Source organism: Streptomyces sp. NPDC049879 (assembly GCF_044461265.1).
Lineage (GTDB): Bacteria > Actinomycetota > Actinomycetes > Streptomycetales > Streptomycetaceae > Streptomyces.
The window spans coordinates 339,649-566,946 of sequence record NZ_JBITKT010000001.1; the positions used below are offsets into that span (position 1 = coordinate 339,649).

Below are 227,298 nucleotides of genomic sequence, written 5' to 3' on the forward strand. Positions count from 1 at the left end.
AGCCGGTCTTCGAACGCAGCCAGTCGGGTCGAACCGGTCGGCGCTTCGCCGACCGCAGTCGGGTCAGCCGACTGGGCTCGGGGGCGTCGGGTCGGTCGGCGAGGGGCGGCCGGTCGTCGGTGGCCCGATGGTCGCCGAACGACGGCCGGTCGTCCGGAGTGGGCGGGGGCACGATCCGCAACGGCGGGGGGACGTGCCTCTTCTGGTCGTGGTCCACTGGCGTTCCCTTGTCCGTGGATCTTTCGATGCGTCCGGTGGGTGAGGGAGGCCGGGGCCCGATCGTGGCTCGGTCGGCTGAGTCGGGCCCCGGTTCGCGCTGTTCCTAGACGGGAGGAGAGAGGCGGGCGAGGCGTTCGGCGCGGAGCGTGTCGCGCAGCAGTCGGCCGTTGTCCTGCGAGGTGTGCACCGCCTTGCGGATGGCTTGGGCGGTGAGCTGGCCGGTGGGCCAGTCCCGGGTGATCTCCCGTGCCTGAGCCAGAAGCTCTATGGGGGAACGGGAGGGCTTGTCCCTGGGGGGATCGGGCTGGGGCGGTTCACCGGGTTCGGCGGTCAGTCCGGCGGGGGACAACTCGCCGAGGCGCAGCAGGGCCCGGGTGCGGCGTGGGGCGCGACGGCGCCAGGTACGGCCGTACCGTTCGCGCAACTCGGCTCGAACCAAAACCCGTTGCCGCTCGCGGGCCAGTGCCTCGCGGTAGTCGGTCGTCTCCCAGAGCACCATCCGGCGCCAGAGGGCGAGGGTGGTGAACGGGGCCAGCAACCAGCGGGAGCGGCGCACCCGTTCCATCCGTGTGCCGTTCGCGGCGCCGATGCGGACGGCGTACGCGTGGGCGGCGATCTCGGAGAGCACGACCCATAGCAGGGGCATCACCCCATGGGCGATACGGGCGGGGAGCGTGTCCCCGGCCGTGACGTTCAACCAGCACGTCACCCCGGTCAGGGCCCACGGGACAGCGCGCACCCAAGCCAGTGCCATGTGCATCCGTACCAACAGCAGATGAGCCATGGTGAACACGGGAATGGCGAGATCGATGCCGGTCGGCAGCATCCACGGGTAGTCGAACCCCCAGCGTCCGGCAGCGGCCGACACCGCGTCGAACGAGGACGCGAACCCGAGTCCGCCCACTCCGGCGGCTGCGGTGGAAGTGACGGCGAGCAGAGACCGTTCCCGCTTGCTGAGCGTCGTCGTGACGGTCATCGGGCACCGCCATGGCGCTGGACGGGGACGGCGGCGAGGAGGGTGACGTGAGGCGACGCGTCGTCGTGGACGCCGCAGACGTCCTCGGTCCAGGTCCACTCGTCATCGGGCGCGATCCCGAAACCGAACTCAGCCAGTCTCGTCGCGCGCTCGGCCACGGTCGGCGTGTGCCTCCCGCCGGGCCAAGCCGTCGAGGGCCAGGTGGAGACCCGGCCGGGGCAGATCGCCACGGTGAGGGTCCAACGGGCGTCGGCGGGGAGCGTTCCGGGGGTGGCACAGCGCGAGGACAGGACAGCCGTGAACTTGGGTGTGTTGTTCATGCGACCGCACCTCGCCACGTTCGGGCCCTCGGGCGCTGCTGGAAGGGGAGGGTACGGGTCAGCGCCTCGGCGTAGCGCGCGTCCAGGGCGGCGATCTCGTCGTCGCGCCCGGCGTGGTGCAGCTCGTCGAGGATGTCGCGGGCGGCGGCCAGGCGTACCGCGCGTTCGTCGTCGCTCTCGGGATGCAGCGGACCTCGGAACAGGTCCAGGTCGATGCCGATCGGCAGGCCCGGGTGAAGCAGGTCGGCCTCCGTATCGCGGTCGGTCACGGGATGCTCCTGTGGCTGGGGAGGCGGGGAAGGAGACACGTCCGGCGGGCGACCTTGGCGGGGAGTCCCACCGGCCGGTGAGGGAGCTTGGCGCTCGGGGTCAGATCCGCACCGCGCGGAGCCGGCCGTTGAGGAGACGGCGGAGGGCGGAGGACGCGACCAGCGCGAGAGCCGCGCAGATCGCCGACTCGGCGCCGATTCCGGGGAGGCGGCTGCCGCCGACGAGAACGATGACCAGGACGATGATCAGGAGCACGGTCACCACGGCACGCCCGGGGTGCAGGGGCTCGTGAGCCTGCGTGACGCGTTCGACCGCGCGAGGGCTGACCACGCGCGACCCCTGCCCGTCCGTGTGCAGGTGGAGGACCGTTCCGTTGCCGGTGATGCTGACCACCGTGCCGAGCACCTGGTCACCGCGGACACGGACCACGTCTCCGATGTTGATACGCATGCGAACCCCCTGATGGGTGCGGGAAGGAAAGAGCAAGGGTCATTAAGACCTCATGTCATCAACTCCTCTTGAGGAGTTGATGACATGACTATGGCGAGGGAACGCGGAGAGGTCAAGTCCTCAAGAGGACTTGTTATCCTGCTCGGGGAGCCTGGGTGGACTTTCACCACTCGCGCACCAGTTCTTCCTGTCCCGCGACGATGGCGAGCACGACATGCCCAAGGCGTACGAGGTCATCGCCGATGACCTGCGGCGAAAGATCGAGGACGGTCAGTGGCGGCCGGGCGATCGCCTGCCCTCGGAAGAGGAACTGCGGCGCACTTACGACAAGGGGGCGCCCACCATCCGGCAGGCCCTGGCCGAACTGCAGACCGAAGGGCTGATCGACAAGCGGCACGGCAAGGGCACCTTCGTCCGCGTCCCGCGTCGTCCCGTTCTGCGGACCAACGAGCGGCATCAGTGGGAGAAGAGCCGCGCGCACGAGAGCGAGGAGGTGCGGGCCGGGACCGGTGTCACCGAGCATGACACCGGCCTGACCGTCCACGATCTCGTCTTCAGCGCCCGGTACCACGAGAGCGAAGCCGGCGAGGAACTCGCCGAGCAGTTCGCTGTGCCGGTCGGCACGATCATGGTGGAGCGGGTTTACCGCACCCGGTACGCGGTCGAGTCGGCCCCGTTCAACCTCACCTGTTCCTACCTGGTGCGGGACATGGTGGCGGCCAATCCGAAGCTGCTCGACTCGGCCAATGAGCCGTGGCCCGGTGGCACCCACAACCAACTGCACACCGTGGGCATCGAGTTGGACCAGATCATCGAGGAGATCATCGCGGCCCGTCCGCCCACGCATCAGGAGGCGCAGGAACTCGGCATGTCTCCGGGCATGGCGGTCATCCACCTGCGCAAGACGTGCATCGACACCACGGGGCGGGTGGTCGAACTCTCGGACATCATCCTGCCCGGTGACCGTACCCGGCTGAAGTTCGTTACCCCGCTGGAGCGTTGGTCATGACCTACAAGCCGCAGGTCGTGACCGTCATGACGGCCGTCCACGCTCCCAGTGCTCCCTTTCTCGTCGAGGCGTACGAGTCGTTGCGCGCGCAGGAGCTTCCCGCCGGGTGGGAATGGCAGTGGGTGATCCAGGAAGACGGCGCGACGGATCTCGTCACCCAGGCCGTGCCCGACGATCCCCGCGTCAGCTTCGGCCAGGGCCGTCCGGGCGGACCCGGGGTCGCCCGGACGATGGGCCTGGCACGGGCCGAGGGCGCGTATCTCAAGGTCCTCGATTCCGACGACATACTCGCCCCCGGCGCGCTCGCCCGCGACCTGGCTGTCCTCACCGCGCGCCCGGACATCGGCTGGACCACTTCCCGCGCGTTGGACCTGCTGCCGGACGGCACCACTCTGGGCTTCGACCAGGACCCGGACGAGGGCCCGATAGAGCGCGGCGCCGTGTTCCAGCACTGGCGGGCCAACGACTACCGCCCGCAGGTGATCCCCGGCTCGATGTGCGCGCGGACCGAACTGGTGCTTGCCCTGGGCGGGTGGATGGCGCTGCCGGCCTCCGAGGACACCGGTCTCCTCCTGGCTCTGAACACCGTGTGCGCCGGGTGGTTCATCAGGGAAGCGGGGCTGTACTACCGCAAATGGCCCGGCCAGGTGACCAGCCAGGCCGCGCACCGGGACACGGCGGAACGCGCCGCCCGCGCCGCCATCGCCGAGGCGCGCGTCAACGCCCTGGAGGGACTGACCGCCTGGCGGTTCCCCGCTACGGGCGGCTGATCGGAATCTCGTAGACGATCTCGCAGTGGGCGGCCGGCACGACGATGTCGGCCGTCTCCACGGGGCGGCCGTCGTCCGCGTAATAGGTCCGCTGGATGGTGGTCACCAGAGCCCCGCGCTGCACGCCCAGAAGGTGAGCCTCCTCCGCGTCGGCCGTGCGCGGCTCGGGCTGCTCGACCGCGTGGCTGACCGTGATCCCGATGACCGCCATGCGCTCCACCACGCCCTTGCCGCCGTACGGCCCACCCTCCGGCAGCACGATCAGCGTGCCGCCCGTGATCGCGTACGGCTCCCAACTGGTGGAGAGCTGAACGGGCTTGCCGTTGCCGAGGAATTCGTACACCGTGCGCACGCATGCCTCGCCAGGCGCGATCCCGAGCCTGGCGGCGATGTCATCGGGCGCGGGCACCTTGGCTTCGGTCCGGTGTTCCCACGTGGCCGTGCGCCCGAGCGTCGTCATGTCCGCACGGAACGGCGAGCCGCCGTGCTTCTCGCGCACCATGCTGCGCACCATCCGTACTCGCTCGCGCGGCTGGGCGACGTAGGTGCCGGAACCGGCGCGGCCTTCGAGCAGCCCTTGCGAGATCAGATACTCCTGTGCCCTTCGGACGACGTTCTCCCCTACGCCGTACTCCTCGGCGAAACGGGCGCGGGAGGGCAGTCGGTCTTCCTGCGACCACTCCCCGCCGGCAATGCGCTGCCGGAGCGCGTCGGCGATGCGCAGATAGGGCGGCTGCTCAGGCATGTAGCCAAATCTAGTCCACTAGCCTAATCTAGTTAACCAGCTTCACCGTCAGTGATTCCGCAGCGACGGAGGATTCGTCGTGTCCGCACCTGTGTCCCGTGCGCAGGACATCGCCGCGCGCCTCAGCGCCTCGGGATTCGTCCCCCGTCTCTCCCGGCATGCCGCTCACATCCGTGTCGAGGTGGATGTACCGGAGCCGATCAGCCCCGAGCGCTGGCGTCTGCTGCTCGCGGCGCTCGTGCTCGGGGACCGGTTCGGGTTGGCGAGTGACGCGGAACAACGGACGGCTTGGAGCCACATCCATCACTGAACCGCCATACCCCCGCAGCGGCCTGACACCGCCCGGGGGCGCGGTCACCAGCTACTGGGAGCTGATGACGTGTTCGATCTTATCCACCGCGCCGCCATCCGAACGGTGCGACTGCTCCTCCCCGCCGCGGGGCGTCACCGGGCGGGAGAGTCCTCATGAGAACGCTGCTCGGACGCCGCGCGCTGCCGTTGTCGGCAGACGGAGCATTGGAGGACACCAGTGCGAGATGACGTGGTGACGTCCGTGTCCCTCACCGCCGAGACGATTCGACGTCTGGACGTGATCAACGTCGGGGGCCGACAGCTTCGCGTCGTGGATCTCGTCGCGATCCGGGTGGGGCACAAACTTGTGGTCTTCGAGAGCGGCGAGACGCTGACCATGACGCCGCTCACGGCTGTCAACGGCATCCGTCTCATGCCGTACCGATCGCCGTGGCGGCGCGGCAACCAACTGCGGGGGAGGCGATGACCGTGCGCACTGTGCGGTATCAGCGCATCGCCGACGACCTGCGTCAGCAGATCGCCGGTGGACTCCTCTCCCCGGGGGACCGGCTTCCCTCGGAACAGCGGATTGCCACGCAGCACGGCGTTGGTCTTCCCACCGTCCGGCAGGCCATCGCCCTTCTTGAGGGGGAGGGGCTGGTGGACAAGCGGCACGGCAGAGGCACGTTCGTACGCGTCCCCCGCTGTCGCGTTCAGTACCGCGACGACCGTCACGCGTGGGGTGCGTGGGAGCCCACTCCTGAGCACGTCACCCTGTGCACGGTCCGCACACTGGAAGCGGACCGTCGCACGGCCGCGTTCATGGCTGCTCCGATCGCCGCTCCGCTCGTCGAACACCGCTACGCCACGAGCCTCCCGGGCAACGCGCCGCACATCGTCGTGCACGCCTACGTTCTCCCGGAACTCCTCGACGGATGGCGACCCGACAGCACTCCTGATCCCTGGGCCGACGGCATCCGCCGACAGCTGATCGCTCAGGGAGTCGAACTGGATCGGATCACCGAACGCGTCACCGCTCGCCCGCCGAGCGCGGCGGAAGCCCAGACGATGGACATCGGGGGAGGCGTGGCTCTGCTGGAGATCGTCCGCACGACCACGGACATCACCGGCCGGGTTGTCACGGCCGCTCTGCTCCTTCTGACGGGTGACCGGACAGAAGCCCTCTACACCCGGAGCGCCTGCCGAGCGCAGAGCTGAAACACGCATCGGCTGTCCCACCTGTCCCGCTGTCCGGCCCCCGGCGCACCACCCAAACCGGGGGTCGGCGGCGTTCATACCCCTGTCGCCCAACACGCGGCCCAATCAGGAAGTTGCAGTATGCGGTTCGCCGATGATTCCGAGACCGTCATGAACTGGGGCTCTCGGCGCATCCCCGTCCCCTACGCCACGCGCTGGACCGGGGAACGAGTCATCGATCAGGAGGTGACGATTCGTCCGGATGGCACGGGCGTCCGTGTTCTCGGCGAGACGGCTGCCGCACGCGACCAGTACGGCGTGCTCTGGGGGCAGGTGCGGGAAGTTCGCGGCAAGGGGCGCCCCGACTTCAGCTCGCTCCATCCCACTCGTCAACGTCGGGCACTCGCCGAACGCCTCTGCCAGGTCTGCGACGGACCGGCCAGCCACACCCGCGACGGCTGGCTCTTCCTGCTGAACGCCGACGAGATCCAAGACACTCGCGACGTCGAAGGCGCCAAAAACACCAGCCCTCCGGTCTGCCTTCGATGCGCCGATCTGGCCACCCGCTTCTGTCCCCACCTCGGCAACCCGATGGGCATCCGCGTCCGGCGCCCGAGGATCTGGGGAGTCTTCGGCACTGTCTACACGGTGACTCCGGCCGGCCGCCTTGAGCCTCACCACGACGAGTACATGCCCTACGGCCATCCGGCGACCGGTTGGTTCATCGCCTCTCAGCTCGTGGTCGAACTGAGGCGCTGCACGGTTGTTGACCTCGTGGCCGAGTCCGTCATCCCGGGATGAGCGGTGGCCCCGTCCGGCGGCGGAGACGGCCTGGCGGCGGGGCCGTCTCCGTCTCACTTTCCGTCTCGTTCGCCGCCGTACGCCCGGGTTCGCCGACGGGACCCCGCGTACGCCACCTGGGGTCGCGGACGCCCCCGGACGCCGCTGGACGCGCCCTCGCTCCGCCTGACAGACCTGCAAAGCGAGTTACACGAGTTCGATTCTCGTCACGGCCTCTCTTGGGGGCGGCCCGCCAAGCGGTCCGCCCCACAGCTGTGCGCCGTCTCAGTTTCCGTCTCGGTCCGCGGGCGCCCGCGCTCCGGAGTCAACTGTCAGCAGAGCGCGGTGTGTTTGCGGAGTGATTCGGCCAGTGGGCCTTCGCCTGTGACGGTCAGAGTGCCTGTGGTCAGGGCTTCGGTGGGAGAGAGTGTGCCGTCCGTCAGGGACAGGCATGTCGTCGTGTCCAGGGTCAGGGACGCGTCGGCTGTGGTGGGGGAGTGGCCTCGGCCGTAGAGCGGGGTGCCGGGTGGGAGGGTGCCAAGGCGCAGGTGGAAGGTGCCGTCGGGGAGTGTGATGTCCAGCACGCCCGACTCGTCGCCCGTCAGTGGTGCGAGGCGGGCCAGCAGGGGCAGGGCGAACCAGTGTGCGCGCACCGCGTCGGTCGGGGCCTGCGGCCCGAGCGCGGGGCCGCCCCACACCGCGAGCGCGGTGAGGACGGGGAGCAACGCGCCGCCGCGTTCCGTCAGTTCGTACGCCGAGCCGGTCGCGGGCGGGGGGAGCTTCCGGCGGCTCACCACGCCGTCCCGCTCCAGGTCGCGCAGCCGCGACGCCAGCATGTCCGTGCTGATGCCCGGCAGGTCCGTCCACAGGTCCGTGTACCGCAGCGGCCCGGCCAGCAGCTCCCGTGCGATCAGCAGCGACCAGCGGTCACCGACCGTGTCGAGAGAACGGGCGAGCGCGCAGTACTGGTCATAGCTTCGGCGTGGCATGGGGCGAGTGTAGAGAGATGTGGTTGGACTTTCCAAGTCATCACTTGGTAGAACCAAGTAACGCACGCACTGGGAGGTCGCCGCATGGAGTTCCGGCAGTCGAGCAAACTCGCCGACGTCTGCTACGAGATCCGCGGACCGGTCATCGAACACGCCAACGCGCTGGAGGAGGCCGGGCACAGCGTGCTGCGCCTCAACACCGGCAATCCCGCGCTCTTCGGCTTCGAGGCGCCGGAGGAGATCCTCCAGGACATGATCCGGATGCTGCCCCAGGCGCACGGCTACACCGACTCGCGCGGCATCCTCCCCGCGCGCCGCGCCGTCGCGCAGCACTACCAGGAACGCGGCCTCGCCGACGTCGGCGTGGACGACGTGTTCCTCGGCAACGGCGTCTCCGAGCTGGTCTCCATGGCCGTGCAGGCGCTGGTCGAGGACGGCGACGAGATCCTCATCCCCGCCCCCGACTTCCCCCTGTGGACCGCCGTCACGACCCTCGCGGGCGGCAAGGCGGTGCACTACGTGTGCGACGAGTCCGCCGACTGGTACCCCGACCTGGACGACATGGCGGCGAAGATCACCGACCGCACCCGCGCCGTCGTCATCATCAGCCCCAACAACCCCACGGGCGCCGTCTATCCGCGCGAGATCCTGGAGGGCATCCTCGACCTCGCCCGCCGCCACCACCTGATGGTGTTCTCCGACGAGATCTACGACAAGATCCTCTACGACGACGCCGAGCACCTCAGCCCCGCCGTCCTCGCCCCCGACGTGGTGTGCCTGACGTTCAGCGGCCTGTCGAAGGCGTACCGCGTCGCCGGGTTCCGCTCCGGCTGGGTCGTCGTCTCCGGGCCGCGCCAGCACGCCAGGAACTACCTGGAGGGGCTGACGATGCTGGCATCCATGCGGCTGTGCGCCAACGCGCCCGCCCAGTACGCCATCCAGGCCGCGCTCGGCGGGCGGCAGAGCATAAAGGACCTCGTCCTGCCGGGCGGCAGGCTGCACGAGCAGCGCGACGTCGCCTGGCGCACGCTGAACGACATCCCCGGCATCTCGTGCGTCAAGCCGCGCGGCGCGCTGTACGCGTTCCCCCGCATCGACCTGTCGGTGCACGGCATCCACGACGACGAGCGCTTCGTCCTCGACCTCCTGCTGCGCGAGAAGATCCAGGTCGTCCAGGGCACCGGCTTCAACTGGCCGCGCCCCGACCACTTCCGCATCCTCACGCTGCCGCGCGCCGACGACCTCGTGTCCGCCATCAGCCGCATCGGACGGTTCCTGAGCGGCTACCGGCAGTCGTGACGCCCCACTGATCCCGCCGCACACTTTTACGAACCCCCGTACCCCGGGTAACACATCAGCGTCTCAACTGCTTCGTCTCGACGAGGAGATGGCTGATGGGAAAGCTCACCTGGCGCGTCCGCGCGCTGGCCGGGACGGTGGTCCTCGGCTCGGCGCTCACCGCCTGCGGCGGCGGTTCCGGCGGGGACGGCGGTGGGGGCGCGCAGCTCACCATCTCCGCGAACGCGGTCGCCGGCGGCAAGAACACCGAGGAAGCCGAGTGGATCGAGGAGTGGGTGATCCCCGCCTTCGAGGAGGCGCAGGCCGCCGAGGGCGTCGAGGTGGACGTCTCCTTCGAGTCCAGCGGCGTGGACGACGAGCAGTACAAGACCCGGCTCGCGCTCGACCTGCAGGCGGGCTCGGGCCCCGACGTCATGACGCTGGACGGCATCTGGGTCGGCGAGTTCGCGCAGGCCGGGTACATCGAGCCGCTGCCCGCCGCGACCCAGGAGTGGGACGGCTGGGCGCAGATACCCGAGGCCGTCCAGCAGTTGGCGACGTACGACGGCGAGCGGTACGGCATCCCCTGGGGCACGGACGGCCGCGTGCTCTTCTACAACAAGACGCTGTTCGAGGAGGCCGGGCTGCCCTCCGACTGGCAGCCCACGAGCTGGGACGACGTGCTCGCCGCCGCCGAGGCGCTGGGCGGACTCGGCCCGCTGGACGACATCGTGCCCCTCCAGCTCAACGCGGGCACGGCCATGGGCGAGGCCACCACCATGCAGGGCCTCCTGCCGCTGCTCGCCGGCACCGGCGAGGAGATCCACGACGGCGAGGCGTGGACCGGTGCAAGTGACGGTCTTGTCCAGGCACTTGAGCTGTACGAGGACGTGTACGGCGGCGGGCTCGGCGACCCGGTGCTCCAGCAGGAGACGCAGGGCCGCGACCGGTCGTTCGCCCAGTTCGCCGAGGGCCGCGTCGGCATCCTCGTGGAGGGCGACTACTTCTGGCGCAGCGTCCTCAACCCCGAGGGCGGCACCGCGCCGATGGCCGACCGCGACGAGGCCGTGGGCTGGGCGCGCATCCCCGCCGTGCGGCCGGGCGCCGGGGTCGGCGGGCAGGACTTCGTGAGCATGTCGGGAGGCAGCGTCCGCGTCGTGGACCCGGCCTCCGACAACGCCGAACTGGCGTACGAGCTGCTGGAGTTCATGAACTCCGCCGAGGCCATCACCGCCGCCGTCGGCGACAGCGCCCGCATCACGGCGCGCGACGACGTCAACGCCGAGGTCCTCGCGGGCGACCCGCTGCTCACCTACATCGCCGACGAGGTCCTGCCGATCACCACCTTCCGGCCGCCGCTCGCCGAGTACCCGCAGGTCTCGGTGCTGCTCCAGGAGGCCACCGCCGCCGTCGCCGCCGGGGACAGCTCCCCGCGCGAGGCCGCCGACGCGTACGCCGAGGGGCTCGCGGAGGTCACCGGCCGTGGCGACTGACGCCGCCGGGCTCGGCCGCCGCAGGGCGGCGGTGTTCGTCGCCCCCGCCCTGCTGCTCGTCGCGGGATTCCTGGTCTTCCCCGCGCTGTGGACGGTCTACCTCGGTGCCACCGACTACCAGCTCACCGGACTCGCCGCCGCCGACCCGCAGTTCACCGGCCTCGACAACATCCGCCGCGCCCTGGACGAGGACCAGTTCACCCACTCCCTGGGCCTCACGCTCCAGTTCGTCGTCGGCTCGGCCGTCATCGGCCAGGCGCTGCTCGGCTTCACCATCGCCTGGCTGCTGCGCGACCGCACGGGCCCGCTGCGCCGCATCGTGGAGGCCCTGGTCCTGCTGGCGTGGATCCTGCCCAGCTCCGTCGTCGCGTTCCTGTGGATCGCGCTGCTCGACCGCGACGGCGGCACGCTCAACACTCTCCTCGGCTCGGGCAACACGGCCTGGCTCGTGGAGCACCCCATGGCGTCGATCATCGTCTTCAACATCTGGCGCGGCACCGCGTTCTCGATGATGCTGTACGCCGCCGCGCTCGGCACCGTCCCGCCGTCCCAGCTGGAGACCGCGCGCCTCGCGGGCGCCTCCGCCTGGCAGCAGCTGCGCGACGTCGTCCTGCCCCGCATCCGGGGGCACGTCCTGACGAACCTGCTGCTCATCAGCCTGTGGACGTTCAACGACTTTACGCCGTTCCTGCTCACCGGCGGCGGTCCCGGCGACGAGACCGAGGTCATGCCCGTCTTCATCTACAAGACGGCGCTCTTCGGCGGCGAACTCGGCTACGGCGCCGCCCTGTCCGTCCTCATGCTGCTGATCAACCTCGTGATCGCCCTCGTCTACACCCGGCTGCTGCGCGCACGCGAGGAGGCCGCGTCATGAGCCCTCGCCAGGCCGTACGGACCATCCTGCGCTACACGTTCATCTGCCTGCTGATGGCCTTCTTCGCCCTCCCCCTGCTGTGGCTGGCCTTCGCACCCTTCGACCGCGCGCCGCAGATCGCCGTCTCCCTGCCGCAGTTCACCCTCGACAACTTCCGCGAGCTGCTCGACAACGAGAACGCGCTCCGCTCCCTGCGCAACTCCCTGCTGCTCGCGGCCGGTACGGGCGCCGTCGTCGTCACGCTCAGCGCCCTCGCCGCGTACGCCCTCAGCCGCGTCCGCCTCCCGGGCCGCGACGCGCTGCTCTACCTGCTGCTGCTCCTGTCGTCCATCGTCACCGGCACCGCCGCGATGGTCCCGCTGTTCAACCTCGCGTACGAGCTGGACCTCATCGACTCCCAGCTCGGCGTCATCCTCGTCCTGTCGGGCGGGCTGCTGCCCAGCGCGATCTTCATCCTCAAGGACTTCACCGACGCGACCCCCCGCTCGTACGAGGAGTCGGCGCGCGTCTTCGGCGCGTCACCGCTCCAGATCGTCCGGCACATCGTCGTCCCCGTGATCCGCCCAGGACTGGCCACGATCGGCGTGTGGTCCGTCGCCCAGGTCTGGGGCAACTTCCTCATCCCCTTCCTCCTGCTGCGCTCGCCGGAGAAGTCCCCGGCCGCCGTGGTGATGTACACGTTCTACACCGAGGGCGGCCAGCCCGACCTGGCGCTGATCTCCACGTTCTCGCTGCTGTACTCGCTGCCGGTGGTGCTGATGTTCCTGCTCGTCTCGTCCCGGTACGGATTCCGGTTCCACGGAGGGATCAAACGCTGATGGCCGCCATCGACCTGTCGGGACTGACCAAGGACTACCCCGGCGGCGTACGCGCCCTCGACGGCATCGACCTGACCGTCGGGGACGGCGAGTTCTTCGCGCTGCTCGGCCCCTCCGGCTGCGGCAAGACGACGCTGCTGCGCACCATCGCGGGCCTTGAGGAGGCCACCGGCGGCACCGTCCGCATCGGCGGCGCCGACGTGACGCGCACCCCGCCGGGCCGCCGCGACGTCGCCATGGTCTTCCAGGACTACGCCCTCTTCCCCCACATGACGGTGACCGACAACATCGCCTACCCCCTGCGCATCCGCAAGGTTCCCGCCGCGCAGCGCGCCGAGAAGGCGAACGAGACCGCGCGCGAGCTGGGCCTCGGCGACCATCTGGCGCGCCGCCCCGGGCAGTTGTCCGGCGGCCAGCAGCAACGCGTCGCGCTCGCCCGCGCGATGGCCTGCCACCCCAGCGCGTTCCTCTTCGACGAGCCGCTGTCCAACCTCGACGCGCGCATGCGCCTGGAGGCCCGCACGTTCCTCAAGCGCCTCCAGCGCGACCTGAACGTCACCACCGTCTTCGTCACCCACGACCAGGCCGAGGCCCTCGCGCTCGCCGACCGCATCGCCGTCCTCGAAGCGGGCCGCATCCGCCAGACCGGCACCCCCGCCGAGATCTTCCGGCGGCCCGCCAACACGTTCGTCGCCTCCTTCATCGGCTCCACGCCGATGAACCTCCTGCCCGGCACCGTCGAACGCGGTGGCGGCCATGTGACGGTCGGCGGCGTGCCGCTCCCCGCCGGGCCCGCGCGCGCCACGCTCACCGGCGGCGAGGAGGTGACGTACGGCATCCGCCCCGAGTACCTGGCGTTCAGCGGCACGCCGGGCCCCGGCGGCGGGGCGCTGCCGGGGATCGTCACCGTCGTCGAGAACATGGGCAGCACCCAGCTCGTCACCCTCGATGGCCCCGCCGGGACGGTCCAGGTCGTCGTCCCCGAGGACACGCCCGCCGAGCCGGGCGGCGAGGGGTACGCCGTGCCGCGCTCGGACCGCGTGCTGCTCTACCGGGACGGCCGGCTGGTCGCCTGACCGTCGTCGAGCCGCCGGTACCGGCGGCCGCGCGCCGTCAGGATCAGCGCCGCGCCCAGCGCGGAGACGACCGAGCCGAGGAGCACGCCCATCTTCACCTCGGCCTGGAGCGCCGCGTCGTCCGCGAACGCCAGCTCCGTGACCAGCAGCGACACGGTGAAGCCGACGCCCGCCAGCATCGCGCCGCCCAGGACGTCGGCCCAGCCGATGTCCGGGCTGAGGCGGGCGCCGGTGAACCGTTCCGTCAGCCAGGCCGCGCCGAACACGCCGACCGTCTTGCCCAGGAACAGTCCGCACAGCACGCCCAGCGACTCCGGCTGCCGCACCAGAGCGGACAGCGTCCCGCCCGACACGTGCACCCCGGCCGCGAACAGCGCGAACACCGGCACCGCCAGCCCCGCCGACAGCGGGTGCAGCAGGTGGCCCACGCGCTCGGCGGGAGCGTCGTCCTCGCCCGGGCCCGGCTTCGCGCGCAGCAGCAGCCCCATCGCGACACCGGCGATCGTCGCGTGCACACCGCTGTGGTACATCAGCGTCCAGATCGCCACCGCCAGCGGCACGTACACGTACCAGCCGCGCACCCGGAGGCGCGCGTGCAGCAGCCAGAACAGCGCCAGCCCCGCCACCGCCCCGCCCAGCGCCGCCACGTCGAGCGCCGACGAGAAGAAGACCGCGATCACCGTGATCGCGATCAGGTCGTCCACGATCGCCAGCGTCAGCAGGAACGTGCGCAGCGCCGCCGGGAGATGCCGCCCGACGACCGCCAGCACCCCCAGGGCGAACGCGATGTCCGTCGCCATCGGCACCGCCCAGCCGTCCGCCCGCCCGCCCCCCACGGCCGCGAACACCGTGTACACCACGGCCGGCACCACCATCCCGCCCACCGCCGCGACGATCGGCAGCACCGCCGCCGCCGGGCGCCGCAGCTCGCCGACGGTCAGCTCACGCTTCAGCTCGGTGCCCGCGACGAAGAAGAACACCGCCAGCAGCCCGTCCGACGCCCAGTGCCCCACCGACAGGTCGAGCCCCAGGAACGGGACGGCCAGGTGGTGGTCGCGGACGTCCTCGTACGCGTCGCCGAGCGGCGAGTTCACGAGGACGAGCGCCAGCGCCGCCGCGCCCAGCAGCAGCATGCCGCCGGTCGTCTCCAGGCGCAGGTACTCGGCGACGCTGCGCCGGTCGCGTTCACGGGCGGCGTCCGACTCCGGGTCGGAACGCAGGCGCAGGAAGACGGGCAGCGGACGGCGGCGCGGCATACGGCGGGGCCTCTCACAGGTCGGCACGGAACGCCACGCCGTCGCGCGTGACGCTGCCGACCAGACTTCCCGGCGCACCTTCGCCGCCCGACCCGAACAGATCTTGACGGCGCCTTCACACCCTAACCCGCGGCGGCCGTCAGTTCAGCTCGGTGAACGCCTCGACCGCCTGCGTGCGGCCCGTCACGATGATCACGTCCCCCGGCTCCACGACGGTCTCGGCCGTCGCGTGCGTGAAGTCCTGCCCGGGACGCTTGATGCCGACGACCGTCACCCCGTGCTTCGTCCGCACCGCGCTCACCCCCAGCGGCACCCCCGTCGCCACGTCCGGCGCGACCGTTTTGACCAGCGCGAAATCGTCGTCGAACTCGATGAAGTCCAGCATCCGCCCCGTCACGAGATGCGCCACGCGCTCGCCCATCTCGTGCTCCGGCAGCACGACGTGGTGCGCCCCGAGGCGCTCCAGGATCTTCCCGTGCTGGCGGCTGATCGCCTTGGCCCAGATGTTCGGGACGCCCTCGTCCAGCAGGTTCGACGTGACGAGGATGCTCGCCTCGATGTGCGTGCCGATCGCCACCACCGCGCTGGGGAACTCGTGCACCCCCAGCTGCCGCAGGACCTCCGCGTCCGTGCAGTCGGCGACCGCCACGTGCGTCAGCGCGTCGCTGTGCTGCTGCACCAGCCGCTCGTCCTGGTCCACGCCCAGGACCTCCCACCCGCGCCGCATCAGCTCCTCGGCGAGCGAGCTGCCGAAACGGCCGAGGCCTATGACGGCGATCCGCTGGTCGTCGCCGTCCGACGCCGTGCGGGTCTGCTGCGCGAGGCGCTTGCCGCGTCGGCGGCGCACCGAGTGGAGATAGTTGCTCATGGCGTGTGCCTACCCAATGATGGGCCGTTCCTCCGGCAGCTGGTAGCGGCGGGTGCGGTCGCGCAGCGCGAGGGCGGAGACGAGCGTGATCGGCCCCACTCGGCCCACGAACATCAGCGCCACCATGACGAGCTGCGCCACCGGCGGCAGATCGTAGCTCACCCCGGTGGACAGGCCCGTCGTGCCGAACGCCGAGACCACCTCGAACAGGACGAACTCCATCCGCGCGTCCACCATCGTCAGCAGCGCGATCGTCGAGGCGATCACCAGGCCCACGCCCGCAAGCGCCACCGTCAGCGCCTGCCGCAGCACATGCGGCGCCAGCGTCCGCCGGAACACCCCGGACGTCGGCTCGCCCCGCACCTCCGCCAGCATCGCCACCGCCAGCACCGCGAACGTCGTCACCTTGATCCCGCCCGCCGTGCTCGCCGCGCCGCCGCCGATGAACATCAGCACGCACGTCATCAGCAGCGTCGCCGGCTCCATCGCGGCGATGTCGGTCGCGTTGAACCCGGCGGTGCGCGCCATCGCGGAGTGGAAGAACGCGTTCAGCAGCTTGTCCGCCACACCCAGCGGGCCGAACGTCCCCGGGTTCGCCCACTCCAGGGCCAGCGTCAGGACCGTCCCGGCCGCCAGCAGCGCCCCGGAGACGACGAGCGTCAGCTTCAGGTGCAGGGACCAGCCGCGCCGCCCGGTGGCGCGGTGGCGCGAGCGGTGCCGCAGCAGCTCGACGATCACGGGGAAGCCGATGCCGCCGACCACCACGGCCCCGGCGACGGGCAGCAGCACCCACGGGTCACCGGCGTACGCGGTGAGGCTGTCGGCGCGCAGCCCGAACCCGGCGTTGTTGTACGCCATGACGGAGTGGAACGCGCCGTGGTAGACGGCCGTGTCCCACGCCTCGCCGTACCCGAGGCGGAAGCGGGCCGCCAGCAGCACGGCCGTCACCAGCTCCACGACCACCGTGATCAGCGCCACCCGCAGCAGCACCACCCGCAGGTCGCCGATGCCGATCCGCGACTCGGCCTGCGCCTGGAGCGTCATGCGCAGCCGCAGCTTGCCCGCGATCAGCAGCGCGAGCAGCGACGCGAGCGTCATGATGCCGAGGCCGCCGATCTGCACCAGCGCGACGATCACGCCCTCGCCGAAGCCGCTCCAGTACCCGGCGGTGTCCACGACGACCAGGCCGTTCACGCAGGTCGCGGACGTGGCGGTGAACAGCGCGGTGTCCAGGCCCGCCCGCCGCCCGTCCGCCGCGGCGACCGGCAGCGACAGCAGCACGGTGCCCAGCAGGACCGCCAGGCCGAAGGCCAGCGCGACCATGCGGGCGGGATGCATGTCGAACAGATTCCGCCGCCCCCGCACCACCACTCCCCGCCCGTCCACCCGACCGCACCTCTCTCGCCGAGCACACTAATGCCCCGGACGGACGCACCTCACGGCACGCCCGTACTCCGGACCCGGCGGCGCGGGCCCGCGCCCGGCGGGTGGCGAGGTGAGCAGCCGGGGACGCGGCGACAGAGGCCCCTCGGGCGGGGCAGCACGACATCGACGTGCCGGGCGGTGAGCGCGAACAGCGGGCAGAACGTGGCCAGGATCACGCCGCGGACGTGGACCGGTCCGCAGCCGGGCCACCCCTCCAGCACACCCTCAGGGGGAGGCGACGGCGAGGGGGCGGCCGGACACGACCCCGACCGGGGTGTCCGTGACGACGCCCGCCGCCCGGTGCGCCGGGGACACGCGCCCGCGCGCGGCGCCCCGTTCCGTCGGCCCGCCCTACTGCAGGTCCGCGTCCGCGCCGGGTGGGGCGAAGTCGGCGTTGCGGCGGGCGGCCCATTCGAAGCCCGAGACGCCCTCGTACAGGCTCCAGACCTCGCCGTGCCGGTAGGGCGGCTTCTCCAGTTCGCCGAAGTGCTCGCGGTAGCTGTCGGAGAAGTACGTGCCGGGGACCGTGTGCTGCTTCCCGAGGGCGTCGGCCAGGCTGAGCAGGTCCTTGCTGAACTGCTCGCCCGACGCCACGTTGGTGGTGCTCAGCAGGGTGCCGAAGTGCAGCGCCTCGTCCGACCCCTCGACGCCCGGGTGCTCCCGTGCCGGGCCGTACACGTGCCGCGCGATGGCCTCGGGCACCGCGTCGCGGCCGGTCGGGGTGGCGGGGTCGATGCCGCCGGCCGCCGGGTTCATCAGGAGCTGGATGCCGTCGGCCAGGGCCTCGGCGCCGTTGTAGTCGCGGTGGTAGTCGGCGTACTGGAGGTGGGGCTTCTGCTGGTCGAGCAGCAGTTCGTGGTCCTCGTAGAGGTAGCGGCCCAGCGTGCTCAGGTGCTCGGGCTCCAGCTGGTCGTAGAACGTGCGCAGGTAGTTGGACTCCCACATCGTCATCACGCGGGTCGGCGCGCCGTCCTCCCCCGGCAGGGGCGGTGCGGACGGCAGGACGTCGGTCACGACCGCCGCCACGATCGCCGTCCAGCGCTCCAGCGCCTCGGCGTCCGGCCGCTCCCGCTCCAGCTCCTTCGCCACCTCGCGGCCCGCGAACTCGGCCATCTGCGGCGTGGTGAAGATGTCGAGCGGGCCCTCGGAGAGGTCCACGTGCTTGTCGTCCAGCGCGTGGCCCAGCTCGGCGAGCGTGCGGCGGTAGGCCGTGATCTCCTCCTCGATGTCCTTGTCGTACGTCCGCGCCTCGTCCGCCGCCTTGTCCAGGTGGCGGTCCCTGATGTCGTCGCCGAGCGCGGCCGGGAGGACGTACGTGGCCTGCATGCCGTCCAGCGTCGGGAAGACCATCCGGACGCGGCCCCCGTGGTGGATGGTCAGGGGCGGCGCGAGCATGCCGGGCGCGGAGTTGTCGCCGAGCGGCACCGGGCGGCTCCCGAAGGGCGCGGCGGCGGCGAGCGCGGCGTTCCAGCCGTTCCACTCGTCCACGGCCTCGGCGGACAGGCGGGAGATCCGGTGGTCGAGGCCGTCGTCCTCGATGAGCGCGACGACCTTGTCCGCCGTGTCGATCGCGAGGTTCATCGACCGCACGAGCATGCCGACCACGCCGCCCATGCCCTCGGGGTCCGCGTCCCTGACCGTCATGGCGATCTCGCCGTCGGCGTCCACGAGGGACGCGCCGTCCGCCGTGCCGGCCTCGGCGGCGATCCCGGAGGCGCGCTGCCCCAGGTCGGTCACCTCGTCCGACTCCTGGGCGGCACGCTGGTAGGCGACGGCGCTGTCGGCGATCGCGGCGGGGTCGACCTCGGTGGTGAACGCCTCCTGACGCCCCCACGGATCCTTCCCCGCCGCCTCCGCGACCTGTTCGCGAGTGAAACGGAAGTCGGGCACGTAGGACATGGCCCAGTTCTACCGTGTCCGGGGCCGGAAGACCATACGGGACGGTACGGAACGCGCGGCGCGCACTCCCGTACCGCCCCGTCACGGGTCGGCGCGCGGTCAGCCGAGCGAGCTCTCCAGCCCGGCGTCCGTGTCCTCCAGGGTGTCGGCGGCGGTCACGAGGAAGCCGCCCATGCCCTCGAGGCCTTCGAGCACCTTCTTGGCGCCCGTCGTGAACTCGCGGTACGACTCGTCGAAGCGGCGCGAGGACTTGGACGTCACATAGCCGTCCGACACGAGGCCCTCGATGTACGACTGCAGCTCGTCGAGCTTGCCGTCCAGCGTCTGCCACTCGGACTTGAGCCGCTGACCCGCGTCCCGCATCTCCTGATAAGTGACTTGCATGTCGCCAGCCATGGCGCATCCCCTCCTCTGCCGAAGCGGCGGACCTGAGCCCTCCGCTGAGTTGCCCGTTGCGACGCGGCCCCGGCGTCCCGGCAGGGGCCGGTCACGTTCAGCCTACGTCCGGGACGACGGGCGGCGGTACCCCGCTGGGGCGGCCGCCGGGACGTCCCGTTCCTCCGGGGGGACGCGGGGAACGGTCGCGGCGGTTCCCTGAGTTCGTAACCGTTCCGTACGCCGTCCTCGCGCGGTGTCACCGGTACGCCGTATGGGCTTATGGTCGTTGCCCAGGAGACAACGAATGCTGGGGCGGGGAACGGGAGGAACGGCGTGCGTCTGACCCTGACAGTGGTGGACCCGGTCGGAGGCCGCAGCGCGGACACGGTGATCGACGCGGCGGACGAGACGCAACTCGGCGCACTCGCCCCCGAACTGATGCTCGCGGTGGGAGCCCCGGCGTACGGCGGACAGCCGGGCGCCCCGGGCGGCGTCCCGCTGTACGTCGCGGGCGAGTACCTCGACCCCTCGCTCACGCTGGCCCAGGCGCCGCTGCGCGAGGGCACCGTCGTCAGCCTGCACAACCCGACCGGCTGCTGGCCCGCGGAACCGGCCGGCACGGTCGAACTCCGCGTCGTCGGCGGCCCGGCGGCGGGCGCCGTGCACCGCGTCGGCACCGGCCGCGTGGACATCGGCAACAGCGCCGACGTCCACATCCAGGTCGCCGACGCCTCCCTGCCGGAACGCGCCATGTCCCTGCGCGTCGCCGCCGACGGCACCTGCAAGGTCACCGTCTACACGCAGGACCAGCCCACGATGGACGGCGAACCGTTCGTCCACACCGAGGGCGACCGCGCCGACTGGAAGCTCGGCAAGCAACTCGCGGTCGGCGACTCGCTGTTCGAGCTGACCCCGTACTTCCCGCCGGACGCCGCCCTCAAGGTGTCCGAGGACGGCGCCGGGCTCGACTACAACCGGCCGCCGCGCATCCTGCCGCCCGAGCGGCAGACGAAGTTCAACCTGCCCCGGCCCCCCGGCGACCGCGAACGGCGGCCCGTGCCCTGGCTGATGGCCATCCTGCCGCTCGTCGGCGCCGTCGCGCTGGCGTCCTTCACCGGCCGCTGGCAGTTCCTGCTGATGGCCTTCATGAGCCCGATCCTCCTGCTGTCCAACAACGCGATGGAGAAGAAGCGCGGGCGCGTCTCGCACGCGCAGAAGGTCGCCGAGTACAACGAGCGCAAGGCCAGGATCGAGAAGGACGCCCGCGACGCGCTCATCGCCGAACGCTTCGCCCGCCGCCACGCCGCCCCCGACCCCGCCACCGTCCTCGCCCAGGCCACCGGCCCCCGCACCCGCCTGTGGGAACGCCGCCGCACCGACCAGGACCACCTGCTGCTGCGCGTCGGCACCGTCGAGGCCGACTCCGAGGTGGTCCTCAACGACCCCGAGCAGGACGAGCACAAGCGCCAGGTCGCCTGGAAGATCGCCGACGCCCCCGTCACCCTGCCGCTGCGCACCCTCGGCGTCGTCGGCTACGCGGGCCAGGGCGACAGCGCCCGCGCCCTCGCCCGCTGGTCCCTCGGCCAGATCGCCGCGCTGCACAGCCCCACCGACGTCCAGCTGTACGTCCTCACCGACGGCTCGGGCCAGTACTCCTGGCAGTGGCTGCGCTGGCTCCCGCACGCCAGGCCGGGCGCCGAGCAGGACACCAACACCCTCGTCGGCACCGACGCCGAGACCGTCGGCGCCCGCATCGCCGAGCTGACGCAGCTGCTCGACGCCCGCCAGAAGGCCGCCAAGCAGGCCAGGTCGAGCGGCCAGACCACGTTCAAGGACGCCGACATCGTCGTGGTCCTCGACGGCTCGCGCCGCATGCGCTCGCTGCCCGGCGTCATCCGGCTGCTGCGCGAGGGCCCGGCGTCCTCCATGTTCGCCATCTGCGTGGACGACGAGGAGCGGTTCCTGCCCGGCGAGTGCCAGGCCGTCGTCGTCGCCGAGCCCAACCCCGACCGGCCCCTGCCCGACGGCGGCACGCCCCGCAACCCCGGATACGCCACCGGCTTCCACACCTTCCTCGCCGTCCCCGGCAGCGCCCCGGGCGCCGCCGCGCAGGACGCCCTGCCCGCCACGAGCGCCGACCGGCTGCGCGTCGAGCAGGCGGGCGCGTTCCGGGTACGCGGCGTACGGCCCGACTGGGTGCTGCCCGAGTGGTGCGAGCTGCTCGCCCGCTCCCTCGCGCCGCTGCGCGACATCAGCGGCGAGTCGGAGGACGCGGCGCTGCCGTCCGCGAGCCGCCTGCTCGACGTCATCGAGATGGAGCCGCCCACCGCCGGGGCGATCGCCGCGCGCTGGCGCCTCGGCGGCCAGTCCACCGAGGCCGTCATCGGCGAGAGCTACGACGGCGCGTTCTCCATCGACCTGCGGCGCGACGGGCCGCACGGCCTCATCGCGGGCACCACGGGGTCCGGCAAGTCCGAGCTGCTCCAGACGATCGTCGCCTCGCTGGCCGTGGCCAACACGCCGGAGAACATGACGTTCGTCCTCGTCGACTACAAGGGCGGCTCCGCGTTCAAGGACTGCGTGCAGCTGCCGCACACCGTCGGCATGGTCACCGACCTCGACAACTACCTGGTGGAACGGGCCCTCGCCTCCCTCGGCGCCGAACTCACCCGCCGCGAGCACATCCTGGCGGGCGTCGGCGCCAAGGACATCGAGGACTACCAGGACCTCGTGCGCCGCAACCCCGGGCAGCTCGCGCCGATGCCGCGCCTGCTCATCGTGATCGACGAGTTCGCCTCGATGGTCCGCGAACTCCCCGACTTCGTGAAGGGCCTCGTCAACATCGCCCAGCGCGGCAGGTCCCTCGGCATCCACCTGCTGCTCGCCACCCAGCGGCCGAGCGGCGTCGTCTCGCCCGAGATCCGCGCCAACACCAACCTGCGCATCGCCCTGCGCGTCACCGACGGCAGCGAGTCCACCGACGTCATCGACGCGCCGGACGCCGGGTTCATCGCCAAGTCCACGCCGGGACGCGCGTACGTGCGCCTCGGGCACGCCTCGCTCGTCCCGTTCCAGTCGGGGCGCGTCGGCGGGCGGCGGCCCGGCGCCGTCGACCCGGCCGTCTCTCGGCCCTGGTCGGCCGTCCTCGACTGGAACGGCCTCGGCCGCGCGCGGCTGCGCAAGCCGCCGGGCGCGAAGTCCGAGGAGGAGGAGATCACCGACCTGAAGGTCCTGGTGGACGCGGTGATCGAGGCGGACGGGCAGCTCGGCTTCACCAAGCAGCACAGCCCCTGGCTGCCCGCGCTCGACGAGCAGGTCCTGCTGCGCGACCTCGAACACCCGGCACCGGCCGGTGCGTTGCCGGCCGCCCCGTACGGCGTGGAGGACCTGCCGGAGCAGCAGGCGCGGCGCCCGGTCGCGATCGACTTCAAGACGTTCGGGCACATGATCATCGGCGGCGCGCCGCGCAGCGGCAGGTCGCAGACGCTGCGCACCATCGCCGGGTCGCTCGCCTGGGTCAACTCGGCCGAGGACGTGCACCTCTACGGCATCGACTGCGGCAACGGCGCGCTGAACGCCCTGACGAAGCTGCCCAACTGCGGCGCCGTCGTCACCCGCAACCAGGTCGAGCGCGTACGCCGCCTCATCCGCCGCCTGCGGCAGGAGATGGACCGCCGCCAGGACCTGCTCGCCGCCGACGCGCTCGCCGACGTCAGCGAGCAGCGCGCCAACGCCGAGCCGGGCAAGCGGCTGCCGCACATCGTCGTCCTGCTCGACCGCTGGGAGGGCTGGACGAGCACGCTGGGCGAGGTGGACCACGGGTCGCTGTCCGACGAGCTGTTCACCATCTTCCGCGAGGGCGCGAGCGTCGGCATCCACATGATCGTCGCGGGCGACCGCACCGTCCTGTCCGGCCGGATCGCGACGCTGACCGAGGACAAGTACGCGCTGCGGCTCGCCGACAAGGGCGACTACTCGGGCGTGGGGCTCACCTCGCGCAAGGTCCCGGACGACGTGCCGGACGGCCGGATGTTCCGCAACCAGGCCGCCACCCAGATCCAGATCGCCGTGCTGGCCGACGAGTTGTCGGGGCAGGCGCAGGCCGCCGCGCTGACGGCGATCGGCGAGTGGGCCGCGGAGCGCGACCGGGGTGTGGCGCGGGCGCGCCGCCCGTTCCGCGTGGACGTGCTGCCGAGCCGCCTCACCTTCGCGGACGCGTGGGAGAAGCGGGACCCGGAAGGCTCCGAGTCGCGCCTGTGGGGCCTGATCGGCGTCGGCGGCGACGAACTGATGGGCTACGGGCCCGACCTCGCGCAGGGCACGCCCGCGTTCATCGTGGCGGGCCCGGCCAAGTCGGGCCGCTCCACGGTCCTGTCGATGCTCGCCGACTCGTACCTGGCGCGGGGGGTGCGCGTCGTCGTGGCGGCGCCGCGCCCGTCGCCGCTGCGCGAACTGGCGGGCAGGGACGGCGTGGTGCAGGTGTTCACGGGCGACGACCTGTCCGAGAAGGACGTGCGCGAGGCGCTGAGCACGTCGTCGCGCGAGCACCCGATCGTCGTGTTCGTGGACGACGCGGAGGACCTGCGCCGCTGCGACGCCGACCCCGAGCTGCGGGCGATCATCACCCAGGGCTCCGAGCTGGGCCGCTACCTGGTGCTCGGCGGCGACGAGGGCGACATCGGCGGCGGCTTCTCCGGCTGGCAGGTCGAGGCGAAGAAGGCCAGGCGCGGCGTGCTGCTGTCCCCGGCGACGCACCGCTCGGGCGAGCTGATCGGCGCGAAGCTGCCGCGCAGCGCCGCGGCGGAGCAGGTGACGCCGGGCAAGGGCATCCTGCACCTGGGCGACGGGACGCCGTTCACGGTCACGACGCCCGCACCCTGACGCCCCCGCCCCGCATGCCGGGGCGCACGCCCGCGTACGGGCCCGGCCGCGCGCCGTCCACCGGAGGACCCGGGGGGCGGCGCGCGGCGCTCTCCCGGCCTGGCGGCTGGGCGGTGCCCCCCGGGGACGCGCGCACGCTCGCCCGCGTCTCCGCACAGCCCCACTGCCCCCGGCACGCCGAAGCGGCCGGGCCCCCTCAGGGGAGCCCGGCCGCCTCGGTGCGGAAGTCCGCGTGTCAGCCCGTGTGTCAGGCGGCGGGGGTGTTGTTGCCGCCGCGGCGCTTCGCGAAGAACGCGGCGCCGCCACCCAGGACCAGCAGACCGGCGCCGACGGAGGCGAACAGCGTCAGCTGCGAGCCGTTGCCGCCGGTCTCGGCCAGGTCAGGGGTCTCGGAGGCCGGCAGGACGATGGGCTCGCCCACCGGGACCTCGCCCTCAAGCTCGGTGTCGGGGACCGGCACCGGCGTGGCCGGGACCTCGGGCTCCTCCTCGGCCGGGGGCTCGCTGGGCTCCTCGGTCGGCACCTCCTCGCCCGGGGTGGTGGGCTCGTCGGTGGGGGGAGCCGGCTCCTCGGTCGTGGGCTCGTCGGTGGGCTCGTCGGTCGGGGGCTCGGTGGGCTCCTCCGGCGTCTCAGGCTCGCACGGCGCCTCGCCGTTCCAGGCGGCGATCAGGTTCGTCGGCGTGGGGGAGTCCGGGAAGTGCGGCAGGGCGCCGTTCCCCTCCGTGCCGTCGTACTTGGTGCCGTTGCCGTACAGGTCGATCTGCCCGAAGCAGCTCGGCGCCGAGGCGCTGACGTCGAGGGTGTCCTCGGGGGTCTCGCTGGTGAGGACGGTGGTGTCCCAGCCGAGGAAGCCCTGCGTGCCCGAGCTCTCCCAGGAGGGGCCCTCGGCGCTGTAGGACGCGAGGGAGACGGGGTACTCGCAGCCCTCGGTGATGTCGCCCGACAGGCGGACGGAGATGGTGGTCGGGGCGCCGCCGGTGTAACGGCCGTGGGTGCCCCAGTTGGCGCCGCCGTCGGTCGAGTGCTCGATGCGGACCTGGCCGCAGGAGTCGGCCATGGCCTGGCCCGCGCCGAGGCCGACGAGGGACAGCCCCGCCAGCCCGCTGACGCTGACCACGCTGACGGCGGATCTGAGGACGGAACGCTTGATGGTTGAACGCTGCACCTGAGTGCTCCCTGCATGCGGGGCGGAGAACCGTGGTCGGGGTGGCACGAGCGGATGCGTCACGCTTCGCGAGGGCCGGCCCGGGGACCTGCGGGAATTCTTGCCGCCGAAGCGAGAGGGCCGCAGCCTGCTGGCTGGACGGCCGGATACCCCGCGATTCCATCACCTCGTACGGTAATCGGGTAATCGGCTCTGCGGCGGACCGTCCCGCTTCGCCCGATTTTGCTCGCGAACAATTACGAATCCGTTATGCGAACGCGCGTCCACTCTCCGGCGTGTCGCCTCGCGGACCGTCAGGGCGCCAGGTCCCGCAGCGCGTTGCGCGTCCGCGTCAGGTCCTCAAGACGCGCCTCGACCTGCCGCAGATGCCCCGCGATCAGCGCCGCCGTCCGGCCGCTCGGCGCCTGCCCGCTGTCCCGGACACTCAGCACGTCCCGGATCTCCGACAGGCTCAGCCCCGCGACCTGCGCGCCCCGGATGAACGCCAGCCGGTCCGCGCTCTCCGGCGGGTAGTCCCGGTAGCCGGACGGCGTGCGCGGCGGCTCGGGCAGCAGCCCCGCGCGTTCGTAGAAGCGGACGGTCTTGGCGGTCACCCCTGCCGCGTGTGCCAACGTCCCGATACGCATGGTTTCAGCATATGGAGGGGACAAGGCCGGGAATCAGCCAAGTTCGGCCGACGCCAGGAACTGCGTCGCGGCCAGCTCCGCGTACAGCGGGTTCCCCGCGACGAGTTCGCGGTGCGTGCCCACCGCGCGCACCCGGCCCGCCTCCATCACCACGATGCGGTCGGCCGCCGCGACCGTGGACAGCCGGTGCGCGACCACCAGGACCGTCGTCGTCCTCGCCACGTCCGCCACCGTGTCGCGCAGCGCCGCCTCGTTCACCGCGTCGAGCTGCGACGTCGCCTCGTCCAGCAGCAGCAGCCGGGGACGCCGCAGCAGGGCGCGCGCGATCGCCACCCGCTGCCGCTCACCGCCCGACAGCTTCGTGCCCCGGTGCCCCACGACCGTCTCCAGACCGTCCGGCAGCCGCGCCACCAGCCCGTCGAGCCGGCCCACGCGCACCGCCTCGCGCAACGCGTCCTCACTCGCGTCCGGCGCGGCGAACAGCAGGTTCTCGCGCAGCGTGCCCGACAGCACCGGCGCGTCCTGCTCGACATAGCCGATCGCGCCGCGCAGCGCGCCCGTGTCCCACGCGGTCACGTCCCGCCCGTCCACCAGCACCCGGCCGGACGTCGCGTCGTAGAACCGCTCCACCAGCGAGAAGACCGTCGTCTTCCCCGCCCCCGAAGGACCGACGAACGCGGTCATCCCGCGCGGCGGCACGTCGAACGTCACGCCGTGGTGCACGTACGGCTGCTCCGGGCCGTACCTGAACCGCACGTCCTCGAAGCGCACCGACGCAGGGCCCGCGCCCCCGTCCGGCGCGCCCTCGCCCTCCCGCTCCACCGGCAGCCGCCGCACCTCCTCCATCCGCGCGATCGCCGCCGCACCCACCTGGTACTGCGTCACCGCGCGCACCACCTGGCCGATCGGCGCCATCAGGTACATCACGTACAGCAGGAACGCCACGAGCGTCCCCACGTCGATCGACTCCGTCGCCACCCGCGCGCCCCCCACCCCGAGCACCGTGATGAACGCGACCTGCATCGACAGCCCCGCCAGGTTCCCCGCCAGCGCCGACCACTTGGCCGCCCGCACGCTCTCCCGCCACGACTCCTCCGCCGCCGCGTGCACAGCCGCCGTCTCCCGCTCCTCCGCACCGGAGGCCTTCACGGTGCGCAGCGCGCCCAGCACCCGTTCCAGTGCCGCCCCCATGCGCCCCACGGACTGCTGCGCCCGTTTGCTGGCGCGATGGATGCGCGGCACGATCACGCCGATCACCACGGCCGTCACCGCCATCACCCCCGCCGTGACGGCGAGCAGCACCGGATCGACGAAGCCCATCATCACCAGCGTCGCGACCAGCGTCAGCCCGCCCGTCGCCAGCCCGATGAGGGAATCGGTCGTCATGGCGCGCAGCAGGGTGGTGTCCGACGTGGCGCGCGCCAGCAGGTCGCCCGGCTCCGTCGTGTCCACCGCCGGGATCCGCAGCCGCAGCAGATGGGCCGTCAGCGAACGGCGCGCCGTCAGCACCACGGACTCCGCCGCGCGCTGGAGGAGGTAGTGGCCGAAGCCGCCCAGGCCCGCGTTCGCCACCACCAGCAGGCTCATCAGCGCCAGCGTGCCCGCGATGGAGCGGTCCTCGCCGAGGTCGCCGATCAGCCGCTGCGCGACCAGCGGCAGCGCCAGGCCGCTCGCGCTGGTCAGCAGCGACAGGAACGTGCCGCCGAGCAGCGCGGGGCGGTGCGGCCTCACGTACCCCGCCAGCACGCGCCACGCGGGCGTGTCCCCGGCGCGCGGCCCCGGCTCGCGCGCGGGCGCGTCCCCCGCCACGCCGCCGCCCGGGTCGTCCTCCCGGGTGCCGTCCTCCGTGGTCACCTCGTGCGTCGTCACCGCGAACACCTTTCCGGTAAGCCCCTGCGGGTCGTCGGAGGAGGACGCGCTCCCGGGCCGTGCGGTTGCCCACGTGCGGGGGACCGGGCGCGTTCCGCCTTGCATCGGGACGGTGATGCCTGTTTGACTCTGCGCCACCGCCCGGCCTCTGGCCGGGACTTGCGCAACCGTACGGAGTCTCACACGATGCAGATACCGGCAGTGCTGGTCGCGTGTCTGGCGCTGGGCAGCGTGACCGCCGTCCTGCTCCTCACCCTCCTGGTCCGCGAACGCCGCCGTGCGGCCGCCGCCCGGCACCGCGCCGAGACGGTCACCACGAGAGCCGACGCCTCCGACGCCCAGCTCGCCGCGCTCCAGAGCAGACTCGCGGACGTCCAGCGGCGCGAACGCATGCTGGTCGAGGAACTGGGCCACCTCCCCACACGGCTGCCGCGCCTCGCGCAGGCCGCACGCCACCCCCACGTACGCATCCCCGGACCGCTCCACGCCGAACTCGCGGGCGGCGAGGCCGCCAAGGCGCTCGACGCCGTCCTGTCCGGCATGACGGACGCCCTGGTCGCCGAGCGCCTGCGCACCGACGGCGCCGCCCAGTCGGCCGTCCGCGGCGCGACGATCACGCTCCAGACCATGTGCTACCAGATGCAGTCCTCCGTGGACGCGCTGCTGCACAAGTACGACGACCCCGACCTCGCGGGCGCCCTCGCCGCGCTCGACTACCTCAACGAGCAGATCCTGCGGCGCATCCAGGTCACCCGCGTCGTCTGCGGCGCGGGCGCGGGCCTGGTCCGCAGCAAGTCCGAACTGCAGGCACTCGCCGTCGGCGCCAGCTCCCGCATCCCGGACTACGAGCGCGTCAGGATCGTCAGCCACCTCCAGAAGCCGGTGGCCGTCGTGGACCGCGCCGCCGAGCCGGTCGCCGTCATCCTGGCCGAGCTGATGGCCAACGCGGTGCACCACTCGCACGGTTCGCTGGCCGTCGAGGTGTCCCTGCACCGCGCGCACAACGGCGCCGTCGTCGTCGTCTCGGACGCGGGCATCGGCATGAACGCCGACGAGTACCGCCGCGCCCGCCGCCTGCTCAGCGCGGAGGACCCCATCGAACTGGCCGAACTGGGCGACCCGCCCCGCTGCGGCTTCGCCTCGATGGGCCAGCTGTGCGCCGCGTACGGCCTGTCCGTCTCGGTCGAGCCCTCGCACTACGCGGGCGTCAAGGCCGTCCTCTTCATCCCCGAACACCTGCTCACCGCCCCCGCGGAAGAGTCCATCCCCCTGCCCATCCACTACGCCAAGCCGACCACGGGATCGGTCGCGCCGCTGTGGAGCCCGGAGCCCCCGCGCAGTCCCGCGCTGGACCGCCCGGCACCCGCCGCGCCCTTCGACCCCGCCGACCTCACCGGGACCGGCACCGCCCGCACCGGCGGCGCGTCCCCCTACTCCAGGGAAGACACCGGCGTGTCCCCCGCATCCCCCGTATCCCCCGCACCCGGCGCGTCCCCCGCGCCCCCCGCCCCGGCGGGACCCACGAGCGGCACCGGCACCCCCCGGCCCGCGGCGGAACCGGCCGCGTCCCAGGCCCCCGCGTCCCCCACCCCCACGGACGGCTCCCTCCCGCCCCTGCCGCAGCGGCGCAACGAGCGCAGCGACTCCTGGAACTACCGCAAGCCGATCGGCGACGCGGGCGCCGCCCCCGGAGTCCCCGCGCAGCCGGACACCGCGGACCCGACCGCGTACCTCCGCGACCCCGAGGACGCCGCCTCGCGCATGGGTGCCTTCCAGCGCGGCACCGCGCGCGGTCGCGCCGTCGTGGACGAGCCAGAAAGCGAGAGCTGATGAACACCCCTGTCCCCGCACCGCGGGTCAAGGCGGACCTGTCCTTCGTGCTGACGCCGATCCTCAAGGTGCCGGACGTCCAGCACGCCATGATCCTCACCGCCGACGGCTTCTTCGAGGCGCACTCCGGCATCGAGCCCGAGGCCGCCGAGAAGCTGTCCGCCGTCCTCGCCTCCTTCCTCGCCGCCGGACGCGGCACCAGCGAGACGTACTTCGGCAGCCGCGGCCTGCTGCGCACCGTCATGGTCGAGACGCAGCACGGCTACGTCTTCGTGATCCCGGCCGCCGAGGGCGCCTACCTCGCCGTCTTCACCGGCCCCAACGTCGCGATGGACAACGTGACCTACGAGATGCAGAAGCAGGTCCAGACGCTCGGCAAGGCCATGGTCAGCCCGCCGAGACGCGACATCGCGGCACAGGGCGTCCCGCCCGGGACGGACGGCCCGTACACATGAGCCGGCGGCTGATCCCGGCGTACCTGTGGACGGGCGGCCGTACCCATCCCAGCCGCAACGTCCTGGACCGGCTGACCGTGCTGCGGGCGGCCACCGACCACATCCCCTCCGACCTGACCGGCTCCGGCCGCAGCGTGCTGGAGATACTGCAGCACGGCTCGCTGCCCCTCGCCGAGGTCGCCGCGCACCTCAAGATGCCGGTCATCTTCCTCAAAGTCCTGGTCAGCGACCTGTTCGACCAGGGACTCCTGATCGTGCGAGCCCCCGCGCCCGTCGAGTCCGACGCGAAACCAGATCAGCAGCTTCTCGAAAGGGTGATCCGTGGACTCCGCGCACTCCAATAGGGACATCTACCTGCGCAACCCCGACCAGCGGCTGGTCAAGGTGATCGTCAGCGGCCCGTTCGGCGTCGGCAAGACGACGATCATCCGCACGCTCTCCGACATCCCGCCGCTGCGCACGGAGGAGGTCATGACCGAGACCGGCGCGGTCGTGGACCACCTCGACGGGCTCAAGGACAAGACGACCACCACCGTCGGGCTCGACTACGGCCGCATGTCCCTCGGCGACGACCTGGCGCTGTGCCTCTTCGGCACGCCGGGACAGAAACGTTTCCAGGCGCTCTGGGACGACCTGACCCACGGCGCGCTCGGCGCCCTCATCCTCGCCGACACGCGGCGGATAGCGGACTCGTACGAGGTCATGGGCCTGATCGAACGCCAGGACCTCCGGTACGCCGTGGCGCTCAACCTCTTCCCCGACTCGCCCCGGTACCCCGAGGAGGAGCTGCGCGCGGCCCTCGACCTCGCGCCGGAGACCCCCATGATCACCTGCGACGCCCGCGACCGCCGCACCTCGCTCGACGCCCTGCTCGCCCTCGCCGAACACCTCCTGGCCGTCCCGGCGCTCGAACAGCAGCCGTGACCCGCCGCTCAGGCACCGGCCACGGCCACACCGCCGCGGCAGAGCCCGGCAGGGCACGCGAAAGGACTGACTGAACCGTGAACCACCCCACACCTGGCGGCGCCGCGCCGCTGGAGCGGGTCCCGCTGTACGGGGAGGACTTCGCCGCCGACCCCCACGCCGTCTACGACCGGCTGCGGACGTACGGCGCCTGCGCCCCGGTCGAACTGGCGCCCGGCGTCGGCGCGACGCTCGTCACGAGCTACCGCGTCGCCCTGCGCGTCCTGCACGACACGGAGACGTTCTCCAAGGACCCGCGCGTGTGGCAGCACACCGTCCCGCAGGACAGCGAGATCCTGCCCATGCTGTCGTGGCGGCCCAACGCCCTGTTCAACGACGGCGAGGTCCACGCCAGGCTGCGCCGCGCGCTCACCGACTGCGTCGCGCTGATCGAGCCGTACGACCTGCGGCAGCTCGTCCACCAGGCGGCGGACGAACTGATCCAGAACTTCGGCGAACGCGGCCAGACCGACCTGATCAGCGAGTACGCCCGCGTGCTGCCGCTGATCATCTTCAACGGCCTGTTCGGCCTGCCCCCGTCGTCCAGCACGCGCCTGGTGACCGCGATGGCCCGCATGTTCGAGTCGGAGTCCGACGAGGCCGCCAAGGGCATCCAGGAACTCCAGGACTACATACTCGAAGCCGTCACGACCAAGCAGAACCGGCCGGGCAACGACTTCACGACCTGGCTGCTCGACCACCCCGAGGGCCTCACGGCCGAGGAGGTCGTCTGGCAGCTGCTGCTGTCCCTGAGCGCGGGCCACGAGCCGGTCACCAACCTGATCGGCAACGCCCTCGCCCGCATGCTGTCCGACTCGCGCTACTACCGCACCATCTCGTCCGGCGCGCTGACGTCTCACCACGCCATCACCGAAGTGCTGTGGGAGGACCCGCCCATGGCGAACTACTCCGCGCACTACCCCCGGCGCGACGTGGACCTTGAAGGCACCTGGGTCCGCGCGGGCACGCCCGTGCTGATCTCCTACGCGGGGGCCAACACCGACCCCACCGGCCGCCGCGACGGCCCGCGCTCCGACGCGGGCGCCCACCTCTCGTTCGGCGCGGGGCCGCACGCGTGCCCGATGCAGCAGCCGGGGCTGCTGATCGCCGTCACCGCGATCGACCGGCTCACGAACTGGCTGTGCGACATCCGCCTGTCCGTTCCCTACGAGCAGCTCATCTGGCGGCCCGGCCCGTTCCACCGCGCGCTGGCCGCCCTGCCCGCCTCCTTCACACCGATCTCACCCGATCAGAAGGGAAGCACGCCATGGAACGCGAGCCCCTCGTCCTCGATCCCAGCGGCCTAGACATCGCAGGCGAGGCGGCCCGCCTCAGGGAGGCGGGCCCGGCCGTCCGGGTCGTCCTCCCGGGAGACATCGAGGCATGGGCCGTCACCCGGCACGACCTGATCAAGAAGTTCACCACCGACCCCCGTGTCTCCAAGGACCCGCGGCAGCACTGGCCCGACTTCATATCCGGGCGCATACCCGAGACCTGGTCGCTGTACAGCTGGGTCGTGGTGCGCAACATGTTCACGGCGTACGGCCTCGAACACTCGCGGCTGCGCAAGCTGGTCGCCCCGGCGTTCACCGCGCGGCGCACGAACGCGCTGCACGGCCGGATCGAGGCGTTCACGGCCGAACTCATCGAGGCCATCGCCGCCGTGCCGGAGGGGCAGCCGGTCGATCTGCGGGAGATGTACACCAACCCGCTGCCGATAAGGGTCATCTGCGAGCTGTACGGCATACCCGAGACCTCCAAGGCGGGACTCGAGGCGGCGGTGGACAGCATCTTCCACACGTCGGCCGACCCCGAGGAGGTCACCGCCACGTTCCAGCAGGTCTACGCCATACTGACCGCGCTGGTCGCGGCCAAGCGCGCGGAGCCCGCCGACGACCTGACGACGCGGCTCATAGAGTCCCGCGACGGTGGTGACAAGCTGACCGAGCAGGAGCTGCTGGACACGCTCCTGCTCGTCCTGTCCGCCGGGCACGAGACGACCGTCCACCTGCTGGGCAACGCCATACACGCCCTCCTCACCCACCCCGACCAGCTCGAACTGGTCAGGAAGGGCGAGGTCTCCTGGGACGCGGTGATCGAGGAGACGCTGCGCTGGTCCACGCCGGTGGCCAACCTGCCGCTGCGGTACGCGACCGAGGACATCGCCCTCGACGGCGGGGTGACGATCGGGCGGGGCGACCCGATCATCCTGTCGTTCTTCGCCGCCGGGACCGATCCGGCGCAGCACGGTCCTGACGCGGGCGCGTTCGACATCACGCGGCCCCCCGGGGAGCACCTCGCGTTCGGGCACGGCACGCACTACTGCCTGGGCGCGCCGCTGGCGCGGATGGAGGCGCGGGTGGCGCTCCCGGCGCTGTTCGAGCGCTTCCCCGGGCTGCGGCTCGCGGAGACGGACCTGACGCAGGTCGAGTCGCTCGTGTCGAACGGCTTCTCCACGCTGCCCGTCTGGCGCTGACCGCTCAGGGCGCGTCCTCCGGTTCCCCCAGGCCCTCGGGCCTGGGGGAACCTCCACGAGCCGCGACGCTCCGCCTTCCGGCGCACCGCGTCCGACACCGCGGCCCGACCCGGCAGGATCCGGAGGACGCGCCCCCACCGCCCGTACGGCGCGTGCGGGGCGGTCAGCCGCGGCCGCGGGCGGCCGCCGCCGGTTCCGGCGCGGGGGAGTCGTCTCGTTCCGGGGCGGCCGACTCGCGCAGCCCGAGGCGGTCGTGCACCGGCCGCAGCCACCGCGGCAGCCACCACGTGGCACGCCCCGCCAGCCGCATCGCGGCGGGCAGCAGCGCGCCGCGCACGAGCGTCGCGTCCATCAGCACGGCAAGCGGCAGGCACACGCCGAGCGCCTTCAGGAACGTGATCTCGGAGACGACGAACGCCAGGAAGACGATCGACAGCGTCGCCGCCGCCGCGGTGACGATGCGGCCGATGCGCTCCAGGCCCATGGCGACGGCCGCCACCGGGTCGCCGCCCGCCTCGTACTCCTCGCGGATGCGGGAGAGCATGAACACCTGGTAGTCCATGCCGAGTCCGAACGCGATGGCGAACAGCAGCACCGGCACGGTCCCGACGACCGTGCCCGTGCTGGTGAAGTCGAGCAGCCCGGCGAGCCCGCCGTCCTGGAAGCCGGCGACGAGCGCGCCGAACGTCGCGGTGAGCCCGAGCGCGCTCAGCAGCATCGCCAGGAGCGGCAGCAGCACGCTGCCCGTGAGCAGGAACAGCAGGACGTACATCGCGACGGCCAGGGTCAGGCCCGCGACCGGCAGCTGGTCCGTGATGGCGTCGATGCCGTCCATGTTCACGGCGGTCTGGCCGCCCACCAGGGCCTCGCCCGGCGCGGGGAGGGCGCGTACGTCGTGGACCAGGTCCTCCGCCTCGGCGTTGGACAGCGGGCCCGGCACGACGGACAGCCACACGGCGTCGCCGCCGCCGGGAGCGGCGTACTGCTCGTGCTGCGGGCCGGGCTCCGCCACCCGTTCCCCGGCGGCGTACGAGCCGACGGGGGCGTCCACGCGGGCGACGCCGCCGAGCGCCGACAGGTCCGCCGCGTAGGTGTCCAGGTCGGCCGCGCCGCCGGACGGGTCCGGCAGGACGACGGTGAGGGCCTGGCTCTCGCCGGACGCGAAGCCGGCGCGCATCTCCTCGGCGACCTGCCGGGCGGGGGACGACTCGGGGAGCGTGCGCTCGTCGGCCGTGCCCATCGTCAGGCCGAGGAAGGGGGCGCCGAGGAGCAGCAGGAGGGCGGTCGCCAGCGTCGCGACGGGCAGGGGCCTGCGCATCACGAACGAGGCCACGCGGTGCCAGAAGCCGTCGCCCTGCTGCGACTTCGCCGGGCGGCGGCGCCGCAGCCGTCCCTTCTCGATGCGCGGACCCAGCACGGCCAGCAGCGCGGGCAGGACCACCAGCGTCGTCAGCGCCGTCAGCAGCGCGACGGCGACCCCCGCGTACGCCATCGACCGCAGCGCGAGCAGCGGGAACCACGCCAGCCCCGCCAGGGTGACGGCGACGGTGACGGCCGAGAACACCACCGTCCGCCCGGCAGAGCGCATCGTCCGGCGGATCGCCGCCTCCGCGCCGTGCCCCGCCGCGACCTCCTCGCGGTACCGGCTGACCATCAACAGGCTGTAGTCCACGGCCAGTCCGAGCCCGAGGAGCGTCACCACGTTCACCGCGAACACGTTGACGTCCGTCACCCCGGCCAGCGCCCACAGCAGGCCGAACGACAGCAGGATCGTGATCAGCCCGGTGATCAGCGGCAGCGCCGCGGCGACGAGGCTGCCGAAGATCAGCACGAGCACCACCAGCATCAGCGGGAACGCGATCATCTCGCCGCGCACCGCGTCCCGTTCGCTCGCCTCGCCCAGCTCCTTGCCGACGACCGCGGGACCGCCGAACGCGACGGTCAGCCCGTCCCGTTCCCCCGCGTAGCGCGGCTCCAGGGCGTCCAGCGTCTCCGCCGCCTCGGTGTCGTCGCCGCTGAGCGCGGCCAGGACGAGCGCCATGTTCCCTTCGTCGCCCCGCAGTTGGTCCGGCTGCCCGGCCGTCCAGTACGACACGGCCGCGCTGACGCCCGGCTCACCGGCGAGCCGCTCGCTCAGCGCCGCGCCCGCGCGGACGGCGGCGGGGGAGTCCACCCCGCCCGGCGCCCTGACCAGCAGCACGAGGTTCATGTCGTCCTGCCCGAACTCCCCGGCCAGCGCGGCGGCGGCCCGCCCCGACTCCGCGCCCGGGTCGTCGAAGCCACCCCCCTTCATCCGGTCGAAGACCGTCGCCCCCGCGGCCCCGCCGAGCAGTGCGAGCAGCACCGCGACGACGAGGACAGCGCGGCGGTGCCGCAGCAGACTTTCGGTGGCGTTGCCTGGCATCGTGCGGTGCCTCCCACATCCCCGGGCCCGGCCCGGTGTGTCCGGTCGTTTCTGCGCATCCGGCGGTTCGGCACGGTTGCTGCCGATCACGACGGGATGACGGCGGTGCGGTGTGACATCGGGTGCCGCGAAGAGACGTGGATCACACTCAAGAGCCGGAAACGGGAGGGGCGTGCCGGACAAGAGGTTCCGTACGATGCCGTATGGAATACGGGGGCGTCGGAGGGAGTAGGGGCTTACGCCATGCAGCGTGCCGACAGGATCTCGCAGGGCCATCTGGACAGATTCGGCGCTGCGCTGCGCCGCAGACGGGAACAGGAGGGCATCTCGCTGCGGCGGCTCGCCGCACTCGCCGCGTACAGCCCCGGCTGGCTCAGCAAGGTGGAGAACGGCCTCGCCCGGCCCACACTCCAACTCGCCGAGGCATGCGACCGCGTCCTCGCCGCCGACGGTGAACTCACCGCGCTCGCCCGCGTCACACTCGCCGGGGTCACCTGGTCCTTCCCGCCCGCCCAGCTCCCGCCGGGCGACGGCGCGGCCTTCGTCGGCCGAGCCGGCGAACTCCGCGCCCTCGACCGCATGCTGGACCGCGCCGAGGAGAACGACGCACCCTTCACTGTCGTCGTCGACGGCGCCCCCGGCACCGGCAAGACCTCCCTCGCACTGCGCTGGGCCCACAGCGTCAGGGACCGCTTCCCCGACGGCGTCCTCCACGCCGACCTCCTCGGCTACGGACCGGACACCGCCCCCGCGGAACCCGCCCGGATACTCGCCGGATTCCTCATCGCCTTCGGCGTCCCCACCGCCAGCCTCCCCGCCGAACCGGCCCAGCTCGCCGCCGTGTTCCGCAGCCTCGTCGCCGGACGCCGCGTCCTCGTCGTCCTCGACGACGCCGCCGACACCCGGCAGGTCCGCGCACTCCTGCCCACCGCGCCCGGCAGCGCGGCCGTCGTCACCTCACGACGCCGCCTCACCGGCCTCGGCGGCATCGCCCGCCTCCCGCTCGGCCCCCTCACCCCCGCGGACTCCATCACGCTCCTCCAAGCCGCTGTCGGCGCACCCCGCGTCGCCGCCGAACCCGCCTCGGCACGCTTCCTCGCCTACGCCTGCGGACACCTCCCGCTCGCCCTGCGCATCGCCGCCGAACGCCTCGCCGCCGGACCCCACCGCATGCTCCGCACCCTCGCCGCCGACCTGGCCGACCCCATGGGCCGCCTCGACGCCCTCGCCGACGGCGAGGACCGCCAGTGCGCCGTCCGCTCGGTCTTCGACACCTCCTACCACCGGCTGACCGGCGAAGCCGCCCTCCTCTTCCGGCTGCTCGGCGGCGAGACACGCGCCGAAGTCACCGTCATGGACGCCGCGCTCCTCAGCCGCCGCCCCGTCGCCCAGGTCAGGCGCACCCTGGAGACCCTCGCCAACGAGCACCTGATCGTCGAGACGGGACCCGAGCGCTACCGCGTCGAAGGACTCCTGCGCCTCTACGCCATGGAGCACGCCGCACGGGCCCGCCGCGCGCTCGACCGCGGCCGGCTCGCCCGCGCCTGACACGTCCGGGCGGCGGCCGCGCGAGCCGCCCGCGGTTGACACGCTCCCGGCATGGGCAGTCCTCCAGATGCCGCCGGACCTCGGGGCTGGACGCGGACCACGGGACGGTCCGCGTACCCGGCGGTGGACCTCCGCCTGCCCGGGAGACCTCCATGGCCCTCACGCACGCCCCCGCCGCGCCGCGCCGACTGCTCGGCGCCGCCCTCGCGTTCCTCCTCGCCCTCGCCGCCACCCTCACCGCCACCACACCCGCACGCGCCGACGACCCCGTCCGCATCATGCCCCTCGGCGACTCCATCACCGGCTCCCCCGGCTGCTGGCGCGCGCTGCTGTGGCAGGACCTCCAGAACACCGGCCACACCGACATCGACTTCGTCGGCACCCTCGGCGCACAGGGCTGCGGCTTCCCCTACGACGGGGAGAACGAGGGCCACGGCGGCATCCTCGCCACCAACATGGCCGACCAGAACCAGCTCCCGGCCTGGCTCGCCGCCACCCACCCCGACATCGTCCTCATGCACCTCGGCACCAACGACGTGTGGAGCAACCGGTCCACGTCGGCCATCCTCGCCGCCTACACCACCCTCGTCGGCCAGATGCGGGCCGACAACCCGCAGGTCACCGTACTCGTCGCGCAGATCATCCCCATGGCCCCCGCGGGCTGCGCCGCCTGCGCGCAGCGCGTCGTGGACCTGAACGCGGCGATACCCGGCTGGGCGGCGGGCATCAGCACCGCGCAGTCGCCCGTCACCGTCGTCGACCAGTGGACCGGCTTCAGCACCTCCGCCGACACCGGCGACGGCGTCCACCCCGACGACTCGGGCATCCGCAAGATCGCCGACCGCTGGTACCCGCCCCTGACCGCCGTCCTCTGACACCCCGTCCCACCCGGCCCGCCGCCGCTCCTCCCGGAGCGGCGGCGGGCCTGTCGCCGTTGCCCGCCCACCCCATCGGGCATAAAGTCCGGATCGTCCCCACCCGTGCAGAAAGATCCGTGCCGGAAAGTCCGTCAGATCCCCGGCCCGCCACGGGCCCCCGGCCCCCCACCAGGCCCGGCACCCCGTGGACCGACGCGAAAGGCGCGCCCCCTCATGCCCCAGGTCTGGTTCGTCACCGGCAGCTCACGCGGCCTCGGCCGCGCGCTCGCCGAGGAGGTGCTCGCCGGCGGAGACCTGCTGGCCGCCACCGCCCGCACCCCCGACGCACTCGACGACCTGGTGGCACGGCACGGCGACCGCGTAAGGACCATCGGCCTCGACGTCACCGACCAGGACGCCGTCCGCGCCGCCGTCCAGGAGACCGTCGACACCTTCGGCACCCTCGACGTCGTCGTCAACAACGCCGGATACGCCGACCTCGCCCCCGTCGAGCACGCCACCGAGGACAGCTTCCGCGCACAGATCGAGACCAACTTCTTCGGCGTCTACCACGTCACCCGCGCCGCCCTCCCGTTCCTGCGCGCACGGCGCGGCGGACACATCGTGCAGGTCGCGTCCGTCGGCGGCCGCGTCTCCACACCCGGCCTCGCCGCCTACCAGAGCGCCAAATGGGCCGTCGAGGGATTCTCCGGCGTACTCGCCCTGGAGACCGCCCCGTTCGGTGTGAAGGTCACCGTCATCGAACCGGGCGGCCTGCGCACCGACTGGAGCGGCCCTTCCATGACCGTCGCCGACATCCCCGAGCCCTACCGGCCCACCGTCGGCACCGTCGCCGCACGCATGCGCACCGGGACCGGCCGCGAACCGGGCGACCCGGCCAAGGCCGCCCGCGTCATCCGCGAGGTGACGCGGATGGACGACCCGCCGCTGCGCCTCCTGCTCGGCGCCGACGCCTACGAGGTCGCCGGCCAGGCCGAACGCGCCCGCGCCGACAGCGACGCACGCCACCGCGACCTCGGCGTGTCGATCGCCTTCGACGCATGACCGGCTGGAGCGCGCGCACCCTGTCCGCCCTGCCCGACCTGTCCGGCCGCGTCGCCGTCGTCACCGGCGCGAGCGGCGGCATCGGCTTCGCCACCGCCCGGCAGCTCGTCGGCGCGGGCGCCGAGGTCGTCTTCGCCGGACGGGACGCCGAACGGACGCGCGCCGCCGCCGAACAGGCCAGCCGCGAAGTACCGGGCGCCCGCGTCCGCGCCGCCGCACTCGACCTCGCCGACCTCGCGTCGGTCGCCGCGTTCGCCGGGCACCTCACCGCCGAGGCCCGCGCCCTCGACCTGCTCGTCAACAACGCGGGCGTCATGAACCTCCCCGAGCGCCGCACCACACGCGACGGCTTCGAAGTCACCTTCGGCACCAACCACCTCGGCCACTTCGCCCTCACCGGACGGCTCCTGCCCCTGCTGCTCGCCGCCCGCGCGCCCCGGGTCGTCACGGTCAGCGCCCTCGTCGCCCGCAGCAGGCTGGCCCACCTCGACGACCCGCTCAGCGAGCACCGCTACCGCGGCATGACCGCCTACATCACCTCGAAACTCGCCAACGTGCTCTTCGCCCAGGAGCTTCAGCGCCGCGCCGACGCGGCGGGCGCCCCGCTGACCAGCGTCGCCGTCCACCCCGGCGCCAGCCTGACGGGACTCCAGCGGCACAGCTCACGCCTGGCCCAGGCGGTCGGCCGCGCCGGACTCGGCCGGGTCATCGGCCAGTCCGCCACCGCCGCCGCACTGCCCGCGCTCTACGCGGCCACCCTGCCCGGCATCAGGCCGGGCGGCTTCTACGGGCCCACCGGGCGCCTGGAGTGCCGGGGGACGCCGGGACCGGTCAAACCCCCGAAGGCCGCCGCCGATCCGGCGCGCGCCGGGGAACTCTGGCGGATGTCGGAACGGCTCACCGGCGTCACCTACCCCTGGCCCGCCTCGGATCCCGCCTGAGGGGAAGCACGGTGGGGGAGCGCGGCCCGGGGGCGCGTCGGATAGGGTGAGCGCCACTTCGCACACCGCGCGACCGAGGAGGTGAGACCCGTTTCCGGCAGGACCAGCAGTTCCGTACGGGTGTCTCCCTCCGGAGGACGACCGCGACCTGTGTGACCGGGCCGCGGGCGACCGGGGGACCACACCCCACGCCACCCCGGAAGGCCCCTTCCCATGCACGACCCCGCTTCCTCCGCTGCTTTCCCCCCGCCCCCCACCCCCTCCCCGACCCCCGCGCCCCCGCCCTCCCGTGACCCCTCCGCGCCGGGCGCCCCCGACCCGACCGTGGTCGCCACCCTCCGCGCCGCCGGCTGCGTCTTCGCCGAGGAGGAGGCCCTGCTCCTCGCCGAGGCCGCCGCGACCCCCGCCGAGCTGACCGCCCTCGCCGCCCGCAGGGCCGCCGGACTGCCCCTCGAACAGGTCGTGGGCTGGGCCGAGTTCCACGGCCTGCGGATATCGGTCGCGCCCGGCGTCTTCGTCCCGCGCCGCCGCACCGAACTGCTCGTCGCCGAAGCGGTACGGGCCGCCCCGCCCCGGCCCGTCGTCGTGGACCTGTGCTGCGGCTCCGGCGCCATCGCCGCCGCACTCGCCACCGCGCTCCGGCCGGCCGCACTGCACGCCGCCGACATCGACCCCGCCGCCGTCGCCTGCGCCCGCCGCAACCTCGCCCCCCTCGGCGGCCTCGTCCACGAGGGCGACCTCTTCACCGCCCTGCCCCCCGCACTGCGCGGCCGGGTCGACGTCCTCGCCGCCAACGTCCCCTACGTCCCCACCCGTTCCCTCCCGCTGCTGCCCACCGAGGCCCGGGACCACGAGCCGCCCGCCGCACTCGACGGGGGCACGGACGGCCTCGACGTCCTGCGCCGCGTGAGCGCCGCGGCCCCCGGCTGGCTGGCCCCGGGCGGGCGGCTGCTGGTCGAGACGAGCGAACACCAGGCGGACCGCGCCGCCGCGATCCTCGCCGCGGACGGACTCGCCCCGCGTGTGGTCCACGCGGAGGAGACCGCCGCGACGGTCGTGACGGGCACCAGGCCCGCCGCCGGGATCAGGCGCCCGGTGGCGAGAACTTCACACTGACGGCGGCGTCCGCCGTGAAGCCCTCGTTGGGCTGGACCGTCTGACCGCCGTACCGGCAGTTGCTGTCCACATAGAGCGTGGCCGGGAAGACGGTCTGGTTGAAGCCGCCGATCGCGGGCTCCTCGGGGTCCGACAGTTCGTAGCACAGGTGCGGCTCCGGATTGTCGACCACGCCGGTGTTGCCTCCGCCCGAGTACCACTCCAGGGTGCCGGTCCCCGCCTGCGCGGCGGAGACCGGTCCCCCGAGCGCGAGGACGAGGGCACCGGCCACCGTGCCGAGCGTGTGACGCATGCGCATTGCTGTTCTCTTCCGTTGCGTAGTCCAGACGGACAACGCCTGGCTACCCAGCGGACCCGTGCGTATGCGGCGGGTAACTCAACGGAGTGGCGGCGGGGGCGGTGCGGGTGACGGCTCGGGCCCGGGGTCGGGCGGCGGCTGCGGGTGGTCCGGCCCCGGCGTGGGCGGCACGGGCTCCGGCGGCGCCGGATCGGGGCCCGGCGGAGGCGTCGGCTTGGGCGGTACGGGTTCCGTCATACGCGTGACCATCCCCGGCGGGTGCCCTCGCGCCTCCGGCCCCAAACGGCACCCCAGTCGAAGCACGCCCACGGTCCCGCACGGACCGGCCAGGCCCTTGGCGGTGGCGCGAGCCCGGCGGCGCCGACGCCGGTTCCCCGCGGTGCCGGGCGGCATCCGCCGGCCAGTGGGCGGGGAACGGGGGAGGGGACGTCCCTTGCCTCGGCGGGAAGGCGGGGCGCGGGCGTCCCGGCTCGCCGGTGCACGGCGCGTCGTGCCGCCCGGACGGTGGTGACACGCCCGGGACCGCCCCCGGCGGGAACCACTCCCACCCGGCGAACCGGGGCGTCGCCCCGGCCCTTCCGCGCGCCTCCACCGGTGCCTCCAGCGGTGCTTCCATCGATACCTCCGGTGATGCCTTCCCCCACACATGCCGTGACTCAAGGTGACTGATCATGGGTTCACCGTAAGCGCTCCGTAGTTGCCGCGCCATCGCTCGTACGGGTGAAAGGAGCCCGGTGCCGGGTCAGGGCGCCTCCGGCGGGGTCCGCAGGCCGTCGCGCAGCACGGCGAGCAGGCGCGCGGCCCGGTCGGCGTCCGCTCTCGCCGTCGCCCAGCCGACCGCCTTTGCCGCCGTCAGCAGGTCGAGCGTGTCCACGTCGCGCCGCACCTCCCCGGCCTCCTGCGCACGGCGCAGCAGCGCGTCCACCGCCTCCGTCATCGCCCGGTAGGTGCCCGACACGTCCGAGCCATCGGGGCCGTCCTGGCCGTCCCGGTGCGCGGCGGTCAGCGTCTCGTCCGCCACCTGGCACCACACGCTCGCGCCCGCCGCGAACCGGTCGAACCAGTCGAGCAGCGCCTCGCCCGGCGTGTCACTCGCCGCCCCCCGCGCGGCGGCCTCCCGCAGCCCGTCGAGCCCCTCGCCGAGCGCCGCCTCCAACAAGGCTTCCCGCGTGGGGAAATGCCGGTACAGCGTGCCGATGCCGACCCCCGCGCGCCGTGCGATGTCCCGCAGGGAGGTGTCCATGCCCTCCTCCGCGAGGACCTGTCTCGCGACCGTCAGCAACGTCTCGCGATTGCGCCGCGCGTCGGCGCGCAGCGGCCCCGTCCCGGCCATGCGCATCTCCTTCCGCCCGCCCCGCTCCGCCTCGCCTTGCCAAGCGGAGCAGCGCTCCGTATATTTTCGGAGCATCGCTCCGCTTGCCTTGCCACCTCATCGTACGAAATGAGGCGAAGCCCTCCCATGCCCTTCTCCCCGGCCCTGCGCCGCATCCTCGTCGTGACGACCCTCGGGTCGTTCATGGCGTTCCTCGACTCCACCATCGTCAACGTCGCGCTCGGCCCGCTCGCCGGCACCATGGACGTCTCCCTCGGCACGATCCAGTGGACCGTGACCGCCTACCTGCTCGCACTCGCCGCAGCCCTCCCGCTGTCCTCCTGGGCGGCGGCGCGCTTCGGCGCCCGGCGCGTCTTCCTCGTCTCCCTGTCGGCCTTCACCCTCGCCTCCCTCGCCTGCGGACTCGCCGACACCGCCGGTCAGTTGATCGCCTTCCGGGTGGCGCAGGGCGCCGCCGCGGCGGTCGCCACGCCCGTCGCGCAGATGATCGTGGTCCGCGCGGCGGGTCCCGCCATGATGGCGCGCGTGATGAGCGTCACCGGCGTGCCCACCGTCCTGGCGCCGATCGTCGGCCCGACGATCGGCGGGCTGCTGCTCGAACACGTCGGCTGGCGCTGGATCTTCCTGGTCAACGTGCCGCTGGGCGCCCTCACCGTCCTGCTCGCCCTGCGGCTGCTGCCCGCCGACACACCCGGCCGGGCCGAACGCCTCGACCTCACCGGCTTCGCGACCCTCGCCCTCGGCAGCGTCGCCCTGACCTACGGCCTCGCCCGCCTGGGCGAGCACGGCACCGGCGGCGGCGCCGCGTACCCGGCGCTCTGGGCGGCGGGCGGCGCACTGCTGCTCGCGCTCTTCGTCGCGCACGCCCTGCGCGCACCGCGCCCGCTGCTCGACCTGCGCCTGCACGCCCGCCCCGGCTTCGCCGCCGCCGCGCTGGCCAACTTCTTCCTCGGCGCGGTCATCTTCGGCGCGATCGTCCTGCTGCCGCTCTACTTCCAGACCACCCGGGGCGAGGACGCGGTGGCCACCGGCCTGCTCCTCATCCCGCAGGGCATAGGCGTGGCGCTCGCGATGGGCGCCGCCTCCCGCCTGATGGAACGTCTCGGCGGCGCGGGCCGCACCGCCGTCGCCGGAGGGCTGCTCAGCGTCGCGGCCACCATCCCGTTCGTCCTCATCGGCGCCGACACCCCCTACTGGCAGCTGCTGCTCACCACCGTCGTGCGCGGCTTCGGCATCGGCTCGATGGTCGTGCCGATCATGACGGCCGCCTACCAGCACGTGCCGCCGGCCGCGATCGGCGACGCGACGGTGCAGCTCAACGTCCTCCAGCGCGTCGCCGGTTCGCTCGCCACCGCCCTGCTCACCCTCCTGCTCCACGACGGCACGGGCGGCCCGGTCACCCCTGCGGACAGCGCGGCGGCGTTCGGGACGGCGTTCCGCTGGGTCCTCGTACTGGGCGCCTGCGCGACCGCCGCCGCCCTGCTGATGGCACGGATCGAACGGCGGACCCCCGCCGTCACCCCCGCACCTCCCGCCCCCGCACCCCCCGCCCCCGAGCCGACCCGCCCGGCGGCCTGACGCCCCCCACCGGGCGCCGCCCCCGCGAGGGACGGCGCCCGGCGCTCACTCCTCCCAGACCGACACGAGAGGCAGCCCCCGCGCCGCACGCTCCCGGTCCACCAGGCGCTGGATCAGCGCCGTCTTCCCCCGCGTGTACGCCATCCCGTCCGACTCCCCGGCCGCCAGACCGCGCTTCAGCGCCGCGTACTCCCCGGCCGCCTCCGGATGCGCCCGCAGATGGTCGCGCAGCAGCCGCTGGTTCCGCGTCGGCCAGCCGTCGAGCAGCACGACGTGCAGGTGATGGGTACGCACCCCGGCCGCGTCGTCGCGCGGGAAGAAGATCCGGTCCGGCATGCCCGCGTCCTCCCGCCGGTACCCGAGGGACGCGATCGCCGCCTCCCGCTCCGGCGTCACGTCGTCCAGCCGCTCCACGCACGCCATCAGGTCGATGACCGGCTTGGCCGCGAGCCCCGGCACCGACGTGCTGCCCACATGCTCGATCTCCGCGAACAGCCCGGGGGCCACCGCCCGCAGTTCCTCCACCGCCAGCGCGGCCCGTGCGGGCCAGCGCGGATCGTACTCACTTATCTCGATGCTCACCGGCCGAACCCTAACCCGCGGGGGTCCGCGCCGCGGCAGCCGTATGGGAAACGCCAACATCCGCGCCCTCTCCCGTGCGGAAAGCGTCAGGACCGCCGAAAGGCCCCCCGGGCCGTGCCTACGATGACGCCGCTCGCGAAAGGAAAAGCTGCGGAGAAAGGCCCGCGTGTCCGAGACGTATTTCACCCGGGACGATGTCCAGGAATCGGCGGGCGTCCGCCCCTGGGACGAAAGCCGGGAATTCTCCGCCGAGATCGATCCCGGCAGCATGGCCGAGACCGCCGCCCTCTACGCGCGTGCCGCCGCCGACGCGGGCAGCGCCGCCGGGCTCGCCGACCGCGCCACCGCCCTCGCCGCCGAGGCGGGCACGCTCGACGGCGCCGCCCTCGTCGACGCCGACGGCCGCGTGGACGCCACCGCCCTCGCGCTCGACGGCGCGGGCGAGGGCGTGGAGACCGTCGTCCGCCTCCTGGTCAGGGCCATGAACACGGCCGTCGACGCCGAGCACGACGTCGCCGCCCTCATCGAGGGCCCCGGCGGACTCGACGAGGCCTACGCCGCCCAGCTCGCGTCCGCCGACACCGCCGCGCGGATCTGCACCCCCGGGGGAGACGACGGCCCCCGCACGCCCGAGCAGATCAGGCGGCAGGCACTCGACACCGTCGCCGCCACCGCCCGCACCACACACGAGGCCATCGCCGACACCATCGCCGCCTACCGCGCCCGGCTCTCCGACTACGGCTGGGAATTACTGCGCGAAGGCCACGACCTCACCGGCCCCCTCGCCCTGTGGACCACCCCGGAAATGGCCGAATACGCCGCCGGGAAACTCGCCGAGGAATTGCGGCGCGACGACCCCGACCCCGACGCGCTCGCCCGGTGGACGGAAACACTCGAAGGCATCACGGACAGCGTCTACGGCAATTCCCTCGACCCCGGAGAACCCGCCCGCCGCCTCACCGGCACCGAACTCGCCTACCTCCGCCGCTACTGGGACGCCCTCGACCCCGGCACCCTCGCCGCCCTCGGCTCGCTCGACGGCTGGGCCGAGGCCAAGGTGCACGTCGCCAACAGCCTGGCCATGCTGCTCGACCCCGGCATCGGCGGCGGCACCGCCGTCCCCGCCGCCGTCCGCCCGTTCGTCCTCGACCACCGCGACAGCGACCTGTTCACGCAGCACGTGGCCAGCGGCCTGTTCCGCCACGCCCTGGAACGCTTCAACGCGGTCGCCGACGTCATCGGCTCGGCTACCGTCCCCACCGGCGACCGCTTCGCCGAGACCCTCGCCCACGCCGCCCTCGACATCCACGAACGCAGCACCCAGCAGTACGCCGTGAACTACCCCGGTCACGCCCTCCCCGACACCGGCAGCAGCGACCTCCTCACCGCCGCCGCGCTCAACGACCGCACCGCCGCCGCCCTCCTCACCGACGACGACTTCCGCGTCCGCCTCCTCTCCCAGAGCTGGGAGGACAGCACGGGCGCCGGAGCACTGATCAGGAGCGGCACCACCCTCCCGCCCGGCATGGACCGCACCTCACCCGCCGCCGACCCGTACGCCGACGCCGCCCGCGACGTGCTGTCCTTCGCCGCCACCCACCAGGACACCGTGCTCGGCCACGGCCCCTCCGCGCTCGCCGCCCTGGGCGACGCCGACCACACCCCCCTCCAGGCCGCACTCGCCGACACCGCCCTGGCCCACATGCCCGACGTCGCGGGCTACGGCGACCACCCCCTGCCGGAGAAGGAGCGCTACGGCGTCTTCTCCCTCATGGCCCAGGCCGACCCCGCCGTCAACGAGGGCTTCAAGGCAGGCGTCAACAGCCTCCAGTACGCCATGGCCTACGGCTACTACGCCGACATCCCCGGCGCGATGGGCGGCACCAACACGTTCGAGACCATCGGCAATCTCACCCGCCTCGTCAACTGGGGCGAACACGAGGCGATCGACAACGCCACGGGCGACACCCGCGCACGCCTCACCTCCGACCTCACCAAGTCCTCCATCGGCGGCGCGCTCTGGGCCGCCAGCGTGCCGCCCGGTCCCCAGCAGCTGCCCCTCGGCCTCATCGCCGCGGGCTACTCGGCCGCCGTCCCCGTCCTCCCCGGCTACACCGCCCAGGCCCCCGCCGCCCACACCGACTACGACCTGTCCGAAGGCTTCGTCAACGAGCAGGTCACCGCCCACACCATCGCCTCCGCCGCCGCCCAGGCCCACGCGGAGGGCACCCTCCGCGCCACCTACCCCCACGGCGGCGCCCCCGCCGAGGTCGCCCCGCTGGACACCGACCTCTACGCGACGGCCGGGGCCGTCCCCGACCGACGGCTCAACGACACCGGCGACCGCCTCGGCGTCGCCGACGACTGGCGCACGGCGGGCGTCTCCCCGTACCGCTACGTCCCCGCCCACACCCCCGACGACCCCCGCGCACACCCCTGATCCGGCAGCCCGGCCCCGCGCGCCGAAAAATCCGGTCATGCCGGACGCACGCCGGGGTAAGCGCCGCTGTACGAGGTCCGCGTCCGCCACGCGCGGGCCCGCGAAGACGGAGGTCAGCGCCCATGACACGCCTCAGCCGCCTGGACCGCCGGGTGTTCGAACGGGTCGCCGCCGCCCACCCGCCACTGGTGCAGGCCGTCCTTCCCCGGCTCAGCCACGCCGCCGACCACGGCCGCCTGTGGCTCGCCACCGCGGCCGCCATGGCCGCCACCGGCGACCGCTCCGCCCGCCGCGCCGCGGGCCGCGGCGTCGTCGCGCTCGGCCTCGCGTCCCTGACGACCAACACCGTGATCAAGTACGTCGCCCGCCGCCGCCGCCCGCTGATCGACAGCGTGCCGCTCGCCCGGCGCCTGGCACGCCAGCCGCACACCAGCTCGTTCCCCTCAGGCCACTCCGCGTCCGCCGCCGCGTTCGCCACCGGCGTGGCCCTGGAGTCACGGCGGCACGGCGCGCTCGTCGCCCCCATCGCCGCCGCCGTCGCGTTCTCCCGCATCTACGTCGGCGTGCACTACCCCGGCGACGTCGTCGCGGGCCTCGTCCTCGGTGTCGGCGCCGCCATGGCCACCGGCCGCGTGTGGCCGCGCCGCTCCGTCATCCGCCTCGTCCACCACAGCGCCCCCGCGCCGTCCCTTCCCGAGGGCGAGGGCCTGGTCGTCGTCGTGAACGGCGGCGCGGGCACCGAGAGCGCCACCGTCACCGCCGACCGCCTCCGCACCCTCCTCCCCAAGGCCGAGATCGTCGAACGCGACCCCGCCGCCGCAGACGGCGACGGTGAAGGCGAAGGCAACGACCTCGTCGCCCTCCTCACCGAGGCCGCGGGCCGCGCCACCGCCCTCGGCATCTGCGGCGGCGACGGCAGCGTCAACGCCGCGGCGGCCGTCAGCGCCGACCACGGCCTGCCCCTCGCCGTCTTCCCCGGCGGCACCCTCAACCACTTCGCGCTCGACAACGGCCTGCGCCGCTTCGAGGACACCGTCGCCGCCGTCCACCAGGGCGAGGCCGTCTCCGTGGACCTCGCCCGCATCCGCCCCACCGCGGGCGCCCAGGGCGAGACACGGCACTTCCTCAACACCTTCAGCATCGGCCTCTACCCCGACCTCGTCCGCGCCCGCGAGTCCCTCCAGCGGCACTCCCCGCTCGGCCGCCTCGGCAAGTGGCCCTCGGCCGCCCTCTCCCTCGCCCGCGTCCTGCGCACCGCCCAGCCCGTCGAGATGGAGGTCAACGGCCGCCCCCACCGGCTGTGGCTGATCTTCGCGGGCAACGGCCTCTACTCACCCGAGGGCTTCGCCCCCTCCCACCGCACCCAGCTCGACGACGGCCTCCTCGACGTCCGCACCGTCGCCGCCGACAAACCGTTCGCCCGCACCCGCGTCACCCTGTCCGTCCTCACGGGCACACTCGGCACCTCCCGCGTGTACGCCGCCGCCCGCCTGCCCCGCCTGCGCCTCGCCGGACTGCACGACGGCTGCACCCTCGCGTACGACGGCGAAGCCGGGCCCGCCCCCGCCTCGCTGCTGCTCGACAAACGCCCCGGCGCCCTCACCGTCTACCGGCCCGCGGGCGTGGACGCCGACCTGATCCCCGGCGCCCGCGCCACCCTCTGACGACTGACTCAGCGCGCCGCGCCGCTCGCCGTCTCCTCCGCCGCGTACCGCTCGTGCGGCACCACCATCGGCGTCCCCGTCCGCGGATCGGGCACGATGTCGCACGCCAGCCCGAAGACCTCCCCGACCAGCTCCGCCGTCAGCACCTCGTCCGGCGCCCCCTGCGCCACGATCCGCCCCGCGTCCATCACCACCAGGTGCGACGCGAACCGCGCCGCCTGGTTCAGGTCGTGCAGCACCGCGACGACCGTACGCCCCTCCCGGTGCAGTTCCGCGCACAGCTCCAGCAGGTCGTACTGGTGCGCGATGTCCAGGAACGTCGTCGGCTCGTCCAGCAGCAGCAGCTCCGTCTGCTGCGCCAGCACCATCGCGATCCACGCACGCTGCCGCTGCCCGCCCGACAGCTCGGTCACCGTCGCGTCCGCCAGCCCCGCGAGACCCGTCCGTTCAAGGGCCTCACCGATCGCCGCGTCGTCGTCCGGCGACCACTGCCGCAGCAGCGAGTGGTGCGGATACCGGCCGCGCCGCACGAGCCCCCGCACGCTGATGCCGTCCGGCGCGATCGGGCTCTGCGGCAGCAACGCCACATGCCGCGCCGCCTCCTTGCCCCGGTAGGAGTGGATGTCCCTGCCGTGCAGCAGCACCTCGCCCGCGACCGGCTTCACCGCACGCGCGAGGGCCTTCACCAGCGTCGACTTGCCACACCCGTTCGGCCCGATGACCATCGTCAGCCCGCCGTGCGGGACATCCAGGTCCAGGTCACGCACGACGGGCTCCCCGCCGCCGTACCCGATGGTCACCCCACGGGCGCTCAGCCCCTTGGCGGTCACAGGCTCCCCCTTCTCCATTCACGGGTCAGCAGCCACCCGAGGTACACCCCGCCGATGGCCATGGTCCAGATCCCCACCGGCAGACTGTCGTCGACCGGCGACTGCTGCGCCGCCAGGTCGGCCAGGACGAGCAGCAGCGCGCCCGTCAGCGTCGCCAGCGCCAGGTGCGCGCCCGTGCCCCGGGTGAGGCGGCGCGCGATCTGCGGCGCGGTCAGCGAGATGAACGCGATCGGCCCGGCGACGGTGACCGCCCCGGCCGACAGCACGATCGACAGGACCACGGCGAACACCCGCGTACGCTGCGGCTCCGCGCCCAGCGCGTCCGCGAGTTCGTCGCCCATCTCGCCGATCTCCACGCGCCGCCCGATCAGCAGCGCCAGCGGCACCGCGACGAGCAGCACCACCCCGATCGTCCCCGCGTCGCTCCACGACCGCGCCGCCAGGCTGCCGTTGACGTACGCCGTCAGCACCGTCGCCTTGTCACGCTCGACGGCGTACACCACGTACTGCGTGAACGCCGTCGCCATCGCCGCGACGCCGATCCCCGCCACCACGAGCCGCCCCGGATTGCGGAAACCACTGCCCGTCGACACGTACACCAGCACCATCGCCGCCGTCGCCCCCGCAAGGGCCCCCAGCGGCACCGGCACCCCGCCCGGCATCATCAGCGCCACCACGGCCGCCCCCGCGCCCGCGCCCGACGCCAGCCCGATCACATCCGGACTCCCCAGCGGATTGCGCGTCACCGACTGGAACAGCGCACCCGACAGCCCGAGCGCCGCACCCGTCCCGATCGCCACCACGAGCCGCGGCCCCCGCAACCGCTCGATGACGAACGCGTCCTTCCCGTCCGCCCCGCCCATGACCGCCGACGGCAGATCCGCCAGCGGAATGCCCAGCCTCCCCATCGACAGCGTCGCCGCCGACGCCACCACCAGAAGCAGCAACACCCCCGCGCCCACCACCAACTGCGCACGCCGCACCGGCAGCGCCACACCCGGCCCGAGCCGCACCACACCACGCGGCCTGGCCGTCTCCCGCTGGAGCGTCATGCCGTCCCCTTCATCCTGCGCACCGCGTACAGCAACGCCGGCGCCCCCACGAACGCGGTGACGACACCGACCATCAACTCCTGCGGACGCAACACCACCCGCCCCACCACATCCGCCAACAGCAGCAGCGACGGCCCGAGCACCGCCGAGAACACGATCTGCGCCCTGAAGTCCACGCCCGCCAGCGTCCGCGCCACATGCGGCACGGCAAGCCCCACGAACGCGATCGGCCCCACCGCCGCCGTCGCCGCCGCGCACAGCAGCGTCGCCGCCACAAGACCGCCCGCCCGCATCAGCGCCGGGTTCGCCCCCAGCGACGACGCCGACTCGTCGCCGAGCGCCAGCGCGTTCAGCCCCGGCGCCAGCACCAGCGCCAGCACGAACCCCACGGCGGCGAACGGCAGGACGGACCACAGCACGTCCCAGTCACGCCCGCCCAACGCCCCCACCACCCAGTACCGGTAGCTGTCGAAAACGGTCGGCTTGCTCAACGTCACGGCCTGCACGTACGCCGCCATCACCGCCGACACCACCGCCCCCGCCAGCACCAGCCGCACGAGACTCCCGCCACCCCCCGCGGAACCCACCACATGCAGCACCACCCCCGCCAGCAGCGCCCCCGGCAGCGCCCACCACACCGTGGCCGCCTGCCCCGAGACCCCCAGGTACGCCGTCGCCGTCACCACACCGGCCGACGCCCCCGCGTTGATCCCCAACAGCCCCGGGTCCGCCAGCGGGTTACGCGTCACGCCCTGCATCAGCGTCCCCGCCACGGCCAGCGTCACCCCGGCCAGCACCCCCAGCGCCGTGCGCGGGTACCGGCTCTCCACCACCGTCGTCACATACGTGTCGGCGTCCCCGCGCCACACGTCCAGCACGTCACCCAGCGGCGTCGGCTTGCTGCCGAACATCACACTCGCCAGTACGGCCAGCGCCAGCAGCACCAGCCCGCACAACAGGTAGGACACACGCCGAGCGGTGCCCGTACGCGCGGTACGGGCACCGCTCGGCGCGGCGTCGATCGAAGTGGTCATCAGCCGATGGTGGTGACGGCCTCGTCGATGATGGGCAGGTAGCGGTCGATCACCCACGGCACGGTCAGCGGGTTGATGATCGACGACGCCGTGACGAACGACGTGTCGTCACTGGACACGATCCCGCCGCGCTCGACCGCCGGGATGGACGCGTACAGCGGCTGCGCCTCGATCTCCTGCCGGGTCTGCTCGTCGGTGTAGAAGGTGAACAGCAGGTCGCTGTCCGCGAGCTGGTCCGCGTTCTCCAGGCCGATCAGCGCCGAGTCGGTGCCCTCGGTCTCCTCGAACGTCTCCACCACCGGGTCCACGGTCAGGCCGAGCGACGACAGCATCCGCACACGCTGCTCGTCCGGCAGGAAGACGCCCAGCGTCCCCGGGCCCGACGTGTAGATGTACGAGAACGTCACGTCCGCGTACTCGGGCCGGGTCTCCGCCGCCTCGGCGAACTGCGTCTCGATGCCGTCGATCAGCGCCTGCCCCTCCTCGGGCTGCCCGAGCGCCTGCGCGATGATCTCGATCTGCTGGTCCCAGTCCGTGCTCCACGGCAGGTCCGGGTACGCGACCGTCGGGGCGATGTCGGAGAGGATCTCGTACTGCTCCTCCGTCACACCCGACCAGGGCGCGAGAATCACATCGGGCTCCAGCTCGATGATCGCCTCGAAGTCGATGTCCTCCGCGCCCGCGAACTGCGTCGGCAGCTCGTCGCCCGCCTCCGTCACCGCCTCGTGGATCCAGGGGAGGTAGCCGGTGTCGTCGCTGCCCCACTCGTAGCTCTCGATGCCGACCGGCGTGTGGCCCAGCGCGATCGCGGTCTCGGCCGAGCCCTGGCCGAGCGTCACGACGCGCTCCGGCTGCTCGGTGATCTCCGCCGTGCCGAGCGCGCTCTCGATGCTGACGGGGAACGCGCCCTCCTCCGCCGCCTGTCCGCCGTCCGCGCTCTCCTGCGCGCCGTCGTCCGCCGGGGACCCGTCGTCGTCCGACGAGCAGCCGGCGAGCACGAGGGTGAACGCGGCGGCGGTGGCCGTCAGGCCGATGGCCCGTCCACGGGCGCGGCGGAGACTGGAGGACATGCGGGTTCCTTGTCGGTCGGTGGCGGCGGGAACATCAGCTTAGGTAAGCCTCACCTTATCGTACGGTCCTCCCGCCGCCCCGCCCCCTCAGCCCCTGCGGCCCGGAACCGCCGTCTGCACCACGGCGTGGCGGCCGTTCGTCCGCCAGTCCGCCTCACCCGCGTCCAGCCGCCGCACCGTCTCCGCGCCGACGCCCGTCACCACGTCCGACTTCAGCGTCCGCAGCGCCGCCACCGGTGACGGGAACCACCCCGCCGCCGCCCCGAAGGGCGTCGACGGCGGCCACAGCAGATCCCCCACCAGGCGGCGGTAGTTGAGGTCGCCCTTCACGATCGTCAGCGCCATCCCCGCGAAGTCGTCGCGCAGCCCGGACGGCATGTCGTGGAAGGGCAGCGGCGCGCAGAAGAAAGGGTGCGCCCGCACCGTCAGCGTGCCGCCCGCCAGCGCGTCCCACAGCCGCCGCCCGACCGCCGCCGCCTCCGGCTTGTCCGCCGACCGCAACCGCCCCACCGCCGCCAGGACATCGGCGGTCGTCGCGTCGGACACGTAGTAGGGGCGCGGCTTCACGTGCAGGACCACGCGGTGGCGGGCGAGCAGTTCGTCGATCAGCACCAGGTCGGGCAGCAGCTCGCGGCCCGCGTTGTCCGCGACGAGCGCGACCGTGCAGCCCTCGGGGGCGCGGTCCACGACCTCCCACAGCGCCGCGCTGTCGTCGGCCAGCACGTCACCGGCCTCGCCGCCGCCCGAGCCCAGGTTGAAGCTGAGGTCCGCCTGGTTGCCCCACAGCGCCGACGAGACCAGTGCCGCACGCCGGTCGTCCCGCGACGCCTCCTTGAGCCGGCCGAGCGCCGACAGCTCCTCGTCCACCGCCGCACCGGCCAGCTCGGCCGCCTTCACCGGGCCGAACGGATCCACGCCGCGCCACGCCCCCGGCCCGAACCACCCCACCGCGCCCAGCAGCCGCCGGTAGAACCAGCTCTCCGCCCACAGGAACGGCGCCTCCCCCCACGGCCCGCCCCACAGCCCCTCGCCCCACGCCAGCCACTCGGCACGGTCGGGCGCGTCCTCGGCCGGGGGCGTCAGCACCCCGCCCACGCTCTCGTCCAGCAACCGCGCCAGCGCGTCCCGCACCCCGGGCCCGTACGGCAGCCCGTCCCGCACCTGCGCGATCAACCGGGGGTGCCGCTCGTGGAACACACTCCACGGAAAACTCCCCGGCCGATCCGCCCTGACCACCGGAACACCGACACCGACCACAGCGCCACACACCTCTCTCCCGACCCCCCACCACCTCCCCACCATCCTCCACCGCACACCACCCCTCACAGGGCGGACGCGCGGGCCGACTCTGAGGCATAGTCAGTGCGGCGCGTCGAAGGGGTGGGGATCCGCTGGCAGCGGCGGCGACACATGTCTGGGTGTGGCGGCGAGTCGGCGGCGTCCTGAGGGGAGGCGGAGCGATGGTCGGAATGGTGCTGTTCACCTTGCTCGTAGCCGGGTCGGTCTGGCCCAATGTGCTGCTGTGGCGGGACCGATCGATACGGGGCGTGCCGTTGGCCGATGTCATGGAGATGGGCTCGCTTGCGCTGCCCATCGGGACGCGGACCCGGCGTGGATTGGTCCGCGCGGGGCCGGTGATGTGCGCGGGGATGGGTCTTCTCACGGTGGCACTTTGGGTGTTCGAGTTCGTGTCAGGTGTGGATAATTTCCTGGTCCTGATATCGCTGTCCTTGCCGGTGCTCGCGCTGTGCGCCATCAGCATCGTGGTGTTCAACCGGCCGCGGATGTTGGTTCCGCCGCATCTGCGGGAGGACTTGGGAGCGTGGGCGGTGAAGCGGCAAGAACGGTGATCTCCGGGCCGGAACCGGGTGAGTGGAGAGGTGCTCGACGTGCCGGTCGGTGCGTTTCTGGCGACGCTGATGGTCCTCGGCCTGGTGTGGACAGACGTCCTGCTGTGGCGGGGAGCTGCCATCAAGGGGACCCCGATGGTGGAGATCCTTCATGTTTCCTACGGAATCTTCCCCCTGGCCGCCGGTCTGCGACGGGGGATGCGGCGGGCGAGCACCCTTACGCATGCCGGTATGGCGTGCGTACTGCCTGCCCTGTGGGTGCCCGACATGACCGGCGCCATGCTCGGCGTCACGGCGGGAGGGTTCGCGCTGTCGATGGCCTGCGCCGTGCCGATCGTGCTGTTCAACCGGCCGCGGTTTCTCGTCGCGCCGGTGTTCCGGGGGGAGCCGGGTGTGGTGCAGGCGTGGTTGCGGCGGCGGCGGAAGGCGCGGGTGGGGGAGAGGGTGGCGGATCAAGTTCCGTGACCGGGTGGGTGGTTCCGGGAATGTGCCGGGGGTGTTGACACAAAATTTACCCGTCCCTAAGTTCTGAACCGCATGTGAGAGCGCTCTCAGCACCGTCCCCCACCGGTAGCGAGGTATCAGAGCATGAGGCCCCCCACTTCCCGTTTCAGACGCGTCACACTCACGCTGACCGCCACGGCCACCGCGTTGGGCGGTGTCGCGCTGGTGCCGGGTTCGGCGTCGGCGGCCGAGATCCCGGTCGGCAGCGGCAGTTACTCGGACACCCGGCCCGCCGGGACCGTCGGCCCGCTGAACAACCAGGGCCAGCCCGTCACCCCGCAGGTCACCGACCGGATGGCCGGCGTGCCCGTGCCGACCAACGACTGGTGGTCGTCGCTCGTCTTCAAGCGGTACGCCGACAACCCGTACTCCCAGCCGATGTACGGCCACCCCCTCAGCTACCGCGCCGTCGCGGGCGGCCTCGAGGTCGGCTACCCGTCGCAGGCGGTCGTCAACGGCGGGTCGTTCGAGTACCCGCACCGCGCCGACCTCGTCCTCGGCGTCGACGGCCTCAACTCGCCCGACACCAAGGCGGACGGCTGGTCCGACTGGACCGTCAGCCCGTACTGGGAGGACGCCGGGCACACCTTCCGCGCCACCATCGGCCACGGCAGCCCGTACGTCTACGCCGAGGCCACCGGCGGCGCCGCGCGGATCACCACGTCGGGGACGCCCGAGGTGTTCGCCCAGGAGGGCAGCACCCTCGGCATCTCGGTCGGCGGCCACGACTACGCCCTGTTCGCGCCGGGCGGCAGCGCCTGGCAGGTCTCCGGCACGACGATCAGCGCCGACATCGGCGGCGACGGCTACTACTCCGTCGCCGTCCTGCCCGAGCGCGACGCCCTCGCCACGTACGAGCGGTACGCGTACAGCTTCGTCACCGGCTCGACCGTGGACTGGAACTACGAGCAGGGCGACGGCGCCGTCAGCGCCACGTACACCCTGCAGACCGAGGCCCGCGAGGGCACCGAGACAGGCACCCTCCAGGCCCTCTACCCCCACCAGTGGGGCTACGCGGCCGTCCCCCTGACCGACTGGGAGTACTCCTCGGCGCGCGGGGTGATGCGGGTGCGCGAGGGCGCGTCGTTCACCACCCGGCAGGACGTGACCGGCGTGCTGCCCGGACTGCCCGCGAGCGACGGGCCCGACCGGGCGACGCTGGCGCGCTTCGTGGACGAGGTGGCGGCGAGCGCCAACGTCGGTGTCGGGGACACGTACTGGAGCGGGAAGGCGTTCGGCCGGCTCGCGCAGGTCGTGCCGATCGCCGACCAGATCGGCGACACGCAGGCACGCGACCAGATCCTCGCCGCCATCAAGGCGCGCCTTGAGGAGTGGTTCACGGCGGGCGGCGAGACCGGCTTCGTGTACGACTCCGAGTGGCAGACGCTGACGGGCTACCCCGCCTCGTACGGCAGCGACCAGGAGCTCAACGACCACCACTTCCACTACTCCTACTACGTGCTGGCCGCCGCGATCGTCGCCCAGTACGACCCGGCGTGGGCGGCGGAGTCGGCGTGGGGCGGCATGGTCGAGGAACTGGTCGCCGACGCCGCCAACCCGGCGCGCGACGACGACCGCTACCCGTTCCTGCGCGGCTTCGACGTGTACGCGGGCCACAGCTGGGCGTCCGGCCACCAGGGCTTCGCGGCCGGCAACAACCAGGAGTCGTCCTCCGAGTCGATCAACCTCTCGGCGGGCCTGGTCCTGTGGGGCTCGGCGACGGGTGACACGGAGCTGCGCGACCTGGGGATCTACCTGCTGACGACCGAGTCGGAGGCGATCCGCCAGTACTGGTTCGACGGGGACGAGGAGAACTTCCCGGCCGACTACCAGCACAACACGGTCGGCATGGTGTGGAGCAACGGCGGCGCCCACGCGACCTGGTGGACCGGCAACCCGGAGGAGATCCACGGCATCAACGTCCTCCCGGTGACCGGCGGTTCGCTGCACCTGGCCCGCGACCAGGACGCCATCGACCGCAACCTGGAGGAGCTGGTCCAGGAGAACGGCGGCCCGCCCGTGGAGTGGAAGGAGATCCTCTGGGAGTTCCAGGCGCTCTCCGACCCGGCGGCGGCCCGCGCGGCGTACGACGGCGACGGCGGCGGCACGTACAACCCGGAGGCCGGCGAGTCCTGGGCGCACGTCTACCACTGGATCTACACCCTCGACGCCATCGGCCCGCCCGACGCCCTGATCACGGCCGACAGCCCGACGGCGGCGGCGTTCTCGGACGGCGGGACCGTCACCTACGCGGCGACCAACTACGCGGACACGGCGCAGAACGTGACCTTCGAGGACGGGACGGTGCTCACGGTGCCGCCGAACTCGTCGGTCAGCCAGACGGGTTGACCGGTCCGCCGACCGGCACCCGTACCCCCCACACGCGCCGCCCCCGGCCGGAGAGATCCGGCCGGGGGCGGCGTGGGCGTCTCAGCGCGCGGCGGTCACCACGTGTAGAGCGGGTTGATGGGCATGCAGTCGTCGTTGTCCTCGGTGGAGTGGACGGCGTCCGGGTCGATGGCGGAGCCGCCTTCCCCGGCGCCTTCCTCCTCCTCGGCCGCCTCCTGCGGGAACTCGGTGCCCTCCCGCCAGTCGGCGCCGACCACGAGCGTGACCGTGTCGTGGGTCGTGGAGTTGCGCACCGCGCTGCCCGGCAGGCCGAGCGCCTCGGCGATCGCCTCGGCCGCCGGGCGGTCGTCGACGTCCCCGTAGTAGACGCTGGTCTGCGACTCGGCGACGACGGCCGACGAGTCGGTCTCCGCCCGCGCGAATCCGGCGGCGCGCAGCGCGTCGGTGATGTCGCCCGCCCTGCCGTCCACCGGGGCGAGGCCGTCGGCGCCGGTGCCGTTCTGCACCGCGACGGGGACGAGCGCCGGGTCGATCGGCTCCTCCTCCGCGGGCGGTTCCCCGCCCTCCTCCCCGTCGCCCCCGGCGGGCGCCTCCTCCTCGCCGTCGAGCGGACGGTCGTCCCGGACGAGCGCGAACAGCTCCTCGGCGGGCTCCTGGTCGGGGACGAGCGTGACGTCCGGGTTGGCCGGGTCCGGCAGGTTGGGCAGCGTGATCATGTTGATGCGGTCGGCGGGTATCCGCTGCAGGTCCTGGCCCAGGTCGTAGAGCGAGGTGACGGAGCCGAGCGCGTCGTCCACGGTCAGGGCGTCGACCGCCGCCTCGGCGAGGTCCATCAGCTGCCCCGCGTCGCCGAGCGACATGTTGCCCTGCAGTTCCTCGGCCATGCTGCTCATGTACATCTGCTGCGCCCTGGCCCGGCCGACATCGCCGCCGTCTCCGAACGCGTACCTGGTGCGCAGCCACTGGAGCGCGTCCTCGCCCTCCAGGGTGTTGGGCCCCTCCTCCAGGCGCAGACCGGTCTTGGGGTCCTCCATGTTGGCGTCCACGCACACCGGGACGCCGCCGATCGCGTCGGCCATCTGCACCACGCCGTAGAACTCGACCATCATGAAGTGGTCGATGTAGACGCCGGTCAGGTCCTGCCAGGTCGCGACGACGCAGCCGGGGCCGCCGTAGTACATCGCGGTGTTGATCGACGCGGACTCGTGCGCCGGGTACACCTCGTCGGTCTCCGGGTCGGTGCACTGGGGGATCGGCACCTGGGTGTCGCGGGGGATGCTGATGAGCGTCGCGTTGCTGCGGTCGGCCGACGCGTGCAGGAGGATCTGCACGTCGGCGCGGACCGGGTCGCCCGCCAGGTCGGCGCGACCGCCGAGGCGCTGGTTCTCCTCGCCGTCGCGCGAGTCGGAGCCGATCAGCAGGATGTTGAGCGGCGTGTTGCCGTTCTCGTCGGGCTCGGGCGCGGCGATGTCGCTGTCGCCGAGGTCGCGCGGGGCCCGGTCGATCTTGCTGTTCAGGTACTCGATGTAGAGGAACGCGCCGCCGCCGACCGCCAGGACGAGCAGGGCGACCGAGCCCGACGTCCAGATGAGGACGCGTTTCCAGCGGGGCTTGGGCTTCTTCCTGCCGCGCCCGCCCTTGGCCCTGGCCTTGCGCGCGGCCGCCCGGCCGGGGGGTCTGCCCTCGGCGCCCGCTCCGGCGCGGTCGGCGCGCCTGCCGCCGCCCTCGGTGCCCGAAGTCTCTTCCCCGTCGTCAGGTATGCCGCTCTCCGGCACGGGTTACCCCCACTCGTTCGGCCTTGCCGTTCCCTCGGACGGGGTGCGGGCCCCCGGGGTCGCGGCGCTTCCGGCCCTTCGGACGCGCCGGATCGGGACAGTATCGCAGCGCCGTTCGAGCATCGGATGCGTGGTCCCCTCTCGCGGGGATGACGTACGCCACACCGCGCCCGGCCGTTTCCGCGCCTTGGCCGGACTTCGCCCGCCTTGTGACCCGTGGTGCGGGAGGGGGCCCAGGGGGCTCAGGACGGGTGGGCGGCACGCAGCGCGCGCACCAGGGCGCGTACGGTTCCGGTCGCGGCCAGCTCCGGCGTCGTCACCCAGCCGATGCCGCGCGTCGGCCGGTCGGCGCCCAGGTCGGTGACGGTCACGGACGGGGGCGCGCCGGTCAGGGACAGCAGGGGCATGACGGCCATGCCGTGGCCCTGCGCCACCAGCGACAGGACCGCCCCGTCGTCCTGCGCCTCCACCGTCGCGCGCGGGAGCCAGTCCTGTGCCGCCCACCAGTCGCGGGTGTAGGAGGTGCAGTTCTCCGTCCAGTCGATCAGGGGCAGTGTGCGCGGTGCGGGGTGGCCCGCCGGGTGCACCAGCGCGTAGCCCTCGTGCAGCAGTACGCCGCCGACGAGCCCGTGCGGCGGCCTGCCGTCGCGCGTCAGGGTGGCGATGCCGATGTCGGCGCGGCCCGCCATGACCTCGCCCGCCGTGCCCTCGTCCACCTCGCGGATCATCCGCACCTCGGGCCTGATGCCGGGGTGCCGTTCGGCGAGCCGGGCCAGGACGGGCGGCAGCAGGTGCAGCGCCGCGCTGCGGAAGGCGGCGATGCGCAACGGGCCCGCCTCCGCCGCCGCGTTCCCCGCGCCCGCCGCCCGTGCCTCGGCGCCCAGGGTGTCGAGCAGCCGCAGGACGCGCCGCGCGTGCCCGACGGCCTTCTCGCCCGCCGCGGTGGCGCGCGCGCCGTGCCTGCCGCGCGCGAACAGTACGGCCCCCACCTTCTCCTCGGTGCCCCGCACCGCGTGCGACACGGCGGACTGCGTCTGCCCGAGCGCGGTCGCCGCCGCCGAGAAGCTCGCCGCCTCCGCGACGGCCACCAGCACCCGCAGTTCCCGTACGGTCAGTTCGGACGCCATCGCACGGCTCCCCCTCGTCCCACCGGCGCGTACGCGCCGCGTTCCATGAACGGCGCTCATGGAACGCCTGTCCCCATGATCCGTCACGTCTGGGCCGGCCCGGCGGGCGGCCCGTAGCTTTCGGCGCATGACGACGACATCGGTCACCGTGCACCAGATCGCCCGCCCCGACGGCTTCCCCACCCCCGACCTCTTCCGCTACGTCGAGGCGCCCGTGCCGGAACCCGCGCCGGGGACCGCGCTGGTCGAGAACCTCCTCCTCTCCGTGGACCCCTACCACCGCGAGCTGATGGACGAGGACGGCGGCTGGGACCTGCACGCGCCGCTCGAAGGCCGCAGCATCGGCCGCGTCATCGCCTCCCGCGACCCCGGCCTCGCCGAGGGCGACGTGGTCTTCCACCGGCACGGCTGGCGCAGCCACGCGCTGGTGACCCTGGGCGAGTCCGGCACGCGCCGCGTCACCGCGTACGACGGCGTGCCGCTCGACGCCCACCTCGGCATCCTCGGCGGCACCGGCCTGACGGCGTACGTGGCGCTGACCCGCTTCCTCGGACTGGCCGACACCGACGACCTGTTCGTCTCGGCCGCCGCCGGGGGCGTCGGCACGGCCGCGGGGCGCATCGCACGGCTGCTCGGCGTGCGCCGCCTCGTCGGCAGCGCGGGCTCGCCCGCCAAGGTGCGGCACCTCACGGAACACCTCGGCTTCGACGCCGCCTTCGACTACCACGACGGCCCGCTGCCCGGCCTGCTCGCCGAGGCCGCGCCCGACGGCATCAGCGCCTGCCTGGACAACGTCGGCGGCGACCACCTGGAGGCCGCGATCGGCGCGCTGCGCGACCACGGCCGCATCGCGTGGGTCGGCGCTGTCGCCCAGTACCACTCGGCCGCCACGCCGCCGCCCGCGCCGCGCAACCTCTTCGACATCGTCGGCAAGTCGCTGCGCCTCGAAGGCGTGCTGGTGCGGCACTTCGGGTCGGTGCAGCAGGAACTGGAGGACTTCCTCGTGCCGCACCTGCGCTCGGGCGCCGTGACGTCGGACGCGACGGTCGTGCGCGGCATGGACCGGACGGTGGACGCGTTCCTCGGCATGCTGCGCGGCGAGAACACCGGCAAGATGCTCGTCGCCTTGGAGCCGCGGGGCTGACGCCGCCCGCCCGGACGGTGCGGCCCCAGAAGTAGCCATTGACAAGATTTCCGGGGCGGTGCGATCGTGACGACCACGGCCCGGTCCCACAGACCGCCGGGCACCGGGAGAGGACGCGACATGACGCACGGCCTGGGCACCGTCCGGAGGATGTGGCAGCTGCTCGAACCGGTCCACGCCATCGCCTACTACGCGCCCGAGAGCGTGGAGCGGGCCGCCGCCCTCGGCTACCCCGCCGAGCGCCGCTGGGCCGGCTACTTCGCCTGGCGCGCCGCACCCCTCGGCCCCGTCGGCCCCGCGCTGGTCAACGCCGTCTTCTACAGCTTCAGCCCGCGCAAGGTGGCCCGCCACATCACCCACGCCTGGGACACCACGAGCCCCGGCGCGGTCGTCGCGGCGCGCCTCGCCTCCGTGGACGAGGCGCTGCGGCGGCTGCTCGGCGAACGGGCCGCCTCGCCCGAGGTGCGCGAGGCCGCCGCCCTCGCCCGCCGCGCGGCGGAGGCGGCCGACACCGCGGGCCGCCCCCTGGCCGCCGCCAACGCCGCGCTGCCCTGGCCCGACGAGCCGCACGCCGTCCTGTGGCACGCCGCGACCGTCCTGCGCGAGCACCGGGGCGACGGGCACATCACGGCCCTCCAGACGCACGGCCTCGGGCCCCTCGACTCGCTGGTCTCGCACGCCGCGGCGGGCGCCGCGCCCGCCGAGGTCTTCGCCAGCCGCGGCTGGAGCGCCGAGGAGTGGGACGCCGCCCGCGCGCGGCTGGCCGGACGCGGCCTGGTGGACGCGGACGGCGCCGCCACCGCCGAGGGCCTGCGCGTACGGGGCGAGGTCGAGCGGCTCACGGACGAACTGGCCGCCGCGCCCTGGGCGGCGCTGACCCCGGCCGAGACCGCCCGCCTCGCCGAACTGGTGATGCCCGCCGTCCGCGACATCGTCCGCACCGGCCTGCTCCCCTCGCAGTCCACCCTCGGCATCCGCATGGCATACGGCCACCTCTGACCTCCGCCGCCGGGCCGCACGTGTCCTTCCGCGCCGTCCGCCACCGCCCACGGGTACGGTCGGTCGCAGCCCGCCGAGAGGAGACGCGATGTCGCTGAACGACGAGGAGAGGGCCAGGACCGGCGCCGAACTGCGCGCCAACCTGGAGCTGTCCGGGGCGAGCCCTCTGGAGGTATGGACGGAACTCGGCCTCGGCGAGGACGCGTTCCGGGCGGCGCTCGACTGCGGCGAGGCGTCGCGGCCCCAGGACGTCTGGCTGCTGCGGGACCACCTTGAGGAACGGGTCAGGGCGCGCGGCGGGACGCCCGTCCCGTACACCGTCCTGACCGAGCGGATGCGCGCGGCCGCCGGCGTGTGGTTCGGGGTGGGGCGGCCCCCGCGCCGGGGCTGACGCGGGCGTACGGCGGGGGGCGGCGGGGAGCAGGCCGCTCCCCGCCGCCCCGCCGCGAGGTCAGGAGCCCTGCGCCCTGAAGCCCCGCAGCCGCAGGCTGTTGCTGACGACGAAGACCGACGAGAACGCCATCGCCGCCCCCGCCAGCATCGGGTTCAGCAGCCCGGCCGCCGCCAGCGGCAGCGCCGCGACGTTGTACGCGAACGCCCAGAACAGGTTGCCCTTGATCGTCCCCAGCGTCCGGCGCGCGAGCCGCACGGCGTCGGCGGCGGCCCGCAGGTCGCCCCGTACGAGGGTCAGGTCCGCCGCCTCGATGGCGACGTCCGTGCCGGTGCCCATGGCCAGGCCCAGGTCGGCCGTGGCGAGGGCCGCCGCGTCGTTCACGCCGTCGCCGACCATGGCGACGCTCCGCCCCTCCGCCTGGAGCCGCGCGACGACCGCCGCCTTGTCCTGCGGCAGTACCTCGGCGATCACCCGGTCCGCGTCGATGCCGACCTCGCGGGCCACCGCGGCGGCGGCCCGCGCGTTGTCGCCGGTCAGCAGCACCGGCGTGAGGCCCAGCTCGCGCAGCCGCGCGACGGCCTCGGCGGACGTCGGCCGCACCGCGTCCGCGACGACGAGCACCCCGCGCGCCGCGCCGTCCCACGCGACGGCGACCGCCGTACGGCCCTCCGCCTCCGCGTCCGCCAGGGCCCGTTCGAGCGCGGCGGGCAGCGTCAGCGACCAGTCGGCCAGCAGGCGGGGCCGCCCGACGAGGACGGCATGCCCCTCGGCGACGCCCTGGACGCCGAGGCCGGGGACGTTCGCGAACTCCTCGGGAGCCGGGAGGGTGCCCGTGCGCTCGGCCGCCGCCGCCGCGACGGCGCGGGCCACCGGGTGCTCGGAGGCGTTCTCCAGGATGCCCGCCAGCCGCAGCACCTCCGCCTCGTCCTCGCCCTCGGCGGCGCGGACGGCGGTGAGCGTCATCCGGCCCTCGGTGACGGTGCCGGTCTTGTCGAGGACGACGGTGTCCACGCGGCGCGTCGACTCCAGCACCTCGGGCCCCTTGATGAGGATGCCCAGCTGCGCGCCCCTGCCCGTGCCGACCAGCAGCGCGGTCGGCGTGGCCAGGCCCAGGGCGCACGGGCAGGCGATGATCAGGACGGCGACGGCGGCGGTGAACGCGGCGGAGACCCCCTCGCCCGTGCCCCACCAGAAGCCGAGCGTGGCCACGGCCAGCGCGATCACGATCGGCACGAACACGCCGGAGATCCGGTCGGCGAGGCGCTGCGCGGCGGCCTTGCCGTTCTGCGCGTCCTCCACGAGCCGCGCCATGCGGGCGAGCTGCGTGTCGGCGCCGACGCGGGTGACGCGTACGACGAGGCGCCCGCCCGCGTTGACCGTCGCGCCCGTCACGGCGTCGCCGGGGCCGACCTCCACGGGCACGGACTCGCCGGTCAGCATCGACGCGTCCACGGCGGACGAGCCCTCGGTGACCGTGCCGTCCGTCGCGATCTTCTCGCCGGGGCGGACGACGAACGTGTCGCCGACCGCGAGCCGTTCGACCGGTACGCGCTCCTCGCGCCCGTCGGGCAGGAGCAGCGCGACGTCGCGGGCGCCCATCTCCAGCAGCGCCCGCAGCGCGGCGCCCGAGCGGCGCTTGGCGCGCGCCTCGAAGTACCGCCCGGCGAGGAGGAACGTGGTGACGCCCGCCGCCGCTTCGAGGTAGATGTTGCCGCCGCCGTCGCTGCGTTCGACCGTGAAGCTGAACGGGTGGGTCATCCCGATCATGCCCGCGCTGCCGAACAGCAGGGCGTACAGCGACCAGCCGAGCGCCGCGAGGGTGCCGAGCGACACGAGCGTGTCCATCGTGGAGGCGCCGTGCCGCAGGTTGGTGAACGCGGCCTTGTGGAAGGGCCACGCGCCCCACACGACCACGGGCCAGGCCAGCGCCAGCGAGATCCACTGCCAGCCGTCGAACTGCCAGGCGGGGACCATCGCGAGCGCGACCACCGGGACCGTCAGCACGGCCGAGACGGTCAGCCGCTCGCGCAGGGCGCGCAGCCGTCCGTCCTCCGGCTCGCCGCCGGTATCGGGTGGCGCCCCGGCGGGCGCGGGGGGAGCGGGGGGCGGGGGCGGCTCGGCCGTGTAGCCGGCGGCCTCGACCTGGCCGACCAGGTCGTCGAGTGAGACGTCGCCCGACCAGCTGACCTTGGCCTTCTCGGTCGCGTAGTTGACCGTCGCGGTGACGCCTTCGAGCTTGTTGAGCTTGCGCTCGATGCGGTTGGCGCAGGAGGCGCAGGTCATGCCGCCGATGGTCAGTTCGACCGATCCGGTGTCCTGCTGGGTGGACGCGCCGGTGGTGGGAGTCATCTCGGCTTCTCCTGACGGTGGTTCGGGTACGCGTAGGGGGTAGGGGTATGCGGCGGGCAGAACGGAACGCGGGCGGGTGTCAGTGCGTGTGCCCGCTCTCGCCGTGCCCCTGTCCCTGCGCTTGGCCCGCGACGACGGTGAACTCGGCCGTCCGCACCGTCCCCTCGTGCTGGAAGTCGAGGTAGAGGCGGTAGGTGCCGTCGCTCGGCGCGCTGGTGTGGAAGGTGATGCCGGGCCCGGCCGGGGTCGTGCCGTCGCCGGGCTCGCCCTGCGGGTGGACGTGGAGGTAGGCGAGGTCGCCCTCGCGCAGGGCGACGAGGTGGCCGTACGCGCCGAGGTACGGCTCCAGGTCGGTGACGGGCTCGCCGTCGCGGGCGACGCTGAGGGTGAGCGTGCTGTCCGCGCCCGCGGCGAGGGTGCCGTCGAGCGTCACCGTGTAGCCGTCCACCTCGGCGGTGGCGGCCGGGGCGGGCAGCGGCACCGGCGCGTAGTCGCCGCCGACCGGCACGTCGGCGCCGAGCGTCAGCGGGCCGCCGTCGTCACCGGCGGGGGCGAAGTCGGCGAACATCCGGTAGTCGCCCGCGCGGGGGAACGTGAGGGGTACGCGCCAGGTGCCGTCCTCGCCCAGGGTGGGGTGGACGTGCTGGAAGCCGCTGAGGTCGCGCCGGGCGACGATCAGGTGGAGGTCCTTCTCGTGGGTCGGCGTGTAGGCGGTGAGGGGTTCGCCGCCGGGGCCGAGGACGCGGAACGCCAGCTCCGTCCGCTCGCCCGCCGTGAGCGGCCCGGCGGGCGGTACGAGGGTGTAGCCGCGCTCCGCTATCTGGAGTCCGCCGGGGGTGGTGCTGCCGTGGCCTGTGGGGGCGCCGTGGTCCATGTCGCCGTCCTCCTGGGTGGTGCCGTCCGTACTGCTGTCTGTGGTGCCGTCGGTGCTGCCGTCTGTGGTGCTGCCGTGTTCCGCGCCGTTCCCATGGTCCCTCGTGCCGTCGTGGGCGGGGGCCGGGTCGCCGCCGACCGGGCCGACCGCGCTGCCGATGCCGAAGGCGGCGCCGAACGCGAGGCCGAGCCCGGCGGTGAAGGAACCGACCTTGGCTGCCGTGTTCATGTCCTGCGGTCCTCTCGTGGGGTGCTGCCTGCCGGGGGCGGTGGCCGGGTGCCGGTGGGCGCCGCGCAGGCGCCCACCGGCGGCCCGGTCAGTGGCAGCCGCCGGAGCCGCAGCAGCCGGACGCCTGCGGCAGACTCCGCTCCGGGGCCAGCTCGTACCCGGCCTCGGTGACGGCGGCGGCGACGTCAGCCCCGGCCAGCGGCGCCGCGCTGGTCACGGTGACGGCGCCGGTCGGCAGGTCGACCTCGACGCCGGTGACGCCCTCGATGGCGCCGATCTCCGCGCTGACCGAGCCGACGCAGTGGCCGCAGGTCATGCCGGTGACGGTGTAGGTGGCGACCACGGGTGCGGTGGACGTGCTCATGGCGGTTTCCCTTCAGCAGCTCTCGCCGTGCTTCACGAGAAACATAACATACCCCTGGGGGGTATCAATGAGGCCATCGTTCACCCGTACGAGCGATACCGGGATGGCTACGGAGCGTCTACGGTGACTCCATGAATGATTACCTTGAGTCACGGTCGGGCTGGTTCCGGCGCCGGGCCGCCTCAGGCCGCGGGGGCGCCGAACCACCTCCGGAGCGCGTCGAGCAGGTCGCGCTGCCCGTCCCCCGCCCAGGCCACATGGCCGTCGGGCCGCAGCAGCAGCGCGGGCGCGTCCAGTTCCGCCAGCTCTCCGCCGGTGCCCCCGTCCGCCGGCACATGGTCGATCCGGTCCGCCCACCCGTCCACCGAGAGCGCGCCGGTCCTGTCCAGCAGCAGGCCGCGGCCGCCGTGCATCAGCCCGTACAGGCGCCCCCGCCCCTGCCCCAGCTCCCTGTCCGGCAGCCGCCGCCCGAGCAGGCGGTGGCCCTCGCCGAGGTCGTACCGGACCCCGGTCGCGGTGATCATGCCGGTGACGTACCGGTTCACCTCCTCGATGTCCATCAGCTCCGAGAGCAGCCCGCGCAGCGCGGTGGCCGCGCGGTCGGTGCCGAGCAGCATCATCTGGGCGCGGGTGTTGTCGAGCACGCGGGCGCCCACCGGGTGCCGCTCCGCGTGGTAGGTGTCCAACAGGCCTTCGGGAGCCCAGCCGTTGACCTCGGCGGCCAGCTTCCAGCCGAGGTTGAACGCGTCGTGGACGCCGAGGTTGAGCCCCTGGCCGCCGGTCGGCGGGTGGATGTGCGCCGCGTCGCCCGCCAGCAGGACCCGCCCCACCCGGTAGCGCTCGGCCTGCCGGGTGGCGTCGCCGAAACGGGACAGCCAGCGCGGCGAGTGGGCGCCGAAGTCGGTCCCCGCGACGGCCCGCAGCTGCCGCCTGAAATCCTCCAGCGTCGGCGGGGCCGCGCGGTCCTCGGCCACCCCGTCGGCCGGCACGATGACGCGGAACACCCCCGTCTGCCCGTCCACGTCGGGCGCGATGCCGAAGCGCAGCTGGGTCTTCCTGATCTCGGCGACGATCCGGGCGATCGTCTCCCTGTCCTCCGTCATCGCCATGTCGCCGAGCAGCGTCTCGACCCTGGCGGGCTCACCGGGGAACCCGACGCCGAGCAGCTTGCGCACCGTGCTGCGGCCCCCGTCACAGCCGACGAGCCAGCGCGACCGCAGCCGCGTGCCGTCCGTCAGGGAGACGGTCACCCCGGTGTCGTCCTGGTCGAACCCGGCCACTTCCCGGCCGCGCCCGATCTCGGCCCCGAGTTCCCGCGCGCGCTCGTCCAGCAGCCGCTCGGTGAGGACCTGCGGCGTCGCCAGGCCGTACGGGTGGGCCGTGTCGAGACTCTCCGGCCACGGCTTCATGATCCCGCCGAAGAGCCCGCCCACGCTGAACTTCTCGCTGACCGCGAGGAACCGGTCCAGCAGGCCCCGCTGGTCCATGATCTCGACACTCCGCGCGTGCAGGCCGCGTCCACGGGACTGCTCGACCGGCTCCGTCAGTCTCTCCAGCACCACCGTCCGTACCCCGGCGAGGCGCAGTTCACAGGCCAGCATCAGCCCGGTCGGCCCGCCGCCGACCACGATCACGTCGATCATCGCTTCCCCCATATCCGCCCGCGTTCGCGCAGGTCATGGCTTCGGCGGACGATTCTGCGGGACGACGGGGGCCTTGCCGCAAGCCCCCTGGCGCGCTATACCTTGAGAGTGGCGGGGAGTTCCGTGCCCTCGCGCCCGGCGGGCCGCCTCCGCCGTCCGTCAGACCGGCGCCCCGCCGCAGCTGCCGACCGCCGCCGAACAGTCCGCGTCAGGCCCGCAGTTGTCGCGGTAGCCGCTGGGGCTCACGCCGTGGAACCGCTTGAAGGCCGCGCTGAAGCCGAACGCGTCCGCGTACCCGGCCCGCCGCGCCACGGCGGCGACCGTCTCGGCCGTGCCGGTCAGCAGATCGGCGGCCAGCGTCATCCGCCAGTCCGTCAGGTAGGTCAGCGGCGGCTCGCCGACCAGCCTCGTGAACCGCTGGGCCAGCGTCGTGCGCGACACGTTCGCCTCGGCCGCCAGCGACGCGAGCGTCCACGGCCGGTCGGGCGCGGCGTGCATGGCCCGCAGCACCGGGCCGACCGTCTCGTCCCCGAGCGCGTGGAACCAGCCGGACGGCGCCGTCCCCGGCCGGTCGAACCAGCCGCGCAGCACGCACACCAGCAGCCAGTCGAGCAGCCGGTCCCGCACCACCTGCTGCCCCGGCGGGCACACCCCGGCCTGCGCGTCCAGGACGTCGAGCAGCGACGCGCACCCCTCGTCGCCCGGCTCCAGCACGAACGGCGGCAGCAGCCCGTGCAGCCGCCGCGCGACGGTGCCGCGCACGGGATAGGTCGCCGTCAGCAGCACCGCCCCCTCGGCGCCTCCGGTCCCGGCGCCGGGCGAGGGCCGGTCCGCGAGGACGAACGGACCCGGGCCGCGCACGATCACCACGTCACCGGCCCCCACGCGCAGCGGCTCCCCGCCGCCGTCCTCCCGGGTCAGCCATGCCTCGCCGCGCAGCGGCGCGTACAGCGTCAGCGACGTCTCGCCGGCCCCGCCGTCCTCGCCGGTGGGGCGGAGCGTCCAGGGCGGCGACAGCTCGGTCCGCCGCAGGCCGGCGCCGTCCGCCCGCACCCCGCGCAGCAGTTCGTCGAACGGGTCCATACCCGCCACGATAACCGGACCGGCCGTCCGGTCGCGGAGGCGCCGGACGATCGCACATGCCTCCCGTACGGCGGCCCATGTGCCCGTGCGCCGCCCGCCGGTTGACTGGCGGCATGACGACATCTCCTGACCGCCCCGTCCTCGTCCTCGGCGCCACCGGCAAGACCGGCCGCCGCCTGGTCACCGCCCTCCGCGCGGCGGGCGCGCCCGTACGGCCCGCCTCCCGTTCCTCCGCCACCCGCTTCGACTGGGACGACGAGGCCACCTGGCCAGCCGCCCTCGCCGGTGCCTCCGCCGTCTACCTGGTGGTGCCCGAAGTGGCGGAGCCCGTCCACCGCTTCGTGCGGCAGGCCGTGGACGCGGGTGTGCGGCGCTTCGTGGCGCTGTCGGGCCGTGGCATCGAGCGGCTCGACGGGCCGGGGTTCCCCGGCATGGCGGCGGGGGAGGAGGCGGTGCGCGAGCACGCCCCCGAGTGGACCGTCATCCGCCCGAACAACTTCGCGCAGAACTTCTCCGAGGACGTCTGGCACGCCCCGGTGCTGGCCGGGCGGCTCGCCCTCCCGATCGGCGCCGCGCCCGAACCGTTCGTCGACGTCCGGGACATCGCCGATGTCGCCGCCGCCCTGCTCACCGCTGACGACGCCGGGCACCACGGGCGGACGTACGAGCTGTCGGGACCCCGGGGGCTCACGTTCGGCGAGGCGGTGGAGGTGATCGCGCGGGTGTCGGGCCGCAGCGTTGCCTACGAGGAGCTGACGCCCGGGGCGTACCGCGACGAACTCCGCGCCGTGGGTGCGTCGGAGGGGGAGGTGGCGGCGCTCGACGCGATGTTCGCCGGGATGCGCGCGGGCAACGTGGCCGAACCCACCGACGGCGTACGGCGCGTCCTGGGCCGCGAACCGGTCGCCTTCGAGACCTGGGCCGCCGAGGCCGCCGCCTCCGGCGCCTGGGCCGCCTGACCGCCCCGCGCAACAAGGGGCGTCGCCGTACGGGTGTGCGAACATCGTCGCCATGTGGGGTGAAGTGTCGCTGTTCGCCGGGGGCTGGGTCCTCGGGATGGTCACGGCCGTGCCGCTGCTGCGCCGCCGCGCACCCGTCACGGTCGCCGCCCCGGCGCTTCCGCCGGTCCCCGTCCTGCCCTTCGCCGTGCAGGAGGCCGTCACCGCTTTCGGTGAGGAACTGGCGCGCCTGCCCTTCGATCCGACGGAACCCGGCACCGCCCCCGCCGTGCTCAAGGAGTACCGCGCGGCCCTCGACGCGTACGAGCGCGGCACGTCGGCCGGCACCCCGGCCGACGTGATGGCGGCCCTCCACGCGGGCCGCGCGGCCCTGATCCGGATGGAGGCCAGGCAGGCGGGCCGCCCGGTGCCCATCGACGCCCTGCCCCGCCTGCCCGACGCCCCACAGTCGGATGAGGGGGCGCCGGACGGCGAGCCCCCGCCGCCCGTCCCCGAGCGCTTCGTCATCAGGGGCACCGGAAACGGTGAACACCTCATCGACCGCCCTGAACCCGGCCGGTTCGCGCTCCTGGAGTTCCGGAACCAGGACGCCGAGTATGTGCGCGTCGAAGGCGTGATCCGCACAGAGGATCTGGTGGACCGGGACGGCGCTCTGTTGACGGGCACCGGCCACCTGCGCGCCACCAGCCTCCTCAAGCCCGGGCTGACACACCTCGCCGTCGGCGCCCTCCGGGACGGCGCGGGCTGGTCGGCCCGCGTCAGGCCGCTGACCGACGCGTCACCCCTGGAGACGGAGTGGCGGGGCACCGGCTACCACGTGCTGTCGTACGGCGGCGGCCCGGCGCTGCTCACGGTGCAGGCCCGGGGGGACACGCACTGGCGGGCGATGTTCGTGTGCGGGTGTCTCAGGGGATGGGACTGCGACTGCCCTCCTCCCCGCTGGCCGGCCGGGACCCCGGACAGCACCGACGCGGTGCACGGCACGGCCGACGGACGCAAGACGCTGCGGCTGCCCCGCGCCGGGTACCTCGACCTCAGCGCCTCGGACGGCGGCGGCGAGTGGTACCTGACGCTCCAGCCCGTCCGGCCCAGCCCGCCCCCTCAGCGCACGAGGCGGAAGAACGCGCGCAGGTCCGCCGCGTAGGGACCGGGGTCCGACAGGGCGACGAAGTGGTGGCCGCTCGTGTTGCCCTCCGGCCAGTGGACGACCGTGTTGTGCCGCTCCGCGAGCCGCCTGATGCCGGGCGCGCCGCTGTAGACACCGGTCGGCACCGCCTTCTGCCCCTCGGGCCACCCGAGCCCTGTGGTCGTGTACATCGGCCAGGACGACGTGCCGAAGGTGTCCGTGAACCAGTACAGGCTGAGGTTCGCCAGGAAGCGGTCACGCCCCACCATCCGGTCGGCGGGCCGCGCGCCCATCGAGAACTCGTGGAACTTCTGCGCCATCCACGCCAGCGCCGCCACCGGCGAGTCGTGCCAGCCGTGCGCGAACGTGCGCGGCGCCGCCCGCAGCAGCGCGTGGTGATCGACGCCGTTCACCCAGTCCGCCGACCGCAGTTCCTCGTACGCCTTCCGCTCCTCGTCCGACATCCCCGGCACGTCGGCCTCGGTCGGGAAGCCGAGTCCGCCGGTGATGTACACCCCGGCCACACGGTCCGGATCGGCCTTCGCCACCTCGGGCGCGATGTACGCGCCGAGGTCCCCGCCCTGCACGCCGTACCGCTCGTACCCGAGCCGCCGCATCAGCGCCGACCACATCCGCCCGACACCCGCCAGGGTCAGTCCCTCGCGCGGCGGCGACGAGAAGCCGAAGCCGGGCACCGAGGGGATGACGACGTGGAACGCCGCCGCCGGGTCGGCCCCGTGCGCGCGGGGATCGGCGAGGCGGCCGACGAGATCGGCGAACTCCACGAAGCTGTGGGGCCAGCCGTGCGCGAGGACCAGCGGCAGCGCGTCCGGCTCGGGCGACCTGACGTGGACGAAGTGCACCTCGTACCCGTCCAGTTCGGTCATGAACTGCGGAAGGCCGTTCAACTCGCCCTCCACCGCCCGCCAGTCGAAGCCGTCCCGCCAGTGGGCGGCCAACTCCCGCAGGTACGCGGTCGGTACGCCGAGTCCCCAGTCGGCCCCGCCGAGCCGCCGCGTCCAGCGGGCGCGGGCGAGCCGGTCGCGCAGGTCGTCCACGTCCCGCTGCGGGACGTCGATGCGGAACGGGCGGATCGCGGTGCTGCCGGTCATGTCGTCGCTCCTCGTACGTCGTGCTGACACCTCCGAACGCTAGAGGCCATGTAGGTCAGTTCCTGGCCTACTCAATCCGGCATGCTGGACCCCATGAGCGACACCGCCGCACGCCTCGTCCGCCTGCTGTCCCTCCTCCAGACGCCCCGCGAGTGGCCCGGCAGCGAACTGGCCGGACGCCTCGGCGTCAGCCCGCGCACGGTCCGCCGCGACATCGAGCGGCTGCGCGACCTCGGCTACCCCGTCCACGCGACGATGGGCGCCGTCGGCGGCTACCGCCTCGTCGCGGGCAAGGCCATGCCGCCGCTCCTGCTGGACGACGACGAGGCGGTGGCCGTCGCGGTCGGCCTGCGGGCGGCGGCGGGCGGGGCGGTGGAGGGGATCGACGAGGCGTCGGTGCGGGCGCTGGCCAAGCTGGAACAGGTGCTGCCGTCACGGCTGCGGCGCCGCGTCGGCGCGCTGGCCGCCGCGACGGTGTCCCTGACCGGCCCCGGCGCCACCGCCGTGGACCCCGGGCACCTGACGACGCTGGCGGCGGCGGCCGTGGCGCACGAGCGCGTACGGTTCGCCTACCGCGCCGCCGACGGGCGGACGACCGACCGGCTCGTGGAGCCCCACCGCCTCGTCGCGGCGGGCCGCCGCTGGTACCTCCTGGCGTACGACGCCGAGCGCCACGACTGGCGCGTCTTCCGCGTGGACCGCCTCACCGGCCCCCGCACGACCGGCGTCCGCGTCCCGCCCCGGCAGCCCCCTGGCGGCGACGCGGCGGCCTACGTGCGCGACAAGATGTACGCCCTCGCCCCGGCACACCCCCTGCGCGCCACGCTCGCCCTCCCCGCCCCCGAAGCCGCCCGCCGCACCGGCCTCGACCCCGCCACGTTCACACCACTCGACGCCCACAGCTGCCTGATGCGCGCGGACGCCGAAGCCGTGGAGTGGATGGCCTCACGACTCCTCATGCTGGGCTGCGACTTCACCATCCACGAACCCGCCGAACTCCGCACATACCTCTCCACCCTGGCCACCCGCGCCCACCACGCATCCCAACCCCCCGGCGGCAGTAGCGTTCCCGCATGGACGGATTCCTGATCGTGATCACGACAGTTGACTCGGAGGAGGCCGCCGCGCGGTTGTCGCGGGGGGCTGTCGAGGCGGGGCTTGCGGCGTCCGGGCAGGTGACCGGGCCTGTCGCGACGACTTATCGACACCTTGGCGAAGTCCTCGACGGCACCGAGTGGCAGGTCGTCTTCCGGACGGCGGCCGATCGTGTGGAAGCCCTGCGGGCCCACCTGTTGGCCGCCCACCCGTACGACTCGCCTGAGGTCATCGCGCTGCCGATCGTCTCCGCCCCACCCGCCTACCTCGCCTGGATCACCCGCGCCACCAGGCCCTGATGCCGGTCAGCCAGCCGCTTCGACACGCCCCACCACCTCTCCGACCGATGCGATCGAGCGATAGGGGCGGAGCCGCTCGGCCAGTCGGCGCGAGCGCGACAGCGGGCGTGTCGAAGCCAGGCCGTCGGCGAGGTCGAGGACCTGTCCGGTGATCAGCGAGGCATGTTCGGCCTCCCCCGCGTCCAGGTACGCCTCGGCCAGCCACGACAGGTAGAGCGCCTTGTCCCGGGCATGGGTGTCGGCGTACCGCTCCAAGGCGGACTCAAGCGGGGTGATCGCGCGTAAGGGACGCCGGAGTTCGGCCCAACACCCGCCGCTCATGATGGCGATCTCATCGGAGTCCACCCAGTACACCCAATCGGGCTCCCGCTGCCCGGCGTGCTCCGCGATCGCTTCTTCCGCCCTGCCGAGGGCCTGCTCCGTCTCCTGTACGCGACCGGTGGTGGCGTACTGCCATGCCAGCCGGTCCCACAGCAGGGCCCGTACCCCCGGAGTGGCGTGCCGTCCCGCACGATCGCAGGCCGCCTCGGCCAGCGTTATCCCCGATCTGCCGGAAGCCCATTCGAGGTAGGCCAGAAACGCGAGGGAGTTGCCGGCCAGAGCGTCGTCACCGGCGGCCTCCGCGGCAGCCAGCGCCGTCATGCAGTGCCGCTGCGCGAGTGCGTGTTCCCCCGAGTCGAACGCGGCCCAGCCGACGATTATCCAGAGTTGTAAGGGATCTTGGCAGGTCAAGGCGCCATATCGGCAGTAGGCACGTAAGTCACGTTGCGCTGTGGTCCCGGAGTGCGGTGAGCACGAGGCTGGCGGCGGGGTCAGGCAGGGGCACGGGGCTGGGCACGTTTCCGTGTACGCCGACGTGGCGGGGTACGAGATCGCGTGGACGACGGCCGATGGGAAGGAGAGACGTCGGCTCCTGGCCGAGGCCAGGGATGTCGTGCCGCACTGTGGACTGGGGTGCCGGCGTCGACTTCTGCCCGGTGGGCTAGGCTCTGAGGCCATGGATACCGGGACGGCATTGCGCCACACACGGATTGGTGACCCGGTGCTCTTCTGAGCGCCGTGCGGGCCGGTGCGGGCCCGCTGTTCGATCGAGAATCTTGCGCTGCTGCGCGTGCTCCGCCTCCGTCGTGTTGATCACAGGCTCGATACATCAACCACGACAGGAGCATTCATGCCCATCAAGACGTTGCAGATTCCCACCGCGGACGGCCGGGCCGACGCCTTCGCCGCCTTCCCCGACCGTGGCGAGCGGCACCCGGGGGTGCTGATGTACGCGGACGGCTTCGGCATCCGGCCCGTGCTGCGAGAAATGGCCCGCGAACTGGCCGGGCACGGGTACTACGTGCTCGTTCCCAACCTCTTCTACCGGCACGGCCCGGCACCGGTGATCGAACTTCCTGAGCACATCGGAGAAGAGGTCCGGCCCGCGCTCATGACCCAGTTGATGCCCTTGATCGAGGCGCACACCGCCGAACGTGTCCTGAGCGACGCCGACGCCTACCTCAGGTTCCTCACCACCCAGCCCGAGGTCGGCGCCGGACCGGTCGCGGTGACCGGCTACTGCATAGGCGGCCTCCTGGCCATGCGCACCGCCGCGGCCCACCCCGGCCAGGTGGCCGCCCTCGCCGCATTCCACGGCCCCGTGGGCGTGGACGGGCCGGGTGCCTTCGCCGAGATCACCGCCCAGGTCCACTTCGGCCATGCCGAAAGCGACCTGACGCCCGAAGCCCTGGGCGAGCTCAACCGGGCTCTGGACGCCGCGAAGGCCGACTACACCTCCGAGATCTACCCCGGCACCGTCCACGGGTTCACCATGTCCGACACCGACGCCTTCGACCTCGCCGGACTACAGCGCCACTGGGACCGCCTGCTACCCCTCCTCGACCGCACACTGGCCAACAGGCACTGACCGAGTAGGGGCTCGACCAGCGTAGAAGGCTGCTGGTCAGGCCCCGTCGCAGTGACGGATAAGTGGGTCAGGCGTTCTCCGCGCGGATCATTTCGCGCAGACTGCTGCTCCCTGCCTGTCCCGCGGAGGCGCTGAGGGGGACCGAAGCCCTTTGCGGACCTTTCGCGCTGGAGGAGATCACGGACCGGCGGGGATCGACTGTGTGGAAGGCGGTGGGGACATCGGCGTCCGTGGCGGTCAAGTACGGATACGGTGAGGGCGCCGAGGTCACGGCCAGGGAGGCCACCGTTCTCGGGCGTCTGCCGGATCGCGAGGTCGTGGCAGGGCGCAGCGGCCAGGGCTCCTGGTACCTCACGCCCTGGCTGCCCGGGCCATCCACCTGGCAGCTCTTCGAGCCCGTGCGCCGGGGCGCCGGAGGGCGTACCGAGGCGGTCGGAGCCGCCGTCGGACTGAGCCGTGCCGTCACTCGTCTGCACGCCGAAGGCTGGGCTCACGGCGATCTCCAGCCCTCGCACGGCATCCACACCCCGGTCGGCGTCGAACTGATCGACTTCGCATGGTCCTGGCACGAGTCGATGGAGCCTCTTGAAAAGTTCAACGGCGGCATCACCCACCTCCTCGCGCCTGAGCTGGCCGCATGGATCGACCGCGGACCGCAACCGGCGGTGCCAGGAGCGGCGAGCGACGTGTATGCCCTGGCCGGTGTCCTCTGGACCTGTGCGACGGGGCGATGGCCGCTGGACTACGCGGCTGCCGGACTCCCGCCTGACATCGGACCGGCCGCTCGGCGCATTGCCATCGCCAGTCGGACGATCCCCCTGTCCTCGGAGGGACCATGGCCCGCGTTGCGCGACATCCTCGAACCGGTGCTCCTCGCGGAACCGGAGGACCGGCCGACGGCTCACGAACTGGGCGATGCTCTGGCGGCACTGGGCACGTGATCAGCTTGCGCGACCTCACGCGTGCCGATGTGCCCGCCGTCCGGCTGATCTACGACGTCGGTTCGGTGGCCTTTCTTCCTCGGGGTCCGATGGGTGAGGACGAGGCTCTGGCTTACGTCCGGACCGTCGGCCGGGACGCGAGCGGGGCACGGAGTGTTCACACTTTCGGGGTGGATGCGGACGGCGACCTCGTGGGTGTCGTCAGGCTGAGGGTGTCAGCTCCGCACGGACATCTGAGCTACATACTCCGCCGTGACGCCTGGGGACATGGCCATGCGACTCGCGCCGTGACGCTCCTCCTCGCCTTCGCGTTCGGGTCGCTGGGTCTCTCGGCGGTCCACGCGAAGCATCATCCCGACAACGAGCGTTCCGGCAGAGTCCTCAGCAGGGTGGGCTTCGTGCGCACGGCTGCCGCAGGCCGCGAGTCGTGCTACGTCCTGTGCCGCGAGGCGTACGACCCGTGCCCCCCGATCGCCGGGCGCGAGTGACGTGCTGGGCGCGGCCCGGCCAGAGCGAGGAAGTGACCCATGCTGTTCCGGCTCGTCCACAGCGACGGCCTGCGCCTGGACCGCCCGGTGTACCGCGCGCACTTCAAGGCCCACAAGGAGCAGGTCCGCGACCGCCCTTGCTGGAAACTCGAACGGCGGAAGCACTTCGAGGAGAGGGGCGACCCCAGCCGCGACGCGCTGCGGCGCGGCGACTGGGCCGACGCGATCCGGCTGCTCGAAGACGACAGGGCCGGTCTGCTGAGAACGGCAGAGGACGACCGGCGGCGCGGCAGCACGTTCCACCGTCTGCGCGTGGTGGAGGAGCCGCCGACGCCCTACCTGCGGTGGGAGTTGCACGCCCTGCGCATGCAGGCGGAGTGCGGCCGCCCGGTCCGCGTCGTCGCCGCCGACGCCCTGAGGGCCGCCGAACGGGACGGGCCCCTGCCGGAGGTCGTCGTCCTCGGCGACCGGGCGCTGTACGAGGTGCTCTACACGGATGAGGGAAGGCCGACCGGCGCGGTGGCCTTCACCGACCCCGAACTCGTCGCCCATTGGACGGACTTCATCGCGTCCGCCTACGCCTCCGCCGAGGACGTGCGGTCGTACTGCGACCGCGCCGTGGCGAGGCTCACCGCCCCGCCGCCGGAGGGCTGAAGCGATCACCGGCCAGGGCGGACGGCGCGAAGGACCGCACAGCTCGCACAACGACCTGTCCGGCACGGCCCGCGACCTCGTGCAGGCGGGCACGTCAGCGGCGGCATCCACTTCAACGGCCGGGACGAGCCCGTCACCCCGTACCACCGACGCGGTGTGCGGCGTGGCGTAGCAGGTCGTGGGGCTGCTGGTCGGTGGCCGGTCTTTCTCGATGGCGGGCATGCCACGGATGTACTGTCGGGGGCCGCTCATCGGCCTGTGCTTCCCGAACGCTAGGCTGCCGCACCGTCTCGCCAACTGGCCGAGGCCGCTGAGGCGGGAGGTCTTCCGGTGAGTCACACGACTCTGGCGCTTGCCGACAACGACGTCCTGCTCGGCGTCCGCTTCCTGCTCGAAATGACCTCGCTGGTCTGCTTCGCCATCTGGGCCTGGCGAACCGTTCCGTCGCCGTGGCGCTGGCTCGCGGTGGTCATGGTGCCGGTGGCCGTCGGCTGGATGTGGGGCACCTTCGCCGTGCCGGACGACCCGTCGCGCTCGGGCGAGAGCGACGTCCACACGCCCGGGCCGCTGCGGCTGCTCCTCGAACTCGCCGTGTTCTTCGGCGCCGTGGCGGCCCTGTACTCCGCGGATCTGCGCCGGGCCGCCCGCTGGCTGCTGGCGATCATGGTCCTCTACCAGATCCTCGCCTACGATCGCATCGGCTGGCTGCTCAGCCACTGAGAACGGGTCGCGGGCCGGGTGGGCGTTGATCGTCGGTCATCCGGGGACTTCGCGGTTCGTCAGGCACCGGCCCCGAACTCGTCGCGCGCTGGTGCTCTGACCGTGGACGTTCGCCGGGTTGGTGGTCCAGGCGGTTGGATGTGCGGTGACGTCTATTCCGTCCGTGTGCGAAGGCTGACCGGCCAGGAGGGGCAGAAGCCGCGGCAGATCGTGCGCCGAGGAAGCACCAGCACGGTGCGGTTCCGGCGCGCGCGATGATGCTGCTGGCCTCGGCCGGCAGGAGCCGGGTGCCGGTGATCGCCAAGCTGGTGCAGGCCGACGAGGACACCGTCCGGGACGTGATCCACCGGTTCGACGAGATCGGATGAGCCTGCCTGGAACCTCAGTGGGCGGGAGGCCGTCCCCGCCTGCTCAGTCCTGAGGACGAGGACTTCGTCGTCCGGACGGCCACCACCCGCCCGACCAAGCTCGGCCAGCCCTTCATGCGCTGGTCCATCCGCGAACTCGCGGCCTACCTGCGACGTGTGCACGGTCGCGTGATCCGCATCGGCCGTGAGGCGTTACGGTGCCTGCTCGCCCGCCGCGGCATCACCTTTCAGCGCACCAAGACCTGGAAGGAGTCGCCCGACCCCGAGCGCGACGCCGAGCTGGACCGCATCGAGGAGGTCCTGGACCGCTCCCCCGACCGGGTGTTCGCGTTCGACGAGTCCGGGCCGCTCGGCATCCGGCCCACCGGCGGAGCCGTCTGGGCTCCCGCCGGTCATCCCGAGCGGCACCCCGCGACCTACCACCGCACTCACGGCGTCCGGTACTTCCACGGCTGCTATTCCGTCGGCGACGACACCCTGTGGGGCGTCAACCGCAGGAGGTAAGGGTGCCGCGAACACCGCCCACAAGGGCAAGCAGATCCGGCACTGGGCGAAGAAGCACCGGGTCGAGCTGTGTTCCACGCCGACCTACGCGTCCTGGGCCAACCCGATCGAGGCCCACTTCGGGCCACTGCGGCAGTTCACCGTGGCCAACTCCAACCACCGCAGCCACACCGTGCAGACCCGCGCCCTGCACGCCTACCTGCGCTGGCGCAACGCGAACGCCCGCCATCCCGACGTGCCGGCCGCCCAACGGAAGGAGCGTGCACGTATCCGCAGCGAGAAAGGCATCCGCTGGGGCAGACGCCCGCTCTCGACCGCAGCCTGATCAGCTGCCTTCGACCGCCGTGCGAAGTGCCTACAGCCCCTGGACGATCAGTCGCTTGCTGTCGGTGTTGCGGATGCGCAGCGGCGCGATCGCCTGATACTCGGGCGAGTCGTTCCACGCCCGCGCAGCAGCCACGTCCGGGAATTCCACGAGCACGATCTGCCCAGGCGTCCAGGCGCCCTCCACAACGTCGACGTCGCCGCCCCGGGCGAGGTACTTGCCACCGTACGGCTCCAACGTCGCGACAACCCGGGAGCGGTACTCAGCCAGTTCCTCCGCGTCACCAGTCAACTGCACATCTGCGATCACATAAGCGGTCATGGAACCGACCCTATCCAGGACACGCGGAGCCATGATCACGAACCCGGCGAACGTTCACGGTCAGAGCACCAGCAGGACTTCATCGCGTCCGCCTACGCCTTGGCCGAGGATGTGCGGTCGTACTCCGACCCCGCCGCTGTCGCCGGTGTCACCCGTCGGTGCCGTGGCTGTGCTCCGCCAGGAGTGCGAACCCGTGACGGTCGACCGGTGCGGCGGTGGCCGACAGGATGGCGACGCCGGTGCCGGCGCCCCGGTCGAGTCCGAGCCAGGACCGGAAGCCGCCGGTGCCGCCGTTGTGCCAGGTGAGGGGCCGGCCTTTCACCTGGATCGTGATCCATGCCGCGCCGATGCGGGCGCCGCTGCCGAACGGGGCTACCGGATCGAGCGCGGCGACCCCCGGGGCACGGCCGTCGAGCACCGCCGCCGCGAAGCGGGCCATGCTGGTGATGGAGGCCCGGATGCCGCCCGCCGGTCCGATTCCCTCCCCGGTCCAGGGCTGCCGGGGCTTCCCATGGCGGCTTGTGCCGTTGAGCGCCCCGGGGCGGAGTTCGTCCGCTGTCCGCGGGGCGTAGAAGCAGTCGAGTTCCAGCGGAGTGGCGATGCGCTGCTGGAGGAGCGCCGGGTAGGTGGTCGCGGCAGCGTGGGCGAGGGCGTGTCCGAGGAGTTCGAATCCGAGGTTGGAGTAGCGGGGCCGTGGCTTGCCCAGCCGGATGTGCCGGGCCTGGCCGAGGAGTTGCCCGAGGTCCTCGCCGTAGGGGTTGGTCCCGTGTCGCCACAGGGCGAGGGTGCGCCGCCACGGTCGGGTGGACCCGGGGAGCCGTGGCAGGCCGGACCGGTGGGTGCTCAGCGAGCGCAGTGTCACCTGTGCCGCGGGGACGTCGCCCATTGGCAGCAGTTCGCCGAGGCGCGTGCCGGGGGCTATCTCGCCCCGGCTGAGGGCGTCGGCGTACAGCAGCCCGGTGACGGCCTTGGCGATCGAGCCGATCTCGAAGTCGGCGCCGGGGCCGGAGCCGTGGCCCGCCACGCTCATGCCCCCGGGCGTGATCACGGCCGCCGCCGCGATCGGGTGGCGGGGGCCGAGCAGTTCGCCGAGCCTGGCGGCGAGCCGCTGGTCGCCGTATGTCCCGGCGGTCATGACCGGCCGCCGAACAGGCCCCGGCCGGCGTGCTTCTTGTGGACCGCCTGCTTCGAGACACCGAGGACGGCGGCGATCTGCGGCCAGGTGGCCCCGTTGTTGCGGGCGCGGCGTACGAGCACCGCTTCGATGCGTTCCGTCTCGGCGCGGAGCTGTGCCACGGCGCCCAAGCCCACCAACGGGTCGTGGTCGGTCGTCGATGCCGCGAGTTCTGCCAGCTGTTCCGCGTCCATGCGTCAACCGTAGTTGACCACCGTGCGGACGGTCAACCAAAGTTGACGCCGTCGGCTGTCGCGGGGGCCGGTCTTCCGGAGGGGGGCTGCGCGTAGGGTCGGGGCGCGGGGGAGGAGTGTCGTGGAGGGGAGCTGTGTGGTGACAGATGGGCGTGAGGCGGAAGTTCGCGCGCGGATAGCCGAAGGGCTCGTGTACAGCGAGTCGGAGGCGGCGTTTCTCGCGTCGCGGCGGCGTGCGGACGAGATCTTCGCGTACAACCACACCCCGCCGGGTGAGACGGCGAAGCTGCGGGCGCTGCTTGAGGCGATCTTCGGCCGTGTCGGCGAACGCGCGGTGCTCCAGGCGCCGTTCCATGCCGCGTACGGCAGCAATGTCCACATCGGCGACGACTTCTTCGGCAACGTGAACCTGACGTTCGTCGACGACGTGGACATCCGCGTAGGCGACGGCGTGATGATCGCCCCGAGCGTCACCCTCACCACGACCGGCCACCCCGTGCACCCCGAGCGGCGCGTCGACTTCGGGCGGTTCTCCGAGCCGATCGTGATCGAGGACAAGGTGTGGATCGGCAGCAACGTGGTGGTCCTGCCCGGCGTCCGCATCGGCTACGGGTCGGTCGTCGGCGCCGGGAGCGTCGTCAGCCGCGACATCCCCCCGATGAGCGTGGCCCTCGGCACCCCCTGCCGGGTGGTCCGCGCCATCACCGACGCGGACCTCACCACGCGCGCTCGTAAGAGCTGAGCGCCCGTCAGGAAGCGGCTTTGTGCAGGACGTCGGCGAGCGCGCCCGGCGTCGAAAGCATCGGCCAGTGCCCCGTGGGCAGGTCGAAGCGGCGCCACGGCGCCGAGTTGAGGTGCGCCAGCATCGGCGTGCCGCTGTCCAGCAGCCCCTGGAACTCGTGGCAGGCGACCAGCACCCGGTCCACGTCCGGGCCGGGTTCGGCCGGCCCCGTGAGGGCCTGGGTGTGCGTGCCGAACGGGTGGGCGGTGGCGCGTTCGCGCATCTCGCCGAGCAGTTCGTCGTCCAGTCCGTCGAGGTCCTCGGGCCGCCCCAGGACTTCGAGCGGCGGCATAGGGATCCGCCAGCCGTCGCCGTCCGCCGCGACCTGCCGTTCCAGCTCTTCCACGGCCTCCGGCGGCATCAGGTCGAGCATGCGCATGCCCTCCGGGAACGGCGCGCTGTCCACGTACACCACCCGCTCCAGCCGCTCGCCCAGGCGCCCCGCCGCCCCCGTGACCGGGGCCGCCCCGTAGCTGTGCGCGACCAGGGTCACGCCGGTCAGGTCGTTCTCCTCCACGAAGCCGGTGATGTCCGCGATGTGCGTGTCCAGGTCGGTGTCCGGCCCGCCCTCGGCGGCGCGTTCGGCCAGTCCGGTCAGCGTCAGCGGCAGCGCCGTGTGCCCGTGCTCCCGGAGGACACGGGCGGTGTCCTGCCACGCCCACGCGCCGAGCCAGGCACCGGGAACGAGTACGAAGGTGGCCATGCGATCTCCCTGAGGTGAGGTCCTGGGAAGAGCGTAGAGTCGATACAGGACAGAATCCGCCCTCATTCGCCCGGTGATCGATGTCGCATCCCCTGACCCGCGTCCTGACGCTCCTCGAACTCCTCCAGTCCCACGCCGGACTCACCGGCGCCGAGCTGGCCGAACGGCTCGCCACCGACGCCCGCACGGTCCGCCGCCACGTCGCCCTCCTCCGCGACCTCGGCATCCCGGTGGAGGCCGAACGCGGCCGTCACGGCGGCTACCGCCTCGCCCGCGGCTACCGCATGCCGCCCCTCGTCCTCACCAACGACGAGGCCCTCGCCGTCGTCCTCGGCCTCCTCGCCGCCGAACGCCTCGGGATGGGCACGACGACCGTCGCCGGCGCGGGCGCCCGCGCCAAGATCGAACGGGTGCTGCCGCGCTCGCTGCGGGAACCGCTCGCCGCCATGCGCGAGACCCTGCTGTTCACCGCGAACGCCGTGGCCGGGCAGGCCCCCGAGAGCGGCGTCCTGCTGGCGCTGGCCCAGGCGTCACGTGCCGGGACGGCCGTGGGCATCACGTACCGGTCCGGGCGCGAGGAGTCGAGCGAGCGGGACATCGACCCGTATGGCGTCGTCTTCCACACCGGCCGCTGGTACCTCGTCGGCCACGACCATCTCCGCGACGACCTGCGGACGTTCCGCATCGACCGGGTCGCGGCCGTGGCGCCCCGCGCGCGGGCCTTCACCGTCCCGGACGGCTTCGACCCGGTGGCCCACCTCACCGCGAACCTCGCCCAGGGCGCCTACCGCTGGCAGGTCGAGGTGACCGTCCACGGCCCCTTGGACGAGATCGCCCGCAGGCTGCGGGGCGCGGCCGTCACCCTCACCGAGCGGCCGACGGGCGTCCTGCTGCGCGTCCAGGCGGAACGCCTCGACGGCACGGCCCACCTGCTCGCGTCCCTCCCGTGGCCCTTCACCATCCACCAACCGGACGAGCTGCGGCCCGAGTTGCGAAAGCTGGCCGCCCGGCTCACGGCATCAGCGGCCGAGTGAGGCGAGGAAGTGCCGCCAGGCCGGGGTGCTGACGGCAAGGGCGCGGCCGTTCGGATTCTTCGAGTCGCGGACGGGGACGTGGCCGAGGGAACGGGCGAGTCCTGGCGCACACTCGACGCACTCTCCGCCGTTGCCCTCGCTGTAGGACGACCGCTTCCACATGGCATTCCCCGTCCGTAGGCAAAGCGAAGGTCCCGCCAGTGTGGCGGGACCTGTCGCTTGTACGGAGCCTGGTTTCAGGCCAGTTCGCCGGACTTGAGGGCGGTGAGGAACGCCACCCAAGCGGCGCCGTGGACACCCACGACCGGCCCGCGCAGGTCCTTGGAGTCACGCAGCGGCATGACCCCGCGGTCACGGAGGTGGGTAGGGGCACACTCGACGCACTCCCCGCCCGTTCCCGTGCTGTAAGACGACTTGACCCAGCGCGCGCCATCGAATTCTTGAAGCAGGGCAGCGTTCACGATCTGTACTCTTTCAGCAGCATTCGGACGAAGTCTAGGGATGCCGCAGGAGGTTCTGCGTTGGCCATGAGCCGATCGTAGGAGGAGACGGCGTAGCTGACCAATCTCGGGTTGTCGTTGACACTTCCCACCAGCGGGTCGTCCGAGTAGACCTTCGTCGGCGATCCATCGAAACCGAGCACGGTGAAGGACTGCATGACGCCGTTCGGGGCGCCAGCTCTGAACGGAAGAACCTGCATGCTGATGTGAGCCGACAACGCGCAGTCCACCAAGTGCTCAAGCTGTCCGGCCATGACAGCCCGACCTCCGACCTGATAGCGAAGGCACGCTTCGCTGAGAATCACCCAAAGCTCCGGTGGATGGCCGCCGTCGAAAATCTCGCGCCTTCGCAGGCGCGCGGCCACCTTTCCCTCAATCACTTCATCGCTCATCCGTGGGTTCGCCGCACGGAAGATGGCGCGTGCGTACTCCTCTGTCTGGAGCAATCCCATGACGAGACTGGACGAGAAGTTCTGTATCCGCACAGCGTCCCGCTCCATTTGAACGAACGGAACGAACCACGACGGATGATCGCTCTCCGTGATCCTCCGGCGGAGGCGTTCGAACATGCCGTGGGTGCCGAACACCAGGTCGCACTTGTAGGCGAACTTCTCGCTGGGGAAGACGCTGCCCGACTCGACCTTGCTGACATAGGTCCGGCTGAAGCCGGTGCCCGTCGCCACGTGCTCCTGCGTCAACTTGCGTCCCAGACGCACTTCCTTGAGATCCTCGCCGAACCCCGGCGGGCGTTTCACGTCGTCCTGACTCTGGTCCTCTTCCATGCCCTCTGAACTCCCCTTTCGCCACCTCGGAGGTCGGTCCTCGGTCTCCCGCCATGTGAATCACAGCCTTCACACGCCACCAACTGCCTTGGTTCCGTGTTGCTCTGGTCACAGTCTGAGTGCGGCCATCGCGCCGGTTTCGTCTGAGGGAGTAGTCCGTGAGCGACCATATGGGTGCACAGCGTCTCGTCGGTTCTGAACATCATGATCCGGATCGTCTGTGTGATGAGCTGCGTGAGGCGTTGGCCAAGGTGGGGGTGAAGCTGCCGTCGCTGGCGGTCGATCCGGTCACGTCGCAGCCGTACTACCGTGCCCCGCTTATCGAGTTGGGGCGCTGCAACGTGGACACGGCCGTCCGGCTGCTGGCCGTGCTGCGGGGTGTTCCCGAACGGGCGGACGAGCGGTGAACGAGGGTACGGCCGTGGACGGGGGCGGCCGGGAGAAGGGGGAGCGGGCGTCCGTGCGGGACCTCGGTGCCGAGGTCGACGCGATGGGGCGGGCGATCGAGGACCACCTCGCGCTGCTGCGCGGCGAACGCTGCTCCTGGCCCGGCTGCCCGCCGGTCGGCGCCGTCCGCTGCCGACGCGGACTGCCGTAGGCCCGTTCTACGTCAGGGGGCGGGCTCGGTCGTGACGAGGGTCAGGAGGCCGGGGAAGCGGGCTTCGAGGTCCGCGCGGCGCAGCGTCGCCATGCGGCTGTTCCCCCGGTCCACCTGCCTGACCAGCCCGGCTTCGCGCAGCACGCGGAAGTGGTGCGTCACGGTGCCCTTGGACACCGGCAGGGCGAAGGAGCTGCACGTCCGGGCCGCGCCCTCCGGCTCGGCCGCCAGTTCGCGTACGACCCGGCGGCGCAGCGGGTCCGCGAGCGCGGCGAGCACCGCGCCGAGTGCCATCTCGTCCACCGCCGGGTGGCCCTCGCTGTCGGGCATCCGCTTCTCCCGTCGTCGTCCTGCCGTCGTCGCGCCGCAAGGTATGACTTGCATTGTACCTAAAGGGGGAGCTACCGTCCCTGAGGTAAGAATATCGTCTTACCTTGATCGAGGAGCAGCGCCATGTCCCAGCCCTTCACCCTCGTCGGTTCCGCCCGTCCCAAGCCGGAGCGCGCCGAGGAGCTGAAGCAGCTCCTGCTGTCGTTCGTCGAGCCGACCCGCAAGGAGGCCGGCTGCCTGGAGTACCACTTCCACGAGGACAGCGAGGAGCCCGGCCTCTTCTGGTTCTACGAGGCCTGGCGCTCGAAGGCCGACCTGGAGGCCCACCTCGCGCTCCCGCACATGCAGGCGTTCTGGGAGACGCGTCTCGACTACCTCCAGGGCGACCTCGACGTCCACTACCTCACGATGCACAGCCCCTACGAGCCGAAGACCCGCGCCTGAGCGGGTGCGGGGGCGCGCCGACGGGCCCGCCCCCGCGCGTGGAACGTCAGGGCATGACGTGGTCGCGGCCCGGCCAGCCGATGGCGATGTCCCGGCCGCCGTCGCCCGTGATGTGGTCGTCCCCGGTGCCGCCCACGAGGATGTCGTCGCCCTCGCCGCCCGTGATGTGGTCGTTCCCCGCGTCGCCGTAGGCGATGTCGTCGCCGTCCCAGCCGTCGATCATGTCGTCACCCGGGCCGCCGTGCAGCACCTCGTCGATGGGCCCGCCCATCAGGTGGTCGTCCCCGGCGCCGCCGAACATGACGCCGTTGCCCATCAGCATGTCGTCGCCGTCGTCGCCCCTGACCAACTCTGCGGTGTGGGCATGCAGTTCGTCGTTCCCGTCGCCGCCGCGCACCTGGGTGACGCCGGGGTCGCTCGTCATCACCTCGTCGTCGCCGCCGCCGAGCAGGATGCGGATGTCGTCCGCCCTGCGGTCGCCCACCGGCAGCTCGCAGGCGACGAACAGCTCGTTGTCCGGGTCGAGATGGAGACAGTGCTCGCCCGGCTCGATCGGCACGACGTCGGAGAAGCCGATGCGCCGCACCTCCGGGCCGGTGTTCATCGCGAAGACGTGCAGGTCGTTCGCCTCGTCGCCGCCCTGGAACACGATGGACAGGGTGCGACCGTCCCAGTCCGCGCCGACGGTCGTGCCGCTTTGCGCCGCCGCGGGCGTCGCGCCGAGGCCGGTGGCGACCAGCGCCGCGACGGCGACCGAGGAGAGGGGGAAGAGCCGTGACCGGATCATGAGTGCGTCCTCACTCCAGATGAAGAAGGGCGGGGGAGATTGTCGTGTACGGGGCAATCTCTCGTCACTCTCCTGCATCTCGTCCGTCCCGTCCACACCTCGGTCACCCGATGCGCGCTCCGCCGATACGAAATAACGGTTCGCCGCACGTGCCGGTGCGGTGACAGGCTGCGCCGCGTGGTGAATCCGTACGAGATCCGTGCCGATCACGACGACCGCACGATCGTCGTCTACCAGGCGTACGCGCCTGCCATCGCGGACGCCGCGCTGCGGGCGGGCCGCTTCGTCCCGCCGTTCTCCTTCGGCCGGATGACGTGGATCAAGCCCTCCTTCCTGTGGCTGATGCACCGGAGCAACTGGTGCCGCAAGACCGGGCAGGAACGTGTGCTCGCGGTCCGGATCACCCGCGCCGGATGGGAGGAGGCGCTGTCCCTCGCCGTGCCGACGACGGCGGGCCCCGACGCCCTGGCGCGGGCCGACGTGCACGTCCAGTGGGACCCGGAACGGTCACCGCGCGGGGCGGCGCTCAACCACTACAGCGTCCAGGTCGGCATCGGCCGCCGGTTGATCCGCACGTTCAACGAGGAGTGGATCACCGGGCTCACCGACCTCACACCCCAGGCGCGCAAGGCGGCGGCGCTGGTCCAGGGCGGGCAGGCCGCCAGGGCGCGGCGCCTTCTCCCCGCCGAACGGGTCTACCCGCTGCCCGCCGCGCTGGCGGCGCGCCTGACCCGCGAGCGGTGACGCGTCAGAGGGTCACCGAGACGGTCAGGCCGCGTAGTTCGTAGCCGCCGATGGCGTCCAGCGGCCGGACCGTGGGCGGCGACGTCATGCGGATGCCCGGGAGCGCCAGCAGGCGCGTCAGGAACACGTCCGTCTCCAGGATCGCTATCGGCGCCCCCGGGCACTTGTGCGCGCCGTCGCCGAAGGAGAGGGCGTACGGTTCGGCGCCGTGCGCCAGGGGGCGCGCCGGGCACAGCCCGGTGGGGGCGTCGCCGACCGCGCGCGGGTCGGTGTTGGCGTGATCGACGTGCACCTCGACCACCGCGTCCGCCGGAACGGTCGCCCCCGGCAGCGCGACGGGCGCGGTCGTGCGGCGGCGCAGCAGGTTCACCACCGGTTCGAGGCGCAGGATCTCGTGCAGGACCGCCAGCCGTTCCGGCTCGTCGGCGGCGCGGTAGCGGGCGCGCAGCGCGTCGTCCGAGAAGAGGTGCCAGGCCGCCGCGTTGACGAACTCGCGCGTCGTGATCATCCCGGCCGCCGCGAACGTCAGGCACTCGCCCAGGATCTCGGCGGTCGTCCTGCCCTGGCCGACGAGGTGCGTGATCAGGTCGTCCGCGCCCGCGCGGCGCCGCGCGCGGACGGCGGGGCGGACGTCGGACACGTAGATCCGCAGCCAGTTGACGCCCTGCCGGACCGTCCAGTAGAGGCCGCGCGGCGTCGTCAGCCCCGGCGTGCCGAACCGTTCGGGGAAGAAGCTCTCCAGCCTGCGGCGGATGCCGGGCCTGCTGTGGGTGAGGCCGATGACGGCGCAGGTGACGCCGATGGACAGGTGGAAGGCCAGCTCGGAGAGGTCGGCGCTGCCGGACGCGCGGAGCTTCGCGAGCTGTGCGTCGGCGACGCGGCCGGCGACGTCGCGGTACTGCCCGTTCACCCGGCGGGGCGTGAAGTAGCGGGCGGTCTGGCGGCGTTGCTCGCGGTGCTCGGGCCCGTCGCGGTAGAGGACGGGGCGGCGTACGCGCTTCGGCAGCATCTCCACCGTCTCGACGCCGAGGCCCGCCTGCACCGTGTCGCCGCTGCGCAGCAGGGCGCGGGCCTCGGGGAGGCCGCGTACGTGCCACACGCCGTCGGGCCCCCGCGTGACCGGGCAGCCGTCCCAGTCCTCCGGCCGCCGTGTCATGCGCCTGTCGTCGTCCACACCAACTCCCTCGGCCCGCACGGTCGGTGGAACGACGGTCACACGCCCGGGGTCACGGCCGCAAGGAGGCGGAGCGGCGCGCGATCGACGCGAGGGTCAGCGCCGTACCCGTCAGCGGGCTGCCCGCGGGGTGGACCACGCGCAGGTCGCGCGTCAGGTCGATCCCGATGACGGGGACGCCGACGAGCGTGCCCGACGCCAGCTCGGCCGCCACCGCGAGCGAACTGAGGACAGCGGGCGCCACGCCCTCGGCGACGGCGGCCTTGATGGCGGTCGTGGAGGACAGTTCGAGCAGCGGCTCCTCCAGCGGCGCCGACGTGCCGCGCCGCAGGGCCCGTTCGAGATAACGCCGGGTGCCCGAGCCGCGCTCGCGGCTGACCAGCGGCGTCCCCGCCAGCTCCGCCGCCGTGATCCCCGACCGGCGGCGCGCCCAGCGGTGCCCCGGCGCGACGATGACGGTCAGCGTGTCCCGGCCGACCGTGGCGGCCGTCAGCCCGGCCGGGACGTCGGGGCCCTCCACGAAGCCCAGGCGGGCCGTCCCGGCGAGGACGGCGGCGGCGACGTCGTCCGAGTTGCCCGTCGTCAGCGCGACCGACGTGCCCTCGGCGGCCGGGCGCAGCGCGGCGAGCCAGTGGGGGAGGAGGTACTCGGCGACGGTCAGGCTCGCCGCCACCGGGACGCGGCTCTCGCGCGAGCGGCGCAGCGACGTGATGCCGACGTCAAGCGCCGCCGCCGCGCCCACCGCCGTACGCGCCCAGTCCGCGACCAGCGCGCCGTCCGGCGTGAGGCGCGAGCCGCGCGCCGACCGGTCGAGCAGCGCGATGCCGAGGCCGCGTTCGAGACCGCTCAGGCGGGCGCTCGCGGTCGGCTGCGTGATCGCGTGCGCGCGGGCGGCGGCCCCGATACTGCCCAGCTCGGCGACGGAGAGCAGCAGGTCGAAGGCGGACAGATCGGACACTCGGTGCGGCAGGGGCATAGGCCCAGTCTATGGACGCATCGGCGATCGGTCCCTGCCGGAGCGGGCCCCGCGGCGCCAGGCTGGGACCATGCACCACCGCACGCCCCCGCACGCCCCCCACCCGCCGCGTGACCTGGCGCCCCACATCGCGCCCAACTGGTACGCCTCCGTCATGGGCACCGGCATCGTCGCCACCGCCGCCGTGACCCTGCCCGTTCACCTCCCGGGGCTGCGGGCCGCCGCCACCGCCGTGTGGGCACTGGCGACCGCGCTGCTCGTCGCGATCACGGCCGTGGCCGCCGTCCACGGGCGGCGCCGTACGCGCCCGCACGCCGACCACCCCGTGATGGCCCACTTCTGGGGCGCGCCCCCCATGGCCCTGATGACCGTCGGGGCCGGGACGCTCACGCTCGGCGCCGACTGGATCGGCGAACGCGCGGCCCTCGCCGCCGCCACCGTCCTGTGGTGCGCGGGAACGGCCCTCGGCCTCCTCGTCGCCGTCTGGATACCGCTGCGCGCCATGACGCGGCAGGCCGCCGAACCGGACGCGCCCGACGCCGTGTTCGGCGGCCGGCTGATGCCCGTCGTGCCGCCCATGGTGTCCGCCGCCACCGGCGCGGCCCTCGTGCCGCACGCGCCGGAGGGCCAGATCAGGCTGACGCTGCTCCTCGGCTGCTACGCGCTGGTCGGCGTCAGCCTGCTCGCGGCGCTGCTCGTCATGGCGCAGATATGGGACCGCCTCACGCGGTACGGCCCCGGGCCCGCCGGGATGGTCCCCACCCTGTGGATCGTCCTCGGGCCGCTCGGCCAGTCCGTGACCGCCGTGAACGCGCTGGGGAACGCCGCCCGCGACGTGCTGCCGCGGCCGTACGCCGCCGGTGCCGAGGCGTTCGGGCTGCTGTACGGGCTGCCGGTGTGGGGCTTCGCGATGCTGTGGCTCGCGCTCGCGGCGGCCGTCACGGCGCGGACGGCGGGCGCGACGCGCGGCGGGCTGCCGTTCTCCCTCACCTGGTGGAGCTTCACCTTCCCGCTCGGCACGTGCGTCACCGGCACCAGCGCGCTCGCCGCGCGCACCGGGGCGACGGCGCTTGAGGCGGTGGCCGTCGTGCTGTACGCCGGGCTGGTGTGCGCGTGGGCGACGGTGGCGACCCGGACCGTACGGGCCGCCGCGCGCGGCACGCTCTTCCCCGCGCCGCCGCCGCCGGTGCGGGCGGGCGGACGCGTCCGGGCGGACGGCCCCCTGGGGCCGGTCGCGCCCGCCACGGCGCGGAACTGAGCGCGCGGGCTGTGGTGTTCCCCGATCGTGAAGCTCTAGGGAACACCTGCGGCCGGTTGTCAGGTCATCGGCTGGTTGTCCAGCTGCGGGATCAGCGGCCGCACCGCGAACTCCAGGGCCAGGTGGTCGAGGTCCATGTCCTCGGGGGTCTCGCCGCGTCCGTCGCGTACCGCGTCGTAGTCGTTCCAGCCGACAAGGCCCACATTCGTCCGCGCCTCGGAGTAGTCCATGCTCCCCCGCTGGTCGGCGCGGACATCCTCCGGGTACGTCGTGCCCGCGGTGACGAAGGCGGCGGCGCCTGAGCTGTCCTCCCACTTCTGGTCGAACAGCCGCTGGGTGAAATTCTCGTCGGCCAGCATCCCGGCCGCGGAGTCCGGGTTCTTCGCGGCCAGTTCCAGCAGCCGGTTGGCGCCCGGGTTCTGCACGCCGCCGCGGTACTCCTCGTGCTGGGTGTACAACTCCTGGGTGTACAGGGCGGACTCGGTCATCCGCTCCGCCATCTGCTCACCGGGCAGAATGTCCGACCTGGCGAGGAACTGCGTCATGGCGTCGTAGTCCTCCAGGTACTCGGGGCCGTCGTCGGCTCCTGGGTCCCGGCGGATGTCGTCCTCGCCGTACGTGCGCGGGTTGAGCAGGCCGACCTCGTTCGGGGCGTCGACGAAGTCGCGTCTCGACTCGTGGCGTGCGGGGTCGTTGAGGACCATGACGGCGTCCGCGAGGACGTCGGCCGAGGTGCGTTCGGTGCCGGAGACGGAGCCCCAGCCCGGCATGCCCGGGTAGAGGGAGGAGGTGTCGACGGCGTGCTCCGAGATGTCCACCAGCTTGCCCTCGTCCAGCCTGTTGAGGAACACGCTGAGGTAATGCGACTCCCCCCAGGTGAGTTTGCGCCCGTCCTCGGTCGCCGCGATGAGCCCCTCGACCACGGCGAGGTGCGGGCGGATCGCGTCCTCGTCACCCGGCTCGGCGGCGTTGATCGCGTCGACCGCGTAGTCGAGCATCGCCTCGCTGGTCCACAGTCCCAGCGGGCTGCCGGCGATGTCGTAGCCCAGCTCGATGAGTTCCTGGCCGAGCCCGGTGAGGTCGTGGCGGTAGGCGGCGAGCAGCTCCACCGCGTCGTGGGCGGCGCCGTCCGCTTCCACGCGGACGTGCTCGATCCCCTCGTTCTTGAGGTGTTTCGCGAAGGAGGCGGCGGGCGCCGAGTCGGAAACCTCCTTCGACCACTCCAGGAAGAAGTGCCCGTACGACAACCGCGAGCCGGTGGGTGTCCTCTCGACGAGCGACCGCCAGTCGGCCCACGTCTCCTCGGCGTAGGCCAGCTCGCTCTCGAACACCGAGTCCAGGGCATCGACCCGGACGGTCAGGCCGTCGGCCGTCTCCAGTGCGCGGTCCCGGGACAGGAAGACGAGCCGGCTGACCTGCTCCATCTGCGCGCCGTCGTCCTGGAGGCCGCCGGAGGTGGAGGCGACGCGCTCGTCCCCGTCCACGAGCGACTCCCCGTCCGCCTGGCCCGCCTCGGTGGCCTTCCCGGTCGCGGCGCGTCCCAGGCCGCCCGCCTCGGCCGCCTCGCCGCTCGCCCGCCGGAAGGAGGTCGCCTGCAGCTCCATGTCGGCGGTGTCGATCTCGGCGAGGAAGTCCTTGCGTGTTTGCCAGGGCGACTCGACGAGGTTGCCGAGTTTCTCCTCGACATCCGCGCGGGTGAAGGACGCCTGGGACATGGGTCAACTCCTCGTACTCGTCCGCACTCCAGCCGCCGCGGAGGCGCGGACGCGCGCCGCGGACCGGCCGTCTCGCGATGTCAGGCAGCAAGGGCCGCCCGGTGAAGGGATGTTGGCAAGCTTGTCGGAAAGGTGGGATGCTCCGCCGTCCGCGCCGGTGTGCGCGTGGCGGGTGTTTCCCGATCGCGAAGGATCGGGAAACACCTGCGGCCCGTTCAGGCGGGCGGCAGCGGCACCTGGTAGGTCGGCAGCAGCGGCTGGACCGCCGCCTCCAGGTCGGTGTGGTCGAGAGGCATGTCCTCGGGCGTCTCGCCGCGTCCGGCGCGCACCGCGTCGTAGTCGGTCCTGCCGACGTCGATCACGTTCGACCGCGCCTTGTCGTAGTCGGACTCGTCGCGCTGGTCGGTGGCGAAGCCTTCGGGGTAGGTGGTGCCCGCCGTGACGAAGGCGGCGGCGCCCGAGCTGTTCTCCCACTTCTGGTCGAACAGCCGATCCGAGAACTCCCCGTCGGCCAGCATCCCGGCGGCGGTGTCCGGGTTCCTCGCGGCCAGCTCCAGCATCCGGTTGGCCCCCGGGTTCGCCACGCCGCCCCGGTACTCCTCGTGCTGGGTGTACAACTCCTGCGTGTACAGGGCCGAGTCGGCCATCCGCTCCGCCATCAGGTCGCCCGGCGGGATGTCCGACCTGGCGAGGAACTGCGTCATGGCGTCATAGGACTTCATGTACTCGGGGCCGTCGTCGGCGCCCGGGTCCATGCGGACGTCGTCCACCCCGTGCGTGCGCGGGTAGATCAGGTGGACACCGCCCGGCGCCTCGATGAAGTCCCGCTTCCACTCGTGGAAGTCGGGATTGTTGAGGACCATGACCGCGTCCGCGAGGACGTCCGCCGAGGTGCGTTCCGTCCCGGAGACGGAGCCCCAGCCCGGCATGCCGGGGTAGATCGAGGAGGTGTCGGTGGCGTGCTCCGAGATGGCCAGCAGCTGGCCGTCGTCGATCCGGTGGAGGAACGTGCCCAGGAATTCGGCCTCGTCCCTGGTGAGTTCCCGCCCGCCCTCGGCCGCCGCGATGAGCGCCTCGACCGCGGTGAGGTGCGGGCGGATCGCGTCCTCGTCGCCCGGCTTGGCGTTGTTGATCGCGTCGACGGCGTAGTCGAGCATCTCGCCGCTGGTCCACAGGCTCAGCTCGCTGCCGGAGAAGTCGTAGCCCATGCCGATCAGTTCATGCCCGTAGCCGGTGAGGGTCTTCCGGTAGTGGGCGAGCGTGTCCTTCATCTCCTTGGCGGCGCTCCGCGCGGCCACGGCGACATGCTCGATCCCGTCCTCCTTGAGCCGCACCGCGAGGGCGAGCGGCGGCCCGAAGTCGGGCGCGTACAGCTCGACGACGAGGTCGCCGTACTGGACGCGCAGGCCGGTGCCCGGTTCGTAGCCGTTGAGCTCGGTGGCGTACTTCTCCCGCCAGTTGGCCCAGTTCTCCTCGGCGTTGGCCAGTGTGCTGTCGAACAGCGGGTCGAGAGCCTCTGTGAACCGTTCGCCGGTCGGCCCCTCGACCAGGGCGTCGAGCTTCTCGGCCGTCTCCTGCGCGAGGGCTATCGACTTCTCGACGACGTCGGAGGCCGTCTCCATGTCCTCGCCGTCGCTCTGGAGGCCGCGGAAGCTGGAGGCGACGCGTTCGTCCGCGTCCACGAGCGCCCCCCCGTCCGCCTGGCCGGCGTCGGTGGACTTCTTGGTCGCGGCGCGGCCCAGGCTGCCCGCCTCGGCCGCCTCGCCGCTCGCCCGCCGGAAGGAGGTCGCCTGCAGCTCCATGTCGGCGGTGTCGATCTCGGCGAGGAAGTTCGTCCGCGTTTGCCATGGTGACTCGGTGAGGATGCCGAGCTTCCCCTCGACATCGGTCTTCCTGAACGTCACCTCGGACATGGGTCAACTCCTCGTGCTCGTCCGCACCCCGGTTGCCGTGAGAGTCCGGGGCGCGCCGCAGACCGGCCGTCTCGCGATGTTAGACAGCGGAAGCCGCCGGGCCAAGGGATCTTCACAAGCTTGCCGATAACTTGAGATTACGCCGCCGCCCGCGCCGGTCCGCGCCCCGGCGGAACGGGCGTTACCGCCGCATGCGCACCGGTATGGGGGCCATTGGCGATTCCCGATCGCGAAGGCTCGGCAAAGCCCTCCCGGCTCGCCGTCAGGGCGCCGCGACGGCGCGCCTGCCGGGGACACGTCCGCGCCCGGGACGTGTCAGGGGCGGCGCCGGGTGCGGCGTACCAGGCGGGGGAGCAGCGCGGCGGGCGATCTGCCGCGTGCCGCCGACAGCCACACGCCCGCGCCGTACGCCAGGTCGTCGAGCCGCCGGGCGATGGCGAAACGCGGCAGGTCGAGCCGCGCGTTGTCCTTGCGGTACTCGAAGGCGATGTCCGTCAGCGCCGCGACGGCCGCCGCCCGCCGTACCCGCGACGAGACGGCGCAGCCCGCCGCCGTCAGCGGCCACCAGTGCCGCGTCAGCAGGTTGCCCGCCTGCGACAGCGCGCTGACGGTGCCGTTCGCGGTGAGCCAGGCGGCGAGGCGCACGGGGTGCTCGGCGCGGTCCAGCTTGCGCGCGATCCGCAGCGTCGTCCCCGCGTAGACGGCGGTCGCCGCCGGGACGGACCAGCGGCGCTGCGCCAGCAGCGCGACGACCAGGGCCGTGCTCCACGGCGCGAGGATCGCCGGGGCGATGTACTCCGGGTGCCGCACCGCCAGCGGATGCGCGCCCGTCCCGTACACCGCCTTGCGCGTGAACCAGTCGCCGAACCGCGTCCGGTGCTCGTGCCACGCCACGACGGACGGCTCGTACCGGATGCGCAGCCCGCGCTCCAGCACCCGCCAGCCGAGGTCCACGTCCTCGCCGACGCGCATCGCGGCGTCGAAGCCGTCGCCCAGCGCGTCCACGCGCGCGACGACGCAGGCCGTCGACGCCCACGCGACGGGCGTGCCCGGCCTGACCGCCGCCGGGTCGCCGCCCAGGTCGAGCGACGAGCGGGTGTCCTCGTACCGGCCGAGCCAGCCCTCGGCGCCCCCGGTGCGCAGCCCGGCGATCCGGGGCACGGCCATCGCCACGCGGGGGTCGGCGAAGTGCCGCAGCAGCGCCGGGACGGTCTCCTCCGGCAGCACGATGTCCGAGTCCGCGAAGACGACGAACGGCGTCTCCACCAGCCGCAGTCCGGCGTTGCGCGCGCCGCCTGGACCGACGTTGACCGCCAGCGGGACGAGGCGCGCGCCGTGCTTCGCGGCGACGTCGGCGATGTCGGAGGGGCGCAGCGACGCGTCGTCCACCACGACCACCGGATGCCCGATGCCGATGCTCGCGAGCAGCCGGTCCAGCTCCTCGGGGCGGTCGCGGACGGGGATCACGTACGTCCAGCGCGCGTCCTCGCCTGGCGGCGGCAGTTCGGCGAGCACGGGGTTGGCCATGCCCGTCTCCAGCAGCCGGTCCGCCAGGACGGCGCTCGCCCGGCCCGTGACGCGGACGGTGCGGCCGGTCAGCAGCGGCCTGGCGCGCGGGGTGAGGCTGAGCAGCCGGGTGGGGAAGCCGCCGAGGAGCGCCTTGCCGCCGTCCACGACGCGGACCCTGCGGTCGAGCGTGACGGCGAAGCCGACGGGGAGCGTCATGCCGGCCCGCCCTCCGGCTCCACCAGGCGCCCGTGCGGGCTGACCGCCCCGCCCGCGACGCGGCGGGCGATCGTCTCCACCAACTGGTCCATGATCCGTGCTCCTTCGTCGGCCGACGCCCCCGCCGGGTCGCCCAGCACCCCCGAGGGGGAGACGGCCAGGACACCACGGGTCGTCAGGTCCGGCATGATCTCGGCGATCGGCCGCGTGTCGCCCGCCACGGCGTCCGCCGCGCGCACCTCGCCGGGCGCCAGGTGCAGCATCAGCGACGTCTCGGTGCGGCCCGCGTGCGCGTCGCCGCCCGGGACGGCGCACAGCGTCCACGCCACGTCGTGCCCCTCGTCGCGCAGCACGGGCACGGTGGCGGCGAGCGTCGCGACGTTGCCGCCGTGCCCGTTGACGAAGACGACGCGGTCCGCCCACAGCGCGAGCGACCTGACCGTCTCCGTCAGCACCGCGCGCAGCGCCTCGTGGCCCACCGACACCGTGCCCGGGAAACCGGCGTGCTCGCCGCTCGCGCCGTACGCGATCGCCGGGGCGACCAGCGGCGGCGCGGGCGCGGCGAGCGCCGGGTGCGCCGCGACCCGGCGGGTCACGGCGCGCGCCACGACGGTGTCGGTGGTCAGCGGCAGGTGCGGCCCGTGCTGCTCGATCGAGCCGACCGGCACGAGGACCAGCGCGGCGCGCGGCACGGCGGGCCACACCGCGCGCGCCAGTTCGGGCACGGTCCCCTCCCCGTGGTCGGTCATCCGCGTCAGGCGACCGGCTTGGCGGAGGCGACGGACGCGCCGCCGAGGGTGCGGGCGAAGCCGTCCGGGATCACCAGGTCGCCGGGCGACAGCTCGTGCGCCGACCGGTGGCCGAGGCCGAGGACCGCCGAGTCCAGGCCGCCGCGCAGGATGTCCAGGACGTTCTCCACGCCCGCCTGCCCGTTCGCGGCGAGGCCCCACAGGTACGCGCGGCCGACCATCACCGCGCGGGCGCCCAGCGCCAGCGCCTTCGCGACGTCGCCGCCGCGCCGGACGCCGCCGTCGAGCAGCACCTCGATCTGGTCGCCCACGGCCTCGGCGATCGACGGGAGGACGCGGATGGTCGCCGGGGTGGTGTCCAGGTTGTTGCCGCCGTGGTTGGACACGGAGATGCCGGTCACGCCCGCGTCCACCGCGCGCTTCGCGTCGTCCACCCGCGTCACGCCCTTCAGCAGGAACGGGCCGCCCCACTGCTCGCGCAGCCACTCGACGTCCTCCCAGGTGGGAGGGGGCGTCTGCATCCACTCGAAGTAGGCGCCGAAGAACGTGGGCGCCGCGCCGCCGGGCGGCTGGAGGTTGGGGGCGGTCAGGTCCGGGATGCGGCCGGTCTTGCCGAACGTCCACAGCCAGCGCGGGTGCGGCAGCACGTTCGGCGCGAACTTGAGCATGGTCTTCAGGTCGATCTTCTCCGGGATGGACGGGCTGCCCCAGTCCCGCCCGTTGGAGAACGACCAGTCCAGCGTCGCGATCAGGGCCTTCGCCCCGGCGGCCCTGGCGCGTTCCATCCGCTGGAGCATCGCGTCGCGCGTGCCCGTCCAGTACATCTGGAAGAACACGTTGTCGTTGACGGCCGCGACCTCCTCGACCGGCTTGCTCGCGAACGAGCTGAGGCCCATGATCACGCCCCGGTTCGCGGCGGCGCGGGACACGGCGACCTCGCCGTCCGGGTGCACGGCCTGCACGCCGGTGGGGGAGATCAGCACCGGCATCGACGTCTCGACGCCGAGGACGGTCGTCGACAGGTCGCGCTCGGCGTGGTGCCCGACGACCCGGGGGGCGAAGCCGAGTTCGCCGAACGCGCGCGTGTTGTCGTCGATCGTCCTGCCGCGCTCGGAGCCGGCGACCAGCGCGCCGTACACACTGCTCGGCAGCCGCTTCTTGGCGCGGCGCTGCGCTTCGAGGACGGTCTCGAACCATGGATTCTGGAACATTTCTCTTTCACCTCTGCGGGGGTATCGGTCAAGTCCGGAAGATGTCGCTCAGCGCCGGAGCGATGTCGTGGTGCGTGCGGACGGTGTGGAACGTGCCGCGCCCGGCGCGGGCCAGCTCGGCGCCCAGCTGCTCGTCCTTCTCGCCGCTCGCGTCCAGCAGCACGTCCAGCCGGGGCAGGCGCGCCGCGAACGGGCGGGGATCGGGGCCCGCGTTGTGCACGCAGTCCGACAACAGCAGGACGCGCGCGCCGCGTTCGGGCACCGCCGCGAGCTGCTGCGCGGCCAGGCGCAGCGGGAACGCCACGTTGGTCAGGCCCTGGGCGGGGATGCGCAGCATCGTGTCCAGCAGCTCGGACGGCCTGATCTCGTCGCCGAGACCGAGCAGCAGCGCCGCGTCCGACCAGAACGCGACGACGGCGAGCGCGTCCCGTTCCAGCTCGGCGGCCAGCGCGCCCACGGTCGCGGCGGCCCCGCGGACCCGTTCGCCCTTCATCGAGCCCGACAGGTCCACGGCCAGGACGACCGAACGGGGCGCGCGGGCCCGTTCGCGCACGAAGATGTCGCGGTCCTCGGGGAACGGGTGCTCCGCCAGGCTCTCCAGGGTGCGGTCCAGGTCGATGTCGTCGCTGCCGCCGCGGTAGGGGAGGGTCAACGGGCGGCCGCCTGGGCGGCGTTCGGACGTGGCGCGCTGCGGGCGCGGCAGCGCGAGGCGGGCGGCGATGGCGCGGGCGCGCGCCCGTACCTCCGGCTCGACCGCCGCCGTCGCCTCGGCGGGCAGCAGCCTGCCCTCCTCGTCCGTGAACCCGGCGGGGGCACCGGCCGGGAGCGTGCGGCGGGACGCGGCGGCGGCGCCGCGCGGCCGGGCGCGCAGCAGCGTGCCTCCCGCGCCCGCCACCGTCTCGAACACCGTGGGCTCCTCGTCAAGTCGTTTGGGGGTACGGCGCAGCGGCCGTCGTGCCTGCTGTGTCGTCGCGGACGTCCGGCGCACCGGCGTGTCGGCGGCGACGGCTCTTCATCCCGGCTGCGCGGCGGCCGGGTTGAGGATGAAGCGGTCCTCCCAGATCTGCCGCAGGACGCGCTCCGGCGTCGTCTCGGCGGCCTCGTCCAGGCGGACGCGGCCGGAGAGCGCCACGGTCATCGCGTCGTAGAACGTCTCCGGGTACCGCTCGTCGTCCGGGCCCGACAGGCCGCGCAGGGCGGCCAGTTGGTGGACGACGAGGGCCAGGTCGATCGCGCCGCGCACGCTGCTGCCCTGCCGTACGTCCGGGTGCGTGCGCGTGGCGCGGGTGACGGCGACGGCGTCCGGCGTGGCGCGGCGTGCCAGGTCGTCGGCGAGGCCCGAGCGCAGGGCGACGATGCCCTCCTCGGCGGCGGCGTCCTGGTAGTCCACGACGACGCGGTTGAGCCGGTCGGAGACGCTGGTGGACAGCCGGGTGGTGCCGACGTTGTCGTACGGGTTCATCGACGCGACGACGCGGAACGACGGGCGCGCCGTGATCAGGCCGACGCGCGGCACCTCCACGGCGCGGTCGGCCATGGCGGTCAGCAGCGCGTTGAGGGTGTCCTCGGGGGCGCGGTTGAACTCCTCCATATAGAGGAAGCCGCCCGCGCGCATCGCCTCCACGAGGGGGCCGGCCACGAAGTTGTCCGCCGAGTAGTCCTCGCGCAGGACGCGCGCCGGGTTGTGGTGGCCGACGAGCTTGGCGGGCGTCAGGTCGGCGTTGCCCTCCACGAACAGCAGGGGGATGCCCCACTCCTCGGTGATGGCCTTCAGCATGGTCGTCTTGCTGGTGCCAGGGGGGCCTTCGAGGACGAGGTCGCGGCCCGCCGCCACGGCCGCGAGCGCGAGTTCCAGCTCGCGCCCGCGGCCGACGAGGCGCGCGGCGATCCGCTGCCGGGCCGCCCCGACGCCCGGCCCGCCGGCCGAGGTGTCCCGCTGCCGCCCGGGTGTGCTCATCGTCGTGGTCCTTGTCGATTCGGTGGATTCGGTGGATTCGGTGGATACGGTGGGTTGAACGCCTACTTGCTGAGCTGTCCCGCGTCCACCGGCAGGGTCACGCCGGTGACGAAACGGGCCTCGTCCGACGCCAGCCACAGCACGGCGTTGGAGATGTCGACCGGCTCGACCCAGGGGATGTCGAGCAGCGTCAGCGCGCCGAAGCGGGCCGCGAGCGCCTCGTTCGTCCGCTCCTCGGCCGGGAGGTCGGGCGCGAACAGCTCGAACGTCGCCTCGTTCACGATCATGTCGGTGCGGACGCTGGTGGGATGCACCGAGTTCACGCGGATGCGGTCCTGGCCGAGTTCGAGCGCCAGCGTCCGCATCAGGCCGACCACGCCGTGCTTCGCGGCGCTGTAGTGCCCCACGTTCTGCGAGGCGCCGAGCCCGGCGGTGGAGCTGGTGAGGACGACCGAGCCGCCCCCGCCGCCCGCCCGCAGATGCGGGACCGCCGCCTTGACCGACCGCCAGACGCCGGTGAGGTTGATGTCGATCATGTCGGTGAACGTCGTGTCGTCCATCGTCTCCAGCGGGCCGTAGCTGACGATGCCCGCGTTGGCCACGACGATGTCGAGGCGGCCGAGCTGCGCGACGCCGTCGTCCACGGCCTGCTTGATCTGCGCGAAGTCCCGCACGTCCGCCTGCGTGGCGACGATCCTGCGGTCCAGCGCCTCGACCTGCCGCACCGTCTCGGCCAGGTCGTCGGGCGTCGCCATCGGGTAGGGCACCGAGCCGACCTGCGCCGCTATGTCCACGGCGATGATGTCGGCGCCCTCCTGCGCGAGCCGTATCGCGTGGCTGCGGCCCTGGCCGCGCGCCGCGCCGGTGATGAACGCTACTTTTCCTTCCACACGCCCCATTGCGTGGTCCTCCTGTTCCTCAGTACTCGCACGTCACTTGAGAAGGTTTCCGGCGTCCACCGGAAGCGGGACGCCGGTGATGTAGCGCGCCTCGTCCGAGGCGAGGAACAGGACGGCGTTCGAGATGTCCACCGACTCCACCCACGGGATCGGCAGCGCCAGCAGCGACTGCGACGCGGCGGCGAAGTCGTCCTTCGTCGGGTTCTCCAGGTCCGGGCGGAACAGCCGGTACGTCGCCTCGTTCTGGATCATGTCGGTGTCCACCTGCGTCGGGTGGACGCTGTTGACGCGGATGTTGTGCCGCCCCAGCTCCAGCGTCAGGTTCCGCATCAGACCGAGGACGCCGTGCTTCGCCGCGACGTAGTGCCCGACGTTCTCGTAGCCGCGCAGGCCCGCCTCGGAGCTGGTGAGGATGATCGAACCGCCCTCGCCGTGCGCCTTGAGGTGCGGGATCGCCGCCGTGACGGTCTTCCAGACGCCGCTGAGGTTGACGTCGATCATCGTCGACCACTCCTCCTCGGACAGCTCCTCGGAGATCGCGGGCCGCGTGGAGATCCCCGCGTTGGCCACGACGATGTCGAGGCGGCCGAGCTGCGCGACGCCGTCGGCGACGACCTCCTTCAGCCGGGCGAGGTCGCGGACGTCCGCCTGCGCGGCGACGATCCTGCGGTCCAGCGCCTCGACCGCGCGGACGGTCTCCGCGAGGTCGTCGGCCGTCGGACCCTCGTACGGGGTGCCGGGGACCGTCTCGCACAGGTCCACGGCGATGATGTCGGCGCCCTCCTGGGCGAGCCGTATCGCGTGGCTGCGGCCCTGGCCGCGGGCCGCGCCGGTGATGAACGCTACTTTTCCTGCCACACGCCCCATTGCATGTGCCTTTCTCGTCAAGTCCGGCTATCAGTCGGTATCGAGGGATATTTCTCCGGGCCGCGGATGCGCCGGGCCCGCGCCCCGCCGCTGTGCACGGCGGCGAGGCGCGGCTCCCGTACGGACCGCGGGGGCCGGGGGTCAGTCCGGCGTGAACCCGGCCAGCGGGCTCTCCGCGCACGCGCTCACCGGCGGCCGGTCCAGGTCCCGGCGGCGCGTGAGGGTCACCGGCACCGGGCCCGTCCGCCGTCCGGCGGCCGGGGCGGTGCGGTGCGAGTGGTCCTGCGACGGCCGGGGCACCCCGGACCTGTCGCCGGTGCGCGCGGCGAGCAGCTGTTCGCCGTACCCCTGGACGCACTCCGGGTCGGGGCCGTCGAGCGGCAGCCCCGTGAAGAACTTCGCCGCCATGCAGCCGCCCTTGCAGGTGTCGTAGAACGAGCACGACGCGCAGGCCCCGCCCGACTGCGGCTCCCGCAGCCGCCGGAACAGGTCCGAGCCGCCCCACACCCCGGCGAACCCGCCGGGCTCCCTGACGTTCCCCGCGAGGAACTCGTCGTGGATGGCGAACGGGCAGGCGTACACGTCGCCCACCGGGTCGATCAGGCACACGACGCGGCCCGCGCCGCACAGGTTCAGCCCCGGCAGCGCCTCGCCGTACGCCGACAGGTGGAAGAACGAGTCACCCGTCAGCACGCTGTCGCCGTGCGCGCGCAGCCACTCGTACAGCTCCCGCTGCTGCTCGGGCAGCGGGTGCAGCTCGTCCCACACGTCCGCGCCGCGTCCCGAGGGGCGCAGGCGGGTGAGGCGCAGCTGCGCGCCGTAGCGGTCGGCGATGGCCTTGAACGCGTCCATCTGCGGGATGTTGTGCCGGGTGCAGACGACCGACAGCTTGAAGTTCCTCATCCCGGCGTCGCGCAGGTTCGCCATCGCGCGGATCGCGGTGTCGTACGAACCGGCGCCGCGCACATGGTCGTTGACGTCGGCGGTGGCGCCGTCCAGGGAGATCTGCACGTCCAGGTAGTCGTTGGACGCGAGCCTGGCGGCGACCTCGGGGGTGATGCGCACCCCGTTGGTCGAGAACTTGACGCCGACGTGGTGGGCGGTGGCGTAGTCCACCAGCTCCCAGAAGTCGGGGCGGACGGTCGGCTCGCCGCCGCCGATGTTGACGTAGAAGACCTGCATCCGCTCCAGCTCGTCGATGACGGCCTTCGCCTCCGCCGTGGACAGCTCGCGGGGGTCGCGCCGCCCCGAGCTGGACAGGCAGTGGGCGCAGGAGAGGTTGCAGGCGTAGGTGAGTTCCCAGGTCAGGCAGATGGGCGCGTCGAGGCCGTACTCGAACAGGTCCACCAGCCGGGTGGTGCCCGGCGCCGTGGTCACGGGGGCGGTCATGCGGGCGTCCTTTCCACAACCATCGACGACGCGGCGAGCGTCGCGAGGGCGCGGCCGTACCGGGGCAGCTCGGCCTCCGGGATACCGGCGGCCGCGCAGGCGGCGCGCGCGGTGGGCGCGCCGGCCAGGCCCTGGACCACGGCCAGGAGGCCGCGGTCCTTGAGGAACGAGAGCTTGCGCGTGCCGAAGTGGTACAGCAGCGCGCCGAAGGGTTCCGGCCGCACCGAGACCTGCGGGTGCAGGTCCCAGGCGCGGTCGATGTCCAGCGGGCTCACGCGGCGGCTCAGTAGACGCCGCACATGCCGTCGATCGAGACCTCTTCGACGAGCTCGTCGGCCTCGATCAGCGCTTCGGCGGCGGGGGCGTCCTGGTCGATGGTCGCGACCGCGCCGGACTGCTCGGACTGCTCGGACTGCTCGGACTGCTGGGCGATGGACTCGTTCATACCATGCTCCTTGAGAGGCGTGAGGACGCCTGCCGCACGGTCCGCGGCGGGCGCCCGGCCTGATAATCGCAACAGTAATGGCACCCGGTGTCAAATGGAAGAAGGAACCCCCCGTGACCTCATCGGCCGACGTCCCGCAGCCCGCGCCACGCGCCGGGAGGCAGCCCGCGACGTCGGTGGCCGAGATCGGCCATGTCGCGCTCCAGCTCTTCGTGCGCAACGGCTTCGCCGCCACCACCGTGGACGACATAGCCACCGCGTGCGGCATAGGGCGGCGCACGTTCTTCCGGTACTTCCCGTCGAAGAACGACGTGCCCTGGGGCGACTTCGACGCCCTCGTGGAGCGGATGCGCGAGCACCTCGCGGCCACGCCGCCGGACGTCCCGCTGCTCGACGCGCTGCGCGCCGCCGTGATCAGGTTCAACGAGTTCCCGCCCGAGGAGGTCGAGTACCACCGGCGGCGCATGGAGCTGCTGCTCAGCGTGCCGACGCTCGTCGCCCACTCCACGCTGCGGTACGCGGCGTGGCGCCAGGTGATCGCGGAGTACGCGGCGCGCCGCCTCGGCGAGCCGGAGGACGCGCTGCGGCCCCAGGTGATCGCCTGGACGTTCCTCGCCGCGTCGCTGTCGGCGTACGAGGAGTGGCTGCGCCGGGAGGACGCCGACCTGCCGGACCTGTTCACCTCGGCCTTCTCCGTGCTGGACGAGACGTTCCGCGGCGCGGGCGGCGGCCGGTGAGCGCCGGGGACGGGCCGCCGCCCGACGTGCTGGTCGTCGGCGCGGGCGGCGCCGGGGCACCGCTGGCCGCGCGGCTGAGCGAGGACCCGGGCCGGCGCGTCCTGCTCGTCGAGGCCGGGGCCGCCCCCCGGCACCCGTCCGACTTCGCGCCCGAGCTGCTCGACGCACGCCTCGTCCCCGGCGCGCGCCCCGGCCACCCCGGCAGCGTCCCCTACCCGGCCCACCTGACGCCCGAACGGCCGTACACCGTCGTCCGGGGACGATTCCTCGGCGGCTCGACCACCGTCAACGGCGGGTACTTCCTCCGCGCCCGGCGCGCCGACTTCGACCGCTGGGCGGCGGCCGCCGGGCCCGCCTGGTCCTGGGACCGCGTCCTGCCGCTGCTGCGCCGCCTGGAGACCGACCTCGACTTCGGCGCGACGGCCGTCCACGGCGGCGCGGGGCCCGTACGCGTCCGGCGCCCCCGGCTCGACCACCCGGCGGCCGAGGCGTTCCGCGCGGCGGCGGCCGAGCTGGGCCACCCGGAGGAGCCGGACAAGAACGACCAGGGCCCGCCCGGCTTCGGGCCCGTGCCCTCCAACGCGGTGGACGGCGTCCGGATCAACACCGCGCTCGCCTACCTGCTCGGCGCCCCGCCCCGGCCGAACCTGACCGTGCTCGGCGGCGCCACCGTGCTGCGCGTCCTGGTCGCCGGCGGGCACGCCACCGGCGTCGAGATCGCGCGCGGCGACCACCGGGAGATCCTGCGCGCGGGCGAAGTCGTCCTGTGCGCGGGGGCGTTCGCCACGCCGCAGCTCCTCCAGCTGTCCGGCATCGGGCCGCGCGCCGAGCTGGAACGGCACGGCATCCCGGTCGTGCTCGACGCCCCGGGGGTGGGCGCGCGCTTCAGCGACCACCCGCAGATCGTCGTCGAGTGGACCCCGGCGCGCCGCATGCCGCCGCCGGGCGACAACTGGCTCGCGGGCGCGCTGCACCTGACGTCGGACGGGGGCGGGGCGGGCGGGGACGTGGAGATCCTCCAGTCGCTCGTCCCGATGGCCGGTCTCGTGGCGGGGGAGTACGACCTGCCGGGCGCGCCGCTGCCGTTCCTGGTCTCCGTGCAGACGCCGGTCGCGCGCGGCTCGCTGCGCCTCGCGTCGGCGGACCCGGCCGTCACACCGCGCGTCGACTACGGCTACCTGGCGACGGACGGCGACCGGCGGCGCCTGCGGGAGGCGGTCAGGGCGGCGGCCGGGCTGATCCGGACGCGCGCGTTCCGCTCCCTCGCCGCCGGGCCGCCGGGGCACGGGCCCGACGCGCTGCGCGGCGTGCTGGACGACGACCGCGCGCTGGACGCGTGGGTGCGGGAGCGGCTCGGGACCTCGGTCCACGCCTGCGGCACCGTCCCGATGGGTCCGGCGGACGACCCGGGCGCGGTGGTGGACCAGTACGGGCGCGTACGCGGCGTGCGGGGGCTGCGCGTCGCGGACACGTCGATCCTGCCCACGGCGCCGCTGCGCGGCCCGGCGGCGACTGCCGTGCTGATCGGCGAGGTCGTCGCGCAGGCGATGCGCGGCGGCCCCGGCGCGTGAATCCGCGCCGGGGCCGCCGTCACACGCCGTCCGGCCGGCTCAGAAGTACTGCGCGCCGCCGTCGATGCTGATGTGCTCCGAGGTGATGTACGCCGACTCGTCCGAGGCGAGGAACGCGACGGTCGCCGCGATCTCCTCGGGCTCGGCCGACCACTTGGGGAGGAACGGCGTGCCCATCTGGTTCAGCGGCGGGTTGGTGCGGCCCGCCGCCTCCAGCTCGGACTGCATCGACCCGGAGCCCATCGGGGTGTTGACCCCGCCCGGGTGCACGCTGTTCACCCGGATCTTGTACTTGCCCAGCTCGGCGGCGAACGCCCTGGTCATGCCGGTCACGGCGTGCTTGCTCGCGGTGTAGTGCACCATGAACGGCTGCACCTTCTTGCCCGCGTAGCTGCTGGTCAGGATGATCGAGCCGCCGCCGCCGTCCACGAGGTGCTGGACGCCCGCCATGACGGTGTTCCACACGCCGACGACGTTGATGTCCATGGTGTCCTGGAAGACCTCGGGCGTCGTCTGGTCCCAGGTGGCCGGGACGCAGATACCCGCGTTCGCCACGATGACGTCGAGCCGTCCCAGCTCGGCCACCGCGCCGTCCACGACGGACCGCATCGACGCCAGGTCGCGGACGTCGGCCCGTTCGGCGACGATCCGGCGGTCCTGGGCCTCGACCAGGCGGACGGTCTCCTCCAGGTCCGCGGGGGTGGGCGAGTCGTAGGGCACGTGCGGCAGCGGCCCCGCGATGTCGATCGCGACGATGTCGGCGCCCTCGCTCGCGAGGCGCACGGCGTGCGCCCGGCCCTGGCCGCGTGCGGCTCCCGTGATGAAGGCGACCTTGCCGGTCAGTCTCCCTGCCATGGTGGTTCCTCTTTCCGTGCTGTGGTGCCGTGGTGCTGTTTTCCTCCGTGCTGTCGCGGGGCGCGCGCGTCCCGCAGCCACCGGCGGAGCGGTCTCCTCCGGAAACACGCGCAGCCTACGCTCACCATCGAACACAGGAGCCACACAGTTCCCACCAGACTCGGACGCGACCCGGACGGCCCCGTGCCGGTCGCCCGGCCGCGCCGCGGGGGGTAGCCCGGTCGGCGTACGGGGTGCGGCGGCGGGTGCGCGGACGCGGGCGTGCGTCAACTGACGTGTGGAGAAGGCCAGTTCAGGAGGTGTGCCGGGCGCCGCGCCGAACCCGCCCGCGCCCGCCGCCCGTTGCCCCCGCGCCGTGCGCGTGCGCGGGCGCCGTGGGCCGGAGGGCGGGCTTCCGGTCCGGGGTGCCAACTCCCGCCCAGGGCGGTGGATATCGGGCGAACGGAGCTACGATACGGACGTTCCCCCAGCGGGCCGGGCCCACCGGGCACCGACGCCCTCCACGAGAGCGGACCGTACCCATGGCGACACCGACCGACCACGCCGAACCGGACACGACACAGGGGCGCCCGCTGCGTGCCGACGCGCGCCGCAACCGCGCGCACATCCTCGACACCGCGCGCGACGCGTTCGCCACCGAGGGGCTGTCCGTTCCCGTGCAGGAGATCGCGCGCCGCGCGGGCGTGGGGACCGGCACGGTCAGCCGCCACTTCCCCACCAAGGAGGCGCTGTTCGTCGCCGTCCTCAGCGACCGCTTCGCGCGCTACGTCGAGCGCGCCCGCGCCCTCGCGGACTCGGCGGAGCCGGGTGAGGCGTTCCTGGCGTACTTCACCTTCCTCGTGCGGGAGGGCGCGGTCGACCGCGGCCTCGCCGACGCGCTGAAGGGCGCGGGCTTCGACTGCGCGTCCATCACCGCCGACCCCGACCGCGACGTGCTGGGATGGCTGTACGAACTCCTGCTGCGGGCACAGGAGTCGGGCGCGGTGCGGCCCGGCATCGACATGGCCGACATCAACGCCATGCTGGTCGGCTGCCTCTCCCGCCCCGACGACGGCGACGGGCGGAGCCGCGTGATCGGGATCGTGACGGCGGGCCTGCGCGCCGCCGGGTGACCCCCGAGGTGAATCGGCCGATTCACCTCGCAGCCCGCCGGGCGCGTCAGAGGGCGAGCAGCGGCAGGACGACGTCGTCCACGACCTGCTCCAGATAGCCGTCCGGCACGTCCGGCCCCTCGGTGACGAAGCGCAGCACGAGCATCGCCGGTCCCACCGCCGCCGTCCGCGCGTTGTCCGCGCCGGGGCGGAACCTGCCCGCCGCCACGCCCGCCCTGACGAGGTCGCGCACGCGCGCCTGGGCGGGGACGACCACGCGGTCATGGACGAGCGTCACGGCATGCGCGCCGGCCCCCCTCCCGGCGGCGCGGAACGCCGCGTCCCGCGACAGCGCGAACCCGTCCGCGACCGCGCGCAGCAGGAGCAGGAGGTCGGCGCGCGTGTCGCCGGTGAGGGGCAGCTCGGCGGGGGCGGGCAGGGCGCTGGCGAGCGCGTCCTCGACGAGGGCGTCCTTGTTGTCCCAGCGCCGGTAGAGCGCGGCCTTGCCCGTCCGCGCGGCGGCGGCGACGCCCTCCATGGTCAGGCCGGTGTAGCCGTGTTCGCGCAGCTGGCCGAGCGCGGCGCCGAGGATGGCCGTCCGCAGATCGTCGCCGCGCCGCCGCGTGCCCGCCCGGGGCGCCGCCGCACCGGCGGGCGCGTTCAGGGAACCCCCGCCTCGCACGTCCTGGCCTCGCATGTCCTGAGACCTCCTTGCACGGGCGGCGCACCGCGTGGAACAGTGAACGGCGCCGTTCCTTACGGCCGCACCCGCCCGGCCATCATGCCGCGCGGTGAGATCCCCCGTCCACGACGGGCGCGTCCCGCGCGCGGACACGGATGCCCAGTGAAGGGACCGGTGACATGCGCTCTGTTCCGCTCGGCGGGTCCGGGATCGAGTCCTCCGCGATCGGACTCGGCTGCCTGGGCATGAGCGACCACTACGGCCCGGTGGACGACGCCGGGTCGCTGCGCACGCTGGAGCGCGCCGCCGACCTCGGCGTCACCCTGTGGGACACCGCCGACGTCTACGGGGTGGGGGCCAACGAGCGGCTGCTCGGGCGGTGGTTCGCGGGCGGACGGCGCGACGAGATCGTGCTGGCCACCAAGTTCGGCGGCCAGCTGGACGAGAACGGGCACATGACCCTGGAGGTCAGGGGCGACGCCGCCTACGTCCCCCGCGCCGCCGAGGCCAGCCTGCGGCGGCTCGGCACCGACCGCATCGACCTCTACTTCCTCCACATCCCCGATCCCGCCGTGGACATCGCCGAGACCGTCGGCGCGATGGCGGAACTGGTCGCCGCGGGCACGGTCCGCGCGCTCGGCCTGTCCAACGTCTCCGCCGCCCAGATACGCGCCGCCGCCGGGATCCACCCGATCGCCGCCGTGCAGATGGAGTGGTCCCTCTTCGACCGGGGCATCGAGGAGTCCGTGGTCCCCGCGTGCGCCGAGGCGGGCGCCGCGGTGGTGCCGTACTCCCCGCTCGGCCGCGGCCTGCTGACCGGCGCGTACACGACGTCGCGCGGCCTCGACGACTCCGACGTACGCCACGCCATACCGCGCTTCGACGAGGAGAACGCGGTGCGCAACGCCCCGCTCGTCGCGGCCGTCGCGGACATCGGCGCCGCCCATGGCGCCACCCCCGCGCAGGTGGCGCTCGCCTGGCTCCTGCGGCAGGGCGAACGGTTCGGCGTGCCCGTCGTCCCGATCCCCGGCTCGCGGCGCGCGGCCCGCCTGGAGGAGAACGCGGGCGCGTCCGGCCTGCGGCTGACCGACGCCGACCTGGCCGCGCTCGAACCGCTCGCCGGGCAGGTCGCCGGGGCCAACCGCCCGCCGCTGCCCCCGGAGATCGCCGAACGGTTCGGCCTCGGCTGAGCCGCGCCGCCCGGCCGCCTTCCCCCGGCACGTGACCCACCGCCGGGACGCCCGTCCCGGCCTTACGCAATCGGGACGTAATTTCCTTGCGCCGCTTGCGGGTTGATGGGTCCCCTTGTCAAGACGGCGTGCAAGCGCCAGTTCACGCGATGGGGCGCGCTTGCGTACCGCCCGCCGCGTCGCGGACACCCGTACCCCGCACCCGTTTTCCCCCGTGCGCGAACGGTGGACAGCCCCGCAGTTGACTGCAACTCTCTGACGGAAATCTGCAAAATCATGTACATGATCACGCACAAAGAGGAAGCACAGGCAGAACCACGGGGACCACCCGTCACCAGGAGCCGCGACCCCCCGCGCGTCCGCGCCGGGGCCGGAGATTGGGAACCGCATGAGAGGCCAACGATCCAGAGCGCGCGCGCTGACCGCCGCCCTGGTCGCGATGTTCATGGTGCTGACCGGCATGTCGGTCGGCGCCATGACCGCCGCCGCAGCGAACATCGGCGTGGGCAAGACCGCCACCGCCAGCAGCTCCAACAACCCCTACAACGCGCCCAACATCTCGGACGGCAACCAGGCCACCTACTGGGAGAGCGCGGGCGCCGCCTACCCGCAGTGGGCCCAGGTCGACCTCGGCGCCACCAACCGCGTCGCCGAGGTCCGGCTCAAGCTCCCCACCCACTGGGAACGCCGCACCCAGACCCTCTCGGTCCTGGGCAGCCTCACCGGCTCCGGCTACACCACCCTCGCCGCCTCGGCCACCCACGTCTTCGACCCCGCCGACGGCAACACGGTGACGATCCCGCTGCACGACGTGCAGACGCGCTACGTCCGCGTCGAGATCACCAACAACACCGGCTGGGGCGCCGCCCAGCTCTCCGAACTGGAGGTCCACTCCTCCGAGGAGTCCGGCGACAACCTGGCCACCGCCGCCACCTTCGCCGCCAGCAGCAGCTCCCAGGGCAACGCCCCCGGCGCCGCCAAGGACGGCGACCGCGCCACCTTCTGGCAGAGCGCCGGCGGCTTCCCGCAGTGGCTGCGCGCCGACCTCGGCTCGTCCCGCTCCGTCAACCGCGTCGTCCTGCGCGTGCCCACCACGTGGAGCGCCCGCACCCAGACGCTGAAGATCCAGGCCAGTGACAACGGCACCACGTTCACCGACCTGACCGCCGAGCAGGGCCAGCGCTTCGACAACGCGAGCGGCGGCAACTCCGTCACCCTCGCGTTCGACAGCACGACCACGCGCTACATCCGCGTCCTCGTCAGCGCCAACACCGGCTACAACGGCGCCCAGATCGGCGAACTGGAGATCTACGGCTCCCAGTCCGGCGACACCCAGGCCCCGACCGCCCCGGGCAACCTCGCGCTGACCGAGCCCTCGCCGGGACAGATCCGCCTGACCTGGTCCGCCTCCACCGACAACACGGGCGTCGCGGGCTACGACGTCTACGTCAACGACACGCTGCGCTCCCGCGTCGCCGGGAACGCCACCTCCTACACCGACACCCAGCCGACCGGCACCACGCTGACGTACTACGTCCGCGCGCGCGACGCCGCGGGCAACCAGTCGCCGAACAGCGCCAGCGTCACCCGCCGCGCGGGCGGCTCGGGCGACGCGCGCGAACTGGCCCAGGGCAAGCCGATCACCGCGTCCTCGTACGTCCACACCTTCATCGCCACGAACGCCAACGACGGCAACGTCAACACCTACTGGGAGGGCGGCTCCGGCGCCTGGCCCGGCACCCTGACCGTCCAGCTCGGCCCCGCCGCCGACCTGACGTCGCTGACCGTCCGCCTCAACCCCGGCAACGAGTGGGGCCCGCGCACGCAGCGCTTCGCCGTCCTCGGCCGCGCCACGGCGAACGGCTCCTTCACCACGCTCGTCCCCGCCGCCGACTACGCCTTCTCCCCGGCGACCGGCAACTCCGTCACCGTCCCCGTCAGCGGACGCGCCACGGACGTGCGCCTGTCGTTCGCCTCCAACACCGGCGCCCCCGCCGGGCAGGTCGCCGAGCTGCTCGTCCACGGCGAGCCCGCCCCGGCGCCCGACCTCGACGTCTCGGCCATCACCGCCGACCCCGCGACCCCGCTGGAGTCGGACGACGTCGAACTGACCGCCACCGTGCGGAACACCGGCCCGGTCGCCTCCCCGGCGACGCAGGTCACGTTCCTCGTGGACGACGAGGAGGCGGCCACCGCCACCGTCCCCGCCGTCGCGGCGGGTGCCACGGTGAACGTCAGCGCGAGCGTCGGCGAACTCACCGAGGGCTCGCACACGTTGGCCGCCGAGGTCGACCCGGAGAACGCCGTCTCGGAGCAGAACGAGGCCAACAACACCTTCGAACGGCCCGCGCCGCTCGTCGTCGAGCCGGTGCCCAGCTCCGACCTCGTCGTCACGGCCCTCACCTCCGACCCCTCGACGCCCAGCGCCGGGGACCAGGTCACGTTCAGCGCGCGCCTGGAGAACCGCGGCACCCTCGCCTCGGCGGGCGGCGCGCACCCGGTCACGCTGACGCTGGTCAACTCGGACGGCCAGACCGTCCGCACGCAGACCGGCACGTTCACCGGGGCCCTCGCGCCCGGGGCGACGTCGGCCGTCATCAGCCTCGGCAACTGGACGGCCGCCAACGGCAGTTACACGCTGTCCGCCGCGGTCGCCGCCGACGCCAACGAGATCCCGGTCAAGCGCCAGAACAACACGACCAGCCGCGCCATCGCGGTCGGCCGCGGCGCGCACATGCCGTACACCACCTACGAGGCCGAGGACGGCAGGACCGGCGGCGGCGCGACCGTCATCGGCCCCAGCCGCGACGTCGGCCACCTCGCGGGCGAGGCCTCGGGCCGCCGCGCCGTCACCCTCGACGCGACCGGCGAGTACGTCGAGTTCACCACCCGCGGCGCGACCAACACGCTGGTGACCCGCTTCTCCATCCCGGACGCGGCGGGCGGCGGCGGCATCAACAGCACGATCAACGTCTACGTGAACGGCCAGTTCCGCCAGGCCCTCCCCCTCACCTCGCGCTACGCCTGGCTGTACGGCAACGAGGCGAGCCCCGGCAACTCCCCCTCGGCGGGCGGCCCGCGCCACATCTACGACGAGGCGAACCTGCTGTTCGACCAGACCATCCCGGCCGGCAGCACCATCCGCCTCCAGAAGGACGCGGCCAACACCTCCCAGTACACGTTCGACTTCATCGACACGGAGCAGGTCTCCGTCCTCCCCAACCCCGACCCGGCCCGCTACGTGACCCCCGCCGGATTCGGCCACCAGGACGTGCAGAACGCCCTGGACCGCGTCCGGATGGACACCACGGGCACCCTGACCGGCGTCTACCTGCCGCCGGGCGACTACCAGACGTCCAGCAAGTTCCAGGTCTACGGCAAGCCGGTCCAGGTCGTGGGCGCCGGTGTCTGGTACACCCGCTTCCACGCGCCCTCCGGGCAGTCCAACACCGACATCGGCTTCCGGGCCGAACAGCAGGCGGCGGGCTCGCGGTTCGCGCACTTCGCCTACTTCGGCAACTACGACTCCCGCATCGACGGTCCCGGCAAGGTCTTCGACTTCTCCAACGTCGCGGACATCGAGATCGACGACATCTGGAACGAGCACATGGTCTGCCTCTATTGGGGCGCCAACACCGACCGCATCACCATCAGCAACTCCCGTATCCGCAACATGTTCGCCGACGGCGTCAACATGACCAACGGCAGCACGCACAACCACGTCACCAACAACGACGCGCGCGCCACCGGTGACGACAGCTTCGCGCTCTTCTCGGCGATCGACGCGGGCGGCGCCGACGAGCACAGCAACGTGTACGAGAACCTCACGTCCACGCTGACCTGGCGCGCGGCCGGCATCGCCGTCTACGGCGGCTACGACAACGTGTTCCGCAACATCCGCGTCGCCGACACCCTGGTCTACTCGGGCATCACCATCAGCTCGCTGGACTTCGGCTACCCGATGAACGGCTTCGGCACCACCCCGACCCGCTTCGAGAACATCACCATCGAACGGGCGGGCGGCCACTTCTGGGGCGACCAGGTCTTCCCCGGCATCTGGCTGTTCTCGGCGTCGAAGGTCTTCCAGGGCATCAGGATCAGCGACGTCGACATCATCGACCCCACGTACGTCGGCATCATGTTCCAGACCAACTATGTGGGCGGCCAGCCGCAGAACCCGGTGACGGACACGGTCCTCACGGACGTCACCATCACCGGCGCCCGGCGCAGCGGCGATCGCTGGGACCACAAGTCGGGCATCGGGGTCTGGGCGAACGAGATGCCGGAGCCCGGCCAGGGCCCGGCGGTCGGCTCGGCCACGTTCAACAACCTGACGCTGAGCGGGAACGCGGAGAACTTCCGCAACACCACCAGCACCTTCCGCTTCATCGTCAACGACTAGCGCCACCGGCACGACCCGAACCACCCGCGCCACCCAGGCGGGGCCGCCCCACGCGGGCGGCCCCGCCGCACGCCGTACCTTCGCCCCGGTGTCGCCGTCCCGCCGCCCGCCGGACGCCGTGCCGCCGACCGATACCCGTGGAATATGACGATGGGGAACACTTCCGCACACCGGCACCCGCCGTCAGGGATGCCCGAGGGGATCGTCCTGCTCCGGACCCCCGACGGCTGGCGGCACAGCATCCTCACCCCCGAGGGCGGCATGGCCTCCGGCCGCCTCGCCCGCGCCCTCGCCGACACCGACCCGGACGCCGCCCGCAGCGCGGCGACCGCCCTCGTCGTGGAACTGGCCAGGGACCTGCACGGCGCCGACGTCGAGGTCCGCTGGGACCCGCCCGGCACGGCCGACGTGTGGACCGGCAGCGTCCACCCCCGCCCGTAAATCCGTTGCGCGGCCCCGGCACGCGGGGACAGCATCGCCGGATGCCCACCCCCTCCGTGCCCTCCGCGCCCCGCGACGGCCGCGCCGGGATCGACGCCGCGCTCGTACGCCGCCTGGTCGCCGCCCAGTTCCCGCGGTGGGCCGGCCTGCCCGTGACACCGGTCGCGGTCGACGGCTGGGACAACCGCACCTACCGCCTCGGCGACCGCATGACCGCGCGCCTGCCCACCGCCGCCGGATACGCCCTCGCCGTCGGCAAGGAGAACCGCTGGCTGCCCTTCCTCGCGCCGCAACTCCCGCTGCCCATCCCGCGAATCCTCGGCCAGGGCCGCCCCGGCGAGGGCTACGCGTACGACTGGTCCGTGCGCGGCTGGCTGGACGGCGAGACCGCCCGGCCGGAACGCCTCGGCGACCTCACCGCGTTCGCCCTGGACGTCGCGGGCTTCATCACCGCGCTCCAGAAGGCCGACACGGCGGACGGCGGCCCCGGCCACGGCGCCCACAGCTTCTGGCGCGGCGGCCCGCCCGGCCACTACGACGACGGGACGCGCCGCGCCCTGACGGCGCTCGAAGGCATGGTGGACACCGACCGTGCACGCGCCGTGTGGGAGGCGGCGCTCGCCACCCCGTTCGACGGCACGCCCGTCTGGTTCCACGGCGACATCGCGTACGGCAACCTGCTGGTGCGCGACGGACGCCTCGCCGCCGTCATCGACTTCGGCACCGCGGGCGTCGGCGACCCGGCGTGCGACCTGGTCATCGCGTGGACACTCTTCCACGGCAGATCACGCGCGGCCTTCCGCGAAGCCGTCGCCCAGGACCCCGGCACATGGGCACGCGCACGCGGCTGGGCACTCTGGAAGGCCCTCATCGTCCTGGCGGCCGACCCCACGGACACCGAACAGGCCCGCGTGATCGAGGAAGTCCTCACCGACACACCCTGACCGCCGTCAGGCGAGGTGGTCGGCCACGGCGGCGAGCCACGCGTCGGGCTGGTCGATGTGCGCCATGTGGCCCGCCTCCTCCAGGACCACGCCGCGCGCCGAGGGGATCAGCCGCACCGTCTCCTCGACCAGCGACGCCGGGAACACCAGGTCCTGCCGCCCGTGCAGCAGGAGCAGGGGGACGCCGAGGGCGGCGAGGCGTGCCGCGGCGTCGGGGACGCGGGGGCTGGGGAGTGTGCCCGCGCGCAGGGGGCGCAGCCACTCGGCGGAGAAGCGCACGCCGTCCAGCAGCCGCAGGTAGTGGGGGAGCGCCTCGGCGCGCCGGACGTTCGCGCGGGCGCCCGCGACGGCCGCCGCGCGCGTCAGGGCAGGGCCGGACAGCGACGGGTCGGCCCACACGGCGGCCTCGGCGGCGCGCTCGGGCAGGTCCCCGTAGGCGTCGGGCGGCACCGGCAGGACGCTGCTCGACGCGACGACCAGCCGCCGTACGCGCTCCGGCGCCGCCAGGATGAGGCGCTGGGCGAGCAGGCCGCCGTAGGAGAAGCCGAGGACGTCGACCGGTTCCGTGCCGAGGGTGCCGAGCAGCGCGACGAGGTCGGCCGTCGCGGCGGCGGGGGAGTACGCGTCGTCGGGCAGGCCGCGTGTGGAGCGCCCGCAGCCGCGCAGGTCGGGGAGGACGAGGCAGTGGCGCCCGGCGAGGCGGGCGAGGGGTTCGCGCAGGTAGGAGTGGTCCCAGTCGGGGCCGCCGTGGATCACCAGCAGCGTGCGCCCGGGGGGCCCGTCGCTGCGGGCGACGAACAGCCGCACGTCCGGATCGGCGGAGACGGTGACATGACTCTCGGCGAACACCGGCCCAGTCTTGCACCGCGGGGACGGTCGACCCGGAGTTGGTCCGCTCACTCCCGCGCGAACGGCGCGGGACGAGGAGCGTGGCGCTTCGGGCGACGGCCTCTCCGTCCCACGAGCGGAGTGCCCCGGGTCCGAAGCGGCCGATCCCCGCGTCACCGCACGTCGGTCCGGCAACGGCGGGTGGTAAGGCCGCCGATGAGATGACCGGCGGGGTGCCCTATCCGGCCAGAGGGCTGGTGCGGACAGCGGTGTGGTGGGACAACTGACGTGGAAAGCGCGCGAGTTGAGCGGCTGTGGCCTGAGCCGCAGGGCGGCTTGTCCGTGCGCTTGCCCCAACTCCCTTGAGGGGTAGCGTCCTGAGTGCCATTCGCTGGAACACCGTGAGGGACCATCATGAATCAGTTCCTGTCCGCCGCCGAAGGCATGGCCGTCTGATGGACGACGCGCAGAGCATCGGCCAGCGCATGCGGGACGCGCGGCTCAGGCTGGGACTGACGCAGGCGGATGTCGCCGCCGCGCTCGGCTACACCCAGGGCTGGGTCTCCAAGGCCGAGAAGGGCCGCATCGAGCTGGACCGCACGAGCATGATCAACGCGGTCGCCAGCGTGCTGCACATCCACCCCAACGAGCTGATCGAACGCCCCTACCGCACCACCGCGTCCGCCAACCAGTGGCGCGTCTCGGCGGCGTCGATCATAAGAGAACTGCGCCGCTACGACCTCGCGCCCGTCTTCGACGGCACGCCGCGCCCCGCGCCGGTGCTGTGGGCCGAGACCCGCGGGCTGCACGGCCTGCGCGACGACGCGAAGAACACGTCGATCCTCGCCCTCCTGCCCGACCTGCTCCGCGAGGCCCGCGCCCTCGTGGAGGTGTCGCGGGGGCGGCAGCGCGAGGAGGCGTTCGGTGTCTACGCGGTCGTCTGCAAGTTCGGCCACACCGCCGCGCACGCGCTCGGGCACCCCGAACTGGTCACGATGACCTGCGAACGCGCCGCCTGGGCCGCCGACCGGTCGGGCGACGAGCTGCTGCCCGCCGTCGCCGACTGGATGCGGGTGTGGGACATGTGGGCCACCGCCGACTGGGACGACGCGATGGCGCTGTCCGACAAGGCGCTGCACCGCGTCGAACCGCTCTACGGGCGCGGCGATCCGGCGGCCGTGCGCGTGTGGGGCTCGCTCCAGCTGCGCGCCGCCGTCTCCGCCGCCCGCGCCTCCCGGGCCGGGGAGGCGCGGCACCGCATCGCGCAGGCGCACGAGGCGGCCGGGCGGCTCGGCGGCGCGCTCCTCCCGTTCGACCGGCACAGCCTGACGTTCAGCCGGGGCAACGTGTCGATACACGCCGTCAACGTCGAGCTGGAGATGAGCCACCAGTCCGAAGCCCTGCGCCTGCACCGCGAGATGGAACCCGGCGCGCTGGAGTCGCTGCCGCGCTCCCGGCGGGGCCACTACCGTCTCGACCTGGCGCGCGCGTACCTGTGGTCGGGCGAACGCGACCGGGCGCTGCACGAGTTGGAGATCGCCGAGGCGACGGCGCCGCAGCTGATCCGCAACCACCCGATCGCGCGCGCCACGCTGCGCCGCATCAGGAGCGCGGGGCGTGCCGGGGTCTCCGAACGTCTCCGGCGGATGTCGTCAAGGTTCCACCTGGACGACTGACCTGCGGATATTCCCGCCGTTCATATTGGGCCGCATACGGGCCATTACTTTCTGTGGTCAGTCGATCACCGATCATGGCGGGGGTGCCAGGTGCGTTCCCAAGTCTCTCTCCCCGACTGGCTGCCGTACGACGGCCGTGTGCGGGCACGGCCGCTCGGCGAGTGGTTCGACGCCGTGCGGGTGCCGGAGTTCCAGGGCCTCTACGCGTTCACGCGGCTCCAGTCCGCCGGCCGGGGCGGGCCGGTGGTGGAGGACCGCGTGCGCCATGTCCTCCACTGGCTCGTCCCGCCCGGCACGGCGGGCCGCCGCGACTGGCCGCCGGGGGTCCGGGCGCTCGGCCGGGGCAACATCCTCGCCGTGCCGCCCGCCGACCGCGTCGGCCAGCCGTGGACCGGGGAGGGCGAGGCGCAGTGGCTGGTGTACCGGCCGTCGGGGCGGTGCCTCACCGATCCGGACGCGCTGTACGCGGCGCTGACGCGGGTGTTCGGGGCGGTGGAGTCGTGTGGCTGACCGGTACCGCCCGCTGGTGCTGACGCCCGCGCCGGTGCGGGACCCCGACCCGGAGATCACGGTGATAACGGGACGCGGGCTGCCGCCCGTGGTGGAGCGCATACGGTGCTGCTACTGCATGCGCTCCACCCCGGTCAGGACCGAGCACGCCTGCGAGCAGCGCCCCCGTCCCTGCGGCCTGGCGGTCGAACAGGCGGTGGACCGTGCGGCGGGATGAGCGCGGGGCGACGACCGGGCGCAGAGGCGTTTGGTATACCGGGCCTGCCTGAGCCGGTCCGAGTCGCCAACGCCCTCTCCCTGCCAGCTGGTGCAATGGCCGCCCCGCTCCCCGACGGATCGGCGTCTGGTATGCCAAGTGCTAGGGTCGCCTCGTCTCCGCCCCCGGACCGACCGGGCACGCGGAGCGGCCCGCACCCCCATCCGCAGGAGGTCCGCATGCGCACCCGCCGACGTGGCGGCACCGCCGCGCCCGTCCGCCCGGACGGCCGGTGAGACGCCGTGCCGGACACACCCGCCGACCAGGCCCCCGAGCCCGGCGCCACCTCCCACGCCGACCACGCGGAACGGACCCTCCGCGCCGCCATCCTCTCCGGCACCTACCCGCCCGGCGCCCGCCTGCGTGAACGCGACCTGTCCGACACCCTGGGCTTCTCCCGCATCCCGGTCCGCGAGGCGCTGACCCGGCTGGCGGGGGAGGGCCTGGTCGAGATCTCGCCCCGGCGCGGCGCCTCGGTGCGGAACCTGTCGCTGCGCGACGTCGCCGAACTCTTCGACCTGCGCCTCAGCCTGGAGGTCTTCGCCGCGCGCCGCGCCGCCGAGGCCCGCGGGCGCGGCACGGGCGGCGAGCGGCTGCGCGAGGCCATGGAGGCGGCGGAGGACGCCACCCGGCGCGGCGACGCGCGGGACATCCCGGCCGCCAACACCGCCCTGCACGCCGAGATCGTCGCCACCACCGGGAACCGGCTGCTGTCCAACGCCCTCCAGCCGTCCCTCGGCCTCATGCAGTGGGTGTTCACGCTCACCGGCGGACGCGACCCCCGCGTCCAGTGCGCCGAGCACCGGGACATCTGCGCCGCCATCCACGCGGGCAAGGCCGACCTGGCCGGCGCGCTGGCGTACGCCCACATCGAACGGGGCCGGGAGCCGTCGCTCGCCACCCTGGCCGGTGTCCTCCCGCCCGGCTGACCCCGCCCCCCATCCCGCCACCTTCCCCGCGCCCATCCGCGCCCCCTTCCGCAAGGAGAGAACGACCCGTGCTCGTCACCGACGTCCGCCCCTGGGGCGGCGACCCCAGCGACATCGAGATCCAGGACGGCCGCATCACCGCCCTCCACCCGCACGACCCGGCGCGCCGGGAAGGCCGGGAGACCGTGGAGGGCCGCGGCCGGATCGCGCTGCCGTCGTTCTCCGACGTGCACTGCCACCTCGACTCCACCCGCATCGGCCTGCCCTTCCGCCCCCACACCGGCGCCCCCGGCGTCTGGGGCATGACGATGAACGACCGCGCGCACTGGCGCGAGGACCCGTGGACCGTCGCCGAACGCGCCACCCACACCCTCGGCCGCATGATCGAACGCGGCACGACCCGCGTCCGCAGCTACGCCCAGATAGACGCCGACTGCGGCCTGGAGCGCTTCGAGGGCGTCCTCGCCGCCAAGGAGGCGCACGCGGGCCGCTGCGAGGTCGAGATCATGGCCTTTCCGCAGGCCGGTCTGCTGCGCGAGAAGGGCGTGCCCGAGCTGATGGACCGGGCGCTCGCCTCGGGCGCTGCCGTCGTCGGCGGCATCGACCCCTGCACGCTGGACCGCGACCCCGTGCGGCACCTGGACATCGTCTTCGGCCTCGCCGAGAAGCACGGGGCGCCGGTGGACATCCACCTGCACGAGCCGGCGCACCTCGGCGTCTTCAGCGTGGACCTGATCCTGGAGCGCGTCCGCGCCCTCGGCATGGCCGGGCGGGTGACGATCTCCCACGCGTACGACCTCGGCGGCGTGGACGAAGCGACGACGCGGCGGCTCACCGAGGAGTTCGCCGATCTCGACATCGCCATGGCCACAGTCGCCCCGGCGCAGACGCGCGCCCTGCCGCTCGCCGGACTGACGGAGGCGGGCGTGCGCGTCGGGCTCGGCGAGGACGGGCAGCGCGACTTCTGGTCGCCCTACGGCAACGGCGACATGCTCGACCGCACCTGGCAGCTCGCCTTCACCAACCGCTACCGCGCGGACGACCTGATCGAGCACTGCGTCGCCGTCGCCACCCGCGGCGGCGCGTCGATCCTGCACGCGGACCTGCCGCGCCTCGCGTCCGTCGCCGACCGCCCCGGCGTGGCCGTGGGCGACGAGGCGGACCTGCTGCTGGTGGACGGGGACACGGTCGCCTCGGCCGTCATGGACCGGGGCACGGACCGCACCGTCCTGCGGGCCGGGCGCGTCGTCGCCGACGGGCTGGCGCTGGTCTGACCGCCGCGCCCCGGGCGGCCCCGCCCGGGGCCCAGGCGACAGCGCCGCCGACGGCCCCGGCGGCCGCCCGGACAGACCAATTCGTGACTCACGGTAACCGTTCATGGCTTCACCGTAAGCGCCGCGTAGCCGGATGGGTATCGCTCGTACGGGTGAACCCATCCGGCCGCCGCCCGCGTCAGTCGCCCTTCGGCTGCGGGCTCCAGCAGCGGGTGGCGACACCGATCGCGTTCCATGTGTTGATCGCGATGACCAGCGCGATCAGCGCCGCCGTCTCCTCCTCCGAGAACTCCGCCAGCGCGCCCGTCACGACGGACGACGGGACGTGCGTCTCGCTCAGCCGCGTCACCGACTCGGTCAGCGCCAGCGCCGCCCGCTCCCGCGCCGTGAAGAACGGCGAGTCCTCCCATATCGCGACCGCGTGCACCCGCTGGTCCGTCGCCCCCGCCTCCCGGGCAGCGGCGGTGTGGACATCGACGCAGTACGCGCACCCGTTGAGCTGCGACGCCCGCAGCCGCACGAACTCGCGCAGCTGCGCGTCGATCCCCGCGCGGTCGAGCTCGGCCGTGGCGCCGTCGTCCAGCGCGCTCACCGCCCGCGAGAAGACGGGTGCCAGGGCGTCGAAGTCGAGACGCCGGGGGATCGGGACGTAGGTACGGGTGGCCGGTTCGGTGGTGGTGGTGCCTGTGTTCATGCCGCCGACGCTACGTCCCGATCGGCCCGGGTCTACAGTGCAATGTCATGCCGGAAAACTGGGCCAATCCCGCAGGGCTCGACCTCCACCTCCAGCTCCACCTGGAAAAGTCCCCCACCCGCCCCGCGCGGGCGCTGGAGCACGCCCTCCGCACCGCCATGGCCGACGGCCGCCTCACCCCCGGCACCCGCCTCCCCGCCTCCCGCACCCTGGCCGCCGACCTCGGCGTGGCCCGCAACACCGTCGCCGACGTGTACGCCCAGCTCGTCGCCGAAGGCTGGTGCGAGGCACGCGTCGGCGCCGGTACCTGGGTCGGCGAACGCGCCGGACACCCCCGCCCCTCCGCACGGCGCCCCGCCCCCGGCACCCCGCCGCTCGACCTGCGCTGCGGCATCCCCGACGTCAGCGGCTTCCCCCGCCGCGCCTGGGCCACGGCGGCCCGCACGGCCGTCACCCGCGCCCCCGACGCCGACCTCGGCTACCCGCCCACGCAGGGCACCGCCACCCTCCGGCGCGTCCTCGCCGACTACCTGGCCCGCACCCGCGGCGTACACGGCGACCCGGAGCACGTCCTCGTCACCCGCGGCTTCGGCGACCTCCTCGCCCACGTCTGCCGCACGCTCCGCACCCGCGGCGTACGCCGGATCGCCGTCGAGGAGTACGGGCACGAGCGGCACCGCCGGATCATTACCGCGGCGGGCCTCACCCCCGTGCCGCTCCCGGTGGACGAGGGCGGCGCCGACATCGCGGCCCTCCCCGGCACCGGCGCGGGCGCTGTCCTGCTCACCGCCGCGCACCAGTTCCCCACCGGCGTGCCCCTGGAGGCGGCGCGCCGCGTCGAGGCCGTGCGCTGGGCCGAACGGACCGGCGGGCTGGTCGTCGAGGACGACTACGACGGCGAGTTCCGCTACGACCGGCGCAGCATCGGCGCCCTCCAGGCCCTCGCGCCCGGACACGTGCTCTACGCCGGAACGGCCAGCAAGGCCCTCGCCCCCGCCGTCGGCCTCGCCTGGGCGATGGTGCCGGACGGCTTCCTGCCCGCCCTCCTCGACTCGACGGCGTCGGCCGGCGGCGGCGCGGACGCGCTGCACCAGCTGACGCTCGCCGTCTTCATGGAGGAGCACCACTACGACCGCAACGTCCGCCGCCTCCGCGCCCGCTACCGCGCCCGCCGCGAACGGCTCGCCGCCCTCGTCGCGGACGCGCTGCCCGGCTGCCGCGTCACCGGCCTCGCCGCCGGGCTGCACTGCCTCCTCGAACTGCCGCCAGGCACGCCCGAGGAGCGCGTCGAACAGGCCGCCCGCGAACGGGGGCTGCTCCTCGAAGGACTCCGCACCTTCGCCGCCGCCCCCCGCCGCGCCGCACGCCGCCCGGCCCTCGCCATCGGCTACGGGGCGCCCCGCGCGCAGCGGTACGAGGCGGCACTCGCCGCGACCGTCGAAGCGGTCACCGCCGCCATCCGTCCCGCCATCCGCCCCGGCGCCTGACCCCGCCACCGCCCGGCACTACGCTGCCCCTGCCATGCGGCGCGGCCCGCCGTTGCGCGCGCGAGGGAACGAGGGAAGAACAGGGGGCGTCCCACGTGCTGCTGCCCACGACACCGGTGCTCGGCGCCGTCATGGCGGCGCTGCTCATCGCCGCCGCCGCGGTGGCCGCGGTCTTCCACCTCGTGGGCGACGACGGCCGGAGCCACGCCCGGCGGATCGTCACCGCGGGACTGCGGGCCTGTGCCCAGCTCGCCGCCGTCTCCGTCGTCATCGGCTGGGTGACCGGCCAGGTCGCGGGCCAGTTCGCCTTCGTCGCGCTGATGGTCACCGTCGCCACGGTCACGGCCGGCCGGCGGATCACCCCGGGCCCGTCGTGGCCGTGGGCCGCCGTGCCGATCCTGGCCGGAACGGCGCCCGTCCTGCTGACGCTGCTGCTCACCCGGCTCGTCCCGCCCGACGCCGTCACCCTCGTCCCCGTCGCGGGCATCCTCACCGGCGGCGCGCTCACCGCCACCACGCTCGCCGGGCGCCGCGCCCTGGAGGAGCTGACCACCCGGCACGGCGAGGTCGAGGCCGCGCTCGCCCTCGGCCTGCCCGACCGCGAGGCGCGGCTGGAGATCGCCAGGCCCGCCGCCTCGGGCGCGCTGCTCCCCGGCCTCGACCAGACGCGTACGGTCGGGCTGGTGACGCTGCCCGGCGCGTTCGTCGGGATGCTGCTCGGCGGGGCGTCCCCCGCGCAGGCGGGCGCGGTGCAGCTGTTCGTGCTGGTCGCGCTGATGGCGGTGCAGGCCGTCGCCGTGGCGGCCGTCCTGGAACTCGTCGCACGGGCCCGTCTCCACCGCTGACCCGGCGGACCCAACAGGAGCCCGAAAAAAACTTCTCAGAAAAATCCCGCGGCGATGTCGAGAACGCGCGACCGGCTCCGTCCCCGCTGCGAAGAACGCGACCACAATGGGCTCGCACCACGTACCGAGGAGAGACACCATGGCGAAGTACCTGCTGCTCAAGCACTACCGCGGCAACCCGGCGGCGGTGAACGACGTCCCCATGGACCGGTGGACGCCCGAGGAGATCTCGGCGCACCTGAAGTACATGAACGACTTCGCCGACCGCCTGGAGAAGACCGGCGAGTACGTCGACGGCCAGGCGCTCTCCCCCGACGGGCTGTGGGTCCGCTACGACGGCGAGGGCCGCCCGCCGGTCACCGACGGCCCGTTCGCCGAGACGAAGGACCTCATCGCCGGCTGGATGGTGATCGACGTGGACACCCGCGAACGCGCCATCGAGCTGGCCGGGGAGCTGTCGGCCGCCCCGGGCGCGGGCGGCAGGCCGATCCACGAGTGGCTGGAAGTCCGCCCGTTCCTGGGCGAGCACCGCACCGTCTCGGAGTGACCCTGCCGATGAACGAGGCCCTGCTGCGCAGCCTCACGCCCGGCGTCATCGCCGTCCTCGTCCGCCGCGGAGCCGACTTCGCGGCGGCCGAGGACGCCGTGCAGGACGCGCTGGTCGAGGCGGTCCGCGTCTGGCCGGACGACCCGCCGCGCGACCCGAAGGGCTGGCTGGTCACCGTCGCCTGGCGCAAGTTCCTCGACCAGGCGCGCGCGGACGCCGCGCGCCGCCGCCGCGAGGACCGCGCCGACGAGGAGCCCGCGCCCGGCCCCGCGCCCGCGACGGACGACACGCTCCAGCTCTACTTCCTGTGCGCCCACCCCTCGCTGACGCCGTCGTCCGCCGTCGCGCTCACGCTGCGCGCCGTCGGCGGGCTGACCACCCGCCAGATCGCCCAGGCGTACCTGGTGCCCGAGGCGACGATGGCGCAGCGCATCAGCCGGGCCAAACGCACCGTGTCCGGCGTGCGCTTCGACCAGCCGGGCGACGTCGCCACCGTGCTGCGCGTCCTCTACCTGGTCTTCAACGAGGGCTACTCGGGCGACGTCGACCTCGCCGCCGAGGCCATCCGCCTCACCCGCCGGCTCGCGCCCCGCGTCGACCACCCCGAGGCGGCGGGGCTGCTCGCCCTCATGCTGCTCCACCACGCCAGGCGCGCCGCCAGGACCGCGCCCGACGGCAGCCTGGTGCCGCTGGCCGAGCAGGACAGGAGCCGGTGGGACACCGCCGCGATCGCCGAGGGCATCGCGATCCTCCAGGGCGCGCTGGCCCGCGACCGGCTCGGCGAGTTCCAGGCCCAGGCCGCCGTCGCGGCCCTGCACGCCGACGCGCCCACGGCCGGGGAGACCGACTGGGTGCAGATCGTCGAGTGGTACGACGAGCTGGCGCGCCTGACCGGCAACCCCGTCGTCCTGCTCAACCGGGCCGTGGCCGTCGGCGAGGCGGACGGGCCGCGCGCCGGGCTGAAGGCGCTGGCGGAGCTGGACGCCTCGCTGCCCCGCCACGCGGCGGTGGCGGCGTACCTCCACGAACGCGACGGCGACCCGGTGACGGCGGCGCGGCTGTACGCGGAGGCGGCCCACAAGGCGCCCGACCTCCGCGAGCGCGAGCACCTGACGCGCCAGGCCGCCCGCCTCAACGCCCGCCCGCGCGGCTGACGGCGCGCGCGCCGGTCACCCGGCCGCGCGTTCCGCCGCCTCGCGGGAGAGGAACGCCAGCCGGGCGCGCTTGTGGGGCAGGTCGATCAGCGGGCCGAGGACGAGGCCGGTGCGCAGGGCGCGTTCGATGGCCTTGTCGTTGCGCAGGTCGGGCTCGGCGACGAGGCGGCGGACGGCCGGGTCGGCGAACACGAACGCGATCAGCACCGGCATCAGCCCGGTCGTGAAGCCGCGCCGCAGCGGGCCGGGGGGCGGGGCGATCAGCAGGTGGACGCCGATGTCGCCCTCGCGCGCGTCGTAGTGGGCCCCCACCTCGTCGGCGGCCGGGTCGTACGTCTGGAAGAGCGCCACGGGCGTGCCGTCGCGGCGGACGACGTACGCGTGGTGCGTGTCCAGCGAGTCGAGGAACTCGTAGATCTCCAGCACCCCTTCGCGCCCCGCGCCGGTCATGCCCCAGAAGCGGGCGCGTTCCTCCGCGACCCACGCGTGGATCAGCTCCAGGTCGCCCGCCGGGTCCACCGGCGTCAGCGTCACGGTGCCGAAGCCGGGGACCGCGCGCGTGAACACGGCCCGGCCGGGCGTGCGCGGCGTCATGGACTCCTCGTGCGCCAGCCGCGCCCAGTCGGTGACGACCGGCGCGAGCCGCCCCTCACGCCACAGCGGCGCCTGGTCGCGGTGGTGGGGGTGTCCCGCGGTGCCGTGCGCGCCGAAGGGCACGATCCAGCTGCCGCCGTCGCGCCCGGCCAGGTCCCACACGTAACGGGCCACGGGGCCGCGCGCGCTCAGGTCCGTCACGCCGGGGACGCTCGCGGTGGCGAGCACGCAGTCGTGGTCGCCCGACAGACCCGCCGTCTCGGCGTCGGACGGCACGCCGGGGAGCGCGCGCCAGGGCGCGAGCCGGTGCCGTTCGCCCCAGGTGCGCTCCTCGCCCCCGGCGGCGGCGACCTCCTCCACGGCCGCCCGCACCAGCGCGGCCGGGTCGAGCCCGGGAACGGCGCCCGGCGCGAGCAGGTTGCGCAGCGCGAAGGCGACGCGGGGCCTGAGGTCCAGCCAGGGCCACAGCGCCTCGGGGTACGCGGCGCCCGGCCTGCCGTCCGCCGGGTCGCCGCCGGTCAGGCCGTCGCGGGCGAGCGTCCTGAGCGCGGCGAACTCCGGCCTGCCCGCCAGCAGCCGGGCGCACGCGGCGCGGACGGCGGCGTACGCGGCGGCGTCGGCCGAGCCGGCGTCCATCCGGCCGTCCCAGGCGAGGAGACGTTTCCGCAGCAGCGCCGCGTCCGCCGCGAGGCCGTCCAGCGCGGCCAGCGGCCCGAGGACGGCGGCGGTGTCACCCGCGAGGGTGTCGGCGTGCACGGCCGCCATGTCCGAGGCCGTCAGGCCGGTGGCGCCGGTCAGCAGCGCGGTGATGCGCCGGTGCTGGTGGCCCGGCGTGAACTCGACGCCGAGCGGCGCGGCGAGCCCCGCCTCGTTCGCCATCACCGCGAGCCCGGTGACCCGGGCGCGGGGGAGCGGCTCGTACGCGCCGGGCCGCCACGCGTACCGCGCCTCCCAGGCGGGCACGGGGCGCAGCCGGTTGGCGTGGTGCCGCACCGGGACGCGGCCGGTGACGCGGTGCAGGGTGCCGCCCTCGGAGTCGGCGGCCATCAGCACGTTCACCGGCTCGACCCACGCGTCGCACGCGCGGTCCACGTCGGCGACGGTCCTGGCACGCAGCAGGCGGGGGAGCGCGGCGAACCCCAGGTCGCGCGTGACGCGCGGGACATGGCGCAGGCTGATCGCCTCGGGGTCGTCGGGGCCGCCGACGACGACCGGCCCGCGTTCCGTCTCGACCACCTCCACGGCCACCGGCGCGCCGCCCGCCACCTCGACGGTCTCGGTGCCGTGCTCCGCAGGGCGCCAGCCGTCCGGGCCGAGCGCCTCGACGCCGCCGTCGGCGGTGCGGCGCAGGCGTTCGCGGTAGAGGTCCTGGTAGTCGGCCATGGCGTGGGTGATGCCCCAGGCGACGCTGCCGGTGTGGCCGAAGTGCGGGATGCCGGGGACGCCGGGGACGGCGAAGCCGACGACGTCGAACTCGGGGCAGGCCAGGCGTATCTGCTGGTAGCCGCCGGGGTCCTCGACGTACCGGTGGGGGTCGCCCGCGAGCAGCGGGGCGCCGGACGCGGTGTGTCCGCCGGTGAGCAGCCAGCCGTTGCTGCCCGCCGTGCCGATGCCGCCGCTGGCGAACAGCCCGGCCGTCGCGTCGCCGACGCGGTGGGCCGCCTCGGCGCGCCACAGCTTCGCGGGCATGCCGGTGAACAGCAGGTGCGCCGACAGCCAGATGCCGAGCGGCACCCAGGGCTGCCAGCGGGCGGGCGCGGCGCCGGTGGCGGCGAACTCCGGTGCCTCGCGGGCGGCTTCGGGCAGCGCGGCGTTGACCCCCTCGGTGTACGCGGCGAGCCAGTCGCGGGTGGCGTCGTCGAGCGCGAGCCAGCACAGCCGCGCGGTGTGCGCGAGGCGGGCGCGGCGGGCGAGGACGTCCCAGGCCGCGGCGTCCGCGCCGAGGAGGGCGGCCGAGGTGCCGCGCAGGCGGCGGTGCTCCACCTCGATCTGCCAGGCGCGGTCGCGGGCGGCGTTCAGGCCCTGGGCGTGGGCGAGTTCGCGCGCGTCGGCGGCGCGCAGGTGCGGTATGCCGAGGTCGTCGCGGTGGATGTCGATGGTCATCGGAGCCCCCAAAGCTCTTCCCGCCCTGCCAGGGTGAAGTTAGGCTAGGCTTGCCTAACTTACCTGTCGCGGAGACGTGAAGAAACCGGGGAGAACCGGGAAGAGAGGGGACCGCCGGATGGCACACGGCTGGGAAGGCGCCGTACTGCGGCTGATGCGCGGCAAGGACTACGCGTTCACCGTCATCGGGACCGAGCAGGTCACCGAGCGGTACCGCAGGGTGCACCTGTCGGACGGCGGGCTGCTCGCCGCCGTGCCGCCGCACCCGACGATGTGGGTACGGCTGTGGTTCGCCCGGGAGGGGAAGCCCCACCAGCGCGCGTTCACACTGGTCGACCCCGACCCGGTGGCCGGGACGTTCGCGCTCGAATTCGCCCTGCACGACGGCGTCGCGAGCGACTGGGCCAGGACCGCCGCGCCCGGCGACACCATCGAGGCCACCCTCCAGGGCACCGGCTTCGACCAGCCGGAACCGGCCCCCGCGCGGCTGCTGCTGATCGGCGACCCCGCCTCGCTGCCCGCCCTCAACTCCCTCCTCGACGCCTTCCCCGCCACCCCGGCCACCATCTGGTTCGAGACCCCGCACCCCACGGACCGCGTCCTGCCCGTGCGGACCGACGCCGACCGGCACGACCTGCGGCTCGTCGAGCGGATCGACGACGGCGGCCACCTCCTCAAGCAGGTACGCGCCGAACTGCCCGCCGTCCTCGGCGACCCGGAGACCGCGTACGTCTGGGCCGCCTGCGACACGGCGACGACACGCGCGCTCGCCGCGTACCTGCGCCGCGAGGCCGGCGTGCCCCGGCGGCGGGTCCACGCGCTGGGCTACTGGCGCGCCACCGCCTGAGCCGCCACGACGCGGGGGGCCGGTGCGCCCCTCCCGCGGGCCGCCGCTTGGAGGAGCGGCGGCCACCGGCGGCCCCCCGGCCGCGCGGGGACGTGATGGGATCGGCGCCATGCGCGACGTGAACGGCCCGGCGGACCCCGGCCTCCCGCTCCTGGCCGAACGCAACCTCGCCGAGCACGCCTGCCACCTGCACCGACGCCTGCCGGGCGCGACCGTCACCGACACCGGCGACCTCCTGATCGCCGACAGCGGCCTCGCCGACGACACGTACAACATCGTCGCCGCCGCCCGCCTCGACCCCGCGACCGCCGCCGCCAGGGCCGCCGACACCGTGCGGACCCTGCGGGCGACAGGCCGCCCGTTCTCCTGGTGGGTCGGCCCCGCCTCGCGCCCCTGGGACCTCGGCGCGCTCCTCGCCGCCGCCGGAGCGCCGGAGACCGGCCGCGAGACGGCGATGTGGGCGCCGCTCGACGGCATCCCGCCCCGGCGCGACCCGGACGGCCTCGTCATCGAACGGGCCCGCACACCGGCCGGACTCGCCGACCACGCCGCCGTCCTGGCCGCCAACTGGACGCCGCCCGCCGCGACCGTACGCCGCTTCCTCGCCGCCGCCGCCCCGTACGCCCTCGCCCCCGGCTCCCCGGCGCGCCACCTCGTGGGCTACGCCGCGGGCCGCCCCGTCTGCACCGCCGAGGTCTTCCTCCACGCGGGCGTGGCCGGGCTCTACAACGTCTCGACCCTCGCCGGGCACCGCCGCCGCGGCCTCGGCGCCGCGATCACCCTCGCCGCCCTTCACACCGCCAGGGACGAGGGCCACCGCACGGCCGTCCTCCAGGCGTCGGCGGACGGCGAACCCGTCTACCGCCGCCTCGGCTTCCGCGCCATGGGGCACTTCACCGAGCACCTGGTCGCGGGCCGGGGAACGGGCTGACGCGCGTGGGGTGGAGCGGGCGGCCGGCCGGGCCCCGCTCCACCCCACGTTCCTTCCGGCGGCCGGACCGTCCGGGGGAAGACGCACCCGGCCGCCGCCCAGGGGCGGGGTCAGGCGCCCCGCGCGCCCACCGGCTGCTGCGCCGGCACGGGCGCCGCCTCCGCGTCCTCCTCCACGGGCCCGCCGTGCCCGTCGTCGGTGAGCGTCGCCTCGTCGAACGGCCGCTCGCCGCCCAGCACCTCGCGCATCCGGTCGCGGTCCACCTCGTGCGTCCAGGTGCCGATGACGACGGTCGCGACCGCGTTGCCCGCGAAGTTCGTCAGCGCGCGCGCCTCGCTCATGAAGCGGTCGATGCCGATGATCAGGCCGACGCCGTCGAGGAGTTCGGGGCGGTGCGACTGGAGGCCGCCCGCCAGCGTGGCGAGCCCGGCGCCGGTCACCCCGGCCGCGCCCTTGGACGCGATGACCATGAACGCCAGCAGCGAGATCTGCTCGCCGAGCGCCAGCGGCTCGCCCATCGCCTCGGCGATGAACAGCGACGCCATCGTCAGGTAGATCGCCGTGCCGTCGAGGTTGAACGAGTAGCCGGTCGGCACGGTGATGCCGACGACGGGGCGGCTGACGCCCGCGTGCTCCATCTTCGCGATCAGGCGCGGCAGCGCCGACTCCGACGAGGACGTGGACAGGATCAGCAGGAACTCGCGGCCCAGGTAGCGCAGCAGCGAGAAGATGTTCACCCCGGCCACCACCCGCAGCAGCACGCCGAGCACCAGCAGGACGAAGATCAGGCAGGTCGTGTAGAAGCCGAGCATGATGACGGCCAGCGAGCGCAGCGCGTCCGTGCCCGTCTCGCCGACCACCGCCGCGATCGCGCCGAACGCGCCCACCGGCGCCAGCCACATGATCATCGCCAGCACCCGGAACACCAGCCGCTGGATGTGCCGCACGCCCCGCAGCACCGGCTCGCCCGCCGTCCCCATCGCCTGGAGCGCGAACCCGGCGAGCAGCGCCACCAGCAGCGTCTGGAGCACCTCGCCGCCGGTGAACGCGGACACCATCGTCGTCGGGATGATCCCGAGCAGGAAGTCCACGGTCGACTCGCTCGCGCCCTCGGCCTGCGCCGCGCCCGCCTCCGCCGTCGCCTCGGTGAGGTGCAGCCCCGAGCCGGGCTCCAGCAGGTTGCCCACCACCAGGCCGATGGCCAGCGCGAACGTGGACATCACCAGGAAGTAGCCGAGCGCGAGCCCGCCGACCGCCCCGACCTTCGCGGCCTTCCTGACCGAACCGATCCCGAGCACGATCGTGCAGAAGATGACCGGCGAGATCATCATCTTGATCAGATTGACAAAGCCGGTGCCCAGCGGCTTCAGCTCCACCCCCGCGTCGGGCGCGGCGAGGCCCACCGCGATGCCCGCGGCCACGGCCACGATCACCGCCAGGTACAGGTAGTGGGAACGGTCACGCCGTCTCGGGGCGTCCTTCTCTTCTGTCACGGCAGTCACGGCGCGTGCCTCCTCGTCGTTGCGGAGTGAGCTTCCGCGACTATCCACCCGCGTGTGACCCCGGTCACCCTTACGTTCATTTCGGTCGCGGTCCGGCACGCGACACGCCGTGCACACTGGGGTCATGCGACTGCCCCGCGCGCCCCGGCCCCGGAGCCTGGCCGGACAGCTCTTCGCCATGCAGGTGCTGCTGGTCGCCGTCGTCGTCGCGGGCTGCGCGCTCTTCGCGTACCTGACGGACCGCGCCCAGGCCGAGGAGGCCGCCCGCGACAAGGTGACGGCCGCGGCCCGCGCCGTCGCCGACTCGCCCTCGGTGGCCGCCGCCCTGCGCGACCCCGACCCGTCCGCGCGCCTCCAGCCGTACGCCGAGGACGTCCGCCGCCACGCGGACGTCACCTTCGTCACGATCATGGACACGGACGGCACCCGCTTCACCCACCCCGACCCGGCGCAGATCGGCGCGACGTTCCTCGGCCACACCGCGCCCGCCCTCGCCGGGCGGACGTTCACCGAGGAGTACACGGGCACGCTCGGCCGGTCCGTCCGCGTCGTCACCCCCGTCCGCGACCCGGCGACCGGGGACATCACCGCCCTGGTCAGCGCCGGCCTCACGGTCGACGCCATCGGCGAACGGCTCGCCGGGCAGGTCGCCGCCCTGGCCGCCGTCGCCGCCGCCGCGCTGCTGATCGGCGGCCTCGGCACGTACGCCGTCAACGCCCGGCTGCGCCGCCACACCCACGGCATGAACGCCGCCGAGCTGAGCCGCCTGCACGAGTACCACCACGCGACGCTGCACGCCGTCCGCGAGGGCCTGCTGCTGATCGACGGCGCCGGGCGCGTCGGCCTGGTGAACGACGCGGGCCGCGCGCTCCTCGGCCTCACCGGCGAGGACCCCACCGGACGCCCCGTGGCGGGACTCGGCCTGACCGCCGCCCTCACCGAGACCCTGCTCGCCCGCGACCCGCGGGTGGACGAGGTGCACGTGACGGAGGACCGCGTCGTGGTCGTCAGCACCTCACCGGTGACCGGCGGCGAACGGCACGGCACCGTCGTCACCCTCAGGGACCACACCGAACTGCGCGCCCTCGCGGGCGAGCTGGACTCCGCCCGCGGCTTCGCCGAGGCCCTGCGCTCCCAGGCCCACGAGACGGCGAACCGGCTGCACGCCGTCGTCTCCCTCATCGAGTTGGGACGCACGGACGAGGCCGTCGAGTTCGCCACCGCCGAGCTGGAGCTGGCCCAGGCGCTGACGGACCGCGTGGTCGGCGCGGTCGGCGAACCGGTGCTCGCGGCGCTGCTGCTCGGCAAGGCGGCGGAGGCGGCCGAGCGCGGCGTCGAACTCGTCCTCACCGACGACAGCCGCATGGACGACGGGCTGCTGCCCCCCAGCCTCCCCGCCCGCGACCTGGTCACCATCCTCGGCAACCTGATCGACAACGCCCTGGACGCCACCGCGGGGTCGCCCGGCCAGGCGAGGGTGACCGTCACCGCGCTCGCCTCGGAGGACGAACTGCTGCTGCGGGTCGGCGACACCGGGCCTGGACTCGCCCCCGAGGCGGTCGGCGCCGCGTTCCGGCGCGGCTGGTCCACCAAGGGCAGCGGACGCGGCCTCGGGCTCGCCCTCGTCGGGCAGGCCGTGCGCCGCCACGGCGGGACCGTCGAGACCGGCGGCGCGGGCACGCCGGGCGGCGCGCGCTTCACGGTCCGGCTGCCGCTGCGGACGGAGGTGCCGGCGTGACCGGCCCCGGGCGCGCGGGAGCGGGAGAGGGGGACGAGATCGGCGTCCTCGTCGTGGAGGACGACCCGCTGGCCGCCGAGGCGCACGGGCGGTACGTCGAACGCGTCCCCGGCTTCGCCGTGCGCGGCATCGCCCACAGCGCGGCCGAGGCGCGGCGCGTGCTCGCCCGCACGCCCGTGGACCTCCTGCTCCTCGACCTGTACCTGCCGGACGGGCACGGTCTTGCGCTGCTGCGGGCGCTCCGCGCGGCCGGGCACGGCGCCGACGTCATCGCCGTCACCTCGGCGCGCGACCTGGCGGTGGTGCGGGAGGGCGTGTCCCTCGGCGTGGTGCAGCACGTGCTGAAGCCCTTCGCCTTCGCCACGCTGCGGGACCGGCTGGTGCGGTACGCCGCGTTCCGCACGGTCGCGGGCGAGGCAGGGGGGCAGGACGAGGTGGACCGCGCGCTGGCCGCGCTGCGCGCCCCGGGACCGGCGGCGCTGCCCAAGGGGATGAGCGGCCCGACGCTGGCGGCCGTCATCCGCGTGCTGCGCGCGGCGGGCGGGGCGGGGCTGACGGCGGCGGAGGCCGGGACGGAGGCGGGCATCTCCCGCATCACGGCCCGCCGTTACCTCGAACACCTGGTGGAGACCGGCCGCGCCGAGCGCAGCCCGCGCTACGGGCACGTCGGCCGCCCCGAGCACGGCTACCGCTGGCTCCCGGAGAACCCGGCGGCGCCCTGACCCGCACCGCGCACCGGCCCGCTGTCAGTGGGGGGTGCCACAGTGACCGCATGAATCCAACGGAGATCGTGCGCGAGTTCTGGGACCGCATGGGCGCCCGCGACTGGGACGGCCTCGGCAGGCTGCTGGCCGACGACGTGGTGATCGACTGGCTCGCCAGCGGCGAGCGGTTCACGGGCCGCGACAACGTCATCGGCGTCAACGCCGCCTACCCGGCGGGCTGGTCGATCGAGGTGCTCTCGGTCGTCGCGGACGGCGAGACCGTCGCCTCGGAGGTCGCCGTCCCGCACGAGACGCTGGGCGACTTCCGCGTCGCGTCGTTCTGGACGGTCAGGGGCGGCCGCATCGTCAGCGGCCGCGAGTACTGGACGACCGTCGGCGGCGACCCCGCGCCGGAATGGCGCACCGCGTACGCCCAGCGGATATGAGCCCCGCATGGCGTCGGTCACACACCCCGTCCGCCACGTCCCGCCCCACCTCCACGGGCCGGGCCGGGCCGCCGCGCATTCCTTCCCCCACGGTCCCTCACATCGCCGCACTGGCGGCGCAGAAAATCTGTAACCGCCGGAGTAGACATGATCGGCCTCCGGGGTTAGGGTCGTACACGTACGTGAGAGTCGGAGCCGGCGCGGCAGATGACGAACTGGCGCGCATGAGTCATGAGTGATGTTCCGGTGGCACGGCAGTCGAGTGGTGGGACCGGCGGATGTGAGGGTTCCACGGCTGGCTGCCGGGCCCGGCGGCCCCAGGGGCCGCGAGCAGGACCGCAGTACCGCAGTACCGGGCCGGCGGCGCAGCCGGTGACCGGAGAGCAGGAAGAGGAAGGGAGGTACACGCCATCAGGATCGCCCAGGCGGGAACGTCCGCCCGGGTGACGCAGACCCCGGATGGGAAGGTGGTCCCCGGTCGAGCAGTCACGATCCCCGCACCCGCCCTCGTCGGTGGACGTGCGGACGAGAGAGACCGGCGAGGCAATAGCCGGTAGATGGTGTTGATCCCCCTCGGGGCCCTGGTGCGACACGGCACCAGGGCCCCTCGACGCGTTTCCCGAAGAGGTGCAAGTGACCGCAGACCATCCGTCCACCCCGTCGAGCAGACTCGACGACGACGACTACCCCGCCTACACCATGGGCCGCGCGGCCGACATGCTCGGTACGACGCCCGCGTTCCTCCGCGCCATCGGCGAGGCCAGGCTGATCGTGCCGCTCCGCTCGGAGGGCGGGCACCGCCGCTACTCGCGCTACCAGCTGCGGCTCGCCGCGCGGGCCCGCGAACTGGTCGACCAGGGCACCCCCATCGAGGCCGCCTGCCGCATCATCATCCTGGAGGACCAGCTCGAGGAGGCCAAGCGCATCAACGAGGAGCTGCGCCTCGGCCGCGCCGCCGGGCAGGGGCGGGAGAGCGCCTGACGGCGGACGCGCCCGTGCTCCCGCCGCGCCCGGATAACTCCTGTCGCCGCTGCAGAAACGCGGGAAACGGGCCGCCGGGCAATTCCCCGGCGGCGGAACCGGAACCGGAGGACCGTCGCCCTCTCCGGCCGGGCCGTGCTACGGTGAAATGAGTTGCAGTTGTGGTTCCCGAAGATTTCAGATGCTTTCCGGGCGGACGCCCGTGAGTATGCTTGTCGTTTCCGGATTTTCCGGAGGGGAAATCATCGCAGCGACTCCGGTTCCGCAAGGTGCGGATTCCGGTCACTGCCCCCGAAGGAGTCTCCTATGGCATCCGGCACCGTGAAGTGGTTCAACTCGGAAAAGGGCTTCGGCTTCATCGAGCAGGACGGCGGCGGCGCCGACGTCTTCGCCCACTACTCGAACATCGCCACCTCCGGCTTCCGTGAGCTGACCGAAGGCCAGAAGGTGACGTTCGACGTCACGCAGGGCCAGAAGGGCCCGCAGGCCGAGAACATCGTTCCCGCCTGACGACGAAGCCCGTCGCACGGCCGGGCCCGCACCCACGGGTGCGGGCCCCCCGCGTTTTCCGCCCCGCGCACCGCGCGGGGCACCCGGCGGCCGTGACCGCCCCCCACCGACCAGGCCGACGGCCGGACCGCGTCCGCCCCGTCCACGGAAAGCGAATTCACCGGAGTTTCACCCGGAATACCGCTTTCCTTCGCGGCCTGGATTCTGCTCTTTTTTCTTTTCGGCTCGATCCTGTGAATCGTGGTGCGGCTCGCGCCGCCGGTGCGCATTCCCTCGATACGTGCCGTATCGAGGAAGGTTCGCCATGAACCGCACCGTTCGCAGGGACGACAGTCCCCACCGCTCACCCCGCCGTTCCGGCAGGGACGGCCGCGGCCGTCCCCAGGGCGCCGCCCGCGGGACCGGCGGCGGCCCCCGTGCCGGCCAGCCCGGACGCCAGGGCGGACGGGGCAGCCGCCCCGCCGCGCCCCACGCCGAGTTCACCATGCCGGCGACGAGCACCCCGTCGCTCCCGCCCGCCGAGGCGTTCGCCGATCTCGACCTGCCCGCGCCCCTGCACGCCGCGCTCGGCGCCGAGGGGGTCACCGTCCCGTTCCCCATCCAGGCGGCCACCCTCCCCGACTCGCTGGCCGGACGCGACGTCCTGGGCCGCGGCCGCACCGGCTCGGGCAAGACGCTCGCCTTCGGCCTCGCCCTGCTGGCCCGCACCGCCGGGCAGCGCGCCGAACCGCGGCAGCCGCTCGCGCTGGTGCTCGTCCCCACCAGGGAACTGGCCCAGCAGGTCACCGAGGCGCTCACCCCCTACGCCCGGCCGCTCCACCTGCGGCTCACCACCGTCGTCGGCGGGCTGTCCATCGCCCGCCAGGCACGCGCCCTGCGCACCGGGGCCGAGGTCGTCGTCGCGACGCCCGGACGGCTGCGGGACCTCGTGGACCGCGGCGACTGCGCGCTCGACCGCGTCGCCATCACGGTCCTGGACGAGGCCGACCAGATGGCCGACATGGGCTTCCTCCCCCAGGTGACCCACCTGCTCGACCAGGTCAGGCCCGACGGGCAGCGCATGCTGTTCTCCGCGACCCTGGACCGGAACATCGACCTCCTCGTCCGCCGCTACCTGCACGACCCGGTCGTCCACTCCGTCAATCCCTCCGCGGGCGCCGTCACCACCATGGAGCACCACCTGCTCCACGTGCGCGGCGCGGAGAAGCAGGCGACGGTCACCGAGATCGCCGCCAGGGACGGGCGGGTGCTGATGTTCCTCGGCACCAAGCACGCGGCCGACCGGCTGGCCAAGAACCTGCTGGCCGTCGGCGTCCGCGCGTCCTCGCTGCACGGCGGGAAGTCCCAGTCGCGGCGCACCAGCATCCTGGAGCAGTTCAAGGCCGGGCAGATCACCGTCCTGGTCGCGACGAACGTCGCCGCGCGGGGCATCCACATCGACGACCTCGACCTGGTCGTCAACATCGATCCGCCCGCCGACCACAAGGACTACCTGCACCGCGGCGGGCGCACCGCGCGCGCCGGGGGGTCCGGCAGCGTCGTCACCCTCGTCCTGCCCGAGCAGCGCCGCGACGTGGAGCGCCTGATGGTCCACGCGGGCGTGAAGGCCCGGACGACCGAGGTCCGCCCCGGCGACGCCGCGCTGCGCCGCATCACCGGCGCCAGGGAGCCCTCCGGCGTCCCCGTCACCATCGCCGCCCCGGCGGCTCAGGCCGCCGCCCCGGCCGGACGGCGGACCCGTACGCCCTCCAAGGCGCGCCGCGCCGCACGCCCCCGCCGACAGGAGAGGTCTTGACACCTGTCCCCGCCCCTCGCCCGTCGACCCGCCCCGGCACGCCGGGACTTGAGGTGGACGACCACATGACGGTCGACGTGGCGATGTCCGTACTGCTCAGCGCCCGCGTCCCGTACCTGGTCCTCCAGGACGCGGACGGGCGCTGCTCCGGCCGCGTCACCCACGCCCAGCTCGCCGCCCACCGGGGCGGCCCCTGGTACAGCGACCGGACACGGCTGCGCGACCTCCCCGCCGCGCAGCCGCCGCCGGGCGCGTCCCCGCGGCACGACACACAGGACGACACACGGGACGACTGCGGTACCGCCGTTCCCGCGCCCACCGCCTGACAGCGCCCGCTGTCGGGTCCCTCTCCGCTCGTTCCCCGCGACCTTGTGAGGCATCATGCGTTGTGTCATCGCCAACTCCCCCTTCTACCTCCACAAGGACGACGTCCTGCAGGCGATGAAGGGCGTCAGGCCTGAGCCCGTCTCGGGCGCGTCCGTGACCATCGGCCGCCGCACGTACCCCGTCAAGCAGGCCGGGGAAGTGATCACGGGGCAGGACCGCCGCGACTTCACGGCGGGCGAGGTGAGCCGGGCGCTGACCAAGCTGGGCTTCGTCTGCCACGCCCCGGCCGCCGCGCCCGCCGCCGGCCTGTCCCCGGTGAGCACAGCATCGGCGCTGCTGGGCGGTGCCCACCCGACCGCCTGACCCACGCCGCACCGGGGCCCGGCACGCACGCTCGCCACGCGGCGGACGTACGTGCCGGGCCCCGCGCGTCTTGCCGGGCGTCACCCGGCCGGCGCCCCGGGCCGAGGGGCGGGGAAGGTCACGGGCGCGTCCCCGCCTCGTCGACGACCGCGCGGTCCAGGACGGCCGTGGAGCCGAGGACATCTCCGGCGGCCACCGGGCCCTCCTCGAAGTCGAGGTCCGTCAGGGCGACCTCGCGCGTCCCCAGCAGTTCGAGTGACTCCTCGTCGAAGATCAGCTCCGCGCTCCTGCCGGGGTTGTACGAGTCGGTGCGCGACACCGCGATCCCGTGGCGGCCCGCGGCGTCCCGCGCGTCGGGCACGACGGACACGCCGGGGATCAGCGCGGCGGCGCCGTAGAGGGCGGCGGCGACGTCCGGCGGGACCAGGGACTCCCGGAGCAGGTCGCCGAGGAGGACGTACGCGTCCTGGTCGGCGTCGTGGTCCTCGTCGCCTTCCTCCCGCTGCCCGTAGAGCCACTCCAGCATCGCCTCGGGGCCGGTCGGCAGCGTCTGGAGGAAGCGGTAGTCGCCGGAGCCCCCGCTGAGCGGCACATCCGCCGCGCCCTCCTGGCGCAGCAGCCCGTCCCGGCTGCCGTCCACCGCCGTCCACACCTCCCGTTCCTGCGGCTGCCCGCCTCCCTGCCCTTCCAGGCTGCGGACGTAGACGTACTGGTCGTCGCGGATCTCCACCGGTGCCGCCGCGGCGGCGGCGAGGGCCACCTGGTCGAGCAGCTGGACGGCGGTCGCCGCGGGCGGCGCGTCCCCGGTCGCGGTCGGCGTTCCGGCGGTTCCCCCCGGGGCGTCCGCCCCGCCGGGGGCGCCGCCCGCGACCAGGGCGAGGGCCAGTGCGCCGGCCGCGGCGGGCAGGCCGATGGCGGGCAGCAGCCACTTCCTCCGGCCGCCCGGGGCGCCGTCCGGCTCGGGCCGCTGGTGGATCTCCTGCATCAGGTGCTCCTTGAGCTGTCGGTGACGGCCCGGCGGGAGGTCCCGCTCGGGGAGCGACGGCGTGTCGTTCATGAGAGGTCCTTCCGTCCGAGCCGGGCCGCGGACGAGCGGCCGACTCTCACCTGTCCTGGGGGACGCGCGGGTTCCGGCTGCCGTGCGGCGACGGCGGCGGCGAGTTTCCGCCGCGCCCGCGACAGCCGGGACCGTACGGTGCCGACGGGGATGCCGAGGGATCCGGCGGCGGTCGCGTAGTCGAGGCCGGACCACACGCACAGCGCCAGCACCTCTCGTTCGGGGCGGCGCAGCGCGTCCAGGGCAAGGCGTACGGTCGCCAGCAGCGCGGCGTCGTCGATGCGTCCGGCGACCTCGTCGGCGAAGTCGCCCACGACCGCCGGAGGGGGCAGCCGGGACAGCGCGGCGGCGTGCCGCCTGGCCGCGCGCCGGGTGTTGCGGACCGTGTTGGTCGCGATCCCCAGCAGCCAGGGCCGCAGCGAGCCGCCTTCCGGATCCATCCGCTCCCGCAGGCGCCAGGCTTCGAGGAACGTCAGGGAGACCGCGTCCTCGGCGAGGGCCCAGTCCCCGGTCAGCCGGAACGCGTGGTTGTACACCGAACGCGCGTACGCGTCGAACAACTCCGCGAACGCGCCGTCGTCCCCGTCGCGTATCCGCGGTCGCAAATCCGTTGTCATACCCCTGGTCCTGTCCGGTCGGCAGGCGGAGTTCCCGGCCCCGGACGGGTAGGCGCGCCGACCGTCCGCCCGGCCGGGTGGACACCCTCTCCGCTGTCAACTCCCGTCCTGGACAGGGGGCTTACCCGTCCGGCCGGGGACCGCGGATCCCGCCCCCCCCCGGGACCGTCGTCGACGCCTGCCTCATCCGGCGCGGGACCCGGGAGGGAGCCTTATCCGCACACAGGTCCAGGGCGCCGACGGGTAAACGAGTCCACGACCCGCGCCACGAGTGGCTCACGGTATGGCCGGAACGCGCCCCCTCCCGGCCCGGCCGCCGAATTCCGCGAGCCGCGGGCAGGCGCCTACAGGATGGCCGGACGACCACCCGAGGCGGACGGAAGACGGCCTGGATTCCGCCTGCGGTCACAAGGCGGCAAACGGCCCGGGGGCACGTGGCGGGCGCCCGGGCCTGTGGGACGTACGGGGGGCGAACACCCGTACTCGGCGGTCATCGGGACCTGGCCTGACCTGCCGCAACGCCGACGCCGCGCCGGTGTGAAGATGGTGCCCCCGGCAGGACTCGAACCTGCGGCCAAGTGCTTAGAAGGCACCTGCTCTATCCGCTGAGCTACGGGGGCTGGGTGGTGGTCATGGCGTGGGACGGTGCCCCCTCGGTGACCTCGCCAGCGCACAGGATAGGGCTTCGAGGGGTTCGTCCCGGTTGCTTCACGGCAGCGCCGCCGTGTGGAGGTTCGGTGAAGCAGCCCCGATAATCGCAGGCGAGTGCGAGGAGCGCAGCGATTTTGCAGGCTCCCGCGAGGGGTGTTGCGCACTCGTTATGCCGTGGAGACGGGCGAATATGCTTGGGAAACGGCTTCAAATTGGGCATTCTGCGCATGTGGCGATCTTGGACGCACGGCCCGAACTGCTGGACGCGCTGACCGTACTGCGGGAGCGCCTCGCTGCCGCGCGTTTCCCGCTGGACCTGCCCGGTGCCGAACGGGCCCGGCGGTCGCGCGCCGAACTGCTCGCGCAGCTCGACGGCTACCTGCTGCCACGCCTGCGCGAACCCACCGCGCCCCTCCTCGCCGTCATCGGCGGCTCCACCGGCGCGGGCAAGTCCACGCTGGTCAACTCCCTCGTCGGCCGCCGCGTCACCGAGGCCGGGGTCCTGCGCCCCACGACCCGCATGCCCGTGCTCGTCTGCCACCCCGACGACCGCGACTGGTTCGCCGGCGGCCACGTCCTCCCGCAGCTCGGCCGCGTCCGGATGCCCCGGCAGGACGCCGAGCAGCCCCCGCCGCCGCCCCGCGACGCGCTGCCCGCGCTGGCCGTACAGACCGTCAGATCGCTGCCCCCCGGCCTCGCCCTCCTGGACGCCCCCGACATCGACTCCCTCGTCGCCGCCAACCGCGACCTCGCCGCCGATCTCCTCTGCGCCGCCGACATCTGGGTCCTCGTCACCACCGCGTCCCGCTACGCCGACGCGCTCCCCTGGCACCTGCTGCGCAGCGCGCGGGAGTACGACGTCACCCTCGCCACCGTCCTCGACCGCGTGCCGCACCAGATCGCGGGCGAGGTGGCACGCCACTACGCCGCGCTGCTCGAACGGGCCGGGCTCGGCGGCATCCCCCGCTTCACCGTGCCGGAACTGCCCGAGTCCGCCGGGGGCGGCTCGGGGCTCCTGCCCGGCACCGCCGTGGCGGCCCTGCGGCAGTGGCTCGCCCGCTGCGCGCAGGACCCGGCGACCCGCGCCGCCACCGTCGCCCGTACGGCGGGCGGCGCCGTCGCCTCGCTGCGCCCGCGCGTCGCGGCGCTCGCCGGGGAGAGCGCCGCCCAGTACGCCACCGCCGTCCGGCTCGGCCAGCGCGTCACCGAGGCGTACGCGGAGGCTGCCAAGACCGTGCGCGCCTGCCTGACGGACGCCGGGCTGTTCGCCGGTGAGGCACGCGCGCACTGGCTCGCCTTCCCCGACGACGCCAGCGCCGAGGAACTCCTCGACGCGCTCACCACTGCCCTCACCGGCCTGCTCGCCGAGGCCGTCGCCACGGCGGACGAACGCGTCGCCGCCGCCTGGCGCGACGAGCGCGGCGCCCCGCCCGGCGGCGTGGACACCCCCGAGGCCGTACGCGAACGCGTCGGCGTCCTCGTCCGCCGCCTGCGCCGCTGCGTCGAGGAACTGACCGACGAGGCCCGCATCTCCGCCGGGCTGCGCGGCGACACCACCGGCCGCCGCAGGCCCGGCGGCGCGGGCGGCGACGACGGCGAGACGGCCGCCCTGCTCGCCGCCGCGCTCCTCGGCGGCAGGACCGGCGGCGCCCTCGCCCACCAGTCGCTCACCGGCGTCCTCGGCACCCGCGCCGCCGCCCGGCTGCGCGACCAGGGCCGCCAGGAGCTGAACCGCTGCGTGGACCGCGCCCTGCGCGCCGAACGCGAACGCCGCGCCGCCCCCCTCCAGGACCTCGCCGTCACGGCCGAGCCGCAGGTGGCCCTCGTCGCGGCGCTCTCCGCCGTCCACGCGCTGCACACCGGCCGCGCGCCCGCCCCCACCGCCCAGACAGCCCCCGGAGGGACCCGGTGACCGACACCACCGCCAGCACGATCCACAACGGCCCCCTCGGCGTCCGGCTCGGCGCGCTGCGCGAACTCGTCGGCCTCTCCCGCACCCGCCTCGACGACGCCGTCCTCACCGAGGCGGGCCGTGTCCTCGACGAGGCGGCGGCCCGCGACCGGCTCCCCACCGCGTACACCGCCGTCGCCATCGCGGGCGCCACCGGCAGCGGCAAGTCCACGCTCTTCAACGCGCTCGCCGGGGCCCAGCTGTCCGAGTCCGGCGTGCGCCGCCCCACCACCGCCACCGCCGTCTCCTGCACCTGGGAGGCGGGCCGCGAACTCCCCGCCGACGGCCTCCTCGAACGCCTCGGCGTCCCCGCCCGCGCCCGCCGCCGCGCCCACGTCCTCGACCCCGGGCTGCGCGGCCTGATCCTCCTCGACCTGCCCGACCACGACTCCGTGGACCCCGCGCACCGCGAGCAGGTGGACCGGCTGCTGACGCTCGTGGACGCGGTGATCTGGGTCGTGGACCCGGAGAAGTACGCCGACGCGCTGCTCCACGAGCGGTACCTCCGCGCGTTCGCCGGGCACGCGGACGTCAGCATCATCGTCCTCAACCAGACCGACCGCCTGCCCGCCGAGGCCGTCGACGCCGTCCTGGACGACCTGCGCCGCCTGCTGGACGACCACGGCGTGGCCCTCGGCGAGCACGGCGAGCCCGGCGCGGGCGTCCTGCCCGTCTCCGCGCTCACCGGCGACGGCATCGCCGAACTGCGCCAGGCGGTCGGCGAACTGGTCGCCCCCCGCACGGCCGCCGCCCGCCGCCTCGCCGCCGACGTGGACGGCGTCGCCCGCCGCCTCGGCCCGCTGTACATCGCCGACGGCGCCGAGGCGCCCGCGGGCCTGACCCCGCAGGCGCGCGAGGACTTCGAGGACCGCCTCGCCGCCGCCGTCGGCGCGCCCGCCGCCGGGCAGAACGCCGAACGGGCCTGGCTGCGCCGCGCCGACCGCGCCTGCGGCACCCCCTGGGCCCAGGCCCTGCGCCACCTCGCGGGCCGCCAGGCCGAACGGCGGGGCGAGCCCGCCGCCCTGGCCGCCAAGCGCGCCCAGGCCGGGCCGCCCGCCGTCGCCGCGCCCGCCGTCGAGGAGGCCGTCCGCCGCCTCGCCGACGACGCCGCCGACGGCCTCCCCGAACCGTGGGCCAGGGCCGTCCGCGACGCCGCCCGCCGCGGCGCCGACGCCCTCCCCGGCGCGCTCGCCGCCGCGCTCGCCGACCAGCCCACCGAACGGCTCCCGCGCCCCCGCTGGTGGTCCGCCGCCGGGGCGGGCCAGGCGTTCCTGCTCGCCGCCCAGATCCTCGGCCTGTGCTGGCTCGTGCTCGCCCTGACCGGGCAGCCCGTGGTCGCGGGCTGGCTGCCGGTGCTGCTGCTCGCCTGCGGCTCGTGCGGCGCGCCGCTGCTGGCGTGGGGCTGCCGGATGGCGGCGCGCGGCCCGGCCCGCGCGTCGGGGTCGCAGGAGGAGTGGCGGCTGCGGCGGATCGCCGCCGAACGCGGCCACACGCACGTCCTCGAACCCGTCGCCGCCGAACTCCTGCGCTACCGCGAGGTGCGGGAGCGGTACGTCGTCGCCGCGTCCCCCACCGGCGAGGCCGAACTGTCCCGGACGATCCGCTGACGCCGCGCCGTCACGCACGGGGCTGCCGTGACGGGACGCGGGACGCGGGCGACTCGGGAGACTTGGGCGACTCGGGCGACTCGGGCGACTGAGAAGGACTTGGGGTGATTTCAGGTGACCCCAGGGGCGTTTACCGACGTCGCCCGACATCACAGGATCCCGGTTCGTAACGATTCGACCTCACCGCACGGGAGTTGGGGCCCCGCCGGGTGCACCGCCGCACGCCCTCTCTACGATCGCCCGTACGTACGGGGACTCCGGAGAAGTCGAAGGGGCAGCAGGACCTCGCGTCCGCGCCCCCTTGGCCCCGTGCGTTATCCGGAGGGGCACACACACCATGAACCTAGTGCGCAAGCGGGGCCTCACCCGCGTTGCGGCAACGGCCATCGCGGCCGGTCTGCTGGGCACCGGCGCGCTCGTCACCGCGACGACGGCCACGGCCGACGAGACACCCCAGCAGCCCCAGGGCGCCACCGCCACGCTGGGCAGCCTCGTCACCTTTGGCTCCATCGACGTCACCACGCGCAACGGTGAGACGGACGACTACAACGGTGGTCTGTTCGAGATGACGTCCGACTCGGGCGGCACGTTCCTCACCTACTGCATCGACCTGTTCACGAAGACCAAGCCCGAGGCCCGCTACCAGGAGGTGGACTGGGACGCCTCCAAGCTGCACGACAACGCGGACGCGGGGAAGATCCAGTGGGTCCTCCAGCACGCGTTCCCCGTCGTGAGCGCGGACGAGCTGGCCGGCGCCGCCGGGGTCGAGTCCCTTGAGGACGCCCAGGCCGCCGCCGCCACGCAGGCCGCCATCTGGGAGCTGTCCGACGGCGTGGACGCCGTCCCGCAGGACGACACGGCGGCCGAGGTCACCGAGTGGCTGCTGGAGAACGCGACGGACGCCGAGGAGCCGGGCGCCTCGCTCTCGTTGACGCCCGCCACCGTCGCCGGCCAGCCCGGCGGCCTCGCGGGTCCTGTCACGGTCGGCACCACCGCCGACACGGTGACCGCCGTCCTCGACGAGGCGGCCACCGCCGCGGGCCTGAGCGTCGTGGACGCGGGCGGCGCGCCCGTCGGGCTGGAGAACCTGCACGACGGCGACCAGCTGTTCTTCTCGGTGCCCGAGGGCGCCGAGGACGGCGCGGGCGCCCTGACCGCCACCGCGTCGTCGGCCGTCTCCATCGGCCGCGTCTTCACCGGCGTCGGCCAGGTCACCCAGACGATGATCCTCGCCGGGACCGAGAGCACCTCGATCCAGGCCGGGGCCGGCGTCACCTGGACCTCCCCGGGCAGCCCGGCGCCCGCCGCGCACTTCGAGGAGAAGTGCGCCGAGGGCGGCGGCGGCATCGAGGTGACGATCACCAACGGCGGTGACGCGCCCGGCACCTACACCGTCGGCGGCCAGACCGTCGAGGTCGCGCCCGGTGAGACGTCCGAGCCCGTCTTCGTGCAGGGCGAGGAGGACACCGAGCTGACCGTGCAGGTCACCGACGCCGAGGGCGGCGTCGTGGGCGAGCACACCGTGACCGTGGACTGCGCGCCCGCGCAGACCGAGACCCCGGCCGCGCCGCCCGCCGACGAGACCGGCAACACCCCGGCGCCCGCCGGTGGCACCGAGGACGACTCCGAGGACCTCGCCGCGACCGGCAGCAGCACCAACCCGGCGCTGTTCGGCGGCATCGCGGTCGGCCTGCTCGTCGTCGGCGGCGCCGTCGTCTTCCTGGTCCGCCGCCGCGGCGCCCGGGGCAACGACTGACGCAGCCGCACCAGTCGCGTGACCGGCCCGCATGACCGGCCGCCACGCGCGAACGCCCACGAGGGGCGGGCCCGTACGGGTCCGCCCCTCCGGCGTTCCGGCGCCACCGGTTTCCGCCGCCCCGGTGCCATGCGGCAGGATGGAAGCCGCAGCCCCGCTGCCGGGCGCCGACGACCACACACCCACTGACTGATCTGCCGGACGGTTTCTCTTGGCTGAGTACATCTACACCATGCGCAAGGCGCGCAAGGCGCACGGCGACAAGGTCATCCTCGATGACGTCACGCAGAGCTTCCTGCCCGGCGCGAAGATCGGCGTCGTGGGTCCCAACGGCGCCGGCAAGTCCACGGTGCTGAAGATCATGGCCGGTCTGGAGCAGCCGTCGAACGGCGACGCGTTCCTCACCCCCGGCTACAGCGTCGGCATCCTCCTCCAGGAGCCGCCGCTCGACGAGACGAAGACCGTCCTGGAGAACGTCCAGGAGGGTGTCGCCGAGATCAAGGGCAAGCTCGACCGCTTCAACGAGATCGCCGAACTCATGGCGACCGACTACAGCGACGAGCTGATGGAGGAGATGGGCACCCTCCAGGAGCAGCTCGACCACGCGAACGCCTGGGACCTCGACGCCCAGCTCGAACAGGCCATGGACGCCCTCGGCTGCCCGCCCGGCGACTGGCCCGTCACCACCCTCTCCGGCGGCGAGAAGCGCCGCGTCGCGCTGTGCAAGCTGCTGCTGGAGCAGCCCGACCTGCTGCTCCTCGACGAGCCCACCAACCACCTCGACGCCGAGTCCGTCCAGTGGCTGGAGCAGCACCTCGCGAAGTACCCCGGCACCGTCGTCGCCATCACCCACGACCGGTACTTCCTCGACAACGTCGCCGAGTGGATCTGCGAGGTCGACCGCGGCCGCCTGCACGGCTACGAGGGCAACTACTCCAAGTACCTGGAGACCAAGGAGGCGCGCCTCAAGGTCGAGGGCCAGAAGGACGCCAAGCGCGCCAAGCGCCTGAAGGACGAGCTGGAGTGGGTCCGCTCCAACGCGAAGGGCCGCCAGGCCAAGTCCCGCGCCCGCCTCGCCCGTTACGAGGAGATGGCCGCCGAGGCCGAGAAGACCAGGAAGCTGGACTTCGAGGAGATCCAGATCCCGCCGGGCCCGCGCCTGGGCAACGTCGTGGTGGAGGTCAGCGACCTGCACAAGGCGTTCGGCGACAAGGTGCTGGTCGACGGCCTGTCGTTCACCCTGCCGCGCAACGGCATCGTCGGCGTCATCGGCCCCAACGGCGCGGGCAAGACGACGCTGTTCAAGATGATCCTCGGCCTGGAGCCCGTGGACAGCGGCGAGGTCCGCGTCGGCGACACGGTGGACATCAGCTACGTCGACCAGTCGCGCGGCAACATCGACCCGAAGAAGTCGCTGTGGGAGGTCGTCTCCGACGGTCTCGACCACATCAGCGTCGGGCAGGTCGAGATGCCGTCGCGCGCGTACGTCAGCGCCTTCGGCTTCAAGGGCCCGGACCAGCAGAAGCTCGCGGGTGTCCTGTCCGGCGGCGAGCGCAACCGCCTCAACCTCGCGCTCACCCTCAAGCAGGGCGGCAACCTGCTGCTCCTCGACGAGCCGACGAACGACCTGGACGTCGAGACGCTCTCCTCGCTGGAGAACGCGCTGCTGGAGTTCCCCGGCTGCGCGGTCGTCGTCTCCCACGACCGGTGGTTCCTCGACCGCGTCGCGACGCACATCCTGGCGTACGAGGGCGACTCCCGCTGGTTCTGGTTCGAGGGCAACTACGAGTCGTACGAGAAGAACAAGATCCAGCGCCTCGGCCCGGACGCCAGCCGCCCGCACCGCACCACCTACAAGAAGCTGACGCGGGGCTGAGCGGCGTGCGGCACATCTACCAGTGCCCCCTGCGCTGGTCGGACATGGACGCCTTCGGGCACATCAACAACGTGGTCTTCCTCCGCTACCTGGAGGAGGCCAGGATCGACTTCATGTTCCGGCTGGCGCGGGAGGCCGCGTCCGGCGCGTTCACCGGCGGCTCGGTCGTGGCGCGGCACGAGATCGACTACCTGAAGCCGCTCACGCACCGGCACACGCCGGTCACGATCGAGACGTGGGTGGCCAAGCTGGGCGGCGCGTCCGCGACGGTGGCGTACGAGGTCAAGGACGACACCGCCGTGTACGCGCGGGCCGCCACCGTCGTGGTGCCCTACGACCTGGAGGCGGCCAGGCCGCGGCGGCTGACGGGGGAGGAACGCTCGTTCCTGCTGGAGTACATGGACGACGCGGCCGGGGCCCCTGCCGCATGAGCGCGCCGGGACCGCTGGAGCTGGCCGTGCCGGGGGAGGCCGCCGACCTGGCCGCCTTCCTCGGCCGCCAGCTCCGCTGGGACCGCACGGCCGCCGCCCGGCTGCGCGCCGACGGGCCCGCCCTCGCCCTCTTCACCCGGCCCGCGCGCTTCGGCGTGCTGGCCGTCCGCGTCGTCGCGCTGCGCGAGCCGGCCGCTCTCGACACCACCGTCTCGGCCGGTGAGCTGCTGGAGGCGCTCGACACCGAACGGGGCGCCGTCCCCGTTCCCGCGCCCGTGACCGGTCCTTCGTGGGCCGGGATGCTGCCGCCGCGCGGCGCCTGGCGCCCGCTGGCCGACCTGCCGGACGGTACGGTGCGGGACGCCGCCGCGTCGGTGATCACCGAGTTCCGCCGCCGCACGGAGGCCCTGCCCGACCAGGGCCGTACGCGCACCGCGCTCGACGCGCTGGCCGAGGAGATATGGTCCCGGCACCTGCCCGGCACGTCCCTGCCGCTGCGCGCCGTCCACGCCGCGCACGCCCTCGGCTTCCTCCGCGCCCCCGGCCCGTCCGCCGTCCTGGCCAGCGGCCCGTGGCTGCGGCTGCGCACGGCCCTCGGCTCGACCGCCGTCCGCCGCGCGGGCGGCCTGCCCGGCCTCGGCGTGACCCCGCTGGCGTCCCCGGCGCCCTAGGGTCTGTCCGGCGGATCTTGCCTGTCTCACGACGCCGGCGTGGGGGTACCTCCCGGGCCTCCGGGCCTGGGGGAACCTCGCTGCGTTGCCGCATCGCGCGAATACGGTCGGGTGTGAGCTGCGATCCGGCGCCTTGCGATGCACCGGCATCTGGGGGCACCCCCAGCCGCCAGGCTGGGGGAGCCGTGAGCCGCGACAAGATCCGCCGGACAGACCCTAGACACCGGGGTGCCGAAGGCGCCGCGGCGGGGCGCCGGAAAGCGGCGGGAACCTGCCAGCGCGGTGGGCTTGCGGCGGCACATACCTGCTCGTATGGTCACCTGGCGTGCGTCGAGCCCCTGCCGGAGCACGGCCGTCCCCGGGGAACCGGTCCGTCCCGCGCGGGCCGGGGAGACAGGCGTGACCTCGCCGTTGTGCCCCCGGACCGGCCGCCGGGCGGGTCCCGGGAGCCGCCGACGCCGAGGGGCGCCGTGTCACCGGCCGCGACGAGGGGGCGAGCCGGTGCCGGTGCCCGCCGGGCTCCCGCCGCCCCGGCCGCGCGGGCGTCTGCGACGATGGAACGGTGACCGAGCAGCAGTCGTTCTACGAACAGGTCGGGGGCGAACCGACGTTCCGCCGCCTCGTCCACCGGTTCTACGAGGGGGTCGCCGGGGACCCGGTCCTGCGGCCGATGTACCCGGAGGAGGACCTCGGTCCGGCCGAGGAGCGGTTCGCGCTCTTCCTCATGCAGTACTGGGGCGGCCCGCGCACCTACAGCGACAACCGCGGGCACCCGCGGCTGCGCATGCGGCACGCGCCGTTCGCCGTGAACCGCGAGGCGCACGACGCCTGGCTGCGGCACATGCGCGCCGCCCTCGACGAACTGGGCCTCCCGCCGGAGCAGGAGACCCAGTTGTGGAACTACCTCGTCTACGCCGCCGCGTCCATGGTCAACACCCCGGGCTGACGCGGCGCGCGGCCCTCACGCGTTGTCCCACCGGAAGAAGCGGGCGGCGACCGCCGTCAGCACGGCCGCGAACAGCAGCAGCCCGCCCATCGTCGGCAGCGCCTCGCCCCACCCGCCGTCGCGGCTGAGGACGTCCATCACCGCCTCGTTGAGGTGCTTGAGCGGCAGCACGTTCGAGACGGCGCGCAGCCAGCCGGGCATCATGTCGGTCGGGAAGAACGAGCCGGCCAGGAACGCCATCGGCAGCACGACGACCTGCAGCGCGCCGTTCGCCGCCTCCTCGGAGCCGACCAGCGCGCCGATCAGCAGCCCGATCGACATGAACGCCAGCGTCCCGCACACGACCAGCGGGAGCGTCAGCCACCAGTTCCCGCTGAGCTGGAGGCCGTACGCGGGCAGCGAGGCGACGCCGATGAAGATCGCCGCCTGCACGAGCGCCACGGCCAGGCTGACGCCGACGCGCGCCCCGACCACGGCCGCCGGGCTGACCGGCGCCAGCCACAGCCGCCGCAGGATGCGCTTCTTCCGCCAGGTGACCAGCGTGAACGCCGACGAGTACGCGGCGCCCGTCGCGACCGCCCAGCCGAGCAGGCCGGGCGTCAGGAACTGGATGGGCTTGGTCGACTCGTCCTCGACCCGGTCGGTGGCCAGCGTGTGGGCGGGCTCCTGGCCGGTCGCGGCGACGTTCGCCGACTGCACGATCGACTGCATGAGGCCCTGCACGGTGCCGGCCGCCGTGGCGTCCGCCGCCGAGTAGCGCAGCTGGATCTGCCCGTCCTCCTCCCAGACGGCGGCGTCCACGTCGCCCTGGCGCACGTCCTCCAGGGCCTGCGCGCGGTCGGCCGAGCGCTCGATCGTCAGCGCGTCCGACAGGGCGGCCAGCTGCTCCTGCGGCATGTCGTCCAGCACCGCCACGTCGCCGACCTCGACGACCGTGACGCTCGCGCCCTCGTCGTTCTGGAACAGCAGGCCGAACAGGGCGAGGAACATCAGGGGGAACAGGACGGTGAAGAACAGCGCCGTGCGGTCGCGCAGCAGGCCCTTCAGCATGGCCCGGGACAGTGCCCGGAAGGCTCCCGGGTTCATCCGCGGTACTCCCGTCCGGTCAGCTGGAGGAAGACGTCCTCCAGGGTGGCGACCCCGGTCTCCGCGATGAGGGCGGCGGGGGTCCCCTCCTTGAGCACGCGGCCCTTGTCCATGATGGCGACGCGGTCGCACAGGACCTCGGCCTCGTCCAGGTAGTGCGTGGTGAGGACGACGGTGCGGCCCGAGGAGTTGATCTCGCGCAGCAGGTCCCAGAGGTTGCGCCTGGCCTGCGGGTCGAGGCCCGTGGTGGGCTCGTCGAGGAAGACCAGCTCCGGGTCGTGCACGAGGGCGCAGGCGATCGACAGGCGCTGGGCCTGGCCGCCGGAGAGCTTGTCGTCGCGGACGTCGCGCTTCTCCGTCAGGCCGACGCTCTCCAGCATCGCGTCGGCGCGCTCGGGCGCGACGCCGTAGAGGGCCGCGAAGGTGTGGATCTGCTCGCGGGCGGTGAGCTTGTCGAAGAACGCGGACGCCTGCAACTGCACACCGATGCGGCGCAGGAGCTTCGGGTCGCGCGGCCAGGACGGCTCGCCCAGCAGCCGCGCGGTGCCCTCGTCGGGCTCACGCAGGCCCTCGACGATCTCCAGCGTGGTGGTCTTGCCCGCCCCGTTCGGGCCGAGGATGCCGAAGAACTCACCCCGTGCCACCTCGAACGTCACGCCGTCGACGGCTTGTACATCCCCGTACCGCTTGCGCAGTCCCTCGACCGCTATCGCGGGTATTTCTCCAGTCACACGAGTGATCGTAGGGGGCGAAGGCGGGAGGAAGGTAAAGAAAGCGTTGCGGTCGGGACGGTCCGGGACCGGCGGCGGCCGGTCCCGGCGGCCGTCAGGACTGGTTTCGGTAGAGCGTCAGCGTGGTCCAGGCGCCGATGTGGACGCGGTCGCCCTCGTTCAGCGGCACCGGCACGAAGGGCTGGATCGGGTCCTCCGCCATGTTGATCGTCGTGCCGTTGGTCGAGTCCTGGTCGATCACGGCCCAGCCGCCGTCGGCCTGCTGGACGAGCACGGCGTGCTGGTGCGAGACGCCCGGGTCCTCCGGGGGGCGCGACAGGTCGATGTCGGGCGACTCGCCGGTGGACTGGCGGCGCCGGCCGATCGTGACCTGCGGGCCGGTCAGCGGCATCTGCTGGTCCGGCGCGTACGAGGGCAGGCTGAGCTGGGCGGCCTCGGGTCCCGAGCGGCGCATCATCGCGGTGAAGTACTGCGGGTCGGCGCCGATGGCGACCAGCCAGGAGCCCGACCTGTCGTCGGGGCGCCGGCCCGCGCCCGGCATGCCGGGGTACGGCGGCGGCTGGTGCGCGGGGGGCTGGTGGGCCGGGGGCTGGTGCGAGGGCGGCGGCAGCATCCAGTCGTCCGCTGGGCGCTGCGGCGCCTGCGGCGGGAACTGCTGCGCGGGCGCCCCGCCCTGCTGCTGCCCGAAGTCGGGCTGCCGCTGGCCCGGGACGGGCGGGAGGTAGGCCGTCGGCGAGTTGGTGAGGAAGTTGAAGCGGCACTCCTCGCAGAACGGCGCCCGGCCCTCGCGCGGCGTGCCGCACTGGGGGCACGTCTCGCCGCCCTGCTGCCCGGCCGGGGGCACGGGCGGCATCGCGGCCGTCGCCTGGTTCACGTCGCCGTACTGCGGGCCGCCGTGCGCACCGTGCCCGCTGTGTCCGCCGTGCCCGCCCTGCCCCGGGTACGGGGGCTGCGGGGGCGGCTGGTGGCCGGGGGACCCGGGCCACGGCGGCGGCGCGACGTGCGCGCCGGTGCCGCCGCCGTACCCGCCGCCGGGCGGCGGCGGGGGCGGGGGCATACCGGCGGCGGGCGCCGGTATACGGTGCCCGCACACCTCGCACCAGTCCTCGGCCACCGACTGGTGGCCGTTCGGGCACGTCGGCATGTGACTGCCTCCCCTTACCTCACGTCGTCACTCGGCTTCGCTGCTCGGCTCGGCTTCTTCTCTCGCGTCGTGCGACTGCTTCACTCGGACGGTCCGTGTCGACCGGGTCGCCAAAGTCATCTCATCGGCTTGACTGACCGCAGTCTTCAGTCGAACAGTACCCGTCGCCGCATCCTGCACGTCCACTACCGTCGCCAGCAGTTTCGCGGTCGCCACATTGCCGGAGGCGTGCGCCAGACGCACCGCGCGGCCGAGCCGCGCCGTCGCGCCCGCGCCGTCACCCGCCCTCCGCAGCCGCAGCCCCTCGTCGATCGCCCCGGCCAGCTCCTCCTGCCCGGTGTAGTGCGCCACCTGCGGACTGATCGCCGTCACGGCCGTCACATCGTCCGTCCACACCGCGCGTACGAGGCCCTGCCCCAGCGTCACCGCGGGCGGGCCGTCGGGCGCCGCCGGATCCGGCACGACGAGCATCACCCGCGCCGCGAGCATCTCCTCGCCGATCCCGGCCGCGGGCACCTCCACGCACAGGTGGTAGTCCCGGCTCTCGTCGCCCCACGCGCCGGTCGGGTAGTCGCCCGCGCGCGGCGGCACCTCGGCACGCCGCTCGGTCAGGTCCACGACGGACGGCGCCACCTGCTTCACGAAGCGCACCACCGCGTCGCGCGGCGTCCACACGCGCAGCCACACGTCACCGACGGCCTTGCCCATGACCGTCGCCATGAGCGCCGTGAAGTCGTCGGCGAGGCCCTCGGGCCCCGCCACGATGTCGGCGGTCCCCAGCAGCGCGCGGGCGATGCCGGTCAGCTCCGCGACCTCCCAGTCCGTGCCGACGCCGCGCGCGTCGCAGGTGAAGCGGCCCGCGCAGGCGTCCAGGGCCGCGCGCAGCGCCTCGGGGGACTCGTGCTCGTTGCGCCCGTCCGTCAGCAGGAGGGCGTGCCGCACGGTGGCGGCGGTGGTGCGCAGGAGGCGTTCCGCCAGGGTGAGCCACGTGCCGATGGCCGTGCCGCCCGAGGCGTGCAGCCGGCGCAGCGCCTCCTTGGCCGCCGCCCTGGCCGCCGGGTCCGCGACGGCGAGCCGCCCGCCGCCGGGGAACAGCTCGGTGGCCTCGTGCGTGCCGGTCACGACGGCGAACTCCACGCCGTCGCGCAGCGTGTCGATCGCCGCGGCCGCCGCCCGCGCCGCCTGCCACAGCTTCCCGGGCGGGTACTGCATGGAGCCCGACGTGTCGAGCAGCAGCACGACGGCGGCGGGCGGCGGCGCGGGGCCCGCCGCCGCCGTGACGGTCACCACGGCGTTCACCTCGCGGCCCGCGGCGGGGAGGTACTCGTTCTGGAACACCTCGACGGCGAAACGTCCCGGTCTGTCCATCACGCGCGGTCCCTCCTTCGGGTGTCGTGGACGGCGACGGAGTGGGGGACTGCTTGAGCTGTCGTGCTGTGGGGGAGTGCCGGCGGGCCGTCAGGCGGTGTCCGCCGTGCGGTCGGTGCGCGCGGGGAACGGGATGACGGCGACCGTCACGTTGTCGTGCCCGCCCGAGTCGAGGGCGTGGCGTACGAGGTGGCGCGCCCCGGCCAGCGGCTCGGCGGCGGCGTCGGCGGGGACGACGGCCGCCATCTGCTCGGCGCTGTCCGCGTAGTTCCACAGACCGTCCGTGCAGACGATGACGACGCCCGGCCTGTCGGGCTCGAACGAGGCGGTGTGCGGCTCGATCTCGACCGCGTCGGCGCCGAGCCAGGCGGTGATCGCGTGCGCCCGGTGGTCCGTCATCGCCTCGGCCTCGCTGAGCAGCCCGGCCGCGACCATCTGCGCGGCCCACGAGTCGTCCTCCGTCAGCCGCGCCGACGGCGCCGAGCGGTCCTCCGGCACCCAGTACGCGCGGCTGTCGCCGATCCAGCCGACCGTCAGCAGGCGGCCGGAGGTGACGGCGCCGACGATCGTGCACGCCGGGGAGTTGCGGCCCGGCTCCGGCGCGGTCGTCTCGGCCAGCGCGGTCACGGCGTGCGCCGCCGACACCAGCGCGTCGTTCATCGCGCGCGGTCCCGGGACGCCCTGCGGCAGCAGGGTCAGCAGCGCGTCGAGCGCGGCGCGCGCGGCGGTCGCCGAGGCGTCGTCGGGGCGGGTGGACGACGAGACGCCGTCGCAGACCACGGCGAGCACGGCGGGGGAGCCGTCGGGCAGCGCGGTGGTGGAGACGGTGAACGCGTCCTCGTTGCGGTGGTGCCGGTGCCCGAGGTCGCTGACGGCGGCGACGCCGCCGAGGGCGCGCTCCACGTGGTCGCGGTCGCCCGGCTGGGACCGGCCGCACTCGGTGCAGAAGCCGTCCTGGTCCACATGCCCGTTGCCGCAGACGGCGCAGACGCGGCGGGGGGCCTCGCGCGGGGGCGCGGCGGCCTGGTGCGCGCGCCGGGGGTCGGCGGGCGGCTGCGGGGCGGCGGGCGGGTAGGCGGAGGTGCCCTGCGCGCCGCTGGTCTGCGCGGCGGGTGCCTCCGCCGGGCGCTCAGGGGCGGGAGCGGCAGCGGGGGCGGCAGCCGGGGGAGCGGGCGGCGCGGCGGGCGCGGGGGGTGCCGGGGAACGGGGGTCGGCGGGCCGCGCGGCCGCGCGCGGGTCGGGTGCCTGGCGCGGCTCGGGCGCCTGGCCCTGGGGCGCCTGGCCCTGGGGCGCCGGGTCCGGTTCGACCTGGGCCTCGATCCGCGCCGCCACCGTGTCCTGCGGCGGCGGCAGCCGGAAGTCCGGCTCAGTGCCGCCGGCTCCCGTCGGACGCGCGCCGCGCGCGACGGTCTGCACGTCCGTGCCGCAGACCCCGCAGAAGCGGTCGTCGTCCTCCAGCGGCTCCCCACAGCCGGGGCAGGCGGAGAGTTGGTCGAGCTGCGGCATCGTCACACCCATGTTTTCGGGCGGAAGCGGTTGGCCGCCTCCACCAGTTCGGTCCGTTCACTGCTGGTCGGCGCCAGCCGGGCGAGCCGCCGGTAGGACCGTTCCAGGCCCAGCCTGACCCCGGTCTCGTCCAGCGGTCCGCCGAGCAGCCGCCCGGAAGGATCAGTCTGCGGCCGGGACGGCTCCCCGGCGGTGGTGAGTACCCAGTCGAGCGCGGACCCCAGCACCTCACAGGACAGCTGTTCGCCCAGCCATGGTTCCAGACCGGCGGCACGCAGCCGCTCGACCTGGGCACCCGCCGCCAGCAGATCCGGCAGCAGGTCCTCCGCCGGGTCGCGCTCGCGCAGCCGCGCCCGTACGGTCGCGACCCGCGCCGCCGTCCAGTGCGCCGAGGTCTCGGGCACCGACTCCAGCGCCCGTACGGCCCCGTGCCTGTTGCCCGTGGCGAGCCGCACCCGGGCCAGGCCGAAGCCCGCGCTCACATGGCTCGGGTCCGTCGCCCAGACGACGGCGTAGTAGTCCGCCGCGTTGTCCAGCTGCCCGAGCACCTCCGCGCACACGGCGAGCGCCAGCTTCGGCGCGATCTCGCCGGGGAACGCGTCGTACACCGCGTCGAACGACAGCGCGGCCGTCTCCCAGTCCTCGGCGGCCAGCGCCACCAGGCCCCGGCACCAGACCACGCGCCAGTCCGAACCGTGCCGCTTCGCCAGCGCGTCGAGCCGCGCCCGCGCCGCCCCGAGCGCCTCGTCGCCCGGCGTCTCCAGGTGGGCGCGCAGCTCGCGCAGCCGCAGCTCGACGGACTCGCCGGGCGCCCCGGCGAGCGCGGCCAGCGTGTCGGCCGGGCCGCTGGTCGCCAGCCCGGCGAGGAAGCCCGCGTTCGGGTCGTCCGGGTCCACCTTGGGCGCGGGCAGGGCGAGGACGGTCTCCCGCAGCCCGAGCGCCACGGTCCTGGGCGCGCCCGGCATCGGCGCCGGTCCCGGCGGCAGCGCGGGCGGCGGCGGGGCGGCGGCGCGGCGCCGCCGGTGCACCTCCCGCCAGCCGAGCCGGGAGACGGGCCCCTCGGCGCGCGGCACCAACTCGTTGTCCACCACGCGCGGTTCGGGGCCGAAGAGCGCCGAGATCGCGGGCTGCGGCTGCGCCGTCCGCGTCGCGACGATCTCCCGCAGCACGCCGGTGAGCTGCTCGGCCATCTCCTGCGCCGACGCGAAGCGCCGGTGCGGATCGGGGTCCGTCGCGCGCACCAGCAGCCGGTAGAACGACTCGTACTCCCGGAAGACGTCGATGTACTCCGGGTCGGGCAGGCTGTCCCGGTAGATCGTCGTGTAGCCCTGGAAGTCGAAGGTGAGGACGGCGAGCGTCCGCGCCACCGTGTACAGGTCGGACGCCACGGAAGGGCCGAGGTCCTCCACCTCGGGCGCCTGGAAGCCCGGCGTGCCGTAGATGTTGCTGACCTCGTCGTCCATCCGGCGCACGGCGCCCATGTCTATGAGCTTCAGCTGGTCGCCCTGCTGGATGGCGTTGTCGACCTTGAAGTCGCAGTAGAGCAGGTTGCGGCTGTGCAGGTACGCGAGCGCGTCCAGCGCCTCGATGCCGTAGGCGCAGGCCTGTTCGACGGGCATGGGGTCGCGGCGGCCGTCGCGGGTCCGCCGGTCGTTGGCGATCTCCTTGAGCGACCTGCCGCCGACGTACTCCATGACGATGTAGCCGTCGACGCTGCCGGTGCGCTGGTCGAGGTGCTCCACGAAGTTGTAGATGCGGACGATGCTGGAGTGCTCGATCTCCGCCAGGAAGCGGCGCTCCGAGATGGCGACCTGCCGCGCGTCCTCGTCGCCCGCGTCCAGCAGGCCCTTGAGGACCACCCAGCGGCGCGAGACGGCCAGGTCGATGGCCAGGTAGATCCAGCCGAGGCCGCCGTGCGCGAGGCAGCCGGCGATCTCGTACTGCCCCTTCACCACGTCGCCCGGCTGGAGCTTCGGGAGGAACGAGTACGGGTGGCCGCACTTGGTGCAGAAGCCCTCCGTACGGCCGGGCCTGCCGCCGCGCGAACGGCCCACCGGCGCGCCGCACTCGGCGTTGCCGCAGAACCGCTTGCGCTCGGGGACCTCCGGGTTCTCCAGCACGGCGGTCAGCGGCTCGGGGCGCGGCTCGGGCGGCATGGCGACCAGCCCGGCGCCCAGGCGGGTGCGGCCGGACGCGCCGGCCGAGGAGCGTGAGCTGCGCACGGAGACCGAACGGCTGGGCTGGCCGCCCGACTTGGCCCGCGCGAGCCGCCCGGAGACCGAGCGCCGCGAGTACTGCGAGCGCGAGGATCCCGACCCGCCGGACCGCAGGGACCAGCCGGAGGGCTGGGACTCCCGCGAGCCCTGTGAATCCTGTGATCCCTGCGAAGCCTGTGAGTCGCGGGACTGCCCGGACTGCTGGGACTGTCCGGACCGCTGGGACGGCACCGACCGGCCGGACGCCTGCCGTCCCGTCGTGGTGGTCGAGGTCGGCCCGATCATCCCCTCGGCCGACACCACGGGCGCGAGACCGCACACGTCGCAGTACAGCGCGCCGCCGCCCACGTCCTCGTACCGCCCCGGGCAGCCCGGCCGCTGGCACCCCGCCGGGCGCTCACCGCTCATGACGCGTCACCACCTCTCACCTCGCCGGACCCCACGGGCCCCGACACCAGCGCCTCGGCCGTCGCCCGCTGGTAGCGCAGCACGGCGTTCTCCGCCGCCCGCAGGTCGCAGGGCGCCGACCACAGCATCCGCCGCGCCACGTCGTAGCGTTCCACGAGGATCGGCTCCTCCGCCTTGCCGAACCGGGCGGCCTTCGCCTTGTACGCGTCCAGCCTGCCGCGCAGTTCCGCCCGCACCGCGAGCGGCGCCGTCACGGCCGAGAGCGACGCGCGCGCCCGTTGCAGCTCCTCCTCGGCCCGCACCTCCAGGTCCTCCAGGAGCGGCGACAGGCGGTGCCACAGCGCGCGACGCCTGAAGTCGGCGGCCTGCGCGAGCCGTTCGTGCAGCACGGTGGACGGCCCCGAGACGGCGGGGACCTCGGACGCGGCGATCTTCGCCAGCACCTCGCCGCGCGCCGTCCGCGCCTCGGCGAGCGTGCGGTCCGCGCGCGAGAGGACGTCCCGCAGCCGCATCAGCCGCGCCTCGGCGTCCTTGCGCACGTCGATGACGGCCTCCACCTCGCGCCTGATGTCGTCCAGCGCCCGCGCCGCCCGGTCGTAGCGCGCCGTGTCGGGGCGGCCGCCGCCCGGCGCGCTGCTGCCGCCCGCCGGGAGCCAGAACGCCAGCGGGTCCGCGATCACCTCGGCGCGCAGGGCCGTCAACTCCTCGGTGACGCGGGCCAGTTCGTCGCCCGCCGGGTGTGTGCCGGGGCGGACGCCCGCCGAGTGCGCCAGGTCGCGCAGCCGGTGCTGCTCGGCGGCCAGGAAGTCTATGCGGGCGGGCAGCGCCGACCAGACGGCGTCGGCGGCGATCACCATGTCGAGGACGCGCGCGTACCCCGCGTTCATCCGCTCCACCAGCTCGGCCCAGCCGACCCGTTCGACCAGCTGCCCGCCGCTGCCCGCCAGGACGATGCCGTCGCCGGTCAGCAGCGACGTCAGCTCCGCCAGCTCGTCGGCCGACGGGTGGCGGCGGCGCGCGCGCAGTCTGCGGGCGTCCGCCAGCGCGGCCGTCGCCGTGTCGAACCAGCTCCACAGGGCGGTGACGGTCTCCTCGGCGTGCGACCAGCGCTCGCGGGTCGTGCCCGTCAGCTCGGCGCCGTCGAGCAGTCTGCGGCCCGCGTGGTCCTGGAGGGCGAGCAGGGACGACTCGATCGCCTCGTGCTCGGCGCCGAGCCGCGCCAGCGCGCGGTCCACCTCTTCACGGCTGAGCGTCCTGCCGCCGCCGTCCGGGGCCATCGCTCTCCCCTCGATTGGTCGTTGCGCTGTCGGTCGTGCCGCATCCCTTCCCCGTTCACCGCCGGTCCGCTCCACGGATCGCTCAGTCGCGGTAACGCGGCTCGGGCGGGGCGGGGGACGCGCCGCCCAGGTAGGCGGCGAGCCACTCCTGGTAGGCCGTGCGCCAGGAGCCGTCCGTCCTGAAGTCCTCCAGCACGGCGTTGACCCAGGAGACGAGGTCGGGGCTCTCCTGGCTCATCGCGACACCGTAGAACTCGCCGCGCAGCGGCCGGCCGACGAGCCGCATCGACGGGTCCTGCGCGATGTGCCCCGCGGCGAGCGCCGCGTCCGTCACCAGCGCGTCGGCCAGGCCGAGCTGGAGCTGCACCAGGCAGTCGAGGTGGTTCGCCTCCGTCTCCAGGTGCGCGCCGTGCGGCTCGTCCCGCAGCAGCGCCTCGGCGGTCGACCCGGCGGCGCTGCACACGCGCCGGCCCGTCAGCGAGTCGTCGAAGCCGGTGATCTCCGAGCCCCGCGGCACGAGGAGCTGCTGGCCGGTCTCGAAGTAGGCGGTGGAGAAGGCCACGTTCTCCAGCCGTCTGCACGTGATGGACATCGTGCGGACCACCATGTCCACCTGGCCGCTCATCACGGCCTCCTCGCGCTGGTCGGTGGGGATGGCCCGGTAGATGATGTCGGGCGTCGGGTCGTCCAGCACGTCCCGCGCGATGGCCTCCACCAGGTCGATGTCGAAGCCGACGATGTCGCCGGTGCCCGGCTCGCGGTAGCCCCACAGGTAGCTGTTCTGGTCGACGCCGACGGTGAGGGAGCCGCGCTCGCGGATCTCCTGCACCGCCCGGCCCGGCACGCGCGCGGCGGGGCGGCTCTGCTCGGGCCGGTAGCCGTCGTCGCAGGGGCCCTCGGCGGCCTGCGGGGCGGTCAGGGTCGTCGCGTCCTGGTCGCCCGTGCCGTCGCCGTAGTCGTCGTCGGGCGAGGGCGCCGGGCTGGCGGTGACGGCCATGGCGAGGATGAGCCCGGCGGACAGGGCGAGGGACAGCGTGCCGCGCAGCGTCGACCGGCCGCGCCCCCCGCCGCGTTCCCCGGTCCCCGTCGCGTCTTCCGCGGCGTTCATCGCAGCGCGCCTCCTCACCGGTACTCCGACAGCCTGCGGCCGATGCCGATCCCGGCGGCCGCCGTGCCCAGCAGCGCGAGCACCGCGGCGCCGGGCGTCAGCCCCTTCAGCGTGCCGTGCGCGCGCCCGGCCGCCGAGTCGAACTGGTCCTGCTCGTGCGCCACGGCGCGCCGCAGCGCGTCGTCCACCCTGTCGAACGTCTCGCCCGTCGAGTCCGTCGCGCCGATGACCTGCCGGACGGCGTCGTCGTAACGGCCGAGCAGCTCGGCCTCGCGCGCCTCGCCGTGCCGGGTGTGCCACTCGTCGGTGGCCTCGGCCGCCTCGGCGACGATCGCGGCGCCCGCGTCGTCACCGGCGAGCCCGGCCGCCTCGTCCAGCAGACCCGGCCGCCCCTCGTCGCCGTCGCCGTCCTCGCCGCGCAGCGCCGTCATGCTCTGCTGGTAGCTGTCCTCGAACTCGTTGCTCCCGCCCCTGGCCACCAGCGTCAGGCTCTCGCTGCCGTGGGCCTTCAGCGTCTCGATCCACGCGCTGTTCAGCGCGGACAGGGACTGCGCGCCGTCGTCGGCGCCGTCGTGCGCCGTCCGCGACATCGCGTGCGCCCCGCCCAGCCACAGCAGCAGGACGAGCGACGCGGCGCTCGCGGCGAGCAGCCCGGGGTTCAGCACGCGGTTGGTGCGCAGGAAGTGCCGCCGCTGCACCCACGCGAGGGCGGCCAGCACCAGGACGCCGAGCACCAGGGCGGCCCACGGCCTGCTCGCCGCGTCCGCCATGTCGTCGCGGAACCGCTCCGTCTCCAGGTGGTACAGCGCCTCGGCCGCGTTCAGCAGGCCGTCCTCGCGCTGCATCTGCTCGTCGGCGTAGCGCAGGTAGGCGCCGCCGAGCGGGAAGCCCTGCCGGTTGTTGGCGCGCGCCGTCTCCACCAGGCCGGTGTAGACCGGCAGTTCACGGCTCAGGAACTCGAGGTACCGGCGGCTCTCCGGCGTGCCGTCCGTGTCGGCGGCGGCGCGGGCCAGCTGGGCACCGGCGTTGGCGATGTCCGTCTCGTACCGCTGCCTGACCGCCGGGTCCTCGGCCGCGCCCGCCAGGAAGCCGGTGGCCGCCGTCGTGTTGGCGTCGGCGAGGGAGCGGTACAGGTCGGCCGCGATGGCGCTCATCGGCTGGCCGTTGTCGCGCACGGACTCGGCGGCGGCGGCCCTGGCGTGCACCTGATACGCCGTCACCGCGCCGAAGAGCAGCAGCAGTCCGGCGAGCAGCGCGCCGATGATCCGCAGCCTGCCCGGCTCAGTCCTGGCCGCGCGGCGTGTCCGCCCCACCCACTCCGCCCAGACGCCGCGCCGTGGCGGCACGGCGGGCCGGGGCGCGGCCGGTGCCGTATGCGGCGGCGGCGACGCGGGTGGTGGTGGCGGCGCCGACGGCGGCACGGGGGCGGCCGTCGCCGCCGTGCCCGGCGATGACGCCGGGGGCGCGGTGGACGGGTGAGTCACAGTGCGGGCCCTCCCCCTCACGAAGTCCGGCACGGGGCCACGGCGAGCAGTATGCCGCCCGACGGGACCGGCCCGTAGGCCCGGGCCTTGATCTTGTCACTATCGCGATCTTCCGGAACTGTCCGTTCCCTGCCGGGGATCACGCATGGCGGGAGCGTACGGTTCCCGGCGCGCGCCGTGACGTGGGGGAGTGCGGCGGCGCGCCGCGCGCTGGTTCAGACGGTCACAGGCGCAGGCCCAGATGGAAGCCGTCCTCCTGGCCGGGCGGCTCGGGCAGCCGCTCGAAGCCCATGCGCTCGTAGAACGCGAGGGCGTTGGTGTTCGCCGGGTCCATCCCGAGGTGCACGCCGGGCACGCCCCGTTCGCGCAGGGCGCCGAGGTAGGCCTCCATCAGCTTCCGGCCCAGGCCGCGCTTCTGGCCCTCGGGCAGCAGGTCGATGTGCAGGTGCGCCGGGTACTCGGCGGCGATCTCCGGTACCAACATGCGTTCGGCGTGGTGCAGGAGGTCGCGCAGGTGCGCGTCGGGTCCCTCGGGAGTGCCCTCCGGCGCCGGGTAGCGGGCGGCGACGACCGGCAGCCAGCGCTCGCGGAAGGCGGCGAAGAAGGCGGTGCTGTCGGCGGTGCCGACGATGTAGCCGATCACGGGCCCGCCGTCGTCGGCGACGAAGACGAGATCGGGCTCCAGCTCCGCGTAGGGCGTCGCGAAGATCGCGGGCAGGATGCCCGGGTCGCGGTAGTGCCCGGTCGCGTCCTGGCCGCCCTTGCCGGTGCGGATGCAGATCTCGTGCAGCGCGTCGCGGTCGCCTGGCCGGTAGCCGCGTATACGGGCGGGTGCCGTGGTCGTCATGCGCGGCATTCTCGCCGAGGAGGGCACGCCACGGCCATGCCCTTTCGGCGACACTCACGGTCACACCGCGTGACGACCACGGCCCGGCCGTCCGGAACGCCCCGGGGCCGTCAGCGGCCGTACGCGTCATGCCCGGACCGTTCCGCCGACCCGGGGGAGTCCTGCTGCGCCGAGGGGGCGCGGCGGGCGGCCGGACGGCCTCCCGAACGCCCGGCGCCGGTGTCGAAGTCTTCCCGGGCGGGTCGGCACGCCCGCCCGCCGCGTCGCGTGGGGACGGCCCGGGTGCGAGCGGTGCCGGTCCGTGGCCCGCCAGGCGATCCGGCGTGTACATGTCCGCCGCGCCGGTCGCGGCGGGCGGGCCTCGCGGACGCACGACCCCGGCGTCCGGAACATCCCAAGGGCGGGGACATCGGATGCCGTGAGCGGTCGTACGGGGGAGTCCCGCCGCGCCGTGTGGTGACGGCCGGGTGTGAGCCGTGCCGGGTCCGGCCGCGTGGTCCGGCGTGTACGCGCTCGCCGCGTCGGTCGCGGCCGGGCCTCCCCGACGCCCGGACGGGGGCGGTTCGGCACGCCCGCCTGCCGTGCCGCGCTCTGCCCGGGGGTGGCCCTGCCGACGCCCGGCGTCGGCCCTGGTGCCGGGATCTCTCCGGGCTGGGGCGGCACGCTCGCGCGCCGTGTCGTGCGGGTGCGTGCCAGGTGGCTACGCGGTCCGGCCGGCGGCCGGACCGGGGTGGTGGGGTGGCGGGCCCCCGTGCCCGCCGTGTGACCGCGTGGCGCGCCTCCCGTAACGGCGCCTCACTGCGCCGCCCCCTCGCCGCCCCCGGCCGCCGCCCCGGGCGGGGCCGCCGCGCCCGGCTGTGCCGGGACGGTGCCCTGCCCCGGCGCGGGCTCGGCGATCTGCGTGATCCCCGCCTCGCCCAGCGTCCGCTTGATCCGCCAGCGCAGCTCACGCTCCACCTCGACGCCCGCGCCCGGCAGCGTCTTGGCCGCCACCCGCACGACCATGGCCTCCCGCGACACCGCGTCGAGCCCCAGCACCCGCACCGGCTCCCACAGCAGCTCGTCGAACGGCGCGGTCTTCGACAGGTCGTGCCCGACCGCGTCGATCAGCTTCCGCACCTGGTCCAGGTCCGCGTCCGCCGGGACCTCCACGTCCACCCCGGCCGTCGACCAGCCCTGGCTGAGGTTCCCGACGCGCTTGATCTCGCCGTTGCGCACGTACCAGACCTCGCCGTCCTCGCCGCGCAGCGTCGTGACGCGCAGGCCGATCTCCAGGACCGTCCCCTTCGCCTCGCCCGCGTCGATCGTGTCGCCGACGCCGTACTGGTCCTCCAGCAGCATGAACATGCCGCTGAGCACGTCCGCGACCAGGCTGCGCGCGCCGAAGCCGATGGCCACACCGGCGATCCCCGCGCTGGCCATCAGCGGACCGAGCTGCACGCCCAGCTCGGACAGCACCATCAGCGCCGCCGTGCCGAGCACCACCACCGACGCCGTGCTGCGCAGGACCGAGCCGATCGTCTCGGAGCGCTGGCGGCGGCGCTCCGAGTTCAGCAGCAGGCCGCCCCGGGTGGCGGACCGGCGGGTGGTCGTCTCGTCCTTGTTGAGCCGCGAGATCAGCCGGCTGATCGCCCGCCGGACGACGAACCGCACGGCGAACGCGACCGCGACGATCAGCGCGATCCGCAGCCCGTGGGTGAGCCAGGACTCCCAGCCCGTGAAGTAGTCGCGCATCGGTGCCTACTCGATCCCTTCAGTCCGCCGCGGCCGTCCGCCCCGGTCGTCCACCGTAAACAGCGCGGGCCCGCCCGCCGACCGCGCCGCCCGCGCGGTGTGAGCGACCGCACACCTTCCGCGGCCCGCGCCGCGGGGGTCCCGAGGGGCGCCGGGGACGGGTGTGCCGAACGACACAAACGGCGCAATTGCCGATCGTGGTGGCGGTAAGGGCCGTCCGCGGGACACACTGAGGGAGATCGTCCCGGCGCGAGCCACGTGCCGCCGACGGAAACGGAGGGCGTCCGTGCCACACGTCTTGGTCCTCAACGCGTCGTACGAGCCGCTGGGCGTCGTACCGGTCCGCCGCGCACTCATCCTCCTGCTGAACGACAAGGCCGTCAGCCTGGAGACATCGGGCGCGCTCCTGCGCAGCGCCACCCAGGCCATCCCCGCCCCGAGCGTGGTCCGCCTCAAGCGGTTCGTCCGCGTCCCGTACCGCACCGCCGTGCCGCTGACCCGCAGGGCGCTGTTCGCGCGCGACGGCGGCAGGTGCGCGTACTGCGGCGGCGTCGCCACCAGCGTCGACCACGTCATCCCGCGCAGCCGCGGCGGCCAGCACGCGTGGGAGAACGTCGTCGCCGCCTGCCGCAGCTGCAACCACATCAAGGCCGACCGGCACGTCGCCGAGCTGGGCTGGCGGCTGCGCCACACGCCGGGCCCCCCGTCCGGGCTCGCCTGGCGGATCATCGGCACCGGCCACCGCGACCCGCGCTGGCTGCCCTACCTCCGCCCGTACGGCGCCGACGACGCCCTCGCCCGCATCGAGGGCCGCTCCGCCTGAACGCCGCGGCCGGACCCGGCGGGAGAAGTTGCCGCCGGGTGCGGGACGCGGCGGCAAATCTTCCGGCGCGCGGCGGGTGAGCTGCGTCGCTTTCCTGTCGCACGGAGGGGTGTCCTGGCGTTCACTGGGGTAGAGCAAGCAGTACCGCGCGCGCCGCAGCGCGTGAACCCCTGCGCACCCCCAGCGAACGGAGTCAGCCCGTGGCCGGAGCCGCCCGGATCGACGCGCCCGACAGGGAAGCCGACCTGCTGAAACACCTGGTGTACGGCCTGGACCCCGGCCCGGTGCCCAGCCAGAACGGCGCACCGCAGGCCCCGCTGACCAGCGAACCGCCGCTCGGCGCCGCCGCCCCCCTGACGTCGGAGTCGCCGCTCGCCGCCGAGCCGCCGCTGACGTCGGAGACCGGCGGCCCCGTGGGCACCGGCGCGGAGGCAGCAGACATCTGATGGAAGAGCGGCTCGCGCGGCTCGCCGCGGCGCACGGCGTCGCCACGTCCTACGAACCCTCGCCCGGCAACCACGTCACCGTTCCGGAGGACACGGTGACCGCCGTCCTCACCGCCCTGGGCGCCGACCCCGGCGCCGACCCCGACGAGGCCGCCCCCGGCGCGGCCCGCCTCCTGCCGCCCACCGTCGTCCTGCGCGGCGGCACCCCGCACGAACCGCCCCCCGGCCTCCCGCCGGGCACCGAGCTGCGGATCGAGACCGCCGAAGGGCCCACCCTCGCCTGGGACGATGGCCCGCCCGCCCCCGGCTACCACACCCTGCGCGCCACCGCGCCCGACGGCCGCACCGGCAGCGCCACCCTGATCGCCGCGCCCGGACGTCTCCCCGGCCCCCCGGGCCGCAGCCACGGCCTCCTCGTGCAGCTCTACTCGCTCCTGTCCACCCGCTCCTGGGGCATGGGCGACCTCGTGGACCTCGCCGACCTCGCCACCTGGGCGGGCCACGTGCTCGGCGCCGGATTCATCCAGCTCAACCCGCTGCACGCCGCCGTCCCCGGCGCGTCGGGCGAGGCCACCGACCCGTCCCCGTACAGGCCCGGCACGCGCCGCTACGCCGACCCCGTCCACCTGCGCATCGAGGACATCCCCGAGTACGCGTACCTCGGCCCCGACGCCCGCCACCACACCGACCGCCTCCTCGGCCGCGCCGCCGCCCTGCGCGCCGCCGTCCTGGAGAAGGGCGCGCCCATCGACCGCGACGCGGTGTGGGCGCTGAAGCGGCAGGCGCTGGAGATCGTCCGCGCCGTCCCGCTGAGCCCCGGCAGGTACGCGTCGTACTGGGCGTTCCTCGCCGACCAGGGCCAGGCGCTGGAGGACCACGCCACCTGGAGCGCCCTCGCCGAGCTGTACGGGCCCGACTGGCGGTCCTGGTCGCCGGGGCTGCGCGACCCCAGGTCGCCCGAGACGGCCCGCGCCCGCGGCGACCACCTCGACCGCATCGACTTCCACAGCTGGCTCGCCTGGCTCACCGACATCCAGCTGCGCCGCGCGCACCGCAGCGCGCAGGCGTCCGGCATGTCCATCGGCCTCGTCCACGACCTGGCGCTCGGCGTCCACCCGCACGGCTCGGACGCCTGGGCCCAGCAGGACGTCCTCGCCTCCGGCATCACCGCCGGGGCGCCGCCGGACGCGTTCAACGCCAAGGGCCAGGACTGGGGCCTGCCGCCCTGGCGGCCCGGCGCGCTCGCCGAGCAGGGGTACGCGCCCTACCGCGACCTGCTGGCCGGGCTGCTGCGGCACGCGGGCGGGCTGCGCGTGGACCATGTGATGGGCCAGTTCCGCCTGTGGTGGATCCCCGAGGGCGCCTCGCCCGCCGACGGGACGTACGTGCGCTACGACGCGGACGCCATGCTCGGCGTGCTCGCGCTGGAGGCGGAGCGTGCGGGCGCCGTCGTCGTCGGCGAGGACCTCGGCACGGTCGAGCCCGGCGTGCGCGAGCAGCTCGCCGAGCGCGGCATCTCCGGCACGTCCGTGATGTGGTTCGAACGGGACTGGGCCGCGCGCGGGCAGCCGCCGCTCCCGGCGGACAGCTGGCGCGCCGACTGCCTGGCCACCGTCACCACGCACGACCTGCCGTCCACCGCCGCCCGCCTCGCCGGGGACCACGTACGGCTGCGCGAGCGCCTCGGCCTGCTCCCGCCCGGCACCGACGAGCTGAACGGCGCGCTGGCCGAGACCGCCGAGTGGCTGGCGCTCTTCTCCCGGCTCGGGCTGCTGACGCCCGGCGCCACCGAGGAGGGGCAGATCGCCGCCGCCTACCGGTTCCTCGCCAGGACGCCCGCGAAGATGATCGGCATCTGGCTGCCCGACGCGGTGGGCGACCGCAGGCCGCAGAACATGCCGGGGACATGGCGCGAGTACCCCAACTGGCGGCTGCCGATGGCGGACGGTTCGGGGCGGCCTGTGACGCTGGAGGAGCTGACCACCTCGGGGCGGGTGGCGGCCCTCGTGCGGGCCGTGCGGGAGGAGATGGCGGGGCCGTGAGGGAGCGGCCGGCGCGCGTTCGTTAGTGTGGTCACGTGGTCAACGTGAACAAGAAGCGCACCGCGAAGCGCGCGGCGGCCGTCACCGCGGGTACGGCGCTGCTGATGCTGCTCTCCTCCCCGTCCGCCTTCGCCCTCTACCGGGACGACGGCGACGACCCGGGCTCCGGGCTGAGCGTGATCCAGACCCTCAGCCTCTTCGTCATCGCGCCCGTCGTGCTGTTCGCGGTGATCGCCGGGCTCGTGATCGTGAGCGAGCGCAAGCGCTGATCCCCGCCGGGCCGCTCCCCTCGCGACGGGGGAGGCGGCCCGTACGGGCGGCGCCGGGGGTCAGTCGCGCGGCTCGGCCGCGCGGTTGTACGCGTTGATGAGGGCCTGCGAGTAGTGGCCGTACGCGTCGCCCTCGATGTTCCTGACGCTCTCGATGACGTCCGTCTGGTTGAAGCCGCCCTTCGACGGGGTGGGGATCTCGTGGTCCTGCGCCCCGCCGTACTCCGCGCGCTGCGCCGCGTACGCGACGGTCGTGCGGGCGCTCACGTCGCCCCAGTTGACGGCCTCCCACTGCGCCTTGTCCACCGCCGCGGCGCCGTCGGGCAGGGTGTAGCGCAGCCCCTCGGTGAGGCCGAACGCGGCGAGCTGGCCGACGAGGTTGCCCTTGCCGAAGTCGCCGATCGTGTTGATGACGCTGGCCGCCGTCGAGATGGCCGCGTAGCCGGTGAACTGGTTCTTCGAGGTGTCCGCGACCGGATCGACCTCCTGCACGTACTGCACCGTGCCCGCGATCCTGCCGATGTGGTCGAAGACGGACGACTCGCCGCGCCGCTGCCCGTCCGGTTGCCCCTGCGCCTCCATGTCCCGGCGGAACGCGTCGTGCGCCGCCATCTCCTGCCACTGGCCGACGCCGCCGAAGAACTCCTCGCGGACGTCGCCGCCCGACTGGTTCATGATCTTGAACAGCGACTCGCGGTCGGCGTCCGACAGGTCGAACGAGTAGCGGTAGTCCCTGCCGTGCAGGTTGAGGTCGGTGAAGCCGTCCGCGCTCGACGCGAACTCGGACTTGGTGCCGCCCTTCGAGATCATGTCCATGTACTGGAGCGCCGTGTCGCCGATCGCGTCCTGGAGCCCGGTGTGGTCGATCGGGCCGTACTCGGAGATGTTGTGGTTCCTGGTCCCGAGGATGTCCTTGTCGTGCCCGGCCGCGTACTCCAGCACGTTGTAGGCCGCGTGGACGTACTTCTCGGCCTCCGGGTCGTTGTGGCCGACGCCCTCGGGCACCGTCGTGCCGCTGCGCACGAGCGCGCCGACGCCCGTGGAGTCCTCCCAGTGGACGCCGAGCGCGCCCTCGCGGAACGCCTTGTCGTTCAACAGGTCCGCGCTCGCGTCGGTGTTGAGGGAGACGGCCTGCAGCAGCCCGTTGCTGCCGGTGTTGGGGATGTCGCCGTAGCCGCCGTCGAAGTAGTGGTACTGGGTGAGGCCCTGGATGTTGACGGCCGTGTGCGCCATGTCCTTGGCGAACGCGTCGCCCGGGGCGACGGACGCCGCGCCCATCAGCTGCCCGAAGCCGTTGAAGTCGCGCAGCGCGTCCCAGTACGCGTCGTCGGGGCCGCCGCGGTTCGGCAGCGAGACGTCCACGAAGCCGTCGATGAACGCCTGCCGGTCGCCGTACAGGAAGTCGCGCACGGCCGCCGGCATCTGCTCGCGGCCCGCCGCCGTGGACGGGTCGTAGCCGCCGTCCTCGGGGTTCATCAGCATCATCAGGCCGTCGGCGACGCGCTGGGCGGCCGCGAAGCGCGTCCCGGCCACGCCGGGGTCGAGGCCCTTGCCGTCGGCGAGGCTGCCGAGGAGCGCCAGTTCGTCCTTGTCGAGGCGGCCGTAGAACGCCGACAGGTAGTCGCGTTCGGCGGCCGTCATCTCGCGCAGGGGCTTGTCCGGCTGGTCCGGGTCGTAGATGCCGAGGCCGATGGCGTCGAGCGTCTCCGTCCACCGCAGGAGGGCCTCGGGGTCGGGGTGGTCCTTGTTCATCTCCTCGACGAGGCGGTCCGCGGCGTACTCGCCCATGGGCTGGGTCGTCCACAGGCCGAGCGGCCCGTCGGACAGGTCGTAGCCCAGGTCGCCCAGCTCCTGGCCGTACTCGGCGAGCTTGCTGCGGTAGGCGTCGAGCGCGTCGGTGATCTCGCCGTCGGCCGTCTTGGCGTCGGTGGCGGCCTTCTTGAGGTACTTCTGCCGTATCCGGCCGTCGAAGCCGGCGGGTAAGTCGTACTGGTAGTTGCCGACGGAGACCATCCTCGGCCACACCATCGCGTACTCCCCGCCGTACGTGATGGTGAGGGGCGCGGGCGGGCCGAGCAGTACGCCCCCCTCGGGGCGCAGCCGCGCCTCCAGTGCCGCCTGCCAGCCGTTCCACTCGGTGATGGCCGCGTTGAGGTGCTCGATGTACTTGGTGTCCAGGCCGCCCTCGGCGAGGACGATGTCGTGCACCTCCTCGTCGGCGTCCAGCGCCCGGTTCATGGCGCGCACGACGTAGCCGACGACGGCGTCCATGTCCTCGCCGTTGCCCTGGAGGCCCCGCGCGGTCGTCCTGATGCGGCCGTCCGCGTCCACCAGCGCGTCGCCGTCGAGGCTGCCGGACTCGGCGCTCACCTCGGTCGCGCCGCGCGCGAGGTCGCCCGCGTCGTCCGCCTCACCGGCCGCGCGCGCGTAGACGGCGGCCGTGTCGGCCATCTCGTCCGGCTGGATCTCCTCGCGGAACTCGGTCTGGCGCTTCCACGGACGCGCGTCCGCCTCGGCCTCCACCTCATCGCGGGTGAAGCTGAGGATCGGCATGGGTGAACCTCCTGGACACAGGAGTACGGCGAGACGTTCCCCCGAACTCTCTTGCAGATGACCGCACGTGCTTCCTGGCGCCCAGCGACCGGCGCTTTCCCGGCATGTACCCATCACCAACGCGCCGCATGCGCCCCCTGACCGCCTGTCACCTCATCTTCACCTCGCGCCCCGGCCGCAACCCGCCGCACCCTGCGCGTTCCCGCCCGGACGCACGGCGGATCGCATACGATCCGCGCCCCGGCAGACGGCAGGGCGCCCGGGACATCTCGTCCCGGGCGCCCTGGGGTGCGTCGTGAAGGGCGTCAGGCGGCGGCCGCGTCCGCGGCCTGGGCGCGCAGCGCCCGCTCGACGCCCGCGCGCGACTCGGTGACGAGCCGCCGCAGCGCCGCGCTCGGCTCCGCCGTCGCCAGCCAGGCGTCGGTCACCTCCAGCGTCGCCCGCTCCGCCTGGACGGCCGGGTACAGGCCCACCGCGATCTGCTGCGCCATCTCGTGGCTGCGCGACGCCCAGACGTCCGTGAGCACGGCGAAGTACTTCTCCGTGTAGGGCGCCAGCAGCTCCCGCTGGTCGGTCTGGACGAAGCCCGCGATCACCGCGTCCTGCACCGCGTTGGGCAGCGTGTCGGACTCGACGACCTGGGCCCACGCCGCCGCCTTCGCCTCCGGCGTCGGCCTGGCCGCCCGCGCGGTGGCCGCGTGCCGCTCGCCCGCCGACGTCGGGTCGCGGCGCAGCTCGGCCTCGATCTCCGGCTCGTCCGCCCGCCCGGTCGCCGCGAGGCGCAGCAGCAGCGCCCAGCGCAGCTCGGTGTCCACGGTCAGCCCGTCCAGGCTCTCCGAGCCGTCCAGCAGCCCGGCGAGCAGGTCGAGTTCCGCGCCGGTACGGGCACTGGCGGCGAACGCGCGGGCCCACGCCAGCTGGTGGTCGCTGCCGGGCTCGGCCGCCCGCAGGTGCTCCAGGGCCGCCGCCGACCAGGCCGCCAGGCCCTCCTCGCGCCACTCGGGCGCCGCGTACAGGTCCAGCGCGAGCCGCACCTGCCGGTGCAGCGACTGGACGACGCCGATGTCCGTCTCCTTGCCGATGCCCGAGCGGACCTGCGCGAGGTAGTCGCGGGTGGCCATCTCGCCGTCCCGCGTCATGTCCCAGGCGGACGCCCAGCACAGCGCGCGCGGCAGCGACTCGGTGAAGTCCCCGACGTGCCGGGACACCACGGCCGTGGACTCGGGGTCGAGCCTGACCTTGGCGTACGACAGGTCGTCGTCGTTGAGCAGGACGACGTCGGGGCGGGCGCGGCCGGTCAGTTCGGGGACGGGCGTCAGCGCGCCGTCCACGTCCAGCTCGATCCGGTCGGTCCTGGTCAGCGCGCCGTCGCGCAGGTCGTACAGGCCGATCGCGATGCGGTGCGGGCGCAGCGTCGGCTCGCCCTTGGCGCCCGCGGGCAGCGCGGGGGCCTCCTGGCGGACGGCGAAGCCGGTGATGACGCCCGCGTCGTCCACCGTGATCTCGGGCCGCAGCACGTTGATCCCGGCGGTCTCCAGCCACGCCTTGGACCAGGCAGACAGGTCGCGGCCGCTGGTCTCCTCCAGGGCGGTGAGCAGGTCGGTCAGCCGCGTGTTGGACCAGGCGTGGCGCTTGAAGTAGGCCTGCACGCCGCGGAAGAACTCGTCCATGCCGACGTAGGCGACGAGCTGCTTCAGGACGCTGGCGCCCTTGGCGTAGGTGATGCCGTCGAAGTTGACCAGGACGTCGTCCAGGTCGTTGATCTCCGCCATGATCGGGTGGGTGGACGGCAGCTGGTCCTGGCGGTAGGCCCAGGTCTTCATGCTGTTGGCGAAGCTGGTCCACGCGTGCGGCCAGCGGCTGCCGGGGGCGTGCGCCTGGCAGGCGACCGACGTGTAGGTGGCGAACGACTCGTTGAGCCAGAGGTCGTTCCACCACTCCATGGTCACGAGGTCGCCGAACCACATGTGGGCCAGCTCGTGCAGGATCGTCTCGGCCCGCGCCTCGTACGCCGCGTCGGTGACCTTGGAGCGGAAGACGTACTGGTCGCGGAAGGTGACCGCGCCCGCGTTCTCCATCGCCCCCGCGTTGAACTCCGGCACGAACAGCTGGTCGTACTTGGCGAACGGGTACGGGTGGTCGAACTTCTCCTCGAACCAGTCGAAGCCCTGCCGCGTGACGGCGAAGATCGCCTCCGCGTCCAGGTGCTCGGCCAGCGAGGGGCGGCAGTAGACGCCCAGCGGCACGGTCCTGCCGCCGTCGCCCTCCCAGGTGCTGTGCACCGAGTGGTAGGGGCCCGCGATGATCGCGGTGATGTACGTCGAGATGCGCGGCGTCTCGCCGAACTCCCAGACGTTGTCCTTCGGTTCGGGCGTCGGCGCGTTCGAGATCACGGTCCAGCCCTCGGGGGCGGTCACGGTGAAGCGGAACGTCGCCTTCAGGTCGGGCTGCTCGAAGCAGGCGAACACCCGCCGCGCGTCCGGCACCTCGAACTGCGTGTACAGGTACGCCTGCTGGTCCACCGGGTCGACCGAGCGGTGCAGGCCCTCACCCGTGTTGGTGTACGCGCAGGAGGCGACGACCAGCAGCTCGTTGTGCCCCTCCAGCACCGAGGGCAGCGCGACGCGCGAGTCGGCGAAGACCTCCGCCGGGTCGAGCGCCGTCCCGTTGAGCACCACCTCGTGCACCTCGGGCGCGATCAGGTCGATGAACGTGGCGCCGGCCGACCGGGCGGTGAAGTGCACGGTCGTCCGGGACCCGAACGTGCCGCCCTCCTGCGCACCCGAGATGTCCAGCGCGACGTCGTAGCTGTCCACGCCCAGCAGCCGTGCCCGCTCCTGGGCCTCCTGCCGGGTCAGATTCGTGCCAGGCACCTGGTGTCTCCTTACGTCTACGGCTTGCGCCCCGCCATCCTTCCACGGGGAACGCCGCGGGGGCGGGCGGACGGCCGGCTGCCGTCCACCCGCCCCCGCGGGGCGTACCGTCCGGGGTCAGCCGGTGACGCTCTCGACGACCACGCCGCCGCTGCCCGTGGGCGTGCCCCGGGCGTTGAGCAGCTGGACCTGGCCGAACAGCTGCCGGCCGGCGCCCGCCTCGGCCGCCGCCGCGCTGACGGTCACCTCGGCCGTGGCCTCGGCCGACTCGCCGGTGCCCAGCTCGATCACCTGGTCCTCGTCCACCGCGACCGAGCCCAGCAGCGGGCTCAGGAACGCGTCGCGGTAGGCGAACGTGGTGCTGCCGGTCGGGACCGCGTAGCCGTGCACCTCGACGGTGTACACACCGGCGGCCGGGTCGGTCAGCGTGACGGTCTCCTCGGCGCCCGAGCTGGTCGACTCGCCGACGAGCACGCCGTCCTGGTAGACGAACAGGTCGAGGTCGGAGCCCGGGTCGGACGGGCTGCCGATCACCGCCTCGAACTGCGACACGCCCTCGCCCAGCTCGACCTCCCACGTCTGCCGCTCGCCGTCGCCGATCGTCGGCGTCTCCTCGCGGACCGAGCCCAGCTCACCGGCGGAGAGGCTGCCCTCGACCGGGGCCAGCTCGTTCGTCAGCGTCCACCCGACCGGCACGGGCACGCCCGCCTCGGCCTCCTCGACCCGCGCCGTCTCCGGGTCGAAGGTGGTGGACAGGGCGGTGGCGGTCAGCGTGTACCGGTTGTCGAGCTGCGGCGTGGTGCGCCGCGACTCGACCTCGAACTCCCAGACGCCGGGCACCGGGTTCTCGTACGACCGCAGGTCGGGCCGGCAGGTGTTGGCGGGGGACTCGTAGTTCGGGTAGCACTGGTTGCTGGCGGAGTCGTCCTCCAGCATGCCGTACGGGTTGAGGGCGATCCACCGCGTCTGGCTGCCGTCGGCGAGGCCGCCGAGGGAGACCTCCAGGGAGCGCGTGCCCTCGGGGACGGTCACGAACCACGAGTCGTTCCCGTTGCGCCTGACCGTGTCGGTGCGCGTCACGTCGTAGCCGGGCGCCGCCAGCTCCTCGGGGACGACGACCGTCGCGAGGATCCGGTGGTCGGTGCCCCACGTCGTGAGGTCGTTCACGTTCAGGATGGCGCTGTGCGCGCCGACCGAGCCGGGGCGCGCCTGGAGCGTGACGGTCACCGGCTGGTTCAGCGGCAGCAGCACGAGCGGGCTGCTGGTGAGGCGCCAGGTGCTGTCGTGGTTGTTCTCCAGCGACAGGGTGTGCAGCACGCGGCGGTTCGGGCCGGTGGTGCGCGTGATCGTCACCTGGTAGTTCTCGCGCTCGCCGACGGCGGGCGCGCTCTCGCGGTCGTAGACGCCCGCGCCCGAGTCCGGCGTGGCCAGGTACTCGGACTGCGCGTGGTCCACGGGCGCGGTGACGGTGTACTCGTGCGCCGTCGCGCCCCGCGTGATCAGGCGCCAGGCGGCCTCGGTGTCCATGAGGCCCGCGCCCTGCTCGTGCGCCTGCACGCCGCTGATGCGCGTGGCCGAGCTGGTCAGCGCGGTGCGCAGGTCGGCGGGGGACAGGTCGATGTCCCGCTGGCGCGCGGCGGACAGCAGCAGCGCGGACGCGCCGGTGACCTGCGGGGACGCCATCGAGGTGCCCTGGAGCATGCCGTAGCCGGGCGGCAGGGAGTAGCCCGCCTCGGCGACCGGGCTGCCCGGCTGCCAGGTGGGGATGGAGTTGATCGACGCGCCGGGCCCGACGATGGTGGGCTTGAAGCCGCCGTCGTCCCGCGGACCGGCCGAGGAGAACGGCATCATGTCGTACGAGGTGCGCACCTCGGAGCCGTAGTTGGCGGCCCAGGTGTCGTCGGAGATGCCCGCGCCGACCGCGACGACCTTCTCGGCGACCGCCGGGTCGCCGATGGTGTTGGTGCCGGGGCCGTCGTTGCCCGCCGAGATGAACAGCTGCACGTCGTACGTGTCGATCAGCTCGGTGTAGAGCCTGGCACGCGCGTTGTTGCCGTCGTTGAGGGCCGGGAGGCCGCCGATCGAGACGTTGACGAGGTCCACGTCCCGGTTGACGACCAGGTCGATCATGCCCTCGAACAGCGCGGTGTAGGTGCAGCCCGCGACGAAGAGGCAGGCCCGCGCGGAGACGAGGTTCGCGCCGGGGGCCGCGCCGTCCATGGCGCCGCCGAACAGGCCGTTCGCCGACGTGATGCCCGCGACGTGCGTGCCGTGGCGGCCGGAGACGATGCCGATGTTCACGAAGTCGCGGACCTGGCCGACCCAGTCGCCGCCGTACGGGTCCATCGGGACGTCCTCGCGGACCTCCACGACGAACGGCACCGCCTCGGCGATCTCCGTCGCCGGGTCGTCGGTGCCGAAGTAGGCGACCTGGTGGTCCTCGCCGTACGGGGACAGCTCGGTCTCGTCGGTGAAGTCGCCGTCGTTGTCGAGGTCGACGCGGACGGTCCCGGCGGCCGGGTCGTACAGCAGCGCCCACGCGTCGGTGCTGTCGCCGTCGCGGTTGAGGTCGCCGCCCGCCTCGCCGCCCGCGACGGACTCGCTGAAGCGGTTGACGAAGTACGCGCCCGCCGGGGCGGTGTACTGGCGTCCCGACCAGGTGAACGAGGGGCCGTTCACCGCCGTCGTCATCGCACGCCAGGTGGCGTCGCCGTCGATGATCGGGTCGGTCGCGGTCACCCAGTCGGTGATCTTGCGCTCGCCGGTGGTGGTCTCCTGGAGCGCCGGGTGCCCGAGGTCGATGCCCGTGTCCAGGATGCCGATGGTGACGCCGCGGCCGTCGTAGCGCGGGTTGTGGCGCACGAAGTCGACGGCGCCGGTCTCCCCGGCGGGCTGGTACGGGTTGTCCGCGCGGGTGTCCTCGTCCGGGCCCGGGTAGTCGCGCGAGCCGCCGGAGCCGTGGCCGCCGCCCTGGGTGGGCTCGGGCTGCGGGTCGGGGACCTGCAGCTCGTCGTTCATGTCGATGGCGTGGACGGAGGAGAGCGCCGTGGCCTCCGCGATGGCGGCGTCGGCCTTGCCGGTGCGGACGGTGAGCCGCACGTAGCCGATGTCGTCCTGCGTGTAGCCGACGGAGGCGCCGGAGAGGTCGCCGAGCGTCTCGGCCACCTCCTCGGTCTCCCCGGGCTCGGCGGCGATCAGCATCGTGACGAACGGCTCGCCCGCCGTCTTCGCCTCGGCCAGGAGCGCCGCGTCCTGGGTGGAGAACTTCTCGCCGAGCGGCTTGTCCGGCACCGAGCGGGGAGTGTCGTCCGCCGCCAGAGCAGGGACCGCGCCCGTGAGGGCCAGCGCGGCCACCAGGCCGGCCGCGAGGGACACACGGGACAGGGGTCTCAGGGGTGGTCTCAGTGACATGGGCATCCTTGTTCGGAATTACCTCAGCAGGACGACCGGTCATCATACGGAAGTGATCAAAGTATGGGGGGACTTGACGAAGAAGATCTTGTATCGGGAATGAAGATATATTCCGTTGGAGGGACAATCTGACGATAAGTCTGTCCGGGAAACCCCGGGAAATGCGCATTGCACAGCGCCCCGGAACCCGCCCTTCCGCCCCCGGAACCGTGTACACGGTCTTCACGTCAACGCCCCCGCGCGCCCCGGCGCGTACGCCCTCAGCGCGGCATCACCACCACGTACGTCGCGGGCGGCCGCCCCGCCGCCGCCCGCAGCGCCCCGGCCAGCACCTCCGCCTGCCGCCCCGGCGCCTCCCGCAGCCCCCGCGGCGTCACCCGCACCACGCCCACCCCCAGGCCCAGCAGCGTCTGGTGCAGCCGCCGGTCCCGCGCCCGCCGCTCCGGGTCCTGCTCGGGTCCTGGCACGGGCCCGGGCCGCCACGCGTCGATCCGCACCGCCACGGCGGGCCGCGGCCAGTACGCGTCCACCGTCCCCAGGAACGGGCCGTCCGGCAGCCACAGCCCCACGTTCCAGCACGGGTCGGGCAGCCCCGCCGCCCGCACGGTGTCCATCAGCAGCTCCTCGGCGACCGCGCGGCCCTCGGCGGGCAGCGTCCGCACCGCCTCGGCGACCACCGGCCGCCCCAGCAGCCCGGCCCACGCCAGCTCCCGCACCACGGCCCGCGGCTCGCAGTGCCCGCCGCGCACCGCCTCGCCCAGCAGCCGCCGCACCTCGGGCGTCCCCGGCAGATGTGCGATCGCGTCGGCCAGCGCGCGCGCCGCCGGGGCCACCGGAAAGCCGCCCGCCGTGACCGCCCGGGGCAGCGCGGACGTACGGACGAGGCACACCCGTCCTGCCGACCGCAGCCGCCGCGTCCGCGGCACCAGCACGTCCACCCGCTCCAGCGCGGCCAGCGGCGGCGCGGCCGAGAACCCGTGCAGCGCCAGGGCCGCCAGCCCCGTGACGACGGCCTCGCCGGGACGGCCGCCCGCGTAGCACAGGGCGGCCCGTACGGTCTCCTCACCCGTCGGAGGGCCCGGGTGCAGCAGGAACACCCCGGGCAGCGGCATCTGCCACGGGCCGCCGGGGCGGCACAGGCGGCGCGCCGTGGCGGCCGGGACGCCTCGCTCCCGCAACTGGTGCGCGGACAGCACCCGTTCGTCCGCCGCGCTCCCCGCGTCCCGCGCGCCGGGGACCCACGGGGGAGCGGCGGCCAGCGGGGGGCGGGGGACCGGCGGAAATTCTTCGCTCATGCCCCGCCGATTCCCCGCCGCCACCCGCGGGCCCACCTCTGTTACAGACCGGTCGGCAAACCGCGACGCACACGGTACGCCGCGCCCGCCGGGACCCCTCAGCGCCGGTCGGCCGCCTGCGCGTGCAGGGCGCGCGCCAGGTCGGAGTGCGCCTCCAGCACGAGCCGGCGCAGCGCGGGCGGCGCCTCCTTGTGCTCCGTCAGCCACAGGTCGGCCGCGTCCAGCGTGTCCCGGTCGCCCTGGAGCGCGGGGAACAGGCCCCGGACGATCGCCATCGCGATCTCGATCGTCCGCGTCCGCCACACCCGTTCGATCACCTCGAAGTACCGGCCGGTGTACGGCGCGAGCAGCGCCCGCTGCCCCGGCTGGGCGAAGCCGTCGATGGTGGCCTCGACCAGCGCGTTCGACAGCGCGTCCGACTCGACCACGTCCTCCCACGCCCGCGCCTTCACCCCGGCGGACGGGCGGGCGGCCAGGCAGCGGACCTGGTGGCGCTTGCCGGACGCCGTGTCGTCGCGGGCGAGTTCGGCGTCCAGCTCCGCCTCGCCGATCCGCCCGGCGGCGGCCAGCGGGCCGAGGAACGTCCAGCGCAGCTCCTGGTCCACGTCCAGGCCGTCGATCCGCGCGGTGCCGGCCAGCAGCCCGCCGAGCAGCTGGAAGTCCGCGTCCGCGTCCGCCGCGCTCGCCAGGAAGCGCGCCCAGGCCAGCTGGTGGTCGCTGCCGGGCGCGGCGCGGCGCAGCTCGGTCAGCGCGACGGCGGACAGTCCGGCGCCCGCCTCCGCGCGCCGCTCCGGCGCGGTGTAGTGGTCGCGGGCCGACAGCGCCCACGCGTGGACCATCTGGAGGACGCCGATCTGGCTCTCCGCGCCGCTGAAGTCGCGGACCAGGCCGAGGAAGTCGCGGGCGGGCAGCAGCCCGTCGCGCGTGAGGTTCCACAGCGCCGACCAGCACAGGGCGCGGGCCAGCGGGTCCTCGACCTCGCCGAGGCGCGCGAGCAGCGTGTCCAGCGAGTCCTCGTCGAAGCGCGCCTTGCAGTACGTGAGGTCCTCGTCGTTGACGAGGATCAGCTCGGGGCGCTCCTCGCCCGCCAGCTCCGCGACGACCGTGCGCGGACCGGTCACGTCGGTCTCCGCCCTGGCGTAGCGCAGCAGCGGGCCCGCGCCGTCCACGCGCCGGTAGAGGCCGATGGCCACGCGGTGCGGGCGCAGCGTCGGGTGGGACGCCGGGGCCTCCTGGAGGACGGCCAGTTCGGTGATCCGGCCGTCCGCGCCGTACAGCGCCTCGGGCGTCAGCGAGTTGACGCCCGCCGTCTGGAGCCAGGACTCGGCCCAGCCGGCCATGTCGCGGCCCGACGTCTCGGCGAGCACGGACAGCAGGTCGGCGAGGCGGGTGTTGCCGTACGCGTGGCGCTCGAAGTAGCGGCGCGCGCCGTCGAGGAACGCGTCGCGCCCCACGTAGGCGACGAGCTGCTTGAGGACGCTGGCGCCCTTCGCGTACGTGATGCCGTCGAAGTTGAGCTTGGCGTCCTGGAGGTCGCGGATGTCGGCGGTGACCGGGTGCGTCGAGGGCAGCTGGTCCGCGCGGTACGCCCACGCCTTGCGCCGGTTGGCGAACGAGATCCAGCCCTCGTCGAAACGCGTCGCCTCGGTCAGCGAGAACGCGCCCATGAAGTCGGCGAACGACTCCTTGAGCCACAGGTCGTCCCACCACTCCATCGTCACGAGGTCGCCGAACCACATGTGCGCCATCTCGTGCAGCACCGTGCTGGCCCGCCCGTGGTAGGCGGCGCGCGTCGTCCTGCCCCGGAAGACGAACTCCTCGCGGAACGTGACGAGCCCCGGGTTCTCCATCGCGCCGAGGTTGTACTCGGGGACGAACGCCTGGTCGTACTTGCCGAAGGGGTAGGGGTAGCCGAAGTTGTCGTGGAAGAAGTCGAGCCCCTGCTTCGTCACGAGGAAGACGTCGTCCGCGTCGAAGTGCCGCGCCAGCCCCTTGCGGCAGAGCGCGCCGAGCGGGATCTCCAGCGTCGTGCCGTCGGGCAGCTCGCGCGTGTAGTGGTCGGCGACGTAGTGGTACGGCCCGGCGACGACGGCCGTGATGTACGTGGAGATCGGCTTCGTCTCGGCGAACGTCCAGGTGGCCGCGTCCCCGCCGGACAGCTCCTCGCGGGACTCCTCGGCGCCGTTGCCGAGCACCGTCCAGTGCGCGGGCGCGGTGACGCGGAAGCGGAACGGCGCCTTCAGGTCGGGCTGCTCGAAGTTCGCGAACACCCGCCGCGCGTCGGCCGGCTCGTACTGCGTGTAGAGGTAGGTCTCGCCGTCCTCCGGGTCGGAGAAGTGGTGCAGCCCCTCACCCGTCCTGCTGTACGCGCAGCTCGCGTCGACCACCAGCTCGTTCTCCGCCGCGAGGCCGCGCAGCGCCACCCGCGCGCCGTCGAAGACGCGGTCCACGGGCAGCTGCTCGCCGTTCAGCGTCACGGAGTGGACGTGCGGCGCCAGCAGGTCGGCGAAGCTGTCCGCGCCCTCCTCGGCGCACGCGAAGCGGATCGTCGTGGTGGACCTGAAGGTCCGCGGTCCGGCCGCCGGCGCCGGCGCGACGGCCGAGCGGAGGTCGAGCGCCACCTCGTAGCCGTGCACGCGCAGCAGGCGTGCCCGTTCCCGGGCCTCGTCGCGTGTCAGGTTCTCTCCGGGCACTGCGGTGCTTCCTCTCGTGGCTCATGGCGCGTTGGCGCTTCGCCGCTCCGGCGCGTGCCAGCATGTCACGGGCGGCGCCGGGCCCGCACGGTGGAATGCGACGGCGCGCGGCGTCGTTGACCCCGCGAGTTCCGTGCCCGCTTCCGTACCGCTGAGGAGCCTGACATGTCCGACAAGACGCCCGCCGACTTCTGGTTCGACCCGCTGTGCCCCTGGGCGTGGATGACGTCGCGCTGGATGCTGGAGGTGGAGAAGGTGCGTCCGGTCGAGGTCCGCTGGCATGTGATGAGCCTCTCCGTGCTCAACGAGGACCGGCTCGACGAGATGCCCCAGGAGTACGCGGACGCCATGCGCGCCGGCTGGGGCCCGGTGCGCGTGTGCATCGCCGCCGAGAAGGAGCACGGCAGCGAGGTCCTCGGCCCGCTCTACACGGCGATCGGCACCCGCTTCCACCCGGGGGGCCTGCCGAAGAACCGGGAGACCCTGGTCGCCGCCCTCACCGAGGCGGGGCTGCCCGCCGAGCTGGCCGACGCCGCCGACACGGACGCGTACGACGCCGAGCTGCGCGCGTCGCACAAGGCGGGCATCGACCTGGTCGGCCAGGACGTCGGCACGCCGGTCATCGCGGTGCCGGGGGCCGACGGGAAGCAGATCGCGTTCTTCGGCCCGGTGGTGACGCCCGCGCCCAAGGGCGAGGCCGCGGCCCGGCTCTGGGACGGCACGCTGATGGTCGCCTCGACGCCCGGCTTCTACGAGATCAAGCGGACGCGCGACGTCGGCCCGCAGTTCGACTGAGCGGCCCCACAGACACGGGCGGCCCCGCGCGATGCCTCCGCGCGGGGCCGCCCGCTTTCCCGCCCGCCTGTCCGAAGGATCGGCGATCCGTGAGAAGACGATCCAGACGGCCGGGGGTCCGTGGGCTCCCGGAAGGGCGTCAGGGGGCGAGCAGCAGCCCGGTGGCGCGCGCCTTCGCGGCGGCGTAACGGTCCTGCACATCCTGCCAGTTCACGACGCGCCACATGGCCTCGACGAAGTCGACCTTCTGGTTGCGGTACTGGAGGTAGAAGGCGTGCTCCCAGGCGTCGAAGACGAGGAGCGGGATCGAGCCCTGCCCCACGTTCCCCTGGTGGTCGTACACCTGCTCGATGATCAGCCGCGCGCTGACCGGCTCGAACGCCAGCACGCCCCAGCCGGAGCCCTGCGTCGTCGCGGCGGCCTTCGACAGCTGGGCCTTGAAGCGCGCGAACGAGCCGAACGACTCGGCGATCGCGTCCGCCAGCTCGCCCGTGCCGTCCTTCTCCAGCGGCTCCCCGCCGCCGTCGCCCGTCATGTTGCGCCAGTAGATGGTGTGGAGGATGTGGCCGGAGAGGTGGAACGCGAGGTTCTTCTCCAGGCCGTTGACCGACCCCCACTGGTCCTTGTCACGGGCCTCGGCCAGCTGCTCCAGCGTGTCGTTCGCCCCCTTGACGTAGCCGGCGTGGTGCTTGTCGTGGTGCAGCTCGATGATCTCGCCGCTGATGACCGGCTCCAGCGCGGCGTAGTCGTAGGGGAGTTCGGGGAGGCTGTAGGTGGCCATGCCGTTGCCCATCTTCATTAGTTGCGAAGCACTTGCAACAACACGCTAGCAGCAGGAAGGCGCGAGTGTCGTGAAACTCACGCCTGGAGGGGCCGCCGCGTCCGATAGCGTCACGATGACGTCAAGTCAGCGGGCCCCGGCCCGGCCGCGCCCGTTCCCGTCACCGTCCCCGTTCCTCCCCCCGTCCTCCAGGAGAGCCCCCATGAGCACTGCCGTTCTGGCCGACCTGCTCCCCGCCGCCACGGCGCCCCGCGCGCGGGTGCGCGACGCGGCGCTGGTCGTCGGCGGCGCGGTCCTCACCGGCATCGCCGCCCAGCTGACCCTCCCCGTGCCCGGCTCGCCCGTGCCGGTCACCGGCCAGACGTTCGCCGCGCTGCTCGTCGGCGCCTCGCTCGGCGCGAGCCGCGGCCTGGCGTCGATGGTGCTGTACGCCCTCGTCGGCATGGCGGGCGTCCCGTGGTTCCAGGGCGGCACGTCCGGCCCCGGCGGCGCGACGTTCGGCTACATCATCGGCATGACGCTCGCCGCCTGGGCGGTCGGCGCCCTCGCCGGACGCGGCGGCGACCGCACCGTCCTGCGCACCGCCGGAACCATGGCCGTCGGCACCGCGATCACCTACGGCTGCGGCGTCCCCTACCTCGCGCTCGACGCCGGGATGAGCCTGTCCGAGGCCGCCGCGACCGGCCTCGTCCCCTTCCTGATCGGCGACGCCCTCAAGGCCGCGCTGGCCATGGGAGCCCTTCCCGCGGCCTGGCGTCTCGCCGGCCGGCGGCCATGACAGACTCGTCCCCATGCGCGTCTACCTCGGTTCCGACCACGCCGGCTACGAGTTGAAGTCCCACCTCGCGGAGTGGCTCACGGAGAACGGCCACGAGCCCGTCGACTGCGGCCCGTTCGTCTTCGACGCCGAGGACGACTACCCGCCGTTCTGCCTGCGCGCCGCCGAGGGCGTCGCGCAGGAGCCGGGCTCGCTCGGCGTCGTCATCGGCGGCTCGGGCAACGGCGAGGCCATCGCGGCCAACAAGGTCGCCGGTGTCCGCTGCGCCCTCGGCTGGAGCGAGGAGACGGCGCGCCTCGGGCGCGAGCACAACAACGCGAACGTCCTCGCCGTCGGTTCGCGCATGCACAGCCAGGAGGAGGCCACGGCGTTCGTCGCGGCCTTCCTCGACACCCCGTACTCCGGCGCCGCCCGGCACACCCGCCGCATCGCCATGCTGACCGCCTACGAGACGGACGGCACCCTCCCGGCGCTGCCCGGCGAGGCGGCGCAGGGCTGACGGGAGCATGCCGGAGGGCCACACCATCCACCGCCTCGCCGCCGACTTCGGCCACGCCTTCGGCGGCGGGCGGCCGGTGCGCGCCGACAGCCCGCAGGGCCGGTTCGCCGACGGGGCGGCGCTGCTGGACGGCCGCCCCCTCGCGGCGGCCGAGGCGCACGGCAAGCACCTCTTCCTCGGCTGGTCACCCGCCCCCGGCGGGGCGGGCGGCGACGCCACCAGCTGGGTCCACATCCACCTCGGCCTCTACGGCAAGGTCGCCTTCGGCGAAGGCCCGCCGCCCCCGCCGGTGGGCCAGCTCCGCCTGCGCCTGTGGAACGACACCGGCCACGCCGAGCTGCGCGGCCCGACCACCTGCGCCCTGATCACCGACGCGGAGAAGCGCGCCGTCGAGGACCGCCTCGGCCCCGACCCGCTGCGGCCCGACGCGGACCCCGGCGCCGCCTGGCGCCGGATCAGCGCCAGCCGCACGCCGGTCGCCGCGCTGCTGATGGACCAGAAGGTCGTCGCGGGCGTCGGCAACGTCTACCGCGCCGAGGTCCTCTTCCGGCACGGGATCGATCCCTACCGGGCGGGCCGCGATCTCACCCGGGCGGAATGGGACGCCGTCTGGGCGGACCTGGTCGCGCTGATGCGGGAGGGCGTCCGCCTGAACCGCATCGACACCGTGCGCCCCGAGCACACCCCCGAGGCCATGGGCCGCCCGCCGCGCGTGGACGACCACGGCGGCGAGGTGTACGTCTACCGGCGCGCCGCCCAGCCGTGCCTCCTGTGCGGCACCGAGATCCGCACGGCCCCCCTCGCCGCGCGCAACCTCTTCTGGTGCCCCACCTGCCAGCACCGCCCCTGAACGGGTCGGCGTGAGGACGAGCCCGCGCGCGTCCGCCGTCCCGCCCGCGCGGTACCGCATGATCCCCCCATGACAGCGACGGCAGCGGCAGCGGCGCAGACGCCGCACCACGCGTTCTGGGGCTATCTGGTGTGGGCCGTGCTCTTCGGCGCCCTCTTCGCCTGGGAGGGCGTCGGACTCCTCCACCCCGCCGACGCCTTCCCCACCCTGAGCCAGGCCATCGACGCGGTGGCGCGCCACCCGTTCGGACGGTGGGCGCTGTTCGCCCTCTGGCTCTGGGCCGGCTGGCACGCGTTCGTCCGCGGCTGGCACTTCCTGCTGAGGGGACCGGAGGGGTAGGCCGCCGCGTGCCGCACCTCCTCGACCTGACGGTGATGGGCATCGCGTACCTGCTCACCATGGGCACCCTCGCGTACGGCCTGCGCACCTGGCGCGCCGACCCCGGCGGGCGGCCCCGGCACCGCGCCCGGGCGACCGGCTGGCCCGGCCTCGTCCGCCAGGTCCTCGCCACGGCCGCCGGGGGATACGCCCTGCTGCTGCTCGTCGTCGCGGCCTACTACGTGGGGGTCGCGGGCCACGACGGGGACTTCCTGCTCAGCGCCGTGACGGGCGCCGCGTCGCTCACGGGCGTGGCGCTGCCCGTGCTGTGCGCGGCGAGCGCGGTGGCCGCGCGCCTGCGCGGCCGCCCGCGTCCCCCGCCGTCAGAACGCGTGCGGCAGCCAGGGCGCGACCGGTGACGAGAACGCCGTCGCCGCCGCCGTCAGCGCCCCGGGCCGCAGTTCCCGCACCAGCCCGGCGGCGGCGAGCGACGCCAGGGACGTGCCGCCCAGGTAGGCGGCGCCCAGCTCCCGCACGTCCAGCGCGAGGTCGGGCGCGTCGCCCGTCCGCTCGCACACCGCGCCGCCGGGCCCGCCGCTCAGCCGCCAGGTGCCGCCGTTCCAGGGGCAGAAGGCGTCCGTCACGTCCAGCACGACATCGACGTCCGCCGCGTACGCGCGGGCCGCCAGCGCCGCGCCGACGTCCACCGGGCGCAGGTGCAGCCGGTCGAAGACGCGCAGCCGCGAGCGGCGCTGGTCCGACACAAGGTGCAGCAGCGCGTCGTCCACCGGGCGGTTGGGCAGCCGCACCGTCGACATCAGGTCGAGTTCCATCAGAAAGCGCAGCATCGCCGCGTACGCCGCCGGGTCGGCCGCGTCGAGATCCTTCACCAGGACCGTGCCGTCCGGGACCGTCGCCTCCCACCGCGCCGTCGTCGCGAAGCGTGCGTAGCCGACGAGTTCGCCGTCGCGCTCCGCCAGCAGGCAGCGCCGGGGGGAGGCGCCGCCGCGCGCCGCAGGGGCGTCGAGCAGGATCATGCCGCGCCAGGCTGGCCGCCGGACGATCATGCCGGGACGTGCCGGCACCAGGCGGGCGTAGAGTTCCTCGCAGCGGTCCATGACGTCGGCCGGGTCGGCGAGGCTCAGCCGTACGTCCTCCGTGCCGGGCGGCAGCCGCAGCCCTGTCCGCGCGATGTCCAGCGTCGCGTCGAGGACATGGCTCGCCACGCCGTAGCCGAAGCGCCCGTAGATCGCGGGCTCCGAGGCCGTCAGCACGGCGAGCGGCTCCCCCGCGTCCCGTACCGCGTCGAGCCCCGCGCGCATCATCCGCCGCAGCTGCCCCTGCCGCCGGTGCGTGGGGGCCACGTGCACCATCGTCACACCTGCCGCGGGCACCTGTGTGCCCCCGGGCACCGAAAGCTGAAAGGAGAATGAACTGAACGACCCGACGATCCGGTCCTTGTCCCACAGGGCGAACGACCGATCAAATTCGGTCACTTCTCGCCAGGCCGCCCGCTCCTCCGCAGGCTCGAATCCTCCGCCGAACGCCCACTCCAGCGAGCGGTACCAGGATTCCCAGTCGGCCGCCCCGAGCACACGCAGTTCGGTCGTGCCCGTCGTCTCTGTCGTCATACCGCCATCCCTAACAGGGCCCACGGCCGATGGCGACGCATTTTCCGTACCGGCACCACGCCGTATCTCCACCGGATCGCCCCAAAGGTTCGACGTGCCGCCGAACGGGTGGATAAGGTCCCAGGTCATGGCACGCCGCAGCGAGAAACGGCACCGGAGCGCCCGCGGGGACCGCGCGCACAAGGCCGTCCACCGCCTGCGCACGACCGTGCGCCGCGTCGCCGTGGACTGGTTCCGGGGCAGCGGCTCCGACTGGCCCGCCCTCGCCGCGCTGCTCCTCCTCGTCCCCCTCCTCGCCGGCGCCACCGTCGCCTGGCCCGAGTGGTGCCCGCCCGAGTCGCTGGTCCTGCCGCTCGTCGCGGGCGGCCTCCTGCTGCGCCCCGCGAGCCTGCTCGGCCTGTACGCCGTCGTCGCCACCGCGCTGGTGCTGGAGACCGCGTTCATCGAGACCGACCGGCGCACGCCCGACCCGGTGACGCCGGGCAGCATCCTCGTCGTCGCGGCGGTGGCGCTGACCGGGCTGCTGATCGCCCAGTTCCGCAGCCGTGTCGGCGTCCCGTGGCGGCGCGGCGGCACCATGCTGTTCGACCTGCGCGAGCGCATCAGGACGCAGAGCGCGCTGCCCGCCCTGCCGGACGGCTGGCACCGCGAGATGTCGCTGCGCCCGGCGGGCGGCCAGTCGTTCTCCGGCGACTTCGTCGTCGCCGCGCGCACCGGCCCCGGGCGGCGCGTGCTCGAAGTGGTCCTCGCCGACGTCTCGGGCAAGGGCATGGACGCCGCGTCCCGTTCGCTGCTGCTGTCCGGCGCGTTCGGCGGCCTGCTCGGCTCGCTGCCGCCCCACGCGTTCCTGCCCGCCGCCAACGGCTACCTGCTGCGGCAGAGCTGGGACGAGGGCTTCGCCACCGCCGTCCACCTCGTCCTCGACCTGGAGAGCGGCGACTACGAGCTGCTGTCCGCCGGGCACCTCCCCGGCGTCCAGCTCAGCGCGGGCACCGGGCGCTGGCAGGAGATCGCCGCCGAGGGGCCGCTGCTCGGCGTGTGGGACGAGGCCGAGTTCCACCCCGCCAAGGGCACGCTGCGGCCGGGCGACGTCCTGATGCTCTTCACCGACGGCCTCGTGGAACGGCCTGGCCGCGACCTCACCGAGGGCATCGACCGCCTCACCGGCGAGGCGGACCGGTATGTCGCCACCGGCTTCAAAGGCGCGGCCTGGCACCTCGTCGAGGCCGTCGCCCGCGATGTGAACGACGACCGGGCGCTGTTGCTGATCAGCCGGGAATGATCAGCCGGGAATGACCGGGCGGGAGTGATCACCCGGCGGAGCGGTTGCCCGCGCCACGGCGCGCCGCCCCGACCCGCCGGGCTGAACAGGGTGGATACGGGCCCGCCGCGCGCCGGGGGCGCGCGCCCCTGTCGGCCGATCGGCCGTGCCGCGCCGGTCCGGGCGGATGCGGGCGGCCCCGGGCTGGCCTTGGCTCGGAGTCATGAGGCCACTCCCGAGACACCGTCACGAGCGCCGCCCCGCCCGGCTCTCCCCGTCCGCCGCGCGCCTGACCCGCAGGGTGGTCGGCGGCACGCTCGCCGGGGCGCTGGCGATAGCGGGGCCGTGGACGCTCCTGAGCGGCGACGGCGACGACGGGAGCCGGGGCGCCCTCGCGGCCGGGGCGGTCGAGGACGGCGCGCCCCGGGGGAGCGCCGTGACGGCGGAGCGGGCGTACGGGCCGCCGCCGTACGGCGCTGAGCCGCCGCTGAGGAGCCTCCCGGAGACGCCGGAACCGCCCGCGTTCCCCCCGCTTCCCCGACTCGCCCAACCCTCTTGGTTCCCCGAGCTGCCGCCGCTCCCCGACGCCGCCACCCCGGCGGAGCGGTGGGTGCCGTACGGGCTGTGGGAGGAACCGTTCGGCCGCGCGCGTGGGCGCCGGGCCGACGACGGGCCCGCGGCCGACGGCTGGACGGCCCCGGTCAGCGGCCACCCCGTCTCCGCCTCGTACGGCGACCCGGGCGACTGGGCGGCCGGCTACCACACCGGCGTCGACTTCGCGACGCCCGTCGGCACCCCCGTCAGCTCGGTCGGCCCGGGAACCGTGGTCACCGCGGGGTGGTCGGGGGACTACGGCAACCTCGTCATCGTCCGTATGGAGGACGGCCATTACGTGCTCTACGCCCATCTGTCGGACATCGCCGTCGCCGAGGGCCGGGACGTCAGGGGCGGCACCGCGCTCGGCGAGACGGGCAACACCGGCAACAGCACCGGCCCCCACCTCCACTTCGAGGTGAGGGCCGGACGGGACTACGGGACGGACGTGGACCCGCTGGCGTACCTGGCGGACCACGGCGTGACGCTCGGCTGACGGGGGCGTACGCGGCTCAGCCGCCCGCGTTCACGGGGCGCCGCTCGCCCCCGGCCCGCTCGCCCAGCGGACCGTCGCCCACGGCGCGCTCACCGCCCGGCCTGGCGGGCGGCGGCTGCCGGAACGCCCAGTCCATCGACGGCTCGACCAAGGGCCGCAGCAGCCGTCTGACCGGCGCGGTGCACAGCAGGGTGACGACGACGGCGCCGAGGGCCGTCACCACGGCGACACCGGCCGGGGAGGCGATGCCGTCCACGTCGTACCAGTCCCACCAGCGCGACGCCTTGATGACGAAGCCGTGCAGCAGGTAGCCGAAGATCGTGCCCGCGCCGAGCGTCGTGTACCAGGTGCGCCGCGTCGGCACGAGGGACAGGAACGCCACGGTCAGCAGCAGCCCGGCGCCGAACATCGCGAGCGTCATCACCGGCCCGGCCCAGGCCGCCTCGCCCATCTCCTGCGCCGAGTTGGTGCGGTACAGCCAGCTCTGGTCCAGGCGCGGCACGGACCAGTAGGACACGGCGAGCGCGAGCAGCAGCACGGGCACGGCGAGCACCCGCACCTCCGTGCGCCGCATCCATGTGAAGTGCTCGCGGCGCATCAGCATGCCGAGCACGAAGTACGGGAGGAACTGCAGGACGCGCTGGATGTTCAGGTCGTTGCCGAAGTGGGGGGACATCGACGCGATGCACGCGACGGCCAGCGCGACCGGCAGCGGGGCGCGCACGACCCGCCAGACGGGCGACGTCAGCCGCCAGATGAACAGCGCGACCAGGAACCACGTCACGTAGTAGGGATCGAGGAGGCTCAGCGGGAGGTCGGAGTCGCCGCCGCCCCACCCGGCCCGCGCGAAGAGGATGTACAGCACCTCGAAGACCAGGTACGGCACCCCGACGCCGGTGATCAGCCGCTTCAGCTGGTCGGGCCTGGCGGTGAAGCTGCGGGAGAAGTAGCCGGCGATGAGGACGAACGCCGGCATGTGGAAGGTGAAGACGAACGTGTAGAGGGCGGAGGCCGCGCGGGAGTCGTCACGCAGCGGGGTCCAGGCGTGGCTGATCGCCACCAGCACGATGGCCAGGTACTTCGCGTTGTCGAAGAACGGATCGCGCTCCTTGCGCCTGGCCCGTGCACCGTCGTCCGCGACAGCAGGTGGGGGGTCGGCCGCGCGCGCCGTGGCGGCGTGCGGCGACGCTTGTTGATTACGGACGTGCAACATTGTTCGCACGATAGCCGCTCTCCGGGCATCCGTACATTCCGCGTCGCGGGGTGTGGTGTTTCCCATGGAGATTTCGGTGACGATTCGCGACCCCGGTGTGGATTCCGGCGGGAAGGTGCCCGTTTTCGGGCGGTTTGCCCCGTGAGGAGGGGGTGTAAAAGGGCCATAATCGCCACCGCGCCCGGCTCGGTTGACGCGCGGGTGTTCTCCCGCGAAATCATGCTCCGGGGTGCCTCGGGGGAATTCGCCGAGCCCTCTCCGCTGCCCCCGTATTCCCCGGCTATGCGCGCCCGCTGGTTAACGGATCGGTAACGCGGCCTCCCGGGCCCCCGGAGGCCCGCAGGTGGCCGGAGCACGGTGGACGGAGTGTCACCGCACTCCACCTGGGGCGTAGTTGATGGCACGATGGTTCCTGCGTGGCCGCGGCGGTCGTGGTCAAGCTGTTGATGGAGCAGAGGCGAACCTTCCGTAAGGTGTGATCAGTTGTGGTTATCTCGTTCTCTCTGGCCCTCCTGTTCGGGGTGATCCTGTTCTTCATGATCAGGAGCGGGTCCATGAAGTGGGGCCCCGCGATCGTGGCCATCCTCTTCGGCTTCTCCCTCGCCTCCACGGGCGCCGCCGACCCCATAAACAACTTCCTGGAGTCGATCACCGACGGGGTCAACTCCGTGGACGACTCCATCAACAGCTCCTTCGGCGGCGAGTAGGCGGGCCGCCGGGCGCACGCAGGAGGCCCGGTCCCCCCGCGGGGGGACCGGGCCTCGGTGAAGAGCGGGCGACGGGAATCGAACCCGCGTAGCTGGTTTGGAAGACCAGGGCTCTACCATTGAGCTACGCCCGCCTGGCGTCGGCCGCGTGGTGACGGTGGGTCGGATCTCCCGGCCTGCCGAACCGTCCGGCGCGCGACACGTATCGTAGCAGCCGCCCCGGAGGACCCGACCGCGCGCGGCCCTGTACGCTACGTGTCGCATCGTGAGCCGGACGGGGTGTGGCGCAGCTTGGTAGCGCGTCCGCTTTGGGAGCGGAAGGCCGTCGGTTCGAATCCGGCCACCCCGACCACGTACTATGAGTAGCCTGCCTGCGCGCCTGTGGTGTGTCCGCGTGCGGGGCGCGATCGTCGCCCCACCGACCTCGCCCCTCCGCCGCGCTCCCAGGAAGTTTTTCCCCTGATGCCAGCCCCAAGGAGACCGACCGTGAAGAGCGCCGTGGAGACCCTGAACCCCACCCGGGTTCGGCTCACTGTCGAGGTGCCCTTCGAGGAACTCAAGCCCAGCCTCGACGCGGCGTACCGCAAGATCAACCAGCAGGTGACGGTGCCGGGCTTCCGCAAGGGCAAGATCCCGGCCCGCATCATCGACCAGCGGTTCGGCCGCGGCGCCGTGCTGGAGGAGGCCGTCAACGAGGCGCTGCCGAAGTTCTACAGCGAGGCGGTCTCCGAGGGCGAGCTGAACCCGCTGGGCCAGCCCGAGGTGGACATCACCGAGCTGCGGGACAACGAACTGCTGACCTTCACGGCCGAGGTGGACATCCGCCCCGAGCTGACGATCCCGGACTACTCCGGCATCGAGGTCACCGTGGACGCCGTCGAGATCCCCGACGAGGACGTGGACGAGGCCGTCGAGCGCCTCCGCGACCGCTTCGCCACCACCACCGTGGTCGAGCGCGCCGCCGCCGAGGGCGACGTCGTGAAGATCGACCTGGAGGCCCGCGTCGACGGCGAGGTGCTGGAGGACGGCGTCGCCAACGGCGTCAACTACACGATCGGTTCCGGCCAGATGCTGGACGGTCTGGACGAGGCCGTCACGGGCCTCGAGGCCGGCGGCACCGCGACGTTCACCAGCGAGCTGAAGGGCGGCTCCGCGGCCGGCCGCGAGGCCGAGGTCACCGTCACGGTCGAGACCGTCTCCTCCCGCGAACTGCCGGAGCTGGACGACGACTTCGCCCAGCTCGCCAGCGAGTTCGACACCCTGGACGCGCTGCGCGACGACAGCCGCCGCCGCCTGGCCGACGAGCGCAAGTACCAGCAGGCCACCGAGGCCCAGGAGAAGGTGCTCGACGCGCTGCTCGAACTGGTCGAGGTCCCGATGCCGCAGAAGCTCCTCGCGGACGAGATCGAGACCCGCAAGCACAACCTGGAGCACCACCAGCTGCCCCAGCTCGGCATGGACCTCGACGCCTACCTGAAGCTCCAGGAGAAGACGGCCGAGGAGTTCGACGAGGAGCTGCGCGAGCAGGCCGAGAAGGGCATCAAGACCCAGTTCGTCCTGGACCAGATCGCCCGCACCGAGAACCTCAACGTCAGCCAGGACGAGCTGACCGAGCACCTGATGCGGCGCGCGCAGTCCTCCGGCATGAGCCCCGACCAGTTCGCCAAGGCCGTCGTCGAGGGCGGCCAGGTGCCGATGCTCGTCGGCGAGGTCACCCGGGGCAAGGCGCTCGCCACGGTCGTCGAGTCCGTCACCGTCAAGGACACCAACGGTGAGCCGGTCCGCCTCGACGACGAGGAGGAGGACGCCGCCACCGACGCCGACGCGCAGGCCGACGTCACCGCCGACGCGGCGGACACCGCCGAGACCGCCGCCGAGGGCGGCGAGCGGGACAGCGACAAGTCCTGACCCCGCCTGCGGACCCGGGGCCCGGCACACCGCCGGGGCCCGGTGCGGACATGAGCCCTAGGCCCTGTCTGACAAATCTCGCCTCGGCGACGACGCCTGGCACGGCACCTCGCTGCGTTGTCGGAACACCCAAGTACTCCAGCACGAGGGCATCCCTCCGCCTTGCGATGCACCGCACCAGCCGCCGTCGCCCCCGCCTCCGGCGGACGGCGCTATTTGTCAGACAGGGCCTAGGTCCCGGCCCCGGAGCGCACGGGGGCCGGGACCCTGCGCTCACAGCGAACAGTTCCCTGGTCGGGATGGGTCCGCCGACACCGCGCGTTAGGGTCCGTAGATACAACCCGGACGTCGAGTGACGGCCAGGCGGATGCCGCCGGCCGTCCGAGAATGAGCAGGTGGATACGTGACGCTCTCGATGCCTTCCGCCATGGCGGAACCGCTGAACAGTGGCCTCGGTGATCAGGTCTACAACCGGCTGCTGGACGAGCGGATCATCTTCCTGGGCCAGCCCGTCGACGACGACATCGCCAACCGGATCACGGCCCAGCTGCTCCTGCTGGCCGCCGATCCGGACAAGGACATCTTCCTCTACATCAACAGCCCCGGCGGCTCGATCTCCGCCGGCATGGCCGTCTACGACACCATGCAGTACGTGAAGAACGACGTGGTGACCATCGCCATGGGGCTCGCGGCGTCCATGGGCCAGTTCCTCCTCACGGCGGGCGCCCCCGGCAAGCGGTACGCGCTGCCGAACGCCGAGATCCTGATCCACCAGCCCTCCGCCGGTCTGGCCGGTTCCGCCACGGACATCAAGATCCACGCCGAGCAGCTGCTGCGCACCAAGCGCAAGATGGCCAAGCTGTCCGCCTACCACTCCGGCGTCAGCGAGGAGCAGTGGGAGCGCGACGCGGACCGGGACCGCTGGTTCAGCGCCGAGGAGGCCAGGGACTACGGCCTGCTCGACCGCGTGATCACCAGTGCCGCGGACATCGCGGGCGGCGGCGGCACGGGCGCCTGAGCCCGCCCACCCCGCACGCGAAGCCGAGATCCCAGCCGAGACAGCCAGCCCATCCCAAGGCGGTACACACCAGATGAACAACTTCCCCGGTTCGGGCCTCTACGACCGTCTGCCGGCCGAGGCCCGCTACGTCGTCCCGCGCTTCGTCGAGCGCACCTCGCAGGGCGTGCGCGAGTACGACCCGTACGCGAAGCTCTTCGAGGAGCGCGTGATCTTCCTCGGCGTGCAGATCGACGACGCCTCGGCCAACGACGTCATGGCCCAGCTGCTCTGCCTGGAGTCGATGGACCCGGACCGCGACATCCAGATCTACATCAACAGCCCCGGCGGCTCGTTCACCGCGCTGACGGCGATCTACGACACGATGGAGTTCGTCAAGCCGGACATCCAGACCGTGTGCATGGGCCAGGCGGCCTCCGCCGCGGCCGTCCTGCTGGCGGCGGGCACCCGCGGCAAGCGCATGGCGCTGCCGAATGCCAGGATTCTCATCCACCAGCCGTACAGTGAGACGGGACGCGGTCAGGTGTCCGACCTGGAGATCGCCGCTCGTGAGGTCCAGCGCATGCGGACGCAGCTGGAGGAGATGCTGGCCAAGCACTCCACCCAGCCGATCGAGCAGATCCAGGACGACATCGAGCGCGACAAGATCCTCACCGCGGGCGAGGCCGTGGAGTACGGCCTGATCGACCAGATCATCACGACGCGCTCCTCGACCGCGGTCTGATCCGAGCACGGACCCGGGTACGGGGCGGTGACCGCTCACCGTCCGTGCCCGCAGTGACACCCAGCACCACCCAGGCACCATCAAGGACCACCCAGCACCACCCGCACGACCCAGCAAGCAGCCGGTACGACCGGTACCACCAGCACCAACCAGGACAGTGACTGGCCGCCCCCTTTTGACGGGAAGGCCCCGTGGAGGGGGATTCCCGTCAAGGGGGGCCACTCCCCGGGGCAACAAGGTACCGTCGTCTTCAGAAAGCATCAGTGCGCCGTCTCCCCGGCGGTGCGCAGGCGAAGGGGAAGCACCTCGTGGCACGCATCGGTGATGGCGGCGATCTGCTCAAGTGCTCGTTCTGTGGCAAGAGCCAGAAACAGGTGAAGAAGCTCATCGCGGGCCCGGGGGTCTACATCTGCGACGAGTGCATCGACCTGTGCAACGAGATCATCGAGGAGGAGCTGGCCGAGTCGCCGGACTCCGAGCTGGGCGAGCTGCCCAAGCCCCGGGAGATCTACGACTTCCTGGAGAGCTACGTGGTCGGCCAGGAGGACGCCAAGAAGGCGCTCTCCGTCGCGGTCTACAACCACTACAAGCGCGTCCGCGCCAGCGAGGCGGACTCCGGCAGCTCGCGTGACGAGGTCATCGAGATCGCCAAGTCCAACATCCTGCTCCTCGGCCCGACCGGCTCGGGCAAGACGCTGCTCGCCCAGACGCTCGCGCGGATGCTGAACGTCCCCTTCGCCATCACCGACGCGACCGCGCTCACCGAGGCCGGCTACGTCGGCGAGGACGTCGAGAACATCCTCCTGAAGCTGATCCAGGCGGCCGACTACGACATCAAGAAGGCCGAGCAGGGGATCATCTACATCGACGAGATCGACAAGGTCGCCCGCAAGAGCGAGAACCCGTCGATCACGCGCGACGTCTCCGGCGAGGGCGTGCAGCAGGCGCTGCTGAAGATCCTGGAGGGCACGACGGCCGCCGTGCCGCCGCAGGGCGGGCGCAAGCACCCGCACCAGGAGTTCCTCCAGATCGACACGTCCAACGTGCTGTTCATCGTCGGCGGCGCCTTCGCGGGCCTGGACGACATCATCCGCGCGCGGTCCGGCGCCCGGGGCATCGGCTTCGGCGCCGACATCAGGTCCCAGCGCGACCGCGACGCCGCCGAACTGCTCGCGGACGTCCTGCCCGAGGACCTGGTGAAGTACGGCATGATCCCCGAGTTCATCGGGCGCCTGCCGGTCATCACCTCGGTGCACAACCTCGACCGCGAGGCCCTGCTGCGCATCCTGGTCGAGCCGCGCAACGCGCTCGTCAAGCAGTACCAGCGCCTCTTCGAACTGGACGGCGTGGAGCTGGAGTTCGACCTCCCGGCCCTGGAGGCCATCGCCGACCAGGCCATCCTGCGCCGCACCGGCGCGCGTGGCCTGCGGGCGATCATGGAGGAGGTCCTGATGTCGGTGATGTACGAGGTGCCGTCGCGGCAGGACGTCGGCCAGGTCGTGATCACCGAGGACGTCGTCAGGTCCAACGTGAACCCGACGCTGGTGCCGCGTTCCCGGCTCACCAAGCAGCGCGGGCCCGGCTCGGCGCCGCACGAGAAGACCGCCTGAGCTTCGCCGCGGCCCGGTACACACGAGGGCCCGGTACACACGAAGGGGCGGGGCCCGGATCGATCGATCCGGGCCCCGCCCCTTCGCCGTTCCGGACGATCAGGCCGACTCGGCCGAGGGGTCGTCCTCGGCGCCCTCCTCCGCCTCCTCCACCGGCGTCAGGGAGTCCGTCCGCAGGTCGGCCGCTATCTGCGCGGCCTCCTCGAACGTCACGTCCACATTGCCCTGGCCGTTCACCCGCTGCGCGATGACCGCGCCGAGCGTGCTGGTGTCGGCCCAGACGCAGACCGGCACCACGACCGTCTCCATCAGGACCGGGTCCTCGGCCTCGGCGCCCTGGCACTTCATGACCGCGTCGCCGATGCCCTCGGGCGACGCCGCCTCGGGCTCGCCGACGAGCGTGAACTGGTCGCCGGCCTCGGAGGCGGTGTAGGCGAACAGGGCGTCCACGGCGGCGTCCGGGTCCTCCAGGGTGCCCCACAGGCCCACGACGAAGAGCGTCGTCGCCGCGCGGTCGCCCAGCTCGGCCGGGTCGGTGATGCCGGCCAGTTCGGTCGGGGAGATGCCGCCGACGTACTGGGCGGTGGCGCCCTCCGCGTCCTGGAGGCCCATGCGCGCGAGGTCCTCGGGGGAGGCGTTCTCGGCGGTCTGCGGCGGCGCGAGGACCGCGTAGTCGCCGGAGACGCCGGGGAAGTCGAGCTGGTAGGACGTGCCCTCGGCCAGTTCGCCGCCGCCGCCCTCACCGCCGCCGCCTCCGCCACCGCCGCCGTTGTCGTCGTCACCGCCGAGCAGCGCGATCCCGCCGGCGACGAGCGCCGCCACGACCACGACGGCCGCGGCGACGATGCCGATCTTCTTGTTCCGGCCGCCGCTGCCGCCGCTGCCGCCGGGCGGGGGCGTCTGGCCGTACGGCGGCTGCTGCCCGTACGGGCCGGGCTGGCCCGGCTGGGGCTGCTGCCCGTAGGGCTGCTGTCCGTACGGGCTCTGCGGGGGCTGCTGGCCCGGCGGGGGCTGCTGCGGGAAGCCGTAGCCCTGGCCGCCGGGCGCGGCGCCGCCCTGCCCGTACGGGTTCTGCCCGGCGGGCTGGCCGTAACCGCCGCCCTGCGGCCCGCCGTACGGGCCCTGCTGGTTCGGCGGCTGGCCGGGCTGTCCCGGTGGCGGCCCCTGCGGAGGCTGCTGCCCGTACGGCTGCTGCCCGTACGGACCCGGCTGGTGGTGACTCATCGATGCATCCCCTCACAAGCGCGTAGCTCGACGCTTCCGTTCATCCTGTCGGACGGTGTATGCGTATGTACATCTGACTGCCTGCCGAGGCCCGCGCCTTCCCCGGCAGCCCCGCCGCACCCCCCGCCGACGGGTCACGGCATGCCCTGCTCCTCCCCGCCCTGCACCTCGACCAGGGCCGCCGCGCGCAGATCGGCCGTGAACCGCGCCCCGTCCTCCAGGGAGACCGGTTCGGGGTGCTCCCCGGTCGTCTCGTCCACCAGCCGGTCGGTGACGACGATGCCGAGGGTGTCGAAGTCCGCCCAGGCGCACACGGGTATCCGCGGCGTCTCCTCCGGATCGACGTCGACGCCCTCCAGCATCCGGCAGGTCATGACGGCGTTGCCGAGCCCGTCCGGTTCCATCGCGACCGGCTCGCCGACGAAGCGTGCGTTGCCGTCGGAGGTGAACATGCCGCCGTCGGCGAAGAACGCGTCCAAGGCCGCCTGCGGGTCCCCGATGGTGCCGTAGTACCCGTTGAACATCGCGAACCCGACCACCGGGCCCTCGGGCGGGTTGGCGTCCTCGTACATCGCGCCGGTCATGTCGTCGACCTGGACCGACGGGTGGAGGTTCCCCTCCGTGACGTCCTCCATGTTCTCCGTTCCGCCGGGGTCCCTCTCCAGCGTCCCGACCGCGGCCGGGGGTTCGAGGGTGTACGCGCGGCCGTCGTCGTGGAGGCCGCCGTCGTCCCCGCCGAGGGCGACGACGAGGCCGACCGTCACCGCGGCGGCAACCGCGACGGCGACGGCCACGAGCAGCCCGGTCCGCCGCTTCGCGGGGGGCTGCCCCGGCGGGGGCGGGTACGGCTGTGGGTACTGCTGCCCGTACGGCGCGGTGCCGTAGGGGGCCGGGTGCTGCGGCGGCGCGGGGGGCTGGGCCGGGTGCCCGTAGGCCGGCATGCCCGGTACGCCGGGCGTCTGGTTGCCGTGCGGGTGGTGACCGCCCTGCGGTGGCAGGCCCGGCGGTGGGTATGTCACGTGACGTTCTCTCTCGTTCGGACGATCGCAGCCCGGCGGCACCGCACCCGCCGCCTGCGGATCATCCTCGGGCATGCCGCGACCGGTACCGAGGGGCGGCGGCATTCTGATTCGAACTTGGGACACACCGCCTCGTAGACTGACCGTCGTGACCGAGAACACTCAGCCGCCCGCGAACGGGCCCCTCAGCACCCCAGCCGATCTGCCGACGCAGTACACGCCGGCCGACGTAGAGGGAAAGCTGTACGAGCGCTGGGTAGACCGGGGCTACTTCAGGGCGGACGAGAAGAGCGACAAGGACCCCTACACCGTCGTCATCCCCCCGCCGAACGTCACCGGCAGCCTGCACCTGGGCCACGCCTTCGAGCACACGCTGATCGACGCCCTGACCCGCCGCAGCCGCATGCGGGGCTACGAGACGCTGTGGCAGCCGGGCATGGACCACGCGGGCATCGCCACGCAGAACGTCGTGGAGCGCGAGCTGGCCAAGGAGGGCCTGTCGCGGCACGACCTCGGGCGTGAGGCGTTCGTCGAGCGCGTCTGGCGCTGGAAGTCCGAGTCCGGCGGCCGGATCTCCGGGCAGATGCGCCGCCTCGGCGACGGTGTCGACTGGGACCGCGAGCGGTTCACCATGGACGAGGGCCTGTCGCAGGCCGTCCAGACGATCTTCAAGCGCCTCTACGACGACGAGCTGATCTACCGCGCCGAGCGCATCATCAACTGGTGCCCGCGCTGCCTGACGGCCCTGTCGGACATCGAGGTCGAGTACCAGGAGGACGACGGCGAGCTGGTCTCCATCCGGTACGGGGACGGCGAGGACTCGCTCGTCGTCGCGACCACCCGCGCCGAGACGATGCTCGGCGACACCGCCGTCGCCGTCCACCCGGACGACGAGCGGTACCGGCACCTCGTCGGCCGCCGCATCGCGCTGCCGCTGACCGACCGGACCATCCCCGTCGTCGCGGACACGCACGTGGACCCGGAGTTCGGCACCGGCGCCGTCAAGGTGACGCCCGCGCACGACCCGAACGACTTCGAGATCGGCCGCCGCCACGACCTGCCGCAGCTCACGGTCATGGACGAGCACGCCGTCATCACCGTCCACGGGCCGTTCCTCGGGCTCGACCGCCTCGAAGCGCGCTCGGCCGTCGTCGCCGCGCTGCGCGCCGAGGGGCGGATCGTCGCCGAGAAGCGCCCGTACCCGCACTCGGTCGGGCACTGCTCGCGCTGCAAGACCACCGTCGAGCCGCGCGTCTCGCTCCAGTGGTGGGTCAAGGTCGCGCCGCTCGCGAAGGCGGCGGGCGACGCCGTGCGCGACGGGCGGGTGACCATCCACCCGAAGGAGATGACGTCCCGCTACTTCGAGTGGGTCGACAACCTCCACGACTGGTGCATCTCGCGGCAGTTGTGGTGGGGCCACCGCATCCCGGTCTGGTACGGGCCGGACGGCGAGGTCCGCTGCGTCGGCCCGGACGAGGAGCCGCCGGCGGGCGAGGGCTGGCACCAGGACACCGACGTCCTCGACACGTGGTTCTCCTCCGGCCTGTGGCCGTTCTCCACGCTCGGCTGGCCCGAACGGACCGGCAGCGTCGAGAAGTTCTACCCGAACTCCGTCCTCGTCACCGGCTACGACATCCTCTTCTTCTGGGTCGCGCGGATGATGATGTTCGGCCTGTACGCGATGGACGGCACCCCGCCGTTCGGCACGATCGTGCTGCACGGCATGGTCCGCGACCAGTTCGGCAAGAAGATGTCCAAGTCCTTCGGCAACGCGGTCGATCCGCTCGACTGGATGGACGCCTACGGCGCGGACGCCCTGCGGTTCACGCTGAGCCGCGGCGCCAACCCGGGCGTGGACGTCCCGATCGGCGAGGACTGGGTCCAGGCGTCGCGCAACTTCGCCAACAAGGTGTGGAACGCGACGCGCTTCGCCCTCCTCAACGGCGCGACGGTCGGCGGCGACCTGCCGGACGCGGCGGAGCTGGGCCCCGCCGACCGCTGGGTCCTCTCGCGGCTGAACTCGGTCGTCGCCGAGGTGGACGCGTACTTCGACGACTACCAGTTCGCCAAGCTCAGCGACGTCCTCTTCCACTTCGCGTGGGACGAGGTCTTCGACTGGTACGTCGAGCTGTCGAAGACGACGTTCGCCGCCGGCGGCCGGGCCGCCGAGGTGTCGCGCCGCGTCCTCGGCGAGGTCCTGGACGTGACGCTGCGGCTGCTGCACCCGCTGATGCCGTTCGTCACCGAGGAGCTGTGGACGACGCTCACCGGCCGTGACTCCGTCGTCGTCGCCGCCTGGCCGGCCGACTCCGGGTTCCGCGACCGGGCGGCGGAGGACGAGCTGGCGGCCGTCCGCGCGCTGGTCACCGAGGTGCGCCGCTTCCGCGCCGACCAGGGGCTCCAGCCGGGGCAGCGCGTCCCGGCCACGCTCGACCTGGGCGGCACGGGCCTGGAGGCGCACGAGGAGGCCATGCGCGCCCTGCTGCGCCTCCAGCCGCCCGGCGAGACCTTCGAGGCGACCGCCTCCCTCCCGGTCGGCGGCGCCACGGTCGCGCTCGACCTGCATGGCGTCATCGACTTCGAGGCCGAGCGCAAGCGGCTGACGAAGGATCTGGCCGCCGCCGAGAAGGAGCTGGCCCAGACGACCGCGAAGCTCGGGAACGAGGCGTTCCTCGCCAAGGCGCCCGACCACGTGGTGGACAAGATCCGCGCCCGCCGTGCCGCCGCCGAGGCCGACATCGCCCGCATCGGGACACAGCTCGCACAGCTCCCGTAACGGGACTGTCGGTGGTGCTCCGTACACTGGCCCCGTGAACGGCACACTCCGTGCCCGGCCCCCCGCCACCGGCGGGCGGACCGGGCGCGGGGTGGGGGTGCGGGCGGAGAAGCGAACGGAATGACGCAGTGACTGACAGTCCTACCGGCGGCGGTGGTCCCCGGGACGAGAGCGGCGACCCGTTCGAGGACATCGTGGCCGCGGAGAGCGACCGCGACCCGGACCTCGCGGTCATCGAGGCGGGCAGCCGCACGCTGCGGGCCCAGTCCGGCACCCCGCGCGCCGAGGACCTGCCCGGACGGCCCGCCGATCCCGAGGTGGACCGCGCCCTGCGGGAGGTCGAGGCGGAGCTGGCCGGGCGCTGGCCCGAGACCAAGCTCGATCCCTCGGTGGTCCGCATCCAGGCCCTGATGGACGTCCTGGGCGAGCCGCAGCGCGCCTACCCGTCGATCCACATCACCGGCACCAACGGCAAGACCAGCACGGCCCGCATGATCGAGGCGCTGCTGACCGCCTTCGACCTGCGCACCGGCCGCTACAGCAGCCCGCACGTCCAGTCGATCACCGAGCGCATCAGCCTCGACGGCGCCCCGATCCCCGCCGAGCGCTTCGTCGCCGCGTACGAGGACATCAAGCCGTACGTCGAGCTGGTCGACGCGCGGCAGGACTACCGGCTGTCGTTCTTCGAGGTGATGACCGGCATGGCGTACGCCGCCTTCGCCGACGCCCCGGTGGACGTCGCCGTGGTCGAGGTCGGCATGGGCGGCACCTGGGACGCGACCAACGTCGTGGACGCCCAGGTGGCGGTCCTCACGCCGATCTCCCTGGACCACACCGAGCGGCTCGGCGACACCCCCGCGAAGATCGCCGTGGAGAAGTCCGGGATCATCAAGCCGGACGCCCGCGTGGTCCTCGCCCAGCAGCCCGTGGAGGCCGCCTCCGTCGTGCTGCGCAAGGCCGTCGAGGTGGACGCCACGGTCGCCAGGGAGGGCCTGGAGTTCGGCGTGCTGTCCCGCGAGATCGCGGTCGGCGGGCAGCTGCTGACGCTGCGCGGCGTCGGCGGCGACTACCCGGACGTCTTCCTGCCCCTCTACGGCGAGCACATGGCGCACAACGCGGCGGTCGCCCTCGCGGCGGTCGAGGCGTTCTTCGGCGTCGGCGAGGGCCGGGAGGCGGGCACGCTCGACCCGGACGTCGTCAGGACGGCGTTCGCCTCCGTCACCTCCCCCGGCCGCCTCGAAGTGGTGCGCAGCAGCCCCACCGTGATCCTCGACGGGGCGCACAACCCGGCGGGTGCCCAGGCGGCCGCCGCGGCCGTCACCGAGGCGTTCGGCTTCAGCCGCCTCGTCGGGGTGATCGGGACGAGTGAGGGCAAGGACGTGCGCGGCCTGCTCGAAGCCTTCGAGCCGGTCCTCACCGAGGTCGTCGTCACCGGGAACGCGAGCCACCGCGCCCTCGACCCCGACCGGCTCGCCGCGATCGCGGTGGAGGTCTTCGGCGAGGACCGCGTGCAGGTCGAGCCCCGGCTCGACGACGCGCTGGAGGCGGCGATCGCCCTCGCCGAGGAGGAGAACGAGTACGCCGGGGCCGGGGTGCTGGTCACCGGCTCGATCATCACGGTCGGCGAGGCCCGGCTGCTGCTGGGAAGGAATCGCTGATGCGGACGCTCTGCGCCAGCACGCTCGTCGGGGAGTTCATCGTCATCGCGCTGGCCGCGCTCGCCATCGGGCAGCTGTCCGACGTCGCGACCGGCACCCTGTGGGCCGTCAGCGGCACCGCCATGGTGCTGTGCCTGCTGGTGTGCGCGCTGATCACCCGTCCGGGCGGGGTCCAGCTCGGCTGGCTGCTCCAGGCCGGGCTGGTCGCGGCCGGCTTCGCGCTGCCCGCGATGTTCTTCCTCGGCGCCGTGTTCGCCGGCCTGTGGTGGGCCTCGGTCCACTACGGCCGCCGCATCGACGCGATACGCGCGGCCCGCGCCCGCGAGGAGGCGGCGGCCTGACGGGCCGCCCCGCGACCCGGCACGCCCAACTGCCGGGCCCTGATGCGGAACGGCGTCCCCCTGCCGGGTAATCTTGCTGCCCCCGCCGTCCTCCCTGTTGCCAGGCCTGTCGTCAGGAGCCGCGTCCATGAGCCAGCGCACCCTCGTCCTGCTGAAGCCGGACACCGTCCGCAGAGGACTTGTCGGTGAGGTACTCGGCCGGATCGAGCGGAAGGCCGAGTGGACCATCACCGCGCTGGAGCTGCGCACGCTGGACCGCGCCACCCTGGAGACGCACTACGCCGAGCACGCCGGCCGCCCGTTCTACGAGCCGCTGATCGCGTTCATGTCCTCGGGCCCGAGCGTCGCGCTGGTCGTGGAGGGCGAGCGGGTGATCGAGGGCCTGCGGGTGCTGGCCGGTCCGACCGACCCGATCGCCGCCGCCCCCGGGTCCATTCGGGGGGATTACGGCACGATCGTGCGGGAGAATCTGATTCACGCCTCGGATTCCGAGGACTCGGCCGAGCGCGAGTTGAAGATCTTCTTTCCCGGACTCGACTGAGCGGAATGAGCGGGACGGACGTCCCTGACGTCCCGTCAGCGGAAACGGCGCGCCACGCCCGGTTCACCTGAAAGCAGTCCGCCATTCCGGTATGTACAGTCGAACGAGGGAACCCTTCACCCGAACACGACGTCACCATGACGGAGGGTGGGCCGGGTTCCGCCGACAATGGCGAGAGCGGCGCTCCGGCGCTCCGTGTCCGACCGGCGGTGGCTACGATGGCAGCACCGCGACTCTCCTCCGCTCCGGGCGGAGAGGGCCCGCCTGGCGCTCCGTTCATCGCAGCCCCGCCGACCTCCCCGCACAAATCGCTCCAGCTGGAAGGCCAGATGTATCCCTATGGCGAACAATATGTCGTTCATCGGCCGTGACATGGCAGTCGACCTCGGGACGGCCAACACGCTGGTGTACGTCAGAGGTCGCGGGATTGTTCTCAACGAGCCGTCCGTCGTCGCCATCAACACCAACACCGGCGGCATTCTCGCGGTGGGTGCCGAGGCGAAGAAGATGATCGGCCGCACGCCCGGCAACATCGTGGCGGTCCGCCCCCTCAAGGACGGCGTCATCGCCGACTTCGAGATCACCGAGCGGATGCTCCGCTACTTCATTCTCAAAATCCACAAGCGCCGTTATCTGGCGCGCCCGCGCGTGGTCGTCTGCGTGCCCTCCGGCATCACCGGGGTGGAGCGCCGCGCGGTCATCGAGGCGTCCACCCAGGCCGGTGCCCGCCAGGTGCACATCATCGAGGAGCCGATGGCCGCCGCGATCGGCTCGGGGCTCCCCGTCCACGAGGCCACCGGCAACATGGTCGTGGACATCGGCGGCGGCACCACCGAGGTCGCGGTCATCTCCCTCGGCGGCATCGTCACCGCGCAGTCGATCCGGGTGGCGGGCGACGAGCTGGACAACGCGATCATCCAGCACATCAAGAAGGAGTACAGCCTCCTCCTCGGTGAGCGCACGGCCGAGAGCATCAAGATCACGATCGGCTCGGCCTACGACCTCGACGCCGACGAGCACACCGAGATCCGCGGCCGCGACCTCGTCAGCGGCCTGCCGAAGACGGTGGTCATCTCCTCCGCCGAGGTCCGCAAGGCCATGGAGGAGCCGGTCAACGCCATCGTGGACGCGGTCAAGACCACGCTCGACAAGTGCCCGCCCGAGCTGTCGGGCGACGTCATGGACCGCGGCATCGTCCTCACCGGCGGCGGCGCGCTGCTGCGCGGCCTGGACGAGCGGCTGCGCCGGGAGACCGGCATGCCGATCCACATCGCCGAGGACCCGCTCGACTCGGTCGCGCTGGGCTCCGGCAAGTGCGTCGAGGAGTTCGAGGCGCTCCAGCAGGTACTGGACGCCCAGCCCCGGCGGTGATCCGCGGCGCCCCCGCGCGCCGGTCCGCCGCGTGCGGGGTGATCCGCCCGCGCGGCGGATCACCGGACCACCCCACCGACCCGTGCAGCACCTCAGCGTCCTGCAGCCCGGCGCGTTCCTTGCGCGCCACACATTCCGTAGAGAAAGGCACGGCCGCCGCCAGTGAGGGACACCCGAGAGAGCCGGCTGCTTCTCGTCCTGTTGGTATCCATCGCGTTCGCGCTGATCTCGGTGGATATCCGGGGCGGGGACAACTCTCCGCTGGACGGTCCGCGGCAGGCGGCGGCGTCGCTGTTCGGCCCGGTCGAGGAGGGCGTCGCGGGTGCCGTTGATCCGGTGGCCAACGCCATCGCGGCCGTCCGCGAGTCCGGTGACCGGCACGACCGGATCAGCGAGCTGGAGCGGGAGAACGCGGAGCTGCGCCAGCAGCTCGGCTCCGACGCGCACCGCGATTCGCGGATAGAGCAACTGGACGACATGCTGCAGACCGCCGGGGCGGGCCAGTACGGCGTCGTCGCCGCGCAGGTCATCGCGATCGGCGCCGCCCAGGGCTTCTCCTGGACCGTCACCATCGACGCGGGCACCGAGGACGGCATCACCCGCGACATGACGGTCCTCAACGGCGACGGGCTCGTCGGCCGCGTCACCACCGTCGGCTCCGGCACCGCGACCGTGCTGCTCGCCAACGACCCCGGCTTCACCGTCGGCACGCGCCTGGAGGACAGCGAGGAACTCGGCTTCGCCACCGGCCGCGGGGACAACGAGCTGGAGGTCCAGCTCCTCAACCAGCAGGCCCGCGTGGCGGAGGGGGACCGCATGGTCACCTTCGGCTCGGACGACAACCGGCCGTTCGTGCCGGGCGTCCCGGTCGGCGAGGTCGTCAGCGTGGACCGCACGGCGGGCGACCTGACGAGGACGGTGCGCGTGCGGCCGTACGTCTCGTTCACCCAGCTCGACCTGGTGGGCGTCGTCGTCGAGCCGCCGCGCGACAACCCGCGCGACTCCGTCCTCCCGCCGCGTCCCGAGGACCGGGACGAGGGCCGCGACGAGGACGAGCGGGCCGACCGCGGCGCCCGCGAGCGCGACGAGGACACCGGCAACACCGGGAACACCGGGAACGAGGACGGCCCCGGCGGCGTGGAGGACGGCACCCGGGAGCCCGAGGCGCCGGGCGAGGGCGGCCAGGACGGCGACGTCGCCGCCGAGGGGGAGCAGCCCGGCGGCCCCGGCGCGGGTCCACCCGCCGATCCCGCCGACCCAGCTGCCCCCGCCGACCCAGCCGACGTGGAGTGACCGATGCGCGTAGCACGCACCCTCCTCACGATCCTCCTCGTGACCGTGGCGCTCGTCGTCCAGGTCAGCGTCCTCGCGCGGCTCGGCCTGCCGGGCGCCGTCCCCGACCTGCTGCTCCTGACCGTCCTCGGCCTCGCCTTGGTCTACGGCCACGTGGGCGGCTGCCTCGTCGGCTTCGCGGCCGGGCTGCTCGCCGACCTCGCGCCGCCCGCCGACCACGCGGTGGGCCGTTACGCGCTGGTCCTGTGCGTCATCGGCTACGCGGCCGGGCTCACCAAGCCCGAGGGCGGCCAGCACAGGTCGGCCACCGTGCCGATGCTCGTGGTCGCCGCGGGCGCCGCCTCCTCGACGCTGCTCTACGCGGGCGTCGGCGCGCTGGTGGGCGACTCGGCCGCCCGTGACGTCGGGCTGACCGGCCTGCTGGTCAGCGCCACGCTCTACGACCTGCTGCTCGCCCCGTTCGTCGTCCCGCTGGTGATGGCCATGGCCCGCCGCACGGAGAACGACCCGCTCGCCGGGGACGGCGGCTCCGGCGGCGCCGGGGACGCGCCGGTCAGCTGGCTCGGCCGCTCCGGCACCGGGCTCCGTACCCGCGCGCCGCGCCGCAGCCGCTACGGGAAGGCGACCCGTCTCGCCGGGAAGCAGCGGTCCTCGCTGCTCAGCCGCTCCGCGCGCAACCGCGCCGGCCGCATCAAGGGGGTCAAGCGCCTGTGACGAACATCCCGGAGACCGGGCGGACCTCGCGCATCACCATCCGCCTGGTCGTCATCCAGATACTGGTCTTCTCCCTGCTGCTGACGCTCGGCGGGCGCCTGTGGTACCTGCAGATCAGGCAGGGCGACGAGTTCGCCGCCCAGGCGGCGGGCAACCACGTGCAGCAGGTCATCCAGCCCGCCGTGCGCGGCGCGATCCTGGACGCGCGCGGCGTGCCGATCGCGGACAACGAGACGCGGCTCGTCGTCTCCGCCGACCGCACCGAGCTGAGCAAGCTGCCCGACGACGGGGAACGGGTCCTCGCCGACGTCGCCGAACTCCTCGGCCTGCCCGCCGACGAGGTCGCCAACCGCGTGCGGCTGTGCGACGCGGAGACGCCGCAGCCCTGCTGGAACGGTTCTCCGTACCAGCCGATCCCGATCACCGACGAGGCCACGACGCGGCAGGCGCTCCAGATCCGCGAGCGCACCGAGGACTTCCCCGGCATCAGCGCCGAGCCCACCGCCGTACGCCGCTACCCCTCCCCGGACGGCGCCAACTCGGCGCAGGTCCTCGGCTACCTCTCGCCCGTCACCGACGACGAGGTCGCCGACTCCGAGGACACCGACAACCCGCTGCTGCGCTCCGACCAGATCGGCCGCGCGGGTCTTGAGCGGTCCTACGACGAGTACCTGCGCGGCCAGGCCGGTGTGACGCGGTACGAGGTGGACAAGTTCGGCCGGGTGCTCGGCCAGTCCGAGAGCGAGGCCGCCCGCGCGGGCGACTCCCTCGTGACCACCATCGACACCCGCGTCCAGGCCGTCGTCGAGCAGGAACTCGCGCAGGCCATGCAGGTCGCGCGCTCGCAGCACGACGACATCTCGGGCCGCAACTACGAGGCGGAGGCCGGGTCGGCCGTCGTCCTGGAGAACGCGACCGGCCGCGTCGTCGCCATGGCGTCCGCGCCCGACTACGACCCGAACGTCTGGGTCGGCGGCATCTCCAGCGACGACTACGCCGCGCTGACGGACGAGGACTCCGAATACCCGCTGCTCAACCGGGCGATCATGGGCCAGGGGCCGCCGGGATCGACGTTCAAGGTCGTCACCTCGACGGCCGCCGTCCGCGCCGGGTACGACTGGAACGGCAGCTACGACTGCTCGTCCTCGTACGACATCGGCGGCCAGACGTTCCGCAACTTCGAGTCGTCCTCGTACGGCCCGATCTCCCTCGGCCGCGCCATCGAGGTCTCCTGCAACACCGTCTTCTACGGCATCGCCCACCGCGAGTGGCAGGCCGACGGCGGCAACGACCCGGTGGACGACCCGGACGACTGGCTCTTCCGCACCGCGCACGACTTCGGGCTCGGCGAGCGCACCGGCGTCGACCTCCCCGACGAGGCGGCGGGCCGCATCCCCGACCGCCAGTGGAAGCGCGACTACTGGGAGGCCAACAAGGACGACTGGTGCGAGATCGCCGAGTCCGACCGCGACGACTACGCGGCCCGCATCGCCCGCGAGAACTGCACCGAGGGCATGACGATGCGCGCCGGTGACATGCTCAACTTCTCCATCGGGCAGGGCGACGTGCTCGTCACGCCGATCCAGCTGGCCACCGTCTACGCGGCGCTCGGCAACGGCGGCACGCTCTACCAGCCGCAGGTCGGCCGCGCCGTGATCGGCCCGGACGGCACGGTGCGCGACGAGTTCGAGCCGGTGGAGAACGGCAGCCTCCCGGTGGACGAGCAGACGCTCGGCAACCTGCGGGACGCCACCGAGAGCGTCATCACGACGGGCAGCGCGGCGTGGAAGTTCGGCGGCTGGCCGCAGGGCGAGATCCCGCTGCACGGCAAGACCGGTACGGCCGAGGCGTCCGGCGACCAGCAGACGACGTCGTGGCTCGCGACGTACTCGGACGACTACACCGTCGTCATGACGATCTCCCAGGCCGGTACGGGCTCCGGCGCGTCCGGTGACGCCGTGCGGCACATCTGGGAGGCCATCTACGGGGTGAGCGGCGGCTCGGTGGACGAGGACAGGGCGCTGCTGCCGGAGCCGCACCGCGACCTGCCGCGGATCGACGAGAACGGCACGATCGTCCCCGACCGCGGCGACGACGAGCGGGCCGACCGGGGCGAGCGCGACGGGGACGGCCCCGGCGGCGCCGACACGGGCGACACCGGCGACCCGGGCGGTGATCCCGGCGGCGATCCGGGGGACGGCCCGGGGACCGATCCCGGCACCGACACCGGCGGCGATCCCGACGGCGACCCGGGACCCGACCCCGGCGCGGAACCGGGTGAGGAACCGGGCGGCGATCCCGGCGGCGGACCGCCCGACGACACCGCCTGACCACGACAAGCCCCCCGACCCCCAGGCTGACGAGGCACCACCGGTGAGCACGCGTAACCTGACCATCGCCCGGCTCGCCCCGCCCAAGAGCGCGTGGCGCAGACTCGCCGCCCGCGACTCCCTGGTCCGCCGGATCGACTGGGTGCTGCTGCTCGCCGCGCTCGCCCTGTCCGGCCTGGGGATCGTGCTGATCTACTCGGCGACCCGCAACAGGACCGGGATAACCGGCGGCGACCCCGAGTTCTTCCTCATACGCCAGGCGATCAACCTCGCGATAGGCGTGGCCCTGGCCATCGGCGTCATGTGGCTCGGGCACCAGCGGCTGCGCAGCTTCGTCCCCGTCTTCTTCGCGCTCTCGCTCGGCGCGATGCTCCTCGTCTTCAGCCCTCTCGGCACCGAGATCAACGGGCAGCGCGCCTGGCTGTCCATCGGCGGCTACACGCTCCAGCCCGGCGAGTTCGCGAAGGTCGCCGTCGTCCTGGGGCTCGCCGTCATCCTGGCCGACCAGGTGGACGCGGGCGACCGCGAGTTCCCCGGCACCAAGGCGATACTCCAGGCGCTCGGGCTGGCCGCGATCCCGCTGGCCGTCGTCGTCGTGGACGACATGGGCATGGCCATGGTGCTCAGCGTCATCGTCCTCGGCATCCTGCTGGCCTCCGGATCGCCCCTGAAGTGGTCGCTCGGCCTCATCGCCGCCGGGATCGCGGCGGCCGTCCTCGTCTGGGTGCTCGGCCTCCTCGACAGCTACCAGATCGACCGCTTCGCCGCCTTCGCCGACCCGTCGCGCGACCCGTCCGGCGTCGGCTACAACACCAACCAGGCCAGGATCGCCATAGGTTCCGGCCAACTGCACGGCAGCGGACTGTTCAACGGCACGCAGACGACGGGCCAGTTCGTCCCCGAGCAGCACACCGACTTCATCTTCACCGTCGCGGGCGAGGAACTGGGCTTCGTCGGGGCGGGCGGCATCATCCTGCTGATCGGCGTCCTCCTGTGGCGCGCGCTGCGCATCGCCCGCGAGTCCACCGACCTGTACAGCACCATCATCGCCGCCGGGATCGTGGCATGGCTGGCGTTCCAGTGCTTCGAGAACATCGGGATGGCGCTCGGCATCATGCCGGTCGCGGGCATCCCGCTGCCGTTCCTGTCGTACGGCGGCACCGCCATGTTCGCCGTGTGGATCGCCATCGGGCTGCTCCAGTCGGTCCGCATGAAACGGCCCCTGTCGTTCTGAGGCGCTCCCACCGCCGGACGGGCCGCGCGCGCGATGCCGGTACGCTGAGTGGCCGAGCCGGTCGCGGGCACGCCGCCCGCGCAGTACGCCCCGATGGTGAAAGGCGCCCGTATGCCTGTCGAGTCGGTCTTCCCGCGCCTGGAGGCCCTGCTCCCGCACGTGCAGAAGCCCATCCAGTACGTCGGCGGTGAGCTGAACTCCACCGTCAAGGACTGGGACTCCTGCGACGTCCGCTGGGCGCTGATGTACCCCGACGCGTACGAGGTCGGGCTGCCCAACCAGGGCGTCATGATCCTCTACGAGGTGCTGAACGAGCGCGAGGGCGTCCTCGCCGAGCGCACCTACAGCGTGTGGCCCGACCTGGAGGCGCTGATGCGCGAGCACCGGGTCCCCCAGTTCACGGTGGACGGGCACCGGCCCGTCGGCGCGTTCGACCTGCTGGGCGTCTCGTTCTCCACCGAGCTGGGCTACACCAACCTCCTCACCGCGCTCGACCTGTCCGGCGTCCCGCTCGCCGCGGCCGACCGCACCGAGGACCACCCGGTCGTCGTCGCGGGCGGGCACGCCGCGTTCAACCCGGAGCCGATCGCCGAGTTCATCGACTGCGCGGTCATCGGCGACGGCGAGCAGGCCGTGCTGGACATCAGCGAGATCGTGCGCGCCTGGAAGGCCGAGGGCAGGCCGGACGGCAGGCCCGGGCTGCTGCTGCGCCTCGCGCGCACCGGCGGCGTGTACGTGCCGGGCTTCTACGACGTCGAGTACCTGCCGGACGGGCGGATCGGCCGCGTCGTGCCGAACCGTTCCGGCGTGCCGTGGCGCGTGTCCAAGCACACCGTCATGGACCTGGACGAGTGGCCGTACCCGAAGCAGCCCCTCGTGCCGCTCGCCGAGACCGTGCACGAGCGGATGTCGGTCGAGATCTTCCGCGGCTGCACCCGTGGCTGCCGCTTCTGCCAGGCGGGCATGATCACGCGGCCGGTGCGCGAGCGGTCCATCACCGGCGTCGGCGAGATGGTCGAGCGCGGCCTCGCCGCCACCGGCTTCGAGGAGGTCGGCCTGCTGTCGCTCTCCTCGGCCGACCACAGCGAGATCGCCGACATCGCAGGCGGCCTCGCCGACCGGTACGCGGCGGACAAGATCGGTCTGTCGCTGCCGTCCACCCGCGTGGACGCGTTCAACATCGACCTGGCCAACGAGCTGACGCGCAACGGCCGCCGCTCAGGACTCACGTTCGCCCCCGAGGGCGGCAGCGAGCGCATCCGGAAGGTCATCAACAAGATGGTCTCCGAGGAGGACCTGATCCGCACGGTCGCCACCGCCTACGGCAACGGCTGGCGGCAGGTGAAGCTGTACTTCATGTGCGGCCTGCCCACCGAGACCGACGAGGACGTCCTCCAGATCGCCGACATGGCCGTCAAGGTCATCGCCAAGGGCCGCGAGGTCACCGGCGCCAACGACATCCGCTGCACCGTCTCCATCGGCGGCTTCGTGCCCAAGCCGCACACCCCGTTCCAGTGGGCGCCGCAGCTGTCCGCCGAGGAGACCGACGCGCGCCTCGCGAAGCTGCGCGACCGCATCCGCGGCGACAAGCGCTACGGCCGCTCCATCGGCTTCCGCTACCACGACGGCAAGCCCGGCGTGGTCGAGGGCCTGCTCTCGCGCGGCGACCGGCGCGTGGGCGCCGTGATCCGGGCGGTGTACGAGGCGGGCGGGCGCTTCGACGGCTGGCGCGAGTACTTCTCCTACGACCTGTGGATGGACGCCGCCGCGCGCGCCCTGCCGCCGGCCGGCGTGGACGTCGACTGGTACACGACGCGCGAGCGCGGCTACGAGGAGGTCCTGCCCTGGGACCACCTCGACTCCGGGCTCGACAAGGACTGGCTGTGGGAGGACTGGCAGGACGCGCTCGACGAGACCGAGGTCGAGGACTGCCGCTGGACCCCGTGCTTCGACTGCGGCGTCTGCCCGCAGATGAACACCGAGATCCAGATCGGCCCGACCGGCAAGAAGCTGCTGCCGCTGACGGTGAAGTGATGGCGGGCGCGCCACAGCCGGGACCTGGGCCGGGGGACGCGGCGCTGACCGCCCCCGCGACGGGGGTCCACGCGTCGTTCCTCGCGGCCGTCCGCGAGTTCCGCGCCGAGGGGCGCGGGCTGCCCGACGACAACTCCATGCTCGGCCGGGACATGGCCGCCTTCGGCGACCGCTGGGCCGACCCGGCGGTCTTCGCCGAGTACGTGCGCCTCACCCGGGCCGACGCGGCGGACGACACGCCGCGGCCGGTCGGCCACGTACCGTCCACGGTGCTGTGGTGGACGGCGGGTGACACGTTCCTCGGCCGGCTGTCCATCCGGCACCGGATGACGCCGCGCCTGCTGGAGTGGGGCGGCATCATCGGCTACGACGTGCGGCCGTCCGCGCGGCGGTGCGGGCACGCCACGGCGATGCTCCGCGCCTCGCTGCCCGTCGCCCACCGACTCGGCTTCGACCCGGTGCTGGTGACCTGCGACTGGGACAACACGGGCTCCCGCAAGGCCATCGAGGCGTGCGGCGGCGTCCTGGAGGACCGCAGGGCCGAGAAGCTCCGCTACTGGATCGCCACCGCGGGCACGTAACCTGGAGACAGGCAACGGCTCACCCCCGCCCGGTGACCGCCGCACGACAGCACGAGAGCATGACAGCACGAGAGCCCGACCGGCACGAGACAGCACGTACGAGGGACTGAGAACCACTGGGCAAGCGACAGCCCGTAGGCCCGCCGCCCGCACCCGCGGTGCAGCGCATCCGACTGCGCTACACCAAGCGGGGCCGCCTGCGATTCACCAGCCACCGCGACTTCCAGCGCGCCTTCGAACGGGCGCTGCGCCGCGCCGCGGTGCCGATGGCCTACTCGGCGGGCTTCACCCCGCACCCCCGGGTCTCCTACGCGAACGCGGCGCCCACCGGCACCGCGAGCGAGGCGGAGTACCTGGAGATCGCCCTCAGCGAGCGCCGCGACCCGGCCGAGCTGATGGCCGACCTCGACACGTCGCTGCCCGACGGGCTCGACATCGTGGAGGCCGTGGAGGCGCGTACGCCCGACTTCGCCGACCAGCTGGCGGCCTCCCGCTGGGAGCTGCGGCTCGACGGCGTGGACCCGGCGGACGCCCGCGCGGCGGTCGCGTCGTTCCTCGCCGCGGAGACCGTCGAGGTGCGGCGGGAGACCAAGAAAGGGCTGCGCACGTTCGACGCGCGCACGGCCGTGGTGTCCCTCGAAGCCGGGTCCGATGGGCTCGACGGCCGCCCTTGTGCGATACTGCGCCTGGTAGTACGGCACCTCACACCTGCCGTACGACCTGACGACGTCCTGTCCGGTCTCCGCGCTACGGCCGACCTGGCGCCGCCGGTCCCCGCTGCGGTGACCAGGCTGGCGCAGGGGCCGCTCGATGAGGAGACCGGCACGGTGACCGACCCGTTCGCGCCCGACCGCGACGCTGCCCTGGCCGCCTCTTCCACGGCCGCCGGACAGCAGGCCGCGGCGGCGCCGGGCACCGCCGGACAGTGATGCCGTTGCCGCGCCGCCGAACCGCTAGGTGCCAGGGAGCCACTCGGGCCCCGCAGTTCCGGGCGACGCACCGACCAGGAGACTTTCGCCGTAGCCATACCGCAACGGTCTGGAACCGGCGAGCTACACGACAGCTCCCGAGCGGCGCCCGCCGTCACCGGTGAGGCGCCCGGGAGCGTGACGGGAGAACCGCCCGCATGCACGAGCCCAACGAGTCCGCGGAAGCGGACGGCGCTGAACGCATCGACAGCACCACCAGCGTCCCCAGCTCCGACAACCGACCGACCGACGACCCCGGCACCGCCGCGGGGGACACGAGCCCCAGCGACACCCTGCCGCCGCGCCGCCGCCGCCGTGCGACCCGCGCGGCGTCCGCGCCGGACGTGACGCGCGTCACCGGCACCGGTGACACGCCCGCCGGGCAGCCCGCCGCCGAGGCGGAAGCCGCCCCTGAGCAGCAGCAACCCCAGCCGGAGGCCGAGCCCGCAGCCGCTCCGGCGCCGCGCCGCCGCCGCGCCACACGTGCGGCGGCCTCCCCCGAGTCCCCGGCCGCGGCCGTGTCCACCCCGGCTCCGGTGGAGGAGACGGCGGCGACCGTGTCCGAGACGGCAGAACCGGCCGCGCCGCGCCGCCGTCGCCGCGCCACGCGTGCCGCCTCGGCGCCCGAGGAGACCGGGAGCGCGCTCGCCGCCGAGGCGGTCGCCGTCTCCGAGGAGGCGGCTCCCGAGCCCGCCCCCGCGCCGCGCCGCCGCCGTACGACCAGGGCCGCCGCCGCGCCCAAGGCCCCGGTGGAGCCCGAGGCCCCGGCCGGGCGGCCGGAGTCCGCCGACGGCACCGACACCGCCGACGGCACCGCTGTCACCGAGGAACTCGTCCCCGAGCCCGCCGCCGAGCCGGCGGCGGTCGAGGACCCGGTCGTCGGCGCGCCCGACGCGGCGGAGGAAGCGGCCGAACCCGCCGCGCCGCGCCGCCGCCGTCGCGCCACCCGGGCCGCCGCGCCCGCCGAGCAGCCCGCCGCCGAGGCGGAGGCCGCGCCCGAGCCCCAGCCGGAGGCCGAGCCCGCAGCCGCTCCGGCGCCGCGCCGCCGCCGCGCCACGCGCGCGGCCACCTCTCCCGAGTCCGTGGCCGAGGAGGTGTCGGCGCCCGCTCCGGCTCCGGTCGAGGAGACGGCCGCGACCGTGTCCGAGACGGCCGAACCCGCCGCGCCGCGCCGCCGTCGCCGCGCCACGCGCGCCGCCTCGGCGCCCGACGCCGCCGAGGCCGTGGCCGTCTCCGAGGCCGCCGAGCCCGGGAGCGCCGAGCCGAAGGCCGCCGAGCCCGAGGCCGTACCCGCCCGGCCGGAGGAGACCCCGGCGGCCGCGCAGGACGAGACCGCCGCGCCCTCGCGCCGTCGCCGCCGCGCGACGCGCACCGAGCAGCAGGCCCGTGAGACCGCCCCCGCGGAGGCACCGCAGGCGCCCGCCGCCGTCTTCCGCGCGCCGGTGTTCCAGGCCCCCATGTTCCAGACGCCGCAGCGCGCCGCCGAGGAGGCCGCCGCCGGGCGCCGCCGCGCGGACGACGAGCGCGACGACCGGTACCCGTTCCAGGCCCCCGAGATCGACGACGAGCCGGAGGAGACGGAGGAGGCCGCGCCGGTGGCCGAGGCCGACGAGCAGTCCGCCCCCGACGCCGCCGCCGGTGAGTACGACGAGGACGAGGGCCACGACCGGCCCGCGCGCCGCCGCCGCCGCGGTGGCCGCAGGCGGCGCCGCGGCGAGACCGCCGAGCGCGCCGCCGAGGTCGCCGGTGCCGCCGCCGAGGCGGACGGCGACGAGGACGAGGACGAGCACGCCGGGGCCGAGCCCGCCGCCGACACCGCCGACACCGCCCGCGGTGACGAGGCGGGCGCCGACGAGACGGACGCCGACGAGGGCGCGGGCGGCTCGCGCCGCAGGCGCCGCCGCCGTCGCCGCAGCGGCGAGGGCGACGCCGAGGGCGACAGCGGTTCCCAGGACTCGGGGGACGACCCGGAGCGCACCGTGATCAAGGTCCGCGAGCCGCGCCGCAAGCGCGACGGCGCGACCGAGAGCGCGGACGGCGTGCAGTCCATCAAGGGCTCGACCCGCCTGGAGGCGAAGAAGCAACGCCGCCGCGAGGGGCGCGAGCAGGGCAGGCGCCGTGCGCCGATCATCACCGAGGCCGAGTTCCTGGCGCGCCGGGAGTCGGTCGAGCGCGTGATGGTCGTCCGGCAGAGCGGCGAGCGCACCCAGATCGGCGTGCTGGAGGACAACGTCCTCGTCGAGCACTTCGTCAACAAGGAGCAGTCCGCCAGCTACGTCGGCAACGTCTACCTCGGCAAGGTGCAGAACGTCCTGCCCTCCATGGAGGCGGCGTTCGTCGACATCGGCAAGGGCCGCAACGCGGTCCTGTACGCGGGCGAGGTCAACTTCGAGGCGCTCGGCCTCGGGCACGGCCCGCGCCGCATCGAGTCCGCGCTCAAGTCCGGCCAGCCGGTCCTCGTCCAGGTGACCAAGGACCCGATCGGCCACAAGGGCGCCCGGCTGACGAGCCAGATCTCGCTGCCGGGCCGCTACCTGGTCTACGTCCCCGAGGGCTCGATGACCGGCATCAGCCGCAAGCTGCCGGACACCGAGCGGGCGCGGCTGAAGCAGATCCTCAAGCGGATCGTCCCCGAGAACGCGGGCGTCATCGTGCGCACGGCGGCCGAGGGCGCGACCGAGGACGAGCTGACGCGTGACGTCGAGCGCCTCCAGGCGCAGTGGGAGGAGATCCAGAAGAAGGCGAAGAAGGGCAACGCGCCGACGCTCCTGTACGGCGAGCCCGACATGACCGTCCGCGTCGTCCGCGACATCTTCAACGAGGACTTCTCGAAGGTCATCGTCAGCGGCGACGACGCGTGGAGCACCATCAGCGACTACGTGTCGCGCGTCGCCCCCGACCTGGGGGACCGCCTCCAGCGGTGGACGTCGGACGTGGACGTCTTCGCGACCTACCGGATCGACGAGCAGCTGATGAAGGCGCTCGACCGGAAGGTGTGGCTGCCGAGCGGCGGTTCGCTGGTCATCGACCGCACCGAGGCGATGGTCGTCGTGGACGTCAACACCGGGCGCTTCACCGGCCAGGGCGGCAACCTGGAGGAGACCGTCACCAGGAACAACCTGGAGGCGGCCGAGGAGATCGTCCGGCAGCTGCGGCTGCGCGACCTCGGCGGCATCATCGTGATCGACTTCATCGACATGGTGCTGGAGTCCAACCGCGACCTGGTCCTGCGCAGGCTGCTCGAATGCCTCGGCCGTGACCGCACCAAGCACCAGGTGGCCGAGGTCACGTCGCTCGGCCTCGTGCAGATGACGCGGAAGCGGGTCGGGCAGGGGCTGCTGGAGTCGTTCTCCGAGCCGTGCGTGCACTGCAACGGGCGGGGCGTCATCGTCCACATGGACCACGCGCACACCTCCGGTGGCGGCGGTGGCGGTGGGCGGAAGAACCGCAAGCGCGGCAAGGGCGGTGCCGAGCACGTCGAGCACACCGAGCATGTCGAGCACACCGACCAGGCCGAGCAGGCGGAGCCCGTCGAGGAGACCGGGCCGCTCGGGCTGGCCGACATCGCGGACCTGACCGTCACCGCCGAGGCGGAGGCGGCGGAGGCCGCCGCGCCTGAGCCGGGCGCCGGGGAGGGCGAGCGCGCGCCGCGCCGCCGTCGCCGTGCCACCCGGAAGGTCGGCGCGCCCGCCGGGCCGCCGCAGACCGGCGAGGACGCCGGGGCCGAGGCCGAGGTGGTCGTGCCGGCGGTGGCCGAGGAGGCCGCCCCCGAGCCGCGGGAGGAGGCCCCGGCCGCGCCCGAGGCCGCCCCGGAGCCCGAGCCCGCGCCCCGGCGCGGGAGCCGCCGCAAGGTGTCGGTGCCCGCCGGATCGCCCCGGGCCACGCAGGAGCCGGAGGTGCTGGTCGTCGCGGCGGCCCCGTCCGAGGCGCAGCCCGCCGCGGCCGAGGCCGCTGAATCCGCCGCGCCCGCGGAGCCGGTCGAGGCCAAGCCGAGGCGGCGTGCCGTACGCCGTGCCTCGGCCCCCGCCGGGTCCCCCGAGGGCGCCACGGAGGCCGTGGTGACCGTCGTCCCGTCCGGGGCGTCGAAGACAGCGGAGAGCCCGGAGGCGCCTGAGGCCCCCGAGGGCTCCGAGGCGGAGGCCGCCGAGGCGCCCGCCCCGGCCAGGAAGACGGCGAAGAAGGCGACGGCCAAGAAGACCGCCACCAAGAAGACGGCGGCCAAGAAGGCCACCACGAAGAAGGCGGCCGCCAAGAAGGCCACCACCACCAAGAAGACGGCGGCCAAGTCGGCGGCGAAGAAGTCGGCCAAGGCCACCGCCGCCGAGGCGACCCCGCCGCCCTCGGTCTCCGCCTCGACCGACGAGTGACGGGGTAACGCGCGGCCGTACGGCCGTGGACGCCGGTGGGACGGGTGATTTGACCGTCCCACCGGCGTCTCCGTATCCTTGGCGGTCGGCGTGTCACCTGGCACGTCACACCCCTGAGCATCTTCCTCCCGCGTCAGGCGCGGGCCCGGCAGCGGGCCGCGTGCGGGAGAGGCCGGGTCCGCCCGCTGCTGGCGTCAGGGGACCGAATCGAGCGAGAGAGAGTTCCGCGTGTACGCGATCGTGCGCACCGGCGGCCGTCAGCAGAAGGTTGCTGTCGGCGATGTCATCGAAACCGACCGTCTGGCCGGGAACGAGGTCGGCGACACCGTCGAGCTCTCCACCCTGCTCGTCGTGGACGGCGACACCGTGACCAGCGACCCGTGGGTCCTGGCGGGCGTCAAGGTCACGGCCGAGGTCCTCGACCACACCAAGGGCGAGAAGATCCGGATTCAGAAGTTCAAGAACAAGACCGGCTACCGCCGGCGGATGGGTCACCGCCAGCTGCAGACCCAGCTGAAGATCACCGAGATCCCCGCCCCGGCCGCGAAGTAAGGGACTGACGCGAGATGGCACACAAGAAGGGCGCCTCGTCCACCCGGAACGGGCGCGACTCCAACCCCCAGTACCTCGGTGTGAAGCGCTTCGGCGGGCAGCTGGTGAACGCCGGCGAGATCCTGATCCGTCAGCGCGGCACGCACTTCCACCCCGGCAAGGGTGTCGGCCGTGGCAAGGACGACACGCTGTTCGCCCTGCAGGCGGGCACCGTCGAGTTCGGCACGTACCGTGACCGCAGGGTCATCAACATCGTGCCGGCTGCCGCCGCGTAACGACCGGCAGCGCGTACACCCGAGGGCGGATCGCCTCCCCGGCCGGGGAGGCGGGTCCGCCCTTGCCCGTTGGGGCCCGCCCCCGACCCAGCCCTGAAGCACACGCCAGAACCTGCCGGGAGGCACACCATGACCACCTTCGTGGACCGCGTCGAGCTGCATGTCGTCGCGGGTAACGGGGGCCACGGCTGTGCCTCCGTGCACCGGGAGAAGTTCAAGCCGCTCGGCGGCCCGGACGGCGGCGACGGCGGGCGCGGCGGCAGCGTCACCCTCGTCGTGGACCGCGACGTCACCACGCTGCTCGAATACCACCACCGCCCCTACCGGAAGGCCACCAACGGCAAGCCGGGCGGCGGCGGGAACCGTACGGGCGCCCACGGCCAGGACCTCGTCCTGCCCGTCCCCGACGGCACGGTGGTGCTCGACACGTCCGGCGAGGTGCTGGCCGACCTGGTGGGCGAGGGGACCACGTTCGTCGCAGGACAGGGCGGCCGCGGCGGCCTGGGGAACGCGGCGCTCGCCTCGCCGCGCCGCAAGGCCCCCGGCTTCGCGCTGCTCGGCGAGCCGGGCGAGGAGCGGGAGATCGTCCTCGAACTGAAGACGGTCGCGGACGTCGCGCTGGTCGGCTTCCCGAGCGCGGGCAAGTCGTCGCTGATCTCCGTGCTGTCCGCCGCCCGCCCGAAGATCGCGGACTACCCGTTCACGACGCTGGTGCCGAACCTCGGCGTCGTCACGGCGGGCACGACCGTCTACACCGTCGCCGACGTCCCGGGGCTCATCCCCGGCGCGAGCGAGGGCAAGGGCCTCGGGCTCGACTTCCTCCGGCACGTGGAGCGCTGCTCGGTCCTCGTGCACGTCCTGGACTGCGCGACCCTGGAGTCGGAGCGCGACCCGCTCTCCGACCTCGACGTGATCGAGCGCGAGCTGGCCCAGTACGGCGGCCTCGACGGCAGGCCGCGCCTCGTGGTGCTCAACAAGACGGATATCCCGGACGGCGCGGATCTGGCGGAAATGGTCAGGCCGGAACTCCAGGCCCGCGGCCTGCCGGTATTCGAGGTTTCCGCGGTGTCCCGGAAAGGGCTGCGGGAACTCTCCTTCGCGCTCGCCGAACTCGTCGCGGAAGCGCGGGCCGCGGTGCCCGCCGAGGCGCCGACGCGGATCGTGATCAGGCCGCGCGCCGTCAATGACGCGGGCTTCACCGTGACGCGGGACGACGAGGGATTCTTCCGGGTGCGCGGCGAGAAGCCGGAGCGCTGGGTGCGGCAGACCGATTTCAGCAACGACGAGGCGGTCGGTTACCTCGGGGACCGGCTGAACCGCCTCGGTGTCGAGGCGGAACTCGTCAAGGCCGGCGCCAGGGAGGGCGACGGCGTGGCGATCGGGAGCGACGACGACGCGGTCGTCTTCGACTTCGAGCCGTCCGTCACCGGGGGCGCGGAGATGCTCGGCAGGCGTGGCGAGGATCACCGCATCGCCGAGACGCGGCCCGCCGCGCAGCGCCGCCGGGACCGGGAGGCGCGGCGCAACGACAGCGCGCAGCGGGAATTCGAGGAATTCCACCCCTTCGACTGAACGGGCGCCGCGGGGACGCGCGGTGCCGGTCCGGTGCCCGCCTTGTGCGGACACCGGGCGGCGTTCGTGACAGGAGCGCGGTGTCCGGAGGGAGAAATGCGCGCCTTTGTGAGTGGTGTGACGGAAATGACCCGTCCCGCGCTGAATCATCCGGCGCTGCCCGGACATCCGTAAGGGAACGGGGACGGCCGCCCGGTGAACGGCGGAGTACCCCTGTGTAACGTGCCCCTGTCACAAAGCGATAACCCCCGACAACGGTTCATCTCACTTAGGGGTCAGGCTTCTACGGGGGTTAACCTTCTCCTCGCGTAGGCGACACTTCTTGATACCGGCAGGAGCTGCCTTGTCCAACCAACCCAAAGGACCGTCCCCCCACACCACAGCGGTCGTGCTCGCCGGTGGTACGGGCCAGCGAGTGGGTCTCTCCATACCGAAGCAGCTGATCAAGATCGCGGGAAAGGCTGTCATCGAGCACACCCTCGCCGTCTTCGAGGACGCCCCGGAGATCGACGACGTGATCGTGCTGATGGCCCCGGGGTATGTGCCGGACGTCGAGCGGATCGTCGAGAAGAGCGGCCTCACCAAGGTCAGCCGGGTCGTCGAGGGCGGCGCGACGCGGAACGAGACCACGCAGGTCGCGATCGCCGCGCTGAGCGAGGGCCTCGCCGAGGGTGAGGAGCGTCACGTCCTGTTCCACGACGCCGTGCGGCCCCTGCTGTCGCAGCGCGTGATCAGCGACTGCGTGACGGCGCTGGAGCGCTACCAGGCGGTGGACGTCGCCATCCCCTCCGCCGACACCATCATCGTGACGCGCACGCACGGCGAGGACGGCGAGTTCATCACCGACGTCCCCGACCGTTCGCGCCTGCGACGCGGCCAGACCCCGCAGGCGTTCCGGCTGTCCACGATCCGCCGGGCGTACGAGGTGGCCGCGGGCGACCCGAACTTCCAGGCGACCGACGACTGCTCCGTGGTCCTGAAGTACCTGCCGGACGTGCCGATCCACGTCGTGCCGGGTGACGAGTTCAACATGAAGGTCACCCAGCCCGTCGACGTGTTCATCGCCGACAAGCTCTTCCAGCTCGCCTCGACCGCGGTGCCGCAGCAGTCCGACGAGGACGCGTACCGCGAGCGGCTGGCCGGGCGCACGGTCGTCGTCTTCGGCGGCTCGTACGGCATAGGCAAGGACATAGCCGACCTCGCCGAGCGGTACGGCGCCACCGTCTACGCCCTCGGCCGCTCCACCACCGGCACGCACGTCGAGAACCCCCAGGACATCTCCGAGGCCCTCGCCAAGGCGTACGCCGACACCGGCCGCATCGACTACGTCGTGAACACCGCCGGTGTCCTGCGCATAGGGAAGCTCGCCGAGACCGACGACGCGACCATCGAGGAAGCCCTCAAGGTCAACTACCTCGCGCCGGTCCGCATCGCCCGCGAGGCGCACAAGTACCTCGCCGAGTCCCGCGGCCAGCTGCTGCTCTACACCTCCAGCAGCTACACCAGGGGCCGCGCCGAGTACAGCCTGTACTCGTCCACGAAGGCCGCCATGGTGAACCTCACCCAGGCGCTGGCCGACGAGTGGGCCGGCGACGGCATCCGCGTCAACTGCGTCAACCCCGAGCGGACCGCCACCCCGATGCGGACCAAGGCGTTCGGCAAGGAGCCCGCCGGGACGCTGCTGTCCTCCGAGGCCGTCGCCCGCACGTCCCTGGACGTGCTGCTGTCCGCGATGACCGGGCACGTCATCGACGTCCGCCAGCAGGACCCGACCGCCGACGCGAGCAACGCCGGGTCGTTCGAACGCGCCCTGGCCGCCGCCCTCAGCGCCGACGCCTCCGGGGAGGTGGCGTGACGGGCATGCTGCTGCGCCGTCTCATCGGCGCGGTCTCCACCGCCGAGATCGTGGCGACGCTCCTCACGGTGCTGAGCTACCCGGCGATGCTGGTCACCGCCCTGCTGCCGTCCGGCTACGCGTTCGCCGTCGCCGCCGCGGTCTCGTACCTGGGCGACCACTACCTGCACCGCAGGGGCAGCTACATGCTGGTCCGGATGGGCAAGGCCAGGCTCGGCCTGACCATCCGCTTCCTCATACGGCAGTTCCTGCTGGTCCTGCTGCTGGCCCGCACCGAGGTCGCCGGGGACACGGTCTTCTACGCGGCCGTCGTCGGCTTCCTCGTGTTCTACGGCCTCCAGGCCCCGCACACCGCGCTGGTCATGATGCTGCGCCGCAAGCGCCGCCTGCCCATCGCCACCCGCAACATCGACCTGACCACCCTGCCCGTGCCCGACGGCGCCCCGCGCTGGCTGACGCACCGGGCCGTGGAGAAGGTGCTGCACACCGAGGTCCCCACGTTCGTCGGCCTCCTCGCCGTCGCCGCGACCGGGACCGCCGCGTACGGGTACGCCGGCATGGCCGTGACGATCCTGCTGGTCGTGGCGTACATGGCCGTGCTGCTGCCCTTCTTCCGGGCGGGCAAACTGCCGCCGTCGCCCGAGCGGACCATGGAGTGGTTCGACGAGTGGCTGCGCACGTACCGGCCCGAGGTCGCCCTGTACTTCTCCGGCTCGAAGGACTCCGCCTACCAGGCCAACATGTGGCTGGAGACGATGGAGAGCCTCGACGCCCGGCCGATCGTGATCCTCCGCGAGCGCGCCATCCTCGCCCGGCTGGCCACGACGAGCGTGCCCGTCGTCTGCGTGCCGAGCGCCGTGGACCTGATGAACATGGACCTGTCCATGCTGCGGGTCGGCCTCTACCCGGCCAACGTCGGCAAGAACCTGCACCTGCTGCGCGTCCCGACCATGAAGCACGTCTTCATCGGCCACGGCGACAGCGACAAGATCGCCAGCATCAACCCGTACTCCAAGGCGTACGACGAGGTGTGGAGCGCGGGCCGCGCCGGGCGCGACCGGTACGCGCTGGCCGACGTCGGCGTCCGCGACGAGGACATCGTCGAGGTGGGCCGCCCGCAGCTGGCGCCCATCCGCCCGGCCGGGCCGACGCCGCGCGCCGACCGCATCCCGACGATCCTCTACGCCCCCACCTGGGAGGGCTGGACGGACGACCCGGGCAACACGTCGCTGCTCCTCGCCGGCGAGAACATCGTCCGCCGCCTCCTGGCGTCGGAGCGCCCCGTCCGGGTGCTCTACAAGCCGCACCCGTTCACCGGCACGCGCAACCGCGCCGCGGGCGTCGTCCACCAGCGGATCGCCGCCATGGTCGAGCAGGCCGCCGCCGAACGCGCCGCCGACCCGCGCTGGGCCGAGGAGGCGCGCCGCACCGCCGCCGACCGCGCCGCGGCGCAGGCGCAGCTCAAGCGGCTGCGCGAGGCACGGCCCGCCGCGGCCGTCACCGGGCTGTGGGACGACGCGTCCGTCTCGCGCGACGCGATGACCCCGGCGGACCGGGCCGTCGTCGAGCAGTACGCCGCCCGCGAGTGGAACGACGTGTACTGGCGCTCGCAGGGCTGGTGGGAGCACCGGGTCATCACCGGCCCCGAGCCGCTGCTGTTCGACTGCTTCAACGAGTCGGACGCGCTCGTCTCGGACATCTCCAGCGTCGTCTCCGACTGGATCGCCAGCGGCAAGCCGTACGCCGTGACCGACTCGGCCGAGATCGGCGAGGAGGAGTTCAAGCGGCAGAACACGGCCGTCCGCGCCGCCGTGATCCTCGGCAACGACGCGGCGCGCCTCGGCGAGCTGATCGACGCCGTGACGCTGCCGGGCGCCGACCCCCTCGCCCAGGACCGCGCCGAGCTCAAGCGGTACCTGCTCGGACCCGACGAGCCGTCCTCCCTGGAGCGGTTCAACGCGGCGGTCAAGGCGCTCGCCGCGCGGGCCGAGGCGCGCAACCGGGCCCTCGGCGAGGCGGGCACCGCCGATGCCACCACCGTGGTCCCGGCCCCGTAGGAAGCGGAAGTAAAGGCACTGAGTGACGTGGTAGCGAAGCCTGAAGACGTGATCCCCGAGGAGCTGAAGCGACAGCTCCGGTTCCTGCCCGAGGCGGACGAGGGGGAGCGCGCCGCGTTCTTCTCCGCCGTCGCGGAGTTCCTCGGATCGGCGGACGGGGCGAAGGTCCGCAAGCTGCCGCCGCTCGCGCGCATCAAGTGGCACCTGGCCG

General features: G+C 73.5%; 202 protein-coding genes, 3 tRNA genes and 1 pseudogene (2 of these 206 cut by a window edge). 119 read left to right on the forward strand and 87 right to left on the reverse strand.

Features of this window, described 5'->3' with window-relative positions:
* The 5 genes from ACIBPC_RS01530 to ACIBPC_RS01550 form a co-directional block, all read right to left on the reverse strand.
* Nucleotides 1–172, reverse strand: the 5' portion of a protein-coding gene (locus ACIBPC_RS01530) for a cell division protein FtsK (RefSeq protein ID WP_398841744.1). It extends 1,904 nt beyond the left edge of the window; 172 of the gene's 2,076 nt are visible here — the first part of the coding sequence; the start codon lies at nt 170–172; the stop codon falls past the left edge of the window.
* Nucleotides 173–322: 150 nt separating this feature from the next.
* A complete protein-coding gene (locus ACIBPC_RS01535) occupies nt 323–1,195 on the reverse strand; it encodes a DUF2637 domain-containing protein (protein ID WP_398840500.1) in 873 nt (290 codons plus the stop codon).
* Entirely contained in the window at nt 1,192–1,515 is a 324-nt protein-coding gene (locus ACIBPC_RS01540) for a DUF6303 family protein (protein WP_398840501.1), read from the reverse strand. The genes ACIBPC_RS01535 and ACIBPC_RS01540 overlap by 4 nt, the downstream gene beginning before the upstream one ends.
* A complete protein-coding gene (locus ACIBPC_RS01545; protein ID WP_398840503.1) occupies nt 1,512–1,784 on the reverse strand; it encodes a hypothetical protein in 273 nt (90 codons plus the stop codon). Before ACIBPC_RS01545 ends, ACIBPC_RS01540 begins: the two co-directional genes overlap by 4 nt.
* A 100-nt stretch (nt 1,785–1,884) precedes the next feature.
* A complete protein-coding gene (locus ACIBPC_RS01550) occupies nt 1,885–2,235 on the reverse strand; it encodes a hypothetical protein (protein ID WP_398840505.1) in 351 nt (116 codons plus the stop codon).
* A 214-nt stretch (nt 2,236–2,449) separates the two neighbouring features.
* Between ACIBPC_RS01550 and ACIBPC_RS01555 the strand changes: the two genes are divergently transcribed.
* Both ACIBPC_RS01555 and ACIBPC_RS01560 read left to right on the forward strand, forming a co-directional pair.
* Nucleotides 2,450–3,244 carry a GntR family transcriptional regulator gene (locus tag ACIBPC_RS01555; protein WP_398840506.1) on the forward strand — a complete coding sequence of 265 codons (795 nt, stop codon included), beginning with the start codon at nt 2,450–2,452 and terminating at the stop codon, nt 3,242–3,244.
* Nucleotides 3,241–4,014: a glycosyltransferase family 2 protein gene (locus ACIBPC_RS01560; protein WP_398840508.1), complete on the forward strand. Its 774-nt coding sequence runs from the start codon at nt 3,241–3,243 to the stop codon at nt 4,012–4,014. Before ACIBPC_RS01555 ends, ACIBPC_RS01560 begins: the two co-directional genes overlap by 4 nt.
* Here ACIBPC_RS01560 and ACIBPC_RS01565 read toward each other — a convergent pair.
* Nucleotides 4,001–4,759 carry a GntR family transcriptional regulator gene (locus ACIBPC_RS01565; RefSeq protein WP_398840509.1) on the reverse strand — a complete coding sequence of 253 codons (759 nt, stop codon included), beginning with the start codon at nt 4,757–4,759 and terminating at the stop codon, nt 4,001–4,003. The genes ACIBPC_RS01560 and ACIBPC_RS01565 overlap by 14 nt on opposite strands.
* Nucleotides 4,760–4,838: 79 nt before the next feature.
* Between ACIBPC_RS01565 and ACIBPC_RS01570 the strand changes: the two genes are divergently transcribed.
* The 4 genes from ACIBPC_RS01570 (at nt 4,839) to ACIBPC_RS01585 (ending at nt 7,048) form a co-directional block, all read left to right on the forward strand.
* On the forward strand, nt 4,839–5,069 hold the full coding sequence (locus tag ACIBPC_RS01570; protein WP_398840511.1) for a hypothetical protein: 231 nt from the start codon (nt 4,839–4,841) through the stop codon (nt 5,067–5,069).
* 243 nt (nt 5,070–5,312) lie between these two features.
* Nucleotides 5,313–5,537 (forward strand): hypothetical protein, encoded by a 225-nt coding sequence (locus ACIBPC_RS01575; RefSeq protein ID WP_398840513.1) that lies wholly within the window; start codon nt 5,313–5,315, stop codon nt 5,535–5,537.
* Nucleotides 5,534–6,268 (forward strand): GntR family transcriptional regulator, encoded by a 735-nt coding sequence (locus ACIBPC_RS01580; RefSeq protein ID WP_398840515.1) that lies wholly within the window; start codon nt 5,534–5,536, stop codon nt 6,266–6,268. Before ACIBPC_RS01575 ends, ACIBPC_RS01580 begins: the two co-directional genes overlap by 4 nt.
* Before the next feature lie 120 nt (nt 6,269–6,388).
* Entirely contained in the window at nt 6,389–7,048 is a 660-nt protein-coding gene (locus tag ACIBPC_RS01585; RefSeq protein WP_398840517.1) for a hypothetical protein, read from the forward strand.
* Nucleotides 7,049–7,359: 311 nt separating this feature from the next.
* Here the strand turns inward: ACIBPC_RS01585 and ACIBPC_RS01590 are convergent, their stop codons facing one another.
* Nucleotides 7,360–8,016, reverse strand: a complete 657-nt coding sequence (locus tag ACIBPC_RS01590) for a winged helix-turn-helix transcriptional regulator (protein WP_398840519.1) — start codon at nt 8,014–8,016, stop codon at nt 7,360–7,362.
* An 84-nt stretch (nt 8,017–8,100) separates the two neighbouring features.
* Here ACIBPC_RS01590 and ACIBPC_RS01595 point away from each other — a divergent pair, with 84 nt between their 5' ends.
* The 5 genes from ACIBPC_RS01595 to ACIBPC_RS01615 all read left to right on the forward strand — a co-directional run bounded on the left by ACIBPC_RS01595 (nt 8,101) and on the right by ACIBPC_RS01615 (nt 13,555).
* Nucleotides 8,101–9,315 (forward strand): pyridoxal phosphate-dependent aminotransferase, encoded by a 1,215-nt coding sequence (locus tag ACIBPC_RS01595; RefSeq protein ID WP_398840520.1) that lies wholly within the window; start codon nt 8,101–8,103, stop codon nt 9,313–9,315.
* Between the two features lie 95 nt (nt 9,316–9,410).
* Nucleotides 9,411–10,787: an extracellular solute-binding protein gene (locus tag ACIBPC_RS01600; RefSeq protein WP_398840522.1), complete on the forward strand. Its 1,377-nt coding sequence runs from the start codon at nt 9,411–9,413 to the stop codon at nt 10,785–10,787.
* Entirely contained in the window at nt 10,777–11,661 is an 885-nt protein-coding gene (locus ACIBPC_RS01605) for a sugar ABC transporter permease (protein ID WP_362964679.1), read from the forward strand. The genes ACIBPC_RS01600 and ACIBPC_RS01605 overlap by 11 nt, the downstream gene beginning before the upstream one ends.
* A complete protein-coding gene (locus tag ACIBPC_RS01610) occupies nt 11,658–12,479 on the forward strand; it encodes a carbohydrate ABC transporter permease (protein ID WP_362964677.1) in 822 nt (273 codons plus the stop codon). The genes ACIBPC_RS01605 and ACIBPC_RS01610 overlap by 4 nt, the downstream gene beginning before the upstream one ends.
* Nucleotides 12,479–13,555 (forward strand): ABC transporter ATP-binding protein, encoded by a 1,077-nt coding sequence (locus ACIBPC_RS01615; RefSeq protein ID WP_398840523.1) that lies wholly within the window; start codon nt 12,479–12,481, stop codon nt 13,553–13,555. Before ACIBPC_RS01610 ends, ACIBPC_RS01615 begins: the two co-directional genes overlap by 1 nt.
* On the opposite strand, the gene nhaA is transcribed toward ACIBPC_RS01615, so the two are convergent.
* From nhaA to ACIBPC_RS01640, 5 genes are all read right to left on the reverse strand, one after another.
* The gene (nhaA, locus tag ACIBPC_RS01620) at nt 13,528–14,811 is read right to left on the reverse strand and encodes a Na+/H+ antiporter NhaA (protein ID WP_398840524.1); all 1,284 of its coding nucleotides are present in this window, start codon (nt 14,809–14,811) and stop codon (nt 13,528–13,530) included. The genes ACIBPC_RS01615 and nhaA overlap by 28 nt on opposite strands.
* 139 nt (nt 14,812–14,950) lie before the next feature.
* A complete protein-coding gene (locus tag ACIBPC_RS01625) occupies nt 14,951–15,679 on the reverse strand; it encodes a potassium channel family protein (RefSeq protein ID WP_398840526.1) in 729 nt (242 codons plus the stop codon).
* 9 nt (nt 15,680–15,688) lie between these two features.
* Nucleotides 15,689–17,017 carry a TrkH family potassium uptake protein gene (locus tag ACIBPC_RS01630; RefSeq protein ID WP_398840528.1) on the reverse strand — a complete coding sequence of 443 codons (1,329 nt, stop codon included), beginning with the start codon at nt 17,015–17,017 and terminating at the stop codon, nt 15,689–15,691.
* A gap of 438 nt (nt 17,018–17,455) precedes the next feature.
* Nucleotides 17,456–19,003 carry a hypothetical protein gene (locus ACIBPC_RS01635; protein WP_398840530.1) on the reverse strand — a complete coding sequence of 516 codons (1,548 nt, stop codon included), beginning with the start codon at nt 19,001–19,003 and terminating at the stop codon, nt 17,456–17,458.
* A 99-nt stretch (nt 19,004–19,102) separates the two neighbouring features.
* Nucleotides 19,103–19,399, reverse strand: a complete 297-nt coding sequence (locus ACIBPC_RS01640; RefSeq protein ID WP_362964663.1) for a WXG100 family type VII secretion target — start codon at nt 19,397–19,399, stop codon at nt 19,103–19,105.
* Nucleotides 19,400–19,714: 315 nt separating this feature from the next.
* On the opposite strand from ACIBPC_RS01640, the gene ACIBPC_RS01645 reads away from it, so the two are divergent.
* The gene (locus tag ACIBPC_RS01645; protein ID WP_362964660.1) at nt 19,715–24,262 is read left to right on the forward strand and encodes an FtsK/SpoIIIE domain-containing protein; all 4,548 of its coding nucleotides are present in this window, start codon (nt 19,715–19,717) and stop codon (nt 24,260–24,262) included.
* A 247-nt stretch (nt 24,263–24,509) separates the two neighbouring features.
* Here the strand turns inward: ACIBPC_RS01645 and ACIBPC_RS01650 are convergent, their stop codons facing one another.
* From ACIBPC_RS01650 to ACIBPC_RS01660, 3 genes are all read right to left on the reverse strand, one after another.
* A complete protein-coding gene (locus ACIBPC_RS01650) occupies nt 24,510–25,427 on the reverse strand; it encodes a hypothetical protein (protein WP_398840532.1) in 918 nt (305 codons plus the stop codon).
* A 293-nt stretch (nt 25,428–25,720) separates the two neighbouring features.
* On the reverse strand, nt 25,721–26,053 hold the full coding sequence (locus tag ACIBPC_RS01655; protein ID WP_362964656.1) for a heavy metal-responsive transcriptional regulator: 333 nt from the start codon (nt 26,051–26,053) through the stop codon (nt 25,721–25,723).
* Nucleotides 26,054–26,086: 33 nt separating this feature from the next.
* Nucleotides 26,087–27,862, reverse strand: a complete 1,776-nt coding sequence (locus ACIBPC_RS01660; RefSeq protein WP_398841746.1) for an ABC transporter ATP-binding protein — start codon at nt 27,860–27,862, stop codon at nt 26,087–26,089.
* Nucleotides 27,863–28,108: 246 nt separating this feature from the next.
* Here ACIBPC_RS01660 and ACIBPC_RS01665 point away from each other — a divergent pair, with 246 nt between their 5' ends.
* The 6 genes from ACIBPC_RS01665 to ACIBPC_RS01690 all read left to right on the forward strand — a co-directional run bounded on the left by ACIBPC_RS01665 (nt 28,109) and on the right by ACIBPC_RS01690 (nt 33,646).
* Nucleotides 28,109–29,752: an ATP-binding protein gene (locus tag ACIBPC_RS01665; RefSeq protein ID WP_398840533.1), complete on the forward strand. Its 1,644-nt coding sequence runs from the start codon at nt 28,109–28,111 to the stop codon at nt 29,750–29,752.
* Nucleotides 29,752–30,207, forward strand: coding sequence for a roadblock/LC7 domain-containing protein (locus ACIBPC_RS01670; RefSeq protein WP_362964652.1), 456 nt, complete (start codon nt 29,752–29,754; stop codon nt 30,205–30,207). Before ACIBPC_RS01665 ends, ACIBPC_RS01670 begins: the two co-directional genes overlap by 1 nt.
* Nucleotides 30,204–30,551 carry a DUF742 domain-containing protein gene (locus tag ACIBPC_RS01675; protein WP_362964650.1) on the forward strand — a complete coding sequence of 116 codons (348 nt, stop codon included), beginning with the start codon at nt 30,204–30,206 and terminating at the stop codon, nt 30,549–30,551. Before ACIBPC_RS01670 ends, ACIBPC_RS01675 begins: the two co-directional genes overlap by 4 nt.
* Nucleotides 30,529–31,131, forward strand: coding sequence for an ATP/GTP-binding protein (locus tag ACIBPC_RS01680; RefSeq protein ID WP_362964648.1), 603 nt, complete (start codon nt 30,529–30,531; stop codon nt 31,129–31,131). Before ACIBPC_RS01675 ends, ACIBPC_RS01680 begins: the two co-directional genes overlap by 23 nt.
* A gap of 77 nt (nt 31,132–31,208) precedes the next feature.
* Nucleotides 31,209–32,477 carry a cytochrome P450 gene (locus ACIBPC_RS01685; protein WP_362964646.1) on the forward strand — a complete coding sequence of 423 codons (1,269 nt, stop codon included), beginning with the start codon at nt 31,209–31,211 and terminating at the stop codon, nt 32,475–32,477.
* The gene (locus tag ACIBPC_RS01690) at nt 32,438–33,646 is read left to right on the forward strand and encodes a cytochrome P450 (protein ID WP_362964644.1); all 1,209 of its coding nucleotides are present in this window, start codon (nt 32,438–32,440) and stop codon (nt 33,644–33,646) included. Before ACIBPC_RS01685 ends, ACIBPC_RS01690 begins: the two co-directional genes overlap by 40 nt.
* 163 nt (nt 33,647–33,809) lie before the next feature.
* On the opposite strand, the gene ACIBPC_RS01695 is transcribed toward ACIBPC_RS01690, so the two are convergent.
* Complete coding sequence (locus ACIBPC_RS01695) at nt 33,810–36,050, reverse strand: MMPL family transporter (protein WP_398840534.1); 2,241 nt, start codon at nt 36,048–36,050, stop codon at nt 33,810–33,812.
* A gap of 243 nt (nt 36,051–36,293) precedes the next feature.
* Between ACIBPC_RS01695 and ACIBPC_RS01700 the strand changes: the two genes are divergently transcribed.
* The 5 genes from ACIBPC_RS01700 (at nt 36,294) to ACIBPC_RS01720 (ending at nt 41,577) form a co-directional block, all read left to right on the forward strand.
* Complete coding sequence (locus ACIBPC_RS01700; protein WP_398840536.1) at nt 36,294–37,598, forward strand: helix-turn-helix domain-containing protein; 1,305 nt, start codon at nt 36,294–36,296, stop codon at nt 37,596–37,598.
* 152 nt (nt 37,599–37,750) lie between these two features.
* Complete coding sequence (locus ACIBPC_RS01705; protein ID WP_398840537.1) at nt 37,751–38,473, forward strand: SGNH/GDSL hydrolase family protein; 723 nt, start codon at nt 37,751–37,753, stop codon at nt 38,471–38,473.
* A gap of 216 nt (nt 38,474–38,689) precedes the next feature.
* Nucleotides 38,690–39,520: an SDR family NAD(P)-dependent oxidoreductase gene (locus tag ACIBPC_RS01710; RefSeq protein ID WP_398840539.1), complete on the forward strand. Its 831-nt coding sequence runs from the start codon at nt 38,690–38,692 to the stop codon at nt 39,518–39,520.
* The gene (locus ACIBPC_RS01715; RefSeq protein ID WP_398840541.1) at nt 39,517–40,461 is read left to right on the forward strand and encodes an oxidoreductase; all 945 of its coding nucleotides are present in this window, start codon (nt 39,517–39,519) and stop codon (nt 40,459–40,461) included. The genes ACIBPC_RS01710 and ACIBPC_RS01715 overlap by 4 nt, the downstream gene beginning before the upstream one ends.
* Nucleotides 40,462–40,674: 213 nt before the next feature.
* Nucleotides 40,675–41,577 (forward strand): putative protein N(5)-glutamine methyltransferase, encoded by a 903-nt coding sequence (locus ACIBPC_RS01720; protein WP_398840543.1) that lies wholly within the window; start codon nt 40,675–40,677, stop codon nt 41,575–41,577.
* Here ACIBPC_RS01720 and ACIBPC_RS01725 read toward each other — a convergent pair.
* Nucleotides 41,546–41,869: a hypothetical protein gene (locus tag ACIBPC_RS01725; RefSeq protein ID WP_362964632.1), complete on the reverse strand. Its 324-nt coding sequence runs from the start codon at nt 41,867–41,869 to the stop codon at nt 41,546–41,548. The genes ACIBPC_RS01720 and ACIBPC_RS01725 overlap by 32 nt on opposite strands.
* A gap of 748 nt (nt 41,870–42,617) precedes the next feature.
* Nucleotides 42,618–43,208 (reverse strand): TetR/AcrR family transcriptional regulator, encoded by a 591-nt coding sequence (locus ACIBPC_RS01730; protein WP_398840545.1) that lies wholly within the window; start codon nt 43,206–43,208, stop codon nt 42,618–42,620.
* Between the two features lie 126 nt (nt 43,209–43,334).
* On the opposite strand from ACIBPC_RS01730, the gene ACIBPC_RS01735 reads away from it, so the two are divergent.
* Nucleotides 43,335–44,786, forward strand: coding sequence for a DHA2 family efflux MFS transporter permease subunit (locus ACIBPC_RS01735; RefSeq protein ID WP_398840547.1), 1,452 nt, complete (start codon nt 43,335–43,337; stop codon nt 44,784–44,786).
* 45 nt (nt 44,787–44,831) lie between these two features.
* Here the strand turns inward: ACIBPC_RS01735 and ACIBPC_RS01740 are convergent, their stop codons facing one another.
* Complete coding sequence (locus tag ACIBPC_RS01740) at nt 44,832–45,368, reverse strand: GrpB family protein (RefSeq protein ID WP_398840549.1); 537 nt, start codon at nt 45,366–45,368, stop codon at nt 44,832–44,834.
* A gap of 166 nt (nt 45,369–45,534) precedes the next feature.
* On the opposite strand from ACIBPC_RS01740, the gene ACIBPC_RS01745 reads away from it, so the two are divergent.
* Nucleotides 45,535–47,808, forward strand: a complete 2,274-nt coding sequence (locus ACIBPC_RS01745) for a hypothetical protein (RefSeq protein WP_398840551.1) — start codon at nt 45,535–45,537, stop codon at nt 47,806–47,808.
* A gap of 122 nt (nt 47,809–47,930) precedes the next feature.
* Nucleotides 47,931–49,472 (forward strand): bifunctional phosphatase PAP2/diacylglycerol kinase family protein, encoded by a 1,542-nt coding sequence (locus tag ACIBPC_RS01750; protein WP_398840552.1) that lies wholly within the window; start codon nt 47,931–47,933, stop codon nt 49,470–49,472.
* An 8-nt stretch (nt 49,473–49,480) separates the two neighbouring features.
* On the opposite strand, the gene ACIBPC_RS01755 is transcribed toward ACIBPC_RS01750, so the two are convergent.
* From ACIBPC_RS01755 to ACIBPC_RS01775, 5 genes are all read right to left on the reverse strand, one after another.
* Nucleotides 49,481–50,302: an ABC transporter ATP-binding protein gene (locus ACIBPC_RS01755; RefSeq protein ID WP_362964620.1), complete on the reverse strand. Its 822-nt coding sequence runs from the start codon at nt 50,300–50,302 to the stop codon at nt 49,481–49,483.
* Nucleotides 50,299–51,354 (reverse strand): iron chelate uptake ABC transporter family permease subunit, encoded by a 1,056-nt coding sequence (locus tag ACIBPC_RS01760; RefSeq protein ID WP_362964618.1) that lies wholly within the window; start codon nt 51,352–51,354, stop codon nt 50,299–50,301. The genes ACIBPC_RS01755 and ACIBPC_RS01760 overlap by 4 nt, the downstream gene beginning before the upstream one ends.
* Nucleotides 51,351–52,388: a FecCD family ABC transporter permease gene (locus tag ACIBPC_RS01765; protein ID WP_398840554.1), complete on the reverse strand. Its 1,038-nt coding sequence runs from the start codon at nt 52,386–52,388 to the stop codon at nt 51,351–51,353. Before ACIBPC_RS01765 ends, ACIBPC_RS01760 begins: the two co-directional genes overlap by 4 nt.
* Nucleotides 52,388–53,458: an iron-siderophore ABC transporter substrate-binding protein gene (locus tag ACIBPC_RS01770; protein ID WP_398840556.1), complete on the reverse strand. Its 1,071-nt coding sequence runs from the start codon at nt 53,456–53,458 to the stop codon at nt 52,388–52,390. Before ACIBPC_RS01770 ends, ACIBPC_RS01765 begins: the two co-directional genes overlap by 1 nt.
* A gap of 87 nt (nt 53,459–53,545) precedes the next feature.
* Complete coding sequence (locus ACIBPC_RS01775; protein WP_362964612.1) at nt 53,546–54,655, reverse strand: damage-control phosphatase ARMT1 family protein; 1,110 nt, start codon at nt 54,653–54,655, stop codon at nt 53,546–53,548.
* 272 nt (nt 54,656–54,927) lie between these two features.
* Between ACIBPC_RS01775 and ACIBPC_RS01780 the strand changes: the two genes are divergently transcribed.
* The 3 genes from ACIBPC_RS01780 (at nt 54,928) to ACIBPC_RS01790 (ending at nt 58,161) form a co-directional block, all read left to right on the forward strand.
* Nucleotides 54,928–55,308, forward strand: a complete 381-nt coding sequence (locus tag ACIBPC_RS01780; protein WP_398840558.1) for a hypothetical protein — start codon at nt 54,928–54,930, stop codon at nt 55,306–55,308.
* 30 nt (nt 55,309–55,338) lie between these two features.
* Entirely contained in the window at nt 55,339–55,773 is a 435-nt protein-coding gene (locus tag ACIBPC_RS01785) for a hypothetical protein (RefSeq protein ID WP_398840560.1), read from the forward strand.
* A gap of 123 nt (nt 55,774–55,896) precedes the next feature.
* Nucleotides 55,897–58,161 carry a glycosyl hydrolase gene (locus tag ACIBPC_RS01790; RefSeq protein WP_398840562.1) on the forward strand — a complete coding sequence of 755 codons (2,265 nt, stop codon included), beginning with the start codon at nt 55,897–55,899 and terminating at the stop codon, nt 58,159–58,161.
* A gap of 95 nt (nt 58,162–58,256) precedes the next feature.
* Here ACIBPC_RS01790 and ACIBPC_RS01795 read toward each other — a convergent pair whose 3' ends face one another.
* Both ACIBPC_RS01795 and ACIBPC_RS01800 read right to left on the reverse strand, forming a co-directional pair.
* Nucleotides 58,257–59,936, reverse strand: a complete 1,680-nt coding sequence (locus tag ACIBPC_RS01795) for an LCP family protein (protein ID WP_398840564.1) — start codon at nt 59,934–59,936, stop codon at nt 58,257–58,259.
* 242 nt (nt 59,937–60,178) lie between these two features.
* The gene (locus ACIBPC_RS01800) at nt 60,179–61,063 is read right to left on the reverse strand and encodes a LysR family transcriptional regulator (protein WP_398840565.1); all 885 of its coding nucleotides are present in this window, start codon (nt 61,061–61,063) and stop codon (nt 60,179–60,181) included.
* Between the two features lie 127 nt (nt 61,064–61,190).
* On the opposite strand from ACIBPC_RS01800, the gene ACIBPC_RS01805 reads away from it, so the two are divergent.
* The 3 genes from ACIBPC_RS01805 to ACIBPC_RS01815 all read left to right on the forward strand — a co-directional run bounded on the left by ACIBPC_RS01805 (nt 61,191) and on the right by ACIBPC_RS01815 (nt 63,597).
* A complete protein-coding gene (locus tag ACIBPC_RS01805; protein ID WP_398840567.1) occupies nt 61,191–62,207 on the forward strand; it encodes a zinc-binding dehydrogenase in 1,017 nt (338 codons plus the stop codon).
* 120 nt (nt 62,208–62,327) lie between these two features.
* Nucleotides 62,328–63,206 carry a hypothetical protein gene (locus tag ACIBPC_RS01810; protein WP_398840568.1) on the forward strand — a complete coding sequence of 293 codons (879 nt, stop codon included), beginning with the start codon at nt 62,328–62,330 and terminating at the stop codon, nt 63,204–63,206.
* A gap of 88 nt (nt 63,207–63,294) precedes the next feature.
* Nucleotides 63,295–63,597, forward strand: coding sequence for a DUF2316 family protein (locus tag ACIBPC_RS01815; protein ID WP_398840570.1), 303 nt, complete (start codon nt 63,295–63,297; stop codon nt 63,595–63,597).
* Between the two features lie 60 nt (nt 63,598–63,657).
* Here the strand turns inward: ACIBPC_RS01815 and ACIBPC_RS01820 are convergent, their stop codons facing one another.
* The 5 genes from ACIBPC_RS01820 to ACIBPC_RS01840 form a co-directional block, all read right to left on the reverse strand.
* Nucleotides 63,658–65,949 (reverse strand): heavy metal translocating P-type ATPase, encoded by a 2,292-nt coding sequence (locus ACIBPC_RS01820; RefSeq protein WP_398840571.1) that lies wholly within the window; start codon nt 65,947–65,949, stop codon nt 63,658–63,660.
* A 79-nt stretch (nt 65,950–66,028) separates the two neighbouring features.
* Entirely contained in the window at nt 66,029–67,051 is a 1,023-nt protein-coding gene (locus tag ACIBPC_RS01825) for a hypothetical protein (RefSeq protein ID WP_398840573.1), read from the reverse strand.
* A gap of 88 nt (nt 67,052–67,139) precedes the next feature.
* Entirely contained in the window at nt 67,140–67,415 is a 276-nt protein-coding gene (locus ACIBPC_RS01830; protein ID WP_398840575.1) for a heavy-metal-associated domain-containing protein, read from the reverse strand.
* A 182-nt stretch (nt 67,416–67,597) separates the two neighbouring features.
* Nucleotides 67,598–69,058 (reverse strand): FAD-dependent monooxygenase, encoded by a 1,461-nt coding sequence (locus ACIBPC_RS01835; RefSeq protein ID WP_398840576.1) that lies wholly within the window; start codon nt 69,056–69,058, stop codon nt 67,598–67,600.
* Between the two features lie 159 nt (nt 69,059–69,217).
* Nucleotides 69,218–70,141, reverse strand: coding sequence for an AraC family transcriptional regulator (locus ACIBPC_RS01840; RefSeq protein WP_398840578.1), 924 nt, complete (start codon nt 70,139–70,141; stop codon nt 69,218–69,220).
* A gap of 113 nt (nt 70,142–70,254) precedes the next feature.
* Between ACIBPC_RS01840 and ACIBPC_RS01845 the strand changes: the two genes are divergently transcribed.
* Together ACIBPC_RS01845 and ACIBPC_RS01850 are read left to right on the forward strand one after the other, a co-directional pair.
* Entirely contained in the window at nt 70,255–71,100 is an 846-nt protein-coding gene (locus ACIBPC_RS01845) for an NmrA family NAD(P)-binding protein (RefSeq protein ID WP_398840579.1), read from the forward strand.
* 52 nt (nt 71,101–71,152) lie between these two features.
* A complete protein-coding gene (locus tag ACIBPC_RS01850) occupies nt 71,153–72,244 on the forward strand; it encodes a hypothetical protein (RefSeq protein ID WP_398840581.1) in 1,092 nt (363 codons plus the stop codon).
* Here the strand turns inward: ACIBPC_RS01850 and ACIBPC_RS01855 are convergent.
* Nucleotides 72,202–73,338: an epoxide hydrolase family protein gene (locus ACIBPC_RS01855; protein ID WP_398840583.1), complete on the reverse strand. Its 1,137-nt coding sequence runs from the start codon at nt 73,336–73,338 to the stop codon at nt 72,202–72,204. The two genes, ACIBPC_RS01850 and ACIBPC_RS01855, sit on opposite strands and share 43 nt — an antisense overlap.
* Nucleotides 73,339–73,431: 93 nt before the next feature.
* On the opposite strand from ACIBPC_RS01855, the gene ACIBPC_RS01860 reads away from it, so the two are divergent.
* Both ACIBPC_RS01860 and cutA read left to right on the forward strand, forming a co-directional pair.
* The gene (locus tag ACIBPC_RS01860; RefSeq protein ID WP_398840585.1) at nt 73,432–74,427 is read left to right on the forward strand and encodes a helix-turn-helix transcriptional regulator; all 996 of its coding nucleotides are present in this window, start codon (nt 73,432–73,434) and stop codon (nt 74,425–74,427) included.
* A complete protein-coding gene (gene cutA / locus ACIBPC_RS01865; protein ID WP_398840586.1) occupies nt 74,412–74,732 on the forward strand; it encodes a divalent-cation tolerance protein CutA in 321 nt (106 codons plus the stop codon). The genes ACIBPC_RS01860 and cutA overlap by 16 nt, the downstream gene beginning before the upstream one ends.
* A 6-nt stretch (nt 74,733–74,738) precedes the next feature.
* Here the strand turns inward: cutA and ACIBPC_RS01870 are convergent, their stop codons facing one another.
* Nucleotides 74,739–75,374 (reverse strand): hypothetical protein, encoded by a 636-nt coding sequence (locus ACIBPC_RS01870; RefSeq protein WP_398840588.1) that lies wholly within the window; start codon nt 75,372–75,374, stop codon nt 74,739–74,741.
* 529 nt (nt 75,375–75,903) lie between these two features.
* On the opposite strand from ACIBPC_RS01870, the gene ACIBPC_RS01875 reads away from it, so the two are divergent.
* The 6 genes and pseudogenes from ACIBPC_RS01875 (at nt 75,904) to ACIBPC_RS01900 (ending at nt 80,641) form a co-directional block, all read left to right on the forward strand.
* Nucleotides 75,904–76,641: a dienelactone hydrolase family protein gene (locus ACIBPC_RS01875; protein ID WP_398840589.1), complete on the forward strand. Its 738-nt coding sequence runs from the start codon at nt 75,904–75,906 to the stop codon at nt 76,639–76,641.
* A 230-nt stretch (nt 76,642–76,871) separates the two neighbouring features.
* Nucleotides 76,872–77,582, forward strand: coding sequence for a hypothetical protein (locus tag ACIBPC_RS01880; RefSeq protein ID WP_398840591.1), 711 nt, complete (start codon nt 76,872–76,874; stop codon nt 77,580–77,582).
* A complete protein-coding gene (locus ACIBPC_RS01885; RefSeq protein ID WP_398840593.1) occupies nt 77,477–78,070 on the forward strand; it encodes a GNAT family N-acetyltransferase in 594 nt (197 codons plus the stop codon). Before ACIBPC_RS01880 ends, ACIBPC_RS01885 begins: the two co-directional genes overlap by 106 nt.
* Nucleotides 78,071–78,109: 39 nt before the next feature.
* Nucleotides 78,110–78,724: a DUF6879 family protein gene (locus ACIBPC_RS01890; RefSeq protein ID WP_398840594.1), complete on the forward strand. Its 615-nt coding sequence runs from the start codon at nt 78,110–78,112 to the stop codon at nt 78,722–78,724.
* A gap of 330 nt (nt 78,725–79,054) precedes the next feature.
* Nucleotides 79,055–79,444: a YrdB family protein gene (locus ACIBPC_RS01895; RefSeq protein WP_398840596.1), complete on the forward strand. Its 390-nt coding sequence runs from the start codon at nt 79,055–79,057 to the stop codon at nt 79,442–79,444.
* A 138-nt stretch (nt 79,445–79,582) separates the two neighbouring features.
* Nucleotides 79,583–80,641: pseudogene (locus tag ACIBPC_RS01900) on the forward strand (helix-turn-helix domain-containing protein).
* Between the two features lie 30 nt (nt 80,642–80,671).
* On the opposite strand, the gene ACIBPC_RS01905 reads toward ACIBPC_RS01900, so the two are convergent.
* The 3 genes from ACIBPC_RS01905 to ACIBPC_RS01915 form a co-directional block, all read right to left on the reverse strand.
* Nucleotides 80,672–80,962: a DUF1330 domain-containing protein gene (locus tag ACIBPC_RS01905; RefSeq protein ID WP_398840598.1), complete on the reverse strand. Its 291-nt coding sequence runs from the start codon at nt 80,960–80,962 to the stop codon at nt 80,672–80,674.
* A 148-nt stretch (nt 80,963–81,110) separates the two neighbouring features.
* Complete coding sequence (locus ACIBPC_RS01910) at nt 81,111–82,097, reverse strand: serine hydrolase domain-containing protein (RefSeq protein WP_398840599.1); 987 nt, start codon at nt 82,095–82,097, stop codon at nt 81,111–81,113.
* Nucleotides 82,094–82,330 (reverse strand): helix-turn-helix domain-containing protein, encoded by a 237-nt coding sequence (locus tag ACIBPC_RS01915; RefSeq protein ID WP_362955211.1) that lies wholly within the window; start codon nt 82,328–82,330, stop codon nt 82,094–82,096. Before ACIBPC_RS01915 ends, ACIBPC_RS01910 begins: the two co-directional genes overlap by 4 nt.
* 136 nt (nt 82,331–82,466) lie before the next feature.
* Between ACIBPC_RS01915 and ACIBPC_RS01920 the strand changes: the two genes are divergently transcribed.
* Nucleotides 82,467–83,072: a sugar O-acetyltransferase gene (locus tag ACIBPC_RS01920; RefSeq protein WP_398840601.1), complete on the forward strand. Its 606-nt coding sequence runs from the start codon at nt 82,467–82,469 to the stop codon at nt 83,070–83,072.
* A gap of 7 nt (nt 83,073–83,079) precedes the next feature.
* Here ACIBPC_RS01920 and ACIBPC_RS01925 read toward each other — a convergent pair whose 3' ends face one another.
* Complete coding sequence (locus ACIBPC_RS01925) at nt 83,080–83,814, reverse strand: alpha/beta fold hydrolase (protein ID WP_398840602.1); 735 nt, start codon at nt 83,812–83,814, stop codon at nt 83,080–83,082.
* An 80-nt stretch (nt 83,815–83,894) separates the two neighbouring features.
* On the opposite strand from ACIBPC_RS01925, the gene ACIBPC_RS01930 reads away from it, so the two are divergent.
* Entirely contained in the window at nt 83,895–84,848 is a 954-nt protein-coding gene (locus ACIBPC_RS01930) for a helix-turn-helix transcriptional regulator (protein ID WP_398840603.1), read from the forward strand.
* On the opposite strand, the gene ACIBPC_RS01935 is transcribed toward ACIBPC_RS01930, so the two are convergent.
* The 3 genes from ACIBPC_RS01935 to ACIBPC_RS01945 all read right to left on the reverse strand — a co-directional run bounded on the left by ACIBPC_RS01935 (nt 84,834) and on the right by ACIBPC_RS01945 (nt 86,130).
* Complete coding sequence (locus ACIBPC_RS01935; protein WP_398840604.1) at nt 84,834–85,010, reverse strand: DUF397 domain-containing protein; 177 nt, start codon at nt 85,008–85,010, stop codon at nt 84,834–84,836. The genes ACIBPC_RS01930 and ACIBPC_RS01935 overlap by 15 nt on opposite strands.
* Nucleotides 85,011–85,084: 74 nt before the next feature.
* Entirely contained in the window at nt 85,085–85,309 is a 225-nt protein-coding gene (locus ACIBPC_RS01940; RefSeq protein ID WP_398840605.1) for a DUF397 domain-containing protein, read from the reverse strand.
* Nucleotides 85,306–86,130, reverse strand: coding sequence for a helix-turn-helix transcriptional regulator (locus ACIBPC_RS01945; RefSeq protein ID WP_398840607.1), 825 nt, complete (start codon nt 86,128–86,130; stop codon nt 85,306–85,308). The genes ACIBPC_RS01940 and ACIBPC_RS01945 overlap by 4 nt, the downstream gene beginning before the upstream one ends.
* Nucleotides 86,131–86,288: 158 nt before the next feature.
* Between ACIBPC_RS01945 and ACIBPC_RS01950 the strand changes: the two genes are divergently transcribed.
* Nucleotides 86,289–86,537 carry a hypothetical protein gene (locus tag ACIBPC_RS01950; protein WP_398840609.1) on the forward strand — a complete coding sequence of 83 codons (249 nt, stop codon included), beginning with the start codon at nt 86,289–86,291 and terminating at the stop codon, nt 86,535–86,537.
* Nucleotides 86,534–86,728 (forward strand): hypothetical protein, encoded by a 195-nt coding sequence (locus tag ACIBPC_RS01955; RefSeq protein WP_362955232.1) that lies wholly within the window; start codon nt 86,534–86,536, stop codon nt 86,726–86,728. The genes ACIBPC_RS01950 and ACIBPC_RS01955 overlap by 4 nt, the downstream gene beginning before the upstream one ends.
* A 12-nt stretch (nt 86,729–86,740) precedes the next feature.
* Here the strand turns inward: ACIBPC_RS01955 and ACIBPC_RS01960 are convergent, their stop codons facing one another.
* Nucleotides 86,741–87,058: an ArsR/SmtB family transcription factor gene (locus ACIBPC_RS01960; RefSeq protein WP_398840612.1), complete on the reverse strand. Its 318-nt coding sequence runs from the start codon at nt 87,056–87,058 to the stop codon at nt 86,741–86,743.
* A 123-nt stretch (nt 87,059–87,181) separates the two neighbouring features.
* Between ACIBPC_RS01960 and ACIBPC_RS01965 the strand changes: the two genes are divergently transcribed.
* Complete coding sequence (locus ACIBPC_RS01965; protein ID WP_362955238.1) at nt 87,182–87,502, forward strand: putative quinol monooxygenase; 321 nt, start codon at nt 87,182–87,184, stop codon at nt 87,500–87,502.
* A gap of 46 nt (nt 87,503–87,548) precedes the next feature.
* Here ACIBPC_RS01965 and ACIBPC_RS01970 read toward each other — a convergent pair whose 3' ends face one another.
* On the reverse strand, nt 87,549–88,289 hold the full coding sequence (locus ACIBPC_RS01970) for a calcium-binding protein (RefSeq protein WP_362955241.1): 741 nt from the start codon (nt 88,287–88,289) through the stop codon (nt 87,549–87,551).
* Between the two features lie 177 nt (nt 88,290–88,466).
* On the opposite strand from ACIBPC_RS01970, the gene ACIBPC_RS01975 reads away from it, so the two are divergent.
* A complete protein-coding gene (locus ACIBPC_RS01975; protein WP_362955244.1) occupies nt 88,467–89,033 on the forward strand; it encodes a DUF4291 domain-containing protein in 567 nt (188 codons plus the stop codon).
* Between the two features lie 4 nt (nt 89,034–89,037).
* Here ACIBPC_RS01975 and ACIBPC_RS01980 read toward each other — a convergent pair whose 3' ends face one another.
* Both ACIBPC_RS01980 and ACIBPC_RS01985 read right to left on the reverse strand, forming a co-directional pair.
* A complete protein-coding gene (locus tag ACIBPC_RS01980; protein ID WP_398840615.1) occupies nt 89,038–90,207 on the reverse strand; it encodes a cytochrome P450 in 1,170 nt (389 codons plus the stop codon).
* 52 nt (nt 90,208–90,259) lie between these two features.
* On the reverse strand, nt 90,260–91,183 hold the full coding sequence (locus ACIBPC_RS01985) for a LysR family transcriptional regulator (RefSeq protein WP_362955247.1): 924 nt from the start codon (nt 91,181–91,183) through the stop codon (nt 90,260–90,262).
* A gap of 70 nt (nt 91,184–91,253) precedes the next feature.
* On the opposite strand from ACIBPC_RS01985, the gene ACIBPC_RS01990 reads away from it, so the two are divergent.
* Entirely contained in the window at nt 91,254–92,441 is a 1,188-nt protein-coding gene (locus ACIBPC_RS01990; RefSeq protein ID WP_398840617.1) for a TDT family transporter, read from the forward strand.
* A 59-nt stretch (nt 92,442–92,500) separates the two neighbouring features.
* Here the strand turns inward: ACIBPC_RS01990 and ACIBPC_RS01995 are convergent, their stop codons facing one another.
* The 12 genes from ACIBPC_RS01995 to mftA all read right to left on the reverse strand — a co-directional run bounded on the left by ACIBPC_RS01995 (nt 92,501) and on the right by mftA (nt 105,311).
* Nucleotides 92,501–94,156, reverse strand: a complete 1,656-nt coding sequence (locus ACIBPC_RS01995; protein ID WP_398840619.1) for a hypothetical protein — start codon at nt 94,154–94,156, stop codon at nt 92,501–92,503.
* A gap of 215 nt (nt 94,157–94,371) precedes the next feature.
* Nucleotides 94,372–96,069, reverse strand: coding sequence for a hypothetical protein (locus ACIBPC_RS02000; protein WP_398840621.1), 1,698 nt, complete (start codon nt 96,067–96,069; stop codon nt 94,372–94,374).
* 315 nt (nt 96,070–96,384) lie between these two features.
* Nucleotides 96,385–97,794 carry a mycofactocin biosynthesis glycosyltransferase MftF gene (mftF, locus tag ACIBPC_RS02005; protein ID WP_398840623.1) on the reverse strand — a complete coding sequence of 470 codons (1,410 nt, stop codon included), beginning with the start codon at nt 97,792–97,794 and terminating at the stop codon, nt 96,385–96,387.
* Nucleotides 97,791–98,543 carry a mycofactocin biosynthesis peptidyl-dipeptidase MftE gene (gene mftE, locus ACIBPC_RS02010; protein ID WP_398840625.1) on the reverse strand — a complete coding sequence of 251 codons (753 nt, stop codon included), beginning with the start codon at nt 98,541–98,543 and terminating at the stop codon, nt 97,791–97,793. Before mftE ends, mftF begins: the two co-directional genes overlap by 4 nt.
* Nucleotides 98,544–98,548: 5 nt before the next feature.
* Entirely contained in the window at nt 98,549–99,754 is a 1,206-nt protein-coding gene (gene mftD / locus ACIBPC_RS02015; RefSeq protein WP_362955265.1) for a pre-mycofactocin synthase MftD, read from the reverse strand.
* A gap of 28 nt (nt 99,755–99,782) precedes the next feature.
* Entirely contained in the window at nt 99,783–100,661 is an 879-nt protein-coding gene (locus ACIBPC_RS02020; RefSeq protein WP_398840627.1) for a VWA domain-containing protein, read from the reverse strand.
* 105 nt (nt 100,662–100,766) lie between these two features.
* Nucleotides 100,767–101,711 carry an AAA family ATPase gene (locus ACIBPC_RS02025; RefSeq protein ID WP_398840628.1) on the reverse strand — a complete coding sequence of 315 codons (945 nt, stop codon included), beginning with the start codon at nt 101,709–101,711 and terminating at the stop codon, nt 100,767–100,769.
* A gap of 62 nt (nt 101,712–101,773) precedes the next feature.
* The gene (locus ACIBPC_RS02030; protein WP_398840630.1) at nt 101,774–102,610 is read right to left on the reverse strand and encodes a mycofactocin-coupled SDR family oxidoreductase; all 837 of its coding nucleotides are present in this window, start codon (nt 102,608–102,610) and stop codon (nt 101,774–101,776) included.
* 33 nt (nt 102,611–102,643) lie between these two features.
* On the reverse strand, nt 102,644–103,477 hold the full coding sequence (locus ACIBPC_RS02035; protein WP_362955276.1) for a mycofactocin-coupled SDR family oxidoreductase: 834 nt from the start codon (nt 103,475–103,477) through the stop codon (nt 102,644–102,646).
* Nucleotides 103,478–103,618: 141 nt separating this feature from the next.
* Nucleotides 103,619–104,866 (reverse strand): mycofactocin radical SAM maturase, encoded by a 1,248-nt coding sequence (gene mftC / locus ACIBPC_RS02040; RefSeq protein WP_398840631.1) that lies wholly within the window; start codon nt 104,864–104,866, stop codon nt 103,619–103,621.
* Nucleotides 104,863–105,141, reverse strand: a complete 279-nt coding sequence (gene mftB, locus ACIBPC_RS02045; RefSeq protein ID WP_398840633.1) for a mycofactocin biosynthesis chaperone MftB — start codon at nt 105,139–105,141, stop codon at nt 104,863–104,865. Before mftB ends, mftC begins: the two co-directional genes overlap by 4 nt.
* Nucleotides 105,142–105,149: 8 nt before the next feature.
* Nucleotides 105,150–105,311, reverse strand: coding sequence for a mycofactocin precursor MftA (gene mftA, locus ACIBPC_RS02050; RefSeq protein WP_398840635.1), 162 nt, complete (start codon nt 105,309–105,311; stop codon nt 105,150–105,152).
* 113 nt (nt 105,312–105,424) lie between these two features.
* On the opposite strand from mftA, the gene mftR reads away from it, so the two are divergent.
* Nucleotides 105,425–106,048 (forward strand): mycofactocin system transcriptional regulator, encoded by a 624-nt coding sequence (gene mftR / locus ACIBPC_RS02055; protein ID WP_398840637.1) that lies wholly within the window; start codon nt 105,425–105,427, stop codon nt 106,046–106,048.
* Nucleotides 106,045–107,619 (forward strand): mycofactocin system GMC family oxidoreductase MftG, encoded by a 1,575-nt coding sequence (gene mftG / locus ACIBPC_RS02060; RefSeq protein WP_398840639.1) that lies wholly within the window; start codon nt 106,045–106,047, stop codon nt 107,617–107,619. Before mftR ends, mftG begins: the two co-directional genes overlap by 4 nt.
* Nucleotides 107,620–107,658: 39 nt before the next feature.
* Here mftG and ACIBPC_RS02065 read toward each other — a convergent pair whose 3' ends face one another.
* A complete protein-coding gene (locus ACIBPC_RS02065) occupies nt 107,659–108,474 on the reverse strand; it encodes a mycofactocin-coupled SDR family oxidoreductase (protein ID WP_362955290.1) in 816 nt (271 codons plus the stop codon).
* A 521-nt stretch (nt 108,475–108,995) separates the two neighbouring features.
* Between ACIBPC_RS02065 and ACIBPC_RS02070 the strand changes: the two genes are divergently transcribed.
* Complete coding sequence (locus ACIBPC_RS02070; RefSeq protein WP_362955293.1) at nt 108,996–109,586, forward strand: TetR/AcrR family transcriptional regulator; 591 nt, start codon at nt 108,996–108,998, stop codon at nt 109,584–109,586.
* 46 nt (nt 109,587–109,632) lie between these two features.
* On the opposite strand, the gene ACIBPC_RS02075 is transcribed toward ACIBPC_RS02070, so the two are convergent.
* Nucleotides 109,633–110,262 (reverse strand): TetR/AcrR family transcriptional regulator, encoded by a 630-nt coding sequence (locus tag ACIBPC_RS02075; RefSeq protein ID WP_398840642.1) that lies wholly within the window; start codon nt 110,260–110,262, stop codon nt 109,633–109,635.
* Between the two features lie 164 nt (nt 110,263–110,426).
* Between ACIBPC_RS02075 and ACIBPC_RS02080 the strand changes: the two genes are divergently transcribed.
* The 4 genes from ACIBPC_RS02080 (at nt 110,427) to ACIBPC_RS02095 (ending at nt 117,224) form a co-directional block, all read left to right on the forward strand.
* Complete coding sequence (locus ACIBPC_RS02080; protein ID WP_398840644.1) at nt 110,427–111,437, forward strand: aldo/keto reductase; 1,011 nt, start codon at nt 110,427–110,429, stop codon at nt 111,435–111,437.
* A gap of 388 nt (nt 111,438–111,825) precedes the next feature.
* Nucleotides 111,826–115,839 (forward strand): discoidin domain-containing protein, encoded by a 4,014-nt coding sequence (locus tag ACIBPC_RS02085; RefSeq protein ID WP_398840646.1) that lies wholly within the window; start codon nt 111,826–111,828, stop codon nt 115,837–115,839.
* 150 nt (nt 115,840–115,989) lie between these two features.
* The gene (locus ACIBPC_RS02090) at nt 115,990–116,280 is read left to right on the forward strand and encodes a hypothetical protein (RefSeq protein WP_362955305.1); all 291 of its coding nucleotides are present in this window, start codon (nt 115,990–115,992) and stop codon (nt 116,278–116,280) included.
* Between the two features lie 41 nt (nt 116,281–116,321).
* Nucleotides 116,322–117,224 (forward strand): aminoglycoside phosphotransferase family protein, encoded by a 903-nt coding sequence (locus ACIBPC_RS02095; RefSeq protein ID WP_398840648.1) that lies wholly within the window; start codon nt 116,322–116,324, stop codon nt 117,222–117,224.
* A gap of 6 nt (nt 117,225–117,230) precedes the next feature.
* Here ACIBPC_RS02095 and ACIBPC_RS02100 read toward each other — a convergent pair whose 3' ends face one another.
* Nucleotides 117,231–118,073, reverse strand: coding sequence for an alpha/beta fold hydrolase (locus ACIBPC_RS02100; protein WP_398840650.1), 843 nt, complete (start codon nt 118,071–118,073; stop codon nt 117,231–117,233).
* 431 nt (nt 118,074–118,504) lie between these two features.
* On the opposite strand from ACIBPC_RS02100, the gene ACIBPC_RS02105 reads away from it, so the two are divergent.
* The 5 genes from ACIBPC_RS02105 (at nt 118,505) to ACIBPC_RS02125 (ending at nt 122,697) form a co-directional block, all read left to right on the forward strand.
* Nucleotides 118,505–119,728 carry a helix-turn-helix transcriptional regulator gene (locus tag ACIBPC_RS02105; RefSeq protein WP_362956453.1) on the forward strand — a complete coding sequence of 408 codons (1,224 nt, stop codon included), beginning with the start codon at nt 118,505–118,507 and terminating at the stop codon, nt 119,726–119,728.
* A 90-nt stretch (nt 119,729–119,818) separates the two neighbouring features.
* Entirely contained in the window at nt 119,819–120,238 is a 420-nt protein-coding gene (locus ACIBPC_RS02110; protein WP_362955314.1) for a hypothetical protein, read from the forward strand.
* On the forward strand, nt 120,231–120,455 hold the full coding sequence (locus tag ACIBPC_RS02115) for a hypothetical protein (protein WP_362955316.1): 225 nt from the start codon (nt 120,231–120,233) through the stop codon (nt 120,453–120,455). Before ACIBPC_RS02110 ends, ACIBPC_RS02115 begins: the two co-directional genes overlap by 8 nt.
* Nucleotides 120,456–120,736: 281 nt before the next feature.
* Nucleotides 120,737–121,423 (forward strand): GntR family transcriptional regulator, encoded by a 687-nt coding sequence (locus ACIBPC_RS02120; RefSeq protein ID WP_398840653.1) that lies wholly within the window; start codon nt 120,737–120,739, stop codon nt 121,421–121,423.
* 68 nt (nt 121,424–121,491) lie between these two features.
* The gene (locus ACIBPC_RS02125; protein WP_362955322.1) at nt 121,492–122,697 is read left to right on the forward strand and encodes an amidohydrolase; all 1,206 of its coding nucleotides are present in this window, start codon (nt 121,492–121,494) and stop codon (nt 122,695–122,697) included.
* A gap of 178 nt (nt 122,698–122,875) precedes the next feature.
* Here the strand turns inward: ACIBPC_RS02125 and ACIBPC_RS02130 are convergent, their stop codons facing one another.
* Nucleotides 122,876–123,391: a carboxymuconolactone decarboxylase family protein gene (locus ACIBPC_RS02130; protein WP_398840655.1), complete on the reverse strand. Its 516-nt coding sequence runs from the start codon at nt 123,389–123,391 to the stop codon at nt 122,876–122,878.
* Nucleotides 123,392–123,438: 47 nt separating this feature from the next.
* Here ACIBPC_RS02130 and ACIBPC_RS02135 point away from each other — a divergent pair, with 47 nt between their 5' ends.
* From ACIBPC_RS02135 to ACIBPC_RS02150, 4 genes are all read left to right on the forward strand, one after another.
* Entirely contained in the window at nt 123,439–124,878 is a 1,440-nt protein-coding gene (locus ACIBPC_RS02135) for a PLP-dependent aminotransferase family protein (RefSeq protein ID WP_398840657.1), read from the forward strand.
* 95 nt (nt 124,879–124,973) lie between these two features.
* A complete protein-coding gene (locus tag ACIBPC_RS02140) occupies nt 124,974–125,723 on the forward strand; it encodes an ABC transporter permease (protein WP_362955330.1) in 750 nt (249 codons plus the stop codon).
* 139 nt (nt 125,724–125,862) lie between these two features.
* The gene (locus ACIBPC_RS02145; protein ID WP_398840660.1) at nt 125,863–126,270 is read left to right on the forward strand and encodes a YciI family protein; all 408 of its coding nucleotides are present in this window, start codon (nt 125,863–125,865) and stop codon (nt 126,268–126,270) included.
* 8 nt (nt 126,271–126,278) lie between these two features.
* Complete coding sequence (locus ACIBPC_RS02150; protein ID WP_398841748.1) at nt 126,279–127,424, forward strand: RNA polymerase sigma factor; 1,146 nt, start codon at nt 126,279–126,281, stop codon at nt 127,422–127,424.
* A 15-nt stretch (nt 127,425–127,439) separates the two neighbouring features.
* Here ACIBPC_RS02150 and ACIBPC_RS02155 read toward each other — a convergent pair whose 3' ends face one another.
* The gene (locus ACIBPC_RS02155; RefSeq protein ID WP_398840662.1) at nt 127,440–130,121 is read right to left on the reverse strand and encodes a GNAT family N-acetyltransferase; all 2,682 of its coding nucleotides are present in this window, start codon (nt 130,119–130,121) and stop codon (nt 127,440–127,442) included.
* Between the two features lie 118 nt (nt 130,122–130,239).
* Between ACIBPC_RS02155 and ACIBPC_RS02160 the strand changes: the two genes are divergently transcribed.
* Both ACIBPC_RS02160 and ACIBPC_RS02165 read left to right on the forward strand, forming a co-directional pair.
* Entirely contained in the window at nt 130,240–130,968 is a 729-nt protein-coding gene (locus tag ACIBPC_RS02160; RefSeq protein ID WP_398840663.1) for a siderophore-interacting protein, read from the forward strand.
* Between the two features lie 109 nt (nt 130,969–131,077).
* Nucleotides 131,078–131,899 (forward strand): GNAT family N-acetyltransferase, encoded by an 822-nt coding sequence (locus ACIBPC_RS02165; protein ID WP_398840665.1) that lies wholly within the window; start codon nt 131,078–131,080, stop codon nt 131,897–131,899.
* A gap of 110 nt (nt 131,900–132,009) precedes the next feature.
* Here the strand turns inward: ACIBPC_RS02165 and ACIBPC_RS02170 are convergent, their stop codons facing one another.
* The gene (locus ACIBPC_RS02170) at nt 132,010–133,392 is read right to left on the reverse strand and encodes a cation:dicarboxylate symporter family transporter (protein ID WP_362956456.1); all 1,383 of its coding nucleotides are present in this window, start codon (nt 133,390–133,392) and stop codon (nt 132,010–132,012) included.
* A gap of 133 nt (nt 133,393–133,525) precedes the next feature.
* On the opposite strand from ACIBPC_RS02170, the gene ACIBPC_RS02175 reads away from it, so the two are divergent.
* The 8 genes from ACIBPC_RS02175 to ACIBPC_RS02210 all read left to right on the forward strand — a co-directional run bounded on the left by ACIBPC_RS02175 (nt 133,526) and on the right by ACIBPC_RS02210 (nt 140,265).
* Nucleotides 133,526–135,139 (forward strand): sensor histidine kinase, encoded by a 1,614-nt coding sequence (locus ACIBPC_RS02175; protein WP_362955350.1) that lies wholly within the window; start codon nt 133,526–133,528, stop codon nt 135,137–135,139.
* The gene (locus tag ACIBPC_RS02180) at nt 135,136–135,861 is read left to right on the forward strand and encodes a response regulator (protein WP_398840667.1); all 726 of its coding nucleotides are present in this window, start codon (nt 135,136–135,138) and stop codon (nt 135,859–135,861) included. The genes ACIBPC_RS02175 and ACIBPC_RS02180 overlap by 4 nt, the downstream gene beginning before the upstream one ends.
* Before the next feature lie 50 nt (nt 135,862–135,911).
* A complete protein-coding gene (locus ACIBPC_RS02185; protein WP_362955354.1) occupies nt 135,912–136,289 on the forward strand; it encodes a nuclear transport factor 2 family protein in 378 nt (125 codons plus the stop codon).
* 633 nt (nt 136,290–136,922) lie between these two features.
* Nucleotides 136,923–137,270 (forward strand): MerR family transcriptional regulator, encoded by a 348-nt coding sequence (locus tag ACIBPC_RS02190; RefSeq protein WP_362955357.1) that lies wholly within the window; start codon nt 136,923–136,925, stop codon nt 137,268–137,270.
* 306 nt (nt 137,271–137,576) lie between these two features.
* On the forward strand, nt 137,577–137,780 hold the full coding sequence (locus ACIBPC_RS02195; protein WP_362955360.1) for a cold-shock protein: 204 nt from the start codon (nt 137,577–137,579) through the stop codon (nt 137,778–137,780).
* Nucleotides 137,781–138,084: 304 nt separating this feature from the next.
* Nucleotides 138,085–139,575, forward strand: coding sequence for a DEAD/DEAH box helicase (locus tag ACIBPC_RS02200; RefSeq protein WP_398840670.1), 1,491 nt, complete (start codon nt 138,085–138,087; stop codon nt 139,573–139,575).
* A complete protein-coding gene (locus tag ACIBPC_RS02205) occupies nt 139,572–139,901 on the forward strand; it encodes a hypothetical protein (protein WP_398840672.1) in 330 nt (109 codons plus the stop codon). The genes ACIBPC_RS02200 and ACIBPC_RS02205 overlap by 4 nt, the downstream gene beginning before the upstream one ends.
* 55 nt (nt 139,902–139,956) lie before the next feature.
* Nucleotides 139,957–140,265, forward strand: a complete 309-nt coding sequence (locus ACIBPC_RS02210; protein ID WP_362955369.1) for an SCO5918 family protein — start codon at nt 139,957–139,959, stop codon at nt 140,263–140,265.
* A gap of 118 nt (nt 140,266–140,383) precedes the next feature.
* Here ACIBPC_RS02210 and ACIBPC_RS02215 read toward each other — a convergent pair whose 3' ends face one another.
* The 3 genes from ACIBPC_RS02215 to ACIBPC_RS02225 form a co-directional block, all read right to left on the reverse strand.
* A complete protein-coding gene (locus ACIBPC_RS02215; protein ID WP_398840674.1) occupies nt 140,384–141,322 on the reverse strand; it encodes a CU044_5270 family protein in 939 nt (312 codons plus the stop codon).
* Nucleotides 141,319–141,939, reverse strand: a complete 621-nt coding sequence (locus ACIBPC_RS02220) for an RNA polymerase sigma factor (RefSeq protein WP_398840675.1) — start codon at nt 141,937–141,939, stop codon at nt 141,319–141,321. The genes ACIBPC_RS02215 and ACIBPC_RS02220 overlap by 4 nt, the downstream gene beginning before the upstream one ends.
* A gap of 544 nt (nt 141,940–142,483) precedes the next feature.
* Nucleotides 142,484–142,559 (reverse strand) — tRNA-Arg (locus ACIBPC_RS02225).
* Between the two features lie 269 nt (nt 142,560–142,828).
* On the opposite strand from ACIBPC_RS02225, the gene ACIBPC_RS02230 reads away from it, so the two are divergent.
* From ACIBPC_RS02230 to ACIBPC_RS02260, 7 genes are all read left to right on the forward strand, one after another.
* Nucleotides 142,829–144,502 carry a dynamin family protein gene (locus ACIBPC_RS02230; RefSeq protein ID WP_362956458.1) on the forward strand — a complete coding sequence of 558 codons (1,674 nt, stop codon included), beginning with the start codon at nt 142,829–142,831 and terminating at the stop codon, nt 144,500–144,502.
* Nucleotides 144,499–146,148, forward strand: a complete 1,650-nt coding sequence (locus ACIBPC_RS02235) for a GTPase (RefSeq protein WP_398840677.1) — start codon at nt 144,499–144,501, stop codon at nt 146,146–146,148. Before ACIBPC_RS02230 ends, ACIBPC_RS02235 begins: the two co-directional genes overlap by 4 nt.
* A 337-nt stretch (nt 146,149–146,485) precedes the next feature.
* Nucleotides 146,486–147,904, forward strand: a complete 1,419-nt coding sequence (locus ACIBPC_RS02240) for a Cys-Gln thioester bond-forming surface protein (protein WP_398840679.1) — start codon at nt 146,486–146,488, stop codon at nt 147,902–147,904.
* A 211-nt stretch (nt 147,905–148,115) separates the two neighbouring features.
* On the forward strand, nt 148,116–149,780 hold the full coding sequence (gene ettA, locus ACIBPC_RS02245) for an energy-dependent translational throttle protein EttA (protein ID WP_362955383.1): 1,665 nt from the start codon (nt 148,116–148,118) through the stop codon (nt 149,778–149,780).
* Nucleotides 149,781–149,824: 44 nt separating this feature from the next.
* The gene (locus ACIBPC_RS02250) at nt 149,825–150,211 is read left to right on the forward strand and encodes an acyl-CoA thioesterase (protein ID WP_398841751.1); all 387 of its coding nucleotides are present in this window, start codon (nt 149,825–149,827) and stop codon (nt 150,209–150,211) included.
* Complete coding sequence (locus tag ACIBPC_RS02255; RefSeq protein WP_398840681.1) at nt 150,208–150,882, forward strand: hypothetical protein; 675 nt, start codon at nt 150,208–150,210, stop codon at nt 150,880–150,882. Before ACIBPC_RS02250 ends, ACIBPC_RS02255 begins: the two co-directional genes overlap by 4 nt.
* A gap of 562 nt (nt 150,883–151,444) precedes the next feature.
* The gene (locus ACIBPC_RS02260; protein WP_362955391.1) at nt 151,445–151,828 is read left to right on the forward strand and encodes a globin; all 384 of its coding nucleotides are present in this window, start codon (nt 151,445–151,447) and stop codon (nt 151,826–151,828) included.
* A gap of 15 nt (nt 151,829–151,843) precedes the next feature.
* Here the strand turns inward: ACIBPC_RS02260 and ACIBPC_RS02265 are convergent, their stop codons facing one another.
* From ACIBPC_RS02265 to ACIBPC_RS02315, 11 genes are all read right to left on the reverse strand, one after another.
* The gene (locus tag ACIBPC_RS02265; protein WP_398840683.1) at nt 151,844–152,914 is read right to left on the reverse strand and encodes an ABC transporter permease; all 1,071 of its coding nucleotides are present in this window, start codon (nt 152,912–152,914) and stop codon (nt 151,844–151,846) included.
* On the reverse strand, nt 152,911–153,645 hold the full coding sequence (locus ACIBPC_RS02270) for an ABC transporter ATP-binding protein (protein ID WP_362955397.1): 735 nt from the start codon (nt 153,643–153,645) through the stop codon (nt 152,911–152,913). The genes ACIBPC_RS02265 and ACIBPC_RS02270 overlap by 4 nt, the downstream gene beginning before the upstream one ends.
* A 94-nt stretch (nt 153,646–153,739) precedes the next feature.
* Nucleotides 153,740–154,789, reverse strand: coding sequence for an FHA domain-containing protein (locus ACIBPC_RS02275; protein WP_398840685.1), 1,050 nt, complete (start codon nt 154,787–154,789; stop codon nt 153,740–153,742).
* 27 nt (nt 154,790–154,816) lie between these two features.
* The gene (locus tag ACIBPC_RS02280; protein ID WP_398840687.1) at nt 154,817–156,157 is read right to left on the reverse strand and encodes a VWA domain-containing protein; all 1,341 of its coding nucleotides are present in this window, start codon (nt 156,155–156,157) and stop codon (nt 154,817–154,819) included.
* A gap of 90 nt (nt 156,158–156,247) precedes the next feature.
* Nucleotides 156,248–157,663 carry a protein phosphatase 2C domain-containing protein gene (locus tag ACIBPC_RS02285; RefSeq protein ID WP_398841752.1) on the reverse strand — a complete coding sequence of 472 codons (1,416 nt, stop codon included), beginning with the start codon at nt 157,661–157,663 and terminating at the stop codon, nt 156,248–156,250.
* A gap of 2 nt (nt 157,664–157,665) precedes the next feature.
* Nucleotides 157,666–160,287 (reverse strand): tetratricopeptide repeat protein, encoded by a 2,622-nt coding sequence (locus ACIBPC_RS02290; protein ID WP_398840689.1) that lies wholly within the window; start codon nt 160,285–160,287, stop codon nt 157,666–157,668.
* A complete protein-coding gene (locus ACIBPC_RS02295; RefSeq protein ID WP_362955411.1) occupies nt 160,284–161,564 on the reverse strand; it encodes a hypothetical protein in 1,281 nt (426 codons plus the stop codon). Before ACIBPC_RS02295 ends, ACIBPC_RS02290 begins: the two co-directional genes overlap by 4 nt.
* A gap of 82 nt (nt 161,565–161,646) precedes the next feature.
* Nucleotides 161,647–162,672, reverse strand: coding sequence for a glutamate ABC transporter substrate-binding protein (locus ACIBPC_RS02300; RefSeq protein ID WP_398840691.1), 1,026 nt, complete (start codon nt 162,670–162,672; stop codon nt 161,647–161,649).
* A gap of 14 nt (nt 162,673–162,686) precedes the next feature.
* Nucleotides 162,687–164,156 carry a hypothetical protein gene (locus ACIBPC_RS02305; protein WP_398840693.1) on the reverse strand — a complete coding sequence of 490 codons (1,470 nt, stop codon included), beginning with the start codon at nt 164,154–164,156 and terminating at the stop codon, nt 162,687–162,689.
* 223 nt (nt 164,157–164,379) lie between these two features.
* Nucleotides 164,380–165,003 carry a GNAT family N-acetyltransferase gene (locus ACIBPC_RS02310; protein WP_398840695.1) on the reverse strand — a complete coding sequence of 208 codons (624 nt, stop codon included), beginning with the start codon at nt 165,001–165,003 and terminating at the stop codon, nt 164,380–164,382.
* A 795-nt stretch (nt 165,004–165,798) separates the two neighbouring features.
* The gene (locus ACIBPC_RS02315; RefSeq protein WP_362955422.1) at nt 165,799–166,737 is read right to left on the reverse strand and encodes a mechanosensitive ion channel family protein; all 939 of its coding nucleotides are present in this window, start codon (nt 166,735–166,737) and stop codon (nt 165,799–165,801) included.
* Nucleotides 166,738–167,023: 286 nt separating this feature from the next.
* Between ACIBPC_RS02315 and ACIBPC_RS02320 the strand changes: the two genes are divergently transcribed.
* From ACIBPC_RS02320 to ACIBPC_RS02335, 4 genes are all read left to right on the forward strand, one after another.
* Nucleotides 167,024–167,560: an HNH endonuclease gene (locus ACIBPC_RS02320; RefSeq protein WP_362955425.1), complete on the forward strand. Its 537-nt coding sequence runs from the start codon at nt 167,024–167,026 to the stop codon at nt 167,558–167,560.
* 200 nt (nt 167,561–167,760) lie between these two features.
* Nucleotides 167,761–168,006, forward strand: a complete 246-nt coding sequence (locus ACIBPC_RS02325; RefSeq protein ID WP_398840697.1) for a hypothetical protein — start codon at nt 167,761–167,763, stop codon at nt 168,004–168,006.
* Nucleotides 168,006–170,048, forward strand: a complete 2,043-nt coding sequence (gene malQ / locus ACIBPC_RS02330; protein ID WP_398840699.1) for a 4-alpha-glucanotransferase — start codon at nt 168,006–168,008, stop codon at nt 170,046–170,048. The genes ACIBPC_RS02325 and malQ overlap by 1 nt, the downstream gene beginning before the upstream one ends.
* Nucleotides 170,049–170,083: 35 nt before the next feature.
* Nucleotides 170,084–170,317, forward strand: coding sequence for a hypothetical protein (locus ACIBPC_RS02335; RefSeq protein WP_398841797.1), 234 nt, complete (start codon nt 170,084–170,086; stop codon nt 170,315–170,317).
* Between the two features lie 60 nt (nt 170,318–170,377).
* Here the strand turns inward: ACIBPC_RS02335 and ACIBPC_RS02340 are convergent, their stop codons facing one another.
* The 5 genes from ACIBPC_RS02340 to pepN (ACIBPC_RS02360) form a co-directional block, all read right to left on the reverse strand.
* Nucleotides 170,378–172,870, reverse strand: coding sequence for a hypothetical protein (locus ACIBPC_RS02340; protein WP_398840700.1), 2,493 nt, complete (start codon nt 172,868–172,870; stop codon nt 170,378–170,380).
* Between the two features lie 305 nt (nt 172,871–173,175).
* The gene (pepN, locus tag ACIBPC_RS02345; protein ID WP_398840702.1) at nt 173,176–175,743 is read right to left on the reverse strand and encodes an aminopeptidase N; all 2,568 of its coding nucleotides are present in this window, start codon (nt 175,741–175,743) and stop codon (nt 173,176–173,178) included.
* Between the two features lie 117 nt (nt 175,744–175,860).
* On the reverse strand, nt 175,861–179,160 hold the full coding sequence (locus tag ACIBPC_RS02350) for a S8 family serine peptidase (protein WP_398840704.1): 3,300 nt from the start codon (nt 179,158–179,160) through the stop codon (nt 175,861–175,863).
* 254 nt (nt 179,161–179,414) lie between these two features.
* Nucleotides 179,415–180,449 (reverse strand): hypothetical protein, encoded by a 1,035-nt coding sequence (locus ACIBPC_RS02355; RefSeq protein ID WP_398840706.1) that lies wholly within the window; start codon nt 180,447–180,449, stop codon nt 179,415–179,417.
* Between the two features lie 98 nt (nt 180,450–180,547).
* A complete protein-coding gene (pepN, locus tag ACIBPC_RS02360) occupies nt 180,548–183,142 on the reverse strand; it encodes an aminopeptidase N (RefSeq protein ID WP_362955442.1) in 2,595 nt (864 codons plus the stop codon).
* A gap of 165 nt (nt 183,143–183,307) precedes the next feature.
* On the opposite strand from pepN (ACIBPC_RS02360), the gene ACIBPC_RS02365 reads away from it, so the two are divergent.
* Nucleotides 183,308–183,937 carry a DsbA family protein gene (locus ACIBPC_RS02365; protein WP_398840708.1) on the forward strand — a complete coding sequence of 210 codons (630 nt, stop codon included), beginning with the start codon at nt 183,308–183,310 and terminating at the stop codon, nt 183,935–183,937.
* A 139-nt stretch (nt 183,938–184,076) separates the two neighbouring features.
* Here ACIBPC_RS02365 and ACIBPC_RS02370 read toward each other — a convergent pair whose 3' ends face one another.
* Entirely contained in the window at nt 184,077–184,718 is a 642-nt protein-coding gene (locus ACIBPC_RS02370) for a superoxide dismutase (RefSeq protein ID WP_362955447.1), read from the reverse strand.
* Between the two features lie 202 nt (nt 184,719–184,920).
* On the opposite strand from ACIBPC_RS02370, the gene ACIBPC_RS02375 reads away from it, so the two are divergent.
* The 5 genes from ACIBPC_RS02375 to ACIBPC_RS02395 all read left to right on the forward strand — a co-directional run bounded on the left by ACIBPC_RS02375 (nt 184,921) and on the right by ACIBPC_RS02395 (nt 187,582).
* The gene (locus ACIBPC_RS02375) at nt 184,921–185,496 is read left to right on the forward strand and encodes a biotin transporter BioY (protein WP_362955449.1); all 576 of its coding nucleotides are present in this window, start codon (nt 184,921–184,923) and stop codon (nt 185,494–185,496) included.
* 13 nt (nt 185,497–185,509) lie between these two features.
* The gene (locus tag ACIBPC_RS02380; protein WP_362955451.1) at nt 185,510–185,995 is read left to right on the forward strand and encodes a ribose-5-phosphate isomerase; all 486 of its coding nucleotides are present in this window, start codon (nt 185,510–185,512) and stop codon (nt 185,993–185,995) included.
* 7 nt (nt 185,996–186,002) lie between these two features.
* A complete protein-coding gene (locus ACIBPC_RS02385) occupies nt 186,003–186,845 on the forward strand; it encodes an Fpg/Nei family DNA glycosylase (RefSeq protein ID WP_398840711.1) in 843 nt (280 codons plus the stop codon).
* Nucleotides 186,846–186,914: 69 nt separating this feature from the next.
* Nucleotides 186,915–187,184 carry a DUF6186 family protein gene (locus tag ACIBPC_RS02390; protein WP_362955455.1) on the forward strand — a complete coding sequence of 90 codons (270 nt, stop codon included), beginning with the start codon at nt 186,915–186,917 and terminating at the stop codon, nt 187,182–187,184.
* Nucleotides 187,185–187,192: 8 nt separating this feature from the next.
* A complete protein-coding gene (locus ACIBPC_RS02395; protein WP_398840713.1) occupies nt 187,193–187,582 on the forward strand; it encodes a DUF6256 family protein in 390 nt (129 codons plus the stop codon).
* Here ACIBPC_RS02395 and ACIBPC_RS02400 read toward each other — a convergent pair.
* Entirely contained in the window at nt 187,547–188,794 is a 1,248-nt protein-coding gene (locus ACIBPC_RS02400; RefSeq protein WP_362955459.1) for a GNAT family N-acetyltransferase, read from the reverse strand. The two genes, ACIBPC_RS02395 and ACIBPC_RS02400, sit on opposite strands and share 36 nt — an antisense overlap.
* Nucleotides 188,795–188,921: 127 nt before the next feature.
* Between ACIBPC_RS02400 and ACIBPC_RS02405 the strand changes: the two genes are divergently transcribed.
* Together ACIBPC_RS02405 and ACIBPC_RS02410 are read left to right on the forward strand one after the other, a co-directional pair.
* Nucleotides 188,922–190,076 carry a PP2C family protein-serine/threonine phosphatase gene (locus tag ACIBPC_RS02405; protein WP_398840715.1) on the forward strand — a complete coding sequence of 385 codons (1,155 nt, stop codon included), beginning with the start codon at nt 188,922–188,924 and terminating at the stop codon, nt 190,074–190,076.
* A gap of 202 nt (nt 190,077–190,278) precedes the next feature.
* On the forward strand, nt 190,279–191,145 hold the full coding sequence (locus ACIBPC_RS02410; protein WP_398840717.1) for a M23 family metallopeptidase: 867 nt from the start codon (nt 190,279–190,281) through the stop codon (nt 191,143–191,145).
* Between the two features lie 16 nt (nt 191,146–191,161).
* Here the strand turns inward: ACIBPC_RS02410 and ACIBPC_RS02415 are convergent, their stop codons facing one another.
* A complete protein-coding gene (locus tag ACIBPC_RS02415; RefSeq protein ID WP_398840719.1) occupies nt 191,162–192,358 on the reverse strand; it encodes an acyltransferase family protein in 1,197 nt (398 codons plus the stop codon).
* 485 nt (nt 192,359–192,843) lie between these two features.
* On the opposite strand from ACIBPC_RS02415, the gene ACIBPC_RS02420 reads away from it, so the two are divergent.
* Nucleotides 192,844–193,065, forward strand: coding sequence for a hypothetical protein (locus ACIBPC_RS02420; RefSeq protein WP_362955468.1), 222 nt, complete (start codon nt 192,844–192,846; stop codon nt 193,063–193,065).
* Nucleotides 193,066–193,128: 63 nt separating this feature from the next.
* Here ACIBPC_RS02420 and ACIBPC_RS02425 read toward each other — a convergent pair.
* Nucleotides 193,129–193,199, reverse strand: a tRNA-Gly gene (locus ACIBPC_RS02425).
* 141 nt (nt 193,200–193,340) lie between these two features.
* Here ACIBPC_RS02425 and ACIBPC_RS02430 point away from each other — a divergent pair.
* The 5 genes from ACIBPC_RS02430 (at nt 193,341) to clpX (ending at nt 198,325) form a co-directional block, all read left to right on the forward strand.
* Nucleotides 193,341–193,417 (forward strand) — tRNA-Pro (locus ACIBPC_RS02430).
* A 134-nt stretch (nt 193,418–193,551) separates the two neighbouring features.
* A complete protein-coding gene (gene tig / locus ACIBPC_RS02435; protein WP_398840721.1) occupies nt 193,552–194,973 on the forward strand; it encodes a trigger factor in 1,422 nt (473 codons plus the stop codon).
* 403 nt (nt 194,974–195,376) lie between these two features.
* Nucleotides 195,377–195,991 (forward strand): ATP-dependent Clp protease proteolytic subunit, encoded by a 615-nt coding sequence (locus ACIBPC_RS02440; RefSeq protein ID WP_398840722.1) that lies wholly within the window; start codon nt 195,377–195,379, stop codon nt 195,989–195,991.
* A gap of 73 nt (nt 195,992–196,064) precedes the next feature.
* Nucleotides 196,065–196,715, forward strand: a complete 651-nt coding sequence (locus ACIBPC_RS02445) for an ATP-dependent Clp protease proteolytic subunit (RefSeq protein WP_362955473.1) — start codon at nt 196,065–196,067, stop codon at nt 196,713–196,715.
* Between the two features lie 308 nt (nt 196,716–197,023).
* Nucleotides 197,024–198,325, forward strand: a complete 1,302-nt coding sequence (clpX, locus tag ACIBPC_RS02450; protein ID WP_362955476.1) for an ATP-dependent Clp protease ATP-binding subunit ClpX — start codon at nt 197,024–197,026, stop codon at nt 198,323–198,325.
* Between the two features lie 99 nt (nt 198,326–198,424).
* On the opposite strand, the gene ACIBPC_RS02455 is transcribed toward clpX, so the two are convergent.
* Nucleotides 198,425–199,549, reverse strand: a complete 1,125-nt coding sequence (locus ACIBPC_RS02455) for a hypothetical protein (protein ID WP_362955479.1) — start codon at nt 199,547–199,549, stop codon at nt 198,425–198,427.
* A 134-nt stretch (nt 199,550–199,683) separates the two neighbouring features.
* Nucleotides 199,684–200,568, reverse strand: a complete 885-nt coding sequence (locus ACIBPC_RS02460) for a hypothetical protein (RefSeq protein WP_398840725.1) — start codon at nt 200,566–200,568, stop codon at nt 199,684–199,686.
* A 148-nt stretch (nt 200,569–200,716) separates the two neighbouring features.
* Between ACIBPC_RS02460 and ACIBPC_RS02465 the strand changes: the two genes are divergently transcribed.
* The 19 genes from ACIBPC_RS02465 to ACIBPC_RS02555 all read left to right on the forward strand — a co-directional run.
* Nucleotides 200,717–203,344 (forward strand): valine--tRNA ligase, encoded by a 2,628-nt coding sequence (locus ACIBPC_RS02465; protein ID WP_398840726.1) that lies wholly within the window; start codon nt 200,717–200,719, stop codon nt 203,342–203,344.
* A 128-nt stretch (nt 203,345–203,472) separates the two neighbouring features.
* Entirely contained in the window at nt 203,473–205,002 is a 1,530-nt protein-coding gene (locus tag ACIBPC_RS02470) for a bifunctional folylpolyglutamate synthase/dihydrofolate synthase (protein WP_398840728.1), read from the forward strand.
* Nucleotides 205,002–205,343 (forward strand): DUF4233 domain-containing protein, encoded by a 342-nt coding sequence (locus ACIBPC_RS02475; protein WP_362955491.1) that lies wholly within the window; start codon nt 205,002–205,004, stop codon nt 205,341–205,343. Before ACIBPC_RS02470 ends, ACIBPC_RS02475 begins: the two co-directional genes overlap by 1 nt.
* 127 nt (nt 205,344–205,470) lie before the next feature.
* Nucleotides 205,471–205,884 carry a nucleoside-diphosphate kinase gene (gene ndk, locus ACIBPC_RS02480; protein ID WP_362955494.1) on the forward strand — a complete coding sequence of 138 codons (414 nt, stop codon included), beginning with the start codon at nt 205,471–205,473 and terminating at the stop codon, nt 205,882–205,884.
* A 351-nt stretch (nt 205,885–206,235) separates the two neighbouring features.
* Complete coding sequence (locus ACIBPC_RS02485) at nt 206,236–207,255, forward strand: rod shape-determining protein (protein WP_052851024.1); 1,020 nt, start codon at nt 206,236–206,238, stop codon at nt 207,253–207,255.
* Nucleotides 207,256–207,417: 162 nt separating this feature from the next.
* On the forward strand, nt 207,418–208,548 hold the full coding sequence (mreC, locus tag ACIBPC_RS02490; RefSeq protein WP_398840731.1) for a rod shape-determining protein MreC: 1,131 nt from the start codon (nt 207,418–207,420) through the stop codon (nt 208,546–208,548).
* A 3-nt stretch (nt 208,549–208,551) separates the two neighbouring features.
* Nucleotides 208,552–209,262 carry a rod shape-determining protein MreD gene (gene mreD, locus ACIBPC_RS02495; protein WP_398840732.1) on the forward strand — a complete coding sequence of 237 codons (711 nt, stop codon included), beginning with the start codon at nt 208,552–208,554 and terminating at the stop codon, nt 209,260–209,262.
* Nucleotides 209,259–211,592: a penicillin-binding protein 2 gene (gene mrdA, locus ACIBPC_RS02500; RefSeq protein ID WP_398840734.1), complete on the forward strand. Its 2,334-nt coding sequence runs from the start codon at nt 209,259–209,261 to the stop codon at nt 211,590–211,592. The genes mreD and mrdA overlap by 4 nt, the downstream gene beginning before the upstream one ends.
* A 43-nt stretch (nt 211,593–211,635) precedes the next feature.
* Nucleotides 211,636–212,826, forward strand: a complete 1,191-nt coding sequence (rodA, locus tag ACIBPC_RS02505; RefSeq protein WP_398840735.1) for a rod shape-determining protein RodA — start codon at nt 211,636–211,638, stop codon at nt 212,824–212,826.
* A gap of 111 nt (nt 212,827–212,937) precedes the next feature.
* A complete protein-coding gene (locus ACIBPC_RS02510; protein WP_362955508.1) occupies nt 212,938–214,860 on the forward strand; it encodes a TIGR03960 family B12-binding radical SAM protein in 1,923 nt (640 codons plus the stop codon).
* Complete coding sequence (locus ACIBPC_RS02515; RefSeq protein ID WP_398840737.1) at nt 214,860–215,441, forward strand: GNAT family N-acetyltransferase; 582 nt, start codon at nt 214,860–214,862, stop codon at nt 215,439–215,441. Before ACIBPC_RS02510 ends, ACIBPC_RS02515 begins: the two co-directional genes overlap by 1 nt.
* A gap of 158 nt (nt 215,442–215,599) precedes the next feature.
* A complete protein-coding gene (locus ACIBPC_RS02520; RefSeq protein WP_398840739.1) occupies nt 215,600–216,370 on the forward strand; it encodes a TIGR03936 family radical SAM-associated protein in 771 nt (256 codons plus the stop codon).
* Nucleotides 216,371–216,567: 197 nt separating this feature from the next.
* On the forward strand, nt 216,568–220,776 hold the full coding sequence (locus tag ACIBPC_RS02525) for a ribonuclease E/G (RefSeq protein WP_398840741.1): 4,209 nt from the start codon (nt 216,568–216,570) through the stop codon (nt 220,774–220,776).
* 228 nt (nt 220,777–221,004) lie between these two features.
* Nucleotides 221,005–221,328 carry a 50S ribosomal protein L21 gene (gene rplU, locus ACIBPC_RS02530; protein ID WP_129840469.1) on the forward strand — a complete coding sequence of 108 codons (324 nt, stop codon included), beginning with the start codon at nt 221,005–221,007 and terminating at the stop codon, nt 221,326–221,328.
* Between the two features lie 14 nt (nt 221,329–221,342).
* On the forward strand, nt 221,343–221,603 hold the full coding sequence (gene rpmA, locus ACIBPC_RS02535; RefSeq protein WP_362955520.1) for a 50S ribosomal protein L27: 261 nt from the start codon (nt 221,343–221,345) through the stop codon (nt 221,601–221,603).
* Nucleotides 221,604–221,732: 129 nt separating this feature from the next.
* A complete protein-coding gene (gene obgE / locus ACIBPC_RS02540; RefSeq protein WP_362955523.1) occupies nt 221,733–223,175 on the forward strand; it encodes a GTPase ObgE in 1,443 nt (480 codons plus the stop codon).
* A 343-nt stretch (nt 223,176–223,518) separates the two neighbouring features.
* Nucleotides 223,519–225,030 carry a bifunctional cytidylyltransferase/SDR family oxidoreductase gene (locus ACIBPC_RS02545; RefSeq protein WP_362955526.1) on the forward strand — a complete coding sequence of 504 codons (1,512 nt, stop codon included), beginning with the start codon at nt 223,519–223,521 and terminating at the stop codon, nt 225,028–225,030.
* A gap of 5 nt (nt 225,031–225,035) precedes the next feature.
* Nucleotides 225,036–227,087, forward strand: coding sequence for a hypothetical protein (locus tag ACIBPC_RS02550; protein ID WP_398840743.1), 2,052 nt, complete (start codon nt 225,036–225,038; stop codon nt 227,085–227,087).
* 48 nt (nt 227,088–227,135) lie between these two features.
* On the forward strand, nt 227,136–227,298 hold the 5' portion of the coding sequence (locus ACIBPC_RS02555; RefSeq protein ID WP_398840745.1) for a CDP-glycerol glycerophosphotransferase family protein. It continues 2,582 nt past the right edge of the window; the window shows 163 of its 2,745 coding nt (coding positions 1–163); it begins with the start codon at nt 227,136–227,138; its stop codon lies beyond the right edge, outside the window.

Bases quoted from the DNA above. Each gene is read 5' to 3' on its own strand.
- ACIBPC_RS02130 (WP_398840655.1), bottom strand. From the start codon at position 123,391: ATGAACACAGGCACCACCACCACCGAACCGGCCACCCGTACCTACGTC.
- ACIBPC_RS01885 (WP_398840593.1), top strand. From the start codon at position 77,477: ATGGCCCGCGTTGCGCGACATCCTCGAACCGGTGCTCCTCGCGGAACC.
- ACIBPC_RS01935 (WP_398840604.1), bottom strand. From the start codon at position 85,010: ATGTGGAAGCGGTCGTCCTACAGCGAGGGCAACGGCGGAGAGTGCGTC.
- ACIBPC_RS02375 (WP_362955449.1), top strand. From the start codon at position 184,921: ATGAGCACTGCCGTTCTGGCCGACCTGCTCCCCGCCGCCACGGCGCCC.
- ACIBPC_RS02080 (WP_398840644.1), top strand. From the start codon at position 110,427: ATGCGCTCTGTTCCGCTCGGCGGGTCCGGGATCGAGTCCTCCGCGATC.
- ACIBPC_RS01780 (WP_398840558.1), top strand. From the start codon at position 54,928: ATGGTGCTGTTCACCTTGCTCGTAGCCGGGTCGGTCTGGCCCAATGTG.
- ACIBPC_RS01625 (WP_398840526.1), bottom strand. From the start codon at position 15,679: ATGAGCAACTATCTCCACTCGGTGCGCCGCCGACGCGGCAAGCGCCTC.
- ACIBPC_RS01675 (WP_362964650.1), top strand. From the start codon at position 30,204: ATGAGCCGGCGGCTGATCCCGGCGTACCTGTGGACGGGCGGCCGTACC.
- ACIBPC_RS02165 (WP_398840665.1), top strand. From the start codon at position 131,078: ATGCGCGACGTGAACGGCCCGGCGGACCCCGGCCTCCCGCTCCTGGCC.
- ACIBPC_RS02280 (WP_398840687.1), bottom strand. From the start codon at position 156,157: ATGGACAGACCGGGACGTTTCGCCGTCGAGGTGTTCCAGAACGAGTAC.
- ACIBPC_RS01990 (WP_398840617.1), top strand. From the start codon at position 91,254: ATGCACCACCGCACGCCCCCGCACGCCCCCCACCCGCCGCGTGACCTG.
- ACIBPC_RS01595 (WP_398840520.1), top strand. From the start codon at position 8,101: ATGGAGTTCCGGCAGTCGAGCAAACTCGCCGACGTCTGCTACGAGATC.
- ACIBPC_RS01730 (WP_398840545.1), bottom strand. From the start codon at position 43,208: ATGGCCGGGACGGGGCCGCTGCGCGCCGACGCGCGGCGCAATCGCGAG.
- ACIBPC_RS01810 (WP_398840568.1), top strand. From the start codon at position 62,328: ATGACGCACGGCCTGGGCACCGTCCGGAGGATGTGGCAGCTGCTCGAA.
- mftA (WP_398840635.1), bottom strand. From the start codon at position 105,311: ATGAACGAGTCCATCGCCCAGCAGTCCGAGCAGTCCGAGCAGTCCGAG.
- ACIBPC_RS02220 (WP_398840675.1), bottom strand. From the start codon at position 141,939: ATGACAACGGATTTGCGACCGCGGATACGCGACGGGGACGACGGCGCG.
- ACIBPC_RS01735 (WP_398840547.1), top strand. From the start codon at position 43,335: ATGCCCTTCTCCCCGGCCCTGCGCCGCATCCTCGTCGTGACGACCCTC.
- ACIBPC_RS01665 (WP_398840533.1), top strand. From the start codon at position 28,109: ATGCAGATACCGGCAGTGCTGGTCGCGTGTCTGGCGCTGGGCAGCGTG.
- ACIBPC_RS01860 (WP_398840585.1), top strand. From the start codon at position 73,432: ATGAGCGACACCGCCGCACGCCTCGTCCGCCTGCTGTCCCTCCTCCAG.
- mftE (WP_398840625.1), bottom strand. From the start codon at position 98,543: ATGACCGACCACGGGGAGGGGACCGTGCCCGAACTGGCGCGCGCGGTG.
- ACIBPC_RS01910 (WP_398840599.1), bottom strand. From the start codon at position 82,097: ATGACCGCCGGGACATACGGCGACCAGCGGCTCGCCGCCAGGCTCGGC.
- ACIBPC_RS02445 (WP_362955473.1), top strand. From the start codon at position 196,065: ATGAACAACTTCCCCGGTTCGGGCCTCTACGACCGTCTGCCGGCCGAG.
- ACIBPC_RS01630 (WP_398840528.1), bottom strand. From the start codon at position 17,017: ATGCATCCCGCCCGCATGGTCGCGCTGGCCTTCGGCCTGGCGGTCCTG.
- ACIBPC_RS01930 (WP_398840603.1), top strand. From the start codon at position 83,895: ATGTCGCATCCCCTGACCCGCGTCCTGACGCTCCTCGAACTCCTCCAG.
- mreD (WP_398840732.1), top strand. From the start codon at position 208,552: ATGCGCGTAGCACGCACCCTCCTCACGATCCTCCTCGTGACCGTGGCG.
- ACIBPC_RS02135 (WP_398840657.1), top strand. From the start codon at position 123,439: ATGCCGGAAAACTGGGCCAATCCCGCAGGGCTCGACCTCCACCTCCAG.
- ACIBPC_RS01580 (WP_398840515.1), top strand. From the start codon at position 5,534: ATGACCGTGCGCACTGTGCGGTATCAGCGCATCGCCGACGACCTGCGT.
- malQ (WP_398840699.1), top strand. From the start codon at position 168,006: ATGGAAGAGCGGCTCGCGCGGCTCGCCGCGGCGCACGGCGTCGCCACG.
- ACIBPC_RS01655 (WP_362964656.1), bottom strand. From the start codon at position 26,053: ATGCGTATCGGGACGTTGGCACACGCGGCAGGGGTGACCGCCAAGACC.
- ACIBPC_RS01890 (WP_398840594.1), top strand. From the start codon at position 78,110: ATGCTGTTCCGGCTCGTCCACAGCGACGGCCTGCGCCTGGACCGCCCG.
- ACIBPC_RS02410 (WP_398840717.1), top strand. From the start codon at position 190,279: ATGAGGCCACTCCCGAGACACCGTCACGAGCGCCGCCCCGCCCGGCTC.
- ACIBPC_RS01770 (WP_398840556.1), bottom strand. From the start codon at position 53,458: ATGTCCTCCAGTCTCCGCCGCGCCCGTGGACGGGCCATCGGCCTGACG.
- ndk (WP_362955494.1), top strand. From the start codon at position 205,471: ATGAGCCAGCGCACCCTCGTCCTGCTGAAGCCGGACACCGTCCGCAGA.
- ACIBPC_RS01765 (WP_398840554.1), bottom strand. From the start codon at position 52,388: ATGACCACTTCGATCGACGCCGCGCCGAGCGGTGCCCGTACCGCGCGT.
- ACIBPC_RS01560 (WP_398840508.1), top strand. From the start codon at position 3,241: ATGACCTACAAGCCGCAGGTCGTGACCGTCATGACGGCCGTCCACGCT.
- ACIBPC_RS01870 (WP_398840588.1), bottom strand. From the start codon at position 75,374: ATGACGGCGCTGGCTGCCGCGGAGGCCGCCGGTGACGACGCTCTGGCC.
- ACIBPC_RS02240 (WP_398840679.1), top strand. From the start codon at position 146,486: ATGAACCTAGTGCGCAAGCGGGGCCTCACCCGCGTTGCGGCAACGGCC.
- ACIBPC_RS02275 (WP_398840685.1), bottom strand. From the start codon at position 154,789: ATGCCGACGTGCCCGAACGGCCACCAGTCGGTGGCCGAGGACTGGTGC.
- ACIBPC_RS01585 (WP_398840517.1), top strand. From the start codon at position 6,389: ATGCGGTTCGCCGATGATTCCGAGACCGTCATGAACTGGGGCTCTCGG.
- ACIBPC_RS02350 (WP_398840704.1), bottom strand. From the start codon at position 179,160: ATGCCCATGTCACTGAGACCACCCCTGAGACCCCTGTCCCGTGTGTCC.
- ACIBPC_RS01985 (WP_362955247.1), bottom strand. From the start codon at position 91,183: ATGCCCCTGCCGCACCGAGTGTCCGATCTGTCCGCCTTCGACCTGCTG.
- ACIBPC_RS01970 (WP_362955241.1), bottom strand. From the start codon at position 88,289: ATGATCCGGTCACGGCTCTTCCCCCTCTCCTCGGTCGCCGTCGCGGCG.
- ACIBPC_RS02070 (WP_362955293.1), top strand. From the start codon at position 108,996: ATGGCGACACCGACCGACCACGCCGAACCGGACACGACACAGGGGCGC.
- mftC (WP_398840631.1), bottom strand. From the start codon at position 104,866: ATGACCGCCCCCGTGACCACGGCGCCGGGCACCACCCGGCTGGTGGAC.
- ACIBPC_RS02405 (WP_398840715.1), top strand. From the start codon at position 188,922: ATGGCACGCCGCAGCGAGAAACGGCACCGGAGCGCCCGCGGGGACCGC.
- ACIBPC_RS01540 (WP_398840501.1), bottom strand. From the start codon at position 1,515: ATGAACAACACACCCAAGTTCACGGCTGTCCTGTCCTCGCGCTGTGCC.
- ACIBPC_RS02085 (WP_398840646.1), top strand. From the start codon at position 111,826: ATGAGAGGCCAACGATCCAGAGCGCGCGCGCTGACCGCCGCCCTGGTC.
- ACIBPC_RS01790 (WP_398840562.1), top strand. From the start codon at position 55,897: ATGAGGCCCCCCACTTCCCGTTTCAGACGCGTCACACTCACGCTGACC.
- ACIBPC_RS01805 (WP_398840567.1), top strand. From the start codon at position 61,191: ATGACGACGACATCGGTCACCGTGCACCAGATCGCCCGCCCCGACGGC.
- ACIBPC_RS01905 (WP_398840598.1), bottom strand. From the start codon at position 80,962: ATGACCGCTTATGTGATCGCAGATGTGCAGTTGACTGGTGACGCGGAG.
- ACIBPC_RS01695 (WP_398840534.1), bottom strand. From the start codon at position 36,050: ATGCCAGGCAACGCCACCGAAAGTCTGCTGCGGCACCGCCGCGCTGTC.
- ACIBPC_RS01815 (WP_398840570.1), top strand. From the start codon at position 63,295: ATGTCGCTGAACGACGAGGAGAGGGCCAGGACCGGCGCCGAACTGCGC.
- ACIBPC_RS02290 (WP_398840689.1), bottom strand. From the start codon at position 160,287: ATGAGCGGTGAGCGCCCGGCGGGGTGCCAGCGGCCGGGCTGCCCGGGG.
- ACIBPC_RS01925 (WP_398840602.1), bottom strand. From the start codon at position 83,814: ATGGCCACCTTCGTACTCGTTCCCGGTGCCTGGCTCGGCGCGTGGGCG.
- ACIBPC_RS01550 (WP_398840505.1), bottom strand. From the start codon at position 2,235: ATGCGTATCAACATCGGAGACGTGGTCCGTGTCCGCGGTGACCAGGTG.
- ACIBPC_RS02515 (WP_398840737.1), top strand. From the start codon at position 214,860: ATGGCGGGCGCGCCACAGCCGGGACCTGGGCCGGGGGACGCGGCGCTG.
- ACIBPC_RS02000 (WP_398840621.1), bottom strand. From the start codon at position 96,069: ATGTCCGAGGTGACGTTCAGGAAGACCGATGTCGAGGGGAAGCTCGGC.
- ACIBPC_RS02185 (WP_362955354.1), top strand. From the start codon at position 135,912: ATGAATCCAACGGAGATCGTGCGCGAGTTCTGGGACCGCATGGGCGCC.
- ACIBPC_RS01535 (WP_398840500.1), bottom strand. From the start codon at position 1,195: ATGACCGTCACGACGACGCTCAGCAAGCGGGAACGGTCTCTGCTCGCC.
- ACIBPC_RS01875 (WP_398840589.1), top strand. From the start codon at position 75,904: ATGCCCATCAAGACGTTGCAGATTCCCACCGCGGACGGCCGGGCCGAC.
- ACIBPC_RS02175 (WP_362955350.1), top strand. From the start codon at position 133,526: ATGCGACTGCCCCGCGCGCCCCGGCCCCGGAGCCTGGCCGGACAGCTC.
- ACIBPC_RS02065 (WP_362955290.1), bottom strand. From the start codon at position 108,474: ATGGCAGGGAGACTGACCGGCAAGGTCGCCTTCATCACGGGAGCCGCA.
- ACIBPC_RS02475 (WP_362955491.1), top strand. From the start codon at position 205,002: ATGCGGACGCTCTGCGCCAGCACGCTCGTCGGGGAGTTCATCGTCATC.
- ACIBPC_RS02340 (WP_398840700.1), bottom strand. From the start codon at position 172,870: ATGCCGATCCTCAGCTTCACCCGCGATGAGGTGGAGGCCGAGGCGGAC.
- ACIBPC_RS02090 (WP_362955305.1), top strand. From the start codon at position 115,990: ATGGGGAACACTTCCGCACACCGGCACCCGCCGTCAGGGATGCCCGAG.
- nhaA (WP_398840524.1), bottom strand. From the start codon at position 14,811: ATGCCGCGCCGCCGTCCGCTGCCCGTCTTCCTGCGCCTGCGTTCCGAC.
- ACIBPC_RS02255 (WP_398840681.1), top strand. From the start codon at position 150,208: ATGAGCGCGCCGGGACCGCTGGAGCTGGCCGTGCCGGGGGAGGCCGCC.
- ACIBPC_RS02415 (WP_398840719.1), bottom strand. From the start codon at position 192,358: ATGTTGCACGTCCGTAATCAACAAGCGTCGCCGCACGCCGCCACGGCG.
- ACIBPC_RS01855 (WP_398840583.1), bottom strand. From the start codon at position 73,338: ATGACCGGCAGCACCGCGATCCGCCCGTTCCGCATCGACGTCCCGCAG.
- ACIBPC_RS02210 (WP_362955369.1), top strand. From the start codon at position 139,957: ATGCGTTGTGTCATCGCCAACTCCCCCTTCTACCTCCACAAGGACGAC.
- ACIBPC_RS02155 (WP_398840662.1), bottom strand. From the start codon at position 130,121: ATGACCATCGACATCCACCGCGACGACCTCGGCATACCGCACCTGCGC.
- cutA (WP_398840586.1), top strand. From the start codon at position 74,412: ATGGACGGATTCCTGATCGTGATCACGACAGTTGACTCGGAGGAGGCC.
- ACIBPC_RS02265 (WP_398840683.1), bottom strand. From the start codon at position 152,914: ATGAACCCGGGAGCCTTCCGGGCACTGTCCCGGGCCATGCTGAAGGGC.
- ACIBPC_RS01715 (WP_398840541.1), top strand. From the start codon at position 39,517: ATGACCGGCTGGAGCGCGCGCACCCTGTCCGCCCTGCCCGACCTGTCC.
- obgE (WP_362955523.1), top strand. From the start codon at position 221,733: ATGACCACCTTCGTGGACCGCGTCGAGCTGCATGTCGTCGCGGGTAAC.
- ACIBPC_RS01965 (WP_362955238.1), top strand. From the start codon at position 87,182: ATGTCCCAGCCCTTCACCCTCGTCGGTTCCGCCCGTCCCAAGCCGGAG.
- ACIBPC_RS02390 (WP_362955455.1), top strand. From the start codon at position 186,915: ATGACAGCGACGGCAGCGGCAGCGGCGCAGACGCCGCACCACGCGTTC.
- ACIBPC_RS01610 (WP_362964677.1), top strand. From the start codon at position 11,658: ATGAGCCCTCGCCAGGCCGTACGGACCATCCTGCGCTACACGTTCATC.
- ACIBPC_RS01590 (WP_398840519.1), bottom strand. From the start codon at position 8,016: ATGCCACGCCGAAGCTATGACCAGTACTGCGCGCTCGCCCGTTCTCTC.
- ACIBPC_RS01635 (WP_398840530.1), bottom strand. From the start codon at position 19,003: ATGTCCTACGTGCCCGACTTCCGTTTCACTCGCGAACAGGTCGCGGAG.
- ACIBPC_RS02195 (WP_362955360.1), top strand. From the start codon at position 137,577: ATGGCATCCGGCACCGTGAAGTGGTTCAACTCGGAAAAGGGCTTCGGC.
- ACIBPC_RS01995 (WP_398840619.1), bottom strand. From the start codon at position 94,156: ATGTCCCAGGCGTCCTTCACCCGCGCGGATGTCGAGGAGAAACTCGGC.
- ACIBPC_RS01720 (WP_398840543.1), top strand. From the start codon at position 40,675: ATGCACGACCCCGCTTCCTCCGCTGCTTTCCCCCCGCCCCCCACCCCC.
- ACIBPC_RS02215 (WP_398840674.1), bottom strand. From the start codon at position 141,322: ATGAACGACACGCCGTCGCTCCCCGAGCGGGACCTCCCGCCGGGCCGT.
- ACIBPC_RS01825 (WP_398840573.1), bottom strand. From the start codon at position 67,051: ATGAACACGGCAGCCAAGGTCGGTTCCTTCACCGCCGGGCTCGGCCTC.
- rpmA (WP_362955520.1), top strand. From the start codon at position 221,343: ATGGCACACAAGAAGGGCGCCTCGTCCACCCGGAACGGGCGCGACTCC.
- ACIBPC_RS01700 (WP_398840536.1), top strand. From the start codon at position 36,294: ATGCAGCGTGCCGACAGGATCTCGCAGGGCCATCTGGACAGATTCGGC.
- ACIBPC_RS01800 (WP_398840565.1), bottom strand. From the start codon at position 61,063: ATGGCGTCCGAACTGACCGTACGGGAACTGCGGGTGCTGGTGGCCGTC.
- ACIBPC_RS01945 (WP_398840607.1), bottom strand. From the start codon at position 86,130: ATGGAAGAGGACCAGAGTCAGGACGACGTGAAACGCCCGCCGGGGTTC.
- ACIBPC_RS02035 (WP_362955276.1), bottom strand. From the start codon at position 103,477: ATGGGGCGTGTGGCAGGAAAAGTAGCGTTCATCACCGGCGCGGCCCGC.
- ACIBPC_RS02145 (WP_398840660.1), top strand. From the start codon at position 125,863: ATGGCGAAGTACCTGCTGCTCAAGCACTACCGCGGCAACCCGGCGGCG.
- ACIBPC_RS01640 (WP_362964663.1), bottom strand. From the start codon at position 19,399: ATGGCTGGCGACATGCAAGTCACTTATCAGGAGATGCGGGACGCGGGT.
- ACIBPC_RS02160 (WP_398840663.1), top strand. From the start codon at position 130,240: ATGGCACACGGCTGGGAAGGCGCCGTACTGCGGCTGATGCGCGGCAAG.
- ACIBPC_RS02485 (WP_052851024.1), top strand. From the start codon at position 206,236: ATGTCGTTCATCGGCCGTGACATGGCAGTCGACCTCGGGACGGCCAAC.
- ACIBPC_RS02385 (WP_398840711.1), top strand. From the start codon at position 186,003: ATGCCGGAGGGCCACACCATCCACCGCCTCGCCGCCGACTTCGGCCAC.
- ACIBPC_RS01725 (WP_362964632.1), bottom strand. From the start codon at position 41,869: ATGCGTCACACGCTCGGCACGGTGGCCGGTGCCCTCGTCCTCGCGCTC.
- ACIBPC_RS01850 (WP_398840581.1), top strand. From the start codon at position 71,153: ATGTGGGGTGAAGTGTCGCTGTTCGCCGGGGGCTGGGTCCTCGGGATG.
- ACIBPC_RS02030 (WP_398840630.1), bottom strand. From the start codon at position 102,610: ATGGGGCGTGTGGAAGGAAAAGTAGCGTTCATCACCGGCGCGGCGCGC.
- ACIBPC_RS01820 (WP_398840571.1), bottom strand. From the start codon at position 65,949: ATGACTCCCACCACCGGCGCGTCCACCCAGCAGGACACCGGATCGGTC.
- ACIBPC_RS01690 (WP_362964644.1), top strand. From the start codon at position 32,438: ATGGAACGCGAGCCCCTCGTCCTCGATCCCAGCGGCCTAGACATCGCA.
- ACIBPC_RS02370 (WP_362955447.1), bottom strand. From the start codon at position 184,718: ATGGCCACCTACAGCCTCCCCGAACTCCCCTACGACTACGCCGCGCTG.
- ACIBPC_RS01710 (WP_398840539.1), top strand. From the start codon at position 38,690: ATGCCCCAGGTCTGGTTCGTCACCGGCAGCTCACGCGGCCTCGGCCGC.
- ACIBPC_RS02380 (WP_362955451.1), top strand. From the start codon at position 185,510: ATGCGCGTCTACCTCGGTTCCGACCACGCCGGCTACGAGTTGAAGTCC.
- ACIBPC_RS02310 (WP_398840695.1), bottom strand. From the start codon at position 165,003: ATGACGACCACGGCACCCGCCCGTATACGCGGCTACCGGCCAGGCGAC.
- ACIBPC_RS01960 (WP_398840612.1), bottom strand. From the start codon at position 87,058: ATGCCCGACAGCGAGGGCCACCCGGCGGTGGACGAGATGGCACTCGGC.
- ACIBPC_RS01840 (WP_398840578.1), bottom strand. From the start codon at position 70,141: ATGGACCCGTTCGACGAACTGCTGCGCGGGGTGCGGGCGGACGGCGCC.
- ACIBPC_RS02550 (WP_398840743.1), top strand. From the start codon at position 225,036: ATGCTGCTGCGCCGTCTCATCGGCGCGGTCTCCACCGCCGAGATCGTG.
- ACIBPC_RS02300 (WP_398840691.1), bottom strand. From the start codon at position 162,672: ATGAACGCCGCGGAAGACGCGACGGGGACCGGGGAACGCGGCGGGGGG.
- ACIBPC_RS01835 (WP_398840576.1), bottom strand. From the start codon at position 69,058: ATGATCGACGTGATCGTGGTCGGCGGCGGGCCGACCGGGCTGATGCTG.
- ACIBPC_RS01750 (WP_398840552.1), top strand. From the start codon at position 47,931: ATGACACGCCTCAGCCGCCTGGACCGCCGGGTGTTCGAACGGGTCGCC.
- ACIBPC_RS02525 (WP_398840741.1), top strand. From the start codon at position 216,568: ATGCACGAGCCCAACGAGTCCGCGGAAGCGGACGGCGCTGAACGCATC.
- mftF (WP_398840623.1), bottom strand. From the start codon at position 97,794: ATGACGCTCCCCGTCGGCTTCGCCGTCACGCTCGACCGCAGGGTCCGC.
- ACIBPC_RS02295 (WP_362955411.1), bottom strand. From the start codon at position 161,564: ATGGCCCCGGACGGCGGCGGCAGGACGCTCAGCCGTGAAGAGGTGGAC.
- ACIBPC_RS02095 (WP_398840648.1), top strand. From the start codon at position 116,322: ATGCCCACCCCCTCCGTGCCCTCCGCGCCCCGCGACGGCCGCGCCGGG.
- ACIBPC_RS01915 (WP_362955211.1), bottom strand. From the start codon at position 82,330: ATGGACGCGGAACAGCTGGCAGAACTCGCGGCATCGACGACCGACCAC.
- ACIBPC_RS01670 (WP_362964652.1), top strand. From the start codon at position 29,752: ATGAACACCCCTGTCCCCGCACCGCGGGTCAAGGCGGACCTGTCCTTC.
- ACIBPC_RS01760 (WP_362964618.1), bottom strand. From the start codon at position 51,354: ATGACGCTCCAGCGGGAGACGGCCAGGCCGCGTGGTGTGGTGCGGCTC.
- ACIBPC_RS01830 (WP_398840575.1), bottom strand. From the start codon at position 67,415: ATGAGCACGTCCACCGCACCCGTGGTCGCCACCTACACCGTCACCGGC.
- ACIBPC_RS02400 (WP_362955459.1), bottom strand. From the start codon at position 188,794: ATGACGACAGAGACGACGGGCACGACCGAACTGCGTGTGCTCGGGGCG.
- ACIBPC_RS01555 (WP_398840506.1), top strand. From the start codon at position 2,450: ATGCCCAAGGCGTACGAGGTCATCGCCGATGACCTGCGGCGAAAGATC.
- ACIBPC_RS01845 (WP_398840579.1), top strand. From the start codon at position 70,255: ATGACGACATCTCCTGACCGCCCCGTCCTCGTCCTCGGCGCCACCGGC.
- ACIBPC_RS02200 (WP_398840670.1), top strand. From the start codon at position 138,085: ATGAACCGCACCGTTCGCAGGGACGACAGTCCCCACCGCTCACCCCGC.
- ACIBPC_RS02150 (WP_398841748.1), top strand. From the start codon at position 126,279: ATGAACGAGGCCCTGCTGCGCAGCCTCACGCCCGGCGTCATCGCCGTC.
- ACIBPC_RS02510 (WP_362955508.1), top strand. From the start codon at position 212,938: ATGCCTGTCGAGTCGGTCTTCCCGCGCCTGGAGGCCCTGCTCCCGCAC.
- ACIBPC_RS02355 (WP_398840706.1), bottom strand. From the start codon at position 180,449: ATGAGCGAAGAATTTCCGCCGGTCCCCCGCCCCCCGCTGGCCGCCGCT.
- ACIBPC_RS02025 (WP_398840628.1), bottom strand. From the start codon at position 101,711: ATGAGCACACCCGGGCGGCAGCGGGACACCTCGGCCGGCGGGCCGGGC.
- ACIBPC_RS02455 (WP_362955479.1), bottom strand. From the start codon at position 199,549: ATGAGTCACCACCAGCCGGGTCCGTACGGGCAGCAGCCGTACGGGCAG.
- ACIBPC_RS02365 (WP_398840708.1), top strand. From the start codon at position 183,308: ATGTCCGACAAGACGCCCGCCGACTTCTGGTTCGACCCGCTGTGCCCC.
- mftD (WP_362955265.1), bottom strand. From the start codon at position 99,754: ATGTTCCAGAATCCATGGTTCGAGACCGTCCTCGAAGCGCAGCGCCGC.
- ACIBPC_RS01705 (WP_398840537.1), top strand. From the start codon at position 37,751: ATGGCCCTCACGCACGCCCCCGCCGCGCCGCGCCGACTGCTCGGCGCC.
- ACIBPC_RS01600 (WP_398840522.1), top strand. From the start codon at position 9,411: ATGGGAAAGCTCACCTGGCGCGTCCGCGCGCTGGCCGGGACGGTGGTC.
- ACIBPC_RS01615 (WP_398840523.1), top strand. From the start codon at position 12,479: ATGGCCGCCATCGACCTGTCGGGACTGACCAAGGACTACCCCGGCGGC.
- ACIBPC_RS02315 (WP_362955422.1), bottom strand. From the start codon at position 166,737: ATGCGCGACTACTTCACGGGCTGGGAGTCCTGGCTCACCCACGGGCTG.
- ACIBPC_RS02285 (WP_398841752.1), bottom strand. From the start codon at position 157,663: ATGCCGCAGCTCGACCAACTCTCCGCCTGCCCCGGCTGTGGGGAGCCG.
- ACIBPC_RS01565 (WP_398840509.1), bottom strand. From the start codon at position 4,759: ATGCCTGAGCAGCCGCCCTATCTGCGCATCGCCGACGCGCTCCGGCAG.
- ACIBPC_RS02075 (WP_398840642.1), bottom strand. From the start codon at position 110,262: ATGCGAGGCCAGGACGTGCGAGGCGGGGGTTCCCTGAACGCGCCCGCC.
- ACIBPC_RS02250 (WP_398841751.1), top strand. From the start codon at position 149,825: ATGGACGCCTTCGGGCACATCAACAACGTGGTCTTCCTCCGCTACCTG.